This is a genomic window from Azospirillum picis, from assembly GCF_017876115.1.
Lineage (GTDB): Bacteria > Pseudomonadota > Alphaproteobacteria > Azospirillales > Azospirillaceae > Azospirillum > Azospirillum picis.
The window spans coordinates 115,343-346,028 of the sequence record NZ_JAGINO010000004.1; the positions used below are offsets into that span (position 1 = coordinate 115,343).

Consider the following 230,686-nt stretch of genomic DNA (forward strand, 5'->3'; position numbering starts at 1 on the left):
CCGGACGAGCCGGACTGGCGGGTGTTGGTGGGTTCACCCGGATGCGGATGCTTCTCCGGTGCCGGTTCGGGCTTGTCGGCATTCTGCTGGCTGCTGCCGGGGCCGCCGTGATGGCGGTCGGTCGCCTCGTGTCGCTTGCTCATGCGTCACCGATCCTGCTGGTAGCCTTGATGGGTGGTGTTCTGGTGGGTGTTGCCGGGCTGGCCCTGTTCCTTGGTGTGGGGGGCGCCGCGGCTGCCGCCCTGGTCCGTCGGGGAGCTCGCCGGCGGCTCGCCGGGGCCCTTGTCGCTGCGGCCTTCCGGCGGAACGGGCGGGATGTGCTTGGTCATGGTGGCGCTCCTCTTTTCTGATGGGTCGCGCCTTTTCCAACAGGAGGGGCGAGCGGGCGGTTCCCTGCCGTGCCCGCCCGTTTGGAGCCCACCCGGCTGGAGCCAGCCCGGTTGGAAACCAAGCCCGGCGCTCGGCTTTCGCAACGCTTGCATGCGAAAATGCTGCGCGGGCGAAGCGACCGCCTGCCTCTATTCTCTCCGCATGCCCGATATGTCAGCCCCGACCTCCGCTTCGCCCGCCACCTCGCCCCCAGGCAGCGCGGCCCGCCAGCCCGCGGCGGCTGTTCCGGTACAGGATGGCCTGCCGCTGCCGCAGCGCTATTGGGCGATGGCCGCGATGACGGTGGCGCTGATCATGGCGGTGCTGGACGGGGTGGTCGCCAACATCGCCCTGCCGACCATCCAGCGCGAATTCGCCGTCGACGCCGCCAGCGCCATCTGGGTGGTCAACGCCTACCAGATGGCGGTCACCGTGGCGCTGTTCCCGCTGGCCTCGCTCGGCGACATCGTCGGCTACCGCCGGGTCTATGGCGTCGGGCTGGCGGTCTTCACCGTCGCCTCGCTGGGCTGTGCGCTCGCGCCGAACCTGCCGGTGCTGACCATCGCCCGCGTCCTGCAGGGCCTCGGCGGCGCCGGCATCATGAGCGTGAACCTCGCCCTGGTGCGGCACATCTATCCCTCCACGCATCTCGGCCGCGGGGTCGGCTACAACGCGATGATCGTCGCGGTGTCGTCGGCCGCCGGTCCCAGCCTGGCGGCGCTGATCCTGTCCGCCGCCTCCTGGCCCTGGCTGTTCGCGGTGAACGTGCCGCTCGGCCTTGCGGCGCTGGCGGTGGCCTCGAAGGCGATGCCGGTCTCCAATCCGGCGGGCCACCGCTTCGACTGGCTGAGCGCGGCGCTGAACGCCGGCACGCTCGGCCTGCTGATCGTCGGCTTCAAGGGGATCGACGGCAGCCAGCCCGCCTGGCAGGTGGCGGCGGAACTGGCGGGCGCGCTGGCGCTGGGCGTGACGCTGGTGCGCCGGGAGCTGTCGCAGACCACGCCGCTGCTCCCGGTGGACCTGCTCCGCCGTCCGGTCTTCGCCCTGACGGTGGTGACTTCGGTCTGCTCCTTCGCGGCGCAGAACATCGCCTTCGTGTCGCTGCCCTTCTTCTTCGAGGACGTACTGGGCCGCTCGCAGGCGGAATCGGGCCTGCTGATGACGCCGTGGCCGCTGATGGTGGCGCTGGTCGCGCCGATCACCGGGCGGCTGGCCGACCGCTACGATGCCAGCCGGCTGGCCTCCGTCGGCCTCGGCCTGTTCGCCTGCGGCCTCGCCCTGATGGCGTTGCTGCCGCATGACCCGACGGTGGCCGACGCGGCGTGGCGGATGGCGCTGGCGGGCTTCGGCTTCGGCCTGTTCCAGACCCCCAACAACAAGGTGCTGGTCAGCAGCGCACCCAAGGAGCGGAGCGGCGGGGCCAGCGGCATCCAGTCCACCGGCCGGCTGCTTGGCCAGACCCTGGGTGCGGCAGCGGTCGGGCTGACCTTCACCGCGCTGGGCAAGGCCGACGGCACGGTGGCGGTGCTGTGGCTGGCCGCCGGCCTGTGCCTCGTCGCCTGCGTGGTCGGCGCGCTGCGCGGCCGGCCGGCCCACTGACGGGCGTGACGCCGGCCGCGGCGGTTACCTGCCGGTCACTTCCCGTCGGGCCGCGTCAGGGTCCGCTCCTGGCCATAGGCGAAGGTCGGGGCGCTGCCCAGGTCCTGTTCGCTCATGTCCAGCGCCGGCCCCTTCGGCCCGTTCATCAGGGCGCCGACCGGCACCGCCACCAGCTTCTGTCCCAGCCCCAGCACCTCGTTCGGCGCGACGACGACCCGGCTGATGCTGCCGCCGGGATCGGCGAGCGTGAAGTCCAGGATGCGGCCGCCTGGCTGGCCGTCGCGGGTGAGCAGTTCGGTTCCCACCAGCGAGCGTGCCTGCTGCGGGTCGAGGGCCGCATCGGGCAGCGCCGCGACCGGCGGGGCGGATGCGGAGGGGATGCCGCCGGCGGAGGAGCCGGCGGGCGCCGCCGGGTTCTGCACCTCCGTCGACGGGGCTTCGCCGCTGACGCCGGGCGGCGACGTCACCGGGTCGGTGGCCGGCTGGTCGTCCGGCCGGGGGGCGGTCATCAGCGGCGGGGCGGTGCCGGGGGCCTGTGCCTGTGTCTGGGCCTGTGCCTGGGGTGGGGCCGGCGATTGCGCCAGGGCCGTCCCGGTCAGCAGGAGTGCCGCGGCCGGCACGGCGACCAGCAGCGGGCGCAGGCTGTTGTCTGGGAATCTGCGGGCGATGGCGGGGCGGAGCATGGGGCAACCCTTCCGTTCGGAGGCGGTGTTCCCCTGCTAAACACCCCAGACCGCCCGCAGGTTGCCTCGGCGGTCGTCAAAGCGTCGCCCTGGCCTTTCGGCCGGACGGCGCCGGCCTCTGCTGGCCGCGCCCGGTCTTCTCCTGAAGCGCATCGATCCGCTTCGACGCGTCGGCCTTGGTGAGGCTGTCGTCGAACGCCTCGCCGGCCTCCTCGCTCAGGGTCTTCAGGTAGGAGGCCTGGGCGCCGGTCATCGGCTCGTCGCCGGTGGTCCAGTCGTCCGGATCCTTGTCGCGGTTGGAGGTGTCGGGACCGGTCTTGGGGTTATCGTGTCCGGAATGATTCGTCCCGGAATGGTCGGGCCGATGGGACTCGCGACGGTCGTCCTCGTGCGCGGTGGTCTTCTTGGTGGTCATGATGGTCACCTCGTCGAAAAGGAACGCATCATGAACACTTGGGCGCGGTGAAAGGTTCCGCTCACCCCCGCCGCAGCAGGAACACGCCCTGCTCTCCCAGAAGGTTGGCGAAGCCGGAATGGGCGCGGCTGGTCACCCGGCCGGCCCGGTCGATGATCCGGGTCTGCTCAATGGTGATTCCCATCTCCTCGGTCAGCACGACGAAGTCGCGCAGCGTGCAGAAATGGATGTTGGGCGTCTCCCACCACTGGTAGCCCAGCTTTTCGGTCACCGGCATGCGCCCGGTGACCATGAGCTGCATGCGGACGCGCCAATAGCCGAAATTCGGCACGGAGACGATGGCGCGGCGGCCGATCCGGCACATCATCTCCAGGACCTCGCGCGGCTGCCTCATCGCCTGCAGCGTCTGGCCGAGGATCACATAGTCGAAGGCGTCGGCCGGATAGTCCTTCAGGTCGGTCTCGGCGTCGCCCTGGATCACCGACAGGCCCTGCGCCACGCAGCGCCGCACGCCGTCCATGCTCAGCTCGATGCCGCGCCCGTCGACGTTCTTGGCATGGGTCAGGTGGTCCAGGAGGGCGCCGTCGCCGCAGCCGACGTCCAGCACCCGGCTGTCCGGCGCCACCATCTCGGCGATCAGCTTCAGGTCGTCGCGGATGTCCACCATGGCGGGAGGTCGGCCTTTCAGCGGGCGCGGCGGCGGGGGGAGAGGCCGCGATGCTCGGCGCAGCCCTCCAGGAAGCCGTGGATGACCTGATGGAACTCCGGCTCGTCCAGCAGGAAGGCGTCGTGGCCCTTGTCCGTCTCGATCTCCACGAAGCTGACGTTGGCGGCGACCGCGTTCAGCGCATGCACGATGGCGCGCGATTCGGCGGTCGGGAACAGCCAGTCGCTGGAGAAGCTGGCGAGGCAGAAGCGCACCGGCGTCGTCCGGCCGCCCGGCCGGAAGGCGTTGGCCAGCGACCCGCCGGCATCGGCGGCGAGGTCGAAGTAATCCATCGCGCGGGTGATGTAGAGGTAGGAATTGGCGTCGAACCGCTCGACGAAGGCCGCACCCTGGTAGCGCAGGTAGCTCTCGACCTGGAAATCGGCGTCGAAGCCGTAGGTGACGGCCTTGCGGTCCTGCAGGTTGCGGCCGAACTTGCGGTGCAGGGCCGTTTCGGACAGGTAGGTGATGTGGGCGGCCATCCGCGCCACCGCCAGCCCGGCTTCGGGCCTGGTGCCCTCCAGCAGGTAGTTGCCGCCGCGCCAGTTCGGGTCGGCCATGATCGCCTGCCGCCCGACCTCGTGGAAGGCGATGTTCTGCGCCGAATGGCGGGCTGCGGTGGCGATGGGAACGGCGGCGAAGACCGTTTCGGGGTAGGCGACGGCCCATTGCAGCACCTGCATCCCGCCCATCGACCCGCCGACGACGCAGAACAGCCTGTCGATGCCGAGATGGTCGATCAGCAGCTTCTGCGCCCGCACCATGTCGCCGATGGTCACCACCGGGAAGGACAGGCCATACGGCCTGCCGGTGGCCGGATCGGCGTCCTTCGGCCCGGTGCTGCCGAGGCAGCCGCCCAGCACGTTGGAGCAGATGACGAAGTAGCGGTCGGTGTCCACCGGCTTGCCGGGACCGACCAGCATCTCCCACCAGCCGGGCTTGCCGGTGACCGGGTGGCGCTCCACCACGAAGTGGTCGCCGGTCAGCGCGTGGCAGACCAGGATGGCGTTCGACCGGTCGGCGTTCAGCGTGCCGTAGGTCTGGTAGGCGATCTGGAAGCCGCCGATCTCCACCCCGCTGTCGAGCCGCATCGGGCGGTCCACTGCCAGCCGCACGCGCTTGCCGGGCAAGTCGCGCCCCTCGGCGCCGGCGGAGCCGGGCTGCGAAGTCTGGTGCGCCACCGGCTGCGCGGGCGGCTGCGCGGGCGGCGGCGCGGGCGGCGGTGGCGCTGACATGGGTGGCTCGTGCCTTGGGGATCCTGCCTGGAAAACACCGACGGTTTCCCCGGGGGCGCATCGTCTGCGGGCCGGGGAATGAGGGCGGAACGGGAGCGTATAGCTATTAAGCTGCGCTCCGGAGTGTCAATGTTTTCTTTGATTTCATGACGCATGCGGACTACTACTATCCGGCTTTGCCTCTTTAGGTTTCCTGCCCCATGACCGCCCGGACACCGCTCGACGATTTGCGCCGCGAGATCGACCAGATCGACGACGCGATCCATGACCTGCTGATGCGCCGCGCCGCGGTTGTGGAGCGCATCGGGACGGTGAAGGGCACCCTGCCGGCCGCTGTCCAGGCGGCGGGGACGGGTCATGCCGTCTTCCTGCGGCCGGCGCGCGAGGCGACCATCCTGAGGCGCCTGATGGCCCGCCATTCCGGCTCCTTCCCGGCCCAGGCGGTGGTGCGCATCTGGCGGGAGATGATCACCGCCTTCACCCGGCTCCAGGGTCCTTTCGCGGTCGCGGTCTACGCGCCGGAGGATCGCCGCGGCTTCTGGGACGTCGCCCGCGACCATTTCGGCAGCTTCGTGCCGATGACCGCGGTCAACACCCCCGCCGCCGCGCTGCGTGCGGTGTCCGACGGAACCGCCACCGTCGCGGTCGTTCCCTATCCGGCCGACGACGACAGCGATCCCTGGTGGCGTTTCCTGGTGTCGTCCGACGTCAGCCGGCCGCAGGTGGTGGCCCGGCTTCCGTTCGGCGGGCGCGGCAACGGCCGCGGCGAGAACCGCGACGCGCTGGCCATCGCCGCCGTCCCGCACGAGCCGACCGGGGACGACCGCAGCCTGCTGAGCATCGAGATCGGCGGCGATTTCAGCCGCGGCCGCCTGAAGGACATGCTCGAGTCCTGCGGCCTGCCGCCGGTGAGCTTCTGCACCTGGCACCCGGCCGGCCACGCTACCAGCCCCTCGGGCAGCGCCCATGGCGGGCCGTCGGTGCATCTGGTCGAGATCGCCGATTTCGTCGGCCACGGCGACCCCCGCCTTGCCGCCCTGGCCGAGCGGTCCGGGGAGATTCCGCTGCGGGTCAACCTGGTCGGCGGCTATGCGGTGCCGTTGCATCTGGGCTGACCGGCCCGCTTCGGGCACAGTGCTCCGTCCGCTTCACGTTCATCCTCATGAGTCAGAAGGTTCGCACGCCATGACCGAGTCGAACGGCCCGCAGCCGCGTCCGGGGATTCTCGACATCGCCGCCTATGTCGGCGGCGAGCATCAGGGTCATATCCGCCTCGCCTCCAACGAGGGGGCGCTGGGCCCGAGCCCCAGGGCGATGGACGCCTATGCCGCGGCGGCGTCGACCCTGCACCGGTATCCCGACGGCGCCTCGGCCGCCCTGCGCGGCGCGATCGCCAAGCGCTTCAACCTGGATGCCGACCGCATCGTCTGTGGCGCCGGCTCCGACGAGATCATCAGCCTGCTGATCCGCTCCTACGCCGGGCCGGGCGACGAGGTGCTGTACTCGCAGTACGGCTTCCTGATGTATCCGATCGGTGCCAAGTCGGTCGGCGCGACGCCGGTCACCGCCCCGGAGGACGGGCTGACCGCCAGCGTCGACCAGTTGCTGGCGCGCGTCACCCCGCGCACCCGGCTGGTCTTCCTCGCCAACCCCAACAACCCGACCGGCACCTATCTGCCGGCGTCGGAGGTGGCGCGGCTGCATGCCGGCCTGCCGTCGGACGTCATCCTGGTCATCGACGCGGCCTATGCCGAATACATGAACAAGGACGACTACACCGCCGGCGAGGAGTTGGTGGAGAAGTTCCCGAACGTCGTGATGACCCGGACCTTCTCCAAGATCTTCGCCCTGGGATCGCTGCGCATCGGCTGGTGCTACGGGCCGGCGGCCATCGTCGACGTGCTGAACCGCGTCCGCGGCCCCTTCAACGTGTCGAACGCCGCCCATGTCGCCGGCATCGCCGCCGTGGAGGATGCCGAGTTCCTCGACCGCTCCCGCCGCCACAACGAGCAGTGGCGCGACTGGTTCTCGTCGGCGGTGCGCGATCTCGGCCTGACGGTGCACCCGAGCGTCACCAACTTCGTCCTGGTCGACTTCAAGGGCCAGCCGGCCGGCAAGGACGACGCCGAGGCCGCCCGCCAGTTCCTGAAGGCCCGCGGCATCCTGGTCCGCCAGATGCCGTCCTACGGCCTGCCGAGCTGCCTGCGCATCACCATCGGCACCGAGGAGGACATGCGGGCCGTCGTCGACGCGCTGAAGGGCTTCCTGGCGGGGTGACGGTCGGCGGCAGTCCCTCTGCGGCGACGTGGAAGGGGGGCAGGAGGGGGCAATCGCCAGACGTCCCCTCACACCCGCCGCAGCCGTCCCATCAATTGCGGATTGTCCCAGGTCGGCTGGCGGTCCTCGATCACGACGCGGTGCGGCAGGGGGGCGTCGCGTTCGACCGTCACCTCGACCCATCGCGGCACCAGTTCGTTGTTGATGTCGTCCAGCAGGGCCAGGGCCAGGGCCTCCAGGCCGCCGGGGAAATCTGCGAAGCCGCCCAGATAGCCGGCGAAGCCGGCCGGCTCCAGCACCAGCCGGTCCGGCACCAGCCGCAGCAGCAGCCGTGTGCCGCCCTGCGGCTCGCCGCGAAGCTCCACCAGATAGTCGTGGCGCGGGTCGGGAGAGGGCTGGGTGACTAGGCGGTCGCGTCTCATGCCGACACCCCCAGGCCCGCGCGCCCGGCGCGGGTCAGCTTCACCCAGCTTCGGGCGCCCGACTGGAAGGACAGGCCGCCGGTATAGCCCACCGCGCGGATGCTGTCGGCGAAGATCTGGATCAGCTCGACCCGCAGGTCCGGCGGCAGGGCGGCGTGGCTGCGCAGGATCAGGTCGAAATGGTTGGGCCGCACCAGGCCGTCGAGCTGCATCGGGCCGAAGCGGCTGAGATCCACGTCGATGACAAAGCGGCTGCCGGGCTTCTTGCGGTCCTTGCCTTCGCCGCCCTCTTCGTCCTCGCTCAGGGGATGGACATGGAGCCGGACCGGCTTCGGCACCCCGGCATCCATGAGCGGGATGGTGTACTGGCGCCAGTCGCCGGGAAGCGGCTCGGCGGCGTCGCGGCGCAGGCCGTCGAAATCCTTTTCGAGACGGTCGAGCAGGTCGCGCCGCCCCCCCTTGTCGAGGGCGGCGGCGGCATCCTCGCCCAGCCATCCCTGCGCATCGCCGCCGCGCAGCGCCGACAGGAAGAAGCTGAGCGCCGCCGTCAGCTTGCGGTTCGGCTGCGGCATCGTCGCCTGCATCGACCGCGCCAGCGCCGGGTCGGCCGCCGCCAGCGCCGCCATCAGTTGCCGCATCGCCGGCCAGTCCCGCTCGCCGAGGGGACCCGGAGGGCCGGGCTGCGCCGGCGCCAGCCCCTGCATGGCCTGGGCGAGATCGGTCAGCGCTGCGGTCACGCGCGCGCCCTGGGGCAGGCTTGCCGGAACCGCCAGCGCCAGCATGCCCTGTCTGGTCGCCAGGATGGGCTGGCCCTGGGGGGTGCTTCCGGCGACGGTGGCCCGCAGCACCGGGAGGTCCGCGGGCTCGCCCAAGTCACTCGGCGGGCCATTCGGCGGGCCATCCGGCGAAGCATCGGGGACCGATGGCATGGACGCGGCTTGGCCGCCGCTCTCCTGGCCGCCGGCCGGCCTGCCTCCCATGCCGCCGCCTCCGGCGCCGGCCTCGCCGGGGGCTTTCTGGTCCGGAGGCAACGTCACCGTCAGGATCCTGAGCGCCACGGTGGCACCGCGTGGAAGGTCCGGCGGCTCGGCAGGCTGCCGGCCCGCCGTCGGCGGAAGAGCGGCCTCGTCCGCCGGTCCGGCATCGGAGGGCGCCATCGGGGCATCGGCGCCGGGATGGGCGGCATCCCCTCCCAGCTCGATCGGCACGCCGAAGGTGGCGCCGCCGCCGGCCGGGGGCAGGGCGGATTGCGCCGCCGGTGCCGCTCCGGCCGGTGCGCCGGGCTTGGTGCCGTCGGATGTTGCCGCAGGGTCCGCGGGTGGTGCCGCCGCCATGGCTGTCGCAGTGGCCGCCGCAGTGGCCGCCGCAGCGGCCGCTGCGGGGCCGGCCAGCGGGGCGCCCGCCGCAGGCTTGCCTGCGGATCCGCTGGCGAGCACCAGGGCGGGGACGATGGTGCCCGGCAGCAACGGCGGCAGGCCGGCAACCGCCGGAGCCGACGGCGGTGCCGGCAGCAGCACCGCCGGCGTCGACCCGAGACCCGCGGTGCCGGCCGGCGCGCCGGGCAGGGGGGCGGCAGCGGGAGCCGGGCCGGCGGCCGGGCCGCCCAACGCCTGGAGGAGGATCAGGGCCGTCGGCCTCGCCGTAGCGGCGGGACCCTGCGGGGTCGAGGGGGGAACCGTCGCGCCGGGGGTGATCTGCACCGTTACCGGCTTGTCGGGCGGCAGGTCGGCTTGGCTGTCGAGCAGCAGGTCGCCGGCGGCGGTGCGGACGCTGGTCAGTCCCTCCGGCGTCTGTCCGGTGACGGTGCCGGTCAGCACCACCGGCCGGGTGACCTCCGGCAGGCGGTCGGGAAGCCTGACCACCGTGGCCTCGGCGGTTACCGTGGCGGCCGCGGGGGCGGCGGGTGCCGACGCGGCGCCGGCGGCGGCAGGGCTGACCGATGCGGGGATCGAGCCGCCCATCCGCCGGTTACCGGGTGCTGGCGAGCAGCCGCTGCACGATCGCCTCGACGTCGCGCGCCGCATCGCTGGCCGGCGAGCGGGTGAGCAGCGGGGTCTGGCTGCGGATGGCGTCGCGCACCTTCAGGTCGCGGCGGATGATTCCCGCCAGTGCCGGCTTGTATTTCAGGAAGTTCTGGCAGGCCTTCAGGATGGTGCCGTAGGTCCGTTCGCCGTCCTTCACGCTCTGCGCCATGTTCACCACGATCCGCAGGTCGGCGGACGGGTTGGTGGCGTGGGTCAGCTTGATGAAGGCATAGGCGTCGGTCAGCGAGGTCGGCTCGTCGGTGGTCACCACCAGCGTCACGCCCGCCGGGCCGGAGAGGGTGCGCACGGTGCGGTCGACGCCGGCACCCATGTCCATCACCACCCGGTCGTAGCTCCGTGCCAGCTCCAGCAGGTCGTTACGCAGCCCGGACAGGCGCTGGCTCGGCAACTGCGCCAGCGTGCCGGACCCGGACCGCCCGGCGATGATGTCGAAGCCGGTGTCGGGGAAGCGCTGCGCCGCCTTGGCCAGCGTCACCTCGCCGTTGATGACGGCGCCGAGGTCGTTCTTCGGCGAGAAGCCAAGCTGGATGTCGACGTTGGCGAGGCCGAGGTCGCCGTCGAACAGCAGCGTGTTCATTCCCGCCTTGGTGAGGGCATGGCTGAGCGTGATCGAGAACCACGTCTTGCCGACGCCGCCCTTTCCGCTGGCCACGGCGATGACGTTGGCGCCGCGCAGCGGGCGAACGTTCTTGAGGGCGGCCGGGAACACCGGGTCGGTCATGGCAGGGTCCTCGACGAGGGGGAACTGGAGGCTTTGGCCTTCGTTGCGGGTTTGGCGGGCTTGGCCGCGGCGGCGGCCCTTCGCGGTGGCGGGGCCGGTTCATGGTCGGGGTCGAACCGGCCGGCGTCGACAGGGTTCCTATCCACAGGGTTTCTGTCGACGGGACGCCTATCGGCATGGCGCCTGTCGGCATCGCGGGTATCGGGGCCGGGATCCGGCTCCTCCTCGTCGTCCCACGTTGCGCGCTTCGGCGCCGTTTCCTTCACGGCCTGGGCCTGCTCCTCGGCCGGGATCATCATGCGGGCGAGCAGCAGCGGGTTCAGCGTGGTCAGCCCCTCCGCCACCTTCGCCGACACGCTGGCGTCGCAGAAGGCCAGGCGGGCGCGCGCGGCGATCGCCAGCAGGCTGCCGAGGCGCCGGGCCATGTCCAGCCGCGTGACCAGCATGCGCCGGACGCCGACCGCCTTGAAGGCCAGCGCCATGTCCGCGGCCTCCATCGCGTCGAGGCCGGCGGGAAGCACCAGCACGGGCTCCACCTCGCCGGCGGCCAGCAGGCTGCGGAGGTCGGCCATGTCCTCGGCGTCGAACGGGTTGCGCCCGGCGGTGTCGACCAGCACGAGGTCGGTCTTGCGATGGACCTCGAAGGCGCCGGCCAGTGCGTCGGGGTCTTCCACCGTCGCCAGCTTCAGCTTCATCAGCCGGGTGAAGGCGGCAAGCTGGTCGACGCCGCCGGCCCGCACCGTGTCGGTGGTGATGACGCCGACAGACCGCTTCTTGAACACCGCGCGGGCCGCCAGCTTGGCGGCGACGAGCGTCTTGCCGGAGCCGGGCGGTCCGACCAGCGCCATCGGCTTCACCGCCGTCCGCCCGTCCGGCAGGGGCTTGAAGGTGAAGACCGAGTCGAGGGCGGACCCCAGGGCCAGCCGCGGGTCCTCGGTGTCGAGGCCGGAGGCGGCGTCGATGAGCTGTTCGGCAAGTGCTGCCGGCACGCCGTGGCGCTGGAGCGCGTCGGCGACCACCTCGCCGACGTCGATGTCCGGCTCAGCCGGAACCGGCGCGGCGCGGCCCCGGCCGCCGCGCGCCGGGGCCGCCGGAAGCTCGTCCTCCTCCACCGCCGCCGTGACGCGCACGCCGCCGCCTTCCTCCTCGCGCGTGGCGACGATGATGGCGTCGTCGCCCAGCGACTGGCGCACCATCCGCATGGCGTCGGACATGGTCTTGGCGTGGAAGGACTTCAGCCTCATCGGCGCAGCCTTCGGTCAATGTCGGGATGGCGGGCGGCCGGCACCATCAGATCTGCCCCAGCGTCTTGATGCGCGCCTTGGGATGGATCTCGTTCTGCGACATGACCACGGTGGCCGGCCTGAACCGCTCGACGATGGAGCGGACGAAGGGCCGGATCAGCGGGCTGGTCAGGAGAACGGGGCTCTCGCCCATCATGGCGTGTCGCTCGAAGGTTTGACGGACGGAGGTGATGAACTGCTGCAGGCGGGAAGGCGCCATCGTCAACTGCCGGTCGTCGCCGTCGCCCACCAGCGACTCCGCGAACGCCTGCTCCCATTCGGGCGCCAGGGTGACCAGCGGGATGAAGCCCATCTCGTTGGTGTTCGCGTCGCAGATCTGCCGGGCAAGGCGGGACCGCACATGCTCGGTGATCTGGGTGATGCTGCGGGTCTGGCTGGTCGCTTCGGATACCCCTTCCAATATGGTGGGAAGATCCCGGATCGAGACGCGTTCGGCAAGGAGATTCTGCAACACCCGTTGCAATCCGCCCACAGTGATCTGATTCGGCACCACGTCGGCGATCAGCTTCTGGTGTTCCTTGTCGACCTCGTCCAGCAGCTTCTGGGTTTCGGTGAAGGACAGCAGCTCCGGCATGTTGTCCTTGATCAGCTCGGTCAGGTGCGTGGTCACCACTGTCGAGGGGTCGACGACGGTGTAGCCCTTGAACAGCGCCTCCTCGCGGTAGCCGGGCTCGACCCAGATGGCGGGCAGGCCGAAGGTCGGCTCCACCGTCTGTTCGCCGGGCAGGCTCATGGCGTCGCCTCGCGGATCCATCACCAGCAGCATGTTCGGCCGGATGTCGCCGCGCCCGGCCTCGATCTCCTTGATCCGGATGATGTAGGTGTTGGGCGGAAGCTGCAGGTTGTCCTGGATGCGGACCGCCGGCATGACGAAGCCGACCTCGCCGGCGATCTGCCGGCGGAGCCCCTTGATCTGGTCGGTCAGCCGGTGGCTGCCGGCCTGCGGCTGGTTGATCAGCGACAGGAGGCCGTAGCCCAGCTCCAGCCGGATCAGGTCGATGGCAAGCGCGGTGGCGATCGGCTCGTCCGGCGCCGGCCCGGCGCCGGGTGCGCCGCCCGGCCCGGCACCGCCGGCCGCCGCCGCTTCCTCCGCCGCCGCGGCCTCTTCCGCCTCCTTCTTCGCGCGCAGGCGCGGCATGTACCAGGCGGCACCGCCGACGGCGGCGATGACCGGGGCGAGCGTCAGGATCGGCATGCCGGGCAGCAGGGCCAGAACGCCGATGGCGCCGGCCGACAGGGCCAGCGCCTGGCCGTGGCCGGTGAGCTGGCCGACCACCGCCTTGTCGGTCGAGCCGCCCATGCCGGCCTTCGATACCAGGAAGCCGGCGGAGATCGAGATCACCAGCGCCGGGATCTGCGACACCAGCCCGTCGCCGATGGTCAGCTTAGTGAAGGTGTCGAGCGCGGTCATCACCGGCATGTCGTGGCGCAGCACCGCGATGGTGACGCCGCCGATGATGTTGATGAACATGATCATCAGGCCGGCGACCGCGTCGCCCTTCACGAACTTCGACGCACCGTCCATCGAGCCGAAGAAGGCGCTTTCGTCCTCCAGCTCCTTGCGCCGGACCCTGGCGGTGCCCTCGTCGATCATGCCGGCCGACAGGTCGGCGTCGATGGCCATCTGCTTGCCGGGCATGGCGTCGAGGGTGAAGCGCGCCGCCACCTCGGCGATGCGGCCCGAGCCGGCGGTGATGACCTTGAAGTTCACGATCGTCAGGATGGCGTAGATGATCACGCCGATGACGAAGTCGCCGCCCATGACGAGGCTGGCGAAGGCCTCGATGACGTGGCCGGCGGCGGACGTGCCCTCATGCCCCTGCGTCAGGATCAGGCGCGTGGAGGCCATGTTCAGCGACAGGCGCAGCAGCGTGGTGATCAGCAGGATCGTCGGGTAGGAGGACAGCTCCAGCGGCTTCTCGATGAACAGCACCACCATCAGGATCAGGATGGAGATGGTGATGTTCAGCCCCAGCATCATGTCGAGCATGATGCTGGGCAGCGGCATGATCAGGCCGACCACGACGATCAGGATGCCGATGGCCATCGCCACGTCGCCGCGCTTCAGCGACGACTTGACGACCGTCCACATCTCGCCGAAGGCGGCCATGTTGCCGGCACCGCCGCCCGCGGGGCGGCCGCCGCCCGTGTTCTGCTCCGTCAGGGCCATGGATGCTCCCGCCGCTCCCGCTTGCCTGGACTAGGCCGTAAGTTCAGCCGTCAGGCGGTCGCGCGCTCGTCGTTGCCCGGTGCGGGCACGTTGCGGCCCTCGTCGCCGTACTGCTTCAGCTTGTTGCGCAGGGTGCGGATCGAGATGCCCAGGATGTTGGCGGCGTGGGTGCGGTTGCCCAGGCAGTGGGTCAGCGTCTCCAGGATCAGGTCGCGCTCGACGTCGGCCACCGTGCGGCCGATCAGCGCCCCCAGGCCGGCGCCGGAGCCGCCGGCGTTGGCGGCCGCCGCGGCGCCGCTGTTGGCGGCCATCCCGTAGGGGCCGGGGCGGCCGCCCTTCGGGCCGTAGCTGGTCGGCAGCGCGCCCGGCGGCGGGACCACCAGCGGGGCGGACGGCTGCGGTGCCGGCTGTGCCGCCGGAACGGTGCCGCCGGGGCCGGCGAAGGGGTTGGCGACCGGCGAGTCGGCGGGGATGGAGGACTGGGCGCTGCCCTCCGGCGCCAGCATCTTGCTGGTCAGCATGATCGCTTCCGGCCCGACCTCCTCGCCGCGCGACAGCAGGACGGCGCGATGCATGGTGTTCTCAAGCTCGCGCACGTTGCCGCGCCAGTGATGGCCCTTCAGCATCAGCAGCGCGTCCTCGGTCAGGCGCTTGTCGCCCAGCCCGTTGGCCTCCGCATACTTCCTGAGGAAATGCTCGGCGATCATCGGGATGTCGGCCGGGCGCTCGCGCAGGGACGGGATCGCCACGCTGAAGACGTTCAGGCGGAAATACAGGTCCTCGCGGAAGTTGCCGGAGCGGACCTCCGCCTCCAGGTTGCGGTTGGAGGTGGCGATCAGCCGGACATTGACCTTGACCGGCTGCGACGAGCCGATCCGGTCGATCTCCTTCTCCTGGATGGCGCGCAGCAGCTTGGCCTGCAGGCGCGGATGCATCTCCGACAGCTCGTCCAGCAGCAGGGTGCCGTTGTTGGCCTCCTCGAACTTGCCGAGCCGGCGGGCGACCGCGCCGGTGAAGGCGCCCTTCTCATGGCCGAACAGCTCGGATTCCAGGAGGTTCTCCGGGATGGCGGCGCAGTTCACCGCGACGAAGGGCTCGTTTGCCCGCCGGCTCTTGCGGTGGATGAAGCGGGCCATCAGCTCCTTGCCGGTGCCGCTCTCGCCGGTGATCATCACCGAGGCGTCGCTGGGCGCCACCTGCTCGGCCAGCCGCAGCGTCGCCAGCATCGCCGGGTCGCTGCAGACGATCGAATGGCTCTCCTCGGCAACCGCCTCCAGCACCGCGGCGATCAGCTCGGCATTCGGCGGCAGCGGCAGGTATTCCTTGGCGCCGGCGCGGATGGCACGCACCGCCGCCGCCGCGTCGGTGCCGATGCCGCAGGCGACCACCGGGATGGTGATGCGTTCCGACTTCAGGCTGTCGATGAAGGCGGCGATGTCCAGCTTGACGTCGATCATCACCAGGTCGGCACCGGCAGCGGTGCGCAGGGCGTTCAGCGCCCCGTCTATGCTGTCGGTGTGCGACACCTTGGCCCCGCGCTTCATGGCGATCTTGCCGGCGGCGGTGATGTAGCCTTCCAACGTACCAACGATCAGCAGACGCATAGCCTTACGCTCCCACTCTCGGGGCTTCCCGGTCGAAATACTGGATCCGCTTTTCGGGCGGCAGGACGGCGTTCAGGAGCATCTCCAGACGCCGCGGGTTCTCCTGGCGCGCGATGGACACGGCGCCGATGGTGTAGAGGGTCTTGACCAGCGCGTCCTCCTCGGCCGACCGCTCCACCTTGGCGGCGAGCGGGGCGAGGACGACGTTGCCGAGCACGGCCCCGTAGAAGGTCGTCAGCAGGGCCAGCGCCATCGCCGGGCCGATGGCCGACGGGTCGCTGAGGTTGCCCAGCATCTGGACGAGGCCGACCAGCGTGCCGATCAGCCCCATGGCCGGTGCCACCTCCGAGGCGCGGCGCAGCACGCCGGCGCTCCGTCCGTGGCCGCCGGCGGTCGCCTCGACCTCTCCCGTCAGCATCCGCTCGATGGCGTCGGGCGGCAAGCCTTCGGTGATCAGCGACACGCTGCGGTGGAGAAACGGCTCGCCGCGCAGCTCCGGCAGCAGGTTGCGCAGGGTTTCCGGCCCGGCGCGCCGCGCCGCTTCGGCCAGCAGCAGGACCTGGCGCGCCACGCCCTTGGGGTCGAGCGTCTGGTGGACCAGGACCGCCGCGGCGTTCCGCCAGGCGACGGCGACGTCGCCCAGCGAGAAGGACGCGGTGGTGACGGCCAGCGTGCCGCCGAGCACGATCAGCAGCGACGGCGGGTCGAGGAAGGCGCGCAGGTTCCCGCCGGTGGTGATCGCCAGCACGATCACGGCCGCCGCGGCGGCCAGCCCGACCAGGGTCGCGAGATCGAGCCCGCCGCGCAGGCGCACGCTGCGGCCCGGCGCGGCCGCGGGTGCCGCCATCGGTGCCGCCGCGGGTGCCGCCATGGATGCCGGTGCGGGGGCCGCCTGGCCGCCGCGGCCGGCGGCCTTGGCGCGTCCGGGCGTCGCGCTGTCGGACGGAACCGCCATCAGCCGCGGTCCGACTTGATGATTTCGGTCATGGTCACGCCCAGCCGGTCCTCCACCACCACCACCTCGCCGCGGGCGACGAGGCGGTTGTTGACGTAGATGTCGATCGCCTCGCCGACCTTGCGGTCCAGCTCGACCACGGCGCCGCGGCCCAGCTTCAGCAGTTGCGCCACCTGCATGGTCGATTTGCCCAGCACCGCCGAGATCTGCACCGGAATGTCGTAGACGGCTTCGAGATCCTTGGCGATCCCGGGGCTTGCGTAGTCCTCGCCGTCAGCGGGGTTCAGGTCGTTCAGCGAGAAGTTGTCGCTCGGCATGTCGGTCTTGGACCTCCTTCAAACCGGCTCCCTCAGGCGGGGGCCGATGCCTCCAGCATATGCGCGATGCGCTGCTCGATCTCGGCGATCAGTTGCGCGGTGTCGCGCTCCATCCCGCCTTCGGCCCACTCGATGCGGCAGCCGCCGGGGGCGATCGACGGATCGCCGATCACCATCAGCTTGGCCCCGAACCCGCGCGAGCCGATCGTCTGGTCCAGATGCTCGCGCACCAGGTCCATCATGTTGTCCGCCACCCGGATGACCAGCCGCGGCTCGTCGATCAGGTCGGTCAGGCAGACGCGCACCATTCCTTCGACCTCGACCATGCCGCCGCGCCGCGTCCATTCGGGAAGCAGCTTGCGGACGATGGCCACCGCCAGGTGGAGCGGCTGCTCGCTGCGCGAGGCGTTGCCGGCCTCCCGCTCCGCCAGCAGCCCGGCGACCCCGTCGGCGATCTGGGCCAGGGCGTTGGCGATGCGGTTGTTCACCGTCGCCTCGATCTCCTTCTTCCCGCGCTCATACCCGGTGTTCTGGCCGGCGGTCATGCCCTCGGTGAAGCCCTTGCCGTAGCCGGCGGCGGTGCCCTCCGACTTCCCGGCCGCCACGCCCTCTTCGTAACCGCGGGCGTGGGCCGCGGCCAGTTCCTCCTCGCCGAAGGTCGGCGCCGGCGGCGGGGGCGGCTCCTCCGGTGCGGGCGGGAGGTGCAGATCCGCTTCCGGCAGCAGGTCGTCGTCATCGACATGGGTCATCCGCGGTACGGCGTCCACGTCGAATGACTCGTCGAACAGGAATTTGCGCACGCTCATGCCGGGAGCGCTCCCGTGGAGGGGCCGCGGGCGGTCATGGATCAGCTCTCCTGGTAAAGCCAGTTGCGCAGGATGGCCACCGCCTCTTCCGGATGCTTGTCGACGATCTCACCCACCTTGCGCAGCGACGAGGCGCGGACCCGGCCCTCGACCCGGTTGATGTCGATCATCTGCTCCAGCTCCTCGTCGGCCTGGGCGGCTTCGAGCGCCAGATCCTGGGCCAGGGCGCCGGTGGGGGCCGCCAGCGCGGCCGGCATGCCGGCCTGGTCGGTCAGCAGGCGGTCCATCTCGTCCTCCTCCTGCATCTCGGCCCTTTCGAAGGCGCGGGAGATCAGCGGGCGGATGACGAGCAGGATGATCAGGACGGCGACGATGCCCAGCACGACCATCTCGGCGATGCGGAACAGGTCGTCCTTGGTCATGCCCATGAACAGCTCTTCGGGCTTCTGGATGTCGTCGTCCGGCGACCAGAAGCGCATGTTCACCACCTCCAGCGTGTCGCCGCGCACGGCGTCGAGCCCGACGGCGGAGCGCACCAGGGCCTTGATGCTCTCCACCTCCTGCTCGGTGCGCGGCTGGTAGACCGGGCCGGTGGCGTCCTTGGGCGTCTGGTAGGTGCCGTCCACCAGCACGGCGACCGACAGGCGGCGAACCTGCCCGGCCTCGCGCACATGCTGTTTGACGGTCTTGGTGATCTCGTAGTTGATGGTCTCTTCGTTGCGGTTCGACTTGTTGGACGACAGCGGGCTGGCGCTGCTGCTCGCCTGCGACGTCGGCAGGTTCTGGTCCACGGACACCGGGGCCAGGGGATCGCGGTCGCTGCTCTCGTTCGCCTCGGTGACCGTCTGGGTCGAGCGGACGACCTGGCTTTCCGGGTCGAAGATCTCGGACTGGGTGGTGATCCGGTCGAAGTCGAGATCGGCCGACACCTCCGCCCGCACCTTGCCGTAGCCCATCGTGCGGCCCAGCAGATCCTCGATGGTGCGGGCCAGCCGGTTCTCGTACGCCTGCTTCTGCTCCTCCGCGGACGCCATCATGGCGTCCGGCGTGTCGCTGCCGGTGCCGCGGGCGAGCAGGTTGCCCTTGTCGTCGACGATGGAGATGCGGCCGGGTTCGAGGTTGGGAACCGAGGCGGCGATCAACTGCTGGATCGCCTGGATGTTCTCGTGGCTCAGCTTGGCGCCGGGGCGCAGCTTCAGGAAGACGCTGGCGGTCGCCGGGTTCTGCTGGCGGGCGAACAGCTCGCGCTTGGGCAGCACCAGGTGCACGCGGGCGTTCTGCACGCCGTTCAGCGTCTGCACCGTGCGCGCCATCTCGCCTTCGAGCGCGCGCAGGTGGTTGATGTTCTGCATGAAGCTGGTGGCGCCGAAGCCTTCGCCCTTGTCGAACAGCTCGTAGCCGATCGAGCCGCCCGAGGGCAGGCCCTGGGCCGCCATGCGCATGCGCATCGGCCCGACCTGGTCGGCCGGCACGGTGATCTTGGTGCCGGACTTGTCGACGCTGTAGGGGACCTTCGCCTCCTCCAGCTTCTTGGCGATGGCCGCCGCTTCCGTCGGCTGGAGTTCGGAGTAGAGAAGCTCCATCTCCGGCGTCGACAGGCGGGTCGTCAGGTAGACGAAAAATCCGATCAGCAAAAGGCCGACGCCGCCGATCGCCGCGAGGCGGGCAGGTCCGAGATTGCGCAAGGTCTGGAGCAGGTTGTTCACGCGCGATCCCCGATCGGAAGTCTGCCCGGCATTCTCTCCACGCTGCCTGTTTCGCGATTGCGAAGCGGTTTGTGCAAGTTCCGCGCCGGGCTTGTGCCACGAACAGGCATGCTGCGTTGTCTTGATGAAGAGAGGGTTAATCGGCGGCAGCTTTTGCCGGGTGCCCGGCAAAATATGCCTAGCGCCCCGTAAATGTTGCAGCCTTGCAGCAGGCCCGGGGTGGTCAGGGGGGCGGCCGAGGGGGCAGCCGTCCGCGCACCGCCCGGCGCCATGGCCCCATTACGGCTCCTGGCGGCGGGGCATGGCTTCGGCACCGCGGGCGGAAAGCCGCGACCAGGGGGTAAGATGATACCGTTCATTGCACGAAAAGATAGAGCTCACGCAATACTGCGGGCGTATTCCGCGAAATACCCTTTACCCAAAAGAGGTAAAATCCCGAGCGGAGGTTGACAGGACCAAGTCCCGGTCATAGCTGAGTTGTAATAGATTTCCGAAAACTGCCAATTTGTCTTTCTCGGAGGGGCCGCCATCCGGTACGTGCAGCCGATGTGCGGAGCCTGTGTGCAGGGCAGGGCGGGCATCCAGACCGCATTATCATCGAAGGGGAAGCGCCATGAAGCGACGCGGCCGGGAAAAGAAGGAAGGGCTGAACGAGGTCGACGTCTTTGTCGGTCAGCGTCTGCGCGAATTGCGCATGTTGGCCGGACTGAGCCAGAGCGACGTCGCCTCCGCATTGGGGCTGACCTTTCAGCAACTGCAGAAATATGAACGCGGCTTCAATCGCGTGTCCTCCAGCCGCCTGTTCAAGCTGGGCCAGTTCTTCCGGGTTCCGGTGTCCGTCTTCTTCGAGGGTCTGGAGAATCGCCAGCCGGCCATCGAGGGCGAGGCGCCGGCCGCCGGCGGGGACGAGCAGGACAACACCTTGCAGTCGCGTGAGGCGCTGATGCTGGCCCGGTATTTTCAAAGCATCCGCGATCCCCAGGTGCGCGCCGCCATCCGCGAACTGGCCGAACGCTGCGCCGACCAGATCGCCGAACCGGCGGCCGACAAGCCGGAGGCCGCCCCCGTCGCCGCCAAGCGGGGACGCGGCCGGCGGGCGGAGCAGGGCGGCCACGCCTGACCGCCCCGTCGCGCGTCCGTCAGTCGGCGGGCGACGCGGCGGGCCGAAGGCGCCGGTAATGGTCGAGGAAGTCGGCCAGCGCCTCTTCCGGCCCCAGCGGCACGATCACCGCCTCGTCCGGCGGCGGCAGATCCTGCCAGTTGACCCGGTGCGGCGCGCAGAGGTCGCGCAGCTCGGTCGCCAGCGCCCGCTGGTCGGCCAGCTTGACCGCCTTCGGTTCGGGATGCCTGAAACCGAACCGTCCGGCGAGCGCCAGTTTGATCGGCTCCACCGCCTTGCGGACGACGTCGCGCCCGATCCGCGCCTTCCAGGGGGTCGGCCAGTCGCCGGTGAACGCCTCTTCGCAGTCGTGCATCAGCGCGTCGTAGGCGTAGCCCTCCGGCGCCAGCCGGCTTGCCAGCACGCAGTGCTGGGCGACGCTGAAGAAGCTGCGCGTGTTGCCGACGAATCGGCATTGGTAGGCCAGGGGGCGCGCGATGTCCTCGATGTCGAACCGGCTGAAATCCGGATGCTCCAGATCGACGGTGCGGCCGGAATAGGTGATCATGACCGCCGTCGGATCGGGCACGTCGAGCAGGTCGAACTGGTCCGGGTCGGTGACGCGGGCCGACGCGCCGCGTTGCTTTGATGTCGTCTTCTTCATCCCGGAACCTGTAGCAGATCGGCCGCCCGGCCCTCAACCAACCCCCACGGCCATCCGTTCATGGCCTCCTTCACGGCCCCCGTTCATGAAGGCACCGGACGCTCGTCCGGCGGGCCGCTGACCATGCGGCTGGTGGCGGCGACGGCGATCTCCAGCAGGGGAAGCAGGGCCGCCACCTTCTCGGTGTCGGTCGGGTTGTCGTTGATGGCGCGGGCGATGGCCGCCACCCGCGGCGCACCGAAATTCGCGGCGAGGCCCGAAAGCGTATGGGCCGCCTGCTTCAGCTCCTGCGGCCGGCCGCTCGCCAGCGCCGAGCGGATCGCCGCCAGTTCGCGCAGCGTGGTTTCCGGCAGCAGCAGCAGCATGCCGTCGAGCGCCTCGCCGCCCAGCGCCAGGCGCAGTTCCGCCTGCTTCACCCGGTCGACCAGCGGCAGCCCGGCGAAGCGCTCCCCCTCGGACGGCGCGCGGACCGGCATGGGCACGACGCGGCCCTCGCGCGGACGCACCGCCATGTCGACCAGGACGGCGTTGAGCTGCTCCCAGTCGATCGGCTTGGTCAGGTAGGCGTCCAGGCCGGCAGCCATGTGGCCGTCGCGGTGTTCGGGCAGGGCGTCGGCCGACAGCCCGACGATCGGGATGCGCGCGACCGGGCCGTCCATCCGCCGGATGGCCCGCGCGGTCGAGCGCCCGTCGAGCACCGGCATCTCCATGTCCAGGATCAGCGCGTCGTAATCGGCCGCCTGGATCGCATCCAGCACCGCCCGGCCGTCGCTGACCGCGTCGATGCGGTGGCCGAGGCGGGTCATCATCGCGGTGATCAGCATGCGGTTGATGTCGTTGTCCTCGGCCAGCAGGAGGCGCAGGGCGACCAGCGTGGCCGCCGGCTCGTCGCCGGCGGGCAGGGTGGGCGGGGATGCCAGCTCGCCGGTCGGCGGCGCCTCGGCCGTGCGGGCCTCGATCGAGAACCGGAAGGTGGACCCCCGCCCGGCGATGCTGCTGACGGTGATCTCGCCGCCCATCGCCTCCACCAGCCGCTTGCAGATGGCCAGCCCCAGGCCGGTGCCGCCGTATTTCCGGTTGGTCGAGGCGTCGGCCTGGACGAAGGCGTCGAACAGACGCCCGCGCTGTTCCGCCGTCATGCCGATGCCGCTGTCCTGCACCTCGAACCTCAGCGTCAATGGCTGCGGCCCGTCGGGCGCCCCGGCGATGCCGGCGGACGGGGGCGGCGGATCGGGCGACCACACCGCGATCTCGATGGTGCCGTGGTGGGTGAACTTGATGGCGTTGGAGACCAGGTTGAACAGGATTTGCCGCAGGCGGGTCGGGTCGCCGCGCACATGGCGCGGCGTGTCGTCGGCGATGGAGGCGGACAGCACCAGCCCCTTGGCGGCGGCGCGCACCAGGAAGAGCTGCACCACGTCCTCGACCAGCCGCGGCAGCGAAAAGTCGATCTGCTCCAGCGTCAGTTGCCCGGCTTCGATCTTCGAGAAGTCGAGCACGTCGTTCAGGATCGTCATCAGCGTGCCGGCGGACGACCGCAGGGTCTTCACGAAGGCCTTCTGCTGGTCGGTCAGACCGGTGCCGGACAGCAGGTCGCCCATGCCGATCACCGCCGTCATCGGCGTGCGCAGTTCGTGGCTCATCATCGCCAGGAAGCGCGACTTGGCGAGGCTGGCGTTTTCCGCGGCGACGCGGGCGGCATCCGCCTCCTCGCGGGCGCGGTCGAGGTCCTCGGCCAGCGCGAATGTTTCCGCCGCCAGCCGCGTCAGCTCGTCCTGGGCGGCGCGCAGCTCCCGTTCGGAGGCGTGGCTGCGGGTGACGTCGGCGCAGGAGATCGCGACCCAGCGGTCCCGGCTGCCCGCCTCCGGGCCGGAGGCCGGGACCGGGCGCAGGGTCAGCGCGTTCCAGAAGGCGCTGCCGTCCCTGCGGTAATTCACCACCTCCACGGAGAGGGGCCGCGCCGCAGCCAGGGCGGCGCGGATCTCGCGGGCCGCCGAGGGATCGGTTTCCGGGCCGTAAAGGAAATCCGCACTGCGCCCCGTCACCTCGCTGGCGTCGTAGCCGACCATGTCGAGGAAGGCGCGGTTGCAGTAGACGATCGGATGGCCGGGCCGCGCGGCGTCGACGACGGCGATCCCGGTCCCGCTGGCCTCCGTCACGGCGGCGAGCATCATCGCATCTGGCCGGGCGCTGTGCCCGCCGTCGTCGTGGGCGGGGGCGTGATCGGCGGGCGGCGCGGCCACGGGGCGGTTCGTCCTCTTCTCGCTTGCGGCTTGGACCGCGGCCAGGATAGGCCGTCCGGCGCGGGATTGCCATTCTTCGCTGCGCCCTGGCCATCCGTTACCCTCCGGGAGACGGTTTGTGTTAACGAGTGTGCAAGACTGTGTCGGGAAAGCTGTTCCCGGCCGCCCTGGCTCCTGCCAGGGGAGAAGATGAACGCAGGGGGGTGACGAGATGGTCGTGCAATCAGACGGCGGTACGCGTCCGGTCCGGACGATCCACGACCTCGGCGTGCTGCTGGTCGAGGACGACGACTTCACCCGCAAGCTGATCGCCCGCCTGCTGCTGGACATCAAGGTGCGGGCCGTGTTCGAAGCCACGGACGGCGTCCAGGCGCTGGACATCCTGCGCAGGGACACCGCCGCTGTCGACATCGCGATCTGCGATCTGGAGATGCCGCGCATGGGCGGCCTCGACCTGCTGCACGCCCTGCGGACCGCCGCCGGCCACCCGCTGGCCGACCTGCCGGTGCTTGTCCTGACCGGCCACAGCGAAGCCGACACGGTGAAGCGGGCGATCACCTACGGCATCTCGGGATACCTGGTGAAGCCGGTGTCCAAGGCCGACCTGATGAAGCGCCTGACCTTCGCCATGCAGAAGAGGCGATAGGCCGGCCGAAAGGAAATGGGGCCGCCGTGCGCCTCAACCGGCGCTGGCGCTTCCGTCCGCCATCCTGTAGAAAGGACGGCACCGCCGCCGCACTGCGAAAGGACCATGGGTTCCTGCCTTCCTTCGCCCGGCCCGCTCCGATCCCTTTCGCGGCATCGGGGAGAGCCGTGAGCAAAGACCGACCTCCCGGGTCGTCCGACGCCCACCATTCCGGTGCGCCCCAAACCTGCGCCCGCGTTTCGGATTTGCTGGACGCTTTCCTGGCGCGCGGCCACCAGCCCGCCCCCGGACAATCCGCCTCCTCCGGCCCGCCGGACCGTATTTCCCTGGCCGAGGTGATGGACGCGCTGGGTGACCGCGCCTTCGGCACGCTTCTGCTCATCCTGTCGATCCCCAATGTCCTGCCGGTTCCCGGCCTGTCGACGGCCACGGGTGTCCCGATGATCCTGATCGGCGCGCAGATGGCGCTCGGCCGCCCGCAGCCCTGGCTGCCGCGCCGCATGCTGGCCGTCGGCTTCGACCGTGGCGCCTTCCTCGGGGTGATCCGCCGCGCCAAGCCGTGGGCCGACCGCCTTGAGCGCCACCTGCGTCCGCGCCTGCCGGCGCTGGCGGGACCGGCGGCCGAGCGGATGCTGGGGGTGGCGGTGATGCTGCTGGCCGGCATCCTGGCCCTGCCGATCGTCTTCGGAAACCAGCCCCCGGCCCTGGCGATCGCCCTGATCGCGCTGGGTTTGATGGAATCCGACGGCGCCTTCGTCGTCGCCGGCCTGATCGCCGGCGTCCTGTCCATCGCCATCATCGCCGCCGTCCTGCTCGGTCTCGGGCAGGCGGCGGTCGCCGTGGCGCAACAATTGATCGGTTGAGGGAGCGCCCTTCGGGCATATCGCCATGATCTGGGAACTTTTGGTCATCGTCCTGCTGATCCTGCTCAACGCCTTCTTCGCGATGTCGGAGATGGCGCTGGTGTCGGCGCGCCGCGCCCGGCTTCAGCAGATGGCCGAGGAGAAGGGCGGGGCGGGTGCGCGCGCGGCGCTGGAGCTGTCGGAGGATCCCAGCCGCTTCCTGTCGACCGTCCAGGTCGGCATCAGCCTGACCGGCATCATCGCCGGCGCCTACGGCGGCTCGACCCTGGCGGAACGGCTGGGCGGCGTCCTGGACGAGCGGGTGAGCTGGATCGCGCCCTACGGCCACACCGTCGCCTTCGCGCTTGTGGTCGCCGCCATCACCTACTTCTCGCTGATCATCGGCGAGCTGGTGCCCAAGCGCATGGCGCTGGTCGCATCGGAGCGGATCGCCGCCCTGGTCGCCAGCCCGATGCGGACGGTGTCGCGCCTCTCGGCGCCGGTCGTCTGGCTGCTGGGCGTGTCGAGCGACGCCGTGCTGAAGCTGCTGCGCCTGCCGACCTCGCGCGAGCAGACGGTGACGGAGGAGGAGGTGAAGACCCTGATCGCCGAGGGCACCCAGAGCGGCGTCTTCGAGCCGGCCGAACGCCAGATGATCGAAGGGGTCATGCACCTGTCGGACCGCACTGTGCGGTCGATCATGACGCCGCGCCCGGACCTGATCTGGCTCGACATCGACGACACGCCGGAGATCGTCGGCCGCGAAATCCGCGAGAGCGGCTATTCGCGCTTCCCCGTCTGCCGCGGCGACGTCGACGAGGTCCAGGGCATCGTCTCGGCCAAGGGCCTGCTCGACCAGTCGCTGAACGGCATGGCCTTCGACCTGAAGTCGGCGATGACCAAGCCGCTCGTCGTCCATGACGGCACGCCGGTCTTCCGCCTGCTCGACCTCTTCAAGCAGGCCAGCGTCCACATGGCGGTGGTGGTCGACGAATATGGCAGCGTCGAGGGGCTGGTCACCATGACCGACATCCTGGAGGCGATCGCCGGCGAACTGCCGGACAGCACCCAGGAAGGCGATTCGGCCGCCGTCCAGCGCGAGGACGGCAGTTGGCTGGTCGACGGCATGACGCCGGTGGAGGAGGTGGAGGCGCTGGTCGGCGTGAAGAACATGAAGGGGGACGGCGACTTCCACACCATCGCCGGCTTCCTTCTCGACCATTTCGGCCATGTCCCGACCGCGGCCGAGCATTTCAACTGGAACGGCATCCGTTTCGAGGTGGTCGACATGGATGGCCGCCGCATCGACAAGGTGCTCATCCAGTTGAACCCGGAGGTTTCGGAGGGCTGAACCTTTAGGCGGCCGGCCTGCCGCCGGTCGCCGACCCGGGCATCAGAATGGCCGTTTTCAGGGATTTTCTGTCACAATACAGAATTTATCCGCCGCGGCAAATCGGCCAAAACTATCGGCATGACCGCGATGCCGACCATCCATACCCGCCCGGCCAGGACCTGTGCAGCAGTGCTGCGCGCCGGTTCGAGCGCCCTTCGCACGCCCGCCATGACGGTGGACGCGGATGCGATCCTCTTTTCGGCCAAGAGCTTCGCCGCGGCGATGCTGGCCTATTATGTTTCGCTGCGGATTGGGCTGCCCAAGCCGTTCTGGGCCATCGTCACGGTCTACATCGTCTCCCAGACCTCCGCCGGTGCATCACTCAGCCGCGGTGTCTACCGCTTCGCCGGGACGGTCGTCGGCGCGATGGCGACGGTGGCGATCGTGCCGAACTTCGTGAACGATCCGATCGCGTGCAGCCTCGTCCTCGCCGGCTGGATCGGCCTGTGCCTGTTCTTCTCGCTGCTTGACCGCACGCCACGGGCCTATGCCTTCGTCCTCGCCGGCTACACGGCCAGCCTGATCGGCTTTCCGGGCGTGCTCGATCCCGGTGTGGTTTTCGACACCGCATCCCTGCGCGTTCAGGAAATCTCCATCGGGATTCTCTGCGCGGTTCTGATCCACCGCTACGTTCTCCCGAAGCCGATGACGGGCCAATTCACCGGCAAGCTGTCGGCGACGCTGCGCGACGCCCGGCGGCTCGCCGGCGACGCGCTGGCGGGAACCCCCGAAGAGAACCGCAGGGACCGCCACCAGCTTGCCGCCGATCTCCTGGCGCTTCAGGGGCTTGCGACGCATCTGCCATATGACCCCTCGCCGGTGACGCCGCGGCGCGGGACCTTGCACCTTATCCATGACCGCCTCTCCCGCCTTCTTCCGCTGACGGCGGAGGTCGAGGACCGGATACAATTCCTCCGCATGGACGGCGGCGGAAGGGCTGATCGGCTCACCGCCTTGGTCGGCGAGGTCCGCGCCTGGGTCGAAACCGACAAGAGGGATGGGGGGGAAACGGCGGCAGCGCGGCTGATCGCGCAGGCAAGGGCGGTCCAGGGCAGTCTGGGCGCGGATGCGGCCGTGCCGGCCGATGGCGTCGGCGCCAATCTGGCCGGCCATCTTGCGGAAATGATCGGTCTTCTGCAGGACTGCGACAGGCTCGGGCAGGGCATGTCCGCCGGCCGGCCTTCACGGAAAGCGGCATCGCTTCACGGGCCGATGCGGGCGAAGGGCTACGTCTATCACCGCGACCCCTGGATGGCGGCCCGTGCGGCGCTGGGCGCCTGCGCCGGCATCCTCGGCGGCTGCGCCTTCTGGATCGGGTCGGGCTGGCCGGAGGGGGGAACCGCGGTCTCGATCCTCGGGGTCTGCTGCAGCCTGTTCGGCAATGTCGATGCGCCCGCGCCGGTCGTCGTCAAGTACCTCGTCGGCTCGATCTACGGGGTGCTGGTCAGCCTCGTCTACAGCTTCGCGATCCTTCCCCAGGTAACGGGCTTCACGGTGCTTGTCGCGGTCCTGGCCCCGGCCTTCCTGTTCGCCGGCTCCCTGCAGGCGCGCCCGCCCACGGCTCTGATGGCGATGGGGATCACGCTCACCATCCCGATCCTCTCGGGACTGGGCACCGCCTACGCCGGCGACTTCGCCGGCACCCTCAACATGGTGATCGCACTCTTCTTTGCGGTCGGCTTCGCGGCGGTCAGCATGTCCCTGTTCCAGACCGTCCCGGCGGACGCAGCGATCAACCGGCTGCTCCACCTCAGCCGGCGGGATGTCGGCCGCCGCGCCCTCGGCACCGCGCCGAACGAGGCGCACTGGACAAGCCTGATGATCGACCGCACGGCGCTGCTGCTGCCGAGGCTGCGGGCATCGGGAAAGGACCATGCGGACATCCTCGACGATACGCTGCGCCATCTTCGCATCGGCCATGCCGCCGGCCGGCTTCGCACGGCGGTCGCGCAGGTGGACGGCGAGGCCGGCGTCGCGCTGAACGGCCTTCTTTCCTCGATCGCCGCCTGTTTCGGCACCCGGGGGCCGGCAGCCCCGGCCGATCTCGACAATCTCGCCGAGCTCGACCGGCGCATCGGGGCGCTGATGGCGATGCTCGGGACCGTCGCATACGGCAGCCGGCCGCGGATTGGCGACCTGCTCATCGATCTTCGTTTCGCACTCCGCTCCGGAAGAACGGCAAAGGGAGGAGCATCCCCCTCATGATCGTCGATTTCAGCATCGCAGGCGTCTTCATCCCCGGCCTGCTGGTCCTCGCCTTCGTCTCGCTGGTCGCCACCATGGCGATGGTGCGCGTCTTCTCCGTCACCGGCATCTCCCGCCTGTTCGCTTTCAGGCCGCTCGTCGAGACCGCCACCTTTCTCATCATCTACGGCCTGCTCATGCAGTCCCTGCCACTGATGGGGCTATTGTCGTGAAACCTCTTCTGCTCCTGTTCGGCCGGTATGCCCTGACCCTTTGCGTGGTGGCGGTGTCCGCCTTGATCGCCTGGCAGGCATGGAGCCGTTACGAGCGAACGCCCTGGACACGCGATGGCAGGGTCGGCGTGGATGTCGTGCAGGTCGCGCCGGAGGTTTCGGGTACGATCCGCGCCGTGCCGGTGGCAGACAACCAGTATGTCAGGCGGGGCGACACTCTCTACCAGATCGACCCCGAGCGGCCTCGGCTGGCGGTGTCGCTGGCGGAGGCCGACGTCGAAGCACGGCGCCAGGACATGATCGCCCGCCAGGCGACCGCCCGGCGGCAGAGCCAGCTCAAGGATGTCGTATCACCGGAAGCCGTGCAGCAGTCCGGCGCGGCGGCGGCGGTGGCCGGCGCCGCCTATCAGGCCGCGGTGGCGACGCTCGAACTGGCCAAGCTCGATCTTGCCCGCTCGACCATCCGGTCGCCGGTCGATGGCTATGTCACCAATCTGCGGCTCCGGCCCGGCGACTATGCGACCGCGGGCACGACCAGGGTCGCCATCCTCGATGCCTCCAGCTTCTGGATCACCGGCTATTTCGAGGAAACGAAAATCCAGAAAATCCGCGTCGGGGCTCCGGCGCAGATCATGCTGATGGGCTTCGATCAGCCGGTGACCGGCCATGTCGAGAGCATCGGCCGCGGCATCGAGAACGGCAACGACGCGCCCGGCCACCTCGGCCTGCCCAATGTGGCGGCGACCTTTTCCTGGGTGCGCCTCGCCCAGCGCATCCCCGTCCGCATCCACATCGATCAAGTGCCTCCAGGCGTCGAACTGGCGGCTGGCATGACGGCGACCGTTGAGATAACCCCCGCCGAAATAACCCCGGCAGAAACACCCCCCGTCAAGATCACGCAAGGCGACGGCAACGCCGACACGGGCAGGCGGCTATGACGCGTGCGTTCCCTTGCTGGCCGCACGCGGTCACCGGCCCTGGCGCTTCAGGCCGATGGCGCCCCGCAGGTCGGCGCCGGTGAGATCGGCCTCGCGCAGATCGGCATCGGTCAGATCGGCGTCGACCAGCACGGCGTTGCGAAGATCGGCCCCGCGCAGGTCGGCGGCTCTCAGGAGGGCCTGCGCGAAGGTCGCCCCCTGGAAATTGCCGGCCCGCAGGTCGGCATCGGTCAGATCGGCATCGCTGAAATTCGTCGGCCAGTCGATGGAGTTCAATCCGGCCCTGATCTTCATCGGCGAGCAGTCGGCGTCGGGCAGGCGGATGCGCTGCAGCATGGCGCCCTTGAAGTTCGTGCCCCGGCAGTCGGCATCGGTCAGGTCGGCCCCCATGGCGTTGCAGGACGACAGGTCGGCCATGGTGAAGCAGCAGTCCATCAGCCTGCTGTCGAACAGCATGGCGGTCTGGAAGTTGGCCGCCGAGAAGTCGGTGCCGCTCAGGTCGACGTCCCTCAGGTCGACGGCGGACAGGTTCGCCTGTGCGCCGCTGGCGCCGAGGGAAAGAACCCACTGGGAATGCGCGCGGATGATGTCCTGGATCGACTGTTCCAGCGACTCCAGCCCGCGCGGCAGCCGGGCGTTGCGCACATCGGCCTTGGACAGCGCCTCGCGGCCGACGACCGTCGTGGTCAGGTCGGCATCCTGGAACTGGGCGCCGTCGAGGATCGCGCCGGCCAGGATGGCGCCCTGGAGGTTGGCGCCGCAGAAATTGCAGTTGCTCAGATTGGCGCCGGTGAAGTTGACCTTCTTCAGGGTGCTGCCCACGAAGTCCGCCCCGTTCATGCGGGCATTCTCGAAATTCGCATTGGTCAGGTCGGTGCCGGCGGCGATCGACCGAGAGAACTTCGCCCCCTTGGCCTGGACGTTGCGGAACATCGCCTTCTCCATCAGCGAGCGTCCATCGTCGGCGTAGGCGTTCACCAGGGCGCCGCGGCTCTTGTTCAGCAGCGTGCCTTCGCGGAAGTCGGCGAAGTCGAGAACGGCCTCCGACAGGTTGGCGCTGCGCAGGCGGGCGCCCCTCAGGTCGGTCTTCCTCAGGGTCGCATAGCGCAGGTCGCAGTTGATCAGGCTGGCGCCGAAGAGATTGGCCTCCGACAGGTTGGCGCGGGTGAAGGTGCTGCCGTCCAGCAGGGCGCCGGTCATGTCGGCGGCCATCAGGAACTTCGACGAGAAATCCAGCCGCTCCGCCCGCTTCATGTTCAGGGCGATGCGCTTGCCGCCCTTGCGCCGCAGGAACAGGACGTGCTGGCCATACAGCGCGTCCAAATCCGCCTGGCTGATGCGTGCCCGCTCATCCGTCTTCATCATTCCCTTCGTCGAGATGCGTCACCGCCGCGCGGAGAGGAGGCGATACGAAGCAGTGCTTAGTATACGGAAGCTATGCAGTGATGTGTTAATGTGGCGTTAACGGAAATCCCGTGGCGGTAGCGCCGTCTGAAGAAGGCGGATATGGTGATGAAGGATTGGTTCGAGAGATTTCAGACGGACGGAATGGCCCAGAAGCTATCCATGGCGGGATTGGCGACGGTCGTGGAGAACACGTCCCGGCTGTTGCACGCGTCCGGCCACTCGGATGGGCTCTATCCGGCGCAGTGGGTGGCGCTCCGGTATCTGGCGGAGGTGTCCGAGGCGCAGAGGACGGCGTCGGCGCTGGCGCGCTACCAGGACTTGGCCATCGCCAGCGTCGCCCGCACGGTCATCACGCTGGTGGACAAGGGCCTGCTGGTCAAGCTGCCGAACCCGCGCGACGCACGGGCGGATTTGCTGGAACTCACCGACAGGGGCCGTGAACTGCTGAAGCGGGATCCGCGCCTGGTGCTGGAGCGTGCGCTGACCGAACTGCCGGAAGAGGATGTCGAGGCCTATGCCCGTTCCGCGACGAAGCTCCTGCAGCGGTTGCTGGAGCTGAGGAGGGAAAAGGGCCACGGCTGAGGAGGGTGTCCGAACCCCGCCCACCGATGGGCGGGCGCGGTCACCCGTCCCCGTCCGGCCGCGTCGACCGCTGGCGGATGGCCGCCACCAGATCCTCGTTGTCGAAGGGCTTGTAGAACACCTGGTCGGCGCCCCAGGTTCGTGCCATTGCCGCCGTGCTCTCGATCGGGATGCGGGCGGCGCCGCCGGTGATGACGAAGACGGGAATTTCAGGGCTGACCGTCCGCAGCCGCTGCAGCAGGTCGATCCCGTTCAGGCGCGGCATCCACACGTCGGCGACCACCAGATCGACGGCGCCGGACCGGAGCTTCGCCAGCGCCTCCTCGCCGTCGGCCGCCTCCTCCACCTCGTGCCCCGCATCCTCCAGGCTGGTGCGCAGCGAATAGCGGACATGTTCGGCATCGTCGACGATCAGGATTCTCATGGTTCCTCGCTCAGCAGTGCTCTGCAAGGGTTAGCACGAAGCGGGCGCCCTGGGGAGCCCGGGTGACGAGTGCGATCGTGGCGTTGCGGCGCAGCAGCAGGTCGCGCACGACCGCCAGCCCCAGCCCGGTCCCCTGGCCATGGGGTTTGGTCGTGAAGAACGGCTCCATCACCCGGTCCGCATTTCCGGCCGGGATGCCGGGTCCGTCGTCCTCCACGGTCACGGTCACCGCGCCGTCGGCGGGCCTGCCGATATGAAGGCTGAGCCGTCCCCGCTGGCCGGTCGCATCCAGGGCGTTGACCACCAGGTTGGTGACGATCTGGCTGAGTTCCGTGCGGGTCAGGCGCACCCTGACCGCGGCGGTATCGCTGGTCATCGCGATGGTGAAGCTAGGGGGCAGGGTGGCGGTGAGCAGCGCCACCACGTCGCGAAGGGCGCCCACCAGCTCCGTTCCGCCGTCTCCCTCCTCGTCGTTCCGCGCGAAGGACAGCACCTGCCGGACCAGCCTTGCCGAATTGCGGGCGCTCTCCTCGATGATGGCGAGCGCCTTCTCCAGCCGTTCCGGCCGCCGGACGGAGGCCGGAACGATTTCCAGGCCGGCTTCCCTGCGGGCCTGCTGGCTGAGGTTGATGACCGGGTGCAGGAGGTTGTTCAGCTCGTGGGCCAGCCCGCCGGCGATCTCGCCGATGGCGGCCATGCGGCGCTGGTGCTGCTCCGCCTTTTCGCGCCGGCGCTGCTCCGTCACGTCCTGCTGGATGGCGATCAGCGTCTCTCCCGACGGGGATGCCGTCGCACGCTTGACCGTCCAGTTGAAGGTCCGGCCGTCGACCTCCATGTCGCCCTCGAATCCTTCTCCCGGCCGCAGCCGCTGGATGATGGGCGCGGCGTCGGCGTTGAAGCGCAGGAAGGCACGGTTGGCGAAGGCGACCTGCACGCCCCCGGCCTGCCGTTCCAGCAGGGCGATTCCCAGCGGGGCCGCCTCGATGGCATGGGCAAGCTGTGCGTTGCGCCCGAGCAGCTCGGTCCGCGTGCTGCCCAGCGCCCCCAGCAGCAGGCCGGTCGCGCCGGCAGCCAGCATGAAGACCTGGAGATCGATCGCCTCGGCGGTCCCGAGACGGTCGTGCATCAGCAGGACCAGCCCGCCATTCACTAGGAAGGCGGTCAGCGTCGACGCGCCGAAGCCCCACAGGAACCCGGCGGCGGAAATGGGAAGGATGAGGAGGAAATATGAGCTGGCCGGGGTGGACAGCAGGTCATGGGAAAGGAACCAGGCCAGCAGCGCCGCGGCGCTCAGCCCGGCCGCCCGCAGGGCGGTCTGCGCTCCCGGCATGATCCAGGGGCCTGCCGGCCCCCCGCTTGGCCGTGTGATGTGGAAGACGGCGAGGAAGACGGGGGTGCAAAGCAGCATTCCCGACATGTCCCCCAGCCAATAGGCGAAGTTGAGGTTGCCGGCGATGGAAATGTTCCGCGCGGTGATCGCCTGGACCGCCGCGGTGGAGGCCACGAACAGCAGGGTCTCGGCGGCGACGGCAACCGCTATGAAGATGATGACGTCCTTTGCCGAGCCCAACGGGCTTTCGCCGCTCCACCGCCGGAGCAGGAGCCCGGCCGCGCCGACGATGATGGCCTGCGGGATGATGAGGAGGCTGTAGCTGGTCACCGTGCCGTAGGTGAGCAGATCGGACGGGATGAACAGGAAGGGAATGGCGGCCGGGCCGCTGTGAAGCACGAAGGCCAGCATCAGGCCGATCGGCGGATACCAGGCGCTGGCGTTCGGAGCGACGTCGAACAGGCCCGCTGCCCGATAGAGAAGCGCCTTCAACAGCAGATAGGCGATGGCGGTCAGCACCAGGGCGGGCAGGCGCGGGCGATCGAGGGGCAAGGGGGGATGCTCCGGGCAGGTCGGCGACCATACTGGGAGCATGGCCGCGACCGCCGGGCAAGCATTCCCGTTCGCGCCGGCAGGCGCCGGCGGCAGGCCGCCGGGTCAGTGCAACCGTGGCCGGCTTCCCCCCTCGCCGTTGGTCCGCACGGCGTCCACGAGGTCGCGCACCTCGGCGGTCAGGGCGTCCGCGCTCCAGCCATGATCGTCGGCACCGGCGACCACCAGAAGGCGCAGGGTGGTGCGCAGCAGGTCGCCGTCATTCCAGCCGTGTTCGCGTTCGGTCTGCCGCGCCATGCGAAGCAGCGAGGTGGCGCAGTCCAGGACCTCGGGATCGACCTTCATCGGAGGCTCCTCCTCGCCGTGGGGCGGCGAAAACGTTGGTCATGCCAACAATATCGAGGCCGGAGCCTGGGTCTGTCAAACAGGTCTTTCGGCGCGCCTGCCGTTCGCCTTAGGGGCCGTTCCGGCTGGAGGACCGCTCCTGTTCCGCCGGTGCCCTGTCCAACGGCGGCATCCGGGAGATGAACCGGCCCTTCACGCCCTGCGGCCAGTTCCGGAACGGCACGACCCCGTCCTCGGTCTGGGCGTAGGCGCGCAGATAGGCCGTCAGCGTTTCCACCGCGCTGTCGTCGGGCGGCAGGTCTCCCAGCACGTAGCTCATCCGCTCGGCGGACCGCACGGCGACGGCGCAGGGCCGGCGGCAGCTCATCAGGCACCGCATCGGGCGCACCCTCACCTCGGCCGCCAACGCGGGGTCGGCAGCCAGCGCCCGCTCCATCAGCGCCAGGAGTTCCGCCCCAGGACGCGGCCCGTCCGGAGGATCCCCGGGGCGGCGGCAGGTTTCGCAGACGATGAGCTCGACGGTCATGGTTCCGCTTTCGCAATGATTTTATGGAGGGCGGCAGCGGGTCGGCGCCGGTGGCAGAGCTACCGGCAACCGCCGGGGCTGTCAACCGCCGGCCCCGGTGCGGGCACGGCCATCGCATATGGCTGTTGCGGCTTGCCAAGGGGCGGCAAACTCCCGACGATGCCGGGCGAAGGCTGAGGGGCGGGCGATGGTCTCGAATGGCGGAAGTGCGGGGGCGCCGATGGACGGCATGACGGGCGGCGCGGGGGCATGACCGCGCGGCAACGGATCGTCCGCGAACGGCGGCAGTACAACCAGCTCGCCGCTGACCAGACGATGGAGGATTACGCGCTGCGCTACACCGCGGAGCGGGCGCGGCGCTGGAGCGCTTGGCGCGTCGCCAACACCGCGCTGGGCGCCATTTCCTTCCTGGCCTGCGAGGCGATCGGTGCGGCGGTGACGCTGACCTATGGCTTCGAGAACGCCATGGCGGCCATCCTGGCGACGGCGGTGCTGAACGTCCTGGTCGGGCTGCCCATCACCTACCATGCGGCCAGGGCTGGGGTGGACATCGACCTGCTGTCCCGCGGCGCCGGGTTCGGCTATCTGGGCTCCACCATCACCTCGCTGGTCTACGCCTCCTTCACCTTCATCCTCTTCTCCATCGAGGCCAGCATCATGTCGGCCGGGCTGACGATGGTCCTGGGCATCCCGGCATCCGTCGCCCATGTCATCAGCTCGCTGGCCGTCATCCCGATCGCGATCTACGGCATCCGCGTCATCAGCCGCGTGCAGTGGGCGACGCAGCCGGTCTGGATCATCCTGCAATGCGTGCCGCTGGCCTACATCGTCCTGCTCGACCGCGAGACGCTGGCCGAATGGATGGCGCTGCCGGGCATCTATGCCCCGGACGGCGGGCTTGCGCTGCTGCCCTTCGGCATGGCGGCGTCGGTGCTGCTGTCGCTGCTGCCGCAGATCGGCGAGCAGGTCGACTACCTGCGCTTCCTGCCGTCGCCGGCCCGGATCGGCCGGACGCGCTGGTGGGCGGCGATGCTGGCGGGCGGCCCCGGCTGGGTGGTGATCGGCAGCCTGAAGCTAGCCGCCGGGTCGCTGCTGGCGTTCCTGGCCATGAGGCATGGGCTTCCGGCCGCCGATGCCGTGCAGCCGAACATGATGTACCACGTCGCCTTCCTCGACGTGTTCGGCTCGCCCGGCGTGGCGCTGGCGCTCACCGGCATCTTCGTCGTTGCCTGCCAGATCAAGATCAACGTCACCAACGCCTACGCCGGCTCCATCGCCTGGTCGAACTTCTTCTCCCGCCTGACCCGCAGCCATCCCGGCCGCGTCGTCTGGCTGGTGTTCAACGTGCTGCTGGCGCTCCTGCTGATGGAGATCGGCATCCTCGGCGTGATCGAGAGCGTCCTCGGCCTCTACGCCAACGTGGCGGTCGGCTGGCTGGGCGCGGTGGCCGCCGACCTGGCGGTCAACAAGCCGCTGGGCTTCAGCCCGCGCCATATCGAGTTCAAGCGCGCCCACCTCTACGACATCAACCCGGTCGGCACCGGGGCGATGGCCGTCTCGGTGCTGTGCTCGACCACCGCCTTCCTCGGGCTGCTGGGGCCGGTGGCCCAGGCGCTGGCGCCCTTCATCGGGCTGGTGGCCGCCTTCCTCGCCGCGCCGCTGATCGCCTGGAGGACGAAGGGCCGCTATTATCTCGCCCGCCAGTCGCCGGAGCTTCCGGCCGATGCCGCCGTCATCCGCTGCTCGATCTGCGAGAACCGGTTCGAGCGGCAGGACATGGCCTTCTGCCCGGCCTACGACGCGCCGATCTGCTCGCTCTGCTGCACGCTGGAGGCGCGCTGCCACGACCTGTGCAAGACGAACAGCCGCTTCGCCGACCAGATCGCCCACAGCCTGCAGCGGGTTCTGCCCAGGCGGATGGCGGCCGGCGTGCACACCCGCACCGGCCATTTCATCGGGGTGATGACGCTGTTCTCTCTCGTGCTCGGCGGCGTCCTGGTGGTCATCGACTTCCAGTATGCCGGTGCCGGGGCGGCGGAGCTCGCGGCGATCCACACCGCGCTGTTCACGGTCTTCATCTGCCTGTTCATCCTGTCCGGCGTCGCCGCCTGGCTGCTGGTGCTGGCCCAGGAAAGCCGCCGCAAGGCGGAGGAGGAGAGCGCCCGCCAGACCGCCATGCTGATGGACGAGATCGCCGCCCACGAGCGCACCGACGCGGCCCTCCAGAAGGCCAAGGAGGTGGCGGAGGCCGCCAACGCCGCCAAGAGCCGCTACATCATCGGCGTCAGCCACGAGATCCGGGCGCCGCTGAACGCCATTTCCGGCTATGCCCAGCTTCTGGAGAGCAACAGCACCGAGCGCCCCCAGGACGCCGTCCGCGTCATCCGCCGCAGCGCCGAGCATCTGTCGAACCTGATCGACGGTCTGCTCGACATCTCCAAGATCGAATCCGGCCTGCGCCGGCTCAGCCGCGACAAGGTCAGGCTGATCGACTTCCTCGACCAGCTCGCCGACATGTTCCGCATCCAGGCGGCGGCCAAGGGGCTGGAGTTCCGCTACGACCGGGTTCCCCATCTGCCGGCCTTCGTCCACACCGACAGCAAGATCCTGCGGCAGATCCTGATCAACCTGCTGTCCAACGCGGTCAAATACACCCAGGCCGGCCATGTGGCGCTGAACGTCCGCTACCGCAGCCAGATCGCCGAGTTCGAGATCATCGACACCGGCATCGGCATCCGGCCCGAGGACCTCGAGCGCGTCTTCGAGCCCTTCGAACGCGGCCGCGGCGCCGCGGTGCGGGCGGTGGCCGGCACCGGCCTCGGCCTCACCATCACCCGCGTCCTGACCCGGATCATGGGCGGCGACATCACGGTGCGCAGCACCGTGGGGCAGGGCAGCGTCTTCACCGTCCGCCTGCTGCTGTCGGAGGCCATGCACCGGCCGGGCGAGGAGGTCGAGCGCCGGGCCGTCACCGGCTATGCCGGGCCGCCCATCCGGGTGCTGCTGGTCGACGACGACCGCGACCATCTGGCGCTGATGACCGACATCCTGCGGCCCCTGGGCTTCGTGCTGTTCACGGCGTCGGACGCCGCGACCTGCCTGGAGCTGGCGGCGCAGTGCAAGCCGGACGTCGCCCTGCTCGACATCTCCCTGCCGGGGGAGAGCGGATGGGACATCGCCGAGTCGCTGCGCCGGCTGTTCGGTACCGGCATCCGCATCGTCATGGTCTCCGCCAATGCCTATGAGGCGCAGGGGCCGGGCGATGGCCGGGCGCCGCACGACGCCTTCGTCGCCAAGCCCATCGAGATCCACGCCCTGCTCGACCGCATCCAGGCGCTGACCGGCCTCGAGTGGATCCATGCCGGCGAGGGGGCGGCTCTCCACGGCACGGAAAAGGCGGAGCCGGAAGCGGCGGTTCCGGCCGCGGCGGCGCAGGATGCCGGCCCGCCCCCGGCGGTTCCGGCCGTCGCCCGGCCTCCGGCCTCGGCGCTGCGTCACATCGACGACCTGCGCCAGCTCGGCCGGATCGGCTACATTCGCGGGATCGAGGCCAAGCTGCGCGAGATCGAGGCGGAGGATGGCGAGGCAGCGGCCTTCGTCGAGGGGCTGCGCAAACTGGTGCGCGCCTTCGACCTGAAAGGCTATATGCGTGCGCTGGACGCGGCCGCCGCCGCGGACCCCGATGCCGCGGGTCCTGATGCCGATCGGGCCGGGGGAGATGGTGGAAACGGGGAGAGTGCCGGCAGTGGGGAACGGGACGGGGCCATGACACCATGAAGCGCCGCGACATGATCCTGGTGGTGGACGACACCCCCGACACGCTGGGATTCCTGACGGAGGCCATCGAACGGGCCGACCTGACCGTGCTGGTCGCCATCGACGGCGAAAGCGCGTTGGAGCTGGTCGGCCAGATCACCCCCGACCTGGTCCTGATGGATGCGGTGATGCCAGGGCTCGACGGCTTCGAGACCTGCCGCCGGCTGAAGCAGATCCCCCACCTGTCGCACATCCCCGTCATCTTCATGACCGGCCTCAGCGACACCGAGCATGTGGTGAAGGGGCTGGAGGCGGGCGGCGTCGACTACGTCACCAAGCCCATCGTTGTGGATGAGCTGATCGCCCGCATCCGCGTCCACCTGACCAACGCCCGTGTCGCCTACGGCGCGCGCGCGGCGCTGGACGCCACCGGCCGTTTCCTGCTCGCCGCCGGGGCCGACGGGCGGATCCTGTGGTGCACGCCGCAGGCGGAGCGGCTGCTGGGCGGCCTGCTGCCGGGCGCCGACGGGCCGGGCCGCGACGCCGTGCCGCTTGCGGCGACGCTGGCCGCCGGACTGACCCGCCTGCGCCAGGCCGCGCCCGGCGCCGCCGAGACCTTCACGATGGAGCTGCCGGACGGCGAGCTGGTGCGGCGGCTGGAATTCTCCTACCTCAGCCCGGCCAACCCGGACGAATACCTGTTCCGCCTGAGCGAGCCCGCCGCCGGCCGGCAGGAAGCGGTCCTGCGCGATGCGCTGGGGCTGACCGCCCGCGAGGCGGAGGTCCTGCTGTGGATCGCCGGCGGCAAGCCGAACCGAGACATCGGAGAGATCCTCGGCATCAGCCCGCGCACCGTCAACAAGCATCTGGAGCAGGTCTTCGCCAAGCTGGGGGTGGAGAACCGGGCTTCGGCCGCCGCCCTGGCGATCCGCACCCTGGCGGCCCGGGCCTGAGCGCGCTACCGGGAACTTGCCGCTTCACCCCATCACGGGAACTTGTCGCTTGTCGCGGCTTGATTGCCCGTGAAGCATCCCTCCGCAACGCATGCGGAGGCACTGATGAATCTCTTCTATGGAAAGATGAATTCGCCGGAATACCAGGAAAAGCGCAAGGGCATGGTCGCCTGGATCGTCGAGGCGCTGAACTGCACCGAAACCAATGCCGGCCAGTGCCTGAACGATGTGGAAAGCCATTCGGGAACGTCCGAGGGCGGCGGCTCCGGGGTGACGGCGCTGAAGGTCACGGTCGGCAGCGAGACCTGCGAGGTGTTCCACCATTCGGCCGGCAGGCCGGGGACCGACAAGACGGCGACCGTCTTCTGGATCCAGTACCCCAAGGGCATCGCCAAGGTCGTCGGTCTCGCCAAGCACCAGACCGACACCACCTATCAGTTCCTCTGGCTCGCCGGTGCCGGCTTTGCCTTCACCAGCACCAAGAAGCCGACCCAGGGCAGCACGATCAATCCGTTCTGACCTCCGCCGGCCGCCGCCTACACCGCCGCCTACACGGCCACCGACCGCGTCGCCAGGATGTGGTTCATCGTGCAGGTCATCACCGGCTCGCCCCGCTGGTTCAGCGTGGTGTAGGCCAGGCGCACCGTTCCGCGGTCGCCGCGCCGCGACGGCTTGGTCTCCGCCACCTCCGCCCGGACGCGGATGGTGTCGCCGGGGCGGACCGGCTTCAGCCAGCGCAGGTCGTCCAGCCCGGAGCCGCCCAGGCTGGTGCCGGTGATGACCCCAGTGTCGCGCAGCAGCCGGAAGGTCAGCGACAGCGTGTGGAAGCCGCTGGCGATCAGGCCCTGGAACGGGCCGTCCGCCGCCGCAACCGCATCGAGGTGGAAGGGCTGCGGGTCGAAACGCAGGGCGAAGTCGAGGATCTGGCTCTCGGTCAGTGTCGCCCCCTCGGATTGGATCACGTCGCCGATGTGGAAATCCTCGAAATAGCGGCCGTGCATCGCCTTCCCCCGTGATGGTTGCCCCGCCGCCGTCGCCAGCGCAAGGCGGGCGGCGGCGAGACGGCGGTCATGGACGATCCTTGAAGGCCGCTGCGCTGTCCAGCGGGAAGCACCGCTGAATGCGGCCGCGGCTGGGCTGCGGCTGCCAATCGGGGGGGCTCGGCGCACAGGCATAGGACATGTGGCGTAAACCTTTGGAGTAATTCGCATCCCGGTCGTGATGGGGCATGTTCCCGGTCGGATTCCAGACCATCGACGGACGGATGTCACTCCACCCCACGCACATCGTCTTCCCGCAATCGTCGTTCCGCTGCGTCGTTTTCTCGGTTGCCGGCCAAGCGCTGGCGCTGCCGGTGGAGGCTGTGCGGCGATTTTTGCCGTTGCCGCGCCTGGACCGCCTTCCCACGGCGCCGCTGCCGGTCGAAGGTGTGTTCCGCTACCATGGCGAGATCGTGCCCGTCCTTCGCCTGGGGGCTCTGCTCGACCTCGGCGCCGCGACCGCCGGGCTCTACGCGCCGCTGATCCTGATCACTTGGCAGGGACGCCCGGCGGCGCTCCTGGTCGACCAGGTGCATGGCGACGTGGCGGTGCCGGTGGAGGAGCGGGTGCCGTCGGACCCGTCGCTGTCCTTCAACGGCTGCGCCGTCGCCGCCTTCCCCGACCGGGTCACCGGCCGCCCGGGCACTGTGACCCTGCTCGACCCCGGCCGCCTGTTGAGCGAGGCGGAATCCCGCCTGCTCGACGCCTTCCGGGCCGCGGAGGAGCGCAGGCTCGGGCAATGGAACGATGGCCAGCCTGCCGGCATGGCGGCGGGCGGGGAGGGAGTGCCGTGATTGCGTCAACCAGCGCGATCGAGGCGATTCGCCGCGACCCGAGCTTCCAGCGCCTGAAAACGATGGTGATCGGCGATACCGGCCTCGCCTATTACGCCGACAAGGACGCGGCCTTCGCCGAGCGCATCAACCGCCGCCTGCCTTTCGGGCGGATCTCGACCGTCGCCGGCTATCTGTCGGCGCTGGAGGCCCAGGGACCGACCGGGCCGGAATACCAGGGGCTGATCAACGAGCTGGCGGTCGGCGAAACCTTCTTCTTCCGCTACATCGAGCAGTTCGAGGCGCTGCGGGCCGTCGCCATCCCCGAATGCCTGCGCCGCAATCAGGCGACCCGGCTGCTGCGCATCTGGAGCGCCGGCTGCTCGATCGGGCCGGAGGCCTACACGATCGAAATCCTGCTGAAGCAGCATTTCGCCAGCCAGCTCGAAGGCTGGCAGGTCCACATCATCGGGACCGACATCAACGACGCCTTCCTGGAGCAGGCGCGCCGCGGCGCCTATGGCGACTGGGCGGTCCGCGGCTTGGCGCCGGAAACGCTGGAGGCCTGCTTCGACCGCCAGGACAAGCTGTGGTCGGTCAAGCAGAAGTACCGGCAATGGACGAGTTTCATGCACTTCAACCTGGTTGAAGGGGAAATTCCGTCCTATCCTCACGGCATCGGGCATTTCGACATCATCCTGTGCCGCAACGTCATGATTTATTTCGACGAGGCGACACGCCATCGGCTGCTCGGCGACCTGCATCATGCGCTGGCCGACGGCGGCTGGCTGGTGGTCGGCCATGCCGAGGCCGGACCGCAAATGAACGAGCTGTTCATCCCGGTGTCGGTGCCGGGCGCCACGCTCTACCGCAAGCAGGCGGAACAGCCGGCTCCCCCTCCCGCTTCGGCGGCCCTGCCGGCCGGGTCCGCCGCGGCGGCCAGGCTGCAGCGGTCTGCCGCCGCGGCCTCGTTCCGCCCGGTATCGCCACCGCCACCGCCACCGCCGCCACCACGGGCGGCGACGCCGCCCGCGGTTCCGGCTCCTCCCGATTCGGCGGACACCAACGACCGGTCGACGGTGCTGGAAGGCTGCCTCGCGCGGGTCGAGGCGAACCGGCTCGATCCCGCCGCCCACTACCAGCTCGGGCTGGCCGAGGAGGAACTGGGCGTCGGCGATCCGGTCGCCGCCTTCAAGCGGGCGCTCTACCTAGATCCGCGCTTCGTGCTGGCGGACTATCACCTTGCGCTCGCCTACTGGCGGCGCGGCAAGCTGGCTCCGGCCCAGCGCCACTTCCGTAACGCGCGCGAAGCGCTGGACGACCGCTCCGACGAGGAGGCGGTGACCGAAGGCGGCGGCCTGACCGTGCAGGAGCTGCGCGGGATGCTGGACCTCTGGCTGTCGGGTGAGGAGGCATGATGGGGGCGGGGGATTTGCCCGACGGCACGGCGCCGCCGGTCCAGGGAGCGCGTGTCGACTGGGAGGCGGTGCGGCACCGGATGGCGCGGCGCAACGCCGAGCTGTGGGAGGTCTTCGACGGCCGTGGGCCGTGGGCCGACGCGGTGCTCGAACGCCGGGCGGCCGAACTCGCCGAGCGTCCGGACGCCCCGGATGCCAAGTCCACCGGCATACCGATGCTGGTCGCGCGCGGGGAGGCGACGGTCTATGGGCTGGAACTGCGCCATCTCGGCCATATCGTGCCGATGCCGCGGCTGGCGCGGGTGCCCGGGGCGGCGCCGGCGGTGCTGGGGGTGATCGCGGTGGCCGGGCGGGTGATGCGGCTGTTCGACCTCGACCGGCTGTGCGGCGGCGTCGGGGCAACGCCGGGCGGCGAGGGCAGCCGGGAGGACGCCGGCTATGCCGTCGTGCTGCGCATGGGCGGTGCCCGTCCGGCGGCCTTGCGGGTGAGCGCGGTCGACCGGGTGGCCGACATCGAACCGCCGCGCGCGGACGCACCGGAAGAAGCCGGGCAGTTCGTCAAGGCGATTACCAAAGACCGCATGGCGATCCTCGACATGGGCGCCCTGCTCGAATTCGTGAAGAGCTGATACCGGCAGAACCGGGGCTGGAGTCCAAGAATGAACATCAAAGTCGCGCACAAGCTGGTCCTGGGCTTCGCAGTCGTCTGCGTTCTGACGGCGCTGCTCGCCCTGTTTCAGATGGCCCGATTCTCCGACGCGCTGACCGTCATCATGGCGGTGTCCAGCTACGACAACGAAGCGTCGGACATGGTCACCAGGGTGGGGACCCTGCAGGGTGAGCTGCGCAGCACGCGCGAGACGGCGCTGAACGGCGTCGCGATCGCCAATGCCGAGGGGCGCGTCGCCGAAATCCCGACGATCCTGCTCCCGCTGCACCGCCATTACGACCAGACCAGCGTCCAGTTGCGCGATCTGCTGGGGCGCCTGCGCTCGGTGATATCGGAGCGGGTCTCCCGGTCGACGGTGGACACCCGCCGCCGCCGGTGGATCGAGCTGGACGCCGCCGTGACCGAGATCGCCGGCGCCGTGACCCAGGTCGGGGACGAGGCGCAGGCGATCTACACCATGCTGGAGAACAATCAGGTCCCCGAGGCGCTCCAGCGCCGCGCCCGCGTCGAGGAGCTGCGCAAGACGCTGGATGCCCGCATCGCCCAGGCGCAGGACACCATCGACAAGCTGACCGACGCCGGCCGCGAGGAAATCCGCTCCATCTATGATTCGGCGGTGCAGGCGTCTCTGATCGCCCTGGTCGTCGTCTTCCTGACCGCCGTGGTGGTCGCCTTCCTGATCGGCAGCTCCATCACCCGGCGGCTGGGCCGCGCCATCGACTTCGTGACACGGGTCGGCCATGGCGACCTGACGCAGGAGATCGCCATCGCCGGCAAGGACGAGCTGGCGATCCTCGGCCAGCACCTCAACGAGATGGCCGGCCGGCTGAAGTCGATGGCCACCACCACCCGCGAGACGGCGGAAAGCGTCCACGCCGCGACCGCCCAAATCCGCGCCTCCACCCAGCAGCAGTCGGCGAGCGTCGCCGAGCAGCTCGCCGCCGTCGAGCAGACCACCGCGACCCTGTCGGAGATCACCGAATCGGGGGCGCAGATCAACCGCCGGGCCCAGGACGTCGCGCAGGGCGCCCAGACGGTGGCGGCCTCCAGCCATTCCGGCATGAAGGCGGTGGACGACACCATCCAGGCGATGGACGCCATCCGCGAGCAGGCCGAGGCGGTCGCCGAGAACATCGTCATGCTGTCCGAACGGACCCAGGCGATCGGCGAGATCATCGTGACGGTGAACGACATCGCCGAGCGCTGCCACCTGCTGGCGCTGAACGCCGCCATCGAGGCGGCCGCGGCCGGCGAGCATGGCCGGACCTTTTCCATCGTCGCCGGCGAGATCAAGAGCCTCGCCGACCAGTCGAAGGAGGCGACCTCCCAGGTCCGCTCCAACCTCTCGGAGATCCAGCACGGCATCAACGCCTCGGTCATGCTGACGGAGGAGGCGGTCAAGCGCGTCGCCGCCGGCAAGCGCCAGACCGACGCCACCCAGTCCACCATCCGGACGATGGCGGAGAACATCCAGGAGAGCGTCCTCGCCTTCCAGCAGATCGTCGCCGGCACCAACCAGCAGCAGATCGGCCTGGAGCAGGTGATCCAGGCGCTGCAGAACATCCGCGAGGCCAGCAGCCAGACCGCCGCCGGCACCCGGCAGCTCGAAGGTGCCGCCGCCAACCTGAACAACCTCGGCCAGGGCCTGGTCGAGGCGGTGCGGAACTACCGGGTTTAACGGGAATGAAGGCCCTCCCTCTCCGCCGTCCCGGCCGCCCTCCGCGGGAAGCCGCGACCCGCCCGCCGCCGGGAACCCGGCCGTGCCGGACCCGCCTGTGCCGGACCGTGCTGTCCCGAACCGGGCCGTCGGGGCGGGGGGCCTGATGGATATCCGCCAGCGCCTGCTCGCCGCCTTCGAGCTTGAGCACAAGGATCACCTCGCGGCGATCCGCAGCGCCCTGCGCGATGCCGAGGCGACCGGCGAGCCGCCCGACATTGTCGACATCCACCGGCGCGCCCACAGCCTGAAGGGGGCTGCCCGCGCGGTGGACCTGCCGGAGGTCGAGGCGATCTCCCACCGGCTGGAGGCGGCCTTCATCGCGATCCAGAAGGGCGAGGCGACGCTCGACGCCGTCGCGGCGTCGACGGTCCGCCGTGCGCTCGACGCCATCGAGGATCTGGTCGCCTGGTCGCTCCGGGGCGGCGGCGAGGTGGAAACCGCCGGCGTGCTGAGGGACCTTGAGGCGATGGCCGGCGGCCGTGCCGCCTCGCCGTCCGCCGCTTCGTCGTCCGCCGCGTCGACTCCGGCTGCGCGGCCGCGCCGGCCCGCGCCCCAAACCGGCCCGGGGGCTGCCCCGAGCGCCGCCCCGGGCGCCGACCATGGGGCAGCCGACGCCGAGATGCCGTGGACGCCGCCGCCGCGGCGCCGCGCGGCACAGGACGACTCGGACAGCTCGTCGCTGGTCCGCATCGCCGCCCAGGGGCTGGAGAGGCTGTCCGAGACCGCGTCCGCCCTGCTGCCGGAGGTCGAGGCCCAGGCGGTGCTGGGCGAGCAGCTCCGGATGCTGCGACAGGAATGGCGGGCGCTGGACCGGGCCTGGCGGCACCTGCGGGTGCAGATCGGCCGCGGCGAGACCGTGGGCGCCGCGACCGGCAAGGGCAACGACGACTGGAGCGAGGGGCGGGGCACGCTGCCGGCGGTGATGGCCTTCGAGCGGCGGTTCCGCGCGCTGGGCGGTGCGCTCGACTCCACGCACCGCAGCCACGACCGGCTGCTGTGGTCGATGCGGCGCTGGGGCGGCGGCTTCCAGCAGGACATGCGGCGCCTGCGCATGCTGCCGGCGGACAACCAGCTCGGCGGGCTGGGCCGCATGATCCGCGACATCAGCCGGGCCGAGGGCAAGGAGGTCGAGGTCGACGCCCGCGGGCTGGAGGTGGAGGCGGACCGCGCCGTCCTCCAGCGCCTGAAGGACCCGATCCTGCACATCGCCCGCAACGCCATCAGCCACGGCATCGAGACGCCGGCGGAACGACTGGCGATCGGCAAGCGGCCGGCCGCCCGCGTGACCATCGCGGCGTCGGTGGAGGGGGCCAGGCTGCGCCTGTCGATCGAGGATGACGGCCGCGGGCTCGACCGCGCGGCGATCCTGCGCAAGGCGGTGGAACGCGGCCTGATCGATGCGGACAAGGTGCCGGACGATCCCGCCGCCATGCCGGTGGAGCAGATGACGGAGTTCCTCTTCCACCCCGGCTTCTCCACCGCGGCCCGCACGACCGAACTGGCCGGCCGCGGCATGGGGCTGGCCATCGCACGGCGGGAGGTGGAGCGGCTCCAGGGCAACCTGACCATCGCCGAACGGCCAGGCGGCGGCACCGGCGTGGTCATCGAGGTGCCGCTGAGCCTGCTCAGCCAGCGCCTGGTGTTCGTGGCGGTGCAGGACCAGACGCTGGCGATCCCCGCCGCCGACGTCGTCGGGCTCCGCCGCACCACGGCCGACGCGCTCTTCTCCGGCATCGGCACGCCGATGATCCGCATCGGCGACGACGAGATCGCCCTGACCTCGCTGGCGGCCCTGCTGGGCATGGAGGCGCCGGTGGTGCCCTCCGCCGAACGGACGCTGGCCCTGGTCGTGGTGCGGTCGGGCGAGCGGCGGCTGGCGCTGGCGGTCGACCGCTTCGTCGCCACGCGCGAGACGGTGGTGACGGCGGCCGAGGAGACCGGCCTCGACCCCTCGCGCTACATCGGCACGGTGCTGATGGATGACGGCGGACCCGCCCTGGTCCTCAACATCGCCGGCCTGATGCCGCTGCCCGGCAGTGTCCTCCCTCCGCCGGCGCGGCCGGGGGACGATGTGCCGAAAGCCAAGGCTCATATCCTGGTTGTCGATGACAGCATCACCACCCGCACGCTGGAAAAGAGCATCCTCGAAGCCCATGGTTATCGGGTGACGCTGTGCGTCGACGGGCGCGAGGCTCTGGAACGCCTTTCGGAAGGGATGGAGGTTGGCCTGATCATCAGCGACGTCGAGATGCCACGGATGGACGGCTTCGCCCTGCTGCAGGCGGTCAAGGCGGACAAGAGGCTGGCCGAGCTGCCGGTGATCCTGGTGACGTCGCGCGCCAGCGACGAGGACCGCGAGCGCGGCCTGCGGCTCGGCGCCGACGCCTACATCGTCAAGACCCGCTTCGACCAGAACGAGCTTCTGGCCGGCATCCGGCGGCTGCTGTGACGGGCGGTGCGAAGCCCGGCGGTCGCCGCATCCGCGTGCTGGTGGTGGAGGACAGCCCGGTCATCCAGCAATTGCTCAGCCACGTCATCGACTCCGACCCGCGGCTGGAGGTGGCGGGCATCGCCTCCTCCGGCGAGCAGGCCCTGCGCATGATCGAGCGGGTGATGCCCGACGTCGTGTCGCTGGACATCCGGCTGCCGGGGATCGACGGCTTCGAGGTGACCAGCCGGATCATGCGCCAGCACCCGCTGCCCATCGTGGTGGTGGCCTCGGACGTGCGCGACCTCGGCATCCCGATGCGGGCGTTGCAGGCGGGCGCGCTGGCGGTGGTGGAGAAGCCCGGCAGCGTCGCGCGGGCCGACTACCAGACCGTCGCGCATCATCTCTGCACCCAGCTCTACATCATGAGCCAGGTCAAGGTGATCCGGCACCGCATCTCCGCGCGCCCTCCGAGGCAGGAAACCCGCACGCTCGACCGCGAGCCGCCCGAGGAGGCGGTCACCGTCGGGGGGCGCAAGCGCCGCTACCGGGCGCTCGGCCTCGTCGCCTCCACCGGGGGGCCGGCGGCGCTGGCGCGGCTCCTCAAGGAACTGCCGACCGACTTCCCGCTGCCGGTCTTCGTCGTCCAGCACATGGGAGCTCCCTTCATGGCGGGCTTCGCCAACTGGCTCGGCACCGTCTGCCCGCTGCCGGTCCAGCTTGGCGAGCATGGCCAGACTCCCCGGCCCGGCACCGTCTACGTCGCGCCCGGCGACCGCCACATGCGGGTGGAGAACAGCACCATCCGCCTCGGCGACGATCCGATGGTGTGCGGCCAGCGCCCGTCGGGCGAGGTGCTGTTCCAGTCGATGGCCCGTGGCTACGGCGTCGACGGCATCGGCGTGCTGCTGACGGGAATGGGGGAGGACGGGGCGCGCGGTCTGTTGGAGATGCGCCAGGCCGGCGCCTACACCATTGCCGAGCACGCCTCGACCGCCGTGATCCACAGCATGCCCGGCACCGCGGTGCGGCTGGGCGCCGCGGTCGAGGAGCTGCCCCTCGACCGCGTTGCCGGGCGGCTGCTGCAATTGACCTCCGATGATAAGATAACGTCATGAACGGACACCGCACCCTCGTTGTCATGGCCTCGCAGACCCAGGGGCTGCTGTTGAAGCTGCTGCTGGAGGAGCGCGGTGTGGACACCACCTGCGTCGAGGGCGTGGAGCCGGCTCTTTCCGAGATGGCGCGGGTCTCCTACGACCTGCTGATCGTCGAGGGCGACCTCGCCGGCACCACCGGGCTGGCGGAACTGCGTGCCCGTTCCAGCGCCTCCGTCATGGTCATCGGCCGCGGCGAGGGCGAGCACGACTCCTCCGACCCCCAGGGGCTGGTCGCCCAGGCCGTGGCGCTGTTGGAGCGCCGGACCGCGCCGCCGAGCGCCGCCGACATCTTCCGGCGCGCCCGCATCCTGATCGTGGACGACAGCGCCACCTACCGCGAGTTCCTGCGTGCCGAGCTGGAGCAGGAGGGCTGCGCCGTCACCGCCGCCCGCAACGCCGACGAGGCGGTGACGGCGCTGGCCGGCGGCGGGCTCGACTGCGTGATCCTCGACCTCGTCATGCCCGGCACCAGCGGCACCCAGCTCTGCCAGCGGTTCGACCGCTTCCGCCGGCAGCGCGGCCTGTTCTTCCAGATCGTCATCCTGACCAGCCAGGACGACGAGGACCAGTTGATGATCAGCCTCAATGCCGGCGCGGATGATTTCGTCGGCAAGGCACAGACGATGGACGTGCTGAAGGTACGCCTGATGGCATTGCTCCGCCGGAAATACTTCGTCGAGGACCACCTGTTGCGTCTGTCGCGGCTTGCACCTTCCGCATAGGAGGGAGTAGAGCCATCGTGTGATTTCGGAAGCGGAGCCGTGCGTTTATTCTCAGGCGGCTTGTCGAAACTTACCGATGGTCGGCCCGGTGCCCATGGCGATCAGCCTCCAGACCCTCCACGAGACCGGGCTCCCGCGAGACACCAACACGATGCACAGACCCTCGGCCACCCCGATGTCCCCGACCGATCTGCGCTTTTGCGAGTGCCTCGACAACGCGCGCCGGGTCTGCGCGGCCGGGACCGTTCCGGCCATGCTGGTCGTCGGTTCGCCGGAGACGGCCGCCGTCCGCTGCAACGAGATGCTGGCCGCCCTGCTGAACCGCCCGCGCGCCGCGAACCGTGACGAGAGCGGGTCGGCGCTGTTCCCGGACGCCTGGCGGGCGCTGGCCGAGGCGCTTTATCCGCTCTATGGCGACCCGGGCGTGGGCGACGTCATCCCCGACTCCGTCCTGCTGACCCTGCCGGTCAGCCCGCCGCTGATCTTGCGGGCGGTGCCGCTCCTGGTCGACGGGCGGGCGGTCGGCGTGCTGGCCAGCGCGACGCTCGACGGCGCGATCGCCAGCATGACCGAGACCATGCGGGCGGAGGTGGACCGCACCACCGCCGCGCGTTCCCGCTTCCTCGCCTCGGCCAGCCACGACCTGCGGCAGCCCTTCCAGGCGATGCGGCTGTTCCTGGATGCCCTGACCACCCAGGTGGAGGGCAATGCCCGGGCGATGCGCACCGCGGGCATGCTGGCCAATGCGATGACCGCCGGCGAGCGCCTTCTCAACGCGCTGCTCGACATTTCCACCCTCGACGCCGGCACGGTGGAGCCCGACCTGCAACCGGTGTCCCTGAACGGCCTGCTGCAGTCGCTCGCCGACGAGTTCCGGCCGCAGGCCGAGGAGAAGGGGCTGCGCCTGCGCGTCCATGTCACCGGCCAGGCGGTCACCCGCAGCGACCCCGTGCTGCTGGGGCGCATCGTCCGCAATCTGCTGGCCAACGCCATCCGCTACACCCAGCAGGGCGGCATCGTGCTGGGGCTGCGCCGGCGCCGGGGGCGCTGGCGGATCGAGGTGTGGGATACCGGCTTCGGCATCCCGCAGGACAAGCTGGACGTCATCTTCGACGAGTTCCACCAGCTCACCAACCCCAGCCGCGACCCGACGCGCGGGCTCGGGCTGGGGCTCGCCATCGTCCGCCGCCTGTCGCTGCTGCTGAACGCACCCATCGACGTGCAGTCCCGCTCCGGCCGCGGCTCGGTCTTCGCCGTCACGGTGGAGCAGATCGAGGGCGAGGCCGTCGAGGAGGCCCCGCCTCCTCCCGCCACCGCCGGCGAGGCGGCCGGCCTGCCGCTGGAGGGGATGCGCGTCCTGGTGGTGGACGACGACAACATGGTGCTGTCGGGCCTGCTGCTGACGCTGGAAAGCTGGGGCTGCGCCTTCGTTTCGGCGTCCAACATGCGCGAGGTGTTCGCCGCGGTCGACGGGCTGGAAGGCCCGCCCGACGCCATCCTGACCGACCTGCGCCTGCCGGGGAAGGTCTCCGGCTTCGACGTGATCGACCGCGTGCGCAAACTGTTCAAGACGAACATCCCGGCGGTCGTCCTCACCGGCGAGACGGCGCCGGAATCCCTCCTGGAGGGCCAGCGCCGCGGCTGCGCCTTCCTGCACAAGCCGCTGCATCCCGGCGACCTGCGCCGTGTCCTGGAAGAGGTGAGGAGCGAGGCGGCCGCCCAATAGGCGGTGGCCCTTGAAGCGGTGGCCCTTGAAGCGGTGGCCCTTGAAGCGGTGGCCCTTGAAGCGGCGCCCCTTGAAGCGGCGGCGTGACCGCACTTCATCTTGGGGCAGGGCGGCCGCACGCCTCCGCCTCCGGCTCGCAGCCGGGCCGGTCGGGGGCACGCGGCCGATGTGATCCGGGAGGGTGGGCATGCTCCGGCCGGATTTTCGCCACCGGCTCGTCAATCATATCCAGTCGCTGCTCCTGATCGCCGGCATGGCGGCGATCGCCTGGCTCTGCATCTCCGCGGTGGCGGGCGGGATGCTGACGCTGCTGGTGGTGGCCGGGGCGATCCTCGGGCTTCTGCTGGCGCCGGGCATGCCGAAGCGCGTCCTGCTGTCCGCCTACCATGCCCAAAGACTGCGAGGCGCCGAATTTCCGGAGGGGGCGGCGCTCCTCGCAGAACTGGCGCAGCGGGCCGGCCTGCCGCAGCGGCCGGAGCTGTATTACATCCCGAGCTCGATGCCGAACGCCTTCGCCGTCGGCGATCCGGAGGACAGCGCCGTCTGCGTGACGGACGGCCTTCTGCGGCTGCTCGACCGCCGCGAGTTCGCGGGCGTGCTGGCGCACGAAGTCGCCCACATCGCCGCCCGCGACCTGTGGATCATGGCGGTCGCCGACGTGATGTCGCGCGTCGTTTCCCTGGCCTCGTGGGTGGGGCAGCTCATCCTGCTCCTCAATGTCCCGCTGCTGCTGGCCGGGGCCGCGGTGGTGCCGTGGCATGTGCCGCTGCTGCTGATCTTCTCGCCGACGCTGATGTCCCTGCTCCAGCTTGCGCTGTCCCGCACGCGGGAGTTCGATGCCGACCGCAACGCCGTGCGGCTTACCGGCGACGCGGGCGGCCTCGCCTCGGCCCTGATGAAGCTGGAGAGGCGGACCGGCCGCTTCTGGGAGGACATCTTCCTTCCCGGACGCCGCATTCCCGAGCCGTCGCTGCTGCGCACGCATCCGCCGACCGAGGCGCGGGTCGCCCGGCTCCGCGACCTGGCGGGCGCTTCCACGCCGCCCCGCCGGCCGGCGCGTCCGCTCGACATCCATCGTCCCGCGGTCCTCCGGCGGCCGGGCTACGGGCGCTACGGCGTCTACCGGTAGCCTCATCCCGTCGGTCCGGTGGCCGGGCGGTCCTCCGGCTGCGCGTTTCCGTCGCAGGTGCGTTGCGGCGACCGGGAGGGCATTTTCATTTGACCCGGGCGGCGTGGGATGAGAATGATTTTCACAAGCAAACGCTCATCCAAGGTTCAAGGTTTCCCGCGAATGCCCCGCTTCCTTCCTTGCCGTGCCTCCGCCCTCTCCGCCTGCGCGCTGGCGCTGTCGGCCGCCCTGTTCCTTCCCTCCTCGCCCGCCCGTGCCGACGACCCGGTGACGATCGTCATCAAGGAGCACAAGTTCGAGCCGGCCGAGGTGAAGGTGCCGGCCAACAAGCGGGTGACCCTGCTGGTCGACAACCAGGACGCGACGTCGGAAGAGTTCGAGAGCGGCGAATTGAAGGTCGAGAAGATCGTCGGCGGCCGCAAGCAGATCAAGGTCATGATCGGGCCGCTCGCGCCTGGCCGCTACCCGTTCTTCGGCGAGTTCCACGAGGCGACGGCGCAGGGCGCCGTGATCGCCGAGTGACGGTTTCCCTCCCGTCCGTTCCGCCGCCCGCCCACCGGAGACGACCATGCTCGCCAGTCTGATCATCGTGTTCCGCGAGGTCCTCGAAGCCGGCCTCATCGTCGGCATCGTGCTCGCCGCCACCAAGGGCGTCGCCGGGCGCGGGCGATGGGTGGCGCTGGGGATTCTCGGCGGCATCATCGGGTCGTGCATCGTCGCCGCCTTCGCCGACGGCATCAGTTCGCTGTTCGCCGACACCGGGCAGGAGCTGTTCAACGCCGGCGTCCTGCTGGTCGCCGTCGTGATGCTGGCCTGGCACAACGCCTGGATGGCGCAGCATGGGCGCGAGCTGGCGCGCGACATGAGGGCGGTCGGCCAGGCGGTGTCGAGCGGCGAGAAGTCGCTGGCGGCGCTTGCCATCGTCATCGGCGTCGCCGTGCTGCGCGAGGGCTCCGAAGTCGTGCTGTTCCTCACCGGTATCCTGGCGTCGGAGGAGGGCGGCATCGCCACCGTTGCCGCCGGCGGGCTGGGCGGCATGGCGCTGGGTGCCCTGGTTTCGGTGCTGCTCTATGCCGGACTGCTGCAGATTCCGACCCGCTACCTGTTCCAGACCACCACCTGGCTGCTCACCCTGCTGGCTGCCGGCATGGCGGCGACCGCCGTCAACTTCCTGGCCCAGGCCGGCATCCTGATGGCGGGCGGCCAGATCCTGTGGGACACCTCGGGCGTGCTGCGCGACAACAGCCTCGTCGGGCAGGCGCTTCACATCATGGTCGGCTACACCGACCGGCCGACCGAGGCGCAGCTCATCGCCTATGTCGCGGTGGTGGCCGGCATCCTGCTGCTGACCCGCTGGGCCGCCCGCGGCAACCCGCCGTCTAACGGCCCGCGCATGGTCAACGCCGCCGAGTGACGCGGCCCCCCTGCCGCACACCACCCCTGGAGTGTGTTCGTTTCAAGCGGTATCGCTTGAAACGTGAGTCACAGGCAAAACCAATAGTTTAGAGTCTATCCGGTGCTGCCATAAGCACCGGATAGACTCTAAGTATGGTGTGTGCAGGCCGACAAGTGTCTAGCCTTGGCAGTTGAAAACACGCCATAGTCCCCCGGCCACAGCATTTCGGCGGGGGACATGGCGGAACTGGTGACGTTGGTGGTGCTGTTGGCGGCGATGGTGGTCGCCGTGCCGGTGGCCAAGCGCTTCGGCTTCGGGGCGCCGCTCGGCTATCTCGCCGCCGGACTGGTCGTCGGCCCCGCCGGGCTCGGCCTGGTTTCCGGCGCTGGGGCGATCGGCCATGCCTCCGAACTCGGCGTGGTGATGCTGCTGTTCCTGATCGGCCTGGAACTGCGGCCGGCCCGCCTCTGGGTGATGCGGAAATCCGTCCTCGGGCTGGGCGGGGCGCAGGTCCTGGCGACCGGCGCGCTGGTGGCCGCGCTCTGCCGCTGGGGGCTCGGCCTGCCGCTGCCCGGCGCCGTGGTGCTGGGCTTCGGGCTGGCGCTGTCCTCCACCGCGATGGCGCTGCCGATGATGGCCGAGCGCGGACTGCTCGCCAACCAGTCGGGGCGCAACGCCTTCTCCGTCCTGCTGTTCCAGGATCTCGCCATCATCCCGGCGGTGGCGCTGCTGCCCCTGCTGGGCAACGGGTCGATGCCGCAGGCGGACAACGCCTGGCTGGCGGTCGCCAAGGCGGCGGTGGCGGTGGTGGCCGTGCTGATCGGTGGCCGGTACCTGCTGCGTCCGATCTTCCGCACCGTCGACCGTGCCGGCGCTCCGGAGATCTTCACGGCGACGGCGCTGCTGATCGTCATCGGCACCGCCGTGCTGATCGAGGAGGCTGGGCTGTCGATGTCGCTCGGCGCCTTCATGGCCGGCGTCCTGCTGTCCGATTCCGAATACCGCCACGAGGTCCAGGCCGACATCGAGCCCTTCGAGGGGCTGCTGCTCGGCCTGTTCTTCGTCACGGTCGGGATGGGGGCGGACATCCCGGCGCTGCTCGCCCATCCCGTCCGCTTCTTCGGTCTGGCCGCCGGCCTGCTGATGGCCAAGGCGCTGGTGATGCTGCTGCTCGCCCGTGTCGCCGGCGTGCCCTGGGCCGGGGCGGTCCGCATGGCGACGGTGCTGAGCCAGGGCGGCGAATTCGGCTTCGTGCTGTTCGGGCTGGCGGCCGATGGCGGCGCCATGGGGCGGGAGCAGGCGGCGTCGGCCATGCTGGTGGTGACGCTGTCGATGCTGGCGACGCCGCTGCTGTTCGCGGCGGAGGAACGCTGGATCGCCCCGCGGCTCCTGTCGAACAGGCCAAAGCGCCCCTTCGACCCTCTGCCGGACGACCATCCGCCGGTGATCATCTGCGGCTTCGGCCGCGTCGGGCAGGTGGTCGGCCGCGTGCTGCGGGTGCGCGGCATTCCCTTCACGGCGCTGGAGCAGAATGCCGCCCAGGTGGATTTCGTCCGCAAGTTCGGCAGCAAGGTCTATTACGGCGACCCGACCCGCGTCGAGCTGCTGCGCGCCGCCGGGGCCGAGAAGGCCAAGGTTCTGGTCGTGGCGCTCGACGACATGGAACAGTCGCTGAAGGTGGTGGAGCTGGCGAAGCGGCATTTTCCCGACGTGACCATCTTCGCCCGCGCCCGCAACCGCCGCCACGCGCATTTCCTGATGGACCGCGGCGTCACCCACATCGTCCGCGAAACCTTCGACAGCAGCCTGCGCCTGACCGCCGACGTGCTGCGCAACATGGGCCTTGCGGAAGCGGACGTCGTGCGCACCCTGGACACCTTCCGCGCCCACGACGAACGCACCCTGATCCGTCAGCATGCGGTCCACCAGGACGAATCCCAGCTCATCCAGACGTCGCGTCAGGCCGCGGAGGAACTCCAGGCCCTGTTCGAGGCGGACCGGGAAACCGGGCCGGCTGGCGCCGATGGGGCCAATGGGGCCGGCGCCAATGGGGCTGGCAACAATGGATCCGGCGCCGGTGGCGCCCGGGCCTCCGGCTGAAGCCCCAAGCGGGGCGGATCAGCCTTCGGCAGGGCCGTCCTTCCGGTGCAGGGCGAAGCCGGCTGCCGTGGGGCCGCCCAGGCCCGGCCGCAGCGTCATCGCGGGAATGAGGTAGTCGCCGTCGTTCTGCCGGCGGTAGGGGATCGGCGGGGTGGTGGCGAGCGTCCGCATCCGTTCGCGCAGCCCGGCCGCCACGCGCTCGAAGCCGGCATCGTCGAGACGGTCGGCCTGATAGGCGACGAAGGGCGGGAGCACCTCGAAGCCCGGATAGAACAGGATGCCGTGGTTGATCGGGAACAGCAGGTCCTCGATGGGGCCGTTGATCCCGCGCGCCGAGTAATGCTCCTCCCAGCCGCCCGCGGTCACCACCAGCATGGCGCGCTTCCCGGCCAGCAGCCCCTCGCCGTACCGGTCGCCCCAGCGCCGGTCGCTGTGTTCGCCGACGCCGTAGGCGAAGCCGCGGGCATAGACCCGCTCGACCCAGCCCTTGAGGATGGCCGGCATGGTGAACCACCAGAGCGGGAACTGCAGGATCACGGCGTCCGCCCACAGCAGCTTCTCCTGCTCCGCCCTGACGTCGGCGGTCAGCGTGCCGCCGGCATGGGCGTCGCGCGAGGCGGCGGGAACCTTCAAGCGCTCCGCCGGCCCCAGGGCCGGGAAATCGTCGCGGTCGACCTGCGCTTTCCAGCGGTCGGCATAGAGGTCCGACACGCGGACCTCGTGGCCCTGGTCCTGAAGCTCCCGGACGGCGACGTCGCGCAGCGAGGCGCTGAGCGACGACGGCTCGGGATGGGCGAAGACGAGCAGGACGTTCATGCAGGCGGCTCCTTCGTGATGGGGATGACGGGTACGCCCTCCCAGGTAGCCGAGCCGCGATCCATCCGCTATACCTTGTGGACGGATAGGATTGTGCCGGAAAATGGATAAATCGGACGTCACCCTCGACCGGATGCGGATCTTCGTCCGCGTGGTCGAGCGCGGCAGCCTGTCGGCGGTCGCGCGCGAGATGGGGATCGGGCAATCGACGGTGACGCGCCAGCTCCGCGAGCTTGAGGAGGCGCTCGGCGCTGCGCTGCTCAGCCGGACCACGCGCCGCCTCAGCCTGACCGAGGAGGGACAGCGCTACCATGCCGACTGCGTCCAGATCCTGCGCCTGGTCGAGCAGGCCGGCGACGAGGTGCGGGGCGCGCGGGGGGCGCCGGCCGGCACCGTGCGCATCTCCTGCACGGCGGCCTTCGGGACGCTGTGGGTCAGCCGGTTGATCTTCGCCTTCCAGGATCTGCATCCCGACATCGCCGTCGACTTCAGCCTGTCCGACCAGCGCATCGATCTGGTCCGCGACGGGGTCGACATCGCGATCCGCCTCGGGCCGCTTTCCGACAGCTCCATGAAGCTGCGCCCGCTCGGCGAGTCCCATCGGCTGCTGGTGGCGGCGCCCGGCTACCTCGACCGGCGCGGCCGCCCGTCGGTCCCGGCGGACCTCGCGCTGCATGAGGGCATCCGGATGACCAACGTCGCGGGCAGCGACAGCCTGACTCTGCTGGGTGCCGACGGACGGCGGACCGACGTCCCCTTCGCCGGACGGTTCCGCGTCGACCATGGGTTGGCCGTCCGCGAGGCCCTCGTCGCCGGCCGCGGGATCGCGCCGGCGCATCTCTGGCTGGTCGCGGACCATCTCGACGCCGGGCGGCTCGAGAAGGTCCTGCCGGACCAGTCGCTGCCGCCGGTTCCTCTCAGCATGCTGATCGTTCCCGAGCGCGCCGGCATAACACGCGTCCGCCTGCTGATCGACTTCCTGGCCGGGCATATCGGCCGATTGCCCGGCATCCTGCGCCCCGGACGCCGGAGCGATTGACCCGGCGTGGACGGCAGGAGGGCCGGAGCGCATGCCCCGGCCCCCGCAGCGACGCGAACGGTCGATCCCCCGCTGACAGGCTCAGCCTGCCGGCATCTGGCCGGTGACCCAGTAGTCGACCCGCTCCTTGTGTTTGGCGATGTAGTCGTCGATCGCCTTGTCGTAGGAGCTGTTGTCGGCCTCCAGCATGATCCCCTCCAACTCCTCCAGGGGCAGGTACATGCGGGTCAGGAATTCGGCGATGTCGGGATGATCCTGGTAGAAGCCCTTGCGCCCCATGACCTGGACGCGCTCCAGGCCGCCCAGCGCACCCTCGGGATCCTCCAGGTAGCGCAGCTTCCACTTGGCGAACATCCAATGCGGATTCCAGGCGGTGACGACGATCCAGTCCTTGCGCCGTTCGGCGCGGCCGAGCGCGGCGGTCATCGCGGCGCCGCTGGCGGAGACGAGGCTGTAGTCCTTCAGGCCGTACGCGTCGATCGCCTTCTCGGAGGCCTTCATCAGGCCGGCGCCAGGATCGATGCCCTGGATCCTGCCGCCCAGCTTCGCCCGCACCTCGGGTTTGGCGAGGTCGGCGACGGTACGGACCTGGTCGGCCGGGACATAGTCCGGAACCGCCCAGCCCAGGCGTGCGCGGGTATAGAGGATGCCAAGCGGCACCACCTTGTCGCCGAGCTTCTCCATGTAGTCGGCATGGGTGGCCGGCAGCCAGGACATCATCATGAAGTCGAGGTCGCCCTTGGCCAGGCCCTGGTACTGCAGGCCGATGTCTGCCAGGACAAGCTCCACCGGCTGGTGCAGGCGCTCCGTGATGAGCCGTTCGGCGAGCCTTGTCACCGCCTCGGCGTCCGACCAGGCGGTCCAGCCGATGCGGACCGGCTTCGTCTCGGCGGCGAGGGCGGGTGCCCCCAGCGTGGCGCATCCGACGGCCGCGGCGGCACCGAGGGCCAGCATTTTCAGAAAAGCGCGTCTCATCAAGATCAATCCTTCCGATACTCTCTTGCGGGGGTTGGCTCACCCCGCCTGTTGTGCTCCTTCAGGGCGGACCGATCCGGCCTCGCCCGGCTGCGGCGCGCCGGCCGGAAGCAGCCGCGCGCGCAGCGCGGACAGGCTCGGCCGGGGCGTGGGGGCGCCGGCGCGGCTTCCGAAACTCTGGGTGATGCGGTCGAGCAGGACGGCGAGGATCACCACCGCCAGGCCGCCGTTGAAGCCCTGGGCGATGTCCAGGCGCTGGATGCCGCTCAGCACCTCGTTGCCGAGGCCGCCCGCGCCGATCATCGAGGCGATCACCACCATCGACAGCGACAGCATGATGGTCTGGTTGATGCCGGCCATGATCGAGGGCAGGGCGGTCGGGAACTGGACGCGGCGCAGGAGCTGCGTCGGCGTGCATCCGAAGGCCAGCCCGGCCTCGACCAGCTCGTGCGGGACCTGCCGGATGCCGAGGCTGGTCAGGCGGACAACCGGCGGCATCGAAAAGATGATGGTGGCGATGGTTCCCGGCACCCGCCCGAGGCCGAACAGCATCGCCGCCGGGATCAGGTAGACGAAGGCCGGCATCGTCTGCATCAGGTCCAGCGCCGGGCGCAGCACGGCCTGCACCCTGTCGTGGCGGGCGGCCAGGATGCCCAGGGGAATGCCCACCACCAGGGCCACCGCGGTGGAGGTCAGCACCAGCGCCAGCGTGTCGACCATCTGCGGCCACATGCCGAGGCCGACGACCACCAGCAGCGAGGCCAGGGCGAACAGCGCGAAGCGCCAGCCGATCCGCCACAGCCCGACCAGCACGATCAGCGCGGCGAGCGCCGTTCCCGGCAGGGAGGTCAGCGCGCCCTGGACGCCGTCGGCGACGGCGCCGATCACCGCGTCGATGCCGTCGAACAGCCATTGCGCATGATCCAGCAGGAACAGCACGGCCGCTTCCGCCCAGGATCCGAACGGCAGCTTGAAATCCATGTCCATCGTCAGGCTCCCCGCCCCAGCGTTTCGAGATAGGCGGTTTTCGAGATCGCCCCCAGGAAGGCGCCGCCGGCGTCGATCACCGGCAGCGGGCAGGGACTGGCGGCGACGCGCTGGCGCACCTCCTCCATCGGCAGGTTGGACGGCACCGCCTCGATCCCCGGCAGCAATGCCTGGTCGATGGTGGCCGAGCCGTTCGACCGTTCGATCGCCGCCAGCAGCGTGTCGGTGGAGACGACGCCCTGGAACCTGCGCCGCCCGTCATGCACATAGGCGAACTCGCGGTCGCGCTCGCGTAGCTGCCGCAGCGCGGCCCGCGGTCCTTCACCGGTGTGGCGGACCACCGTCACCTGGTCGCGGCGGGCGATGTCGCCGGCGGTCAGCACCTTGGTGACGTCGATGTTGCGGAAGAAGCTGCGGACGTAGTCGTTGGCCGGGTTCTTCAGGATTTCGTCGGGCCGTCCGACCTGGACCACTTGGCCGCCTTCCATGATGGCCAGCCGGTCGCCGATGCGGATCGCCTCGTCCAGGTCGTGGCTGATGAAGACGATGGTGCGCTGGCGTTCGGCCTGCAGCCGCAGCAGCTCGTCCTGCATCTCCGCCCGGATCAGCGGATCGAGGGCCGAGAAGGCCTCGTCCATCAGCAGGACCGACGGCTCGTTGGCCAGCGCCCGGGCCAGCCCGACGCGCTGCTGCATGCCGCCCGAAAGCTCGCGCGGCCAGCTTTCGGCATAGGCGCCGAGCCCCACGGCCTCCAGCGCCTGCTGGGCCTTGTCCCGGCGGGCGGCGAGGTCGACGCCGGCGATCTCCAGCCCGAAGGCGGCATTCTGCCAGACACGCAGATGCGGCATCAGGGCGAAGGACTGGAAGACCATGGACAGGTCGCGCCGCCGCAGGTCCATGAGGTCGCGGGCCGACAGGCGCGTGATGTCGCGCCCGTCCACCAGGATCTCGCCCGCCGTCGGGTCGATCAGGCGGTTCAGCATCCGCACCAGCGTCGACTTGCCGGAGCCGGACAGCCCCATGACGACGAAGATCTCGCCGGGCTGGATGTCGAAGCTGGCATCGAGGACGCCGACCGTCTGGCCGGTCTGCTTGAAAACCTCGTCCTTGGAACGGCCGGCCTTCAGCAGGGTCATTGCCTGGCGCGGCTGGTTTCCGAAGATTTTGGTGACGCCTTTGACGGCGATTTTTGCGGTCATGCGCTGATGTCTCCCGGGATGGCCCGAAACGGCATGGCGACGCCCGGTCCGTCCTCCGCATGGGAGTCGGAATGGCGGCTGCGACCATTGTCGGGTGGGAGCGTGCGGCGGCCCGCAGGGCACGCGATGAGGCACGCTGAGAAGGACTTAGGTCCGATGGCGCCGATGGCGCGCGGACAGGATGCGATTGCTAGCAGGCAATCACTGCGTCACGGGATTGAAGATGCTGCCAGTAAAGAAGTGGTGATCCTCAAATCCGATAAGTCCGGCGAATGGGAATGTTCCTGAATCCTATAATAACAACTGATCAAACCTCCTCGCCGTTGGGCGAATGATTCCGGCATATGACCTGTCGGTCAAGCGTGATTGTGGCGCAAACAAGGCGGACACCCGTGCTTGTGCCGGAGGTCAAGCTAACATCAGTGCGATCGAATTTGAACCCTTTTTGGGGCATAATTTGCCCAAGCGCCCAGGAGGACCCTGGGCGGCCTGGAATATCGGAATAAAAACCTATGAAGTTGCCGGCTCGCGCGGGGCGGGAGCGGTGCCGGTTCCGCTCAGTCGCGCGGCGGGCTCTGCATGTAGAGCACGAGCAGGCGGACGAGGCTTTCCAAGGCGTTGACGTGTGTCCGCTCATAGCCGTGCGATGCGTCGATGCCGAAACAGATCAGCGCCGTGCGGATGTCGTTGCCGGCCTCGATGGCGGATGCGCTGTCGCAGCGGTAGTAGCGGAAGACGTCGCGCTGGTGCGGGATGTTCTGTGCCTCGCATAACGACAGGAGGGAGCGGGTCAGCGCCATGTCGAACGGGCCGGTGCTGTCGGCCATCGCGATGGTGACGCCGTATTCGCTGCTGTTCTGGCCGGGTGCGACGGTGCCGTTGTCGATGGTGACCATCTCGGCGACGTCCTGGTGCAGGACGGACGAGGCTCCCGACCCGACCTCCTCGGAGATCGTGAAGAGCAGGTGGCAGTCGACCGGCAGCGGCACGCCGGTCTCGACGACGGCCTTGGCGGCGCCGAGCATCACCGCCACGCCGGCCTTGTCGTCGAGATGGCGGGAGACGATGAAACCGTTCTCCAGGAATTCCGGCTGCGGGTCGATGGAGACGAAGTCGCCGATGTTGAAGCCGCGCTCCTCCAGCTCACGCCGGTTGGTGCAGGGGGCGTCGACGCGCAGTTCCACCTGCCGCCAGCTCACCGGCTGGGTATCGACCTCCTCGTTGTAGGTGTGGCCCGACGCCTTCAGCGGCAGGATCGTGCCGCGCCACGGCCCGCGGTCGGTCAGGATCGTGCAGCGCGCGCCCTCGGCGAAGCGCGATGACCAGTGGCCGACCGGCACCAGCTCCATCCGCCCGTTGTCCTTCAGCATCTTCACCTGGGCGCCCAGCGTGTCGACATGGGAGACCAGCGCGCGGTCCGGGCTGGACTGCACGCCTTTCAGGTCGGCCCGGATCGCTCCGCGGCGGGTCAGCTCGTACCGGATGCCCATCCGCTCCAGCTCGGCGCAGCACAGCCGGATCACGTCGTCCGTGCAGCCGGTCGGGCTGGGCGTGGTCAGCAGCCGGAACAGGATGTCCGTGACATATTCCATGTCGATGGGCAGCGGAACGGCCATGGTCGGTCCTCAAGGGTTGCGGGGGAACAGGTGGTTCGAGGTGGGCGGCCGCCCCCTCCCGGCCCGTCCCGCGGCGTCAGCGCCCCTTGGGGATGCCGGCGCGGGCGGGGCGCGCAGGGGGCGGGTCATCGGAGGCATCCCGCATCCGTCTCACAGGATGCCGCGCGTCTGCGGGAACAGCAGGTCGACGAAGCGCTCCGCCGTCGGCTGGGGCTCGTGGTTGGCGAGGCCCGGACGCTCGTTCGCCTCGATGAAGACGTGGCCGGGACGCTCCGGCGCCTCCACCAGCAGGTCGAAGCCGACCACCGGAATGTCCAGCGCGCGGGCGGCGACCGTCGCGACCTCCACCAGCTCCGGGTGCAGGGCGTCGGTGACGTCGTGGATGGTGCCGCCGGTGTGCAGGTTGGCCGTCTTGCGCACCGCCAGCACCTCGCCGGCCGGCAGGATGTCGTCGTAGCCCTTGCCGGCGGCGGCCAGGCAGCGCTCGGTCTCGGCATCCATCGGGATCCGGCTCTCGCCGCCGGTGGCGGCGGCCCGCCGGCGCGTCTGCGCCTCGATCAGTTCGCGGACGCTGTGGGTGCCGTCGCCGGTCACCTCGGCCGGCCGCCGCACGGCTGCGGCCACCACCTTCTTGTCGATGACGATGATGCGCAGGTCCTGGCCTTCGCAGAACTGCTCCAGGAGCACGGTGTCGCAATGCTGGCGGGCGGCGGCGATGGCGCGTTCCATGGTCTCGGCATCGCGGATGTCGACGGTGATGCCGCGGCCCTGCTCGCCGCGGGCCGGCTTGACCACGATGCGGCCGTGCGTCTCCAGGAACCGGGCATTCTCCTCCGGCTCGCCGGCGACCGCCTGGGCCGGAACCTTCAGCGAGGCGCGCTCCAGCACGCGGCGGGTGACCGCCTTGTCGTCGCACCGGCTCATGGCGATGGCGGAGGTCAGCTCGCTCAGCGATTCGCGGCAGACGACGCTGCGCCCGCCCCAGGTCAGGCAGAAATAGCCGGCCTCGGCATCCAGGATGTCGACGCCGATGCCGCGGCGCCGGGCCTCGTTGACGATGATCGTCGCATAGGGGTTCAACTGCTCGCCGGGTTCCGGTCCCATGAACAGCCGTTCGTTGATCGGGTTCTTGGTCTTCAGCGCGAAGGCCGGGATGCGGCGGAAATTCAGCTTCTCGTAGAGCGCGATCGCCGTCTCGTTGTCGTGCAGGACCGACAGGTCGACGAAGGCGCGGCCGCGCGCCTGCATGTGCTCCGCCACCGTGCGCACCAGCGTCTCGCCGACGCCGGGGAAGGAGGCCTGCGGATCGACCGCCAGGCACCAGAGGGAGCTGCCGTTCTCCGGGTCGGCGAAGGCGTGGGCATGGTCGACGGCGGTCACCGCCCCGATCACCTCGCCGGTGCTCTCGTCGCAGGCGATGAAATGGGTCAGCAGCCGGCTGTTGCGCGTCGCCACCAGGAAGGAGGCGGACACCGGGACCATCCGCCGCCGGGCGTAGATGCGCTGGACGCCCTCGGCGTCCTCGCGGGTGCGCAGGCGGCGGACCGTGTAGCCCTTGGGCCGGCGCCGCGAAGGCCGGTAGTCGGTCAGCCACAGGCGGAACGTGTGGGAGGGGTCGAGGAACAGCTCCTGCGGCGCCTGGGCCAGCGCAACATGGGGGTCCTGCAGGTAGAAGGCGATGTCGCGGGTCCCCGGCGCCTCCTGCCGCAGCGTCCCGACCAGCCGGTCGAGGTCGTCGAAGGTGTGGGCGAAGATCAACCGGCCCCAGCCGCAATCGATCACCACGTCGCGGCGCGGCGTGGTGCCGTCGTCGGCGTCGTCGTCGACGGTATGGCGCCCGGTGTGGCGAAGGCTGGCGCTGGCGGCACGTTCGAGCCGGTGCGGCTTTACGCGGGCGTAGGTCATGCTGTGGATCTCCCCGGGTGGTCGGCCGGTCTTGCCTTTCGGATCCCGCTGCGGTGGCGGCGAGGGGCACGGGAGGGCGCCTCGCCGGCCGTTGCGCAGGGGGCCGTTGCGCAGGGGGCCGGTTCCTGTTGGCGGTTGCCGCCGGTGCCGTCTCAACCGCGGCACCGGCGGATCGCGGTCAGAGCCCCTGTTCCTGGAACCAGAACTCCAGGAGCGCCGCCTGCCACAGCTTCGAGCCGCGCAGCGGGGTGATGTGCTGGTCCGGATTGGCCAGCAGCCGGCCCAGATAGTCGGGACGGAACAGGCCGCGCTCGCGGGCCGCCGGGGCGCTCAGCACGTCCTGGACCAGGTCCAGGAAGGGGCCGCGCAGGTATTTCAGCGCCGGCACCGGGAAATAGCCCTTCGGCCGGTCGATCACCTCCGCCGGCACGACGCTGCGCGCCGCTTCCTTCAGGACGTATTTGCCGCCCTCGGCCACCTTCATCTCGGCCGGGATGCGGGCCGCCAGCTCGACGAGCTCGTGGTCGAGGAAGGGCACCCGCGCCTCCAGCCCGGCGGCCATCGTCATGTTGTCGACGCGCTTCACCGGATCGTCGACCAGCATCACGGTGGTGTCGAGGCGCAGGGCCTTGTCCACCGCCCGCTCGGCGCCTGGCTGGGCGAAGCGCCCTTCCAACCAGTGGCGCGAATGGTCGTCGCCGACGAGCCGCGGGTCGAGCGCCTCGGCCATTTCGGCATGGTCGCGGTCGAAGAAGACGCGGGCGTAATCGGCCAACGCGTCGCCGCTTTGCAGCAGCGGCGGATACCAGTGGTAGCCGCCGAACACCTCGTCGGCGCCCTGGCCCGACTGCACGACCTTGACGTGCTTCGCCACCTCCTGCGACAGCAGGAAGAAGCCGATGTTGTCGTGGCTGACCATCGGTTCCGACATCGCCCGGACGCAGTTGGCCAGCTCGGGCAGCGCCCGCCCGCTGTCGACGAACAGCCGGTGGTGGTCGGTGCCGAAGCGCTCGGCGACGATGTCGGAATACTGGAATTCGTCGCCGCGCTCGTCACCCACAGTCTCGAAGCCGATCGAGAAGGTCTTCAGCCCGCTCTGGCCGTTCTCCGCCAGAAGCGCCGTGATCAGCGAGCTGTCCAGGCCGCCGGACAGCAGCACGCCGACCGGCACGTCGGCGACCAGGCGGCGGCGCACGGCGAGCGTCAGCTTTTCCAGCACCAGGTCGCGCCAGTCGGCGAAGCTGCGGCCTTCGTCGCCGGCCTGTGGCCCGAACGTCAGCGACCAGTAGGTGCTTTCCTGCCGGGAGCCGTCGGGCTCGACCGTCAGGATGGTCGCCGGCGGCAGCTTGCGGACGCCCTTCAGGATGGTGTATGGCGCCGGCACGACGGCGTGGAAGCTCATGTAGTGGTGCAGGGCGACCGGATCGACGTCGGTGTCGATGCCGCCCGAGGCGACCAGCGCCGGCAGCGAGGAGGCGAAGCGCAGGGCGCCCGGCACCTCCGCCAGGTAAAGCGGCTTGATGCCGAGCCGGTCGCGGCCCAGCACGACGCGCCCACTGTCGCGCTCGTGGATCGCGAAGGCGAACATGCCGTTCAGCCGCTTGACGAAGTCGCGGCCCCAGGCATGGTAGGCCTTCAGCAGGACCTCGGTGTCCCCTTCGGAGAAGAAGCGGTAGCCGAGCCCGGCCAGCTCCTGGCGCAGGTCCCGGTGATTGTAGATGCAGCCGTTGAAGACGATGGTGAGGCCGAGGTCGGCGTCCACCATCGGCTGCTGCGAGGCCTCGCTCAGGTCGATGATCTTCAGGCGCCGATGTCCGAATGCGACGCGCCCATGGGCGAACAGGCCGTGGCCGTCCGGTCCCCGTGCCGCCATGCGGTCGCACATGGCCTGCACCGCCGCCACATTGGCCGCGTGACCGGTCTTGAATTGAATCTCACCACTCAGTCCGCACATCGGCTGTCGAGCCTCCTCGTTGGTTCAGGACGAAGGGGCGCTCGACCCGCAAGAAGGGCCAAACACCGGGGGCGCCGGCTGCGGAATGCGGCCGCCACCCGTTGCAGGCGGTCGCGACGACCGCCGGGAACGCTTGCTGCGTCCGCACGGCATAACGTCCCGCACCGGCCAGGGTTCCACGCCGGAATCCCATGCCGGTATTCCATGAGGGTTGGACCCGGCGAAAGCCGGCGCGGAGGGCCGTTCGACGCCTGCGTCCGGCCGCGCGCCCATCCGGCGCTGCGATCGGAGGTCGATAGATGGGGACCGGCGCCGGCCACGTCCACCAATCCCGGGTGGCAAAATGGCCTTGCCACGGTGGGGCAGGGTGACGGTCCCTGGTGGCGGAGGAAGCTGATGCCGCCGGGGTGCCCGCTACGGTCGCCGCGTCACAGGCCGAAAATCCCGCGCAGGCGCGCCAGCAGCGCCTGCTTTTCCGCATGCGGCGGCGGTGCCGACCCCTCCGGGCGGTCGGGACGGGTGTTGTTGCGGCTCTGGCGGTCGGCCATCAGTTCCGCCAGCCGCTCGGCCAATTCCGGGCGGCGGCGCAGCACGGGATCGAGATGGCTGCGTTCCAGCTCGAAGATCACCGCGTCGGTACAGGCGACTACCGAGGCGCTGCGCGGCTGGCCGGTCAGAAGGGACATCTCGCCGAACAACTCGCCGGGGCGCAGCCGGGTCAGGTGGCGGACGGCCGGCCGGCCGCCGGGGTCGGCCGCGGCGACCTGGACGTCGAACACCCCCTCCGCGATGACGAACAGCGACTCGCCCGCGTCCCCCTGGCGCACCGCGGCGCTGCCGGCGGCGATGAGCCGCCGCCGCATCGCGCGGCCGAGCGCCTCGATCTCGGGATCGTCGAAGGCGTCGAACAGCTCCAGCCGCCGCAGCAGGCTGCGCCGCAGGGAGCCGCCTTCGACGCCGGCATCCGCGCGTGGGCGGGATTCCTGCTTCGGGCGGGCTGGCTCGACCCCGGCATGCGCCAGGTTGGACAGGGCCGCCGAGAGCACGGCGTCGCGCACCTGCGACACCCGGCCGCCGTCGTCGATCCAGAAGCGGACCAGATAGTTGATCCCGTTGGGGGTCACGGCATCGACGATCACGTCCGGCTGCGGTGTCGGCAGCACGCCGTCGGCGCAGAGCAGGGCCGACAGCAGGATGCGCTTGGCGCGCTCGACCGGGATGTCGCTGTCGAGCAGGATGGCGGCGGTGGTGCGGAAGGCCGGGTTGGGCCAACTGAAATTGACGAACCGGCTGCCGGCGACGATGCCGTTCGGCACGATGAGCGCGGTGCCGTCGGATGCGATCAGGCGGGTGGCTCGCCAGTTGATCTCGTCCACCCGGCCGGAGACGCCGGGCGACAGCTCCAGCCAGTCGCCGATGCGGTAGGGATGCTCGATGTTCAGCGCGATCCCGGCGAAGATGTCGGCGATCATGTTGCGCAGGGCGAAGCCCAGCACGGCGATGGCGACGCCCGACGTCGCCAGCAGTCCGGTGACCGGCTGGTTCAGCACGAAGGCGAGGATGCCGACCACCGCCACGCCGTAGACCAGGAAGCGCAGCAGGTCGCTGAGCAGGCGCGGAATGCGCGGCTGCCGGGGAACGGCGCCGTTCGTGCCGCCGTTGCTGCCGCTGCTCCCCGCCGCCAGCAGGTCGATCACCCGCGAGCCGACCCAGGCCGCGACCAGCCAGGCCGCCGCCGCCACGGCAAGATCGAATCCGGTGCTGAGCCCGGGACCGGCCAGCCGGTCCAGATGGACGTGCAGCCAGGGCTTCGCCGCAGCCAGGGCACCCAGGATGGCGAGCACCAGCACGGGAGCGGACAGACGCCGCAAGGCGTTCATCGGACCTCATTCTCCTCGACGGCCGGCCGGGTTGGCGTCGGTGTGGCCGGGCGAGGTGCGACCATGCCATGCAAAAGCATCCCGTCAAGCTGTCCGTGGCGCCTAGAGCGTGATCGTTTCAGGCGCTGTCGCTTGAAACGTGAATCACATGGAAGACCAGAAGCACCAGACAGACTCTAAGGGTGTCCGCCGCGGATGAAATTGGCGATCACCTCGTTCTTCCCGGCCAGCGTCACGGCGAACTCGTAGGCGCGGCGCAGGACCGCCAGTGCCACGTCGGGATCCCGGCTCCGCGACCGGAACTCGCCGGCCCGGCGCAGGCCGGCGAAGTCGCCGGTCCAGAAGGACGGATCGTCGAGCGGACCGACATTCATCGCCCAGAAGCCGAAGCTGCGGTCCGGTCCGCTGTCGTGGCACAGGGTGACGGTGACGTTGGTATGCCGGGTGTCGGCTTCGATCCGCTCGAACAGGGCGAGGACAGCGTCGGACTCCCCTTCGAGGATCTGAAGGAATGTTCCTTCATGCTCCACCAGGAAGCCGGTGATTCCCAGCGTCCGGTTCTTCCGGGCGCTGCGCACGCAGATGTCCGCCAGCGCGGAAAAGGGCAACAGGGCAACGGCATCGCTGCGGTACAGCAGCGTCTTCATCGGCGTCCTCCCGTCTTCATGGCCCGCGGGCCGGCGTCACCCCGCATCCCTGAACCGCTCGGCGTCGGCCCGCTTGAAGTCGAGCCCGAGCCCCGGCCGGCCGGGGTCCGGGGCGAGCAGGCCGTTCCTGGGAACCGCCGCCCCCTCGAACAGCATCCGCTCGATGCGGGCGTGGTCGTGGAAATACTCGATGTTCATCATCGGACGGCAGGCGCATGCCACCTGCGTGTGCAGCGAGGGCGCCGTATGGGCGGACAGTGGTGTGGCGAACGCCTCGGCCAGCGCGGCCACCGCGAGGAAGCCGGTGATGCCGCAGCGCGTGGCATCCGCCTGGATGACGTCGACCGCCCCCGCCTCCAGCATGCGGCGGAAATAGGCCGGCGTGTAGCCGTATTCGCCGGCGGCGATCGCCATGCCGGCCGGCCCGCGGTCGCGGACCAGCCGCAGCCCCTCCAGGTCGTCGGAGGACACCGGTTCCTCGAACCAGGTGACGCCCAGCCCGGCCAGCGCCTCGGCGGTCGCCAGCGCTGCCTTGCGGCTGCAGGCGCCGTTGGCGTCGACGTAGAGGTCCACCCCGTCTCCGATCGCGCCGCGCGCCACCGCCGCCCGCCGCGCGGCGGTGGCCGGATCGCCGCCGATCTTCATCTTGACCGCCGTCAGCCCGTCCCCCGCCCAGCCGGCGAGCTGGTCGGCCAGCATCCGGTCGGAATAGCTGGTGAAGCCGCCGCTGCCGTAGGCGGGGGTGGCGTCGCGGGCCCGCCCGAGCAGGTCGGCGACCGGGCGGCCGAACAGCTTGCCCTTCAGGTCCCAGAGGGCGGCGTCGACGGCGGCGATCGCCATCGACGCGATGCCCGGCCGGCCGAGGTTGCGCACGGCGGCCGTCATGGCGATCCAGGCCCGGTTGACGTCGAGGGCGTCCATGCCCGTCACCAGCGGCCCCAGCGTGCCGGCGATCAGCCGGGCCGTCGCCCGGTCGGCATAGCCGTAGCCGAGGCCGTTGCGGCCGCCGCCCTCCACGCTGACGACCACCAGCACCGTATGGTCCCAGCCGAAGGTGCCGTCCGCTTCCGGCGCGTCGGTGGGGATGGTGAAGGTCTCGACGGCGATCCGGTCGATGGCCGGGCGGTCTGTGGTGGGCCGGCGGTCGGGCATGGCGGCCTCGCGGGACGATTGCCTCAGATCACTTCGCGCGCGCGGTCCTTGAACACCGTCGCGGCGATCTTCAGGGCGTCGGGGGTGCCGCGGGCCAGCGCCTCGGCGAAGTGCGCGGCCTGCTTCGCCTGCACCTTCGCCGGCATCGGCGGCTCGTTGGTGTCGACGATGCAGTCGACGACCACCGGGCCGGGATGGGCCAGCGCGGCGTCGAGGATGGCGCCGCAATCCTTGGGGTCGCGGATGGTGAAGCCCTTGCCGCCGCAGGCCTCCGCCACCTTGGCGAAGTCGATGGGGTGCAGGTCGCAGACATATTCCGGATTGCCGAGCATCACCATCTGCTCCCACTTGATCTGGCCGAGCGAGGCGTTGTTGTTGATGATGATCTTGATCGGCAGGTTGTATTTCACCGCGGTGACGAAGTCGGCCATCAGCATCGAGAAGCCGCCGTCGCCGACATAGGCGACGACCTGGCGGTCGGGATAGGCGACCTGGGCGGCGATGGCGTAGGGCAGGCCCGGCGCCATGGTGGCGAGGTTGCCCGACAGCGAATGCATCTGGCCGCGCTTCACCGGGATCTGGCGCGCCCACCAGGTGGCGATGGTGCCGCTGTCGCAGGCGACGATCGCGGTGTCGGACAGGCGCTTGCCCAGTTCCCAGGCGGCGACCTGCGGCTTCATCGGCATGTCCTGGCGGGTGCCGCGCTCCTCCATCAGCCGCATCCACTCGGCCTTGCCCTTCTGCGCCCGCTCCAGGAAGGAACGGTCCTCGTGCGGCCGCACCCGATCGATCAGCAGGTCGAGCGCCAGCCGGCAGTCGCCGACCAGCCCGGCCTCCACCGGATAGCGCAGGCCGATGCGGGCCGGGTCGATGTCGATCTGGACGCCGCGCGCCTGGTCGGGCTTCGGGTAGTATTCGATGTAGGGGAAGGTCGAGCCGGCGATCAGCAGGGTGTCGCAGGTCTCCAGTGCCGTCTGCGACGGCTCGGTTCCCAGCAGGCCGATCTGGCCGGTGGTGTAGGGGCTGTCGTCCGGAACGGCGGCCTTGCCCAGCAGTGCCTTGACGATGACCGCCCCGGTCTTCTCCGCCAGCCGTTCGAGCTGGTCGGTGGCGTGCAGCGCCCCTTGGCCGGCCATGATGACGATGCGCTTGCCGGCGTCCAGGATCTCCACCGCCCGGCGCATCTCCGCCTCCGACGGCACCGGCAGTTCCGGTGCGAACAGCGCGGTGTTGTGGCCCTTGACGTTGCGCGGCGCCCGCATGTCGTCGCCGGCGGCCTGCTCCTGGAGGTCGACGGGGATGGTGATGTGGGCGACGCCGCGGTAGGACAGGGCGGAGCGGCAGGCGAGCGTCGCGATGTTGCGGACATGCGCCGCGCCCATGATGCGCTGGTTGTAGACGGCGACGTCCTGGTAGAGCTTGTCCAGCTCCACGTCCTGCTGCGTGTGCGTGCCGACGAGGTCGTGGTATTGCAGCCCGGTGATCGCCAGCACCGGCTGGTGGTCCAGCTTGGCGTCATAGAGCCCGTTCAGCAGGTGGATGCCGCCGGGGCCGGAGGTGGCGATGCAGACCCCCAGCTTGCCGGTGAACTTGGCATAGCCGCAGGCGGCGAAGGCCGCCGCTTCCTCGTGCCGGACCTGGATGAAGCGGATCTCGTCCTTGCGCTTGCGCAAGGCCTCGATGATGCCGTTGATGCCGTCACCGGGGATGCCGAAGATCGTGTCGACTCCCCAGTCGACCAGGACGTCCACCAGGATGTCGCCTGCCGTGCGTGCCATGGGATGTTCTCCGTGCCGCGTAGCCCTTCGGGCCGCTTGGATTGGGGTGCTTGAAGCGGGCTGATCGGGGACCGTGGGCGCCACCCATTGGCTCCCGGTCCCCGCGTCCGGTCTCCTGGGCTCCAACATGATCCCTGCGGCCCGGTTCCGGTTCCCGGCAATGCGGGACGCGAATGCGTGCCCCGCGGGACCTTCCTGACCGGCGCGGAGTTACCCCTCCGGCTGCGGCGTCCGCGACGTGCCGCTCGCCGCAGGCCCGAGGCAGGGCAGGCCCCAGGCAGGGCAGGCCCCAGGCAGGAAGGAAGGGCATGACGATGGCGCTGCTCCCCCTTACGGCGCTTGACGCCGTCCGCCCGCCGCCGGGCGGCGTTCCGGCGGGGGTTGCCCGCGACCCGCTGGGCGCCGGCCGCCGCCGCGTTCGCAACGGGCTGCTGGCCGGGCTCGGCGGCGTCGCCGCGGCGGCGGCGCTCGCCTGGGTGCTGCGGCCCGGCCCGTCACGCGCCGCCGGCACGGATGATGGCGCCCCGGATGACGGGGGCTCTACGGTGCGGGCCGGCCGCCGGCTGAACCGCGCGGCGGCCCTGCTGGGTGCGTCGGTCCTGGCGGACAGCGCCGTCGAGCATTATCGCGGATCCTTCCACAACCCGGCGATGATCACCCCGCTGCTGGCGTCGGGCGCCACCATCGCCGCCAGCCTGCACGGCTCGCTCGACCGGCGGCCGCGCGCCCACCGGTTCCGCGACGCGACCTATGCCGCGGCGGCGCTGACCGGCATCGCCGGCACCGCCTTCCACCTCTGCAACGTGACGCGGCGGCCGGGCGGGCTGTCCTGGCTGAACCTGTTCTATGGCGCTCCGATCGGCGCCCCGGCCGCCATCGGCTTGGCCGGCCTCCTCGGCTTCGCGGCCGAACGGGTGCGCCACGGGCCGGATGGTCCGCCATCGGTCGCCGGCCTGCCGGCGCCGCAGGTGCTGACCGTCCTGTCCGCCGCCGGCATCCTCGGGACGGTGGCGGAGACGGCGCTGCTGCATTTCCGCGGCGCCTACCACAACCCGGCCATGTATCTGCCGGTCACCATCCCGCCCGCCGCCGCGGCGGTCCTGCTGCGCACCCTGTGGCACGACGGGCCGGGGCCGCGGAGGGCGGCGCGCCTGGCGATGCGCGCGACCGCCGGGCTCGGGCTGCTGGGAACCGGCTTCCACGCCTTCGGCGTCCACCGGAACATGGGGGGCTGGGGCAACTGGCGGCAGAACATCCTGAACGGTCCGCCCCTGCCGGCCCCGCCGAGCTACACCGCGCTCGCCTTCGCCGGGCTGGCCGCCCTGGCGTTGCGGGACGAGGTCGCCGGAAGCGGCCGTGAGCAAGGAGACGGGCGATGAGCGACCGCTATCCCGGCTACGACGTTCTGGCCAAGCGCGACGGCCTGTCCTGGAACGACAAGACCCGCGAGGTCGTCGGCCGCCGGCTCGCCGTCGGCATCGACGACCATCGCTTCTTCGACGAGGCGGAATGGGGCGTCCTGCGCGCGCTCTGCGACCGCATCCTGCCGCAGCCGCCGGAGCGCGAGCGCCCGGTGCCGGTCGCAGCGTTGCTGGACCTGCGCCTGCGCGAGGGGCCGGGCGACGGCAATCGCGACGTCGCCCTGCCGCCGACGGATGTCGCCTGGAAACGCGCCCTGGCGGCGCTGGACGCCGAGAGCCGGCAGGCCCAGGGCCGCGGCTTCCCGGACCTGACGCCCGCCGAGCAGGACGCCCTGCTGCGGGACATGCAGGAGGGCAGGCTCGCCGGCCCGGCCTGGCAGGGCATGGCGCCGAAGACCTTCTTCTCCGCGCGCCTGCTGTACGATCTGGTGGGCCTCTATTACGCTCACCCGGCCGCCTGGAGCGAGATCGGCTTCGGCGGCCCGGCGAGCCCGCGTGGCTATGTGCGCATGGGGTTCGACGGCCGCGATCCCTGGGAGGCCGCGGAAGCGGCGCCGGGGCGGGAGGATGCGGCGCGCCGGGAGAACCGCCATGTCCGATGAGCGTCCGGGGGGCGGCGATCCGGCCGAGGCTCCCCGCGCCTGCCATGGCCGCGCGCCGGACGTCTTCGTGCCCGGCGGCTGGGTGCCGATGCGCGAGCACGGCGAGGACGAGCCGGTCGACTTCGCCATCGTCGGCACCGGGGCGGGCGGCGGCACGCTGGCCTGCAAGCTGGCGGAGGCCGGATTCTCCGTCGTCGCCTTCGACGCCGGCGCCTACTGGCGGCCGCTGGAGGATTTCGCCTCCGACGAGATGGAGCAGCAGAAGCTCTACTGGACCGACGACCGGCTGTGCGACGGCGAGCTGCCGTTGAAGCTGGGCGCCAACAACAGCGGCAAGGCGGTCGGCGGCAGCACCGTGCATTTCGCCATGGTCTCCCTGCGCTTCCGGCCCGACTGGTTCAAGTCGCGCAGCCGGCTCGGCTACGGCGCCGACTGGCCGATCGACTGGCGCGAGATGTGGCGCTACTACGCGGAGGTCGAGCGGGCGCTGCAGATCTCCGGCCCCGTCACCTATCCCTGGGGGCCGAAGCGCCCGCGCTACCCGCGCCGCCCGCACGAGCTGAACGCCGCCGCCCAGGTGCTGGCGGCGGGCGCGGAGGCGCTGGGGATCGGCTGGTCGTCGACACCGCTCGCGACCCTGTCCTCGCCGCACGGCAAGGCGCCGCCCTGCGTCTATCGCGGATTCTGCGTCACCGGCTGCTCGACCAACGCCAAGCAGAGCGTGCTGAACACCTGGCTGCCACGGGCGCTGGCGGCCGGGGCCGAGATCCGCGACCTCGCGATGGTCGGCCGGGTCGAGACGGACCGCCGCGGACTCGCCACCGGGGTGCATTATTGTCGCGAAGGCCGCTGGCGCTTCCAGAGGGCGCTCAACGTCGTGGTCGCCGGCTACGCCATCGAGACGCCGCGGCTCCTGCTGAACTCCGCCAGCGGCCTGTTCCCCGACGGTCTGGCCAACAGCTCCGGCCTGGTCGGCAGGAACCTGATGGTGCAGCTCAACCAAGCGGTCTGGGGACGGATGGACCGCGAGGTCCGCTCCTACAAGGGGCCGCCGTCGCTGGCGCTGACCGAGCACTGGAACTATACGGACGAGGGCAAGGACTTCCACGGCGGCTACTGCTACATGAGCCAGGGGCCGCTGCCGATCGTCTGGGCCAGGACGCTGAGCGGACGCGGCCTGTGGGGCGAGGCGCTGATGCGCGAGATGGCGGACTACAACCACAGCGTTGGCCTGAAGATGGTCGGGGAGTGCCTGCCGGACGAGCGCAACCGCGTCACCCTGGCCGACGAGACCGACCGCTACGGCCTGCGCATCCCGCGCATCACCTACGGCTTCGGCGACAACGAGAAGCGGATGATCCGCCATGCCCTGGACTTCATGGGCCGCGCGCTGGAGGCCGCCGGCGCCCGCGGCGTGTGGGAGCAGGACGACGACACCTGCCACCTGAACGGCACCGCCCGCATGGGCGAGGATCCCGCGACCAGCGTGGTGAACGCCGATTGCCGGAGCTGGGACGTGCCGAACCTGTGGATCTGCGACGGCTCGGTCTTCCCGACGGTCGGCGGGGTCAATCCCTCCCTGACCATCCAGGCGGTGGCCTGTCGCACCGGCGACCGCATCGCCGCGCTGGCGCGCCGCGGCGAGCTTTGATCCGCCGGGACGGGCGGCCCTCACCGGCAGACGCCGAAACGCCCCATGTCGAGGTGGAAGTGGTTGCGGTGGGCGGCGTTGTAATCGGGTCCCAGCACCACGTCGAAGAAGCGGCAGGCGCCGTCGCGCAGGTCGCGCAGGAAGGCCGCCTTGCTTTCGCCGTCCGGGCGGCCGCCGACCCCGGCGTCCCCCCAGTCGTTCAGCACGCTGATCCGCGTGCCGTCGGCCAGCACGAAGGCGGCGAGGTCGATGGCGTTGGCGCTGGCATGCTCGCTGCGCCGCCCGGCGGCGCGTCCGTAGACGTTGCGGCAGGCGTAGGTGCCGAGATGCTCGACCCGCGCCACCCGCCGGCCGAAACGGCGCTCGGCCGCCGGCTGCAGCACGTTCGCCTCGAACAGCGTCCAGGCGGCCGCCAGCCCGCAGGTGGCCATGAAGCCGCTGCTGAAGGCGACCTCGGAGCGCGCGACGCGGACCACGTCGCGCAGCGGGCAGTTCTCGCCGCCGTCACGGTCGGGGAGGGCGGTGAAGCGCAGCTCCGTGTTGCCCAGCGCCGCCCGGCACTGCTGCGGGTCGTCCGCCAGCCGCGCCAGCTTGAAGCCGGTCAGCCAGTCCGGCTCGGCCCGCAGGTCGAGCGGCGCCCATGGGTCGTAGCGTGGCGGCACGGCGACCAGGCCGCCCCACAGCGCCGCCCCGCCCGCCAGGACCGCGAGCAGGAGGAGCAGGGTCAGCCACCGGATCAGGCGCACCGTGGGCGACCCCGCGTCAGCGGTCCAGCAGGCCGTGGCGCCGGTGCCAGTCTTCCAGCGACTCCTCGGGATAGCGGGCGAAGTGGCGGTCCTGCGGGCCGGACGGCACCTCCACCCAGGGCGCCTTGTAGTCCAGCATGATGTGCACCCGCTCCGGCGGCACCGGCAGCGGGGTGTCGATGGCCGAGGCGAAGGGATGCACCAGCTCCGGCCAGGCCGGATCCTCCGCCCACAGCGCCGTGCCGCAGTGCTTGCAGAAGTGCCGGTGCGACGGGCCGGGGCAGGTTCGGCCGGGATGGTCCGGATCGTCGATCGGCGCGCGCCATTCCGCCACGGCCTCGCGGCCCTCGACCTCCAGGCTGCCGGCATCGCCGCCGAGGTTGATCGCATAGCCGCCGCCGCCGGCGCTCTTGCGGCAGATGCTGCAATAGCAGCGCAGGAACGGATAGGGTGTCGGCGAGTTCAGCGAGAACCGCACGGCGCCGCAGCGGCAGGACCCTGAAAGCTTCATGGTGTGATCTCCGCGAGTTGAGGCGCTGGGCGCTGACTTTTCCCCCTCCCTAACCCTCCCCCGCTTTGCGGGAGAGGGAACTGCCGCCGCTCTGCTGATCGGTTCACGCCGACAAGCATCCTGCCCCCTCTCCCGCGAAGCGGGGGAGGGATGGGGAGGGGGTGAGGCCCCACACCTTCCGTGCCGCATGACATGGGGGCGGACTCGCCGTTTGACAGCACCTTCCGGTGCGGAACGGTGGCGGACCGGCGGTGTTACCAACCCAGCCAAGACGCGCCGCCGCCCGCCTGGAGCGGGCGGCCCCTGCGTATTCCAGCCGATCGTGGAGAGGTCATGTCCCAGCCAACAGGCAGCGCGTCCCTTGGGCACGCGCAGCAGCAACCGGCACCGCCGCCTCCCGACCTCGTCGAGGTCACCCTGACGATCAACGGCAGTCCGAAGACGCTGCACGTCGCTCCCTGGACCAGCCTGCTGGACGCGCTGCGCCTGCAGCTCGACCTGACCGGGACCAAGAAGGGCTGCGACCACGGCCAGTGCGGCGCCTGCACCGTGCTGGTCGACGGCCGGCGCATCAATTCCTGCCTGACGCTGGCGGTGATGCAGGAGGGGCGGGCGGTCACCACCATCGAGGGGCTGGCCCGCGGCGACGCGCTGCATCCGATGCAGGAGGCCTTCGTCGAGCATGACGCCTTCCAGTGCGGCTACTGCACGCCGGGCCAGATCTGCTCGGCCGTCGGCATGCTGGAGGAGGGGCGGGCCACGACCGACGACGACATCCGCGAGCTGATGAGCGGCAACCTGTGCCGTTGCGGCGCCTATCCCAACATCGTCGCCGCCATCCGGCAGGTGATGGACGCCCAGGCAACGGACGCCAAGGGAACGGACGCCAAGGCAACGAACAAGGCCGGAGGCCCGTCATGAGGGCCTTCTCCTACGATCGTCCCGACGGCGTCGACGCCGCGCTGCGCGCCGTCGCCGGACAGGCGGAGAGCGGGTCGCCCGGCTCCGCCCAGCCGCCGGTGAAGTTCGTCGCCGGCGGCACCAACCTGCTGGACCTGATGAAGGCCGACGTGATGCGGCCGGACCGCCTCGTCGACATCTCGCGCCTCGGCCTCGACGGCATCGAGGAGACCGACGGCGGCGGCCTGCGGCTGGGGGCGCTGGCGCGCAACGCCGACACCGCCTACGACGAGCGGGTGAGCACGCGCTATCCGATGCTGTCCAAGGCGATCCTGGCCGGCGCCTCGGCCCAGCTCCGCAACATGGCGACCAACGGCGGCAACCTGCTGCAGCGGACGCGCTGCTACTACTTCTACGACACCGGCACCCCCTGCAACAAGCGCGAGCCGGGCACCGGCTGCGGCGCCATCGGCGGCGTCAACCGCATCCATGCCATCCTCGGCGCGAGCGACCAGTGCATCGCCGTGCACCCGTCGGACATGTGCGTCGCCCTGGCGGCGCTGGAGGCGGAGGTCCGCGTCACCGGGCCGCGGGGCGAGCGCGTCATCCCCTTCGCCGAGTTCCACCGCCTGCCGGGCGACACCCCGCAGATCGACAGCACGCTTGCCGCCGACGAGCTCATCACCGCCATCGACCTGCCGCCCCAGGGCTTCGCCGCGCATTCCACCTACCTCAAGGTGCGCGACCGCGCCTCCTACGCCTTCGCGCTGGTCTCGGTGGCGGCGGCGCTGGAGCTGGAGGGCGCCAACGGCGCGACGATCCGCTCGGCGCGGCTGGCGCTCGGCGGCGTCGCCCACAAGCCCTGGCGCGACCGCGAGGTCGAGGCGGAGCTGGCCGGCAAGCCGGCCTCGCTGGAGACCTTCCGCGACGCCGCGCGCCTGCTGCTGCGCGAGGCCAAGGGCCGGTCGCACAACGCCTTCAAGATCGGGCTTGCCGAGCGCGCCATCGTCCGCGCCCTGGCCGAGGCCGCCGGAGTGGAGCACCCATGATCGCGAAACCGACCATTCCCGACCTCCTCGACCAGTCGCCGGACCGTCCGGGCGCCCAGATCGGCAAGCCGGTCAGCCGCGTCGACGGCCGCCTGAAGGTGACCGGCGCCGCCAAATACGCGGCCGAGTTCAACACCCCCGGCCTCGTCCACGGCTACATCCTGTCGAGCGCCGTCGCCCGCGGGCGCATCCTGCGCATGGACACCGCCAGGGCGCTGGCATTGCCCGGCGTGCTCCAGGTCTTCACCCACGAGAACCGCCCGAGCCTGCCGTGGTTCGACCGCCGCTGGAAGGACGACGACGCGCCGAAGGGCTCGCCCTTCCGGCCGCTCTACGACGCGACCATCCACCATGCCCTCCAGCCCATCGCGCTGGTGGTGGCGGAGAGCTTCGAGCTGGCGCGCTACGCCGCCCGGCTGATCCATGTCGAGTATGAGGCCGACCCGCACCAGACCGACCTGCAGGCCGCCAGCGCCGCCGCCTTCACGCCCGGCAAGGACAAGGGCGGATTCGAGCCGCCCCCCAAGCCGCGCGGCGACGCCGACCGGGCGCTGGCCGAGGCCGAGGTCAGCGTCGACCTGGAGTTCACCCAGGCGGTCGAGCATCACAACCCCATGGAGATGCACGCCTCCACCGTCGTCTACCACAATGACGGCACCCTGACCGTCCATGACAAGACGCAAGGGCCGCTGAACACCCAGACCTACGTCTGCAACGTCTTCGGCCTGCCCAAGGAGGCGGTGCGGGTGATCAGCCCCTTCGTCGGCGGCGCCTTCGGCTCCGGCCTGCGGCCGCAGCACCAGCTCTTCATGGCGATGCTGGCGGCGACCACGCTGAAGCGGTCGGTGCGGGTCGAGCTGTCGCGCCCGCAGATGTTCAGCTTCGGCCACCGGCCGGAGACATTGCAGCGCGTGGCGCTCGGCGCGCGCAAGGACGGCACGCTCACCGCCATCATCCACGAGGCGGTGCAGGAGACCTCGCAGACCGAGAACTATGTCGAGGTGGTGGTCAACTGGTCGGGCCAGCAATACAAGTGCGACAATGTCCGGCTCGACTACAAGCTGGCGCGGATGGACACCCACACCCCGCTCGACCAGCGCGCCCCGGGGGCGGCGACCGGCGTCCCGGCGCTGGAGATCGCCATGGACGAACTGGCCGCCAGGCTCGGCATGGATCCGCTGGAGCTGCGGCTCAGGAACTACACCGAGATCGACCCCAACACCGGCAAGCCCTTCTCCAGCAAGGAGCTGCGCGCCTGCTTCCGCCAGGGGGCGGAGCGCTTCGGCTGGAGCCGGCGCAACCCGGTGCCGCGCTCGATGCGCCAGGGGCGGCAGCTCATCGGCTGGGGCATGGCCACCGGCGTCTGGGACGCCATGCAGGGGCAGGCGTCGGCCCGCGCGCGCCTGGGCATCGACGGCACGCTGACGGTCGGCAGCGCCACCGCCGACATCGGCCCCGGCACCTACACGGCGATGACGCAGATCGCCGCCGACGTGCTGGGCCTGCCGCTCGACAAGGTGTCCTTCCAGCTCGGCGACAGCAACCTGCCGATGGCGCCGCTGCAGGGCGGTTCCTGGACGGTGTCGTCGGTCGGCTCGGCGGTCAAGGCGGTCTGCGACCGGCTGCGCGAGCGGCTGGCCAAGCTCGCCACCGGCTTGAACGACGGGCCGCTGAAGGGCCTGAAGGCCGGCGATCTCGACTTCGCCGGCGGCTTCCTGGTCGCCAGGTCCGACCCGTCCTGGCGCCTGTCGATCACCGAGGTGATGCGCGCCAACGACCTGCTGGTCCTGGAGGAGGAGGCGCTGTCGGTTCCCTATTACAAGGCGCAGATGCAGCACAAGGCCGGCACCCATTCGGCGGTCTTCGCCGAGGTGCGGGTCGACGAGGATCTGGGCACCGTCCAGGTCACCCGCGTGGTCAGCGCCGTGGCGGCCGGGCGGATCATCAATCCCAAGACGGCGCGCAGTCAGGTGATGGGGGCGGTGGTCTGGGGCCTGGGCATGGCGCTGGAGGAGGAGACGATGACCGACCAGCGCCTCGGCCGCTTCATGAACCACGACTTCGCCGAATACCACATCCCGGTGAACGCCGACGTCCACGACATCGACGTCATCTTCGTCGAGGAGCATGACGAGGTGGTCAACCCCCTGGGTGCCAAGGGCGTCGGCGAGATCGGCATCGTCGGCGTTCCCGCCGCCATCGCCAACGCGATCTATCACGCCACCGGCAAGCGCATCTGCGACCTGCCGATCACCGCGGACAAGATCCTGGAGGGGTGAAGGCGGGGGGCGCGGCCGCCGGCAGGCCGGCGAGGCCGGCAAAGGGCGGCAAAGGGCGGCCGGGGCGGCGGGGCATCACGCCGCTCCGCGGCCGGCGCCGGATCAGGCGCGCCGGCCTCCCTCGCCGCCGGTGAAGAGCCCGATGAGGCCGTGGGGGGCGCGGTCGCCGAGCGTGAGGTCCAGGGTCACGTGCGTTTCGGCCGCCTCCGCAGCACTGCGCACGAACATCGTGGCTTCGTAGGCGGCGAGCGCCGCCTCGGCGTCCTCCGGGTTCGCGGCGATCGCCAGCCCGAGCTCCGCGCCGTCGAGCATCGCCAGGTTGGCGCCTTCACCGTTCGGCGGCAGCAGGTGCGCGGCGTCGCCGAGCAGCGTCACGCCCGGCACGCGCTCCCAGCGGTGTCCGTCCGGCAGCGTGTGGAGCGGGCGCGCGACCGGTGGCGTATCGCTGTCGGTGATCAGCGCGACGAGGGCCGGCGCCCAGCCGGCGAACTCGGCCGCGACCCGTGCTTTCGCATCCGCGGCATCGGCGACGTCCATGCCGTCCGCCCAGCCCGCCGGGCACCGCAGCATGGCATAGGCGTGAATGACGTTTCCCGCCTCGCGGTGGGCGATGAGCCCGCGGCCCGGGACGACCGCGTATGCGGCTCCCCTGCCGATCGCCGCCGCCGTCGCCGGATGGCGCGCATCGACATCGTGAAGGTAGGTTTCGACCGAGGTGAGCCCGGCATAGGTTGGCCGGGCGTCCGAGACGAGCGGGCGGACCCGCGACCAGGCACCGTCCGCGCCGACGAGGATGTCGCTGGTCTCGCGTGAGCCGTCCGCGAAGGTCAGTTCGTGCCGGCCGCCGCCGAGCCCCCTCACGGCCGCCAGCTTCCGGCCCCAGCGGACGGTTCCCGGCTCCAGCGCATCGAGAAGGATGCGGCGGAGATCGCCGCGCAGCACCTCGGGCCGTTGGCCGGTGCCGGTGTCGGGCTGGTCGAACAGCAGGGTGCCGTCGCGGTCGAGCACCCGCGATGCCTCCGCCCCCTCGTGGATGATCGCGCGGAACGCCTCGGTCAGCCCGGCGATCGCCAGCGCGCGCTGGCCGTTGTGCGGATGGATGTCGAGCTGCCCCCCCTGCGTGCGGGCCTGCGCCGAGGCGTCCGCCTCATGAACCGTTACGGGGATGCCGTGCCGCTGAAGGACGCGGGCAAGGACGAGGCCGCCGAGACCGGCGCCCACGATGGTGATGGGTGTCGTCGTCATGATGATCCTGATCGTCTATGGAACGATGTTCCAGTACCCAAGTCTTGGAACGATGTTCCATCCATGTCAAGATGCCGCTCATGACGGGCAAGGCACGACAGACGGGACGGCGCGCGGATGCGCTGTCGAAGGAGCGGATCGTGGAGGCGGCGATCGCCATCCTCGACGCCGAAGGCGAGGGCGCGCTGACCTTCCGCACGCTCGCCGCCCGGCTGGCGACCGGGGCCGGCGCGCTCTACTGGCATGTCGCCGACCGGGGCGAGCTGATGACGGCGGCGGTCGACCACGTCCTCGCCACGGCCCTGGCCGGCGTGGGGGATGCCGCTGATCCGCGAAGCGCCATCCGCGCCGTCGCGCTGGCGGTGTTCGATGCGGTCGATGCACACCCCTGGGCCGGCGGGCAGCTTACGCGCGAGCCCTGGCGTCCTGGTGCGCTGCGGCTGTTCGAGGGGATCGGGGCCGCACTCCTCGCGCTCGGCGTGCCCGAGCGGGCGCGCTTCGACGCCTGGTCGGCGCTGGTGAACTACATCGTCGGCGCCGCCGGCCAGAACGCCGCCAACGCCGTCAGCGCCCGGTCGCGTCCCACCGGCGCCGACCGGTCGGCCTTCCTCGGCGGCGTGGCCGAACGCTGGGCGCGGCTCGACCCCGCGGAGTATCCATTCGTGCGCGATCTCGCGGCCCGGATGCGCGACCATGACGACCGCGAGCAGTTCCTCGCCGGCATCGACATCATCGTCGCGGGGATCGAACCCCTTGCACGGCCGCAGCGGTCGCCGGGCGACGAGGTGACCCACGGCAATCGCATATGGCAATAATCGCCCACTCCCGCCCCGGGAGAGGGAGGGGACCCACGAAGTGGGGAGGGTGAGGGGTGTTCCAAGACCCCGGAACCGCAGGGTTTCTTGCATCACCCCTCACCCTTCCCATGCTCCGCATGGGCCCCGAGGTCGCTCGCAAGGCTCGCGACCGCATTCCACCTACGACTGCCTTGCAGTCGTCCGGCCTGCGGCCGTCGGTTCCATGCCCTCTCCCGGGGCGGGAGAGGGGCCATATGCGATTGCCCTGCGAGGCGGCGTGAGACCTGTTCCGCCTTTGGGCGGAAGGCTCTGGCTTCAGACACTCATGCTTGGCTTGCGGGCGCTGGAGACCGGGTTGCCGCATTGACCGGATCCGTCGCGGAGTAGTTCCGGTGGCCTTGCCAGGCCGCTCCGTTCGTCATCGATGGTGTCCACCGCCGTCATCAAAGGAAGACGAAAGGAACACGGACGAGCAGGAACAGGCTCCCTCCGTCGCCGCGCTCGACCGGCCGCCAGCGACCGGCCTGCATCATGGAACCCATGGGCAGGGTACGGCCCGCTCATAAAATTTCAGGCGTAATTAGTTTGACTATATCCCGTAATGAGGGTAATTTCCGCGCAAAAACAACAGCAAGTTCGTGAAATCCCAGAAAGAAAACTACTATTAAGGGATTTTCCCCTTTCCCAACAGTGCGAGGATGGAAGCCCCATGACCAATGGATTCGTGACGTTGCCGGGAAGCCACCGTGGCCATAAGCCCGCCACCCGGCGGCTTGGCGGGATCGCGCAGGACGCGACGCTGGAACTGACGATCGCGCTTCGAGGGCCCTCGCTTCCGAAGGCCGACGAGATCGGGCTCAAGCCGATGTCGCGGGACGAGGTCGAGGCGGTGCTCCCGGCGTCTGCCGACGACGCCGACAAGGTCGTGAAGGTCCTCGAAGGCTTCGGCTTCCGGATCCTGGACGTGTCGCTGCCAACCCGCTCGATCCGCGTGGCCGGCACCGTCGCCTGCGCTGAAGCCGCCTTCAAAGCCAACCTCGCCTTCTACCATGACGACGCCCAGGGCACCTTTCGCGGTCGCGAGGGCGAGCTTTGCCTGCCGGCGGATCTCGATGGCATCGTGACCGGGGTCTTCGGTCTGGACGAGCGCCGGGTGGCACGGCGCAAGACGGCCGCCACCGGCACCACCGCAACTGGAACCGCCGCCACCGGAACGGCGGCCGGAACGACCTCCGCCGGGGACCTGGCCGGTCCGGTGACGCCCGCCGACATCGAGCGCCACTACAATTTTCCGCCGGGCGATGGGGCCGGGCAGCGCATTGCCATCGCCGAATTCGGTGGCGGCTATTTCGATGAGGACCTCACCGAATTCTGCGCCAGGAACGGCCGTTCGAAGCCGACGGTGCAGACTGTGCCTCTTGGTGCTCCGGCCCTGACGCTGGACCAGATCCTGGCTTTGCCGCCGCACGAGCGCGACTCGCAGCTCGAAGACAGCGGCGAGGTGATGATGGACGTGGAAATCGTCGCCGGACTCTGCCCGGCCGCCGATATCCTCGTCTATTTCGCCCCATTCACGCAGAAGGGCTGGGTCGATCTGCTCGACGCCATCATCAAGGATGCCGCCGACGGCACCCCTCTGACCGTCTCGATCAGTTGGGGCTATCCCGAGGATGTCGCCGACGGGTTGTCGGCGGCGGCGATCCAGGCCATCGGCCAGAAGTTCCAGACCCTTGCGATGATGGGCGTCACCGTCTGTGTTGCCGCCGGCGACGACGGCTCGGGGGATAATGTCGAGGACGACCGGGCGCATGTGAATTTTCCTGCGTCCAGCCCCTTCGTCCTGAGCGTCGGCGGCACGATGGCGGCGAGGAGGTCGTCTGGTGGACCAGCCCCGGCTGGCGGAAGCCCAAAAGCCATGGCGGTGCGACGGGCGGCGGCATCAGCACGGTTTTCCCGCGGCCGGCATGGCAGGCGGTGCAGGTCTCCTCGCTGAACCAACCCTCCCTCGACGGCCGGGTGGTTCCCGATGTGGCCGGCCTGTCCGGCAATCCCTTCTACTCACTGATCCTGCGTGGCGCAGAGTCGGCGAACGGGGGCACCAGCGCGTCCGCGCCCATGTGGGCATGCCTGGTCGCCCGCATGAGCGCCCAGTCCCCGGCCGGCGGGCAGAAGCGTTTCCTTACGCGCCTTCTCTATGAAAAGCTGCCGGACGGTCGGACGGTGGGAAGCGTCGGTTGCCGCCCCATCACCCAGGGCAACAACGCCTCCTATCCTCACCCCGGCAAGGGGTACGACGCAGGACCAGGATTCTCCGCCGTGGCCGGCTGGGGCGTCCCGGACGGGCAAGCGCTCCTCACCGCCCTGGAGCAGGTCGGCACCGGTGCGTCCGCCTAGAGTGTGATCGTTTCAAGCGGTATCGCCTGAAACCTGCTCAAACGGAAAAGGAAAAGCCTGAAGCCTCCGCACAACGCCGTAGGCGATCGGGAGGCGGTCTGGTCGCATGAGGATCCCCCTCCCGGTGTCGGGAGGGGGAAGTGAGCCTCGCGTATCAACCCATGATGTTTTCGTCGACGATACGACGACCGAGGTCGGCACGCTGTTCATGATCGGCCTTCGGGGTCTTGGCGATGGTTAAGCCAAGCCCTGATAAAAGAAGGACGCTCAACGACGCGACGGTGACGAGATTGCAAAGCATGTGACCAACCCTTTCGATACCTGGCCCTTGAGGATCCGGATCCGTGAATCGCACGATCCCTTCTGCGGTCTTTTCCCGAACCTTTGACGTCCGGGACGCCGCGTTTAATCCGCCAGCCTTCCGATGGTGCCGAACCGGATGATCCGCATTACGGAACATATTGATTCCAACATCTTATCGGCGTGAGCCGCGCGGGAGGCGTGAGATAATCCTACCCGCTGGGTACGGCAATGGATCAAAGATGGATCACGGCGCAGCTCAGGCACTCGTAAACGGCATAACAAAAAATTCACCAAACCGTGGCATTGCCTGCAACCCCTCGTCGCCACCCCGTCCGTCCCCCATTTTCCGTGGGAGAGAGAGGGCAGGATGCTTGTCGGCCTGAACCGATCCGCAGACCGGCGGCAGTCCGCTCTCCCGCCTCGGCCGACCGAAGGTCGGCCCGAAAGCGGGGGAGGGTCGGGGAGGGGGAAAGTCAGCTTACCGATCCCCGGAAACCTGTGCATGCGCGCAACGTCTCCCGGAACGCCACCCGTTCACACACGCGTCGGCTCGCCGGGCGCAAGGCCGGGGACTCAGACCCGGATCAGTGCATAGGGCCGGCCGGTGTCCTTCGGGATGGTCTGGGCGACGTTGTAGACGGGGGTGCCGCGCAGCGTGGTGCCGGTATAGCTGCCGTGATGCGCATGGCCATGCGCGATGGCACGGACATTGTCGAAGCGGTCGATGGTCTCGGCCAGCCGCGAGGAACCGAGGAAGGGGAAGATCTCCGTCGGCTCGCCTTCCACCGTCGCCGCGATCGGCGCGTAGTGCAGGACGACGAACACGCGCTCGGTGTCCAACTGCCGGAGTGCGCTTTCCAGCCGCATCGCCTCGTTGACCGCCTCGTGCACGAACTGCTTGATCGCCGGCTCGCCGAAGCTGTCCAGCATCCGGTTGCCGAAGCCGCCGCCGAAACCCTTCACCCCGGCGAAGCCGACGCCCCGGATCTCCAGCGGCGCGCCGTCGAGGAAGCGGACCCCGGCCTGCTCCAGGATGTGCTGGACCTCTTCCAGGTGGCCGCACTCATGGTCGTGGTTGCCGAACACCGCGACCACCGGAATGCCGATGGCCCGCAGATCCTCGGCGAGGATCTCGGCCTCGCGCGGCTTGCCGTGGTTGGTCAGGTCGCCGCACAGCGCCAGCACATCGGCTTTGCCGGCGATCTCCTGGAACAGCTCCCGGAAGGGGTGCTGCGAGGTTTCCCCGACATGGATGTCGCCGATGGCGGCGACGGTCAGCGTGCTGTCAGCCATTCTTGCCCTCCTCTCCAACGACGTCGGCGAAGCCCCACTCGGTGACGTCGATCAGGTAGTCCTCGCGCGAGAACAGGCGGCCGCGGCAGATGCGGGTCTGGGCGACCGGGAGCTTGGCGCGCTCGTGCATGCGCTCCAGCAGCTCCGACACCAGCCAGTCCGGCACGCAGTCACGCTCGGTCGGATAGATGAAGCGGAAATTCAGGAGATGGATCAGCAGCACCTCCCAATACTGCCCCATGTGGGCGAGCAGCCGCTTCCAGTCGATCGCGTCATGCTGCTTCAGGATCAGGTGCGCGACATCGGGACCGTCATACTTGTGCCGCATCTGGACGAAGGATTTCGAGAAGATCATTTCGGTCGGCGCGACGATGCGGACGTCGGTGCCGCAGATCACCGCCCGGTGCTCCTCCTTGAACCAGCGGTCGGTGACCGGGTTGATCGCGACCGCCGAGTTGAAGATGACGTCGAAGAACAGGTCGCCATGCTTGACCTTGCCGATCCAGCGCTCGTCCTCGATCTCGGTTTCGAAGCCGTGGTCCTGGAAATGGCCGAGGATGCGGGGAAAGTCGCCGCCGCAGCAGAAGATGTCGATGTCCTTGGTCGGCCGGGTGATGCCGGTGTAGGCGCTGACCGCATAGGTCCCGCCGAGCAGGAAGGGAATGCCCGACTGCGTCAGCAGCTTGAGGCTTTCGGTATAGAAGGCCTCGGCCTCCGCGCTGACCGTGGCGTTGCCCTCACGGAGTACGCTCATGGACCACTCCCCTTTGCATGCCGCGCTCGGCACGTTGCCCGGGTACAACAGGGCAACATGCCGAAGCGTTGCAGGCCGCTCGGGAGCGGCTTCAACCGTATGACGCCCGCCGGTTCGTCCGCCCGATCGCCGCGGCGATGGTCCGGTCGAGGGCGGGCGGCACCTCATGCCCCACGCCGTCGAGCATCATCAGGGCCGCCTGTAGGATCGACGGCCCGGTATCCCGGCCGAAGGCCGGCGGGAAGAGCGGGTCCTCCATCCCATGGACGACGAACGTGGGTGCTGTGATGGTCACCAGGCGCGCACGACGGTCGCCCGCCACGGCCATGGCCGCGATCTGAAGTCTGGGGCCGGCGGAATCGTGCCCGCGGCGGGTTTCCTCCAGGATGAGGAGGCGGTGATGCGCGTCGTCGAACGGATATCGGGATCCGGAGAGACGCCGCGCGAAGGCGAGACGGTGTGCCAGGACATCAAGCCGGTCGGCGGAGGGATCGGTCGGCGGACGCATCAACATCACCATGATCGCCGTGCTCTCGGTCGAAGCTGCTGGTGGCGGCATCGGTCCAGGGAGTTCCCCGCCTGTCGGTTCGGTTTCAGCCGGCTCCGGCGTGATGGTCACCGCCAAGAAACTGGACGGTTCGGACATGGCGGTTCCGCTGGACTGCATCAGCCTTCGTCAGCGGTACAGCAGGCTTTCGTGCACGCCCGGCCGGCGGGCCGCTTGCATCACCACCACACCGGGGCGGAACGCCTCCTCGACCATCCGCACCTTCTCCGCCGACATGTAGGTCCGCCGCCGCTCCGTCCCACTCAGAACCTCGACCCGTTGATAAGCCATGACGTTTGCAACTCGTTTGCGTCCGCGCGATGACGCGCCGCGCAAAACTCGGACGGTGGACCCTGCTTTGCCAAGGCGGTGCTCACCGGGGGCGTACTACTCGGACCTCGTCATCTCCAGAAGGTCGGCTCCGGCGGCCCGCGAGAGGCGACCGGTCATCGCGCCGCCAAAATGGCTGGCTCTCGCATCGCCAATCTCATGACCGCCTGATCCCATAAACGATAGCCACCACGGAAACCGCGACGGGCGCCCAGAAATGGATGAGGCCGATCTGGCTCCAGACACTGAATTCTTCGCGGCAGCCGGTGGGGTTCATCCCACAGCCAAGCGGCACGAAATAGGAGAACCACACAAATGTTGCGATGAGGAGCAGGATGCCAAACAGCAGGGAGAATATTTTCACGGGGTTTCCTATTTGCCGTCGACCGTCCAGCCGCTTTATCATTTGCTTGAGTGTCTCCCGGCGGACGATTACCGATCTCGATATCCGAAAGTGACCGTTTCGACTTGCCTATAAGCCTGTCGCGGGCAATCCGCTTCTTGCGTCAGCCGTTATCCCGCGAATTTCGTAGCGCGATGGTACATGTTTACCAGACGGCGGCGGAACGCCTGCCGCTGATCGTGGTCGACAACAGAGGCGGCACGGCTCAGCTCCCCGCATTGTCCGGCAAACCCAACGACTTCGACATCCTCCGCGCAACGGCCGAGCCAGTTCGCCGATTGCGCCTCCGCCCGGCTGTAAATTGCCAGCGCCCGATCGCAAAGTCCGGGCATGCCGTCGCTGCAGCCCATCGCAAAGGCGAGATAGGCGATATACTCCGGCTGCCATACGTGTTCGTCGACGCCCATTTCGTCCGCGTCGGGAATGCTGTCGGCGAGAACCTCGCACCCGTTTCCGTCGATGAACGGCTCGGGATTGTGCAGGAAGCATGCGCGCGAGAGTTCCGCAAAGGCTCGGTCGATCCGCGGCTCTCCGGTGAGGCCTTTGCGATAGATGATGCCCAGATATTTGCAGGCATAGGGGCCGATCCCGACGTCATCCGAACCACAGACGATTTCCATCCTCTCCTGTGCGGCTGCATAGTTGCGGAGATCGACGTTCAGGAAATAGATCTTGCCGGCCTCGTAGCAGCCGCCCACCTGAAAGCCCGCATCGCAGGACGCTTGGTAAGCCGCGAGCGCCGCCTTCGCATCCCCGCGTTTTTCCGCCGCAACGCCGGCTTCCCAGCAACTGTCCACATTGGAGACTGGTGTGCAGTCGACAAAGGTCTGTTCGCCCGTCGATGGTTCTGTGCTCTGCATCGGCTCGGCGGTCGCAGAGCCCGACACTGCCGCCATGCCCGTCATCAGGACAAAGGCCGCCAGGATTGATTGCATGTTTCCCTCCCGAACGCTGGCGAATTCTCTTCCGAGACCCAGCACCTTGAGCCGCGCCGCGTTGTGGTTCGGGGGCGGGCTTCTATAGTTTCTCATATCGTTTTTGAATAAGAAACTTAAGCTATCGGTTGCAGCCGGCGAACGCATCGGCCTGCAGCCAGCCCGTGAAGCCGGCCAAGTGCCGTTCGGGATGCTCGCCCTTGCTGCCTCGCGAGTAGTGGAACAGCGCCGCCGGTGGGGCTTGGCCGGCGAACGGCCGGTCATCACGCACGTACACCGACAGCCGCCCGGTGTCGGTCTTGCCCTTGGCCAGCACGGGCACCGGCGTATCGTCGCCATGCAGCCGCCATCACATGCGCGGCGATCAGGTCGTGCAGCGGCTTCAGCACCGCGCCGGCGGTGCCCATCTGGTCGGCCAGGGTGGACAGGCTGACCTCGATGATCGCCGGGCTCGCGGTCGATGTTGCTGGTGGCGGCATCGGTCCAGGGAGTTCCCCGCCTGTCGGTTCGGTTTCAGCCGGCTCCGGCGTGATGGTCACCGCCACGAAACTGGACGGTTCGGACATGGCGGTTCCGCTGGACTGCATCAGTCCTCGCCAGCGCTACAGCAGGCTTTCGTGCACGCCCGGCCGGCGGACCGCTTGCGTCACCACCACACCGGGGCGGAACGCCTCCTCGACCATCCGCACCTTCTCCGCCGGCGTGCAGGTCCGCCGCCGCTCCGTCCCACTCAGAACCTCGACCCGTTTATAAGCCATGACGTTTGCAACGCGTTTGCGTCCGCGCGGTGACGCGCCACGCAAAACTCGGACGGCGGACCCTGCTTTGCCAAGGCAGCGCTCACCGGAGGCGTACTACATGTCGCAGCGTCACTCGCAGAACCCACGGAAGGCTGCATTCAATGCAGCGCCGATTTATCCTGATCGCCGACTGTATCGAGATCTCGGCATCCCGCCGTCTTCCTTCAGACCTGAGAGAGTTGCAGTGGCAAAGGCGAAACGAAAGACGTTGCCGAAGGACTTCGAGAGCTTGCTGAAGACAGGCGATGTCGAAGCGCTGAAGGCGGTTTTCGACGGCTGTGACGTGAATGCCCGCGGCGGGGTGTTCAAGCAGACCGCTCTCGCGTTCAACGATTGCCCCGACGAGCTCGCCCGCTGGCTCGTCGATAACGGCGCGGACTGTTCCGCACCCGACAGTTATGGCGACACTCCGCTTCATTCGCGCTCAGGCCATTGGCAAGGCCGAATCCAGATCCTGCTGGACCTGGGCGCCGATGTGCATAGCGGCGAGAATGGGCGCGGCACGCCGCTCCACAAGGCGGCCGCGGTTGGCAATCGGCGCGCGGTCGAGCTGCTGCTGGAGCATGGCGCGCGCGTGGACGCGCTCGATGGCAGCGGGCAGACGCCCTTGGTCTATGCATTGCGGCGCTGCGCCAATAGCGACATCAGGCGGGTGGAAGCCGTTGCCCAACTGCTGGTGGCGGCCGAACGGCGGCCGGTGGAGGCCAAGCCCAAATCGCTGCTCAGCCGCTTCCTCGGCAGGGGCCATGGCGAGAAGACCGTCGCGACGCCGGAAATCGCGAGCCTGGTGGAGCGCATAGGCAAGCAGTTCGAGTTCCATCGCGCCGGATACAATCCCGACGACGTGGAGGCGACGAGCGCGGCGCTTGACCGGCTTTATGCACTGTTCGGCGTGATGCCGGTTCCACGCCGCGTGATGCATGACGGCAAATCGCCTGTCGTCGCCACCGCGGCCCGGTGGGAAGACCGTTACCAGGAGCTTTGGGACCTGCTCGTACCCTCGGCCGGGCACGCGGACACGGTACAGGGGGAGGTCATCCGCATTGCAGGCAGGATCAACGACGAACTCGAACGCAACGGCGGCGTCAACTGGGATGCGGACTATCGAAAGATGGCCGACGCCTTTCTGCACCACATCCGCTCCGCCACTCCTCTGCCCGACGCCGCGCTGTCGGAGGCCGACCGCCTTATTGCCGAGGCGAAGGCCAGGATCGGTGACGACACCGCCCGGCTTCGTGCGCTCGCCGTCGACTGGGTGGCGTTGAACCCTGCACCCCTGCACCTGCCGCAACCACCCTACAGACGCTGAGACCGCAGCGTCGGGCGTTTCCCGCGGGCGTACGGCGCGGCAGCCTATCCAACGATGCGCGCGGCGGAGTCCAGCCGCCGAAAGGCGCGTCGCCAAAGAGGGGGCGCTTCATCCAGAGCATTCTTGAACAAAAATCCCAAGAGTAGAAAATATTCCTATAGACTCGCCCGCAAGTCCCCTCTCTTGCGGAGTGCCACCATGCCGGTTGACGCCAGTGCCCTCAACCAGGACCGTCTCCCCCGCTGGGCGGAGGAGCCGCCCATTCCCTCCGATGGTTCCCTGGTCCCCGGTTCGCAGTTCCATGAGGAACAGTGGATCATGGCCGCCGGCATGCTGGCCCGCGGCAACTCCTTCCTCCAGGTCGCCCGCGCCATGGGCTGCAGCCGCACCACGCTGTGGCGGGCCTATTACGGGTCGAAGGACCTCCGCGTCCGCGTCTGGTGGGAGCGTGAGGCGCTGAACCGCGAGGCCGAGTTGCGCCTGTCCTCGCTGCGTGCCCTGGTGGCCGAGCAGATCGAGCGGCTGGTTTCGGCCGGCGATCCCTCTACCGTCCGCTGGCTGGCCGAGCGGCTCGGCCTGTTCGCCGGCCTCGACGCCGCTGCCGCTGCCGCCATCCCGGCGGCAGCGGCCCGGCCCGAGGCGCCGCCTGCCGGCGGGTCGGTGGTTGCGCCGATGGCCGGACCCGCCGTCATCGTCCCTGAACTCGACGACGACGCACCGGGTGCGTTGCGGGAACGCAGACCGCCCGATCCGGCGGCGGTCGCCGCCATTCTCGCCCATCCGGAAGCCGAAGGCCCGAAAGGCGTCTACCCCTGGACCCTCAACCCCGACGACCCTTTTCCCAACCTGCCGCCGCTGCCGGGCGGCCGTGGCAGGGCCGGCGTCTTCTCCCGGCGGCTGTAGGCCGGCCGGATGGAACGGCATCGGAAACAACGTTCCATGACGTTCCATGCCGCAGGCCGGCGCAAGGGAAGGGAGCGCCGCCGGTCAGGCCGCGAAGTCGGGCTTGCCGGCCAGGATGTTGGCGGTGACGTCCTTGATGTCGCGCAGGCCGCACATCGCCATGGTGACGTCCATTTCCTTGCGGATGATCTCAAGGCACTGGGCCACGCCGGCCTCGCCGCCGGCGCCGAGGCCATAGAGGAAGGCCCGGCCGATGAAGGTGCCCTTGGCCCCGAGAGCCAGCGCCTTGACCACGTCCTGGCCGGAGCGGATGCCGCCGTCCATCAGCACCTCGATGCGGTCGCCCACCGCCTCGACGATGGCCGGCAGCGCCGAGATCGAGGAGACGGCGCCGTCGAGCTGGCGGCCGCCGTGGTTGGAGACGATCAGGGCGTCGGCCCCGGTGTCGGCCGCCATCACGGCGTCTTCGGGATCGAGGATGCCCTTCAGGATCAGCTTGCCGCCCCAGCGGTCGCGGATGCGGCGCACGTCGTCCCAGTTCAGCGTCGGGTCGAACTGCTCCGCCGTCCAGGAGGACAGCGACGACAGGTTGCTGACGCCGGTGGCGTGGCCGACGATGTTGCGGAAGGTGCGGCGCTTGGTGCGCAGCATGTTGATCGACCAGCGCGGCTTGGTCGCCATGTCCAGGATGTTGCCGATGGTCAGCTTCGGCGGCGTCGACAGGCCGTTCTTGATGTCCTTGTGGCGCTGGCCGAGGATCTGGAGGTCCAGCGTCAGCACCAGCGCCGAACAGCCGGCCGCCTTCGCCCGGTCGATCAGCTTGTCGATGAAGCTGCGGTCGCGCATGACGTAGAGCTGGAACCAGAAGGGCTTGTCGGTATTCTCCGCCACATCCTCGATCGAGCAGATGCTCATCGTCGACAGCGTGAAGGGCACGCCGGCCTTGGATGCTGCGCGGGCGGCCAGGATCTCGCCGTCGGCGTGCTGCATGCCGGTCAGGCCGGTCGGCGCCAGCGCCACCGGCATCGCCACCGGCTGGCCGACCATGGTGCTGGCCAGCGTGCGGTTGGTCATGTCCACCGCCACCCGCTGACGCAGCTTGATGCGGCCGAAGTCCGACTCGTTGGCGCGATAGGTCGACTCGGTGTAGGAGCCGGAATCGGCGTAATCGTAGAACATCCGCGGCACGCGCCATTCCGCCAGTTGCCGCAGATCCTCCACGCAGGTGACGGGCTGGTCGGTGAACAGGTTCGCCCAGCGCGACGGCGGCCGCGACGAGGGCATGCGAACGGAGGTCATGGGACGTGTCTCGACGGTTGCGCATGAAACGAAAGGGGGTAGGATTTGGCCATCGCCCTCGCGCACCGTCAAGCATGCCCTTTCCGCCGGGTGGCGGAGGGCGGCCGCCGCGACGCTCAGCGGGCGGTTCGGCCTTTCCGTTTGGAGCGCGACGCGGCGGGCTTGGGCGGCGTCGTCATCGCCTTGAACGCGGCCGTCTGGTTGCGCTTCGCCGCCGACATCGCGGCGGTCGTCCACAGGCTGGTGGCACGGTTGGCCCAGGACAGCCATGCGCTCATGAAGGGGTTCTTGGTCATCGCCGCGCCTCGGGTCAGGGGATGGATGATCGATTCAACAGGGCCGGCGTGCCGCTGGTTTCACAGGACCGGCGCCTAAACTTTCGGCAGGCGCGCCAGGATCTTGGGCACTTCCTCCCGGCGGATTTCCGCCGCCCCGCCGGCCGGCGCGGGGGACCCGGCCGGTACATGGTCGGGCGGGCCGCTGGCATGTCCGTTGCTTCGCCGGACGGTGGACGGGATGCGGGTGGGGGCGGTGGCGATGGGAACGGAACGCGAGGGCAAGGGGGGTGGAACGGGCACCGCGGCCGCACGGTTCCTTCGGGCCGCCACTCTGTGCCGCATCCGCGACGTCGAGCAGCTCCTGGCGGTCGGCGCGCTGGTCGGGGACCTGTGCGCCCTGATCCACGCCCTGCAGAAGGAACGCGGCGCCTCCTCGATCTATCTCGGCTCGGGCGGCAGCCGTTTCGCCGAGGACCGCGTCATGCGGGCGGCCGAGTCGCAGGCGCTGGAGACGGTGCTGCGCGGCAGGCTCGACCTTGTCGACGAGCGGCTCGGCCGCCTGGGTTCGGGGGCGCAGTTCTACAACCGGGTCGCCATCGCCCTGCATGCGATGGACGGGCTGCCGGCCCTGAGGCGGCAGGTTGCCTCGCTTGCCCTGGTGCCGCAGGATTCCGTCAAATCCTTCACCGACGTCATCGGCCACCTGCTGGCGGTGGTGTTCGAGGCGGCCGACATCGCCGCCGACCCGGAGATCTCGCAGGCGCTGGTCGCGCTGTTCAACCTCGTCCAGGGCAAGGAGTTCGCGGGGCAGGAGCGGGCGACCGCCGGCGCCGGATTCTCGCGCGGGCGCTTCGACGGCGCGGAGCATGCCCGGCTCCTCCACCTGATCGCTGCCCAGAACCGCGCCTTCCGCATCGTCGCGGAGTTCGCCGATCCGGCCCACGACGCCGCGCTGCGCGCCGCGCTGGCCGACGCGGTGGTGGCGGAGGTCGAGCGGATGCGCGGGGTGGCGCTGGGCGAGGACTCCCGCGACGGCGGCCTGCCGGGCGTCACGGCGGAGGGCTGGTTCGACGCGGCCACCCGGCGCATGGATCTGATGAAGTCGGTGGAGGACCGCCTGACGGCGGACCTGCGCGGCCTGTGCGAGGCGAAGCTCGCCCAGGCCCGCGCCGACCTGGAGCAGGCCGACTTGGAGCAGGCAGACTTGGAGCAGGCAGACTTGGAGCAGGCAGCCGCCGCCGGTCCGGACGCCGTGCTGCCGGTCGCCATGGTGCTGGCCATGCAGTTGATCGACGCCGATCCGGCGGCACCGCAGGATGCCGGGCAGCCCGGAAACCATGTATCCGGCCTCTATGCCTCCGACGGGCTGCGGCCGAAGCTGATGCGCTCGGTGCTCGATGTCGTGCAGGCGCAGTCGCAGCGGCTGCGCGACGTCAGCCTCGAACTGGAGACGGCGAAGGCGGCGCTGAACGAACGCAAGGTCATCGACCGGGCGAAGGGCCTGCTGATGTCCACCCGCAACCTGTCGGAGGAGGAGGCCTACAAGCTGATCCGCAAGACGGCCATGAACCAGAACAAGCGGATCGTCGAGGTGGCCGAAGCCATCCTCAGCATGTCGGACATCCTCCGGGGCGTGACGGCGGGGGGCGCCTAGGCCGTCGCCTGAATCGCGTCGGCGACGACGTTGAACAGGCGGTCGAGGTCCTCGCGCTCGCTGATGAAATGCGGGCCGAACTGCAGCGTGTCGCCGCCGTACCGCACGTAATGACCGGCGTCCCAGCATTTCATGGCGACCTCGTAGGGGCGCCGTGCCGGGTCGCCCGCCAGGGGGGCCATCTGCACGGCGCCGGCAAGGCCGCAGTTGCGGATGTCCGCGACGTTCTTCAGCCCCTTCAGGCCATGGATGAGATCCTCGAAATGCGGCATCAGCGCCGCCGCCTTGTCGGCCAGCCGCTCCCGCTCGAACAGCTCCAGCGCCGCGAGGCCGGCGGCGCAGGCGACCGGATGGGCGGAATAGGTGTAGCCGTGCGGGAACTCGACCAGATGGTCCGGCCCGCCATTGTCCATGAAGGTCCGGTAGATCTCCCGGCTGGCCACCACCGCGCCCATCGGGACCGCGCCGTTGGTCAGGCCCTTGGCGACGGTCATGATGTCCGGGACCACGCCGAAACAGTCGGCGCCGAAGGCGGTGCCCATGCGGCCGAAGCCGGTGATGACCTCGTCGCAGATCAGCAGGATGCCGTGCCTGGTGCAGAGCTCGCGCAGGCGCTGCAGGTAGCCCTTGGGCGGCGGCAGCACGCCGGCGGACCCGGCCATCGGCTCCACCATCACAGCGGCGATGTTGGAGGCGTCATGCAAGGCCACCAGCTCTTCGAGCGCATCGGCGAGATGGGCGCCCTCCTCGGGCATGCCCCTGGTGAAGGCGTTCTGCGGCAGCAGGGTATGGGGCAGGTGGTCCGCGTCGACGCCGGTGCCGAACAGCTTGCGGTTGCCGACGATGCCGCCCAGGCTGGTTCCGCCGAAATTGACCCCGTGATAGCCCTTCACCCGGCCGATCAGCTTGGTCTTCGCCGGCTGTCCCTTCATCCGCCAGTAGGCGCGCGCCATCTTCAGCGAGGTGTCGGCGGCCTCCGACCCGGAGTTGACGAAGAAGACATGGTCGAGCCCGGCGGGGGTCATCGAGGCGAGCTTGTGCGCCAACTTGAAGGCGGCCGGATGCCCATGCTGGAAGGCGGGGCTGTAGTCGAGCGTGGCGATCTGCGCGGCGACCGCGTCGGCGATCTCGCGGCGGCAATGGCCGGCGCCGCTGCACCACAGGCCCGACAGGCTGTCGTAGATCTTCCGGCCCTGGGCGTCCCAGTACCAGGCACCCTCCGCCTTCACCATCATGCGCGGGTTCTTCTTGAACCCGCGGTTGGCGGTGAAGGGCATCCAGTGGGCGTCGAGCTCCTCGCGGGTCACGCCGCCCGCCCTGTCGGCAGCGGGGCCGGGGTTGCTCGAACCGAAGTCGTTGTCCAGGGGTGCCATGCCGCCGCTCTCCTGTCTGCGTCCGGGGAGGAGGAACAGTGTGCCGGCGCCGTTCCTGTGGTTAAATCCAAACCATCCGAACTTCACATAAGCCGCAGCTTACCTGTCCGGAACCGGTCCATGAGCAAGCCCGCGAAACCGCTTCCCGCCGTCACCGATGCCGACATCCGGCTGCTGCGCGTCTTCACCACCGTCGTCGGCTGTGGCGGGTTCTCGGCGGCCGAGGTGGAGCTGAACATCAGCCGGGCGGCGATCAGCCAGCACATGGCCGACCTGGAGCGGCGGCTCGGGCTGTCGTTGTGCCGCCGCGGCCGGGCCGGCTTCATGCTGACCGACGAAGGGCGCCTTGCCCACGAGGCGGCGCTGCGCCTGCTGGCCGGCCTGGAGATCTTCCGCGGCGAGATCAACGCCGCCCATGGCCGGCTGCGCGGCGAACTCAACATCGGCATCACCGACAATCTGGTCACCATGCCGCGCATGCGGGTGACCAACGCCCTGCGCGGCCTCAAGCGGGAGGCGGCGGAGGTCCGCGTCAACATCCGGATGATCCCGCCCAACGAGATCGAGCGCGGCGTCCTGGACGGCCGGCTCCATGTCGGCGTCGTGCCGGAGCGCCGGGCCTTGCCGGGACTGGCGCGCCTCCCGCTCTACGACGAGGAGTCACGGCTCTATTGCGGCATCGGGCATCCGTTGTTCGATGCGGCGACCGTCTCGCGCGAGGCCGTGGAGGCGGCGGACGCCGTGGCCCCGACCCGGTCGCAACCGCCGCATGCCCTGAACGCCACCGCCACCGCCACCGACCGCGAGGGGGTCGCCTTCCTGCTGCTGACCGGCTGCTACATCGGTTTCCTGCCGGTCCACTATGCCGCCCGCTGGGTGGAGCGCGGTGCCATGCGCGCCCTGCTTCCGGACAGCCACCATTACCGGGTGCAGTTCAATGCCGTCACCAAGAAGGGCGTGTCGCCCAACCTCGTGCTGGAACGCTTCATGGAACTGCTCCAGCGGCCGGAAGATGGCGCTGCCCCGCCGGCCTGACCCCTCGCCGGCGGGCGAAGGGTCAGGGCGTCGTCCGCACGGGCGAGAAGGGCAGGCCCGCCTGGTCCAGCGCCCGGTCGATCACCGCCTCGGACTTCTGGTCGAAGAGCTGGAGCAGCAGGTCGTCGACCATCCAGTCGTTGGTCGGGGTGCAGGCGGTGAACAGGTCGCTGATCACCTCCGACTGGAAGTCCTCGCGACCCTCCTCGGCGCCGTCATAGTCCAGCCGCTTGACGACGGCGACGGCGACCTGGAAGGGGTGCAGCAGGCCGGGCGCCACACTGGCCTTCTTCAGCAGCGCCGCCATCCCGAGCTCGCCGTCGTCCCAGGCCAGCTTGCGGGCATTCTCCACCGGGATGCCGGCACGGGCGGCCATTCCGGCGACGAACAGGGGCAGGTCGCCGGCGCACAGGGACCGGAACAGCAGCACCGGGGTCAGCCGCCGGTTGGTGTGCAGCCACTGGATCACCGCATCGACGTCCTCGGCCCCGCGCAGCACCGGACGCAGCAACCGCATGGTCGCCGCCTCCCGTCCGCGCTCCACCAGCCGGTCGACCAGCTCGCGCGACAGGCCGTGGGCCTGCATCAGCGTCGTGCGCATGGACTCGGAGACGAAGCCGACGACCCGCTCCACCATGGCCAGCGACAGGCCCGGACGGGCCGCCGCGGCCTCGCTGACCATCCGCACCCGGCCGAAGCGGTCGAGCGCCCGGCTCATGGCGCTGTCCGGCACCTCGGCACCGTCGTTGCGCAGCAATGCCGTCACCGCCACCACGTTTCCGCGTTCCGCGATGGCGCCCGCCACCCGGGCGGATACCCTGGCCCGGTTCGCCACCGCCACATGCTTGCCCGAGTCGGGATCGGACAGCACGTCGAGCAGCAGGTCGTCGGTCAGACCCGCCGCGTCGCGCAGGATGGGGAAGGCGACCCGGCCGACGTCGCGCACGAGGCGCTCGGCCAGTTCCTCGGTCAGCAGCGGGCTGTTGCGGAGCTGCCAGGCCACCGCCTCGCGCACCGCCACCTGGGCGTCGCCCGCAAAGCAGTGCACGACCTCGATCGCCAGCGACCGTTCCGCGGGGGTGAGCGCCCCCGCCTCCAGGTCGTGGAACAGCTTGCGCATCGTCTCGATCCGCGTCTGGGCGGTCGGGGCGGCGAGCAGCCGCTCCACGTCCTTCGGCGACAGGGCGTTGAGTGGCGGAAGCTCGGGGAGCGGGCCGAGCGGCGGCTCGGACCGGGGCACGGATCGGGACATCGGGTCACCCGTCTGCGGCATTGCAGGGAAATGCGGTCAATCGAAGTCGAGGCACGAATAGCGGATCATGTCGCCCCACAGCCGGTCGAGCCGGCGGAGGGTGCGGTAGCTCGCCTTCAGGTCGCGGGCCTCGGCCTCGTTGCGGACCAGGGCTTCGGCCTGCGTCTGCTCCATCCGCCGCAGGCCCTCCCACAGCTCCCGTCCCTTGTCGGTCAGTTGCAGGCGGGCTGTGCGCCGGTCGCGCTGGTTGGCGGCGCGGTTGATGTAACCGGCGTCGACCAGGATCTTCAGGCTGTAGGACGCGTTGGAGCCGAGATAGTAGCCGCGCTCCATCAGGTCGCGGACCGACAGCTCGTCCTCGCCGATCAGCATGACCATCAGCGCCTGCACAGGTCCGATGTCCTCGATGCCCTGTTTGGACAGGCTGACGCGCACGACGTCGAGGTACCGGCGGTGCATCCGCTCGACCAGCCGGGCCATGCCGTGGAAATCGGCAAGGTCCAGTTCCTCTCCGCCTCCCTGGCCGGCGGGCCGGTCCTCCGGGCCGCGGCGGGCCGCATCGTCATCGTCCCAGTTCAGGTTGCTCATCGCCGACACAATCCCGACTCTGCCATGCCTGCCTTCTCACTCTGCCGCGGCGGCCAGGCCGCGGTATCCCAGGGGGTGTGCGCTGCGCCAGGCCCAGGCGCTGCCGATGATGCTGTCCAGTTCCGCAAAGCGCGGCTTCCAGCCGAGATCGCGGCGGATGCGTTCCGACGAGGCGATCAGCACCGGCAGGTCGCCCGGACGGCGCGGGCCGACCTTCACCGGGACCGGCCTGCCGGTGATGCGCTCGACCGACGAGATCACCTCGCGTACGCTGTAGCCGGTGCCGTTGCCCAGGTTGTAGCGGACCGAGCGGTCCTCCAGCGCATCCAGCACCCGCAGGTGGGCGTCGGCCAGATCGCAGACATGAATGTAATCGCGGATGCAGGTTCCGTCCCGCGTGTCGTAGTCGTCGCCGAAGATCTCGATGTGCGGGCGCTTGCCCGCGGCGGCGTCCAGAACCAGCGGGATCAGGTGGGTCTCGGGGCTGTGGTCCTCGCCCAGCTTGCCGTTGGGATGCGCACCCGCCGCGTTGAAGTAGCGCAGGCAGGCGGAGCGCAGCCCGTGGCAGCGGTCGGCCCAATGGAGGGCGCGCTCGATGATGAACTTCGATTCGCCATAGGGACTGCCCGGGTCGATCGCCTCGTCCTCGTCGATCGGGATGCGCGCCGGCGATCCGAACAGGTTGGCGGTGGAGGAGAAGACCAGCTTGGTCACCCCGGCATTCACGGCCGCGCGGATCAGGTTCAACGACGTGACGGTGTTGCCGTGGAGATAGGCGTGGGGGTCGCGCATCGATTCGCCCACGACCGAGAGCGCGGCGAAGTGGAAGACCGCGTCGAAGCGCCATTGGCCGAACAGCCGCGACAGCGCCGCCTCGTCGGCAAGGTCGGCCCGGACGAAGGCGGCTTCCGCCGGAACGGCAGCGGCGTGGCCTTGCCTCAGATTGTCGAAGACGACGACCTGATGGCCGCGCTCGAGAAGTTCCGCCACGCAGTGGCTGCCGACATAGCCGGCGCCGCCGGTGACGAGGATGGTCTTGGACTCTGTCATGAACGGGATTCCTTGAACCGGTCTTCAGGCCGCAAGCCGGGCAACGGGTGCATGGGCGCGGCCGGTGTGGTGGAAGGAAGGGGGGCGGGGCAGTGCTGAAGGCTGGGGGAGGCCCTTGACTGCGCAAATGCATCGCGACGCAGCATGCCTGAATGGCTCCACGTCTGGCCAGAGAGGAGCAAAACCTACCCATAATGATTTAAATCGTTTGGATAGGAGAGCAATTTCTCTTCTAGAACAATGACTTAATGCCGCGGTATTGTCTCTTTTTCGGATGCCGGAAAGGGGTAGGCCCCGAAATTTGTCACACGTACCTAAAATGTCCCCGGGGTAAAGCTTAAGTCACGGAACGCCCCTCCGCGCTGCTCCCCCCAAGCACGCGCCGCGGCTTCCGGTACATACGCGGTTCCACCGCACCCGGCCTCCCCCCGAGCCGACCAGACTGTCCCGCGCACTGTCGCCGCCGGCAGCTTTTTTCGTTTCCAACGCGTCCCCTGCTCCCGGCCGGCACCCTCAGGCGGCGCCGCTCCGGGATCATCCAGCCCTCCATCGCGAAGGATCAACGATGAGTTCCGTGGATCGGCCCTTGCTGACCCAAGCCTACCGGAAGATCGGACATGGCCTGCTGCTGGCCGGACTCCTCAGCCTGTTCGTGAACGTCCTGATGCTGGTGGTTCCGCTCTTCACCATGCAGGTCTACGACCGCGTGATGAGCAGCCGCAGCCTGGAAACGCTGACGATGCTGGCGATCATCGCCGTCGGGGCGCTGGTGCTCTACGGCGTGCTGGACTTCATTCGCGCCCGTGCCTTCCTGGTGACGAGCGCGGTGGTCGCGCACCGCTTCAACGTACCGGCCCTGGAGGCGTCGATCGTCGATGCCCTGTCCGGCGGCTCGCGGAATGCCGCCCAGACCATGCGGGACCTGAATGATCTGCGCAGCTTCATGACCAGCAGCGCCGTCACCGCCCCGCTGGAACTGGTCTGGGCGCCGATCTTCCTTGCCATCCTGTTCCTGCTGCACCCTGTCTACGGCTTCATCGCGATCGGTGCGGCCTTTCTGCTGACGGTGATGGGTGTATTGACCGATGCGCTGACCCGGCGGCCGATGGCCCAGGCAAACGAGGCGTCGGCCCGGGTCTTCGCCGATGTCGCCGGGACCGTCCGCCATGCCGAGGCGATCGAGGCGATGGGCATGCTGCCAGCCTTGGCCCTGCGCTGGCAGTCGGCGCAGACCGGATCGGCCGGCATGATCGACCGTGGCGCCACAGTGTCCCGCGCGATGGCAGCAGCCTCGCGCTCGTTGCGCCTGATCCTGCAGATCGCCGTGATCTCGGCCGGTGCCACGCTTGTCATCGACAATCTCGTCACACCCGGCAGCATGATGGCCGCCGGCCTGATCACCGGGCGACTGCTGCATCCGTTCGAACAGCTCGTCGACGGCTGGCGGCAATGGGTGAAGGCGCTGGAGGCCCATCGCCGCATCCGCGACCTGCTGAACAACGGCGCCCACGCCCGTTCCACCATGCCGCTGCCGGCGCCGCAGGGAAAGCTGACGGTCGACCGTGTCACCCACGTCCCCGCCGGGCTGAGCCGGCCGGTGCTGCGCGGCGTCACCTTCGCGGCGGAGGCCGGCGAGGTGCTTGGGATCATCGGTCCGTCCGGTGCCGGCAAATCCACGCTCGCCCGCCTGTTGGTCGGGGTATGGCAGCCGACTGCCGGCGGCATCTATCTCGACGGAACGAGCACCTACCTGTGGGAGCGCGAGAGCTTCGGCAGATATGTCGGCTATGTGCCGCAATCGGTGGCTCTCCTCGACGGCACCATCGGCGAGAACATCGCGCGCATGGCCAATGCCGACCCTGCGGAGATCGTTCGCGCGGCGCGACTGGCCGGCGTGCACGAGATGATCGGGCGGCTGCCCTTCGGCTACGACACGCCGGTGGGCGAGAGCGCCTTTTCCCTGTCCGGCGGGCAGCGTCAGCGTATCGCGCTGGCCCGCGCCCTCTTCGGACGGCCCCGTCTTCTGGTGCTCGACGAGCCCAACTCCAACCTCGACCACGAAGGCGAGCAGGCTCTTTTAGCCGCCGTCGCCAAGGTGAAGGCGGAGGGTACCACCGTGGTGATGATCGCCCATCGGCCGTCCATCGTCGCCGTCGCCGATAAGCTGGTGGTGATGAAGGACGGCGCCGTCGAGCATTTCGGCGCGCGTGGCGACGTTCTGAAATTGGTGCAGCCAGCGGCCGTGCCGGCCGGCGTGGCCCGTCTCGTCCGCACGGGAGAGCAACGATGACCGATATCCAGTCGCGTCCGGCGATCGCATCCGGCACCTGGACCGCGACCATCGACGTGGCCCCGGCCGAACCGTCGCTGCGCAATACCGCGCTCGCCGGTGCGCTCGCGGTGCTGGTTGGCTTTGGCGGCTTCCTCGGCTGGGCCTGCACCGCCAGTCTGGACAGTGCGGCGCTCGCCGCCGGCACGGTGATGGTCGAAAGCCACCGCAAGACCGTTTCCCACCTCGAAGGCGGCATCCTGCGCGAATTGCTTGTGAAGGACGGCGATTTGGTGAAGGCCGGGCAGGTGCTGCTGCGCCTCGATTCGACGCAGAGCCAGGCAGTCGTCGCTCAGTTGCAGGGACAATATTGGACGGCGCTCGCCCGGCTCGGCCGGTTGCGCGCTGAGCAGTCGGACGCATCCCGGCCGTTGGTCCCCGAAGACTTGGCGGCTGCTGCGCGCACCAGCCCGGTGGCGGCCGAAGCACTGGCCGTCGAGGAACGCCTCTTCAAGTCGCGCCATGACAGCCACGAGGCGCAACTCGCCATCCAACGCAAGCAGATCTCCCAGCTTCGCGACGAGATCCAGGCGCTGGAATCGCAGCGCAAGGCCACTGCCGATCGCCTGCGCTACACCCAGGATGAGCTCCAGGTGGTGCAATCCCTGTTGGCCAAGGGGTATGAGCGCAAGCCGCGCCTGCTGGAACTTCAACGCAATGTCGCCGATTCCCAGGGCCGGCTTGGCGAACTGATGGCCAACAAGTCGAAGGCTGAGCAGGCCATCGCTGCCGCCGAACTGGAGATGATCAACCTCGGCAACACCCGCCGGTCGGAAGTGGGGGTCGATCTTCAGGTCGCCCAGGCCGGTGTGGCCGACCTGTCCGAACGCCTGCGGAGTGCCGACGACGTGCTGTTGCGGCAGGCGGTCACGGCACCGCAGGCGGGTCGCGTCACCGGGCTGAAGTTCTTCACGCCGGGCGGCGTGATTCCGGCAGGCGTCGGAATCCTGGACATCGTGCCGCAGGACGACGCCATGATCGTCGAGGCGCGCGTGTCGCCGGCCGACGTCCAGAATGTCGATGTCGGCAGCCGCGCCGTCGTGAAGTTGACAGGGTACCGCCAGCGCGCGGTGCTACCGGTGCCGGGCGAGGTGGTTTCGTTGTCGGCGGACCAACTTGTCGACGACCGCACCGGATACCCTTACTTCGCGGCGCGGATCAAAATGGATGCCGCAGTGTTGAAGGAGATGCCCACCGTGGAGTTGCATCCGGGCATGCCGGCGGAAGTCATGATCCATGGCCATGCCCGCCGCGCCATAGACTATTTCCTGACCCCGCTGACCGACGGCCTGCAGAAGGCTTTCCGCGAAAAGTAAGCGCGGACCTCTGATCCCGCCGGCTCCCCGTTCGGACCGTCGGGAAAGGGGTGCTCGCGGGGGGCCATCCACCGCGGCGCTCCGCGAAAGGGCCGGCGTCCCCCACGCCGGCCCTTTTCGTATGCCTTTGCTAATTCCCTTCACTTGGTTCAGCAAACCCAAGACGGCGATCTGCTGATATTTTCTGATTCAGGTTGCGAAATTATACGTCAGTGCAGCAATTTTTAAAATGCAAAATGTTTTGAAAGTCGACTTAATTCAATATAACTCTCTATTTGAAAGTACAGAGAATGCGTTCTTCTGTGAGAATCTTTTGTTATGACTCAACTTTCTCTTTCACTGGCCTAAGTTTTATCACACTATGCCGCCTATAGTTTTGGTTACACCGAAAGGGCGAACTCAGCCTTTCGCGCAAGGCCGGAAATGCCGGCCCAACAATTCAATCACATCGCAAGGAGACACCTACGATGGCTACGGTTCCTGGGGGCAACTACGACGATGTGCAGATCGGCACGAATCACGGCGATCTGCTGACAGGCGGGCAGGGTAGCGATCTGTTGCTGGGGGGCAACGGCAACGATACCCTGCTCGGCGGTGCCGGACACGATGCCCAGTTCGGGGGAAATGGGCAGGACGTGATCCATGGCGGTTCGGGCGCGGATGTGCTGCTGGGGGGGAGCGGCAGCGACATCGTGGATGGCGGTGACGGCGACGACATCATCCTGGGGGGGAATGGTGACGACGTACTGATCGGTGGCCGTGGGCGCGACGTGATCGACGGCGGCAACGGCGACGACGTGCTGACCGGCGACGACGGCAACGACGTGCTGACCGGCGGCAATGGTGACGACACACTGTCCGGTGGCGGGCACGACGACATCCTCGACGGCGGCAAAGGCAATGACGTCCTGCATGGCGGCACCGGCAACGACGTGCTGAACGGCGGCGACGGCAGCGACATGCTGTTCGGTGACGACGGCAACGATATGCTGGCAGGCGGCAGGGGCAACGACCTCCTGGCCGGCGGCGCCGGACATGATGTCTTCATCTTCTCCGGCGGTGGCGGCCAGGACGTGGTTCTGGACTTCAAGGCCGGCGAGGACGTCCTGCAGATCTCCCGCAACATCAATGGCCTGAAAGTGACCGACGCCGCCGATCTGGCGTCCCGCGTCACCGACCATAACGGCGATGCCGTGATCGATCTCGGCCACGGCGACAGCATCACGCTGAAGGGCGTGTCGGCTGACGACGTCCATAACCACCCGAACGATTACTTCGTCATCCACTGAGGCCTGAGCTCAGGTCGGGTGATCGCCTGAAAGGTGGACCGGCGGCGTAAAGCCGCCGTCGGTCTCCCCTTGCCTGATTTCCGCATTCGAAACCCTCCGACGCTGCCGGGACAATCATCCATGACCGTCATCGCCGTCCTGCCGAACTCGGTGTCGATCGCTCCCGCCCAGCGCCTCGCGCTTGGCCGCCGCTTTGTCCTGATTTCCTGGACCATGGATGGGGCCCCGGACGGGTCGGCCGCCAGCAGGGAGCCCCTGGGTTCCATCACGCCGGAGATCGGCGGACGCCCGGTGCGCCCGCCCTTCACCACGCTGACCATCAACAATGAATGGGGCGGCCGCCGCATCCTGTCGATTCTTCCGGCTCCGCAAGACCCGTCGGAGCCTATCCGCTTCGTCGCCGGGAACCGTGTCGTCGCCGAACTTCGCGCCGAAGCGGGCGGCGCCGACCTCGACCCGGCGGGGCTGCTCGGCAGCCTGGAGGGACCGGCGCGCCTCCGCGTCCTGCGTTTCTTCTTTGACTTCGCTTGCTCGACCCCGGCGCTGCGCCGCGACGCCGGCTTCGCCGCGCTGTGCCGACGTCTGGTGCTCGACCGCTCAGCCGACCCGGCGACCCTCGCCGTCCGCGCCGAAGCTGGTGGCGGACTGCTGTTGTGCGCCGGCGCCCTGGCGCCGCGGTTCGGCGCAATCACCGGGTTGGTCGTACTGTCCACCGACCGGGTGATCCCGGCACCGTTCGACGCCTGCGTCGGCAACGATCCCGCTGGGCGCGGCCGGGTAGCTTTCGACCTGCTGATCGACCGCGACCTTTGTACGCCGGGCAACCTGTTGGTGGTGCTCGGCGCCAACGGCATGGCCTGCCGGCGTTTTCCCGAGCGCCCGACCGCAGTGCCGACGCTGACCGAGCGGCTGAACGCCCGACCCGATACGCCGGCGGCGGTGCGTCACTATCTACTGTCCTGCATGGCGGAACGCGGTCGCAGCGAGCCGTCCGCCGCGTCGGCCGTCACGGAGTTGCAGGCACTGGCGCCGTTGCCGCGGCGGCAGGCGGCCGACGCAAGGCGTCCGATCGGCGCATCGCTCGACCTCGCCGTCCCGACCGCGGACGGTGGCCTGTTCCTGGCGGGCTGGCTGCATGATCCGCACGGTCTCGCCGCGGATCTGGTGGTGCGCACGCCTTTCGGCGGCGAACGTCGTGTCGACGCCTTTCCGCACCGCTTTCCTCGCGAGGATGTCGCCAAGCTCTATGGCTCCGCGGGCGTCGACCGCAGTGGCTTCGTCCTCCACCTGCCGGGCAGCCCGGAAGCCGGCGAAGCGATGCAGGTCACAGCGGACCTGCGGCTGGCGTCTGGCGGATCGCTTCCCCTGGTGCCGGCGCCGCGCCCGCGTGCCCATGCCGACGCCCGTGCGGCCGTGCTGGGCAGCCTGCCGCCGCGTTTCGCGACGCCGGAACTGCTCCGGACGGTCATCGCGCCGGCTGTCGCCCCTCTGCACGCAGCCCATCTCGCCACCCGCGGCGAACCCGAACTGATCGTCTTCGGCGAGCGACCGGCGGTCCCCCCGGTGTCGGTGATCATTCCGCTCTACCGCACGTTGGAGTTCCTGCGCTTCCAGATCTCCAGCTTCGCCACCGATCCGGCAATGCGCGAGGTCGAACTGGTCTTCGTGCTCGACAGCCCGGAGCAACGCGATGAGGTCGCGCACTTGCTGCGCGGTTTCCATGCGCTCTATGGGCTTCCGATGCTGCTGTTGGTGCAGACAGCCAATTTCGGCTATTCGGCCGCCAACAATGCCGGCGTGGCGACCGCCCGGGGTAACCGGCTGCTGTTCCTCAATTCCGATGTGGTGCCCGACCGTGCCGGCTGGCTGCCGGCGCTGGTTGCGGCGCTCGATGAGCGGCCCGGCACCGGCGCCGTAGGCCCGAAGCTGCTGTTCGACGACGACAGCCTGCAGCATGCCGGCCTCTATTTCGATCGGGACCTGCAGGGAGCCTGGTACAACCATCACTTCTTCAAGGGTCTGCCGCGCGAGTTCGCTCCCGCCTGCCTGCCGCGCCGGGTTCCGGGCGTCACCGGTGCCTGCCTGCTGACCACCAGGGCCATCTATGCAGCCGCCGGCGGTTTCTGCGAGGACTACGTCATCGGCGACTTCGAGGATTCCGACCTCTGCCTGCGTATCCGGGAGCAGGGGCTGGACATTCGCTACACCCCGTCGGTGGAGCTGTATCACCTGGAACGCCGCTCGATCGGCCGCCACCAGGGTTACACCCGGGGAGTCGCCTCCGAATACAACCGCTGGCTCCACGGCCGCCGCTGGGCAGGCCCGATGGCTGAACTGATGGCTCGCGACTGGTTCGCCGGGGACGAGGCGCCTCTCCCGGCCAAGCGAGCCCGCAAGACCCTACAGGTGACCCGATGAACGCGATCGTGCCGACCCCGCAGCTTGCCGTCCTGCGCCGCCAGACCGATCCGCGCCTGGAATGGCTGTGTGCCCACATCGCCCGCAACCGCTTTCTGCCTGTGCCGCCGCCCGAACTGCACTTCATCGGCGACGGCGACTTCCGCGCCATCGGGGCGGAGTTCCTGCGTCATTTCGTCCGGTTGGGTGGCCTGCGCCCCCATCACCGGGTGCTGGAGATCGGCTGCGGTGTCGGCCGCATGGCCCTGCCGCTGACTCAGTACATCGAGTGCGCCTATGACGGCATCGACATCGTGCTGGATGGCATCCGTTGGTGTGCCGACACGATCACCCCGGCTTTCCCGGAGTTCCGGTTCCATCATCTCGACGTCGCCAACGGCCTCTACAATCCGGGCGGCCGGCTCGAAGGCGGGACTGTGTCACTGCCGTTCGGCACCGGTACCTACGACTTCGTCATCCTGACATCGGTCGTCACCCATCTGCGGATTGCCGATACCAAACGCTATGCCGCAGAGATCGGTCGGCTGCTGAAGCCGGGCGGGCGCTGCTTCCTCAGCCTGTTCCTGGCCGATGAAACTGCCCGCACCGGCATCGCCGCCGGCAGCGCACGCCCAGCCTTCAAGGTTGGGCCGGACGTGGAACTGCTGGCCGATCCCGACCATCCCAACGCCGCCGTCGCCTATGACGAGGCGTTCCTGCTCGACCTGTTCGCGGCACACGGCCTACGGCCGGCCCGACAGGTCGCCTACGGGCATTGGAGCGGCCGGCGCGAGGCCGAAAACTTCCAGGATCTGCTCGTGCTGGAGAAGGGGATCGGCCGATGACCCGCCGGCGTCTTCCATTGGTCGCCGCCGGGCAGCCGCTCCCCCGCCCGCCCGCCAACCGGTCGCGCCCGCTGCCGCGTGCCAGTGCAGATCGCCCGCCGCGGATTCTGCTGATCGCGCACAACCATCCGAGCCTGCATCCGGGCGGCACCGAGATCTTCGCCCACGAACTGTTCGGCGGCCTCAAGGCGGCCGGCGCGGAATGCCTGTTCCTGGCCTGCACCAACGATACCCATCGGGCGCCCCGGCCGGGCACCGGCTTCCAGACGCTTGGGCGCAGCGCCGACGAGGTCCTGTTGTGGGCCGGTCATTTCGATCATTTCCACCAAAGCCAGATCGACCTGCACGGGCTGGTGCCCGACCTGTCGAACCTGCTGCGCGCCTTCCGGCCCGACATCGTGCACGTTCACCACACGTTGCTGCTGGGCGTGGAGATGCTTTTCCTGATCCGCCGCGTCTGCCCGGACGCGAAGATCGTCTACACGCTGCACGACTACTACCCGATCTGTGCCAACGACGGGCAGATGGTGACGGCGGCCGACCGGGCGCTGTGCGAGAAGGCCTCACCCGACGCCTGCCATCGCTGCTTCCCCGAACGCCCGGCCGACCAGTTCCTGCTGCGCGAGAAGCACATCAAGGCGATGTTCGGGCTGGTCGACCGCTTCCTGGCGCCGAGCCGCTTCCTGCGCGACCGCTACGTCGCCTGGGGTCTCGATGCCGACCGTATCGAGGTGATGGGGAACAGCCGCCCGGTGGTCGAGCCCGCACCGTCACGCGAGACTGCCGATGGCGGCCGTCGCGACGCCTTCGCCTATTTCGGCAACCTCAATCCTTTCAAGGGCGTCACCGTGGCTTTGGAGGCCGTGGCCAGCATGGCGCGCCAGGGTCTGGCGCCGTCGCTGGCCGTCCATGGCGGCAGCCTGTACCAAGGCCAGGAGTTCCGCGGGCGGCTGTCCGACGCCTTTGAGGCGGCGCGTGGGCTTGCCACCCCCCGCGGCCCGTACCGGCGCGAGGAGATGCCGGCGCTGATGGCGGCGGCCGATTGGGTCGTGATGCCGTCGGTTTGGTGGGAGAACGCCCCTTTGGTGATCCAGGAGGCCTTCCAGCATCGCCGGCCGGTCATCTGCAGCGGCATCGGCGGCATGGCGGAGGCGGTGCGTGACGGTGTCGATGGGCTGCATGTCCGCCCCAACGACCCGGCCGACCTTGCCCGCGTCATGACCCGCGCCATGACCGAACCCGGCCTGTGGGAGCGCCTTTCCGCCAACATTCCCGCCGTCCGTCCAACCGAGGAGGCGGCCTTGCTCCACCTCGCCCTTTACGGCGAGCTCCTGGCATCCATCCCCGCCACACTCACTCAGGGAAGCCGCTAGCGATGAAGGACCGCAGCACCAAGGCCGACATCACCGCCGCCGTCTTGCTGGACGAGGACACGCTGATGCTGTTCGGGGCGATCGACCAGCCCCTGCCGGCCGAGAGCGTGGTCCTGCTGGACGGCACCGCCGACGGCCGGTTCCGCGGCGGCGGCTGGACCGACGGCGCGGGGGAACGGTGGTTCCTGGCGACGATCAGCGTCGGGGGGCTCGCCCACATGCGCCCGTCCCGCATCGAGATTCTCGATGGCGCCGGCGGGCGCCTGTCGCTGCCGCGCCTTTCCAACGTCCGTACCAACCCGGCCCATATGGTCTCGGCCCTGGGGGAGGCGCAGCCGCAGTCGCTGGGTGCCGCGCTCGATGTCGCGGTCCTTTTGATCGCCGAGGACTGCGTATCCGCGGAAGCCGACCGGCACCGCCGCCTGCTTGCCGGCTTGGCGCAGGAGGCGTCGCGCCCGGACGGCTTCGCCGAGGTGCTGGGACGCTTCCGTGATGGTGCCTTGATGGTGCAGGGCTGGTCGCACGGCTTTCCTGCCGGCGACCACCGGGTGCTGGTGGAATCCGACGACCTGCGGGTGCACGCGGCGGCGGCGGCGCCTTTCCACCGCCCGGACCTGCCCGACACCGCGGCAGGCGTCCTGGCGGTGCTCGAGGGGCCGGCGCCATCGCCCGGCGCCATCCGCCGCATCCATTTCCGCGCCGACGACGGGTGGCGCCATCTGGCCATCTTCGAGCACCGACAGATCCTGGCCGACGGCGTTGCCGCAGCCCATGCCCGGGACATGCTGGGCCAACTCCAGGGCGAGCCGGCGCGGCGCGTCGTCGCCACCGCAGTCGCTGCTCGCTACAATGGGGTGGAGACGGTTTCGCAGCTCGACGTTCCGGTGCGCATCGGGCTCGACCTGGCGGTGCGCGTCGTCGGCGCTGGGCTGTTCGTCAGCGGCTGGCTGCTCGATCCCACCAGAGCGGTGCGGGCCGTCACGCTGAAAGGGCCGGGGCTGGCGGTGCGGATCGATGCGGACTGGTCCCGCCAATCCCGCCGCGACGTCAGCGAGGCCTTCGCGCACGATCCCGTGTTCGCCGGCCGGCTGCTTCCGGGAGACGACGGCCACGGCTTCATTGCCTTCGCCCGCGAACCGGCAGGCTTGCCGGCCGGCGCCGACTTCCACCTCGAACTGGCCCTCGCCGACTTTCCCGCATTCCTGCCGCTGCCTTGTCCGCCGGCCGCCGGTGAGGCGATGCGGCGCATGCTGGGGGCCGTCAATCCAGACAGCCCGTCTATCGACCGCATCATCGCAAACCATCTCGGGCCGATGCTGCAGACCGCGTCCGCCGCCGCCCTCGGAAAGGCCGCGCCCGCGACCCTCCACGCCATGGGCCGTACCGTGAAGAGCCCGCGGGTATCGGTGATCCTGCCGGTCTGCGACGGCCGCGAGGATGTCGACTTGAACCTCGCGCGCATGGCCAACGATCCTGACTTTGCCGAGGCCGAGATCCTGGTGGTGGCGGGGGAACGGGCGCATGAGCGACTCGCGGGCATGGTCCGGCAGGCCGCCGGCTTCTACCGGCTGGCTGTCGGCTTCATCGAGGCATCGTTGGCTGCCGACCCGTTCGAGGCGATCGCTGCGGCGCTGCCCCATGCCCGCGCCGACCGGGTGCTGCTGCTCTCGCCGTCGGTTCTCCCGACCGAGCGGGGTTGGCTGTCGGCGCTGGAGCGTGCGATCCGTCGCCCGAATGCTGTCGGCGCCGCGGCACTCGCCCCGGTTATGGCCAGCCCGACCCTGCTGTACGAGGACCATTCGATCCGCTTCGCCGGGATCGTCGCCGTCGAGGGTCCGGGCGGCGCCGTAACCTACGAACGCCGTTTTGCCGGCTATCCACGCGACTGGCTGAGGGAACAGGAGGCGTCCGCCGTGGATGCGGCCTCGGCCGACTGCGCGCTGCTGCCCCGCGACCTGCTGGCACGGGCGCTTGCCGAGCGCGGGCGCTTTCTCGGCGCCGACCTCAAGGGCCTCGATCTCTGCCTGCGGGTACGGGCGGCCGGAGGCTCCTGCCTGTGGCTGCCGAAGCTGCGGCTGGTTGCGGTGGATGAGCAGTCCCGCAGCACCCGCGACCCGCGGCTGGAGCGCATCAGCGCGTTGGTCGACCAGTGGGGCTTTGCGAAGCACTGGAAGGCATCGATCGCGGCCTGAATCGTGGCGCTCAATCACCAACCCTCCCTCCTCCTCTCCGGCAAAGCGGGGGAAGGGAGGGGGTAATAACAGGGACGGGGCCGCAGGCACCGCCAAACTCTCACCTCCGGACAAGGACAAGCGGTCGAACGATGAGCAAGACCAAGCGCGCGTTGATCATCAGCCATGGCCATCCCTCCTTCTCTCTGGGCGGGGGTGAGGTCGCCTCCTACAACCTGCATAACGGCCTCCACGAGTTGCCGGGGTGGGAAAGCCACTATCTGGCCCGTACCGCACCGCCGATCACCCGCCACAGCGGTTCGGCCCTGATGGCGCTGCGCCAGAAGGAGCGGGAAGTCCTCTACTACGCGAACGATTACGACCATTTCCGCCTGTCCAACCGCAACCTGCCGGGGTTGGAGAAGGATTTCGTCCGCTATGTCCGCGACCTCCAGCCGGATGTCGTGAACTTCCATCACTTCCTGGGACTGGGGATCGAGACGATCCAGGCGGTCCGCCAAGCCCTGCCGCGCGTGCCGATCGTCGTGACCCTGCACGAGTATCTGTCGATCTGCCATCACCATGGCCAGATGGTGAAGACCAGCCGCAATGCGCTGTGCTACCGCTCCAGCCCGGCCGACTGCGCCGGCTGTTTCCCGCATATCGGCGAGGCGGAATTCTTCAAGCGCGAGCTGTTCCTGAAGACTTTCCTGGAGCAGGCGGATTTCTACGTCAGTCCGTCCAATTTTCTGATCGACCGCTACGTCGACTGGGGGTTGCCGCGGGAGAAGTTCCGCATGATCGAAAACGGGCTGACCATCGAGGGCGTGGCGCCGCCGCGTCCGCTGGCCCGCGGCGGCAAGCGCAACCGCTTCGCCTTCTTCGGCCAGCTCACCGAGTTCAAGGGCGCGCATCTTCTGGTGGAGGCGGTGTCGCGCCTATCGGAGAAGGCGTGGGGCGAGGACGGTGCGCTGATGATCTTCGGCGGCAACCTGGAACGCCAGCCGGAAGCCTACCAGAAGCGCTTCAACGATGCGGTCGAAAAGGCTGGGGACCGGGTACGCTTCTACGGCAGCTACCGTTCCGCCGAGTTGCCGGGGCTGATGAAGGACGTCGACTGGATGATCATCCCGTCGATCTGGTGGGAGAATTCGCCGGTGGTGATCCAGGAGGCCTTTCTGCATGGCCGGCCGATCATCGCCAGCAACATCGGCGGCATGGCGGAAAAGGTGACCCACGGCGTCGACGGCTTGAACTTCCGCAACGGCAGCGTCGAGGATCTGGTGGACCGCATGACCGAGGCGCTGACCACCCCCGACCTGTGGGACCGGCTGCGCCTGCGCATCCGCCGCCCGATCGACCGTGCCGAATGCGCCCGCCAGCATGCCGAGCTGTTCGACGCGCTGCTGGTCCGTGCGGCCGGCTCTGCCACCCTTCCCGAACGCGCCGTCGCGCAGCGATCGTGACTGGCCGCCAAGACCCCGTTCCGCCCGGCCGCCAGCCGGGCACCCGTCATCCCGCACAGTTGCTTCATTCAGGGAGAGCCGCCTTGGCCAACATCCTCGTCATGATTCCGTCGGGCGAAGTCTATGATCATGACTGCGTGCGCTGGTACAACCACAGCGACATCCAGCGCAGCATCAACCACTATCACAACATCGGTGACGCCTTCGTCTATGACTCCTCGCTGAAGCTGCTGGCGTACGACAAGCTGGATGTGCTGGAGATCCGCGAGTTCCGCCAGGACGTCGTCGACCGCATCAACGCCGAGTATGATTATGTCTTCCTGCGCGGCAGCAACTATATCCATGACTCGATGGACTGGCCGGCGGCCACACTGCAGGTCCTCTCCAAGCTCCGCATCCCGGTGATCGGCTTTGGTGTCGGTGCCCAGGCGCCGGCGACCGGCAAGCTGCAGCTCACCGAGGAAAGCAAGCGCATCTGGCGGACCATCGCCGACAAGTCGGCGACGCTCGGCGTCCGCGGCACCTACACGGCCGAGGTGCTGTGGGACCTCGGCATCAAGAACACCCGCATCGTCGGCTGCCCCACCGCTTTCCGCAACCGCGATCCGGAACTGCGGATCGACCTTCCGGCATTGGACAGCGTGCGCAAGGTCGGCGTCACCATGCGCCGCGAGGTCTCCAAGCACTACTCGCCGGATGTCCGCAAGTATCTTGAACGCCACCGCGATTTCGTCAAGGACGTGTCCCGCCGCTTCGACACCGTGCTGATGATGCAGGGCGAGGTCGAGGAAAAGAAGCTGATGTGGGGCACCGACGAACAAAAGGCCGAGGCATGGACCCAGCTTCACGAGAACGACTGGCTGAGGCAGTGGTACTTCGACGAGGAGATGGACGGGCTGTACCGCAACCGACTGTGGTATTCGGATGTCGTCGCCGACTATGAGAGTCTCGTCCGGTCGAAGGACCTGGTGCTCGGCTATCGCCTCCACGGCAACCTCATGGCCCTGTCCAACGGCACGCCGTCTGTCTACTTCAGCTACGACAGCCGCACCGCCGAGTTCGCGGAGACCTTCGCGATCCCCTGCTACAATGTTTATTCCGACAAGCCTTTCGTGCTTGAGGAGTACTGGGACCAGGCGCTGTTCGAGAAGTTCAACCGCACCTATTATCAGCGTTACCGCGACATGCGGGAATTCCTGGACGAGAACTACATCCCGCACCGCATGCCGAGTCACACCCTCCGCCGGACGGTCGAGCGCAAGGCCGCGTAAGCCGCCTTGCACAGGTGAAACTCCCCTCTCCATCCTGGGGAGGGGGCGATGACGGGAGGCCGGCGATGGGCGGCGTGCCTTCCCGCAAACCAACTGGAGAGGGTGTCATGTCCGCCACCGCGAAGATCGTCGACCTGCACGAGGCTTCGGCCGAGGCCGGTCCGCAGCCGGCCGCGATCGAGGGCCACATCGACGCCGTGCAGGACGGCCGGCTCTTCGGCTGGGCCTGGGATCGCAACCATCCGGGCGACCGGCTGACGGTGGAACTCCGGCTGGAGCGCGACGGCGGGCCGCCTTTGTCCCTGACACGGGTGGCGGCCGACCGGCCGCGCCCCGACCTCGCCGGCGGCGGCATCGGTGACGGCGCCCATGCCTTCGAAGCCGAGCTGGCCCTGCCGGAAGGTGCGGATCCGGTGCGGGTGGTGGCGGTCGTCGGCAGTCCCAGCACGGGCGAGACCACGATCTTCGCTCAGCCGAGCCCGGAGGACCAGAGGCTCGACCGCCTGCTGGGGCAGCATCTTCAGCGCCTGTCCGAGCGGATCGACGCTCTGCGCCGCGACCAGCGGCAGCTCGCTGCCGGGCAGCAGGCGCTGGGACGCCTCACGCGGGAAGCGGGCGAGGGGGTGGCCGCGCTGCGGGCCGATGCCGGACGAGCGGAGACGGCGCAGGGCGAGCATCATGACGCCGTCGTCGACGCGGTCGCCGGCCCGCTGCGGGAGCTGTCCGAGCGCATCGGGGGGCTTGAGGTCTTCCTGATGCGCATGGACCAGAGCCTGCGCACCCTGGACAGGTTGCTCGCCGACAAATCCGGCAGTCCGGGCTGGCCGCCTGTCGTGGCCGTTCTGGCCTCCGCCGGTGCGTTCCTTGCGGCTATGGCCGGCATGCTGCTGTTCCGCTGAGCCGGAGGGTTCCGCTACACGGAAGGTCAGGCAACCGTGGGGGCTTGGCGGGTGTTGACATCCTGCGGCCGTTCGCGGGCCGCGTGGTGCCAATGACCGGAGCCAGCCCATCATGCTCGACGGAGCCCCCGTCGCCGTCCTCTCGCCGGACCATCCGGCACTTCCCGATGTCCTGACGGTCCGCAGCGAAGGTGAACTGGCCGTACGGCTGGCGTCGCTCGCCCGCCGCCCGGGCGGATTGCTGATGCTCGCCCGCAGCGACGGGCGCGCAGCCCGGCTCGCCCGCTTGGCTGGCGATCTCGCACCCAGCCTGGAGGTCATCCTGCTGCCGATCGACGAAACGGCGGCCGGGGACCGCGCCGCACCGTCGCGGTCGGTCCTCGGGCGCCGGGCTGCAGGATTGATGGCCTTGGCCGAGGGCTATGGCCGGGAGCGGCCCGGCGGGCTGCTGGTGGTCGCCTCGGCGGACCTCGCCTTGCAGCGCCTGCCACCATCGGAGAATTGGCGCGATGGCCGCTTTCGTTTGACGGAAGGGATGAGGTTCGACGAGGCCGCTTGGCGCGGCTGGTTCGCCCGAACCGGTTACGTTCTGGACGACCGGGTCGACGAGCCGGGTGAGGTCGCGATTCGCGGCGCGGTGGTTGAGGTGTTTCCCGGCGACGGCGACCTCCCCGTCCGCTGCGACATCGCCGACGGCGTGGTGCGCGACCTGCGCCTCTACGATCCCGTCTCCCAACGCTCGATCGCTGCCATCGAGGAGGTGACGCTGTCGCCCGTCACCGACCTGGTCACCAGCCCAGGCGTCCTGGACCGGCTGGCGACCAAGCTCGCGTTGCTTGGAACCACCTTTCCGACCGAACTTCGTGAGGCGGTGGAGGAGGGCAGGCGGCCCTACGGCTTCGACCTCCAGCTTCCCAATGCCTTCGATGAGTGTCCGCTCCTGCTGGACCTGCTGCCGAACGCGGCGGTGATGCTGGATGCCGGCGCCGGGGACCGGATCGAGGCCCGCATCGCCGATCTTTCCGTCGCCGATCTGGCCACCGACGGGTTGCAGCGCCGGCTCCGCGGCGGCGTGTCGACGGACCTGCCGGTTCCCGCCATCGAGCGGCGGCTGATCGATGCGGCAACCCTCGACGCCATGCTTGCCGCGCGTCGAACCGCTTCGGTGGAATTCGTGCAAGACGGCAAGGCTGACGCCGTGAGCGAACCGGCGCGGACGGAACGCACCCTGTTGCGGCGTGCCGGCGCCTTGCTGGCCGAGGGGGCTCCGGTCCTTCTCGCCGCCGCCGGCCGGGAGGAGGCCAAACGCCTGGCCGGGCGGGCGGACCGAGGCCTGGGGCGGGAGGTGACCCTGCTCGACCGCTGGCCAGAAGCACCGCTGCCGGGTGGAAGCTGCGCGGTCATGGCCCTATGGTCCGCCGAAGGATTCGTCTGCGACGGCATGACCGTCCTGGTGGCGCCTCGCCACGGTGAGGAAAACGCCGGCGAGGCAGCGGCCCGGGCGCCGCTTGCGCCGTCGGAATTGGCGCCCGGAGACTTCGTCGTCCACCTCGATTACGGGATCGGCCGGCTGGTCGGGTTGGAGACGGTCGACGGGGACGGCGCCGCAGCCGACTTCCTCGTTCTGGAGTATGCCCATGACGACCGGCTGCTGGTGCCGACCGCCGATTTCGACCGGCTGTGGCGCCACGGTTCGTCGGACAGCGGTGCCCGTCTCGACAGCCTGAAGAATGCCGGCTGGCTCGATCGCCGCGCCGCGCTGGAGGCAGAGATCGCCGAAACCGCCAAAGGCATGATGCGGGCCGCCCGCCAGCGGCTGAGGGAGGTTGCGCCGGCGGTCGATCCGCCGGCCGACCGTATGCGCCGTTTCGGCGCGCGCTTCGGCTTCGACCCGACGGAGGGGCAGCGCCGCGCCATCCATGCGGTGCTGGATGCGATGCGGCAGGGCCATCCGATGGACCATCTGGTCTGCGCCGACGTCGGCTATGGCAAGACGGAAGTGGCCCTGCGCGCCGCGGCGTCCGCGGCCTTCTGCGGCCTGCAGGTCGCGGTGCTGGCGCCGACCTCGGTGCTGGCGCGCCAGCACCTCGACGTCTTTCGCCGCCGCTTTGCCGGATTCGGCGTCCGTATCGAGCCGCTGACCGGCGCCATGCCGAAGGCGGACCAGGAACGGGTGCGCGGCGGGCTGGCCGATGGGTCCGTCGGCATCGTGATCGGCACGCATGCATTGCTGTCGAAGACTGTGCGGTTCCATCGGCTGGGCCTGATGGTGGTCGACGAGGAGCAGCGCTTCGGTGCCGCCCAGAAGCAGGCGCTGCGGCGGCGGACCCGTGGTGCCCACTGCTTGGCGCTCAGCGCCACGCCGATCCCCAGGACGCTCCAAGGGGCTTTGGCCGGCCTGCGCGGCCTCAGCATCATCGACACGCCCCCGGCGCGGCGCCGGCCGGTACGCACGGCGGTGATGCCACGGGATGCATCCACCGCCCGCGCTGCCCTGCTGCGCGAACTGGGGCGCGGCGGGCAGGCATTCTGCGTCACCCCGCGCATCGCCGACCTGAAGGAGTTGGAAGCCTGGGTGCGCACACTGGTTCCGCACGCGCGCATCTCCGTGGCGCACGGCCGGCTGGGGGCCGCGGCGCTGGATGACGCCGTGATCGACTTCGTCGATGGTCGGTCGGATATCCTGGTGGCGACACCGATCATCGAATCCGGCATCGACATTCCGCGGGCCAACACGATGCTGCTGTTCCGCCCCGACCTTTTCGGCCTGGGGCAACTCCATCAGTTGCGTGGCAGGGTCGGGCGCGGGGCGGTGCAGGGCTACGCCTACATGCTGACCGACCCTGAGCATCCGCTGGAGGAACAGGCAACCCGCCGCCTCGGCTCGCTCGAGGTGATCGAGAGCCTCGGCGGCGGCTTCGTGCTGAGCATGCTCGATCTCGACCAGCGCGGTGCCGGCGACCTGCTGGGCGAAGACCAGAGCGGTCATCTGCGGGCAGTGGGGACCGAGCTGTACCAGCGCATTCTCGCCGATGCGCTGAGCCGGCTTCGTCGCCAACCCGACCGTCGCTGGGAGCCGGAGGTGACGGTGGCGGTGCCCCACTGCATTCCCGCCTCCTACATCCCGGAGGAGGAGCTGCGGATCGGCCTGCACCGCCGCATCGCCAGAAGCAGTGAGGCCGGTGACCTGGATGCCCTGTACGAGGAGGTCGAGGACCGCTTCGGTCCTTTGCCGGAGCCCGTCGAACGCCTGTTGGCCATTGCAGCCCTGCGTTGCCGCTGCCGGGCGCTGGGCATCGCCACGCTGGGTGCAGGCCCATCGGGGGTGGCGCTCACCCTGCACAGCGCCGGCTCCGACCCCAGGCGCGCGGAACGGCGCGCCGCGACACTGGCCAAACGCTCCGGCGGGCTGTTGAGGGCGCAGGAGGATCGCTTGAGCGCCGCGCTGGAGGCTGCGGACGGCGGCGCCCGGCTCGCCAATGCCCTACGGGTTCTCGACTGTGTCGAGGAGATCGTACGCAAGGCGCAGCGGCGCAAGCGGTCTGGCTGACCTTGTCCGCGGGGGAGGGGGAAAGCAATTCGGGAGCAAGCGGCGGAGTGCGCCGTCGTCCATGTCGTTCCAGATTGGCGTCCAACCCCGCCGGCAACGCCGGTATGGTTCTGGATGGGAGAGGAAGCCATGACCGCTGCACCCGATACCGAAAGTCCGGGCACTGAAACGCTGGACCCCCGCCCCCTGGATGCCGAGCGCTGGGACGCTCTGCGCCGGCGCGACCCCACCGCCGATGGCCGGTTCGTCTATGCCGTGCGTAGCACCGGCGTCTATTGCCGGCCGAGCTGCGCGGCGCGACCGGCGCGGCGTGAGAACGTCGTCTTCTTCGCCAGCAACGCGGAGGCCGAACAGGCGGGCTTTCGTCCGTGCAAGCGCTGCCGTCCGGACGGAGCCAGTCAGGCGGAACGGTGGGCCGAACTCGTCGCCCGTGCCTGCCGCCTGATCGATGAGGCGGAGGAGGCTCCGGCACTGGGCGGGCTGGCCGAGGCGGTCGGGATGAGCCCCCACCATTTCCATCGCGTCTTCAAGCAGCTCACTGGCGTGACGCCGCGGGCCTATGGCGCTGCCTGCCGCGCTGCCCGGGTCGCCGGCAGCCTGCCCACCTCCGCAAGCGTGACCGAAGCGATCTATGAAGCGGGTTACGCCTCGTCCGGGCGCTTCTACGAGGCGGCCGGCGCGCGGCTGGGGATGACGCCGACCGCCTTCCGCCGGGGCGGGCAAGGGGAGACGATCCGCTTTGCCGTCGGGGCCTGCAGCCTGGGCGCCATCCTGGTGGCGGCCACTGGGCGCGGGGTATGCGCCATCACGCTGGGGGAGGATCCGGATGCGCTGGTCCGCGACCTCCAGGAACGCTTCCCGAAGGCCGAGCTGATCGGTGGGGATGCGGCATTCGAGGCGATGGTTGCCCAGGTGGTCGGCTTCGTCGAGGCGCCCGGGACCGGGCTGGACCTGCCGCTTGACATCGGGGGCACGGCGTTCCAGCAACGGGTCTGGCAGGCACTGCGGGCTGTCCCGCCCGGCCGGACCGTCACCTACACCGACATCGCCCGCGCCATCGGCGCGCCGGCGGCTGTGCGGGCCGTGGGAGCCGCCTGCGGCGCCAATCCCATCGCCGTGGCGATCCCCTGCCACCGGGTGGTGCGCACGGACGGGGCGCTTGCCGGCTATCGCTGGGGCGTGGAGCGCAAGCGCGCCCTGCTGCGGCGCGAGAGCGAGGAGGCATCGCGATGACGTCGCCCGCCTCCGCTTGCGTCATGCCGGCCGGCCGGCTCGCCGCCCTGGTGGACGGGCTCGACTGGGAGCGCATCGGCGCCGATCTGGACGAGGCTGGCCACGCCCTGACCGGGCCATTGCTGACGCCGTCGGAATGTTCCGGACTGTCGGCGCTCTATGAGCACGATCAACCCTTCCGCAGCCGCGTGGTGATGGAGCGGCACGGCTTCGGCAAGGGCGAGTACAAGTACTTCGCCGACCCGCTGCCGGAAGCAGTGGCCAACCTGCGGGCGCTGCTCTATCGGCGACTGGCACCGGTCGCCAACCGCTGGGCGACGGCGATGGCGCTCGACCACCGCTACCCGGCGGACCATGGCGAGTTCCTCGATCGTTGCCATGCCGCGGGGCAGCGGCGGCCGACTCCGCTGCTGCTGAAATACCGCCCCGGCGACTACAACTGCCTGCACCAGGATCTCTACGGCGAGACGGTGTTCCCGCTGCAGATGGCGGTCCTGCTGTCGGTGCCGGGCACCGACTTCTCCGGCGGTGAGTTCGTCCTGACGGAACAGCGCCCGCGGATGCAGTCGCGCGCCACCGTCGTTCCGCTGTCGCAGGGGATGGGGGTGGTCTTCGCGGTCGACCAGCGCCCGGTACAGGGCATACGCGGCACCTACCGCGTCCGCCACCGACACGGCGTCAGCCTGCTGCGGTCGGGCGAGCGCTTCATGCTCGGCATCATCTTCCACGACGCCGCGTGAGGCCCGTTCAGCCCGCGGCCGGAGCCCGCGAGCCCATGCCGCGGGCAGGGGAGTAACCGCGCACCGCCAGCGCTGCGAACAGCAGCGTCGCCCCGGCCACCACCGCCAGCCCTTGGCCGTCGAGCTGGCCGTAAAGCGCGAAGCGGATCAATTCGACGCCGTGGGTGAAGGGGTTGAGGCTGCAAAGCCACCACAGCAGCGGCCCGGCCTCCTCCATCCGGTAGAGCGGGTAGAGAGCGGAGGACAGGAAGAACAGCGGGAAGACGACGAAATTCATCACGCCGGCGAAATTCTCAAGCTGGCGGATGGTGGATGCCAGGACCATCCCCAACGCCCCCAGCATCAGCCCGTTCAACAGCAGTGCAGGCAGCACCGTCAGCGGTGCCATAGTCGGCAGGTCGATGCCATAGAGCCGGACGATCAGCAGGAAGGCCGCCACCTGCAGCACCGACACCACGACCCCTCCCAGCAGGCGTGCCATCAGCAGGAAGCCGCGTGGCAGCGGGCTGGTCAGCAGCACGCGCATGCTGCCCATCTCACGGTCGTAGACCATCGACAGTGATCCCTGCATGCCGTTGAACAGTTGGATCATGCCGATCAGCCCCGGCACGATGTAGACCTCGTAAGGGATGTAGGTCTCGTAGGGCGGGATGATCGCGATGCCCAGCGCGGCGCGGAAGCCGGCGGCGAAGACGAACAGCCAGACCAGCGGACGCACCAGCGCCCCCAGGAAACGTTCGCGCTGGTGGACGAAGCGCAGCACCTCGCGCGCCACGATCCCGCGCAACGCGATCAGCCAGATGGTCATGCCGCCGCTTCCCCGATCGACGAGGATTCCTTGGCCGGCCGCGTCGCGGTCAGCCGGTCGAAGGCTTCCGCCACCGTGGCGCAGCCGGCTGCGGCGCTCACCGCGGGCGCAGCGCCGCTCGCCCGCACGCGTCCGCGGTGCAGCACCACCACATGATCGGTGGCGGGATCGATCTCGTCGATCAGGTGGGTTGCCCACAACACCGCGATGCGGTCGCCGTCGTCGCCAGTGCCGTCGCCTGCGCACAGCGCGTGGACGTGGCGGATCAGGGTGCGCCGGGCTGGGATGTCGAGCCCGACCGTCGGCTCGTCGAGCAGCAGCAGGCTGGGGCGGTGCAGCAGGGCGCGGGCGATCTCCGCCCGGCGGCGATGGCCACCGTTCAGCGCCCGGACCTTTTCCCCGGCCCGCTCGTACAGCGAAAGCCGCACCAGTTCGGCTTCAATCCGCCGGTTGGCCTCACGCCGGCCTATGCCGTGCAGGGCGGCGAAATAGCGCAGGTTCTGCATGACCGTCAGGTCGAGGTCGAGGGTCGGCTGCTGGAACACCACGCCCATGCGCGCCAGGGCCTTTCCGGGCTCAAGGGCGATGTCGTGGCCGTGGATGCGCACATGCCCGGCGGTCGGTCGCAGCAGGCCGGTGGCGAGGGCGAACAGCGTGCTCTTGCCGGCGCCATTGGGGCCGAGCAGGCAGGTGAAATGCCCGGGCATCACCGTGAAGGCGGCGTCCTCCAGCGCCATGCGCCCGCCGCCGTAGCTGTGGCGCAATCCCGCCGCCTCCAGTGCCGGAACCGTCATCCGCCTCATCCTTTCACCGCGACGCCCCAGGGATAGCGGCCGACCTTGATCGACTTGGTGACCGTCAGGCTGTCGATGTCGATGACCGACACGTCGCCGCTGACCCCGTTGGTGGTGTAGAGGGTCTTCTGGTCGGGCGTCAGCGCGAGCTGCCAGACGCGCCGGCCGACCAGCAGGTAGTCCTTCACCTCGTAGGTTTTGGCATCCACCACCGCGACATGGTTGGCCGGCCCGAGCGCGACGAAGGCGTAGCGGCCGTCGTCGGTCAGCTTGACCCCCACCGGCTGGATGCGGTCCTTGGACACGCCCTTGATGCGGAAGTCGATGACCTTCTGGACCTTGTGCGTCGCGCTGTCGACCACGCTGACGGTGCCGCCGATCTCCGACGACACCCAGAGCTGTGCCCCGTCCCTGGTGAACTGGGCGTAGCGCGGGCGCGGGCCGACCAGGGTGTTGTCGACCACGGCGCGCTTCTCCATGTCGATCCAGTGGACCATGCTGGTCGTCTCGGAGGTGTTGACGCCCCAGCGGCCGTCCGGGCTGACGTCCATCCCCTCGGGCTCCACCCCGACGTCGACCTGGAAGGCGACCTTGCGCGACGGCACGTCCACCACGGTGACGATGTTGCTGTCCTCATTGGCGATGAACAGGCTTTTCCCGTCGGGGCTGAGGGCGAACTGCTCCGGATCCTCGCCCGACGGCAGGTTGTGGATCACCTTCTTGCTGGCGAGGTCGAGAACCTGGACGGCATGGTCGTCGCTGGCGCAGATGAAGAGCTGCGAGCCGTCCTTGGACAGGGTGATGCCGCGTGGCCGCTTTCCCACCTTGATGGTGTCGGTCACGGCCATGGTCTTGCCGTCGATGATCGACAGCGAGTTGTCCTTCTCGTTGGACACATAGATCGTCTGGGCGCCCGCGGCACCGGCCAGGCCGGCGGCCAGGAGGGCAGGGAGGATCGAGGCGGCGATGCGGCGGGAGGCGGTGCGGGAGGCGGTCATGGCGTCTTCTTCCCTCGGGTCTTGCAGGGCGTTTCCGGCTGGTCGTAGCCGAGCGTGTCCAATTCTGTGCGGGGGTGCAGGAAACCGTCCTGGGGCGACACCGAGACGACCGAACGGTCGGCCGCCAGCAGCACCGGCTGGCGGAGCTGCCCGTCCCAGGCGCGCAGGCTCAATGGCGCCCCCCGGAAGGCGGACATCGTGAAGTCAGGCGCTTGGATGGCGGCGATCAGGCGGTCCGGATCGGCTTGGTGGCTGCGGGCCGCCGCCTCGCCGATGACGCGCACGGCGGTCCAGTCATTGTGGTCGCGGGGCGTCATCTGCCGCTTTGCCGCCGCCTTGAAGCGCGACTGGAGTTGGGCGGCACCCCACTGCTCATGGGTGCGGTGCCAGACGGTGGGAACGAGGCCCTGGGTGCCGGCAACCGGCCGTGGATCGGCGGTGCGGTATGAGAGATAGTCGCCGAACTCTCCCACTTCGTCGGCGACGACCAGCACGTCGTAGCCTTTGGTCTGGGTGAAGACCGGAATCTCCGCTTCGGCCGTGCGGTTGACGTCGCTGTCGGCGGTCCACTCCTTCTCCGCGACGATCTGGGCCCCGAAGCGCTTGGCGGCGCGTCGGACGGCCTCGGCGTAGAGCTTGTCCTCCGGGCGCCGGCCGGTGACCAGGAACCAGCGCGACCAGCGCTTCTTCACCAGATACTGGCCCAGCGCGTCGGCCAGCATGGCGCGGCTCGGCGCGACGTGCAGCAGGTTGGTCGCGCAGGAGGCACCGCGCAGGGAATCGTCCGGCGCCGTGGCGTTCAGCAGCAGGAGGTTGGCCGCCTCGGGCAATCGCGCCAGGGCCTCGACCGTCGCGCCCGGCGCGTCGATGACGATGAAGCGGGCGCCGCGGCCTGCCAGTTCGCGCAGGGCCACCGCCGCGTCGCCGTCCGGCGCCACAGTCACCGGATCCAGGAGGAAGGACTGGCTCAGGAACTTGCCGGTGGTGTTGTTGTCGGTGATGGCGAGCATCGCCCCCGCGAGCCCATCGTCGTTTGCCGGCACGTCGGGATCGGCGACCGATGCCGGCGGCTCGGGCGTCTGCGACAGCAGGCCGATGCGGATCTCCTGCGCCGCATGGGCGGCGGGTGCGACAGCCACGAGCATGATTGCGAGCGCCGTCCGGGAAACGGTGCGGAACAGGAAGGGCAGGCGGCGCTGGATCATCATACCCGTCGGGCGGCAAACAATTGGGTTTCCACCCTATCTGCCGCCACCGATACCTGAAATGCGACTATGGAAGGATGGACAGGACGGGCGGCACCGGCGGCAGGCCTCTTGTACGAAAGTCCAATTATTGGCGTTGCGGAGCAACGCTATCCTGGCCGCCCGCTGGAGATCAGCCCCCATTCCCGGACCTCCGATGGCCGTCCTCACCCGCCGTGGCCTTCTCGCCGGCTTGGCCGCCGGAACCTTCCCGCTGGCGCTGCCAGTCCGTCGGGCTGCCGCCCGCCCCTTGGACGAGGTGATGGAGCGCGGCCGGCTTCGGGTCGCCGTCTACCGGGACTTCCCGCCTTTTTCCTTTCGCCGCGACGGCCGGCTGGTCGGCATCGACGTCGACCTTGCCGGGGCCATCGCCGGCAGGCTCGGGGTGAAGCTCGACTGCTACGAGCAAATTCCCGGCGAGACGGTGTCCGATGACCTGCGCGTCGCGGTCTGGCGCGGGAGCCTGTTCGGCGGCGAACTGGCGGACGTGATGATGCACATTCCCTACGACAAGCGCTTCGGCCTGATGAACCCGGAGGCGGTCCTGTTCGCGCCATATCACCACGAGGTGTTCGCCCTGGCCCGCGACCCGCAACGGGTGCGCCAAGCGATGCTGGCGACCCTGCCGGACGAGCCGATCGCGGTGGAGGTCGACAGCGTCCCGGACTTTTTCCTGTTGGGGATGCAGGGCGGCCGCCTGCGCAGCCGCATCATCCATTGCCCGACGCCGGAAGCGGCGATCGAGAAGCTGACTGCGGGGGAGGCCGCCGCCGTGTTGGCGCCGCTCAGCCAGATGCAGGCGGCGCTCGGCCCGCGGACGGCCGACTTCCCGGTCACGACGGTCGCCCTGCCGGGGATGATGACGTCCGACTGGAACATCGGCATGGCGACCAAGGAAAACTCCCGCGACCTCGCCTACGCCATCGGGGACGCGGTGACGGCGTTGACCGACGATGGCAGCCTTGCCGCGATCTTCGCCCAGTATGGCGCCACCCACACGCCGCCGCCGCTGGTGGAGTAGGCGGCGTCCGCCGTTTCCATCCTGTCGCCGGAGTAACCGTTGGAGGTGAGTGCGATGCGCATGGCGCTTCTCGTTGCCGGCATGGTCGGCACCCTGCCCCTTGGCGTGCCGGCCGTGGCGGCACCGGTTCCCCGGCAGGCCGATCCGCTCGGCTCGGTGATGTGGGAGGCCGTGCGCGACCAGTATTTCGGCGACGCTCCGGTCGTCTTCGACGATGCGGTGCGGGTGATCGCTCCCGCTGCGGCGGAGGATACCCGTGCGGTGCCGCTGGCGGTGGATGCGACGGCGCTCGACGGCGTCGTCGAAATGCTTGCCATCGCCGACCTCAACCCTTTTCCGCTGGTGCTGCGCTATCACCCGGGCACCTCGGCGCCGGCCTTCGCCACCCGCATCAAGGTGCAGCAGGCCACCGCCGTACGCGGGGCCGCGCGGACCGCCGATGGGGTGTGGCACGTCTCCGGCATGCTGGTCGATGCCGCAGGCGGCGGTTGCAGCGCTCCGCCCGTTTCCTACGCACAGAAAGATTGGGCCGACCATGTCGGCGAGGTGCAGGCGCGGCTGTGGCCCGCCGGGCAGGATGGCATCGCCCGCTTGCGCATGCGCATCCGTCATCCCAACGACACCGGGCTCGTCGACGGCATTCCCGCCTATTTCATCGAAACGCTCAGCGTCCGCGCCGAGACGGCTGGCGGCACGCCGGAGCTCGCGCGCATCGACAGTCTGGAGCCGGTGTCGGAGAATCCGGTCTATACGCTGGACGTCCGTCCACCTCCGGGCGCCACGGCGCTGATCCTGCACGGCCGCGACAACCAGGGCGGCGAGATCCGCGCCACCATCCCGATGCCGCCCACCGGCGCACAACCGGCGATGTCGCGGATGCGCGACCCTCGGAGGAGCATCGGGCAATGAGGACTCGCGGTTTGCGCCGGCTGGCATTGCCCATGTGCCTGGCAGCCCTGCTGTGCTGCGGTCCGGCGGGGGCGGGGGCAGAAACGGCCGGCCCTCTGACCTACGGTCTGACGCCGAAGCAGGTGGCGTCAGACACCTATGTCTTCGAAGGTTCGACCAAGCATTTCACCCGCGCCAACGGCGGCAACATCCTGAACTCCGGCTTCATCGTCACGGCCGACGGGGTGATCGTCATCCAGACCGGCCCGTCGCGTCGCTATGGCGAGGAGATGCGGGCCGCCATCCGCCGGATCACCGCCAAGCCGATCCGCAAGGTCTTTGTCAGCAACCTTCACCCCGATTATTGGCTGGGAAACCAGGCGTACAGGGACGTGCCCATCGCCGCCCTGCCCGGCACGATCGCCGGGATCGAAGAGGAGGGGAAGGGCATCGCCGACAACATGTACAGGCTGGTCGGCGACTGGATGCGTGGCACCGAGGTGACGCTGCCGACCGAGCCAGTCCATGGCTCGACCGTCAGGTTCGGCGACCATGTGCTGCGGCTGATCCCGCTGCACGGCCATACCGCTGCCGACCTGATGATCCTGGACGAGACCACCGGCGTGCTGTTCACCGGCGGCGTCGTCTTCTGCGGCCGCACTCCCACCACGCCGCACGCCACGATCGCCGACTGGCTGTCGGAATTGGACGAGGTCGACCGGCTGGACATCCGGTTGCTGGTGCCGAACCACGGCCACGTCCGAGCCGACAAGGCGTGCGTCGCCCAGACCCGCGACTGGTTGACCTGGCTGGACGGTGCGTTGCGGCATGCCGCGGACTCCGGGCTCGACATGGCGGAGGCACTGGAGTTGCCGATCCCCGAGCGCTTCGCCGGACTCGACGTGCTGCGTGAGGAGTACAGGCGCTCCGTCGCCCATCTGTGGCCGGCGATCGAGCGCGAGCTTCTGCCCCGCGTGGAGTGAGGGCGCCGGCCGCGGACGGCGGCTGCTACTATCCGACAATTTACCCGACGAACCGTCCGCTTACACTGCCGATATCGTGAAGCGACGCGGCCCCTCCGGCCGCCAACCGTTCAAAGCCGCCCCCGATCCGCCCCATCGCCGGACCCGCATGTCCGGCGGCAACGGGTGGGCCTTGCCAGGGCGGTGCCGTCATCATCAGTCTTGGGAGGCAACCGCATCATGAAGCGTCTGGTTTCAACCTTCGCCCTTGCCGCCGCCCTGGCCGGCTTCGGTGCGACCGGCGTCATGGCCGCCGGAACGGGCGCCGGCCCGACCGACGAGGATCTGCTGAAGAGCGCCGGCAACACCGAATCCGTGCTGACATATGGCCTCGGGCCCCAGGCCCAGCGCTTCAGCCCGCTGACCGACCTCGACACCGACAGCGTGAAGAAGCTGGTGCCGGTCTGGTCCTTCTCCTTCGGCGGCGAAAAGCAGCGCGGCCAGGAATCCCAGCCGATCGTCTATGACGGCACCATCTACGTCACCGGGTCCTATTCCCGCCTCTACGCCGTCGACGCCCACACCGGCGAGAAGAAGTGGGAGTACAATCACCGCTTGCCCGACGGCATCATGCCCTGCTGCGACGTGGTGAACCGCGGGGCGGCCATCTACAAGGACAAGATCTATTTCGCGACGCTCGACGCCCGCCTGGTGGCGCTGAACCGCGAAACCGGCAAGGTGGTGTGGAACAAGAAGCTCGCCGACTACCAGGCCGGCTATTCCAACACCGCCGCCCCGCTGATCGTCGACGGCAAGATCATCACCGGCAACTCCGGCGGCGAGTTCGGCATCATCGGCATGGTCGAGGCCCGCGACGCCGAGACCGGCGAGCTGATCTGGCAGCGCCCGACCATCGAGGGCAATGTCGGTACGCTGAAGGGCAAGGACTCGACCATGACCGGCAAGCTGAACGCCAGTTGGCCGGGCGACATGAACAAGACCGGCGGCGGCGCTACCTGGCTGGGCGGTACCTACGACCCGGAAACCAAGACGCTGTTCTTCGGCACCGGCAACCCGGCGCCGTGGAACTCGCACCTTCGGCCCGGCGACAACCTCTACACATCCTCGACCCTGGCCATCAATCCCGACGACGGCGAGATCAAGTGGCACTACCAGACCACGCCGCATGACGGTTGGGACTTCGACGGCGTGAACGAGTTCGTGTCCTTCGACCTGAAGAAGGACGGCAAGGTCATCAAGGCGGGCGGCAAGGCCGACCGCAACGGCTTCTTCTACGTCATCGACCGGACCAATGGAAAGCTGATCAACGCCTCGCCCTTCGTCAGCAAGATCACCTGGGCCAAGGGCATCGACGTCGAGAGCGGCCGGCCGATCTATGTCGACGAGAACCGCCCGGGTGCTCCGGCCACCGGTGGGGAGCACGACGCCAAGGGCACCTCGGTCTTTTCCGCCCCGGCCTTCCTGGGGGCGAAGAACTGGATGCCGATGGCGTACAACCCGCAGACCGAGTTGTTCTACGTCCCGGCGAACGAGTGGGGCATGGATATCTGGAACGAGCCGATCACCTACAAGAAGGGGGCGGCCTATCTCGGCGCAGGCTTCACCATCAAGCCGCTCTATGACGACTATATCGGCGCCCTGCGCGCTGTGGACCCGAAGACCGGCAAGATCGTGTGGGAATACAAGAACGGCGCTCCGCTGTGGGGCGGCGTGCTGACCACTGCCGGCAACCTGGTCTTCACCGGCACGCCGGAAGGATACCTCAAGGCATTCGATGCCAAGACCGGCAAGGAATTGTGGAAGTTCCAGACCGGTTCGGGCGTGGTCGGCAGCCCGGTCACCTGGAAGATGGACGGCGAGCAGTATGTCGCCGTGGTATCGGGCTGGGGTGGTGCCGTTCCGCTGTGGGGCGGCGATGTCGCGAAGAAGGTCAAGGACATCAACCAGGGCGGTTCGCTCTGGGTCTTCAAGCTGCCGAAGGCCTGACCGGAGAGGAGTGCAGTGTGGAATTGCGGGCCGGAGTGATCCGGCCCGCGAACTCTTGCGATTACTATTTGTGTTTTCCGCTTTCCGATTTTGTTTGTCCTACCATAGTCCAATTATTCTGAAGTCACTCTGGTGATACTGTCTGTACATGCGAAACAATCGCCACAGGGCGATCAGATACAGAGGGAACGTCCAACCCATGAACACACGGAAAATCCGAACTCTCGCCGCTGTTGGTCTGTTGGGTGCGCTCGCCGTTCCCGGTCTCGTCTATGCCCACGGCGACGTCGTCCCGCAGCCGGTGGACACCAGTGGGCTGGAGAAGCTGGGAGAGGCTTGGCGGGACAGCAATCCCTACCGCGGCAACCCACGGGCGATCGAGATCGGCGCTTCCGCCTTCAACCAGAACTGCGCGCGCTGTCATGGCCTGGGTGCGGTATCCGGCGGCATCGCCCCCGACCTGCGCTATCTGGAGAAGGGCGATGCCGGCGACGAGTGGTTCAAGGAGCGCGTCACCAACGGCTCGATCCGCAACGGCGTGACCTACATGCCGAAATTCGGCGAGGCGCTTGGTCAGGAGGCGCTGTGGTCCATCCGGTCCTGGCTGGAAACCGTGCACGAAGAGTGATCACCGTTTCTCACCGCATTTTTTCCGACCAAAGGTGCAGGCCAATGCTTCACAAGAGACTTTCCGTCGTCGCCGCCGCGGCCCTGCTGGCCGCCTCCGCCGTCTCCCCGGCTGCTGTCGCTGCCGATCACGCCTCCTCCGACCAGGCAAAAACCCTGGTCGCCGACGCCGTCGCCTACCTGAAGGCGAAAGGGCCGGACGAAGCCACCAAGGCATTCCAGGACCCGAAGGGCAACTTTCGCCGCGGTGAGCTGTATGTCTTCGTCTTCGACACCAACGGGCGCTATGTCGCCTCCGGCGCCAACCCTCGGCTGGCCGGCTCCGACGCCGCCAACCTGAAGGACGCCGAGGGCAAGCCGATCGTCCAGGCGATGATCACCGAAACCCGGGAGAAGCCCGATGCCGTCATCGACTATGTCTGGCTGAACCGCCAGACCAACAAGGTCGAACACAAGCACTCCTATGTGACGCGCGACGGCAACTACATCGTGGGGGCAGGGACCTACGACGACTGACGTTTTACCGACGAGAGGGGCGCTCCTTCCGCTCCGTGCATCGGCGGGGAAGGGAAGGGAGATGCGGCGGCGGTCGACTCTCCCTTCATTGATGCTCCCTCATTGTTTGATATACAAACCAATGACCCGCCCCTAAGCTGCGTGAGGCTCCGGGAGTGGGGGAGACGTCCATGACGGCAGGCTGTACGAGACGCGCACTGCTGCTCAGCTCCGGAGCATTGGCAGCAGCGATGGCGACGGCAACGGGACGCCGTTCCGCCATGGCCGCCTCGCAGACGGTCGCAACAAGGCCGGCCATACGGGCCGGTGTGCTGAAATTCGGCACCGTAAGCTGGGAACTCGACACCGTACGCGCGAACCGCTTCGACGAAGAGGCCGGGATCGCGCTGCAGCTCACGGAACTGGCCGGCAATCAGGCGACCCAGGTCGCGTTGCAGGCCGGTGCGGTCGACGTGATCGTATCGGACTGGCTGTGGGTGTCGCGCATGCGGTCGCAGGGGGAGGCGCTGTCCTTCATCCCCTATTCGACGGCGTTGGGTGCGCTGGTGGTGCCGGCCGGCTCCGGCATATCCGGCATTGCCGACCTGCGCGGCAGGCGCATCGGTGTCGCCGGCAGTCCGCTCGACAAGAGTTGGCTGCTGCTGCGTGCGCTGTCCGCCGACCGCTACGGCTTGGCGCTCGACCGCGATGCCGTTCCGGTCTTCGCGGCGCCGCCACTGTTGAACGGCAAGCTCATCGATGGAGAACTGGACGCGGTGCTGACCTACTGGCCCTTCGCGGCACGGCTGGAGGCCCAGGGCCAGCGCGTGCTGATGACGGTGTCCGGGATGCTGGAGGCGCTGGGTCAGGCGGCGTCGGTGCCGTCCGTCGGCTATGTCTTCAAGGAGCAATGGGCGCGGGCAAACCCGGCGGCCCTGGCCGGCTTCCAGGCGGCGGTCGCCCAAGCGCGGACGTTGTTGGCCGGAACCGGCGCCGCATCGGACGCTGCCTGGAACCGCCTCGCTCCGATAATGAAGGCGGAAGATGACGCGACCTTCCGGACGTTGCGCGACCGTTTCCGCGACGGCATCCCCCGGCGATGGGGAGAGGCGGAGCGTGAGGGGGCGGCGAAGCTCTATTCGCTGCTCGCGTCGCTCGGCGGTCGGGAACTCGTCGGTGACGGCCGGACACTGGCTCCCGGAACCTTCTGGACCGGCGCGGAGTAGCCGATGCGCCTGCACGCGACCAGCCGCTGGGTTATGCCGGTTCTTTCGATCCTCCTGTTGCTGGCTGTCTGGCAGTCCGCCACCCTGGCGATCGGTGGTCGCCTGCTGCCGGGGCCGGCAACAGTGGCCGCCGCATTGCTGCGCGAGGCCGAGACCGGCGCGCTATTCCACCATCTCGGCATCACCCTGTTGCGGGTGCTGGGGGCCTTCACCATCGCAATGTCGGTCGGCGTCGCGCTCGGCGTGCCGATGGGCCGGTCGGCATTGCTCGACCGGCTCTTCGGGCCGTGGCTGGTCTTCTTCCTGAACCTGCCGGCGCTGGTGGTGATCGTGCTGGCCTATGTCTGGTTCGGCCTGACCGAGGCGGCGGCGGTCGGCGCCGTCGCCGTCAACAAGATCCCCAACACCATGGTTCTGGTGCGGGCCGGGGCCCGGTCGGTCGACGAGGGGCTGATGGAGATGGCCCGCGTCTACCGCCTGTCGCCCTTCGAAAGGCTGCGTCATGTGCTGCTGCCGCAACTGACCCCCACCATCGCCGCCGCCGCGCGGTCCGGCCTCGCACTGATCTGGAAGATCGTGCTGGTGGTCGAACTGCTCGGCCGCAGCGATGGCGTCGGTTTCCAGATCAACCTCCTTTTCCAGACCTTCGATGTCGCAGGAATCCTGGCTTACACCGTCGCCTTCGTTGCCATCGTCCAACTGCTCGAATATGGACTCCTCCAGCCGGTCGAACGGCATTGTCAGCGTTGGCGGCGGATCGCGGCTGAGACTTGAGATCCGTTCCAAACGCTACGGCGCCGCCGAAGCCCTGCACGACCTGGTCATGACGGCGGCGGCAGGCGAGGTCGTGGCCCTGGTCGGTCCCAGCGGATGTGGGAAGACGACGGCGCTCGGCATCATCGCCGGGCTCGATCGCGCCTTTGAGGGTACGGTGTCGATCGGACCGCGTCCCGACGGTGAGCCCGCCCGGCTTGGTTACGTCTTCCAGGAGCCGCGGTTGCTCCCCTGGCGGACGGTGCGGCAGAACCTGCTTTTGGCACTGCCCAAATCCCGGCGGCTGGGCTCGGCGGTCGACCTCATGCTGGAAGCGATGGAGCTCTCGGCCCTCGCCGATCTTTTTCCCACCCAGCTTTCGCTTGGCATGGCGCGCCGGGTGGCGTTGGCGCGCGCCTTCGTGGTCGAGCCCGACCTGCTGCTGATGGACGAACCCTTCGTCTCGCTCGATGAACCGACGGCAGTGAAGTTGCGCGCGCTGCTGGTGCGGATGCTGGAACGCCGTCCGGCGACGGTCCTGCTGGTCACGCACAATCTCCGCGAGGCATTGGCCTTGGCCGACCGGCTGCTGATCCTGACGCCGTCGCCGGGCCGCGTGGTGGCGGAGGTGCCGGTCGGGATCCCGCGCGGGTCCCGCGACGACGCGGCCATCGAGGCTCTGCGCAGCGACCTGCTCTCCCGCTCCGATCCCGCCTTCCGCCTGCTCGCCTGATCCACCCCGTCCCCCGCCCCTTCACCAGGTGTGGGTCCATTTGCCGCTCGTCGCGCTCGAGCTGCTGCGCTATCGTGCGCAGCGCCGGCCGGTCCGGCATGTCATGGGAGCGGCGGGACGCGATGGCGTTGCGGCGATGGACGGAGCGGCGAGTGCGGCGCCTTGGCCTTGCGGCCGGGATGGCGGCGCTGTTGCTGCAAGTCGTCGCCTGGGGGTGGATGCTGCCGACCATGGGCGTTGCCCAGGCCGAAAGCACGCTGCCTTGGCTGATCTGCACGGCGGACGGGCTGAAGGTCGTTGCCGCCGATGCCACAAGCGGCGGCGGCAACGGTCCGGAAGAAGCTGCGGAAAAACCGAGCAAGTCGGGATCGCAGGATGGCGATCATGCCGCCGGTCACTGTCCGCTTTGCCCGCTGGTCGCGGGGCTGGCACTGCCGCCTCCACCCACGCTGGTCCACCCCCTGCCCATGACCGCACGCGACCCGCGCCTTTTGCCCGGTGAGAGGATCGCCGCCGGTTGGTTCCTGTCGACACTCCAAGCGCGCGCGCCGCCGGCGGCCGTTTGAACGCCGCCTTCTGAGTCCGGCTGCGCCGGAACCCGGCGCCAGAGTGTGATTCACGTTTCAAGCGGTATCGCTTGAAACGTGAATCACACGGAAGACCAAAAGCTAAGAGTCTGGCTGGCCGGCCCCCGTGCCGCCTGAATTCCCCCTTCAGCGCACCGCCGCGCCGTTCCTCCGGTTCCCCGCCGGGGATCGGCTGCGCGCCGTCGATTCCGTACCCGATTTCACTCCAAGGAGAGTCTGATGAAGCGTGTTCTCGCCATCGCCACCGCCCTGTCCATGCTCGGCGCCGCGGCTGCCCTGGCACACAGCTACAAGGCCGGCCCCATCGACATCGGCCATCCCTGGGCGCGCGCCACCGCCCCGTCGGCGCCTAACGGTGGAGCCTACCTGTCGCTGAGCAACACCGGCGCCGACGGCGACCGCCTGGTCGCCGCTTCCACCCCGGCGGCCGAGAAGGCCGAACTCCACACCCATCTGAACGAGAACGGCGTGATGAAGATGCGCGAGGTTCCCGGCATCGACGTTCTGGCCGGCGAGACCGTGAAACTGGCGCCGAGCGGCCTGCATGTCATGCTTCTCGGCCTGAAGCAACCGCTGGTCAAGGGAACCCGCTTCCCGATGACGCTGCGCTTCGAAAAGGCCGGCAGCGTCGATGTCGAGGTGGCGGTCGAGGGCGCCGGGGAAACCGGGGCAGGGCACGAGGCCGGGCAGATGCAGCATGGCGGCATGGATGCCCAGGGTCATGGGGCCGCGCACGGCGCCGGAAATGGCGCCGACAAGTCAAAGATGCAGTAACGATGCTGTCGGGGCGAACCGGCCGACGCCGGTTCGCCCCCTGGCAGGAATGGGCGCGTGGACCAGGGCCCGCCGTCAACTCGGCCGGTGGCGGCTCAGTGCATTGGTGATGTCGATGTCGCGGAAGGGCTTTGCGATCACGGGCCGGCCGCGATGCGCGTCCGGCAACCCTTCCGCCCCATGGCCGGTGGTGAAGACAAACGGAATGCCTTCTGCCGCGAGGCGGTCCGCCACCGCGTCGACCCGTTCGCCACGCAGGTTGACGTCCAGCAGCGCGATGTTGAAACCGCCCGCCTTGATCATCTCCAGTGCCGCGCCGACCGATCCGGCCGGACCGACGCAGGTCACACCGTGATCCATCAGGACATCTTCAATGCTCATGGCGATCAACGGTTCATCTTCGACGATCAGTACGGTGAGGTCGGTCAGGTTCTCAACGGTCACTGCGGGCTCACTCGTGCGGACAGGGGAATCACCAACCGGCATTGCACACCGGTCGCATCGAACGCAAGGGAGACTTCGCCCTCTAGCTCATGCGACAAACCCCTTTCGATCAGTCGCGAACCGAAACCGCGTCGTGTCGGCGGCACCACCGGCGGACCTCCGCTTTCCCGCCAGTGCAGGACGAGCGCATCACGTTCCGGGGCGTTTCGGCTTTCCAGTGGTTGGCGCACGAGATTCCAGTTCAGGTCGATACGCCCGCTTCCGGTCGACAACGCACCGTACTTGGCCGCGTTGGTGGCTAGTTCATGGAAGGCAAGGTGCAGGGATACCGCGACACCCGTTGTCAGGGTCACTCCCGGACCGCTGACCTGGACACGGCCGGCCTCCATGTGCGGCTCCAACGTCAGGGCTGCGATTTCGCTGAGCGACGCGCCCTGCCATTGCCGCCGCGTGAGCAGGTCGTGGGCCTGGGCCAATGCCCGTAGCCGTGACTGGAAGGCATCGGGAAACGCCTCCACCGACGGCGTTGCGCGCAGGGTCTGCTTGGCGATCGACTGGACCATCGCAAGCGTGTTCTTGACCCGGTGGTTCAGTTCTTCCAGCAGCAGGAGCTGGCGCTCCTCCGCCTTCTTGCGGTCGGTGATATTCAAGGAGACGCCGGCCAAGCCGGTGGCGATGCCATCCCTGTCGTAGACCGCGCGGCCGCGGATCTGCACCCAGTGGAGGCTCCCGTCCGGCCAGACCGTCCGATACTCCACCTCCAGTGCCGATCCGCTGGCCACCGCCTGCCGTACCGCGGCCTGCTGGTACTCGCGATCCTCCGGATGCACGCGCCGCAGCAGCGCATCGTAGGTGGCGAGCTCGGCCGGATCGGCGAGGCCGAGGTTGGCGGCGCAGATCTGTGACACCCGCATCTGGCCGGTCGCCAGCGTCAGTTCCCAGGAGCCCAGCCGTCCAGCCTCCAGCGCAAAGCGCAGCCGCGCTTCGCTTTCAGCCAGCGCCTGGCGCTTGTCCGCCAGTTCGTTGCGGTCCCGCGCCTCCACCAGGGCGCGGCGCACCACCACCTGCAGGCGCTCCATGCGCAGCTTGACCACATAGTCGGTGGCGCCCTTCTTGAGCGCCTCGATCGCATTCTCCTCGCCCAGCATGCCCGAGACGAAGATGAAGGGGACGCGCGGCAACCGCTCGCGAGCGATCGCGAGCGCCGACATGCCGTCGAAGTCTGGGAGATCGAAGTCCGACAGGATCAGGTCGAAGTCGCCATCGGCATTGACGGCGTCGATGAAGTCCTTGCGGGTGTCAACGCGACGGACCTCGAACTCATGATCGTCGATCAGCAGGAGATGCTCGCGCACCAGATCGGCGTCCATGCCGTTGTCTTCCAACAGCAGGACACGGCAGAAAACGGTGGCGCGATCCTGAGCCGGCGGAACCTTCGCCCCCCCGAAGCCGGGAGGCGGCATGGCGGTTGCTGAATGAAGAAGCCGCGCCATCAGGCACCACGCGGCCGGCGGGGGTGGCAGCCGGGAGGTGGTTCGTTCAGGATCGCCCAGAAGCTCCCGATGTCGCGGATGGCATCGAAGAAGTCCTTGAAGCCGACCGGCTTGACCACGAAGGCATTGACGCCCAGCCGATAGCTTCGCACCAGATCCTGCTCCTCCTTCGACGAGGTGAGCATCACCACGGGAATGGCCCGGGTATTCTCGTTGGCTTTGATCCGTTGAAGAACCTCGATGCCGTCGACCTTCGGCAGCTTGATGTCTAGGATGATCACGGCCGGGTATTTGGGGTCCGACGGCTTGGAGACGGCTTCGCCGTCATCGTGGAACAGGTACGACAGCGCTTCCGCACCGTCGCGCGCCACGACGATGTCGTTGGCGAGCTGCGCCTCCGAGAACGCCTCCAGCGTCAGCTCAAGGTCCTTCGGGTTGTCCTCGACCAGCAGGATCGGTTTCAGCTCGGCCATGGGGCTACCTCGGGTCTGCGGCGGCGGACCGCGGCAGGGAAAAATGGAATGTTGCGCCGCAATCCAGCTTGCCTTCCGCCCACACATGCCCGCCGTGGCGCTCCACGATACGGCGGACATTCGCGAGGCCGATGCCTATCCCCTCGAACTCTTCTTCGCGGTGAAGCCGCTGGAATACGCCGAACAGCTTACCGGAATAGGCCGGGTCGAATCCACGCCCATTATCCTTGACATAGAACTCATGGGCATCTGCCGTCGTATGGCAGCCGATCTCGATTTCGGTGTCCGCGCGTTCCCTGGTGTACTTGATGGCGTTGGACAGCAGGTTCTGCACGACCAGCCGCAGCATCGTGGGATCGCCGTTCACGCAGGGTAGGGGATGCACCGTCCAGTGGATTGACCTTCCCTGAAGCTCCGGCAGCAGAAGATGCTGCACCTCCGCCACCAGCCGCTCGACATCCACCTCCTTGCGCGCCAGCGTCGCCCGGCCGAGCTGCGAAAAGTGGAGCAGCCCATCCACCAACGTTCCAGCGGCGCCCGCGGCCTCGATGATGCTGTTCAGGTAATGGAGCTCGCGATCGCTCAGCTTGCCGGCGGCCCGCGATCGCAGCAACTCGGCGTAGCTGGAAACGTGGCGGAAGGGCGCCCTCAGATCATGTGACACCGAATAGGAAAAGGCGGCCAATTCGCTGTTGCTGCGGCGGAGTTCATCGTTGAGCGCCGCCATTTCCTCGGCCTTGCGCAGCACGATGCTGACGATCGCGTTGCGGAAGTCGCCGGCGGCTTCGACCTCGCCGTGGCGCCAGGGCAGGGACTGCCCGCGCACGGTTTCCTTCCAGCTTTCGAATGAATTGCGCGGCGACAGCCGGCCGGTGGGATCCATCGGCTTGTTCGGATCACCCGCCCAGTCGATGGTTTGGACGATTTCCGGCCGGAACCACATCAGGTAGCTGGGATGGAGCTGGGAGATCGAGATCGCCAGCAGGCCGCTGGCGCTGTCCTCCATGCCGGCCGCCGACTGCATATCGGCAGGAAGGTGGTGGCTCGCGAACAGATCGCGGATTCCCTGGCCGGCGAGTTCATGGGCGATCGCCTCCACCGCTTCTTGCGGCGGCGTATGGCCGATCAGACGGCAATGTCCGTCGAACAGGATCGCGGCGCCTTCTGCATTAACCAGGGTCAGCAGATCGTCGGGATCGGCAGCCAGCCCGTCGACGAAGCGTTCGGAAGCCGCCATATGTGCCAGCAGGCGTGCCTGTATGCTTTTCGAGCGGATGCGGTGATCGGCCTCTTCCGCTCGCTCCAGCGCGATCATCTGGCTGGACAGCACCTGTCCGAGCAGGTCGCAGGCGGTGCGCACGGCGAAGGAAACCTGCCTCGGTTCGGCATGATGGCAGGAGATGAGCCCCCATAGGCGATCGCCGTCCATGACGGAAATCGACATGGAGGCCGGCGTGTCCATGTTGCGCATGTACTCCAGATGGACCGGCGAGACGCTGCGCAGTACGGAGAAGCTGAGATCCAGCGGCGGCGCCTCCGCCTCCCTGGCAAGGATCGGCACCGGCCGGTATCGGGCGTCGGGGATCAGTCGCAGGCGGCTCAGCGCATAAAGCCGTCGCGCCTGCTGTGGTACGTCGGAGGCCGGAAAGCGCAGGCCCCGATAGCTCGGCAGGCGTCCGTTGCCGTCCTCGGCAATGACGGTGCCGTTCCATTCCTCATCGAAGCGGTAGACGAGCACCCGGTCGAAGCCGGTCAGTGCCCGCACTTCCTGCGCGGTGCTGGCAAGCAGCGCGTCGAAGCTGGGAGCGGCCTGCATGCGCCGGATGGCTTCACGCATCTGGGGATACAGCGCTTCGAGCGTGCCGACCCCGGCGGCAGCCAGTTCCTCCAGCTCAAGGATCACCAGATCACCGGAGCGATGGGCGATGGCCTGATGATCACTTCCGCTGCGCAGGTGCAGGATATCGAGCTGGACCGGTTCCGCCGGTGCGTTGCGCAGGCCGGCTACGAGCCTCGCAAGATCGTCGGCGTCGAGCAACCGGTCGATCGGTTGACCGAACGCATCCTCCAGCGGCCGATTGAGCACTGCGCCGGCATGGGCGCTGGCGCGCACGATCCGGAGCGTTCCCTGCTCGATGGCCAGGAGATGGCCGTGCGGCTGGATGCTGCCAGGAACGTGGATGGGCTCTCTCGCGCAAGCGTCGAGGTCAAGCGTGCCGGCCCCATTGTCGGGCCACGGTTGCGATCCGGTTGCAGACGTCACGATTGTCCTTTGCTCGTCACCATACAAACCAACTGACCGGGTCGGGAGCGGCCCAATCCATAAAAAGCGTCTGAAAACAAAAAGGCTCTGGAATCCGTTGATTACACTCTTGTGGTGTTGCAAGTGGATCGCAACGGATCCCGCTGTCAGCCGGAAACCAGCCATTCATCAGTCGCTATACTATTATCATCATGCGGTGGCTTTTCCAGCCTTTTGCATGGATATCTCCGCGCTTGCGCTTTATTCATAGGCGAAAGATCATACGCCGTTTTGGCGAGCCACGCGTGTTGGGAAGGCGGAGCCGGATAGATGCCGGGCAAGGTTGCAGAGGCCGCACACCAGGAGTGGAGCGATAGGAAGGTTGAATAACCAAGCGGCTTTGACAGCATCCCGAAAAAAGCGGTTGGCTTGGATTTATGCACCAGGTTGTGTCCGCGTTGGCCTCAAATGAGTCCAAACCTGCTCGAATGGCTGCTGGACCGGGAGCGGGTCAAACCTTTGATTGCTTTCAGGGCAACGAGCGCCGGGGCGGAATGCGGGGCAAGGCGAAGGCGCTCGGCACCACTGAAGAATGGCGGGGAAGAGACCGTCGACTTAGAAGATCAACTTCAGGATGCCCGTGACGACCAGAAGGCCGATGATGAAGATGACCAGAATGGCCCAGCCAAGAATCTTGAACATGAGGGTATATCCCCGTTGTTGGATTGGCGGTTCTGCCAACGCCGTCAGGCAAGACCGGAAGACCGGCTGGTGCCGCCGCGCTCGCGTTACGAAAAGTCAACGGCATGAACGGGGAGGGGTTCCCTCCCAGCCGTCGCAAACCTGACCGGAGACTGACAGTTCCATCTTGCACTGGACTGACATTTTGACATTGCGCCTACAACAATGAGCGCATAAGCAAGCTTATGGAAATAGAATCTCCTGCCTCTCTCTTGAAGGGAGGCGGCGTTGAGGTTGGCAAAACTGGCAAGCAAGAAAATGGCGGCCACGAGAAGTCTCGCGGGCCGCCATAAGTGGGTTCGGGAGGAAACGCAACCAAGTTGCAAGCAAAGGTATAAGGCCGACATGGTTAACGCGTGGTGAATGAAGACGCGAAATTTGCCCCTACCACCATTTTGCGAAATTTCCGTTCCAACCGCCCAGCCTCCGATAGGGACGGAGGAAACGGCTTTCGGCTGCATTTCGATGAATGGCGGGGTGGCGTCGCCCTGCCCCACGCGCTATGACAGGCACCCTTTCCTTCGTCACCAGTTCGCGGGATTCCTGCCCTATGCTGTCCATCAGCCAGCGCATCGCCGACGAGTTGTCGGTTCGCGAAGCCCAGGTCGCCTCCGCCATCGCCATGCTCGACGACGGATCGACCGTTCCCTTCATCGCGCGTTATCGCAAGGAGGCGACCGGCGGATTGGACGACACCCAGCTCCGCACCCTGGAGGAGCGGCTGGGCTATCTGCGCGACCTGGAAGACCGTCGCGCCACCATCCTCTCCACCATCCAGGAGCAGGGAAAGCTGACGCCGGAGCTGGAGCGCCAGATCAGGCAGGCGGAGACCAAGACCCGGCTGGAGGACCTCTATCTCCCCTACAAGCAGAAACGCCGTACCAAGGCCCAGATCGCACGCGAGGCCGGGCTGGAGCCGCTGGCCGATCTCCTGTTGGGCGATCCGAACAAGCATCCGGAGCGCGAAGCCGCGGCCTTCGTCGAGGCTGAAAAAGGCGTCGCCGACGCCAAGGCGGCGCTTGACGGCGCCCGCCATATCCTTATCGAGCGTTTCGGCGAGGACGCCGAACTGGTCGGCCGCCTGCGCACCACGATGGCGGAAAAGGGCATCGTCACCTCAAAGGTGATCGACGAGAAGAAGGCGGAAGGGGCAAAATTCTCGGACTATTTCGACTTCTCCGAAAACTGGGCGAAGCTGCCTTCCCACCGGGCGTTGGCGCTGTTCCGGGGCAGGTCCCAGGGCGTACTCGACATCAGACTCGACCTTCCGGTCGAGGACGGCCAGCCCCACCCTGCCGAGCGCACCATTGCCGCCCACACCGGCATCCGTGACCAGGGCCGTCCGGCCGACAAATGGCTGTCGGACGTCGTGCGCTGGACCTGGAAGCTGAAGGTCGGCCCGCACATCGAAACCGACCTGATGGGCAGCCTGCGCGAACGTGCCGAGGATGAGGCGATTCGCGTCTTCGCCCGTAACCTGCATGATCTGCTTCTGGCTGCCCCGGCCGGCCCGCGCGCGACCATCGGCCTCGATCCGGGCATCCGCACCGGTGTGAAGGTCGCAGTGGTCGACGCCACCGGCAAGCTGGTGGAAACGACGACGGTCTTCCCGCATCCGCCGCGCAACGATTGGGACGGTTCCATCGCCGTGCTGGCCGCGCTGGCCGTCCGGCACAAAGCGGAACTGATCTCGATCGGCAACGGCACGGCCTCGCGCGAGACGGACAAGCTGGCCGCCGACCTGATGAAGCGCCATCCCGAACTCGGGCTGACCAAGCTGGTGGTGAGCGAAGCCGGCGCCTCGGTCTACTCGGCGTCGGAAACCGCCGCGGCGGAGTTCCCCGGCCTGGACGTCAGCCTGCGCGGCGCCGTCTCCATCGCCCGGCGTCTTCAGGACCCACTGGCCGAACTGGTGAAGATCGAACCGAAATCGATCGGCGTCGGCCAATACCAGCACGACGTCGCCGGTGGCAAGCTGGCCCGGTCGCTGGATGCGGTGGTCGAGGATTGCGTGAACGCCGTCGGCGTTGACCTGAACACCGCGTCCGTCCCCCTGCTCACCCGGGTATCGGGCCTCAACGAGACCATCGCCCGCAACATCGTCGAGCATCGCGACCGCAACGGCGCCTTCCGCTCGCGCAAGCAGTTGCTCGACGTGGCGAGGCTGGGACCGAAGACCTTCGAGCAGGCGGCCGGCTTCCTGCGCATCCGCGACGGCGAGACGCCGCTCGACGGCTCCTCGGTCCATCCGGAAGCCTATCCGGTGGTTCAGCGCATCGTGAAGACCACCGGCCGCGATCTCGGCAGCGTGATCGGCGATGCCCGCTTCCTGCGCAGCCTGAATGCCGAGGACTTCACCGACGACCGCTTCGGTGTGCCGACGGTGGAGGACATCCTGAAGGAGCTGGAAAAGCCCGGCCGCGACCCGCGTCCGGAATTCAAGACCGCCACCTTCAAGGAGGGCGTGGAGGAACTGAAGGATCTCCAGCCCGGCATGATGCTCGAAGGCGTGGTCACCAACGTCACCGCCTTCGGCGCCTTCGTCGATATCGGCGTTCATCAGGACGGGCTGGTGCACATCTCCCAATTGGCCGACAGTTTCGTCAAGGACCCCCACACGGTGGTGAAAGCCGGCGACGTGGTGAAGGTCAAGGTTCTGGAGGTCGACATTCCGCGCAAGCGCATCGCCCTGACGATGCGCATGGAGGAAGCCGCTCCCCGCCCCGCCCGCCGTGACGAGCGGCGTGAGGAGCACCGCGACGGGCGCAGCCCCGGCCGCCCGCCGCAGGGCGATCGTCGCGGTGGCGCCCCAGCGGCGAAGCCGGCGTCCAAACCGGCAAAGGCGCCGGAACCTGTGAACAGCGCCTTCGCCGAAGCGTTCGCACGGGCGCAGGCGGGCAAGAAGAAGTAGCGCCGGTCGCCGGATTCTCCCGCTCTCGACCGGAAACGGCGGAGAGCGGGCATTGCCTCATAAAAAAATCCCCTCGTCCGCGGGGGGAACGAGGGGAGGAGGCCGATGGCCTGGCCATTACGGGGATGTCATTCGGCGGCCATCAGCACCGGAGCCTCGTCGCGCGCGTGGTCGGCAGGTGCATTGGCTGCGACGTAGCGGTCGAGCGCCGCGAGGCAATCGCTGACGGTTCCGGAACCGACCGCCCGGCAGTCCTCGAAGGCGTGCGGGTCGGGGCGGAACCAGTGGGTGATGTAGCATTCCTCGCGCCCGTCCAGGCTGAGGGTGAGGGCGAAGCGGCCCTCACGCCCGATCCGGGCTTGAGCGGCGCGCAGACGCGCCTGGACCTCTTCTATGGTCATGAGAGCGAATCCTTCTTCTCATCAGGCGGCAGTGGCGAATGACGCGTCGCTCCTGCCGCCGTCGGGAGCAGACTCTTCCAACCGTTTTGCCCAGTCGATGTCACGCGCCAGAGACTCGACCAGGACGCGGGCCGCTCCCGCTGTTTCCGCCGGGGTGTCGGGTCGCAGCAGCCCCGACAGGCGCAATGCCAGCGTCTCGGCCTCCGCCTCCACCCAGCGGGCGTAGTGGCGGCGACGCTGGTCGCGGTTCCAGTACCACCGCGGAAGCTGGGCGTTGGCACGCTCGAATTCGCCTTCCCAGGCGCTCATGCGGAACAGGCCGCTGGGAGAATGCCCCTGACTCGACGCGTGTTGAGTGGAATATGCCATGCGGACCGTCAGGCGGCTTCCCGCCCGTCCTCTTCCTCTCGCTTCAGGATCTCGGCCTTCTTCTGGGCGAAGAGGCCGGTGATGCGGTGCTGCGCCGCGCGGTCGACCGCGCCGATCTCTCGCAGGCGGGTGCCGACGCCGGATCGCCAGACCTCCTCCAGGTCGTCCAGGTCCAGGCAGGCGCCGAGCCGGCGCTTCACCTCGGCCTCGAACGCCTCGACGGCCGCCGGCTGCAGCTCCGGGTTGGATTTGGCGGCATAGAATGCCTCCGATTCCTCCCGGTATTTGCTGTCGTCGAACTGCCCCATGTAGACGTCGGCGGCGAGGCCGATCTGCAGCAGGCATTTGCCCACCGCGTCGGTCATCGACATCTTGAAGCACTCGTCGTCCGGCATCTCCATGCCGTTGCGGCGGCGCACCATCTCGGTTCCGCCCCATTGCGGCCCGGTGAAGCACTTCTCGCGGGTTTCCGGATCGACGTACCAGACGCGGGCACAGATGAAGATCATCCGCTCGGCGATGGTCCAGTCCATCTGCTCGTAGCCCCAGCCTTTGCCGATCGGCCCGAACACCTCCGTCATCATCTGGAAGCGCCAGGTCGGATCGATCTGCGTGCCGCGGAAGCCGCCCGCCCGGGTGAAGGGCTTCGTCGCCTTCGGATCGGTACGCTTCAACCGGTTCCACAGGTACAGGGTGTCGATGCGGGTCGGCTCCGACGGTTTCGATGGATCGGAGGGATTGGACCCTTGCGGGGCGGAGGCCGACGCGGGCTTCCCGCCGGTGCCCGGCGTCGCTGCCGCCGCTGCGACCGCAGACTCGGTGGCGGCGGAGTCGGCGACGACCGTCTCAGACTTGCTCATGCGTCCCATGACGTGGGTCCTTCTTGTGCAAAGGTTTCTGCTCTCCCCTCACCCCAACCGGCGGACAGTACCCGGTCGAGGCTGAGCTCCACCGCGTTCGGGTCAGAAGAGGGCATCCAGGGTTGCGCGTCGGCGAGCGCCCGGCGCGGCGGTGCGCCGTAGCGCAGACTGAGCCGGCCCTCACGATCGCGCGTCAGGTAGAGGCCGCCGGAGGTGCCGTCCATGCGGCCGGTTTCCACGAAGGCGATGCGGGCGTCGTCGGGCATCAGAGCCTTCAGCGCCGCTTCGGCCTCCTTCGCTTCGAGCGCCGCCGGTCGGCCGGCCACCAGCCGGTCTGCAAGCACACGGAACCGGTTGTGCCGGCCCATGTCGAGGATGCGGCCGTTCTCGTAGGACGGGCCGTCCAGCGGCAGCGGATCGGTCGGCTCGACGTCGTTGACGACGTGCCACCAGAAGGCCTCCAGCGTCTCCACCAGCCGTTCGATGTCGTCCTCGCGGCGGTCGACCCGGACCAGGGCATGCCCTGTGGGCCGGAGGATCGACAGCAGAGCCCGATCCAGGCCAACCACCGCAAGCTGGTGCTGGATCTGCCAATGGTAGCGCCGGGCCAGATCCGCGTCGTTCTGGAAGCCGCTGTTGAACTTCGCCTCCACGATCGTGTCGAACTCGCCATCCTCCACGCTGCGGGTCAGGAAGTCGGGATGGGCGACCATCCAGTCGTGCTCGGCATGACGATAGCTGTCGTTGGCCTCGCGACAGGGCAGGCCGGTCGCATGGGTGACGAACCGCGCGTGCAGATGCTCGGTCGCGATGCCGATCTGAACGGCGGCGACGAGGTCGAGGTTTTCGGGTTCGATACGTCCGGTCTTTTCGCGCCATAGCGACAGCCAGTCGCCAGCCATGACGCGCGTTGCGTCCGACGACCCGACCCGTCCGGCACGCCAATCCCGCTGCGCTTGAGTGATCGCCATGCTGTCCCGTCGTTCCCGGTTGCAGGCCCTACGGCCCCTCGCCGGCTTGTAAGCGCGACCTGAACTGCGTCTTCGCAGCATCTTCACAGGTGCGCCTTACCGGACCCTGAATATGGGATGCGAACACGCAGCTTTCAAGAACAAAACGTGAATCTTTGGCTTGGCCATAAACAAGCCCAAGAGCATGAAAAACCACTATATTTGGTGTCTTTTTTGCCGCTCCATAACAACGGAAAACGAACGGAGTAGATGCGCCCGTTTTCGCGAGTCGCCGGGCGGCGGTATCCGGTCGGCGACTCGATCGCGGCTGGCGCTTTACATGCGCAACGCGCGCACGACCTGCACGGCGACACCGGCCACATGGGCACGGTCGATGGCAGTCGGGCGGCAGTCGGGATCGGTCGAAACCGGCATCAGGTGCGGCGGGAAGAACCGGTAGCCGCAGATCGTGCCGTCACCGACCGTCACCACGACGTCGCCGGGCTGCGGCGACAGCACATCGAGCGGTTCCAGCACCACGCAGTCGCGCGGAAGCACGCCGGCGGCATCCAGGCTCTTCGATACGATGCGCAGAGCGAAGGCGCGGCGGGACGTCCCACTGTCCATCGCCACCGACGCCGCGCCGGCCTTCAAGGTGCCCGCCAGGAACTCCTCTCCCGCCTTGCGGCCGAGATCGAGGAAGAGATGAGCCTGTTCCAGCGTCAGCACCGGCACGCGCGTGACCGGGCCATAGGCATGATCTTCGAGGAAGCGCGGCTCCGAACCGGCAATGCGCGCAAGGCGGGCCAGCGTATCGGCGCTCGGCAGGCTGCCCATCACCGGATCGCGCAGGAAGCGTGTCAGGTTGGTGGCGGTCACGCCGGCCAGCCGCGCCCAACCGCCGGCGCTCCAGCCTCTCGCCTCCATCACACCGGTCATCCAGCGCAGGATGGCACGCCGCGTCTCGTCCATCGGTTCCCCTCACCCTCCGGCCCGATCATGCCGGAACGCAGTCCTACACGCTCAGGGTGGCTCCGGGGAAGACGCGATGGACTCAACCCCGCTGCGATTTCGCAGTGCCGCCTTGGACTCTGCCGTGACCGGAACCATCTGTGCGGCAGCGAAACAGCCAGGGAAGCAGAAGCCATGATCGTCACCAGCACCGATTCCGTGGAAGGCCGGCGGGTGGTCGAATATCTCGGCATGGTCGCCGGCGAGGCGGTCATGGGCGTGAACGTCTTCCGTGACATGTTCTCGTCGATCCGCGACATCGTCGGCGGACGCGCCGGCGGCTACCAGGCGGCCCTGCGCGACGCGCGCGAGGCGGCCTTCGCGGACATGGAGGAGGCCGCCCGGGCGTTGCGCGCCGATGCCATCGTCGGGGTCGACGTCGATTACGAGGTGCTGGGCAAGGAGAACGGCATGCTGCTGGTGTCGGTCAACGGCACGGCGGTTCGACTTTCGTAAGCGGAACCTTAACCGATGTCCGCTGGACAGGCCCTGCCGTATGGTTAGACTGCCCGCCCATCGGACAATCGGGGAGGGACGTCGATGCGGGGAGTTGCCAGCGGTACGAAACGGCGGAACCGGGACCTGTCCCGCCGCCTCGGCGCACTCGCCATGGCCGCCAGCCTGTTCGGCGCCCTGCCCGCGCTCGCCCTGGACGGCATCGTCGAGAAAAAGGTCTTCGAGATGCCGTCCTACACCACCGTCGGCGGCGGTACGATCAAGAACGTGCGCGTCGGTTGGGAAAGCTACGGCAAGCTGAACGAGGCCAAGGACAACGCCATCCTCGTCACCCATTTCTTCAGCGGCAGCAGCCACGCCGCCGGCAGATACAAGGCCGAAGACCCGGCACCCGGCTATTGGGACAGCATCATCGGACCGGGCAAGCCGCTGGATACCGACAAGTACTTCATCATCAGCTCGGACACGCTGGTGAACCTGTCGCCCAAGGACCCCAATGTGGTCACCACGGGTCCGGCCAGCATCAACCCGGACACCGGCAAGCCCTACGGCATGAGCTTCCCGGTCGTCACCATCCAGGATTTCGTGAATGTCCAGAAGGCGCTGCTGGACAGCCTCGGCATCAAGTCGCTCCAGGCGGTGATGGGCGGCTCCATGGGCTCGCTCCAGGCGTTCGAATGGGGCGCCGACCATCCGGAGATGGTCAAGCGCGTCATCGCCGTCATCGGCGGGCCGGAGGCCGATCCCTTCCTGATCGGCTGGCTGAACCTGTGGGCGGCCCCGATCAGGCTCGACCCGAACTGGAACAACGGCGACTATTACGGCAAGGCGGAACCGGTGGCCGGCCTGACCGAGGCGTTGAAGCTGGTCACCCTGCAGGCCCGGCACTGGAAGTGGGCCGATGCGGCCTTCGGGCGCAAATGGGCGGAGGACGGCAAGGACCCCCGCGCCGCGATGGGCAACCAGTACGCCATCGAAGCCTGGCTGGACAAGGCGGCTGCCGGCCGCGCCGCCGTCAGCGACGCGAACCACCTTCTTTATCTGGTCAAGGCCAACCAGACCTTCGTCACCGGCAACGGGCCTTCGCTGGAGGACGGGCTGGCGAAGATCAAGGCACCGGTGCTTCTGATCCCTTCGGCCGACGACCTCGTCTTCCCGCCCGACCGCAACATGCGGCCGCTGAAGGACAGGCTGGAGAAGCAGGGAAACCGGGTGGACTATACCGAGGCGATCACTTCCACCCAGGGCCACCTCGACGGCATCGCCAACATCGCCAAAGCCGGCGACGCGATCACGCAGTTCCTGGCGAAATAGGAATCGGCACGGGACTGGGGCGGCGGCTCCGCCCCTGCCCGGTCAGTCGGCGACCGGTGTTCCGCGGAAGTTCAGCAGGCTCGGCGCCTTGTCGATGATCTCTTCAAGGATCAGGGACGCCGTCTCCAGGTCGCGCTCCAGCTCCGGGCCCAGCTTGCCGGCATAGGCGGGACGCTTCAGCTTTTCCGCGGCGTCGTGCAGGCTGCGCAGTTCGGCGACGAAGATCTCGCGGGCGCCCATCGGCAGGATCGGGTTGGCCGACAGCACGAAGAAGAACCGCATGCTGGCACGGACCAGCAGCGCCAGCATCACCGTGTCGAGCTTCTCAAACTGGTCGCGCAAATCGTCGGAGCGTGCGTCGACGAGATTTCGCATGCGCTGTTCGATCAGGATCACCAGCGCCTGGAACTCGCCCACCTTGTCCCTGAACTCGCGGTAGGCGCCGAAGCTGTGCTTGCTGGCCTCGTGTTCGGCCAACTGGGCCAGCTTGGAGGCCTCGCGGCACTGGCGCTCGAGGGCACCCAGCAGTTCCTTGACCTCGGCTCTGGTGTATTGGCGCTTGCTCATGGGCTCGGGCGTTGGCTCGGAAGGGGCGTTCGCCGGAAGCTATAGCACAACCCACGGGCGGCAACCTATGCCGCCCGTGTGCCGCGGCCTCAATGATCGGCCTTCACCACGCCGCCCGGACGGCGCACCAGCGGCATGAACAGCAGGGCGCCGAAGAAAACCGCCGACATCAGCAGCATGGCGTCGTTGAAGGTCAGGATCAGCGCCTCGCGCTGGACCAGCCCGACCAGCCTCGCCATCGCCGCGGCGGTGGGATCGGCGACCAGCCCGTCGAAGCGCTGGCTGAGGCCATCGACCATCTGCTGCACCTCCGGCCGGGCGAGGTTGACGTTGTCGCCGAGCCGGTTCATGTGCAGGGCGTTGCGATCGGTCAGCACCGTATTGATCGCCGCCAGCCCGATGGCGCCGCCCAGGTTGCGCATCAGGTTGTAGAGCCCGGACGCGTTCTTCAGCTTGTCGGGCGGCAGGGTGCCCAGCGCCACGCTGTTGATGGGGATGAAGCACAGCATAAGCGACATGCCGCGCACCGCCTGCGGCAGGAACAGCTCCCAGAACCCGGTTTCGGCGGTGAAATGGCTGTTCATCCAGACGCCGCTGCCGAACAGGATCAGCCCGAGCGCCAGCATGGCACGCAGGTCCATCCGCTTCGACAGGGCGCCGGCGATCGGCGCCGACATGAACTGGAAGGCACCGGTCACGAACATGATGGTGCCGATCTGCAGGCTGTTGAAGCCGCGCACGCGGGCAAGGAACAGCGGCTGCAGGTAGACCGACCCGTAAAGGCCGATGCCGAGGATGAAGCTGTAGAGCGAGCCGATGGCAAAGTTGCGGTCGGCGAAGGCCCGCAGCTCGACGATCGGGTTGCGGTAGGACAACACCCGCCAGAAGAAGCCGATGCCGCCGATGGCCGCCACGATGGCCAGGGCGAAGATCGCCTCGTCGTCGAACCAGTCGTTGCGCGGCCCTTCTTCAACCACATATTCGAGGCTGCCGAGGAAGGTGGCCATCAGGGTGAGGCCGATGAAGTCGAAGCCCTTGCGCAGCTCCGGGTTCGGGCGGTCGACGTCGACCAGGATCCAGACCAGCGAGGTCACCAGGATGCCGGGTATGACGTTGGCCAGGAACAGCCAGTGCCAGGACATGTGCTGGGTCAGGTAGCCGCCCAGCGTCGGACCGATGGTCGGCGCCATGGTGGCGACCAGACCCATCATCACCGACACGCCGGCCCGCTTTTCCGGCGGGAAGATCATGAAGCTGGTGGCGAAGACGGTCGGGATCATCGCGCCGCCGATGAAGCCCTGCAGCGCGCGCCAGACGATCATCGACTCGATTCCGCCGGCGAAGGCGCAGGCGACGCTGGTCAAGGTGAAGCCGGCGGCGGCCATGGTGAACAGCACCCGGGTCGACAGGATGCGCGACAGGATGCCCGACAGCGGGATCATCACGACCTCCGCGATCAGGTAGGAGGTCTGGACCCAGGAGATCTCGTCGGCGCTGGCCGCGAGGCCCGCCTGAATTTCCGACAGCGAGCTGGAGACGATCTGGATGTCCAGGATCGCCATGAACATGCCCACGACCATCGAGAAGAAACCGACGATGTCGCGCTTGGTGAGCGGGCGCATGCCCGGAGCCGATGTGGCCATGGAACGCTGCCTTCCGATGATGCCGTGGCTGGCGATGCCGGAGCGGACCGGCCGCCCTTGCCGCGCGCCCTGTCCTTATTTCGCGGCCACGGCCTGCTTGTCGGTCAGCGCGCCGAACACGCCGCCCGCTGCGACGTGCGGCTGGGTGTCGGCCCCGCGGGTGTCGACCTCCGCGACCACCGACAGTCCCGGACGCAGCAGGCCGGCCAGCGCGTTGTCGCGCGGCAGGGCGATGCGCACCGGCACGCGCTGGACGATCTTGGTGAAGTTGCCGGTGGCATTCTCCGGCGGCAGCAGCGAGAACTTGGAGCCGGAAGCCGGCGCGAAGCTCTCGACCCGGCCGACCAGACGGCTGTCCGGGAAGGCGTCGACGGAGATCGACACCGCTTGGCCGGGCCGCATGCGCTCCAGTTGGGTTTCCTTGAAGTTGGCGACGACATAGACGTCGGGAAGCGGCACCAGCGCCAGCAGTTGCACGCCGGGGCGCGCGTACTGCCCGACCTGGACACCGCGGTTGCCCACCACCCCGTCGACCGGGGCATGCACGATCGTGTTGTCCAGGTCGATGCGAGCGGTCTGAAGCGTGGCCTGCGCCTGGGCCAGATGCGCCTCCGTCTCCGTGCGGGTCGCCTGCAGGACGTTGACCTGCTCGTTCTCGGCGGCGAGCGCCGCACGCGATTTGGCGACCTGGGCCACCGCCTTGCGCAGGTCGGCGTCAGCGGTCTCGAGCTTCTGGCGGCTCGTCCAACTGTCGTTGGCAAGCGAGCGGCTGCGGTCGTACTCCTGCTGGGCGCGGCGCTGCTCCGCTTCCGAACTCGCCAGCGTGGCGGCCGCCTGATCGATGACGGCGCGCTGCAGCGCCAGCTTGGTGTCGAGCGTGCCGAGCGCCGCCTTCTGCGCGGTCACCGCAGCTTCCGCTTCGGCAACCTTCGCCCGGAAATCCTGGTCGTCCAGGACCGCGAGCACGTCGCCCGCGCGGACGAGCTGGTTCTCGGCCACCTTGACATCGCGGACATAGGCGGAAATCTTCGGACTGACGACGGTGATGTCGCTTTGCACATAGGCGTTGTCGGTGGACTCCATGAACCGGCCCTCGGTCCACCAACGCTCCCCGGCAATGCCGCCGCCCACCAGCACGGCCACGGCCACGCCCGACAGCACGATCTTCCGCACGCCATTCGCCATTGTCTTCTTCCCCATTCCACTGCGGCCCCGCACCGCGTCCGCTTGCCCAGCCTTGGGGCGTCCGCTGAACAAACTGAACCGTTCAGTTTAGTCTTGCCGGAAAATGGCGGATGGCCTATCTGTTGTCAAGACCGAACTGAACGGTTCAGTTTTCGGAACTGTCTTTCCAGGGGCTTGCCGGGCGATGCGGAACGCAGTAGGGGCCAAGGGGTTGGAATCAAGCGAGGTGCGCATGACCACACTTGTTGCCCCCAATCCCGAAGCCGGGTCCAAGCCGGCACAGATCCTGGAGGCCGCCGGCCTGCTGTTCATGGAGCATGGCTATGGCGCGGTCAGCATGGATGCCGTGGCCAAGAAGGCGAACGTTTCCAAGGCGACTCTCTATGCCCATTTCGGCAGCAAGGAGGAACTGTTCCGCGCCATGGTGGCCTGCGAATGCGCAAGCTCCGTTCTGGCCGGGATCTGGGACGAGGCGACGAGGCTGCCGGTGGCGGAAGGGCTGCGCCTGATCGGACGCACCTTCGTCAAGTTCGTCGCGTCCCCCAAGGCGCTGTCCGTCTACCGCATGGTTCTGGGCGAAGTCCTCCGCTTTCCGGAGCTGGCGCAGGCGTTCTATGACAGCGGCCCGGCCGAGACCTTCATCCGCGGGCGCGAGTTCCTGGCGGAGGCGGCCGCCAAGGGAGAATTGGCGATCGAGGATGCCGATCTCGCGACCCACCAGTTCTTCGGCCTGCTCAAGGCCAACATGCACATGAAGCTCCTGCTTTGCCTGAGCGAGCGCCCGAGCGATGCCGAACTGGAACGGTTCGTCGATGCCGCCGTCGACCTGTTCGTCAAAGGCTATGCTCCCGGCGCACGATGAAATGTTGCGGTGAAAGGTTGTTGAAATATTCGCAGAAGCGATAACAATGAGCTGAAAGGCTCGGAGGTTCCGTTTCAGAGTTCCTTCCGTATGCCTTGTCAGCACTCAAGGCTTCGGCTAGCTTTCGGGAGACATACCGGCGTAATCGTGCAGGATGACTCTGCGCATGAATCTCGACACGGCCTTCATCGCGCAGGTCATAACCATCATCAGCTTCGCCGTCGGCCTGTCGGTCATCGTCGCATCCGGCCGTTACCCGATACACATCCGGCGATCGCTGCACGCCTATGCCCATGGCAAGTTCCTGCTCGGCTCGGCCTTCCTCGTCGCCGGCCTTCGCGACGGCCTTTGGTCCGAGCTGCTGATCCCTCTTGTCAACGGCTTGGCCATCTCCGGCCTGACCTTGAACTATACCAGCGTCCGGCATCTGCAGAGCCGAAGGGTATGGAATGCCCTCCCCTTCGCGGCCGGCGTCGTGGTGGGTCTCTGCTGCCTCGCCATCGTGATCGCCGGGGGCGGTCTGGCGGGCGTGCGCACGCTGACGAGCGGCGCGGCGGCGCTCGTCCTGGCCGCCATCGCCATCGAGGTGCTCGTCCGCTACGAGGCGCGCGGCATCCCTCACCATGTCACGGGCATCCTGTCGGTCGGTCTTGCCTTCGGCTATCTGGTCCGCATGGGATCCGCCCTGATGGGCGACGCATCGCCGCTCCACCGGATCGCCGACGACCAGGTGGAGCGGGTGATCTTCGTGATGACGTTCCTCGGCACGGTCATCGGCGCCATCAACTATGTCCTGATGGCCAGTGACGAGTTCAATCGGGAGCTTTCCAGGCTCGCCCATACCGACGGCTTGACCGGGGTTCTCAACCGCCGCCGCTTCTTCGAAAAGGGAGAGGTCGAATTCCGCCGGGCGCGGCGGCATGGACGGGCGTTGACGGTGCTGATCCTCGACATCGACCGTTTCAAACTGATCAACGATCGCGCAGGGCATCCCTTCGGCGACCGCGTGATCCGGGCCGTGGCCGATTGCTGCGCCGGGCAGATCCGCAAGGAGGACGCCATCGGGCGCGTGGGCGGCGAGGAATTCGCGCTGATCCTGCCGGAAACCGATGCGGAGACCGGCCAGCACGTGGCGGAGCGGCTGCGTGCCGCGATCGAACGCCAGGTCGCGGGCTTGGCGGCCGAACGGGGGCTGACGGTGACGTGCAGCATCGGAGGCGTGGCGATGTCCGCGGAGCATGGCGAGTTCTCCGACCTCATCGCTCAATCGGACAGCGCGCTCTACGATGCCAAACACGCCGGACGGAACCAGGTTCGCTTCGTGCTCCCGGCACAGCGCCGCCCGTTCACGGTCCCGGCCTAGCGGCCGACACAACCCGTCCGGCAACGCCGGCGGTAAGAAAAAGCGGCCCGGCCGCATTTTGCGCTGTGCCCGGCTTTACCCGCCGGACCGCTTGGCCCATTATCCGCGCGCATCGCCCCTGCCGGCCGGACCGGTCCGCCGGGGCCGGTCCGGCAGCATTCCTTGCGGCAACATCGGCAAATGGTCGTGGTTCTTTCCAATCTCGGCTCCGGCGGTCTGGAGCCGCAGCGGTCCCAACTGACGCTCGGGACGAAGTTCAGGCTCATCAACTGGGGCCTCGTCCTGCTGGTCTGCACCATCAGCGCGGCGGGGATCGGGCTTCTCTACTCCGCCGCCGGCGGCCACTGGAAGCCGTGGGCGCAGCCCCAGCTTGTCCGTGCCGTCCCGGGCTTCGTCCTGATGCTCGGCATCGCGCTGATCGACATCCGGCACCTGATGCGGTCGGCCTACGTGATCTTCTTCATCGTCCTGTGCCTGCTGATCGCCGTGGAACTGATGGGCCGTATCGGCATGGGCGCCCAGCGCTGGATCGATCTCGGCTTCTTCCAGCTCCAGCCGTCGGAACTGATGAAGCCGGCGCTGACCTTGGCGCTCGCCCGCTATTTCCACGGCATCACCTTGGACCAGATCGGACGCCCTCTGCTGCTGATCCCGCCGCTGCTGCTGGTCTTCACGCCGGTCGCCTTCGTGCTGATGCAGCCGAACCTCGGCACGTCGATGCTGCTGATCCTCGGCAGCGGCGCCATCTTCTTTGCGGCCGGGGTGCGTGTGTGGAAATTCCTGCTGGTGATCGGTGGCGGCCTGTCGGCGATTCCGGTCGCCTGGGAATTCCTCCACGATTACCAGAAGCAGCGCGTCTACACCTTCCTCGATCCCGAAACCGATCCCCTCGGCGCCGGCTACAACATTCTTCAGTCGAAGATCGCGCTCGGATCCGGCGGCCTGTTCGGCAAGGGGTTCATGGCGGGGTCGCAAAGCCAGCTCATGTTCCTTCCGGAAAAGCACACCGACTTCATCTTCGTCGTGCTGGCGGAGGAGTTCGGCATGGTGGGGGCCCTGGCCCTGCTGGCGCTCTACCTGATGCTGCTGATCTACGGCTGGGTGATCGCGCTCAGTTGCCGCAGCCAGTTCGCGCGGCTGGTGGCGGTGGGCATGACCGCCCAGTTCTTCCTCTATGTCTTCGTCAACGTCGCCATGGTGATGGGCCTGATTCCGGTGGTCGGCATTCCGCTGCCGCTGGTCTCCTACGGCGGTTCGGCGATGATGACGCTGATGATCGGCGTCGGCCTGCTGCTCAGCATGTCCGTCCACCGCGAAATCCGCATTCCCAAGAGCGGCGTCACCGACCTCTGATCCCGTTCCGCCGGTTCCTCGCGCCACCAGGAGTAAATCCGATGGCGCAGCACCGCAACCCTGTCGCACCGTTGCCGATCATCGCTTCTCTCGCGATATCGGGGTGGAGGCCGCCCGAAATTGCGGGGTGGACAGTGACAGCGGGAGGAACGGGCATGCGCGGCAGTCGGAACGGAATGCTGATCAGAGCGGGCTTGGCCGCCCTGTTGACCGGTGCCGGCGAACCGGTGCTGGCCGACTCGTGGCTCAGCCATCTCGGCGGTAGCTTCAGCGACCGGATGACCTCCTACGAATCGTCGCGCTGGCAACGGTCGGATGGCTGGAACAGCGGCGGCCACATGAGCTGCTCTTGGAACCGCGAGAACGTCGCCTTCCGCGACGGGCACCTTGCACTGTCCATCACGGACCAGCCCGGCGGGCGCGAACGCTATTCCTGTGGCGAATTGGCCAGCCATCGCTTCTACGGCTTCGGCAGCTATCGGGTGAACCTGAAGGCAGTCAAGGCGGACGGGGTGATGACCTCGGTCTCCCACTACACCGGCCCTCCCTTCGGCGACCCGTGGGATGAGCTGACCATGGGCATCGCCGGCAAGGACACCACCAAGCTGGAACTCAGCTACGTCGCCAACGGCGTCGGCCATCGCGGTACGGTGATCGATCTCGGCTTCGACGCCGCCAAGGGGACTCACAGCTATGGCTTCGACTGGAAGCCGGATGGCATCGTGTGGATGGTGGACGATAAGCCGGTACACCGGGTGGCGGCGAAGCCGGAAGATCTGCCGCGCATGCCCGGCCGCCTGATCCTGCGCTTCTGGAGCGCGTCCGGCGACACCCAATGGCTGCGCCGCTTCACCTATCCGGGACACGCCCTGACGGCCGAAGTGGCCTCGGTCAGCTTCCGAGAGGACGCGGCGAACCTGAGCAACTGACGCGGCCGGTGACGGCCGCGCCCCACCCCACAGCGGCGCGCGGCCGTCACCCCAGCGCTTCGGCGCCCAGGTAGGATTCGATGACGCGGGGGTCGGCGACGACCTCCGCCGGTGCGCCGTCGGCGATCTTCTCGCCGTGATCCAGCACCACCACGCGGTCGGACAATGCCATGACCGCGCGCATCACATGCTCGATCATCAGGATCGTCAGGCCCTCGCGGCGGTTCAGGTCGCGCAGCACATCGACCATCCGGTCGACCTCCGTCGGGCGGAGCCCGGCCAGCACCTCGTCGAGGAGAAGCAGGGTGGGCCGGGTGGCGAGCGCGCGGGCGACCTCCAGGCGCTTGCGGTCCGGCAGCGTCAGGCTGCGCGCTGGGCGCCCAGCCTGGTCGTCGAGTTCCAACCGTTTCAGGACCGCCCTCGCCTCCCGGCGTGCCGTCTCCACCGACGCCTCGCGCGCCAGCGCGCCGACGAGGACGTTCTCTTCGACGGTCAGATGCCCGAACGGCTTCACGATCTGGAAGGTGCGGCCGATCCCGGCGGCGCACACTTGGTTCGGCTTGAGGCCGGTGAGGCTCCGGCCCTTCAGCGCGACCGTACCCTGGTCGGGCGCGAAGACGCCGGCGATCAGGTTGAAGGTCGTGGTCTTGCCGGCACCGTTCGGGCCGATCAGGGCCAGGATGCGGCCTTCCGGCACGGTGAAGCTGACGTTCGACACCGCCTTCAGGCCGCGGAAGCGCTTGGACAGGTTCTCGACCTGGAGCAATGCGGTCATCTCAGCTCTCCTCGCCGGGCTGGCGCACCAGTCTCAGGCGGCGGGCCAGCCAGGGCCACACGCCCTCCGGCCTGAACACGACGATCACCACCAGCGCCGCGCCATAGAAAAGCTGCTTCAGTCCCGGCAGGTCCAGCCCGCCTGCCTCGATGACGAAGGTCAGCACCTCGCCCAGCGGAGTCAGGATGAAGGCGCCCAGGATCGGCCCGACCAGCGTGCCGATGCCGCCGACGATGGCCGGCAGGATGATCTCGATCGAACGCCCCATCGAGAAGACCTGCTCGGGGAACAGGTTGTTGAAGTAGAAGGCCTGAAACACCCCGCCCAGTGCGGTCAGCGCCGACGACACCGCCACGGCGGTCATGCGGGCGCGGAACAGGTCGACGCCGGATGCCTCGGCCGCGTCCGGCTCCTCGCGCACGGCCAGCCACTGGTAGCCGAGGCGGCTGTGCAGCAGCAGCCGCGAAAGCGCCAGCGCCCCCAGCACCAGTCCCAGCACCACGTAATAGAACAGCGTCGGCGAGCCGCGCAGGTTCAGCAGGTCGTTCTCCCCCGCCCCGACCGGCAGGAAGAAGCCGGCGGAACCGCCGACCCAGGTGATGTGGTCGAAGCCGATGCGCGCCACCTCGGCGAAGGCGATGGTCAGCAGGGCGAAGTGGACGCCCTTCACGCCGAACCGGAAGCCCAGGAAGCCGATGATGCAGCCGGCCAGCACCGCCGCCAGCACCGCCGGCACCAGTCCGGCCCATGGGCCGATGCCGAAATGCACGAACAGCGCCGCGCTGACATAGGCGCCCAACCCGACATACAGCGCGTGCCCCAGCGACAGCAGGCCGGAGAAGCCCATCATCACGTTCCACGCCTGCCCGACATAGGCGAACCACAGCACGGTGGTCAGCACCGACAGCAGATAGCGGTCGGCGACGAAGGGCGCAACCGCCAGCAGCAGGGCAGCCAGCACCATCAGGACAAGCCCGCGCCCGGTCACTCCAAGGGTTCCCATCACGACCGTTTCCCCAACAGCCCCTGCGGGCGGAGCAACAGAACCACGATCAGCACCCCGTAGCTGAACAGGGATTTCAGTGACGGCATCAGCAGGAAGCCGGCAAGCGCCTCCGACACGCCGATCAGCATGCCGCCCAGCAGCGCGCCGGGCAGGCTTCCCAGTCCGCCGACGATGACGATGATGAAGCTGAGCAGGGTGTATTCCGGTGCCAACTGCGGCCGGGCATCGACCAGCAGGGTCATCAGCGCGCCGGCAACCCCCACGACGGCGGCCCCGATCCCGAAGGTCAGGGCATAGAGGCCATCGATGTTCAGCCCGACCACGCGGGCGCCCAACGGGTTGTCAGCACAGGCGCGGATCGCCTTGCCGGTCCGGCTGAAGCGGAAGAAGGCGAACAGCGCCGCCGCAACCAGCACCGCCGCGGCGCCGGCGCGCAGGCGCACGGCGTCCAGCAGCAGCGACCCGATCTCCACCGTGTCGAAGCTGTAGGGCACCTGCACGTTGCGGGCATCCGGTCCGAACAGCATCAGCATGGCGTTGACGAGGACGGTGGCGATGCCCAGCAGCAGGATGAACTGCATGTGCTCCGGCCGCTCGACAAACCTGTTCACCAGCCCGCGCTGCAGCAGCCAGCCGGCGGCGAACAGCAGCGCGGCCATCGCCGGCGCCGACAGCAGCGGATCGATGCCGAACCAGCCGCCGAGGAGCACGGCACCGTACATGCCGGCCACCATCATCTCGCCATGGGCGAAATTGACCACGCGCACCACGCCGAAGATGACCGACAGCCCCAGCGCCGCCAGGCCGTAGACAAGGCCGGTCAGCAGGCCGGATGCTGCGATGTTGAGGTAGTAGTCGATCGGCATTGTCACGAACTGTCCGAACGGTGGGGTCCTGCGGGTTACCAGCCCCGGCGAATCCAGGCAAGAAAGAACGTAGCGGAACTGACGATTCGCACGTCCTTATGGTCTGGCCGCGAGCCGGGTGCCGCCGCCGAGCGCCGCGATCCGCTCGTTAACGTCGGAGATCCGCCGCTCCAGCGCGTCAGACAGGCAGGATTGTGCCGCAGCAGCCACCGCCGGGTCGCCTTCCGTCCCCTGCCGCACCCAGCAAAGGGCGGAAATCCGCTCGTGGAAGCGCCTTTCGTCCTGGATGAAGCCGTAGGATGCCTCAGCCCGCGCCTGCGGATCGGCGACGGAGCCCAGGAACCGCATCTGGAGCCCGCGGGCGCGCCCATCGAGCAGCGCCAGCGCCGGCAGGTCGCAGATCATCCGCCGCAGCGGTGCCGTCACCGATTCGCAACGCGGGTCAGGAACCGGATCGGGGGGCAAGGCGCCGGGCGAGGGCCTTGCCGGCGCCAGCCTGACGGGTACGGCCGCAATCGGTGCGGTCGCACGCCCCGCCGCGGTGGGATTGTCTGCTGCCGCGGCCGGAGGTGCGGGCACGGGTTTCGGCTCCGACGGCAGGCCGCCCTGCCCGCCCAGGGACCCGCGCAACACCCGGACGGGGGTACCGACCTCGGCGGCGGCGAAGACGGTCGCGATATCGCCCGGCAGCATGCGGAAACAGCCGCCGCTGGCTCGCCTGCCGACGGACTCCGGCTCATTGGTGCCGTGAATTGCGATGGCGGGCCATCCGAGATCGAGTGCGAATTTTCCCAGCGGGTTGCCGGGTCCCGGTGGCACGGCGGACGGCAGCGATGGCTTCTCACGCCGCTGATGCGCCGTCGGGTGCCAGGTTGGATCGCGCCGCTTGCGTTTCACCGCGCTGTCGCCCACCGGAATGGAAACGCCCGGACGGCCGATGGCGACGGGAAAGCTGCGGGTACCGCCATCGGGAGTTGTCAGGTAAAGCCGGCGGTCGGCGAGGCTTATGGCGATGGCGGGCTGTCCGGCGGCCTGTGCCGAGGCCGGGCGTGGGGCGACCCCGCCCTGCACCGCCACCAGGACGAGGGCCACCGCCCACCAGGGCAGGACGGCTTTCGGTGAGGCGGCTGCGGTCGAGGGGGCGGCCGCGGGGGCTCGCCGGAGGGGCGAAAATCCATCCATGCGGAAAGTTGATCGCCTGTCTCCTAAAACAGGGTAAACAGCAGGGACAAACAGCAAGAAGGCGGCGGCCGCCGGTTGCGTGGGGGCGTCCAGCCAGCCCTCCGTTCCATCGGCCCCGCCCTGGCAGCAAGGACTTGTACCATGGACCAGATCGAGCAGACGTTGGCCGTCGCGACCGAACATCACCGTGCCGGCCGCACTGCGGAGGCGGAGCGCCTTTACCGCGCCGTGCTTGACGCCTCTCCCGGTCATCCCGACGCGCTGCATCTGCTTGGCGTGATCGCCCTGCAATCGGGCCAGCCGGCGGAGGCGGTGGACCGCATCGGGCAGGCGGTCGCAGCCGACGAGTCCTCGCCACTGTTCCATGCCAATCTCGGGCATGCTCTGCATGCCAGCGGCCGCCATCGCGATGCGGCTCTCAGCTTTGCCCGCGCGCTTGCGCTCCTGACCAACCAGGGCGAGGGCTGGGGCAACATCGGCGCCCTGGCGAACCTGATCCGCCGCTATGACGACGACGTCCGCCGCGAAGCGGCGGCGGAGGTCGATGCCAAGTACGCCATGGGTGACGTGATGCGGCGGCAGTCGCTGCTGTTCCTGCTCACCGGCGACATCGCCCACTACCACACGCTGGTCACGGCGGTGCTCGACGATCCCCTGCGCTTCTCGGTGCCGTCGCTGCATTACGCCTATTGGGGCATCGCGATGCGGCTGTTCCAGGGCGAGGCGCGGTCCGGGGATCTTTCCGCCTTCGTCCAAGGCGACTTCCGGCAGTTCTATCGCATGCTCGTGGAGGAGACCGGCCGCCGCTACGGGCTCGACCTGCGCCTGCAACGGGTGGAGCCGCGACCGCTGGTGAGACGGGTGGCGCTGGTCACCAACCAGATGCTGGGCGAGGGACACCAGCCGACGGCGGACGCATTCGATTATGCCCGCCGCCTCCAGGACGAGGAGGGCTGCGAGGTGCTGATCGTCAATCCCAACGCGATGGCGATGTCCGGCGAAAACGGCTTCGTCCCGGAATACAGCTACAACGTCACCGAGGAATACGACGGCGAGCAGGTGATCGAGGCCCACGGCGCGCGTGTCCGCATGGTGTCCTTCCCGCAGCCCCGTTTCGACGAGGAGAAGCTGACCGCCGTCACCGACGCGGTCGAGCGCTTCGACCCGGATGTGGTTGTGGCCTTCGGCGGCTCCAATGTGGTGGCCGACCTGTTCGCTTCGGTGCGACCGGTGGTGCTCGTGCCGACCTCGTCCGGCCTGCCACCGTCCCTGGCGGCCCTGCTGCTGGGGTACGCGCCGGAGGACGACGCCAGCGGCTGGCCGGAGGAGGAGCGGGAGCGCTTCCGGCATTTCTCCTTCGGCTGGGCGCTCCCGGACGGCGGTGCCGCGCGCAGCCGGGCCGACTTCGGCCTGCCGGACGAAGGACCGCTCTATGTCGTGGTCGGCAATCGCCTGGACCAGGACGTGAGCGCGACGTTCCTTGATACGCTTGACCGGCTGCTCGATCGGGTGCCGGACGCTCGTATCGTCTTCGCCGGTGCGGCGCGGGACCTCCCGGCTCGTCTCGCCGCCGCCCGCAACGGCTCGCGGATGCTGGCGCCGGGGCATGTCGACGGGATCCGGAGCCTCTATGCCCTGGCGACGGCCTACCTCAACCCGCCGCGACAGGGCGGCGGGGGCAGCGCCGCCTTCGCATTGGCCGAGGGGTTGCCGGTGGTTTCCTTTGCCGGGGGCGACGTCTCCGCGGTCGCAGGGACGGGCTTCATCGTCGCGGATGATGCCAGCTTCCTGGACCGTGCGGCGGCATTGGCGGAAAACGCCACGATGAGGGTGGAGGCGGCGGATTTGGCTCGCAAGCGCTTCGCTGAAACCGGCGACCGCTCCCGGTCGGTGAAGCAGTTGCTGGAGTATGCACGCGAGGCGCAGGGGCTGTTCTGAGACCCTCGGGCTCCTGATCTCTGCACGGGCTTGAGGCGGAAATAGAGAATTCCGCCTCAAGCCCCTGTAACGACCGGCTCATTGCTCATGAGACCAGGCCGGGGACAAGGCCTTCGTCTCGCGGCTTCCTCCATCTAGAGGCCGAGATAGGCCTGTTTCACCGCCGGGTCGGCCAGCAGCGCCTCGCCGCTGCCCGACAGAACCACCCGGCCGTTCTCGAGCACATAGGCCCGGTCGGCGAGGCGCAGCGAGGCGGCGACATTCTGCTCGACGAGGATGATCGTCATGCCGTCTTCGGCCAGCCTGCGGATGATGCGGAACAGCTCCTGCACCAGCGCCGGCGACAGGCCCAGCGACGGCTCGTCGAACATGATCAGTTCCGGCTTGCCCATCAGGCATCGCCCGATCGCCAGCATCTGCTGCTCGCCGCCCGACAGGGTGCCAGCCGCCTGGTCCAGCCGTTCGCGCAGCCGGGGGAACAGGTCCAGAGCCCGGTCGAAGGTCTGCTTCGCGGCGGCTCGGGCGCGCGGGATGACCGCGCCCATCTCCAAATTCTCGCGCACGCTGAGAGTCGGGAAAATCTGCCGCCCCTCCGCCACCTGGCCGATACCGAGGTCGCAGACGACGTGGCTGGGCAGACCGGCGATGTCCCGGCCCTTGAACCTTATGCTGCCACGCGCCGGCTTCAGGATTCCGGCGATCGACCGGATCAGCGAGGTCTTGCCCGCCCCGTTGGCGCCGACGATGGCGGTGGTTCCCCCGGCCGCCACCTCCAGCGTGACGCCGTCGAGCGCCTGGGCATCACCGTAGAACAGGTCGAGGTCGGATACGGTCAGCATGGCATTGTTTCCATAGGCGGGAGAGCGCCTTCTATAGCCTGATCACTTCAGGAAGAACACGGCGCTCATCACCAACCCGACGGTGATGATGCCGGCACGCAGCGCCGTCTTGGGAATCCGCCGCCCGATCCGCGCGCCGGCATAGCCGCCGGCAACCGCGGCCACGGTCATCAGCAGCGCCTTCGGCCATTCGACGGCGCCGCCCGCCGCATAGGCGACCACGGCGATGGCGGTCAGCACGGCGGAGAACAGGTTCTTCAGCCCGTTCATCGCATTGAGATCGGTCATGCCGAACAGGCTGAGTTGCGCCAGCAGCAGGATTCCCAATCCGCCGTTGAAATAGCCGCCATAGACGGACACGGCGAACAGCGTCCCCAACATCGCTCCGTCGCCATGCAACCCCAGCGCCCGCAACCGTTGCGCCAGCAGGCCCCCGAACGCGAACAGCGCCGTGGCGACGAGCAGCAGCCACGGCACGATGCCGCGAAACACCGAATCGGGCGTCAGCAGCAGCAGCCCCGCCCCGGCCAGCCCGCCGGCAAGGCTGACGGCCGATAGGACCGGCAGGCCGAGCGAACCGACCGGCGCCAGATCCTGCCGATAGCCGTAGATGCCGCTGGCGTAGCCGGGCAGCAGCGCGACGGTACCGGTGGCGTTGGCGGCGACCGGCGGAACACCGGCATAGATCAGGGCCGGAAGGGTCAGGAAGCTCCCGCCGCCGGCAACCGCATTCATCGCCCCGGCCAGAAAGGCCGCAGCCAGCAAGATCAGTTCGATCATGATGTTAGGGCCGGGTCCTCAGCTCACGCCTGATGATCTTGCCGGTGGTGGTCATCGGCAGCGCCTCCAGGAACTCGATGGCGCGGGGGTACTCGTGGGCGGCCAGGCGTGTCTTCACATGCTCCTGGATCGATGCGACCAGGGCGTCGTCGGGTGTCACACCCTCCTGCAGGACGACGAACGCCTTGACGATCTCCGTCCGCAACGGGTCGGGCACGCCGACCACCGCGGCCATCCGCACCGCCGGATGGCCGATCAGGCAATCCTCGATCTCTCCAGGGCCGATGCGATAGCCGGCCGAGGTGATGACGTCGTCGTCGCGGCCGACGAACCGGATGTAGCCGTCCTCGTCGAGTTCGCCCTGGTCGCCGGTGACCAGCCAGTCGCCGATGAACTTCGCGGCGGTGGCCTCCGGATTGTTCCAGTAGCCGAGGAACATCACCGGATCCGGCCGATGCACGCCGATCAGCCCAAGGCGGCCGGGGGGCAACCGGTTGCCGTCGGAGTCGATCACCGCGACGTCGTGGCCCGGTGCCGGCCGCCCCATGATGCCGGGCTTCGCCGGCATCAGCGTCGCGGCCGAGGACACGATCATGTTGCACTCGGTCTGGCCGTAGAATTCGTTGATCGTCACGCCGAACGTCTGGCGCCCCCAATCCAGCAGACCGGCTCCCAGCGTTTCGCCGCCGCTGGCGACCGAACGCAGGGCGTAGGCATGGCGTGCCTGCGGGTCCTGCACCGTCCGCATCATCTTCAGCGCCGTCGGCGGCAGGAAGCAGTTGCGCACCCGGAATTCGGCCAGCAGGGCGAAGGCGGCCTCGGCGTCGAACTTCTCGAAACGGTGGGCGACGACGGTCACCCCATGGTGCCAGGCCGGCAGCAGGACGTCGAGCAGCCCGCCGATCCAGGCCCAGTCGGCCGGCGTCCAGATGCGGTCACCCGCCTGCGGGAACAGGTCGTGAGAAATCTCCACTCCCGGCAGATGGCCCAGCAGCACCCGGTGGGCATGCAGGGCGCCCTTCGGCTGGCCGGTCGTGCCCGACGTGTAGATGATCAGGGCGGGATCGTCGGCGGCGGTGTCGACCGGCGTGAAGCGATCCGAGGCGCCGTCGCACAGGCCGTGCCAGTCGAGGCAGCCGGGGCCGGAACCGTCGATGCGGAAAACCGCCTGCAGTGCGGGCAGCCGGTCGCGGATCTGCGCGATCTTCGCCGCGCCGGCGGCATCGGTCACCACGGCACGGGCAGCGCAGTTGGCCAAGCGGTATTCCAGCGCCTCCACGCCGAACAGCGAGAACAGCGGCACCGCCACGGCCCCCATCTTGTAGACCGCCACATGGCTGATGGCGGTCTCCGGTGCCTGGGGCAGCAGGATGCCGACGCGGTCGCCGCGCGCGACGCCGTGGCCGGCGAGAGTGTTGGCGAAACGGTTCGAAAGTGCACGGATGTCGGAGAAGCGGTATTCCTCGACCCCGCCGTCACGGCGCTTGTGGATCAGGGCGAGCCGGTCCGGCTCGGCCTCCGCCCATCGGTCGCAGACGTCGACGCCGATGTTGTAGCGGTTGGGCACCTGCCAGGCGAAGTGGCGGCACACCCCTTCATAGCTGTCCGCTTTGGGCAGCATGTCCGTTCCCTCCCAAGGGCTTGTCGTCGATTCCTTTGCGGAATCCTTGTGGCAATCATAGGGGCAACCGAGGCACCGCGTCACCTATCGGGAATAAGTTGCGGGTCTGCCATGTTGAAGACTGCGGAACCACCGTTTCGTGACGACCAAGAACAGGACGAAGCCCAAGATGAAAGCCAAGCCCTATCTCGCCGCCGCCCTCTCCGCCAGCCTGCTGGCGGCGCCCCTCGCCGGCTGCGCCCAGCCGGGCTACGGCGATTCCTCTTACGGCGGCATCTCCGCCAACAAGCAGACGGCAGGCGCGGCCCTGGGCGGCGTGGTCGGCGGCGTCGCCGGATCGCGGTTCGGCGGCGGCGCCGGCAAGCTCGCGGCGGTCGGCGTCGGCACGCTGCTGGGCGCCGCGCTCGGAAGCGCCGCGGGCGCCTCGCTCGACCGCGCCGACCAGACCTATGCCCAGCAGGCCGCGGTCAACGCCTACAGCGCGCCGACCGGCAGCACGATCCGCTGGAACAACCCGGAGACCGGCAACTACGGCACTTACACGCCGGTCCGCGACGGCACCGGTCCTCAGGGCCAGGTCTGCCGCGAGTACCAGACCACCATCGTCGTCCAGGGGCGTTCCCAGCAGGGCTTCGGCACCGCCTGCCAGCAGGCCGACGGAACCTGGCGCGTGGTGAGCTGACCGGGGAGCTTCATCCCCCTGCCGACCGCCGTCCCGAAGCGGCGGCGAGCGGCAGGGGGCCGGTTAGCGCACCGGCGATGCGCATCGCGCCGTCCCCATCCAGCCCGAGCGCGATGGCGGCCTCCTGCATCCGCTGCCGTCGCGGAACGTCGGCCCACAGGGCGAGCGCCCGCGCGGCGATGGCCCCGGCGGTTCCGTCGACGGCGCCGTTCCGGGCATCGACCGTGATGCTCCAGCCCAGTTCGGCGGCATCGCCGCTCGCCATGGCTTGGTTGTCGGCGACAACGGCCAGCAGCGTCGGGACCGCGAGCGCCGCCAGCTCGGCCATGGTGCCGCCGCCAGCCGACACCGCCAACCCGCTTTCGGCCATCAGCGCACCCATGCGGGTGCTGTCGATCTCCACCGAGACATCCGAACCCAATGCCGCGGCACGCTCCGCCACTTCGGCGGCGCGTGGATTGCTGCCCCCGACGGCGGCCACCAGCCGGCAGCCGGCGGGCCGCGCGGCGGCGAGCGCCTCGATCACCGGGCCGGTCAAGCCGCGCGGATCGGATCCGCCGAACGTCACCAGCAGCAGAGGGCGCATGCCGAGAGAGCGAAGCGGCTCGCGTGCCGCCAGCCGCACCTCACGCCGCAAGGGAGCGTAGGCGGGACCGAGCAGCAGGGCCGCTTCCGGCGCCATCGCCCTGTAGGGCAGCAGGGCGGCCTGCGGCGCGGCATTGACGACGATGTCCGCATGCAGCGGCGTCCCGTCGCCGAGATCGTCCCAGGCCAGCACCCGTGCGCCGGCAGCCTTCAGGCCGGCACGGTAGGCTTCACCGAAACGGTAGCCGTCCAGGATGACTGCACTGCCGTGCTCGCGCCGCAACAGCGAACGGGTGGCGGCCAGGTCGGCCGCTTCCCCAACCGGATCGGGAAGCCTGATCCGGTGGAACCCCTCGCCGGCAAGCCGGCGGTCGATCGCCGCGGTGGACTCCGCCATGGCGAACAACGGCTGGTGCCCCTGGTCGCGCAGGGCTTCGGCCACGGCGAGGCAACGCATGACATGACCGGTGCCGACGGCGGGAGAGGCATCGGCACGGATGATGATGACGGCCATGGGGGCTGGTCCGATGGGGCGCTGTTGGCGCGGGCAGGGCTGCGCGGCGGCATCTTGCCCCCGGAAACCGGGGGGAGTCCAGGGACCTCGGATAGGGAAACTGCCCCTCCCTTGCCGTGCTTCAGCTCTCCCGCCCGGCGATGACGCTCGCGGCGGCGGCCAGGCTCTCGGGGGTACCGATGTCGAGGAATCGCGCCTTGGCGATATGGGCGTTCAACGTGCCGGGCGGCAACGTCTCCAGCACGTCGGCTTCCAGGGACACCGCGCCCGCCGCGATGAAGCGGTCGACGAAGGCGGCGGAGAACAGGTAGACGCCGGCATTGATGGTGCCGCTGCCCGGCGCCTTCTCGAGGAAGCGGCGAATGCGACTGTCGGGACCGATTTCCACCCGGCCGAAGCGGGAGGCGTCGTCCACCGTCACGCACAGCACCGACGCCTCCGCCCCGGACAGGCGGTGGGACGCCACGAACGCGCGCAGGTCGGCGTCGAGGAAGGTGTCGCCGTTCATCACCAGGACGGTGCCGCTCCGCAGTTCCTTGCGGACATAGCCCAGCGCCCCGGCGGTGCCGAGCGGCCGTGGTTCGATCTGGCACACGACATCGATGGTCCCCGCCGAATCGCCGCGGGCCAGCCAGGCGGTGACCCGGTCGGCGAGGTGGCCCAGGCATAAAACCACGCGGCGCGATCCATACGCCGACAGGTAATCCAGCAAGTGGCCGAGGAAGGCGCGGCCGGCGATCGGTGCCAGCACCTTCGGCGTGTCTCCGAGAACGCCCCGGATGCGCGTGCCCAGGCCACCGGCGAGCACCGCGACGTCTATGTTGGCGAGAGCGTCCTCTGACCGCACCGACAGTCCTCTTCTTGAAGTTCCCGTTCGCCCCGCCAGCTTACGACGGCACGAGCGCCGGGTCATCCCTCCTTGAGCGACCCGCCGCGGCTATCGACGGCACCCGGCGGGCATAGTCGATAGCGGCGGGCGGGGGCGGACCGCAATGCGCAATTGCGCGCAAGCGGTGGCGCCCCCGATTTTTGCCGCCTTCATGGCGGATGGCGCGCGTCTCCGGCCAGCAGGCGCAGGCGACGCGCCGCCATGGCCAGGGCGGCGTCCTGGCCGTTCTCAACGCTGACGATGGCCATCGCCGGGAACCATGGCCTGACCGGGTTGCCCAGCGCCGACCAGTCGTCGGCACCGCTGAGTCGCCAGACGGGCGTTCCCAGGGCGGCGGCAAGCTCGCCCACGGCGGTCGGTGCGGTGATGACGAGGTCAAGGCCGGCCATCAGCGCCGCCACTCCCTCCAGATCGTTGCGCAGGTCGAGATCGGGCCAATGGTGCAGGACGGTGCCGAAACGCTCCAGCGCCTCCTCGCGTTCCGCGGCGCTTTCGTCATACTGCAAATTGACCAGGATCAGCCCCGGAACGCGCATGACCGGCAGCCATTGGCCGATGCGGCTGTAGGCGCCGGCCCGTTCCGCGGTAAGCCGGCTGCTGCGCCAGCAGATGCCGACCCGCAAGCCGGGACCGAGTGCTGCCAGCCGCGCGCGCCAGAAGGCCGCCAGGCCCGGATCGGCAGCCAGGAAAGGGGCCGCAGTGGGAAAGGCGGTGGGAAAGGCGGCGAGATCAGGCCGCAGCAGCGCCGCGACGGTCCCCATCGGGGCATGATAGTCGGCGATGTCCGCTCCGGCCTCTCCCCCGGCCGGCCGCAATTCGGCCCCCGGCAGCGCCCGGCGGAACAGCCCGGTCAGGCGCGGGTCGCATTCGACCACCACCCGCCCTGCCCGGCGGATCAGGTCGGGCAGCACGGTGCCGAACATGATCTGGTCCCCGAGCCCCTGCTCGCCCCACACCAGGATTCCTCGTCCGGCCGGATCCTGGCCACACCATTCGGGAATGGAGAAACGGCGCGCGCTGCCCCCGCCGGCGGCGAAGCGGAAGGCATAATCCTCCCATCCGCCGGCAAGCTCGCCGCCGGCCAGCCGCAACAGGGCGCGGTTCATGCGCGCATCGGCGCGGCCGGGGTCGAGCCGCAAGGTGCGCTCGGCACAAAGCCGGGCAAGCCGCGGCGCGCCGCTCGCCTGCGCGGCATGCCCGAGGTTCAGCAGGGCGTCAGGCAGGTCGGGGGCCAGAGCCGCCGCGCGGCGATGGGCCCGCATCGCCGCGTCCCAGCGCGATTGGCCGGCCAGGGCGGTGCCCAGGTTCGACCATCCCTTGGCCGATCCCGGGGCAAGGCGCAGGGCACGGCGGCTGCGGACCGCCGCCTCCGCGAAACGCCCCTGCCCCTTCAAGGCCGCGCCACCGGTGGTCAGCGCCCCGGCCAGCGTCGGAACGAGGGCCGCCGCGCGGGCACAGGCGGCCTCCGCCTCGGCATGGCGCCGGCCGGCCAGCAGCGCGGCACCGAGATTGCCCCAGCTCTCGGCGGACGAGGGCCGCAGCCGGATGGCACGGTGCAGGATCGTTGCGGCCCCGGTCGGATCGCCCGTTCCCTGAACGGCCACGGCGAGGTTGTTCAACGCTTCGACGAAGGCGGGGTCCAGGGCGACCGCCCGCCGGTGCCACTCGGCGGCTTCGGCCGTCCGCCCAAGCCGCAACAGGGTCACGCCACCATTGGTCCAGCCGGTCGCGCGGGACGGTTCGATCGCGACGGCGGTGCGGTGCCGCTCCACAGCCTCGCCAAGTCGGCCAAGCCCGCGCAGGGCAAGCGCCAGCAGATCGACGGCGGCGCCCGCGCGATGACCAAGCGCGAGCGCCTGCTCGAACGCCCTCGCCGTTTCCGCCGGACGATCCTGCCGGTAGAGCGCGGCACCGAGGCCGGCCCAGGCATCCGCGTCTCTGCCGTCGATCGCCAGCGCGGCCCTGTATTGCGCTTCGGCCTCCGCGGCACGCCCGAGATCGTTCAGCACGGCGCCCAGCCCGAGGCGGGCGTCGATCAGCGTGCCGTCGCGGGCGACGGCCTGCGTCAGGGACGCGAGTGCTTCGCTCCGCCTGTCCGTTGCATGCAGCAGCGTGCCGAGGTTGGCGAGCGCCTGAGGGTAGTCCGGCCGATGGGTCAAGGCGGCGCGGTATCGCTCCTCGGCCTCCCGCAGCCGCCCCAACGCCTGAAGCGCGCTGCCGAGGTTGTTGAGCGCGTCTGGGAAAGCAGGCCGCAGCGCCAAGGCCGTTTCGTAGGCGGCGACGGCTTCGGGAAGGCGGCCGAGCGCCTGTAGCACGGAACCGAGGTTGCCATGATAATCGGCGCCATCGCTCCGCCGGGCGATGGCGCCACGGATCAGCCGCTCCGCCTGGTCGTTGCGGCCTTGCTGGTGGGCGGCGACCCCCAACAGGTGGAGCGCTTCGGGATGCCCGGCGTCCATCGCAAGGATGCGGCGGTAGCTCTCCTGCGCCTCCTCCAATCGCCCTCCCCCGTGATGGCGCAACCCGGTGGCAAGCAGTTCAGCAACCCCGGCCGAGCGGTCGCCCGGAACGGGGGGAGCATGCGAAACGGGGCGATCCGACGACGGAGCATCGGGAGCAAGCCGGCGCAGCGTACGGGCCATCTCGGCAAGGGTGGCGGACAACGGCTCACCAGGAGCGGGCTGGAACAGCCGCATCGACGGGTACCAGGGTCGGACCGGTGTGCCCAGTTGCGTCCAGTCGCGCTCACAGAAGCGCCAGACCGGCGCTCCCAACGCGCCGGCCAGTTCGCCCACCGACATGGCCGGCGAGATCACCAAATCCAGCCCGGCGATGAGGGCGGCGACCCCATCGAAATCATCCTTGCGGTCGAGGTCGTCCCAGCGATGCAGGCGGATGCCAAAGCGGCGCTCGGCCTCCCGCAGTTCATCCTCGACGTCGCCGTATTGCAGGACCACCCAGTGGATGCCGGGCAGCTTGAAGAGGGCCCCCCAGGCATCGAGCGGGAGATAGGCCGCCCGGCGCTCGGCGGTCATCATCTGGCTGCGCCAGCCGATGCCCACGCGCAGGCCCGGTCCGAGTTGGGAGAGGCGCTGACGCCAGAGCCCGGCCAGGGCGTCGTCGGGCACGAGCCAACCGGCCTGCGGCGGAAAATCCGCCAGCCGCCGCCTGAGCACCCGGGGCAGCGATCCCATCGGAACATGCCGGTCATAGTCCGGAACCGGCATGCTTTCACGTCCGCCGGCGTCCAGCGCCTGAGCGCGGACCTTGAGGGACGGAAAGGAGCGGGAAAACAGCGGCACCAGCCGCCGGTCGGTCTCCACAATGACGGTTCGGGCGCGCCCGGCCAACTCCGGGCAAAGAGCCGAAAACAGGATGCAGTCGCCCACCCCCTGTTCCCCCCATACCATCAGCCGGTACCCGGCGGCATCCTCGCCCCGCCAAGGCTCCACACGCGGCTGCCGGCCACGTCCGACCTGCCCCGACCCGAACCGCCAGGCATATCCCGGCCATCCCCTGTCGAGGTCACCGACCTCCAGCCGCAGCAGCCCCTTGTTGAAATGGGCAAGGGCGAGATCTGGCCGCAACCGCAGTGCACGGTCGTAGGCGGCCTCCGCGGCAGTGGTCCCGCCGAGCCGCTGGGTGGCAAGGCCGAGATTGCTCCATGCCTCCGCGTAGGCGGGATCGAGCGCCAACGCTCCGAGATAGCAGCCTGCGGCCCCTTGATGGTCGTGAAGCCCCTGGCGGAGATGGCCGAGGTTGTTGCGGGCGGGCGCCTCCAGCGGTGCCAGGCGAATGGCGCGTCGATGCGCCCGTTCGGCTTCGATGAAGCGCTCCGCACCTCGCAATGCGTTGCCGAGGTTGGTGTGCGCCTCCGCCAGTACGGGATCGACCGCGAGCGCCCTGTGCCAAGCCGGCCATGCCTCTCCGGTGCGGCCTGCCCCATGGCGGGCATTGGCCAGGTTGTTCCAGGCGCCGGCGAAGGCGGGACGGCGCCGGATCGATTGGCCATGCAGGGCTTCGGCTTCGGCGAAGCGCCCCTGCAACGCGCGGATGCTGCCGAGATTGTCCGCGGCCTCTGCATGGTCCGGTGCCGCAGCCAAGGCTGCGTCGAAGCAGACGGCAGCATCATCCGCCTGCCCCAGTGCTTTAAGACAAAGCCCCAAGCCATTGAGGCAAAACGCATCTCTTGGAGAAGCCTTCAGGACTGCGGCGTAGCGTTCCGCCGCGTCCGTCAACCTGCCGGCGGCGTGCAAGGCCGCGGCCAGGGCCGATTGGACGCCAACGTCACCGCCGGAGTCTCCCAGGGCGCTTGCGGTGACGAGTGCGTCGGCGGCCTCCGCGCTCCGCCCGAGCTGGTGCAGGCTGATGGCCCGGTTGGTCCAGGGGCGTGGATCGCCCGGCAGCAGTTCTGCCGCCCGACCATGTGCCGCCAACGCTTGCTCCGGCCGCCCAAGCCCTTGCAATGCGGCACCGAGGTTGAGATGGGCGTCGGCCAGGGCGGGAGACAGGCGCGCCGCTTCGGCGTAGTGCACGGCAGCCTCTTCCAGCCTTGCGCTGCCGGCCAACAGCAGGCCGAGGTTGAAATGGGCGCCGACATGGCCGGGATCCCGCGCCAAGGCCTGACGCTGGGCATTCTCCGCTTCCGCCAACTTTCCAAGCCGCTGCAGCACGATCCCGCGGTTGGCGTGATAATCAGCCACCTCCGGAGCGTACTCGACGGCACGATCTATCAAATCAATTGCTTGCTCGTCATTCCCGATCTGATGGTTGAGGACGCCCAACAGATGGAGCGCATCGGCGTGGCGTGGTGACGTCTCCAACAGCCGGCGATACAGCGGCTCGGCCTTGTCCAGCGAACCCGCCTGATGGTGGCTGAGAGCCTGCGCGAAGAGGTCGGCAATATTCACGCTTTACCTTCAAGCAATCGTCTAAGGCGCTGAGAAGCTTTTGGTATCGCGCTGCCGACACCTTGTCCATGATCGGGCGGGATGCAGCGCATGCTGGGAAACCAGGGCCGAACCATGGTGCCGAGCTGCGTCCAGTCCCGATGCCCGAGGCGCCAGACCGGCACCCCCAACGCGGCAGCCATCTCCCCGGCGGATGAGGCTATGGTGACCGCAAGATCGAGGTTGGCCATCAGGGCGGCCGTCCCTTCGAGATCACCGACCTGATCGAGATCGTTCCAGCGATGGATGCGCAGGCTCAGTGCCTTTTCGACCTCCACGATCTCGTCATCCCGCCCATCATACTGCAGGCTGACCACCTGCAGCCCAGGCAGGCGGAGCAACGGCGCCCAGTCCATCAGATCGGTATAGGATCGGCGTCGCTCCACCGTGATGCGCCCGCTTGTCCAGGCGATCCCAATCTTCAGGCCGGGGCCGAGGCCATCGACCCGGCGTCGCCATTCGGCGACGCGGTGCGGGTCGGGCATCAGCCACCCCAGGGGCGGCGGATGCGGCACTGCGCGCCAGAGCAGGCGCGGCAAGGAGCCGAACGGAAGATGGCAGTCGGCGTCGCGCGCCTCCCCGCTCGGCGCCCGGACGATGGTTCCCGGGAAGGACCGCCGCATCAGCGACACCAGTCGCGGTTCGCATTCCACGATCAAGGGACCGAAACGGGCGAGCGCCTCGGGCAACAACGCGCCGAACATGAGCTCGTCCCCCAATCCCTGCTCCGCCCAGAGCAGAAGCCGCCGGCCGGCAAGCTCGTCGCCCTGCCATTCGGGGATTGCGAACGGACGCTTCGGGCGCAGCCGTCCGGAATCGAAGCGGACACGGTAGTCATCCCATCCCTCGGTCAAGCGCCCCTGGCGCAGCCGCAGGATGGCACGGTTGAACCGGCCGAGCGATTGGGAGGGATCCTGTTCCAGTGCGCGCGTGAATTCATGCTCGGCCGCCGCCTCGTCCCCGCTTTCCTGCAGCGCAAGCCCGAGGTTGGTCCGGGCGGCGGCGTAGTCGGGGAGCAGGTCCAGCGCCAGACGCTGCAAGGCAGCGGACTCCACCGCCCGACCCTGCAGGCGGCGGACGGTGCCGAGGTTTGTCAGCGCCTCGACCATCGCCGGCCTCACGTGCCGGGCACGGCTGAAGGCCGCCGCAGCCTCATCCATCCGCTCGGCAGCCTGCAGGGCGAGGCCCAGGGCATTCCACGCCTCGGCGTCGGCGGGATCCAGGGTGGCATGGCGACGATAAACGGGTGACGCGTCCTTACCACCACGCTGCAGCGCTCCGGCCAAAGCCAGCGTCGCGCCCGCATGGTCCGGGCGATGGTCCAGCACCGCCCTCAACACGGCCTCGCCCTCGCGCGCCCTGCCGAGGTCAAGCAAGGTCAAGCCATACGCGGTCTGCGCGTCGGTCAGGCCGGGATTGGCGGCGATGGCCCGGCGGAGCGAGGGTTCCGCCTCCGCCGGGCGACCGAGCGCACGCAGGACGATGCCGAGATTTCCCTCCGCCTCCGCATAGCCGGGACGCGCGTCCAAGGCGGCACGGTAGGCGTGCGCCGCCTCCTCGCACCGCCCCTGGGCGTTGAGGGCGTTGCCCAGGGTATTGGACGCCTCCGGGAAAGGGCGGCGCAGGCGCAGGGCGGCGCGCGCGGCGGCTTCTGCCTCGCTTGACCGGCCCAGCGCCTGAAACGCGAATGCCAGATTGGCGTGGTAGTCGGGGACGTCGCGTTTGGCGGCCACCGCCTTCCCGATCAGGTCGATGGCCTCGTGAAAGCGGCTGGTCTGGCAGGCGACCATGCCAAGCAGGTGCAGCGCATCGGGCTGCCGCGGCCGTACCGCCAGCGCCCGGCGGTAGAGTGCTTCCGCCTCCCCAAGGCGACCGGCCTGATGCAGCGGCACCGCCTGCCCGATCAGGGCGGCGGCGGTGCCGTCGGCGGAGTTCTGGGCCGCCCTGCCGGTCTTGCGCTGCTTGCTGCTCATGCTCCCGGTGTCATCGCTGTCGGCCAGGAGAAAGGCATAGCATGAATCGGGCGCAGCGGAAGGGGGCAGCCGTTGGCCGTCCCCTTCATCGGCTTTCCGGTCCCTTAGACCTCCGCAGGCACCGGCGGCTGAGGCGCCACGTTCACCGGCTCGGCGAGTTGGGCGTCCACCACCGCCACTGCCGTCATGTTGACCAGGCCACGGGTGGTGACCGACGGGGTGACGATATGGATCGGCCGCTGCACGCCCAGCAGGATCGGGCCGACATTCTGCGCATCGCCCAGGATCTTCATCATGTTGAAGGCGATGTTGGCGGCGTCCAGCGTCGGCATGACCAGCAGGTTCGCCTCGCCCTTCAGGCGGCTGTCGGGCAGCAGCTCCTTGCGCAGGGCCGGTGCCAGGGCGGCGTCGGCGTGCATCTCGCCATCGATCTCGACATCCGGCATCTCGGCCGATGCCAGCTCGACCGCCGCGCGCATCTTGCGCGCGGACGGCGTGTCGGCGCTGCCGAAGTTGGAATGCGACAGCAGGGCGACCTTGGGCTCGATGCCGAACCGCTTCACCTCCTCCGCCGCCAGCCTCGCGATCTCGGCCACCTGTTCGGCGGTCGGGTCGGGGTTGACGTAGGTGTCGGTGATGAAATGCACGCCCTTCTGCGAGATCAGTGCGTTCATCGTCGCCGCGACCTTCACGCCCTCGCGCAGGCCGATCAGGCCGCAGATGTGCGCCCAATGCTCGTTGAAACGGCCGGTGGTGCCGCAGACAAGCGCGTCGGCCTCGCCGCGGCGGACCATCAGGGCGCCGAAGACGGTGGGCTGGGTGCGCACCACGTTGGCGGCGTGGCTGGGCGACACGCCCCGGCGCCCCATCAGCTTGCGGTAGATTTCCGAGTAGTTGTGGTAGCGCGGGTCACGGATGACCTCGATCACCTCGACGTCCTGTCCGATCTTCAGGCGCAGCCCCATTTCGGAGATGACGCGCTCGATCACCTCGCGGCGGCCGATCAGCACCGGATGTGCGATGCCGTCGTCCACCACCACCTGGGCGCAGCGGACGACGCGCGGATCCTCGCCCTCGGCATAGACGACGCGCTTGGGCGCGGTCTTGGCCTTGGTGATGACCGGCTTCATGAACAGGCCGGAGCGGATGACATACTGGTTGAGCTGGTCGCGATAGGCGCGGAAGTCAGCGATCGGCCGGGTGGCGACGCCGGAGTCCATGGCGGCCCGGGCGACGGCGGAGGAGACCTCGACGATCAGGCGCGGGTCGAAGGGCTTGGGCAGGATGTAGTCGGGCCCGAAGCGCAGAGATTCCCCGACATAGGCGGCCGCCACCACGTCCGACGGTTCGGCGCGGGCAAGGTTCGCCATGGCGTGGGTCGCCGCGATCTTCATCTCCTCGTTCACCGTGGTGGCGCCGACGTCGAGCGCGCCCCGGAAGATGAAGGGGAAGCACAGGACGTTGTTGACCTGGTTCGGGAAGTCCGAACGGCCGGTGGCGATGATCGCGTCCGGCCGGGCGTCGCGCGCCAGGTCCGGCATGATCTCCGGTTCCGGGTTGGCGAGCGCCAGGATCAGCGGCTTCTCGGCCATCCGGGCGAGCAGCTCCGGCTTCAGCACCCTGGCACCCGACAGCCCGAGGAAGATGTCGGCGTCGTCGATGACGTCTGACAGCGTGCGCGCCTCGGTGTCGTGCGCGTAGGCGTCCTTGTACTCGTTCATCTCCTCGTTGCGGCCCTTGTGGACCACGCCGATGCGGTCGACCAGCCAGACGTTCTCCCGCTTGACGCCCAGCGACAGCATCAGGTCCAGGCAGGCGATGCCGGCGGCGCCGCCGCCGGTGGAGACCACCTTGACCTTGGAGATGTCCTTGCCGACCAGCGCCAGCCCGTTCAGCACGGCGGCGCCCACGACGATGGCCGTGCCATGCTGGTCGTCATGGAACACCGGGATCTTCATCCGCTCGCGGCAGCGGCGCTCGATCTCGAAACAGGCGGGAGCCGCGATGTCCTCCAGGTTGATGGCGCCGAAGGTCGGCTCCAGCCGGACGATGGTGTCGACCAGGGCGTCGACATCCGTCTCGTTCAGCTCGATGTCGAAGCAGTCGATGCCGGCGAACTTCTTGAAAAGGACGGCCTTGCCCTCCATCACCGGCTTGGCGGCCTGCGGCCCGATGTTGCCGAGGCCCAGCACCGCGGTGCCGTTGGTCACGACCGCGACCAGATTGGCGCGGGCGGTCAACTCCGCGGCCTTCGACGGGTCGTCGGCGATGGCCGTGCAGGCGTGGGCGACGCCAGGCGAATAGGCGAGCGCCAGATCGCGCTGGTTGGCCATCGGCTTTGTCGCGACGACGGCCAGCTTACCGGGCCGCGGGTTGCGGTGATACTCAAGCGCCATCGCTTCAAAATCGCCGGACATCGGGTCTCTTCCTCCGGTTAACTAGACTTCGGTTAATTTGTTGGTACGCTTTGCCAGAATGGCGGTTATAGCCCAACCGATGCAGGCCGCCAAAAGGAAAGGGACGATTCGAACCCAATCGAACCGTCCCCCTTACCTTACAGGATCCGAACGCCGGCCGAACGGGTCATCTCTGGTATTTCCAGATTTGGCGCCGCATGCGTGACCGGCATCCCATGCGGGCCTGGCCGCAGTCAGATGCGAGCCAGCTCCGGCTCCTTGAAGTGCTGCTGGTACTCGGACACGGCCTTGCTCTCGTCGAACTCGCCTTCCATCTTGGCGACCACCACCGTCGCCACGCCGTTGCCGATCAGGTTGGTGAGCGCGCGGGCTTCCGACATGAAGCGGTCGACGCCCAGCAGCAGGGCCAAGCCCTCGATCGGCAGCACGCCGGTGGCCGACAGAGTGGCGGCCAGCGTGACGAAGCCGCCGCCCGTCACCGCCGCCGCACCCTTCGAGGTCAGCATCAGGATGATCAGGATGTAGAGCTGCTGCCAGATCGTCAGATCGACGTTGAACGCCTGGGCGATGAAGATCGCCGCCATCGACAGATAGATGGAGGTGCCGTCGAGGTTGAAGGAATAGCCGGTGGGGATGACGAGGCCGACGACATGCTTCGAGCAGCCGAACTTCTGCATCTTCTCCATCATCCGCGGCAGCACGGATTCAGACGAGGAGGTGCCGAGCACGATCAGCAGTTCCTGGCGGATGTAGCGGACGAAGTTCCAGATGCTGAAGCCGTAGAGGCGGGCGATGGTCCCCAGCACGACGAAGATGAAGATCGCCATGGTGATGTAGACCGACGCCATGAGCTGGCCCAGCGCCGTCAGCGAGGAGATGCCGTACTTGCCGATGGTGAAGGACATGGCGCCGAAGGCACCGACCGGGGCGACGCGCATCAGGATGCCGATGACGCCGAACAGCGCATGGCTGATCTTGTCGAAGATGTCCTCGACCAGCTTGCCCTTCTGGCCCATGGCGGACAGCGCGACGCCGAACACCACGGCGAAGAACAGGATTTGCAGCATGTCGCCCTGGACGAAGGCGCCGACCACGTTGTCCGGAACGATGCCGACGACGAAGTCGACGAAGCCATGCTCGTGGGCGCTGGTGGCGTATTTCTGCACCGCGTCGGCCTTGAGCTGGCCGGGATGGATGTTCATGCCGGCGCCGGGGCGCACGAGGTTGACGATGATCAGGCCGATGCCGAGCGCGAAGGTGGTCACCACCTCGAAATACAGCAGCGCCTTGCCGCCGACCTTGCCGACCTTCTTCAGGTTGCCGATCGACGAGATGCCGGTGACCACCGTCAGGAAGACGATCGGGCCGATGACCATCTTCACCATCTTGATGAACAGGTCGCCCAGCGGCTTCATCTCCACCGCAAGGGCGGGATAGAAGTGGCCCAGCAGGATGCCGATGGTGATGGCGGTCAGAACCTGGAAGGTCAGGTTGGTGTAGAAGGGCTTCTTCACCGCACCGTGCCGGGCGGCTGTCGCGTCTGCGCTCATTCTCGTCTCCTCGTGGCGTTCCTGGAACGGAGTTCCTTGTCGGGGCGTCCGTTCTTTCGGCCGGCTGATGCCACTGGCCGGGCGGTCGGTTCCCGAACTGATTGCCAATGAAAGCAAGTGGCGGGCCAATTGCTGAATCCAGCAACATCAAGCATTTGCCGAAAGTGAGAGGGCGAGAATCCGCACGACTCCTGTACCCGCGATGTGCGAAAATCCACACACGCCCGCCATCGCGGACGCAATGTTGCGATGCAGCACGATGAAGGATGACGTTGCTTAGCGATCCGACAGGCAGGACGACAGAATCCGCCCTTCCTTCCCCGCCACAGGACGGGTGGCTGGCGCGTGCCATGGAACGGCCGCGCCGGCTGCTGCTGACGGCGCTGCTGCTGGGCGTCCCGGTGGCGGCCGCGGTTGCGGCCGGCTGGGCCGCCAGCAGGGCGGAGGCAGACCTCAAGGAAAGTGCCGCAGCGCAACTGGCGCTCTACAACGCCAATCTGCGGGCGGAGCTGGAGCGGCATGCCGCGGTGCCGCTGGCCCTGGCGCAGGATGCGGAAGTGAAGTCGCTGCTGTCCAGCCCGTCGCCGGAGCGCGTCGAGCACATGAACCGCAAGCTGGAGGACATTGCGCGGGCCTTGGACGCGCTGGCGCTCTACGTCATGGACAGCAAAGGGCAGACGATAGCGGCCAGCAACTGGAAGACCGCCACCAGCTTCGTCGGCGAGAATTTCTCCTACCGCCCCTACTTCCGCAAGGCGCTGGACCAGGGCGAAGGGCACCATTTCGCGCTCGGTACCACGTCCCTGGTGCCCGGCTACTATACCGCCTACCGGGTGCTGGCGGAAAACCGCACAGTGGGTGCCGTGGTGCTGAAGATCGGCTTCGACCGGCTGGAGCGCGCCTGGGGGCCGGGACAGGAGAAACTGCTGGTCACCGACCGCAGCGGCGTGGCCTTCATCACCAACATGCCGGACTGGCGCTATCATGCCCTGCCCCGGCGCCTGCCGATCGACCTGCCGCTGGTGCCGGAGGGGACCAGCGAGGGGCTGGACGTGCTGCCTTGGGCCTTCGGCGGCGCCAGCGACCGCATCGCGCTGGAGGAGCGGGGCGGGCCGCGGAGCTACCTGCTGACCTCCGTCGCAATGCCAGGCGGCGACTGGACGCTGCACAGCCTGACCAGCCTCGCCCCCGTCACCGTGCGCGCCTGGGTGGCCGGCCTCCTGGCGGCGGCGCTGGTGGCGCTCGGCGCGCTGGCGGCCTATGCGATTGCCCTGCGCCGTTCGGCGCTGGTGGAACGGCTGGTGATGCAGGAGGAATCGCGGATGGAGCTGGAGCGGCGGGTCACGGCCGCGAAGGCGGACCTGCGCGCGGCGGAAAACGAATTGACCCAGGCGGCGAAGCTGGCGGCGCTCGGCCAGATGTCGGCCGGCATCGCCCACGAGATCAACCAGCCGCTGGCCGCGATGCGCAGCTTCGCCGACAACGCGGTGGTGCTGCTGGAACGCGGGCGCGCAGATGCCGTCCGGTCCAACCTTGGAGAGATTGCGGAGCTGACCGACCGCATGGCTGCCATAACGCGCCAGTTGAAGGGCTTCGCGCGCCGGGCCTCCGGGACACTGGGGCCGGTATCGGCGAACGCGGCCGTGACGCAGGCTCTGCTCCTGCTCGATTCCAAGCTGCGGCGGGAAGACGTCACGGTCGAAAGCGACCTGCCCGACACGCCCGTCTGGGTGGTCGGCGAGGACGTGCGGCTCCAGCAGGTTCTCGTCAACCTGATCGGCAACGCGGCGGATGCGATGCGCGGCTGCCCGGTACGCCGGGTGCGCATCGCGCTGGTCGTCGCGGACGGCGAAGCCCTGCTGAGCGTGGCGGACAGCGGGACCGGCATCGCGGAAGCCGCGTTGCCGCGCCTGTTCGTCCCCTTCTTCACCACCAAGGAGGCCGGCGAGGGGCTGGGGCTGGGGCTTTCGATCAGCCATGGCATCGTCGAGGATTTCGGCGGCAGCCTGACAGCCGCGAACCGCAACGGGCTGCCGGGCCACGGCGCCGTGTTCACCCTCCGGCTCAAGACAACGGAGCAGCCCGCATGAGTCAGACCGCGTCCCGCAACGCCGACCTCCAGGATGCCGGCAGCGTCCTGTTCGTCGACGACGAACGCGCCGTGCGGCTGGCCGGCCAGCAGGCGCTGGAACTGGCGGGTTTCGATGTGACCGCCTGCGACGGGGCGGAGCGTGCATTGCGTCATCTCGGTCGTGATTGGCCCGGCTGCCTGGTGACCGACGTGCGGATGCCGCAGATGGACGGGCTGTCCCTGCTGGCGAAGGTGCGCGACCTCGACCCGGATCTGCCGGTGATCGTCATCACCGGGCACGGCGACGTGCCGATGGCGGTGGAGGCGATGCGCAACGGTGCCTATGATTTCCTGGAAAAGCCGTTCCCGTCCGACCGTCTGACCGAGACCGCCCGGCGGGCCGTCGAGAAGCGGCGGCTGGTGATGGAGAACCGGCGCCTGCGGGCGCAACTGGCCGGCGGCGTCGATCCGGCGGGCACCATCGTCGGCCGCACCGCCGGCATCGAGCGGCTGCGCGCCACCATCTCCGCCGTGGCCGACACCGACGCCGACGTCCTTGTCTTCGGCGAAACCGGCACCGGCAAGGAGATGGTGGCCCGGGCGCTCCACGCCGCCAGCGGCCGGCGCAAGAATCCCTTCGTGGCGCTGAACTGCGGCGCCATGCCGGAAGCCATCTTCGAAAGCGAGTTGTTCGGCCACGAGGCCGGCGCCTTCACCGGCGCGGCCAAGCGGCGCATCGGCCGCATCGAGCATGCCGGCGGCGGCACGCTGTTCCTCGACGAGATCGAAAGCATGCCGATGCATCTCCAGGTGAAGCTGCTGCGGGTGATCCAGGAGCGGGTGGTGGAGCCGCTGGGATCGAACGAGCAGGTTCCGGTGGATCTGCGCGTGGTCGCTGCCACCAAGGCCGACCTCAGGCAGGCGGCCGACGCCGGGCGCTTCAGGGCCGACCTCTACTACCGCCTGAATGTGGTGGTGCTGACCATCCCGCCGCTGCGCGAGCGGCGGGACGACATTCCACTGCTGTTCCAGCATTTCGTGCTCCAGGCCGCGAGCCGCTACAACCGTGAGCCGCGCACCCCGTCGCGCGACCAGCTCCAGCGCCTGATGGGACAGGACTGGCCCGGCAACGTCCGCGAGCTGCGCAATGCCGCCGACCGCTTCGTTCTGGGGCTGGAGGAGGCGGCGCCGGCGGCCGAACCGGCCGCGGCGGCGCTGTCGCTGGCCGAACAGGTCGACCTCTTCGAGAAGGGACTGATCCAGTCGGAGCTCGCGCGGCACCGCGGCAGCGTCAAGGCGACGATCGAGGCGCTCAGCGTCCCCCGCAAGACCTTCTACGACAAGCTGAAGCGGTATGGCCTGAGCCGCGAGGACTTCGTGGAGTGACCCGCCTCCGGCCATGGCCCCGCCACCGGCGGCCGGCCGGCCGTCCGGAAGCCCGGCCCATCCCCCATCGGGGCAATTGACGGACGCTTTCGCTTGCCGGCCGGGGCCGCGGTTCCCATGTGCCGTCTCCATCCGTCGGACAGGGGCCGCGGGTGGGGTGGCGGCGCGGACCTTTCCTTCGTGCTGCCTGTTGTACCAAAGGACCATGCAGCATCGACGTCGAAGGGGACGGCCTGAGAATGTCACCGAGGATTAGCACCATGACCCCCCGTCTCCTTGCGGAGCTTCTGGAACCGATCCTGACAGCGGCGGAAGACGACGAGGACGCCCTGTCGGAGGCGGTGAACCTGACCGCGGAAGCCATGGCGGCGCTCGGCGCCACCGTGCTCGACCCCAACGGGGAGCCGGCTCGCGGGGTGTCCGACGAGCGCGCCGTCGTGGCGGCGCTGAATACCCATGCCCACAACCTGATGCGCGACGGCCGCCTCGACGACGTCGTGGAGGCGCTGCAAGTGGCCGAGCGGATCGGCCGCCTTGCTCATCTGCCGCACCACCCGCGCACCGTCTGACTACTCTTTTGGGAGAAGGGCGCGGTCGTTCGTAGAAGCGGCTTCGCGGGTGCGGGAATTCCCTCCCTCCGCGCTGTTTGAGCGACGTGCCACCCAGCGCTCAACAGGGGAGGAGCCCTCGTGCCCACCGCGCATCACGAAGTCTCGCCGTCCAATTTCGAAGGCGAGGTCCTGTCCCGCCTGCAGGACGACCTGCTGCCGGATCATCTGCTGACCCGCCGATGGTACGCCGCGAAGGACGCCGGCCGTCCCACGGTGCGGATCGTCGATGTCCTGCCGCTGCCCCTGCCCGGCGGGACGCAGGCACAACTCTGCCTGCTCCGGGTCGAGCCGCCGGGCCGCGAGCCCCAGCTTTACCAACTTCCCCTGATCCTCGACCCGCTGGTCCAGGACCGCGGCACCAGTGACGACTCCTCGGTGATCCCCGGGACGGAGGATCTGCCGATCGCCGGCCGTCTGCGCGACGGGTACGCGGACGACGCGGTGGTGCGCGCGCTTCTCGGCGTCATGCTGACGGCGGGAAGCGACGGCGGCAGCCCGCTTTCCCAGGGACTGCGCGGCGGGCGCACGCAGGCCTGCGCCGCCATGGCCGACCGGCTCGCCACCGGCGCGCTGCACCGGATGAGCGCCGAGCAGTCGAACACCTCGGTCCGCATCGGCGGTGAAGCCATCATGAAGGGGCTGCGCAAGCTGGAGCCCGGCGTTCACCCGGAGCTGGAGGTCAGCCGCTTCCTGACGGAGGTGGCGGGTTTCCCCAACACCCCCGCTCTGCTGGGTTGGGTTGAGCGCTCCAACTCGTCGGGCTTCACCACGCTCTGCGTGATGCAGGAACTGGTACCCGACGCGAAGGATGCCTGGAGCCATCTCACCGGCTACCTGAACGACCGCGTCGCCCGCTTCGAGGATGGCGCCGACGCCCGCGCCGCCGATGACGGGATGTTCTCGTTCCTGCGCCTGCTGGGCCAGCGCACCGCAGAACTGCACCGTGCGCTCGCCACGCCTGGCGGCGGCGAGGATTTCACGCCCGAGCCGGTGACGGCGGAGCGGCTGCGCGGCTGGGCCGACGGTGTCCGCGTGCTGGCCGAACGTGTGCTGGAGCAGCTTCGCAGCTCGGTTCCCGCGCTGGACCGCGCCATCGCGGCCCAGGCCATGGCGCTGGTGGAATCCAGGTCGGCGGTGCTGGCGCAGATTGCCGCGCTGGCGCCGTCGGACGCAAATCTCTGCGCCATGCGGCTGCACGGCGATTATCACCTGGGACAGGTCCTGGTGTCGCATGGGGATGTGCAGATCGTCGACTTCGAAGGCGAGCCGATGCGCCCGCTGGCCGAGCGGCGGGCCAAGCATTGCATCCTGCGCGACGTCGCCGGCATGCTGCGCTCGATCGCCTATGCCGCGGCGATGGCCGACGCCGCGATCCCCGCACACCTCGACGGACCGTCACGCGATGCCCGCGTCTCTTGGCTCGGATGGTGGGAGAGCGGAGCCTCGGCCGCCTTTCTCGACGGCTACCGCGGTGCGATCGGCGACTGTCCGGGTTTCCCGCGCGAACCGCGGGTGGCAGCGGAGCTGCTGAAGCTCTTCCTGCTGGAAAAGGCGCTTTACGAGGTCGGCTACGAGCTGGCCAACCGCCCGGATTGGGTAGCGATCCCGCTTGCCGGCGTCACCGGGATCATCCGGGCCGATGCCGGGCCGGAGATCGCCAGCCGGGAGCGCGACCGCATCCCGCCGGTCGACGAGCGCCGCCGCAGCCATGCCATGCCCTTCGGCGCGGAGGTACAGCCGGATGGGTCGGTGCGCTTCTCCCTGTGGGCGCCAAGCGCCGCATCCGTCCTGCTGTCGCTGGAAGACGGCGGCCCGCCGCTGCCGATGGAGGACCAGGGCGACGGATGGTATGGCCTGACCACCGCGCGGGCACAGGCGGGCAGCCGCTACCGTTTCGTCCTGCCGGATGGGCTGGCTGTTCCGGATCCGGCCTCGCGCTACCAGCCAGACGACGTACACGGAGTCTCCGAGGTCATCGACCCCGGCGTCCATGCCTGGGCCGATGCCGCCTGGACCGGGCGTCCCTGGCACGAGACGGTGCTGTACGAGCTGCATGTCGGCACCTTCACGCCTGCCGGCACCTTCCTTTCCGCCATCGAGCGGCTGGACGATCTGGTCGAGCTCGGCGTCACGGCGATCGAGCTGATGCCGGTCGCCGACTTCCCCGGGGCGCGAAACTGGGGCTATGACGGCGTCCTGCCCTACGCTCCGGATTCCGCCTATGGCCGCCCCGAGGACCTGAAGACCCTGGTGCAGGAGGCCCACGCGCGGGGCCTCATGGTCTTCCTCGACGTCGTCTACAATCATTTCGGCCCGGAGGGGAACTACCTCCACGCCTTCGCCGGCACCTTCTTCACCGACCGTCACAAGACCCCCTGGGGCGCGGCCATCAACGTCGACGGCGAGCGCAGCCAGCCGGTCCGGGACTTCTTCATCCACAACGCCCTTTACTGGCTGGAGGAATACCACCTCGACGGGCTACGGCTCGATGCGGTCCATGCCATCCTCGACGACAGCGACAAGCATGTGCTGGAGGAACTGGCCGAACGGGTCCACAGCCACTTCCAGAACCGCCGCCATGTCCATCTGGTTCTGGAAAACGACGCCAACCAGGCGCGTTTCCTGACCCGCCATGGCGAAGGCGACCCGCGCTGGCACACCGCGCAGTGGAACGACGACCTCCATCATTGCCTGCACAGCGCCGCGACCGGCGAGGACGGCGGCTACTACGCCGACTACGCCCACGACCCGGCACGGCTGGGGCGGGCGCTGGCCGAAGGCTTTGCCTTCCAGGGGGATCCGTCGGCCTACCGCGACGGCGAACGCCGTGGCGAACCGTCGGCCCATCTGCCGCCGACGGCCTTCGTCACCTTCATCCAGAACCACGACCAGATCGGCAACCGCGCCTTCGGCGAACGCATCGCCCAGATCGCTCCCGCCGAGGCGGTGCGCGCCGCCACCCTGCTCTACCTGTTGGGTCCCGGCATCCCGATGCTGTTCATGGGCGAGGAATGGGCATCGGCGAAGCCCTTCCCCTTCTTCTGCGACTTCGGCGACGAGCTCGCCGAGGCGGTGCGCAAGGGCCGGGCGGAGGAATTCGCCAAGTTCCCCGAGTTCCAGGATCCGGAGGCGCGCGCCCGCATCCCCGATCCGACCGCGCCGGAAACGGCGGAGTCCGCCAAGCTGGATTGGGAGGCCCGCAGCCGGCCGGAGCATGCCGGCTGGCTGGACTGGTACCGCCGCGCGCTTGCCGTGCGGCGGACCGAGATCGTGCCTCGGCTGGACGGCAGTCCCGGCGGGTCCTCCTCCTACGAGGTGGTCGGCGGGACCGCCGTGAAGGTCTGCTGGACACTCGGCGACGGCAGCCGCCTGCACGCCTTCGCCAATCTCGCGAAGGGACCGGCCGCCGGCTTCCCCGAGGTCACGGGCCGGGTGCTGTGGACCGAGGGCGAGGGTTTGCAGGGGGATGCGCTGGCCCCCTGGTCGGTGGTGCTGTGGCTGGAGGAGTCGTCCGCGCTCGACCGGCTGGCGGACCGCATGGGCATCGAGCGCTCCTTTGACAATGCAGCAGGCGAGACGGTGAGCGCCAGCGAGGGCACCGTCCGCGCGCTGCTGACGGCCATGGGGGTGGACGCCGGGACCGACGAAGCTGCGACGGCATGCTTGGTGCGCATGGACCAGGAGGAGCTTACGCGCCTGCTGCCGCCGGTCGTGGTTCGCAGGGCGGGCGCCGCGCCGACCGTTCCGGTCATCCTGCCCGAAGGCGCGCGCACGCTGCGCTACACCCTCACACTGGAAAGCGGGGAGACGCAGAGCGGCGTGGTCGGCGTCGCCAGCCTGCCACGCTGCCGATGCTTCACCATTGGCGGCCGGCGCTATGCCGAGCGCCGACTGCCGCTCGGCGACCTGCGCCAGGCCGGCTACCACACGCTGAAGGTGGAAACCGACCAGGGCGTGGCGGAAACCCGTCTGGTTCTCGTACCCGCCCGCTGCCATCTGCCGACGCCGATGTTGGTAGGGGAACGCCTGTGGGGGATGGCGGCGCAGCTCTATACCCTGCGCAGCGACCACGACTGGGGCATCGGCGATTTCGGCGACCTGCGGACGCTGGCCGACATCGCCGCGGCGCGCGGGGCAGCGGTGATCGGGTTGAACCCGCTCCATGCCCTCTTCCTCGACAACCCGGACCATGCCAGCCCCTATTCGCCGGCCAGCCGGCTGTTCCTCAACCCGCTTTACATCGACGTCACGGCGGTGCCGGAGTTCCTGGACGACGCCGAAGCCCGCAAGCGCGTGGCATCGCCGGAGTTCAGGTCGGCGATGGAGGCTGCACGCTCAACGACCCATGTCGACTACGCCGCGGTCAGCGCCCTGAAGCTCCCTGTGCTGGAAGGGCTGTTCGCCCATTTCCAGACATCGGCCAAGCCGGAGCGGCGGGCCGCCTTCGACCTGTTCTGGACCGAAGGGGGCCGGGGGCTGGAGCGCTTCGCCACCTTCCAGGCGCTGCGCGAACATTTCGCGGCGGCCGGGAGGCCCGACTGGCACCGCTGGCCGGCCGAGTTCCACGACGCCGCGGCGCCCGCGGTCGCCGCTTTCGCCAAGGAGCATTCCGACAGGGTCGCCTTCTTTGCCTGGCTGCAATGGCTGGCTGACGACCAGCTCCGAGCGGCGGCCGAGCGGGCCGCCGGGTTGGGCATGGCGATCGGCTTCTATCGCGACCTGGCCGTCGGCGCCGATGCCGGCGGAGCGGAGACCTGGACGACGCCGCAGGTGGTGGTGGACGCGGCCCATGTCGGGGCTCCGCCGGACCTGTTCAATCCGGCCGGCCAGGACTGGGGATTGCCGCCCTTCCATCCCCGTGCGCTGCGCGAGGCCGGCTATCAGCCCTTCATCGAACTGCTGCGCGCCAACATGCGCCATGCGGGGGCGTTGCGCATCGACCACGTCATGGCGCTCCAGCACGTCTACTGGATCCCCGACGGCCATCCGCCGAGCGAGGGCGCCTATGTCCGCTACCCCATGGAGGACATGCTGGGCATCCTTGCCCTTGAAAGCCAGCGCCATCGCTGCCTTGTGGTCGGCGAGGATCTGGGAACCGTTCCCAATGGCTTCCGCGAGCGGATGGCGGAGGCCGGCGTGCTGAGCTACCGGGTCGTCTTCTTCGAATGGACCGAAGACGGCAGCTTCAAGGGACCGGACGACTACCCGGCGCTGGCGCTCGCCACGGTCGGCAGCCATGACCTCGCCACCTTGCGCGGCTGGTGGGAGGGCGACGACATCACGCTGAAGGCCGACAAGGGCCTTTACCCCGCCGCCGACGAAGCCGACAAGCAGCGCGCCCGCCGCGCCGCCGACCGCACCGCCCTGGTGGATGCCCTGCGCGCCGCCGGAATCGCCCTGCCCGCCGGCCTCACGCCCGACAGCCCCTACGACGACAGCCTGGACCATGCGGTCCACACCTTCCTGGCCCGCACCAACTCGGCTTTGGCGGTGGCCCAGCTCGACGACATGACCAGGGAGCGCGAACAGGTCAACCTCCCCGGCACCACGGACCAGTATCCGAACTGGAGGCGCAAGCTGTCGATGACGCTGGAGGAACTGGCCGACGCCGCCGAACCGGCGGCGGTTGCCGCGATCCTCGCCGCCGCTCGCCCAGCCTCGGCGCCCGTCGCCACCCCGGTCTCCGCTTGACACCACCCCTTGCAACCCCTGTCGCCATTCCCTGTCGAGGAGCATCCATCCATGGCCCCCGCCGCCGGCAAGACCTTCCCTCGCGCGACGTATCGGGTCCAACTGAATGGCGAGTTCGGCTTCGACCGCACCGCCGCCATCGCCGACTATATCGCCCGCCTGGGCGTCAGCCATCTCTACGCCTCGCCCTACATGAAGGCGCGGCCGGGCAGCACCCACGGCTACGACATCGTCAATCACAATGAGCTGAATCCTGAAGTCGGCGATCAGAACGCCTTCCGCGACCTGACCGAAGCACTCAAGCGCAACAATCTCGGCCAGATCCTCGACTTCGTCCCCAACCATATGGGCGTCGGCGGCTCCGACAACGAATGGTGGTTGAGCGTCCTGGAGTGGGGTCAGGAAAGCCCGTATGCCGGGTATTTCGACGTCGAATGGGAATCCGACTACCGCTATCTGCAAGGCAAGATCCTGGTGCCCTTCCTCGGCGACCAGTACGGTGCAGTGCTGGTTTCGGGAGGACTGGAGCTGCGCTTCGACAGCGAAACCGGCAGCTTCGCCGTCTGGGCCTACGGCAGCCACAAGCTGCCCGTGCGCCCACGGGATTACGGCATCATCCTCGGCGACGACCATTCCGACCTGGAGCGGCTCGCCGACGCCTTCACCCACCTCGACGACGCCCGTCCCCACCAGCTTCGGCGCGCGCAGGACCTGAAGGAGGATCTGGCGACCCTGGTGGCGGGCCGTCCGGATGTCGCCGACGCGATCAACCAGCGCCTCGCGGTCTTCCGCGGCTATGCCGGGGAAATGGAGACCTGGAGCCATCTGCACGAGCTGATCGGTCGTCAGAACTGGCGCGTCGCCTATTTCAAGGTGGCGGCCGACGACATCAACTACCGCCGCTTCTTCAACATCAACGAACTTGCCGGCCTTCGCATGGACGAGCCGGAACTGTTCGGCGTCACCCACCGGCTCGTCCTGGCGATGGTGGAGGACGGCACGCTCGACGGCATCCGCATCGACCACATCGACGGGCTGATCGATCCCAAGGGCTACTGCCAACGGCTGGTCCAGGCGGCATCGAAGCCGTTCTACCTGGTGGTCGAGAAGATCCTGGCCCGTCACGAGCGGCTGCGCGAGGACTGGCCGATCGACGGCACCACCGGCTATGAGTTCGCCAACCTGATGGGCGGCCTCTTCGTCGACCCGAAGGGCGAGGATGCCTTCACCCGCCTTTATGCCGGGTTCATCGGCCGCGACCAGTCCTTCGAGGACGTGGTGCAGCAGTCGAAGATCCGCATCATGGAAAGCGAGATGGCGAGCGAGCTGAACGTGCTGTCGCGCAAGGCCGCGCGCATCGCCCGCTCGAACCCGGCCACCGCCGATTTCACCGCCAACATCCTGCACCAGGCGCTGAAGGAGACCATCGCACGCTTCCCCGTCTACCGAACCTATGTCGACGGCACCGCTCCCAGCGACCTGGATCGCCGCGACATCGACTGGGCAATCTCCCAGGCCCGGCGGGTCGAGCAGGGTCCGGACGGATCGGTCTATGATTTCGTGCAGCGGCTCCTGACCACCGATCTGGTTGCGGCGCCGAAGAGCGGCTATAGCCGCCGACAGGTCACGCGCTTCGCCATGCGCTTCCAGCAGTACAGCGGCCCTGTCATGGCCAAGGGGTTGGAAGACACAGCCTTCTACCGCTACAACCGGTTGGTGGCCCTCAACGAGGTCGGCGGCCATCCCGACCATTTCGGCGTAAGCGTCGCCGCCTTCCACCGGGCGAACCAGGATCGCGCGCGCAACTGGCCGGGCAACATGCTGACCAGCACCACCCATGACACCAAGCGCGGCGAGGACACCCGCGCCCGCCTGTACGCGCTGTCGGAAATGCCGGACGAATGGGAACGGCAGGTCCAGACCTGGAGCCGGCTGCTGCGCGCGCGCCGCGGCGACGTCGAGGGCACGGCGCCGCCCGACCGCAACGACGAATACCTGTTCTACCAGCTCCTGCTCGGCGCCTGGCCGGCTGAATTGACCGGCGTGGCGCCGGAGCAGATCGAGCCGGCGGCGATGACCGCCTTCGCCGAGCGCATCGTCGGCGCCATGACCAAGTCGATGCGCGAGGCGAAGCTGCACACCACCTGGGCCGCACCCAACGAGGCCTATGAGAGCGCCGTCACCAGCTTCATCCACGACGCGCTCGACGTGAACCGCCGCAATGCATTCCTGGAGGCCTTCCTTCCCTTCCAGGCGACCGTGGCGCGGATCGGCATGGTCAACGGGCTGGCCCAGACCCTGCTGAAGCTAACCTGCCCTGGGGTTCCGGACATCTACCAGGGCTGCGAGCTGTGGAACCTCAGCCTCGTCGATCCGGACAACCGGCTGCCGGTGGATTACGAGGCCCGCCGCAGCCTGCTAGCCGAGGTGGAAGAAGCGGTCGAACGCGGCGGCACCGCGGCACTTCTGGACCGCTGGACTGATGGGGCGATCAAGCTCGCCGTCACCCGGCAGGCGCTGGCTTTGCGTTCGGAACTGCCGGCGGCGTTCGAGGCCGGCGAGTATCTGCCGCTGGAGGCGACCGGCGACAAGGCCGACCATGTCGTCGCCTATGCGCGGCGCCAAGGCGACGACACCGTGGTGGTCGCCGTGCCACGTCTGGCCGGCGCCCTGGGGCAAGGCCCCGATTGGGGCAACACCTCCGTGCCGCTGCCACGCGGGGCACGCTGGCGTGATCGCCTGACCGGCAAGACGGTGGAGGGCGGCGATGCCATCCAGGTCTCCGCATTGTTCGCCGACCTGCCGGTGGCCCTGCTGGTGCGCGAAGGCTGAGCGGTGCCGTTGAGCAGGCTGGGCACCGTGACGATGCTCCGCCTGCTCCAAGGCCAAAGGGCGCGCGATTTCTCGCGCGCCCTTCCTGAATCGATGCCGTCGATGGATGAAACCCGAAGATACGGGTGTCCACGATCAGCGGGTAGGATCAGCGGCCGGGATCAGCGGCCGGTGCTGCCACCCGACCCCGTCGAGCCGCTCATTCCGCTGCTGCCGGGCTGCTGCGTGCCGATCGGGCCGTCCGATCCGGTGCCCATCGAACCGCTGTTGCCCAGGCTGTTGCCGCCCGTGCCGCTGGTCGAGCTGGATGAGCCGGAGCCGGTCATCGAGCCGCGGCCCGATGAGCCGCTGGTTCCGTTGTCCATGCCGGACCGTCCGGTGGTGCCGGAGTTGCTGTCGACGCCCCCCATGCTGCCGCAGCCGAGCGGGTTGTTGGAGGTGCAGGGCGGATTGGTCTGGTTGGCGTTCACGTCCGGACCGGCACTGTTGGCGGCCGGGCTGCCGGAGATCGAGCCGCTGTCGGCGGCGAACGCCGGGGCGGCGAGCAGGACGACGGCGGTGGCGGCGCTGATCATGAGGCTCTTCATGACGATTCCTTTCGCTGGTGGGTCCGGCGTTCGATGCCGGAACCGCGTGTTCGTGGGACCATCAGGGAAATGGCTGCCAGGGAAATGGCCGGAGCCGCGACGACGGCCCCTCGCCGACGGCGCCGACTTGAATGGCCGGCTGGAAGGGATGGAACATCGTCGCATTCATCGGCACCAACAGGACGAGGACGAAATGGTTGCGCCCTCCGCCGCAACGTCTGTCGGAAATCAACATGCGGCCGCCGGCCGAACCGGAACGGCCGAACCGGAGATGATGCCCAAGGCCCGGAACACAAAAGCCCGCCGGACTGGGCGGGCTTCGAAGGTGCTGGGCAGGGTGTTGGCGGGGTGCCGGGCAAGTGCTCCGGAGGAGGTGACTTTCCCCCTCGCGATCAGGCCGATCTGGCTCTCGGCACCGCAGCCGCAAGCGCGGCGGAACCGGCGAACAGCTCCAGCGAGTCCGGCTTGGACGACGGACGCAGGCCGCCCAGGATCTCGCCGGCAGTGCCGATGGCGGCGACCAGTGCATCCGGCATCACCGGCTTGCGCAGCAGGCCCATGGCGAAGTCTCGGGCATCCTCGGCATGGTGCTCGAAGCCGGTCATCAGCAGCGACGGGACGCCGCTCTCCTGCCACAGGCGCCGCGCCAGCACCAGTCCGTTCTCGCCACCGGCCAGATTGACGTCGACCAGAGCCAGGTCGGGACATTCGCGGGCGGAAACACGCGCGGCCTTGACGGCATCGCGCAGCGGTCCGACCACGGTGTATCCCGCATTCTCAAGAACAGCCTTGACGGCCGGACCGATCAGCGGATCGTCCTCGACGACGAGCAACTTCAAGACGGTACGCTCCCATGATGCATGGTGCGGGCTTATAGCCCGCCCTGTCCGGATTTCGAAGCGAATTGGCTTCGATCGACTGAACCGCCCATGTTTGTCGCGGTTCCCCTCCGTTCAAGAGGTCGAAGGGGTACCCCCTTACGTTCATGGATGCTTACTGAACGTCCGGCTTTGAAACATACACCATTGTGTACCGTTTTACCTGTATGCGAGAGAGGAATCGAAGCATGGCATTCGTTGAATTGACCGACACGAGCGGGGCATCCGTTCTGGTGAACCCGATCTGTGTGGCCTACCTGAAGGAGCGCACAGGCGGCGGAGAGATGCGGACGGAGATTTACATCAGCGGCAGGCACGAGCCGCTTCTCGTCGCGGGTGCCCCCACCGACATCGCCAACGCGCTGGAGAAGGCCGCCCCTACCCCGCCCGACCCGACCATGTCGTTGCTCGCGTGACCCGGGCTGGCGTGAAGGGCGGGGTTGCGGCGGGGGCGGGGGCGGCCGCGCCCCCGTCCCTTCGCCCGAACGGAGGGGCTCACTCCCTCGGATAATCCGGCACCCGCTTTTCGAAGAAGGCGGCAATGCCTTCCGCCGCCTCCACACCATGCAGCGCTTCGGCGAAGAGGGCCGCCTCGCGGTCAAGCTGCTCGTCGGCAGGCCCGAACCCGCTCTCGATCAGCCGCTTGGCCCGCCCGATCGCCAGCGTCGGCCCCTCGGCCAGGCGCGCAGCCCAGGCCGTCGCCTCGGCCAGCGCGGTACCGGGCGGCACCAGCCGGTTGACGATGGCGAGTTGGCCCAGCCGCTTGGCGCCGATCCGCCCACCCTCGAACATGATCTCCGCGGCGAGTTGCGGGGTCGCCGCCCGCGCCAGGAAGGCGGACCCGCCGCCGTCGGGCGTCAGGCCGACCTTGACATAGGCGAGCGTGAAGGCCGCATCCTCCGCCGCGACGATCAGGTCGCAGCCGAGCGCCAGGGAGAAGCCGGCCCCGGCAGCCGTACCTTCCACCGCGGCGATCACCGGTTTGGGGCAGGCGCGCATCGCCCGTGTCCAGCCATGGAAGCTCTCGAGATTGGCGCGGATCTCGCCTGGATCGGCCCGCGCGTTGTCGAGCAGCCTGCCGAGATTGCCGCCGGAACAGAAGGTGCCGTTGGCGCCGGCCAGCACCACCGCCCCGACGCCGGCATCGGCTGCCGCGTCGACCAGAGCGTCTCGGGCGGCCGCCATCATGTCGGGACCGAGCGCGTTCCTGGTGGCTGCGTCGTCCATGGTCAGCACCATCACGCGCCCCTGTCGCGCGACGGTCATGTGTCCGGTCATCGTTCCGTTCCCTCCCGGTTCTCGCTGCCCGGCCGGTATTTGAACATGCCTTCCGAAGTGGCGACCAGCGCACCGGTGTCGCGATGGCGGATCTCCGCCGCCACACCGATGATCTTGCGTCCGCCGCCGCGCAGTCGGCCGGTGGCGACGAGCGTACCCGTACGGGCCTGTCCGAGGAAGCTGGTCGACAGGGACAGCGTCACGACCCGGCGCACCCGGTTTGGAAATGGGCAGTATGTCGCCGAAAATCCGGAAACGGTGTCCAGCAGGGTGGCCAGGACGCCGCCATGAACCACGCCCGCCCTGTTGAGATGGCGGTCATCGATCGGCATCTCCAGTTCCGCCATCCCGTCCTCCCAACGACTGAGCACGTAGCCCAACAGCTTCTGGAAGCCCGAGGGCGCCTCGCCGTTCAGCAGATCGTCCATTCTCCCTCCCATCCGGCATCCGTTTCGTGCATGGAGTAAAGCGCATGCCGGCATTCCGGATCCAGCCGTTCGCCCCCGGCGGCGACCGTTTGGCTGCCGCGGTCCGCCGCACGTGGTCCCCACCTCTGCTCGCCCAAGAGGCATGGCACGGATCCGAGAGGCTGCCGCGCATCCGTGCGGGCTTGCCAACCTGGGGGAAGCGGTTACCCTTCGCAGAACGTCATTGGAGGGTTTGGGATGATCGATCTCTATTTCTGGCCGACGCCGAACGGCCACAAGATCACGATCTTTCTGGAAGAGGCGGGGCTGGACTACCAGTTCAAGCCGGTGAACATCTCCACCGGCGACCAGTTCAAGCCGGACTTCCTGGCCTTCTCGCCGAACAACCGCATGCCGGCCATTATCGACAGCGCCCCGGCGGACGGCGGCGAGCCGATCAGCGTGTTCGAATCGGGAGCCATCCTCGTCTACCTGGCCGAGAAGACCGGCAAGTTCCTGCCCAGCGATCCCCGTGGCCGCAAGACGGTGCTGGAATGGCTGTTCTGGCAGGTCGGCGGCCTGGGCCCGATGGCCGGACAGAACCACCACTTCGTTCAGTATGCGCCGGAGCGGATCCCCTACGCCATGGACCGGTATGTCAAGGAAACCGGGCGCCTCTACGGCGTGATGGACAGGCGACTTGCCGGCAACGAGTTCCTGGGCGGCTCCGACCTGTCGATCGCCGACATGGCCAGCTATCCCTGGATCGTCCCGCACGAACGCCAGCAGCAGAATCTCGCCGATTTCCCCAACCTGAAACGCTGGTTCGACGCCATCAAGGAGCGCCCCGCCGTGGTCCGCGCCTATGAGAAGGGCCAGGCGGTGAACCCGAACCGGACGCCGACCGTGAACGAAGACAGCAAGAAGATCCTGTTCGGCCAGTCGGCCGATACGGTGAAGCGCTGACATCCCATCCACCGTCCCGGTGGCCGCAGACAACCGGGACGGTGGAAATCGGGGCCGCGGAAAGGGATAGGCCGCCCACAATCAGCCTTACCCTTTTTCTCTGCGCAGACTTTCGGGCAGCCCCGGCGTAGACGGGACCGTTCGGACGGCCAGGGTGTTGTTTTCGGCAGAGAGTATCTTCCGGAGACGCCGCGCCGATGAGCATCAGGCCCGACACCGACGCCGACGGCACCGCCATCGTCACCGAACCGGGTGAGATCGATATCGCCCTCCACGCGCTGCCGCCAGCCGAGGCGTTGGAAGCGGTGTGGACCGAACTGGAATCCCGCTCCAACTCCTCCTTCTTCCTGTCCTGGCTGTGGATCGGCCCGTGGTTGGCGCTGATGCCGGCGGGCGTCGATCCTCAGCTTCTTGTCGCCCGCCGAGGCGGCGATCTGGTCGGACTGGCCCTGCTCTGTCCGCGTCGGCGCCGGCGGTTCGGCCTGCTGCGCGGCTGCTGCTGGATGCTCCATGAAACCGGTGACCGCACCTATGACCGGCTGTTCATGGAATACAACGGCATCCTGGCCGATCGCCGCTTCGCCGACGCGGTGGCCGAGGCGGCCATGCTATGGCTGGTCGGGCGCCTGGGCAACACGGACGAGCTTGTCCTCGGCGGCCTGACCGCATCCGCCGAACGCGCCGCCCGCCGTGTGGCGGCCCGGACCGGTCATACGCTGCAACTGCGGACGGCCGACTCCACGCAATGGGTCGACCTGGAGAAGGTGCGGGCACATGGCGGACGCTTCCGCGACGGGCTGGGGCGCAACACTCGGTCGGCGGTGAATCGGACGGAGCGCCTCTACCGCGCCCGCGGCCCGTTGGAATACCGCGTTGCGGCCACCGTCGAAGAGGCGATGGAGGATTTCGCCGCCTTGGAGGTGCTGCATCAGGCCGGCTGGCAGGCGCGTGGGCAGGCTGGTGCCTTCTCCAACCCAGCCTTCCGCCCCTTTCATGAGCGCCTGATAACGGCGGGTGTCCCGCGCGGTGCGGTCCGGCTGTGCCGGGTGAGCGCCGGCGGCGGGCCGATCGGGTACCTCTACAACTTCGTCCATCACGACCGTGTGCTGAACTATCAGGGCGGCTTCGCGTTCGAGCCCGACAACCGGTTGAAGCCCGGCCTTCTGAGCCATGTGCTCGCCATCGAGGAGGCGCTGGCACGCGGCGAGGAAGCCTACGACTTCATGTCGACGCCGGCCGGCCACAAGCCGCTGCTATCCAATGCCGACCAGCCGATGAACTGGCTGTCCCTGGGACCCGACCGGCTCAGCCGCCGGCTTGAGGCGACGATGCGCCAAGCGCGCGGTGTGGTCGGCGATGCCGTCAAACGGACGCTGCGCGGCTGGACGGCTCCGGCAAAGGGCATTTGAAGGTCGACGGGAACCGACGGGAGGGTTCGTGCAATGAGGCCCATCATGACGAAGACCGGGCAGGCGCATGGGCCTTTGGCCTGTGTCCTGGGCGACATGGATCTGGTGCGGCCGTTGGGGCTGGCCAAGATTCGCTGTGCCGTGGTGGCACCTGGGGACAGTGCCGCCGCCCACTCCCGCTTCACCGACCGGCTGCTGGCCTGGGATGGTGCCTGCGACGGGGCGCTGGTCGACCGGCTGCTGCGCTTTGGAGCCGCACACCCCGAAAAGCCGGTTCTCTACTTCCAGGACGACGCCCAGCTCCTCATGGTGTCGCGCCACCGCGACCGGCTGGCCGGCGTCTTCCGCTTCGCCCTCGCCTCGCCGGACCTGGTCGAGACCCTGGTCGACAAGGGGCGGTTCCAGGAACTGGCCGATCGCCTGGACCTTCCGGTGCCGCGCACTCGCCGGCTGCGTCCTGCCCCCGGCAGCGAGGCGCCCGAACTCGATCTCGACTACCCGTTGATCGTCAAGCCGCTGACGCGCCGCCCGCCCTGGGACGAGATCGAGGGGTGGGGCAAGGCCATCCGGCTGGATGGGCCTGAGGATCTGCGGGCGCTGTGGCCACGCCTGATCCCCGTCGGCATCGATCTGCTGGCACAGGAAATGGTCCCGGGGGCGGAGACCCGAATCGAGAGCCACCATCTCTATATCGATCCGGACGGCGAGGTCGCCGGGGAGTTCACCGGCCGCAAGATCCGTACCTACCCGCTCGATTTTGGCCACAGCACCGCCCTCACCATCACCGACATCCATGGCGAGGGCGCCGACGTCGCGGCGTTGGGACGCGGGATCGCCAAGCGGATCGGCCTGACCGGTGTCGCGAAGTTCGATTTCAAGCGCGGCCCCGACGGTCGCCTGCATCTTCTGGAGATCAACCCCCGCTTCAACCTGTGGCACCATCTCGGCGCAGTGGCCGGGGTGAACCTGCCGGCACTGGTGCAGGCCGACCTGACCGGCCGGCCGCGCCCCACCCCGGCCTCCGCGACCGCGCGGCCGGGTGCCCGCTGGTGCCACATCAGCCGCGACCGCCTCGCGGCCCGCGACAGCGGCGTGCCGACGCTGCGCTGGGTCGCGTGGGTCGCCGGCTGCGAGGCGAAGGCGATCATGCCCGACGACCCGATGCCGTTCCTCCGCCCCAAGCTGGACAAACTGCTGGCTCGCATCCCGGGTGGCCGGCCGCCCCGGCTCGCAAAGCCGTGATCCGCGCCGCTGGCAGGGCATACCCATGAAGATCGCCCTCATCTCCGACATCCACGCCAACCTGGAAGCCCTGGGCGCCACCCTTGATGCCATCACGGCCGAAGGAGCCGACCGCATCGTCTGCCTGGGCGACATCGTCGGTTACAATACCGACGCCGCCGCCTGCACGGCGCTGCTGCGACGGGCCGGGGTCATCTGCATCGCCGGCAACCACGACCGTGCGGTCACCGGCGCCATTGGAACCACCGGGTTCAGCGGGCCGGCAGCCAGGGCCGTCGAATGGACCCGTCGGCGCCTGGACGATGAAACGCGTGGCTTCCTCGCCGCCCTGCCGCTGACGGCCGTGGTCGACGGGGTGCTGGTCGCCGTCCATGGCGCCCTGCATCCGGAAGCTGGCAAGGAACTCGTCCGGCTGGATGACGACGCCAAGCGGATGCTCAGCCTGAAGGCGCTTGCCGCCCACCCGTCCGGTGCCCGCCTCTGCGCCTTCGGCCATACCCATCGGGCCGGCCTGTGGGAACTGCATGTCGGCACCCTCCGCGCCGTTCCCATCGACGGAGGTGCGGACCTGCGGGCCGACGCCCACTACCTGCTCAACCCCGGCACGGTCGGCGAGCCGCGGGGGTCCGACAGCCGTGCGAGTTTCGCCTGCCTCGACACCATTCACCATCGGATCACCTTCCACCGCGTCGCCTATGCCCGGCGGGCCGCGCTCGCCAAAACCCGCAAGGCCGGGCTGGCGCCACGTTTTGCCGCAGTCCCCGCGCCGGTGCGCATGCGGTTGATCGAAATTCTTCGCATTCTCGGTGTTTACGAACGGCTGAAACGCATTCTCCCCCGGCGCGCATCAGCATTATGACAGTCCCGTAACGCGGCTGCGCTTCAATAGCCCGGCCGAAATGAGCATAATCCCGGCTTGGGGGGCACCAGTGACGCCGGGCTATGGATAAGAACGCTGTTATGAGTGGCGCCGGGGCAAGAACACCGTTCCGGTTCAGCCGTGGCTTGTCGTCGGTGATCGTTCCCGCCGTGATTGGCGGATTGCTCATCCTCGGCTCCGGGCTCTCGCCGTCCAGCGCGCTGGCCGACCCCGGTACGGCCGACACCACCCTGCCCGTCCGGGTGACGATCCTCTATGCCCAAGGCACGACAGACCTTCAAGAAACCGGCGGACGCGGCGGCTTGGCTCGGTTGGCCGGCGTCATCCGGCAGGAGAAGGCGTCGCATGACAATGTGCTGGTCCTGCACGGCGGGCAGACGCTGGCCCCCTCGGTGCTCGCCTTCTACGACCAGGGCGCACACATCATCGACCTGCTGAACGGCATGCCCATCGACGTGATGGCGGCGCTCAACCGCGAATTCCACCATGGCGACGACAAGCTGAGCGCCCGCGCCTTCGAGGCCGGCTTTCCCATCGTCAGCACCAACGCGGTCGACCGGTCCACCGGCCGCCCGCCCGAGGGGCTGGAGGAGGCCGTGGTCTTGAAGGCCGGCCCCCTACAGGTCGGCGTGCTTGCCGCCACCCCCCTCCTGACTCATGAAACCACGCGCGCGCACAACACCGAGTTCCGCGATCCGGTGACGGCGCTGGCGGCGAAGGCCGCAGCCCTGCGGGCCGATGGCGTCGACCTGGTGGTGGCCATGACCGGCTATGTCGGCGATACCCACCGCGCGGTCCTGTCCGCGAAGCCGGCCGACATCGTGCTGTACCAGGACCGGAACCGTCCCTTCGCCGTCGATTACGACGGGCGGTTCCTGTCGGCGACCAGCGGCCCCCAGGCGGCCTTCGTTCTTGCCATCGACCTCCTGGTAGAGCGGAAGGCCGGAACGGACGGACGGATCCGGACCTCCTGGACCCCGGCCGTACGGGTGATCGATACGGCTGCGGCCACTCCCGATCCCGCCATCGACGTCCGCGCCAAAGCCTACGCGGCGCGGCTCGACACCATGCTGAACATGGAGGTGGGACGTCTCACCGCACCGCTCGACACCCGGCGCGAAGCCTTGCGCAGCGGCGAGAACGCCTTCGCCAACGCCGTGGCCGACACCCTGCGCCGGACGCTGGATGCCGACGTGGCGCTCATCAACGGCGGCGGCATCCGCGGCGACCGCCTCTATCCGGCCGGCACGCTGCTGACCCGTCGCGACATCTATGGCGAACTGCCCTACCATGATGTCGGCGTGGTGCTGGACGTGACGGGCAACCAACTCCGGGAGGCAATCGAAAGCGGCGTCTCCGCCGTCGAGCAGTTGCAGGGACGCTTCCCGCATCTGTCGAATGCCGAGGCAAAGATCGATCTCGGCCGTCCGCCCGGACAGCGGCTCCGCAGCTTGGCCGTCGGTGGAAAGGCCGTCGTTCCCGGTGCCCATTACCGCCTCGCCACCAGCAGCTTCCTGGCTGCCGGCGGCGACGGTTACGGCATGTTGGCCGGCGTGCCACGGCTGGTCGAGGACCGCGACACCGACTTCATATCCACCCAACTGATCGAACAGATCGCCCGCAGCGGCGCTTTCGCGCCCCGCCTCGACGGCCGGATGGCGGTGACGCGGTGAAGGCGGTGATGGCGACCCTGGCGGCGCGGGAAGCCGTGATGTCCAGCGCGGACATGGTGGGGCGGAGCGATGCGCCAAGCCCGCCGCCCCAGCGGCGGAGGCGGTTCGGCATCGCCCTGCGCATCTCGCTGGGTTTATCGGTGATGGCGCTGCTGGTGATGCTGATCGGCGGCTTGTCGATCTCGTCCTTCCGCCTTTTCCGGGCGGAGGTCACCGTCTTGTCGACCAGCACCCTGCCGGAGATGATGACCAGTGGCGATCTGTATGGATCTCTGCAGAAGCTGGTCGCGCAGTTGCCGCAGCTTGCCGGCGCCACCTCGACGCCCCAGCGCCGGTCCATCTACAACGGCCTGGTAGCCGAACTGGACGCGATGCAGCTCCTGGCCGCCCGCATGCGCGCGCTGCTGAAGGACAACGGCGTGGCCGGCCCGGAGCGGGATGGCGGCAGGGATGGCGAGATGCGGCTGCTGGAGCAGACGCGCTCCACCCTGCTCATCCTCGCGGCCACCGTTGCCGACCTCAACGCAGAGGTCACCCGCCAGATCGAGAGTTCCGACCGCCAAGCGGAGGCGGCGCGTGGCCTGACACGGCTGGCGGCATCCATGGATAGCCTTCCCGATGCCGGGGCCTGGGCGGCCGGGGTCGGCGCGCTGACGGCCCGCGCCGCCGGCGCCACCCAGCTCGACCACCTGAGCCGGCTCAAGGGCGAAGCGCGTGCGGCGGAACGCCTGCTCGCCGACCTGGGCCAGCGCGCCGCCGCGGCTCCCGCTCCGGTCGGCCAGGTGATGGCCACCATGCACGAGGAGCTTTTCACCCTGCTGCTGGCGCCGGAAGGCTTGTTCGAAAGCTCCATCGAGCGCCTCCAGGCGCGCAACCGCGCGCAGGCGCTGACTGGGCAGGCCCGCGTGCTGGTGGAAAAGGTCGAGCGTTCGACGCGCAGCCTCTACGACTCGATCCGCGGCCTGTCGGAGGAGCGTACCGGCGCGCTGGCCAGGTTGATCACCATGCGGACGCGGGCTGTGATGCTGCTCGGCGGGGCGTCGCTGATCCTCGCCGTCGGCGTCTACTTCGTCTTTCGCCGCTTCCTGTCGTCCCGGCTGGTGGCGCTTAATCATGCGGTCCTCGCCCGCTTGGCGGGCGGCCGGACGCGGACGGGCCAGGCGATGGTCCAGATCCCCGTCGACGGCGACGACGAGATCACCGATATCGGCGGTTCGGTCCGTTATTTCATCGATGAGATCGACCGGCGGCAACGGGCGCTCGCCGACAACGAGCGGCGGTTCCGCGATCTGGTCGAAGGGTCGATACAGGGCATCGTCATCCACCGGGACTTCCACCCGCTCTACGCCAACGGTTCCTTCGCGTCGATGCTCGGCCTCACGGTCGCGGAAGCCGTCGCCCTCCCCTCCCTGCTTGCGCTGGTGGCGGTGGAGGAGCGGCAACTGCTGATCGACAACTACGACCAGTTGATGACGGGGGCACCGCCTTCATCGCCCCGGCGGATGCGGGCCTGGCGGCCGGACGGCGGCAGCCTGTGGGTGGAACTGACGGAGCGGCGCGTCGATTGGCTGGACGGCCCGGCGATCCAGGGGGTGGTGGTCGACGTCACCCGCGAGGTCGAGGCCGAGGCGGCGTTGCGCCAGTCCCGTGATGCCGCCGAACGCGCGCTCGACGAGTTGAGGGCGACCCAGGCCAGCCTGATCCAGGCCGAGAAGATGGCGTCGCTCGGCCAACTGGTGGCCGGCGTCGCCCACGAGGTCAACACCCCGATCGGCATCACCATCACCGGCGCCTCGCAGATCCAGACACTGGTCAAGGAAGTGTCCGACCGCCACGAAGCCAATGCACTTAGGAAATCCGACTTCCATCGCTTCCTCGGCGATACGCTGGAGATGGCGAACCTGATCCTGTCGAACAGCACCCGTGCCGCCAACCTGGTCCAGAGCTTCAAGCTGGTCGCCGTCGACCAGTCGAGCGACGAACGCCGCCGTTTCCTGCTGAAGGATTACATCGACGAACTGCTGCGCAGCCTGCACCCGACCTACAAGACCCGGACCACCCTGGGGATCGCCGTCGACTGCCCGCCCGACCTGGAGCTTGATGGATATCCTGGTGCGCTCTCGCAGATTCTGACCAATCTCGTGATGAACGCGCTCATCCATGCACTGGCCCCGGAACGCCCTGGGCGCATTGGCATCGCAGCCCGCCTGCTTGCGGACGATTGCGTCGAGTTGTCGGTCGCCGACGACGGCCAGGGGATCGCGCCGGAGGTCCTGCCCAAGATCTTCGATCCCTTCTTCACCACCCGTCGAGGCAATGGGGGAAGCGGGCTGGGGCTGCACATCGTCTACAACCTGGTGACCGGGCGTTTGCGCGGCGCCATTTCGGTGGAGAGCCGGTCCGGCGAAGGCACCCGGTTCACGCTGCTTTTCCCCCGCGTCACGGCAACCGGCTGACCGTCCGGCGTCAGCGCACTGGCCCCTCGAACCAGTGGCGCCCCTTGCGATCCTCCACTTCGATCACCCAGACATCGGGATCGTAGCGGAGCTGGCGGGCGATGTAGGCATCGGCATCCGCCTCCGGCACCGGGTCGGGGCCGGTGCCACGCGACCAGAACAACCGCTCCCCATCCCCTTCGCGCGCCTGCACCAGCACCATGAAGGTCCGGTCGAGACGATTCAGCTTCAGGATGACCGTTCCGCGACTGGGATCGCCCTTGCGCATCACGGTCATCGCCACGCCCTCGGCGTCGGCGGCGCGGATGTGGGCGGAAACCCAGAGATGCGTCGGAAGCCGGTTGTCCATGCCGATACCCTGTCCCCTTGTCTTGCGTCCCGCTTCCCGCGTCCTGCCACGACGGTTCGGTCGCATACCGCCTCGCTCTTCCCGCCGCTCCGGTGTAGAGAGGGGGCATGGGTACAGTCCTGGACGCTCTCGACGCCGCCGTCAATCACCACCTCGCGGGCAATGCCGACGCGGCGGCATCCATCTACCGCGCGATCCTGACGGCGGAACCGGCCCAGCCGGAGGCCCTGCACCTGTTCGGCGTCCTTCGGGCACAGTCCGCTGATGCCACGGCCGCCATCCTCCTGATCTCACGCGCGATCCGCGTCCGGCCGTCGGCAGCCCCCCCTTGGGGGCATCTGGGCGCCGCCCTGCGGGTCGCCGGACGGCTGGAGACGGCCGAGCTGGTGCTGCGGCGAGCGCTGGCGCTCGATCCCGCCAACGGCGATGCCGTGGAGGCGCTGGGCGCCTCGCTGCATGGCACGGCCCTCTACCAGGCCGCCCGCTCCTGGCTGACGCGGGGATGGCGGCTGCGGCCGGATCACCTCGACACGCTGACGAATCTCGGCACTGTCCTGCGGGACCAGCGCCGCTTCGACGAGGCGGATGCCTGTTTCGCGGCAGTGCTGGCCCGTGCGCCCGCCCATGCCAACGCCCATCTGGCCCATGCGACGGGCCGGCTGCTGCGCGGCGACCTGCGCGCCGGATGGGAGGGGTTCGAACATCGCTGGCACCGCTTTCCCGCGCCGCCCTGGGCCGGCCAACCACTCGGCGGCGCCACCCTGCTGCTGCATATGGAACAGGGTTTCGGCGATTCCATCCAGTTCGTCCGCTACGCCCCACTTGCGGCGCGACTGGCGGCACAGGGCGGCGGCCGTGTCATGGTCGAGACGCATCCGCTGCTGTTCCGCCTGTTCCGCAGCCTCGGCCCGACCGTGCAGGTGCTCATTCGTGGCCCGGAACCGCCGCCACACGACCTCCATTGCCCACTGATGAGCCTGCCGCGTGCCTTCGGCACCGATCTTTCGTCCATTCCCGCCACAATCCCCTACCTTGCCCCAGAGCCGGGCGACGTTCTGCGCTGGCGCGACCGGTTGGGCGTGATGCCGTCCGCCGGGGTCGAGCCTGCGGCCTTGCGGGTTGGGCTGGTTTGGGCCGGAAATCCCCGCCACGCCAACGACCGCAACCGCTCGTTGCCAGTCGATTCGCTGCGACCGCTGCTTGCCGTGCCCGGCGTGCGCTTCTTCAGCCTGCAGACCGGCGATGCCCGTGCCGATCTGGCCCGCCTGCCCTTTTCGCGGGAAGGAGGTATGGTGGAGGACGTGATGGAGCGGGTGCGGGACTTCGCCGACACCGCAGCCATCCTGTCGAATCTCGACCTGCTGATCACCGTCGACACCGCGATCGTCCACCTGGCGGGAGCATTGGGGGTTCCCGCCTGGCTGCTCCTGCCCCACGTTCCTGACTGGCGGTGGCTTCTCGACCGTGCCGACAGCCCCTGGTACCCGTCGCTGCGGCTGTTCCGCCAGCCGCGTCCCGGCGACTGGCCGACGGCGCTCGGCACCGTCGCGGCGGTGCTGAAGGCCCATATGCAGCGGGCGGCGCGCCGCTGATGCCGCCCGGCCGAAAAGGCGGGAGCTTTCTTCCCCTCCTTGGCCGCCGGCACTAGGCGAAACTTTCCCACCCCCCGGCAAAATCGGGCGCTACGGCCGGTGAAGGCGCCTTGTGCGAGCGGCACCAACGGGTTGGTGGCTCCGCGGAAGTTGGCATTCCGCTTGCTAGAGAGGACACAGAAGACCTCTGCCCTTTCTTTCGGAGACCCCGGCCATGAGCATTTTCGGTTCGATGACAACCGCCGTTCTCGGCCTGAATGCCCAGTCCAAAGCGCTCGGACACATTTCGGACAACATCGCGAACAGCTCGACCATCGGCTACAAGCGGGTGGATTCCGCGTTCGAGACGATGGTCCTCCAGTCCAGCCAGCGCCTGCACGAGCCGGGCGGGGTCACGGCGCAGCCGGTCTTCATGAACAACATCCAGGGCAACCTGTCCACGGTGCAGAGCCCGACCAACATCGCCATCCAGGGCCAGGGCTTCTTCAGCGTCTCCAAGATCAGCACCCAGGGCAGCAGCACGCTGGTTCAGACCCAGACCGGCACCGTCGCATCGACCGCCGCCTACTACACACGGGCCGGCGACTTCGAGCTGGACAAGAGCCGTTATCTGGTCAACAGCGCCGGCTATGCCCTGAACGGCTGGCTTGTGGATCCGGTGACAGGCACGCTCCACAAGGATCAGGTCGCACCGATCCAGGTGAATTCGCTGATCGACAAGCCGGTGGCGACCAACTCCATCGACCTGTCGGCCAACCTGCCCGCGACCCCTACCCCCGGCCAGAAGGTCCCCGACAGCAGCATCCAGATCTTCGACAGCCAGGGCAACCCGCGGACCGTCAATTTCAAGTGGCGGCAGCAGGCCGACGGCGACTGGCGGATGGTCCTGGACGCACCGGGATCGAACTCCAAGCCTGTGGACGGCACCTTCACCGGAAACCCGGCGACGATCACCTTCGGCCAGAACATCGCAGGCCAGACCGCCGTGGCTCAGGTCAACGTCGTCACCATCACCGGCAACAACACCAACGGGCAGGACAACCTGCGTGTTGGCGACGTGTATTCGGTGAAAGTCGACGGAACCACCTACAGCCTCAAGGTCACGGCCGATAACATCGGCTCTATCCGCACCTATTCGGGCCTCGCCGGCGCTCTGGCGAACCAGATCAACTCGGCCTCGCCGGCGGCCTCGGTGCTTGCCACCTCGTCCGGCCAGCAGATCCGTGTGACCGCGCGCAACGCAGGTACGCCCTTCAAATTGAATACGGAGGTGGTTTCGGGCACGGAAACCAGGAACACCATCGTCCAGCAGGCATCCACTGCGGCCACTGGCAGCGCCGGCGAAATCGACAAGTTCCAGTTTCCGCAAACCCAGGTAGAAATCGGCGACTCGTTCCGCATCAGCGTGAATGGTAAGCCCATCACCTATACGGTGACCGCGGCTAGCTATCAGAGCTATCCGACCATCAGCGACGTCGTGTCCCAGTTGGCCGGCAAGATCAACCAGGCACTCGGATCGAGCGTCACGGCCTCGGCCGCCGGCAATATTCTGTCGATTCAAGCGAATACCGCCGGGGCCAACGTCAACACCTCATTCAACTATCTAAACTCTTCCCCGGGCGTGAACACCATGAGCTCGCTGCCATCGGTGGCCAGCGTGGCCGGTGTCCGCCAGAGCCGCACCGTTACGCTGACCGGCACGCCGGGCGACATCGGCACCCAGTACACGATCAGTGTCAACGGTACGGCGGTGACCTATTCCACCACCGGCGACGAGATGACCATGGAGGACATCACCGCGGCACTGGCGAACAAGATCAACTCCAACACGTCGCTGTCGGTAACGGCATCGGCACAAGGCGGCGTTATCACGGTGACGGCAAAGACGGCGGCATCGCCTACCAGCACCAACACCATGTCCGGCACCGGAAGCATCGTCATGGGCGGCGCATCGACCGTCGATGTCGGCGACACGTATAGCGTCAAAACGAATGTGGGCACCTTCTCCCTACCCATCACCAATGCCAACGTCGGCACCTACAACACGCCGCAAAAAGTCCTCGCCTACCTCGCCGCTCAGATCAACGCCAATGGCGGTTCCGCCAACGTCACCGGAAATACGCTGAACGTCACAAGCGACGCCACGGCGACCGGCACCGTTTCGGATGCTCCCGTTCAGCAATTCACCCTCAGCCAATCCGCCGTGATAGGCCAGACCCCTGCCCATATCGGGCTGACCTTCGGCAAGACGCCGGAAACCGTGGGCACGCTGACCAACATCTCGACGGCACTGGTCGGCACCGGAACGGCGGTCAGCGCCGCCACACAGTCGGCGGGAGCGGATGCCACGGTGACCTTCACCGTCGATTACGGTTTCGGCCCGCAGCAGATTACCCTCAATCTCGGCAAATACCAGAAGCCGGGCGGCCTCACCCAATATGCCGGCGAGGAAATCAACGTCACCCAGCTCGTCCAGAACGGAGCACCGCGCGGGCAGTTCAAGGATGTCGTGTTCGGCGACAATGGAACGGTGCTGGTCAATTACGACAACGGCCGCTCCAAGGTTATCGCCAAAGTTCCGATCATCACCTTCAACAACCCCAACGCCCTGCAGCGGGAGTCCGGCGGCGTGTTCACCGAGAGCGAGGATGCGGGCAAGCCGAACTTCAACGATCCGGAGACCAACGGTGCCGGCGCGGTGATCGCCAACAGCGTGGAGGGCTCCAACGTCGACATCGCCGACGAGTTCACCAAGATGATCGTCACCCAGCGCAGCTATTCCGCCAACGCCAAGATCGTCACCACCTCGGACGAGATGCTCCAGGAAGTGCTTGGTCTGAAGCGCTAAGCGCCTGACGGCCTGACGGGGCGGCCATGCCGCCCCGCCCCTCCCGATCCCCGAAAGGTCCCCTGCCATGTCCCTCTTCGCAGCCTTGAACAGCGCGACCGCCGGTCTGCGCACCGTCCAGGCCAATGTGAAGCTGGTCTCGGACAACATCGCGCAGGCCAACGACCCCAACCGCACGCGTCACACCGCCCAGCAGTCGGTGGACAACAGCGGCCAGGTCATCAGCACCACCTACCGCCGCGAGGTCGACACGGCCCTGTTGGCGCAGGTGCAGGACCTGATGTCGCGGGACGGCGGATCGGAAACGACGGCGACCTACATGCAGCAGCTCGGCGACATGCTGCGCACCACCAACGGCACGCCGCTGCTGAACGACTACGCCGACAAGTTCCAGGCAGCGGTCAAGACGCTCGCCACCTCGCCGGAAAACGAGACCGCGCAGTACCAGCTCGTCCAGGCAGCGGACAACTTCTCCCGCGAGATCCGCCGCGTCTCCGAAGGGGTGGAGAAGCTCGGCCGCGACATGAAGCAGGATCTTGGCTCCTCGGTCGACAAGGTCAACGACCTGCTGAAGCAGATCAACCAGATCAACAACGACTCCGTATCGCTGCAGTCGCAGGGGTCGGCGGCGAACTCGGTGGCCGACAAGCGCGACGGCCTGATCCGCGAACTCAGCACCTACCTGAACGTCCGCCAGGTGGACCGGCCCGACGGACGGGTGGCGCTGTTCACCCCGTCGGGCCTGGCGCTGGTCGACGCCAAGCCGGCAACTCTTTCCTATGACGGCGGCAATATCAACCTACAGGTCGGCAATCAAGTCACCACGATCGACAACCACCTGACGTCCGGCAAGCTCGGCGCGCTGCTGACCATGACCAAGGACGGCTCGACCAGCGAGCCGCCGACCGCCCCGAGCGGCGACCCGACGGCGGAGATCATCCGCAAGCTGCGCTCGCAGCTCGACGAGTTCGCCAACGCCTTCACCGGCGCCACCAAGCCCGGCGAGCCCACCAGCTTCGCCGACGCCTACGACGATGCCAGCCCCGCCGCCGCCGGCGAGCAGGCCAACCAGTTCTTCACGGGGAACGACCGCTTTTCCATCGCGGTGAACGCCAAGCTCCTCGACAGCACCGCGAAGGTCAAGGGAACCGCCATCAACGGCATGGTGTCCGCCCTGAACTCGGCCGGCCGCAGCTTCAATGCCGACGGCTTGGCGATGAAGGACACCACCTACAGCGCCATGGGCAGCGCGATCACCGGGACCTGGATGGCCGCGGCGAAGACGGCCAACAACACCCGTGATTCGGACAAGGCGTCGATGCAGTTGCTGACCGAGCGCTACCAGTCCCAGACCGGCGTCAACATTGACGAGGAAATCGCCCAGCTTCAACAGCTCCAGACGTCCTACCAGGCTTCGGCACGAGTCATGCAAGTGGCCAATGCCATGTTTGACGCGTTGGAGGCGGTTGTCCGATGAGCTCGATTACGGGAGTCAGCAGCTACTCGCAGTATCTGAGCCTTGTCCGGAATCTGTCCGGCGGCCAGAACGACGTCAATCGGCTGTCGGAGCAGTTGACGACCGGCAAGAAGTCGGTCGACCTCAATGCCTACGGCCCCGAAGTCCAGAAGCTTCTCGACCTGCGGTCCGAGATGGCCAAGCGCCAGAATTACGTTCAGAGCATCGACACCGCGGCGCCACGGCTGAAGGCGACGGACACGGTGCTGACCTCGCTGGAGTCGATCGTCTCCAGTTGGACGTCGAGCAGCACCATGCCCTTCCAGCCTGGCCCCGCCAGCGTGACGTCGCCCGTCAACACCAATCCCAAGGGCATGATGGTGGCTGTGGACTCCGCCAAGTCCAAGCTGACGGTCGGCGCGCAATACACGGTCACCGCCGTCCCCTCGCAGACCGGCCCGAACGGAACCTTCGACGTGACGGTGACCGACGGGCTGGGCGGCAAGACCACGCGCCCGATCAACCTCGGCACCACCCCGCCGAACGACGGCAAGGGCTACAACTTCACCATCGCCGGCGGTCCGGGCGAAGGCGCCATGCTGAACCTCAGCTTCGACAAGCTGACCGCCTCCGCCAGCAGCAGCTTCTCCGTGTCCTTTCCCCAGGCCGATCAGATGAAGGAGCGGATCGAGGGCGACATGCGCGACGTCCAGGCGCTGCTGAACCAGCGCTTCGGCGACCGCTACCTGTTCGCGGGCTCGCGCTTCGGCACCGAACCGGTCACCGACCTGATGGCGACGAAGCAGACCAGCAAGGTCACGCTGAACGGCGCGGTGGTGAACCCTGACGATTACTTCGAGGTGACGGTTTCGGGCAAGACCTTCGGGTACCAGGCGGTGGCCGGCGACACGCTGAGCATCGTGGCGCGCGGGCTGTCCAGCCAGATCAATGCGGCCTCGCCGGCCCTGCCGATGACGGTATCCAGCTCCAACGGTATCATCACGCTGATCGGCAACGAGCCCGGCCAGAAATTCGACGTCGCCGCCCGTGTCACCAATGCCGCCACCATCGAGAACAGCATCTCCTCGCCAACAACCACCCAGGCGCCGACGACCTTGCTCAATCAGGTCGACAGCTTCACGCTGAACGGCGTGAACGTCGACATCGGCGACACCTTCGAGTTCACCGTGGCGGTCGGCGACCCGGACGATCCCTACAACCGGACCTACTACACCCAGCATCCGAACGAGCCGCAGGACCTGCCGCCCTACCAGACCTACACCGTGCGCTACACGGTCACCGACACCGACTATGATGCGGGCGTCACCGACGTCGACCACGTCGCCGACAAACTGCGCCAGCAGTTCGCCACCCTGAAGCCGGCACCGCCGGCAACCATTGATCCGCTGGGCAGCGGTCCCGGCATTTCGCTGACCAGCACCGGCAAAGCCGACCCGAACCATCCCAGCCGCAGTTCGCTGTTCTCGACGTCGGCGACGGTCACCAACGGCTCGCTGAACAACACGGTCACCGTGGCCACCCTGCCGCCGGAGCAGGACGATCTCGACGACGTCCCCTACACCGACCCACCCGGCCTGCCCTTCTACGACAGCGAGTACCGCAGCAAGGGAACGAACGCGGCCGCCTACACCAAGTCGTTGGTGACGGTCGACGACAATCTGAACGTGACTTATGGCGTCAGCTCCGACGACAAGTCGATCCAGAGCCTGGTTCGGGCGATGCGGCTGGTGCGGACGGCGGCGACCAATCCGGGCAAGTGGGACGAGTACACCTCCCAGGCCCGCGAATTGCTGACTCAGGCCAAGGACCAGATCCGCTCCATCCATGCCAAGGTCGCCTCCGACAGCGCGACGCTGGAAGACACCAAGACGGCCCATACCGACGCCATCGCCACCCTGACCGACCGTGCGGCCAAGATCGAGGGTATCGACCAGACCGAGGTGGCGGCCCAGGTCAGCAGCGCGATGAATGTCCTGCAGGCGACCTATGCCGTGGCCGGCCAGACGAAAAAGCTGTCGCTGCTGAACTACCTGGCGTGATCGCCAAACATCAAGGGGGCGGCCCTTGCGGACCGCCCCCTTGCCTCTCACCCTGCCCATCCCGTCACTTGGAACGGCCGGCGGTCTGGACGAAGTTGTCGTAGGGCAGTTCCGCGACGCGGAACCAAAGCTGCACCTCTTCCAGGAACGGCTTCCAACTGTCATAGACCGACTTGAAGTCCGGGTTGGACTTGGCAATGTCCTCGTACAGCTCGAAGGCGATCTTGTGGGCCGCCTCCATCAGGTCGCGCGGGTAGGGCCGCAGGACCGCCCCCTTGGCGACCAGGCGCTTCAATGCCTTGGCGTTCTCCGCATCGTATCGCGCGGTCATCGCGCCGTTGCCTTCGGCGCATGCCGCGGCAAGGATCGCCTGATAGGACTTGGGCAGCGCCTCCCATTCCTGCTGGTTGACATAGAGCGAGACCTGCGGCCCGCCTTCCCACCAACCCGGATAGTAGTAGTACTTGGCAACCTGGAAGAAGCCGAGCTTCTCGTCGTCGTAAGGGCCGACGAACTCGACGGCGTCGATGGTGCCCTTCTCCAGGGCCGGATAGATGTCGCTGCCGGCGATCTGGGTCGGAGCGGCGCCCAGCTTGGCCATGATCTGGCCGGTGATGCCGGCGATGCGGATCTTGAGGCCGTTGAAGTCCTCGAGCGACTTGATTTCCTTGCGGTACCAACCGCCCATCTGGGCGCCGGTGTTCCCGGCGGGGAACTGGACGATGTTGTGCTTCTTGAAGAAGGCCCGCATCACCTCCTGGCCGCCGCCATACTGGTACCAGGCGTTCTGCTGGCGGGCGTTGGGGCCGAAGGGAACGGTGGTGTCGAAGGCGAAGGTCGGATCCTTGCCGACATAGTAGTAGCCGCAGGTGTGGCCGCACTGGACCGTGCCGTTCTGCACGGCATCGAGCACCTGCAGTCCGGGGACCAGCTCACCGCCGGCATGGACGCGAATCTGGAACTTGCCGTCGGTCGCCTCGGCGACGCGCTTGGCGATCAGCTCGGAGGTACCGATCAGGATGTCGGTGCTCTTGGGAAAGCTGGAAGCCAGGCGCCACTGGATCGCAGGCTGCGACTGGGCGATGGCCGGAGCCGCGAGGGTGGAGGCCGCAACGGTCGAAACGGTGCCAACGCCGGCCTTGGTGAGGAACGCTCTTCTTTTCACTCCCGCTACTCCACTTGATTGTCTGTGGCCCGCATAATTTCCATGACCCGCGGCGAATCAGGGAATTACAGGCGTTTAGCCTATCGTGTAACAAAGCATCCGATGCGGCGGCCTGCATCGCACAATTGTGCATGCCTGCCTTTCGGGGTGTACCGAGGCTCCCCGAAAGAACAGGTCCAGGCGACGGGAGGCGGTCAGCGGGAGGGGCGCAACCGGCCAAGGAAGGCGGATAGTGGCGGCATGACCAGCAGTCGGCCGTCGGCCGCCACCTCGGGCGAGGCGGAGCCCGGCGCGCGCGGCACGATGAGCGCCTCCACCTCGCCGCGGCCGCGCATGGAGAATTCGGCCGGCCGGTCGGCGAGATTGAAGACGGCCAGAAGACGCTCCCCGTCGAGCGTCCGTTCGAACGACAGCAGATCGCCATGATCCTCCACGGCGGCAACCGAGCCGCTGCGCAGGATCTCGTGGTCGTGGCGCAGGGCCAGCGCCGCGCGCCACACCGCGAGCGGGCTGCCTGCCAAGCGCTCCTGCCGGTCAACGGCAAGCGCGGCATGAGGCGGCGGGACCGGCAGCCACGGTTCGCCGCTGCTGAAGCCGGCATTCGGTTCGTCGCCGCGCCACGGCATCGGCGTGCGGCTGCCGTCGCGGCCAGGAAAGTCGGGCCAATAGGTGATCCCAAAAGGATCGCGCAACTGATGCTGTTCCAGGACCGCATTCGGCAGGCCGAGTTCCTCGCCCTGGTAGACGCAGACGGTGCCGGGAAGGGAAGCCGCCAGCATGGCCAGCAAGGCGTTGAACACCTCCGGATCGGCTCCCTCCGGCAGCCAGCGGCTGGCCGCCCGCTCGACGTCGTGGTTCGAAAGGCTCCAGCAGATGGAGTCCGGACGGGGTACCGCCGCCAGCGCCTGGGAGAAGCCCTTGGCACTGAACGGTTGCTTGGCCAGCGACAGGGTGTAGGCGGCATGCAGGCCCTGCGGCGTGCAGTAGGCGGCGATGCGTTGCACGGCGCCGGGCTGGCTCGACAGCTCGCCCAGCAGCACACGTCCGGGATAGCGGTCGACCGTCTCGCGCAGGCGCGCCAGGATGCCGCCGATCGCCGGGTGCATCATGTCGTAGACATGCTGCTGAAGGGCGAAGGGCTTCAGCGGCGGCTCGGCTTCGCGCCACACCGCGGCCGGGTTGGAGCGGAGTTGCGGGTCATGGGCGAAGAAATCCACCGCGTCGATGCGGAAGCCGTCCACGCCGCGCTCCATCCAGAAGGCCGCCGTCTCGCACAGCGCATCCATCACCGCCGGCTCATGCAGGTTCAGCGCCGGCTGGCTGGGCAGGAAATGGTGCAGGTAATATTGCCGCCGCCGCGGCTCCCAACTCCAGGCGGCTCCTCCGAAGACCGACAGCCAATTGTTGGGTGCCGTGCCGTCGGGCTTGGCATCCGCCCAGACATACCAGTCGGCCCTGTCGCCCGCCCGCGACCGCCGGCTGTCGATGAACCAGGGATGGGCATCGGAGGTGTGGCCGCAGACGAGGTCGACCAGCACCTTCAGCCCGAGGCCGTGGGCACGCTCCACCAGCCGGTCGAAAACAGTGAGGTTGCCCATGCGTGGGTCGACCGCGCGGTGGTCGGCGACATCGTAACCGAAATCCTTCCGGGGCGACGGGTAGAAGGGACTGATCCACACGCCGTCGACCCCAAGGGAGGCCACGTGGTCCAAGCCTTCCAGTACCCCCTCGAGGTCGCCCCAGCCGTCGCCTCCACGGTCGCGGAAGCTGAGCGGGTAGATCTGGTAGATGGCCGCGCCGTTCAGCCAGGACGGGTCGGGACCGGAAGGCGGCATCCGCAGGAACGTCTGGGTCAAGGATCGGGCTCCGCGCCATGGACAGGTGATCAGCTTCCACCGGCATGGCTAACGAAAGGTTACCGCCGCCTGTACTCACCACCCATGCCTTTCGCATGACACAGCCGATCGGGCAGGACCTTGAGGACGAGCCTCCAAGGGGTTGGCGGCGTTGCGGACGGCCTCTATACCACCCGGCAAGTCACCGGCGGGGAGCGGACGGGATGGCACGATGGTGAAGACGGCGGACCGGCCTGCGGGTCCAAGGAAGGAGGGCGCCACCCGTAGCCCGGCCATCCTGCCGGCCAGGGCGGCACCACACCGGCTGTTGCCGATCGGCTGCCTGGCGCTGGCGGCCGCGGTCCTCGCCGTCCCTGCCGCCGCGACCGAGCCTGCGGATACACCGTTGCCTGCCACTCCGCAAACCGGCACGCCGCCGGACCTCGCGGCCCCTTCATCCACGGATGCCGCTCCCCCGGCTGTCCCCGGGCGCCATCGGCCACCGGCTGCAGCGGTGGCGGAAGCGTTGCATGCACTGCCCTGCACGCTGGCGATCGTGGAGGAGGCGAATGGCCGGCTGCTCGTCTCCGGTACCGTGGCGGGAGACCACGCGCACGATGCGGTGCGCGCGGCGGTCGATGCAACTGCCGCCGGGTGGGAGTATGGTTTCGACATGGCCGTCGCGAATCCCTGGTTCTGCCAGCCGCTCTCGGCCGTCGCCGCCGCCATCGCCGCCAACCGCCGCTCGGCCGCGCCCCTCGCGATGACGGTCGATGGTGGCGAAACGCTGAACGCCGGCGCCCCGCTGGTGCTTCAGGTCAAGACGCCCGACCGGCCGGTAAGCCTGAGGATCGACTATTTCACGAGCGACGGCAGCGTCGTTCACCTGCTGCCCAACCCGTCGGCACCTGAAACACCTCTTGGCTCCAACACGGTTCTTCGCCTTGGCAACAAGGCGGATGGCGGGCGGTACTGGACAATCGGGGCGCCATACGGCCAAGAACTGCTGGTGGCGCTCGCCACTCCGGAACGGCTTTTCCCCGTGGAGCGGCCGGAGCAGGAGCCGGCTGCCGCCTATCTGGCGGCGCTGTCCAAAGCACTGTCGGCCCGATCAAGCGCCCTGCCGGATGCCGTCGCCGCAGCGAGCTTCATCAGGACCGAGCCATGACGCGAGGGTTCAGGAAGCGGTGAAACGCCCGATCACCACCGTCACATTGTCCTGGCCACCCGCCTCGTTGGCGGCCTCGATCAATGCCGCGCAGGCACGGGCGGGCTCGGCCTCCTCCCGCAGGACGCGGGCGATTATGCCGTCCGGCACCATTCCGTTCAGTCCATCGGAACAGATCAGGACCGCGTCCCCGGATTGGAGCGAATGCACCGCCACCTCCGGCTCCACGTCCTCCCCGGTCCCAAGGGCACGGACAATGATGTTCCGCTGCGGAGCCGTCCCTCTTCCGCCATTGTCGAGCCAGATCTGATAGAGGCTATGATCGCGTGTCAGAACCGTCAGGTCGCCATCGCGCAGGCGGTAGACCCGGCTGTCTCCGGCATGGAAGACCACGAGTTGCGCCGTGCCCGGCACGTGCCAGCACCCGGCCACCGTCGTTCCCATGCCTCGCCCCTGGGCGAAGCCTCGGGCGCTGTTGAGGTCATAGATCGCCCGGTTGGCCTTCCGAACCGCCGACCGTGCCAGCGACATGGCGCTGCGCACCATCGGTTCGATTCCGGCCAGATCGCCGTGGGTCCGGTCGGCATCACCTGCGTCCGGAGTCACGGTGGTGCCCACTTCCGCGTAGCCGCCAAGCAGGTTCGCGATGACGTCGACGGCCTTGCGGCTGGCGATGTCGCCGCCGGCATGCCCACCCATTCCATCGCAGACGATGGCAAACCCGCCGTCCATGCTGACATGGAAATTGTCCTCGTTGCGGGACCGGGAGCGACCGACGTCAGTCAGTCCGGCGACGGTGAGGACAAGGGCGGCATTGGGCATCTAGGCGGCTACTCCCGGATCGCGGGGCATGGGGTTCGGGCGGACGGGGCCGAGCCCATCGCACCCCGTGACACATGGCACCGGAGGACGGGAAACGGTGATCGGCCGTTCCCCGGATAATGGCGTAAGCCTGTACAAAGATACAGCGGGGATTGCCCGTACGCCCTGGCGCCGGACCGAAGACCGCGGCGGCCGATTCACGCGGTATGGTCCTAAACGACGATGTTCAACCCCTGGCCGCGTGTCGGCGTCACCGATCCGCCGGCACCGCCCGCAGGATCAATCAGCGCCGCGATGGTTTCCTGCTGCTGGTCGGCATTCGCGCTCAGCGCCTTCACGCCGAAATCCATCCGGCTTTGCGCCAGCTTAAGACCGATAGCGGCGCCGGCGGTGGAGGATGTGATGTCCAGACCCATGTGAAACCCCATCTCAGGTGCCGCTTGCCCTATCGCCGGCACCCTGCCGGCCGGATCGCGAGGGCCGGCGCACAAGGACAAATCCCTGCCGTCGACAGCAATACCGGTGGCCGAGTGTGCCACGAAGGCGCCCGCCGCGAAAGCCTCGACCGGTATCGCCGCGGCATCGAAACCAAGCAGCGCCGTCTGGCAACGCAGGTCGCGGGACCGCTGGAACATGTGCCGTGACGATATGGGCGGCATCCGGGGGACGGCCGTCCCGGAAACGGCTGACCGACCGGAGCCGCATCGCGTCCGTCCCGGGTTCCGTCCAGGGCTTCATGCAGGCCGGCCATGATCCGGCGCATGCACACGGCCGGGAGCGGCAGCGTTGGCGCACGGATGTTGAAAAGCTGAGGCCGGCGTTGCACGGGCTTGCGGGAAGGGGGGAGGACGCCCTAATGCGTTGGACCATGGCCACGATCCTCGAAACCCTCACCCTCGCGCTCGACCTGCACCTCGCGGGCCGCTTCGGCGAGGCGCAGGAACTCTATACCCGTATTCTGGAAGCCGAACCGGAGCAGCCGGATGCCCTGCATTACCTGGGCGTGCTGGCGGGCCAGGTCGGCCATGCCGAGTTCGGCCTGACGCTGGTCGGCAAGGCGCTTGGCCAACGGCCGGAGGCGGCGGATATCCACGCCAACCGCGCCAACCTCCTGCGTGGCCTCGGCCGGACGAGCGAAGCGGAAGCCGGCTACCAACGGGCGCTCGCCCTTCGTCCCGACTTCGCCGAGGCATGGACCGACCGCGCTTTCGTCTTCCAGGTCTCCGCACACGACGCGCCCTTATCAGGTGTTTCCCCTTGGGATTCCGCCTGGCATGCCATACCGATGCTCGAGCGCGCCCTGAGGATCGACCCGTCGCTCGACCCCGCGCGCGAGCAGCTCGTCAAGCTCCTGCATGGGCGCGGCAGGCGGCGGCTCGAAACCGGCCAGGTCACCCCGGCATTGGGCGACCTCCTGCGCGCCTCGGCACTCGATCCCCGCGACGCCGACATCGCCTTCCTGGCCGGCCATGCCCTTTATGCGGCGGGCATGCGGGCGGATTCGGTGACCGCCTTCGCCAACGCCCTGGCCCTGGTTCCTGACTTCCTGTCGGCGGCCCTCAATCTGGGGATCGCCATGGCGGCGGTCGGGAACACCACGGCCGCGCTCGCCCCACTGCGCCAAGCCGTTCTGATCGACCCCGATCATCCCGATGCACGCGAGACGCTTGCCCTGGCCCTGCGCAGCCTCGGCCGTCTGGCGGAGGCTGCCGAACTGGAAGACGAGCCGGGGCGTGCGGCGGGAGCCCGTCTCCGGCGGCGCAGACCATGAACGAAGGCAGCTTCCGTCGGCCAGCGCTTTGGCCCCCCTGCCCCAACAGCCGTGTGTCAAACGCCGCCTGTCAAACGCCACGTGTCGGCCGCTCCGCCAGAACCGCCAGCCCATTGACCGGCGCGCCGCTTTCGAAACGCAGGCGGTCGCGGTCGCAGCGCGTCGGCGCCCAGCCGGCGGAGGCCAGAGCCGCGCGCACATAGGACTCGGTGTGGGCATAGCGCCCATGGGTCGCGACGCGATATGGACGCCCGTCCTCCGGTTCCAGTTCCTCGACGGTGAAGACCAGCAGCCCTCCGGGACGAAGCGCCTCGCCAGCGGCGGAGAATACGTCCTCCAGCGCACCGAAATAGCAGAAGACATCCGCCGCCACCGCCAGATCGAACGACTTCGGCCTGGAGGCCAGGAACGCAACCAGTTCCACCGCTTGCAGGTCGTCGTAAAGGCCGCGGGCATCGGCGCGCTCCAGCATTCCCTCCGACAGGTCCACACCCGTCAGATGCCGGGCGTAGGGGCGCAGGAACGCGGCACACAGCCCGGTGCCGCAGCCGGCATCCAGGACGTCGAGGGTCCCGGACGGGACCGGGCTCTCATCCGACAGCAGACCGGCGAGAAGCGCCGGAGCCCTATAATCCAAGTCAGCCAGCTTGCGGTCGAACTCCTCGGCGAAGAGGTCGAAGGTCTGGCGGACATAGTCGTCGGGCGCACGCGCATCCGCCGCCTCGCCGGCGATGGCGGCGCCTATATGGCGGGCCAGCGGGTTCATCGGATGATCTCGCCGCCACCACCGGGCCAGCGCCGCCGCCTCCTTCTCCCCACCCTGCTCGTGCAACAGATAAAGGACGGCGCCGAGATTGTCGTGGGCGTCCGACCAATCCGGACGCAGCGCAAGCGCATGACGATAGCCCATCGCCGCGTCCCCGTACCGCTCGAGGTCGCGCATGAGATTGCCCCAGTTGTTCCATGCCTCGGCATGACAGGGACGCAGCGCCAGCGCTTGGCGGAAGATGTCATCCGCCTCGCCGTGCCGCTCAGCCTGCCGCAACAGGGAGGCAAGATTGTAGTGGGCCATGCCCTCGTCCAGCCCGCGGGCGATGGCCGCACGATAGGCGGCGGCCGCCTCGTCAAGGCGGCCGAGCACGCGCAGCGCATTGCCATGGTTGTTGTGGGTGCCCGCCAGCGTGGGGTCGATCGCGAGTGCCCGCACGTACAGCCCCGCCGCCGCCGCCGCATCGCCGGCAGCGGCCAGCGCGTCGGCCTGCCGGCTGAGGCGCAAGGCCGGCGGTTCGCCCCGGCTGCGCAATGACAAGCGTGATCCCGCCATCGACCGCTCTTCCTTCAACGCCGTCCGTTCGACACCCTCGGACGATATCAATGGCATCTTTACCGTGATCCGCCAATGATGGCACTCCCTTTGGGAAGCCGGTCGGGAGACCGGAGGATCCGGGAGCGGTCGGACAAGATGGCGAGAAACGACGGAACGCTGGCCATGGCGGTGGCTCATCATCAGGCTGGCCGCCTCGACGAGGCGGAGCGAGGATACCGCAGCGTGCTGGCCGGCGACGGACGCAATGCCGACGCCCTGCATCTGCTGGGAGTGCTGTCGCTGCAGTCCGGCCGCGCCGCCGAGGCGGTGGAGATGATCGGCAAGGCGTTGAGACTGGCTGGCGGCGTCGCCGACTATTGGGACAATCTCGGCAGTGCGTTGGCGGCGGCGGGGCGCTTGGCTGACGCGGCGGATGCCCATCGCAAGGCTGCGGCCATCGACCGCACCGGACCGCAGCGCCGGCACAATCTCGGGAACGCGCTGGCGGCGCTTGGCCGGCATGAAGAGTCCGAGGCGGCCTTCAGGGCGGCGCTGGCCCTCAAGCCGGATTATGCCAAGGCCTGGTTCAATCTCGGCAACGGCCGTGCGGCCCGCCGCCTCCACGGCCGGGCCGCAACGGACTTGCGACGGGCAATTCGCCTGGAGCCCGGCATGGTGGAGGCGCACAACAATCTGGGCGATGCGTTGGCTATGACCGGCCGGCTGGACGATGCGGTGGCGGAGCACCGCGTCGTGACGGCGATGCGGCCGGATGACGCCAACGCGCATTACAACCTGGGAGCCATCCTTCAGCAGAAGGGCGCCTATGAAACCGCCGAAATCGCCTATCGCCAAGCTTTGAGGCGCAATCCCCGCCACGCTCCCGCTTTGAACAACCTGGGCAGCGTGTTGAGACGGCTCGGGCGCCCCGACCAGGCCGAGCAGTGTCATCGCCAGGCTTTGGCTCTGCACCCGGACTTCGCCGAAGCACTCTACAACCTCGGCAATGCCTTGCAGGCGCAAGGCCGCTTCGACGAAGCCGCGGCATGCTTCCTGGAAGCCCTTGCTCAACAGCCGGATCTTGCCACGGCCACATACAACCTTGGTCTTCTTGCCCTCCGCGCCGGAGCCTTGGCGGCTGGCTGGTCCGGTTACGAACACCGGTTCGCTACCGGCGAGGCACTGCCGAACCGTCGCTTCGCCACGCCCCGCTGGACCGGAGACCTCCTGCGCGGCCGGCGCCTGCTGATCTGGCGTGAGCAGGGGGTGGGCGACGAAATCATGTTCGCCTCCTGCTACCCCGACGTCGTCGCCTGGGGCGGCGGACCGGTCACGATCGAATGCGACCGCCGCTTGGTCGCGCTGTTCAGCCGCTCCTTCCCGAAGGCGCTGGTCAGGGCCGAAAGCTGCACCGGTGACGCTTTCGGCACCGGTGGCAGCGAAACCGTCGATCCGCCCGATCACGACCTGCAGGTCCCGGCGGGCGACCTTCCCCGCCATCTGCGGGCCAGCCTGCCTGATTTCGAGCAGCAGCCGTCCTGGCTTGTCGCGGACGCGTCCCAGTCAGAGCGTTGGCGGGAGCGTCTGTCGGCGCTGGGTGCCGGCCTGCGGGTGGGGATCGGCTGGCGCAGCCAGATGATGACGGCGGACCGGCGGGCCTCCTACGTGATGCTGGAGCATTGGGGCCCCGTCTTCGCGGTTCCCGGCGTGGTGTTCGTCAACCTGCAGTACGGCGAGTGCGAGGCGGAGCTGTCGCAGGCGGAGGCCCGCTTCGGCGTGACCATCCACCGCTGGGCCGACCTCGACCTGAAGGACGATCTCGACGGTGCGGCGGCGCTGATGGCGAACCTGGACCTGGTGATCTCGCCGGCGATGTCGGCGGGTGAGCTGGCGGGAGCGCTAGGGGTGCCGGTGTGGCGCTTTGGCAGCCGCGACTGGACGCAGCTCGGGACCGGCGTGCGTCCCTGGTACCCGTCGATGCGCCTGTTCCAGCCCGCGGCCGGCCAGGGACTGGAGGACACGCTCAGCGCGATCGCCAGGGAGTTGGTGCGGCTCGCTCCTGCGCCGTCCCCCGGTCCGGAAATCGGGGTGGCGGCGCCGCACTCTGCCGCCCTTCCGCCCCTGCCGACGGCGACGGCGCCGGATTTCGACGGCCTGCTCGATCGGGGCGTGGCGCTGCACCGGGCCGGCAGGTTTGCCGATGCCGAAACCGCCTACCGGGCGGCGCTCGACGCCGACCCCGGCCGCGCCTCCCCCAGCCATGCCGATGCCCTGCACCTGCTGGGACTGCTGCTGCATCAGGCCGGCCGGTCCGCCGATGCGCTGCCGTTGATCAAAGAAGCGCTGCGGCTTGCGCCGGACTTCCCCAGCGCCTGGAATCATCTGGGACTGGTCCATGAGACGGAACAGCGTCATGCACAGGCCGCGCTGGCTTTCACCCGCGCGTTGTCACTGCGCCCGGATTTTCCGGAGGCGCTGACCCATCTCGGCCTGCTGCGCCAGACCGGCGGGCGCGTGACGGAGGCGCTGCGACTGCACCGACGGTCCATCACCTTGAGCGTCGAGAATGCAGCGGCCCAGGCCAATCTCGGCCATGCCCACGAGTTGGAGGGCAGGAATGGCCAAGCCATTGTCCATTACCGCCGGGCTCTCGCCCTGCAACCGAACTCGCCCGATGCCCACAACAATCTCGCCAGCATGGCGACGCTGGACGGCAAGCCTGCGGAGGCAAGGCGCCATCTCGATCACGCCTTGCGCCTGGATCCGGGCTTCGCGCTGGCCGCCTGGAATTTGGGGCTCATGGATCTGGCCGATGGGCACATAACCCGCGGCTGGGCAGGCTATGGGCGCCGATTCTCGGCCCGGCAACTTCAGCGGGCCCGCCGCATCGACCGCCCCACCTGGACGGGCGAGGCATTGGCCGGGCAGCGCCTCCTGGTCTGGTCGGAGCAGGGGGTGGGCGACGAGATCCTGTTCGCCTCCTGCTTCGACGCCCTTCAGGGTTTGGACGGACCTGTCACGGTCGAATGCGACCGCCGGCTGGTCAGCCTGTTCGCCCGCTCATTCCCATGGGTTGCCGTGCGGGCTGAAACCGTGGATGCCGAAGGTCGAGAGAGCACGAACACTCCCGACTGCGATGTCCAGTTGGCCGCCGGCACTCTGCCCGCCCTGTTTCGAGACAGGCTGGGCCACTTCCCCGACCGGGTCTCCTATCTGAAGCCGGAAGCCGGTCGGGTGGCGCATTGGCGTCAAAGGCTTCAGGCCCTTTCCGGGCTGAAGGTCGGATTGGCTTGGCGCAGCCAAGTCGTCACCGCACAGCGGGCCGCCGCCTATACCAGCCTGCCCGACTGGCTGCCCCTGCTCGACCTTCCCGGCGTGAACGTCGTGACCCTGCAATATGGCGACTGCACCAGGGAACTGATGGAGGTGGAAACAGCCAGCCGCCGGCTTCATCGCTGGGAGGATCTGGATTTGAAGAACGACTTCGAAGGCGTGGCCGCCTTGATCGCCAACCTCGATCTCGTCATATCGCCGGCAACGGCGGTGGGTGAACTGGCGGGTGCCCTGGGCGTCCCGACCTGGCGGCTCGGAATGCGCGACTGGACCCAGATGGGGGCTGGCGTGCGTCCATGGTATCCATCCATGCGTCTGGTCCAGCCGGCGCCGGGCGAGGGGCTGGCGGCAGCGGTCCGGCAGGCGGTAACGGCGCTCGCCAGGGCAGCCGGCCTCTGATGGAGAACCGATGTCCTGCCTGAGCACCGATGTCGATGCGTGCCTTGCGGCCGCCTACCACCACCATCAGACCGGCGGTTTCGACGAGGCCGAAGCGCTTTACCGTGGCCTCCTGTCCAGAGCGCCGGACACCGCCACCGGCCTGCACCGCTACGGCCTGCTTGCAGCACAGCTCGGCAGGCTGGAGGACGCCGACCGGCTGCTGTCATGGGCGCTCGCCGTGGTCCCTTCCGATCCGGAAGCGGCCGTCAACCATGGCAAGATCCTGCGCGCATTGCGCCATCCGGGGAAAGCCGCCCGCCGCTTCTGCCAGGCATTGGCCCTCGACCCGACCCTGGCCGCGGCGCAGGAGGGTCTCGGGCATACCGGCCGGGAACGGGGTGATCCGGCAGCGGCCGCCACCGGTTACGGCAGGGCCGTCCGGTGCGGCGGCGGGAGCATCGTTCTGCAGTTGTGGGGCACGGCATTGGCTGCCGCCGGTCGGACCGAGGAGGCGATCGAAATCCTGCAGGACGTCGTTCGCCGTGATCCGATGGCGATCTCGGCGGCTTTCCTGCTCGGACAACTGCTGATCCGCATCGGGAACGGCGCGGAGGCCGCAGCCTGTTTTCGCCGCGTGATCGTTCTCCGGCCGAACCATGACGATGCCCGCCGGTGCCTGGCCGCCGTTGGCAAGCCGCCGGAACCTCTGGAGCGGCGCCGATTGCGGCAGGAATGACTGCCCGTACAACCCGGAAGGTGGCCGACCGGCGCAGTGCGGGACCAGGGGGCATCAACGCCGAAGGCCGATTTCCCGGTCATAACTTCCAGGTCATGATTTCCCGAAGACAGTATCGCCACTGTTATCAAAGGGGCTGACCCCGCCCGGACGGTCCTGCACGAAATGAGATCAATCCCCTACCGTCGCCGCATACGATCATACGGCTGAGCGGTTCAGGCAGTTTTGCGCACGATTTTTGCGCATGAAACGCAAGATTAGGGTTGTTCTGCGGTTCGGATCAGTGAAGACTGGTGTTACCGGCCCGTTACATTGAAACGGTAACCGGACTGACCCTATGGAGAGCGACACATGCACACTGAAGCTCGCCTATCGTCTCTGCAGGAAAAACACATGCGCCTCGACCGCGCGATCCTCGACGAGGAAAAGCGCTCCTGGCCGGATGAGAGTGCGGTAAAGCGCCTCAAGCTCGAGAAGCTGCACGTCAAGGAAGAAATTGACCGTTTGACGCGCACCGACCAGATGAATTGATCTCCCCCAATCACCCAAGCGACCCTATGAGCACCCGGCCCTTTGATGGCCGGATCACCAAGGCAGCCGGGTTGAGGCGGATCGCCTCACCCGGCTTTTCCATTTCGTGGATGGTCTTGAGCTGACATTCCGGGCGATGCTCTCTGGCCAGCCCCTATGCCCGATCCAGCCGCAACCGCACCAGTTCTGCCGCCACGGCAGGAAGCAGGTCGCTCACCGGTGCGCCGGGCGCAGTGCGGAACAGGCGCATCGACGCGAACCACGGCCGTACGGACGTGCCGATGGTCGTCCAGTCGCCCTGCCGCGCCAGCCGCCAGACCGGAACGCCGAGCGCCGCGGCCAGTTCACCTGTGGAGGTGGCCGGTGCCACCACCAGGTCGAGCGCGGCCATCAGCGCCGCAGCACCATCCAAGTCGTTCCGCAGGTCGAGATCGGGAAAGGCGTGCGGCGCACGGCCGAATGACTGCCGTGCCGTCGCCAGTTCGCCGGCACAATCCCCATACTGCAGGTTGACCAGAACAATGCCCGGCAGATCGAGAACCGGTTTCCAGTCCTCGATGCGGGTGTAATCCGCCACACGGTCGGGATCGAGCTGGCCACTGCGCCAGGCAATCCCGACCTTCAGTCCTTCCCCAAGTGCCGCCAGCCTGCTGCGCCAGCGCTCGACTGCCGTAGGGTCGGCCCGCAGCACCGGGGCGATCCGGGCGAAGCCGGCGAGCGACCTGGCCAGATGACGGGCCAGAGAACCGATCGCAACGTGACGGTCGACCTTGACCGCCGGCAAGTCCGGCCAGAAGGGAGCCGGCATGACGGTCGCCTCCGGGAAGGAGCGGGCAAACAGAGGGACGAACCGCGGATCGCATTCCAGCACCACATGGCGGGCACGGCCGATCAGCAGCGGCAGAAGCTGGACGAACATCAACTCGTCGCCGATCCCCTGCTCACGCCAGACCAGCAGCCGCAATGCAGCCGGATCCTCGCCGTTCCACGGCGGCACGCCGGGACGGCGGGCTGCCGGCAGAAGGTCGGGCGCCTTGAACCGGCAATCGTATCCATCCCACCCCCGCGGCAAGCGTCCTGCCACCAGATCAAGCATGCTGCGGTTGAAGGCCGCGACAGGGTGGCCAGGCACCACAGCCAGCGCACGCGTGCACCAGAGGAGGGCCGCTGCATCATCCCCGGTTTCGCGCAACAGCCGGCCACGGCTCGCCATAGCGTCGGCCAGCATCGGGTCCAACGCCAATGCCAACCGGCCCATCGCCTCTGCCTCGCCAAGGCGCCCCAGGCGCCGCAACGCCACCGAACGATTCAGCCAAGCCGAAGCAAGGACCGGCGACAGTCGCATGGCCAAGGCATGCGCCCGCTCCGCCTCCACCCACCGGCCGAGCCGCCCGAGTGTGACGCCCTGGTTGTCGTGCGCCTCGGCAAGCGACGGGTCGATGGATACCGCCCGGCTGTGAGCCTGCAATGCGGCGCCATCATGGCCAAGGGCATGCAGGGCGTTGCCCAGGTTGGTCTGGGCCGTCGCATCGTCAGGGCAAAGTGCCGAGGCGACTCGGAAGCTCACGGTAGCGGCGGCGGCACGGCCCAAGGCCAGACGGGCACTTCCCAGGCTGATATGCGCCGTCGCATAATCGGGCATGGCCGCAATGGCGGCGGCGATCCGTGGCTCGCCTCGTGCGGGATCACCATGCTGGTGGGCCAGAAGCCCGGACAGATGAAGAGCAACCGGATCCCGCGGGCGTTCGGCTAGAACCCGCTCATACAGGTCGGCAGCCTGCCTCCCATTGCCGGCACGATGCGCCGCCACCGCCTGCTCCAGAAGGCCGAGGCCACCCGGTTCGGCATCCCTGCCCTGTCCAGGATCGGGAGGACGATGGCCGCTTGTCGCCAACCGGGGCGGAGCGGCCATGCGGATCAGCTCCCTGGCGATTGCGCTGAGCGTGTCCTCCAGTCCCTGGCCGGCTGCGGGCTGGAACAGGCGCATCGACGGGTACCAGGGACGTACGCCGGTCCCGAGCTGCGTCCAGTCGCGATTGCCAAAGCGCCACACCGGCACCCCCAGCGCCCCCGCCAGCTCACCCGCCGACATCGCCGGCGAGATCACCAGATCCAGATTGGCCATCAGCGCCGCCGCACCGTCGAAATCGTCCTTCAGGTCGAGGTCGGCCCAGCGGTGGATGGTCACGCCGAAGCAGGCCTCTGCCTGCGACAGCTCCGCCTCGCACTCGCCGTACTGCAGGTTGACGAACACCACGCCGGGAACCGCGAAGACCGGCCCCCAATGCTCCAGCATCACGTAGGAGGCCCGCCGGTCCGCCGTCATTATCTGGCTGCGCCAGCCGATCCCCACCCGCAGGCCGGCACCCAGCGCCGACAGACGCTCCCGCCAACGCTCTGACTGGGACGCGTCCACGACAAGCCAGGACGGCCGCTCCGGAAAACGCTTCAGATCGGGTCGCAACAGCCGGGGAAGGCTGCCGGCGGCGATCTGCACATCGGCATCCCGTGGATTGGATGTCTCCGGCCGGACATCCGCGGCGGGGAACGAGCGGGAGAACAGTGGAACCAGCCGGCGATCGCATTCGATCACCAGCCGGCCGGCACGACGGATCGCCTCCTCGTAGCAGGAGGCAAAGAGGATCTCGTCACCCACCCCCTGTTCACGCCAGACAAGCAGCCGCCGTCCGGCGATGTTCTCGCCACGCCACGCCCGGATGGCCAACCGGCGGCGTTGATCCTTGAATTGCGGCGTACCGAAACGCCAGTCATGGCCGGCCCAGCCAGCCCGCAGGGCGCCATCCTCCAGCAGGAGCAGGGAACGGTTGTAATGACCCTGTGCATATTTCGGGTCGGCAGTGAGCGCTGCTTCGAAGGCAGCCAGGGCATCCGCGCGGCGGCCCTGCCGCTGCAGAAGAAGGGCGAGATTGCCATGGGCTTCCGCAAGCGCCGGTGATTGCCTGACCGCGTCGCGATGGCAGGCCTCGGCCTCGGCCAGACGCCCCAGCGCAGCGAGCACGTTGCCCTGATTGGTCCGCGCCACGGCATGCCGCGGATCACTGCGGTTGGCATGGTCCAGCACCCTTGCCGCTTCCGGAAGCCTCGCCGCAGCCTGCAAGGCCACGCCCAGGTTGCTGAGCATATCGGCCGAACCGGGGTCGAGCGCGACAGCGACGCGATGGGCGTCGACAGCAGCCTCGGGACCAGCCGCCAGTTCCCCGCGATGGCCATGGGCGGGCGCCAGATCCGGCCGCAGACGGAGGGCACGAAGGATCGTCCGCCCGGCCTGCTCCGTTCGGGCCATCCGGCGCAGCAGCGCCGTACGGTTCACCCAGTGCCCGGCGGAATCGGGCTGCAGCACGACGGTGCTGCGCGACGGCGCCTCGGCGTCATCAAGACGGCCGAGGCCTTGGAACGCTTCGCAAAGCGCTGCATGGGCCGCCACGTTGGCAGGCTCGGCAGCGATTGCGCGGGCCAAAAAGTCCGCCGCTTCGTTGAAAGCGCCTTGCCGTTTGGCCAGAATGCCGGCCAGGTGCAAGGCCACCGGATGGGTGGGAGTCGAGCCGATCACCTTGCGGGCCAGAAGCTCCGACGCTTCCACATCGCCGCCGCGGTAAAGCTCGATGGCTTCGCTCATCTGCCGGTCCGCCGACCCTGCCTCATCGACACGGGCAGCCGGCATCACCTGAACCGGCGGCTCCATCGGCGGACGCGCCATGCGGATCAGCTCCCTGGCGATCGCGCTGAGCGTGTCCTCCAGTCCCTGGCCGGCTGCGGGCTGGAACAGGCGCATCGACGGGTACCACGGACGCACACAGGTCCCGAGCTGCGTCCAGTCGCGGCTGCCAAAGCGCCACACCGGCACCCCTAGCGCCCCCGCCAGCTCACCCGCCGACATCGCCGGCGAGATCACCAGGTCCAGGTTCGCCATCAGCGCCGCCGCACCGTCGAAATCGTCCTTCAGGTCGAGGTCGGCCCAGCGGTGGATGGTCACGCCGAAGCGGGCTTCCGCCTGCGACAGCTCCGCCTCGCACTCGCCGTACTGCAGGTTGACGAACACCACGCCGGGAACCGCGAAGACGGGGCCCCAATGCTCCAGCATCACGTAGGAGGCCCGCCGGTCCGTCGTCATCATCTGGCTGCGCCAGCCGATCCCCACCCGCAGGCCGGGACCCAGCGCCGACAGACGCTCCCGCCAACGCTCTGACCGGGACGCGTCCGCGACAAGCGCCACGCCACCCGGATTGAAATCCGCCAAGCCAGAACTCAACAGCCCCGGCAGGTCGCCGGCGGCCACATGCGCATCGACATCGGGCGGAACGATGCTCTCGCTGCCATCGGGCCTGACCGTCTCGGCCCTCACCGTCACCCCTGGGAAGGAGCGGCTGAACAGCGGCACGAGACGCCGCTCGCACTCCACCACCACATGGCCGGCACGTGCGACAAGGGCGGCAAGGCATGTGGCGAACATGATCTCGTCACCCACGCCCTGCTCCCGCCAGACCAGCAGACGCAGGCCACCCGGATCCTCGCCCCGCCATTGCGGCGCGGCGATCCGCCGGCTTACGTATCCTTTGGCGCGGAAACGCCAGCGGTAATCCTCCCACCCTTCGACAAGCCTGCCGCACGCGAGGCGCAACAGGCCGCGGTTGAGC

188 protein-coding genes and 1 pseudogene (2 of these 189 cut by a window edge) are annotated in these 230,686 nt (G+C 68.7%); 96 read left to right on the forward strand and 93 right to left on the reverse strand.

The annotated features are described in order from the left end of the window. Together J2850_RS07835 and J2850_RS07840 are read right to left on the reverse strand one after the other, a co-directional pair. A protein-coding gene (locus J2850_RS07835) for a hypothetical protein (protein ID WP_209980366.1) crosses the window boundary here: on the reverse strand, positions 1-143 show its 5' portion. The gene continues 55 nt to the left of window position 1, outside the view; only the first 143 of its 198 coding nucleotides appear in the window; it begins with the start codon at positions 141-143; the stop codon falls past the left edge of the window. A 3-nt stretch (positions 144-146) separates the two neighbouring features. Beyond that, the gene (locus tag J2850_RS07840; RefSeq protein ID WP_209980368.1) at positions 147-329 is read right to left on the reverse strand and encodes a hypothetical protein; all 183 of its coding nucleotides are present in this window, start codon (positions 327-329) and stop codon (positions 147-149) included. A 211-nt stretch (positions 330-540) separates the two neighbouring features. Here J2850_RS07840 and J2850_RS07845 point away from each other — a divergent pair, with 211 nt between their 5' ends. Then, the gene (locus J2850_RS07845) at positions 541-1,968 is read left to right on the forward strand and encodes an MFS transporter (RefSeq protein ID WP_209980370.1); all 1,428 of its coding nucleotides are present in this window, start codon (positions 541-543) and stop codon (positions 1,966-1,968) included. Between the two features lie 35 nt (positions 1,969-2,003). On the opposite strand, the gene J2850_RS07850 is transcribed toward J2850_RS07845, so the two are convergent. The 4 genes from J2850_RS07850 to metX form a co-directional block, all read right to left on the reverse strand. After that, positions 2,004-2,651 carry a PRC-barrel domain-containing protein gene (locus J2850_RS07850; protein WP_209980371.1) on the reverse strand — a complete coding sequence of 216 codons (648 nt, stop codon included), beginning with the start codon at positions 2,649-2,651 and terminating at the stop codon, positions 2,004-2,006. Between the two features lie 76 nt (positions 2,652-2,727). Continuing rightward, a complete protein-coding gene (locus J2850_RS07855) occupies positions 2,728-3,066 on the reverse strand; it encodes a DUF3072 domain-containing protein (RefSeq protein ID WP_209980373.1) in 339 nt (112 codons plus the stop codon). Between the two features lie 61 nt (positions 3,067-3,127). Continuing rightward, positions 3,128-3,733: a methionine biosynthesis protein MetW gene (gene metW, locus J2850_RS07860; protein WP_209980375.1), complete on the reverse strand. Its 606-nt coding sequence runs from the start codon at positions 3,731-3,733 to the stop codon at positions 3,128-3,130. Between the two features lie 17 nt (positions 3,734-3,750). Beyond that, the gene (metX, locus tag J2850_RS07865; protein WP_246512893.1) at positions 3,751-5,007 is read right to left on the reverse strand and encodes a homoserine O-acetyltransferase MetX; all 1,257 of its coding nucleotides are present in this window, start codon (positions 5,005-5,007) and stop codon (positions 3,751-3,753) included. Between the two features lie 200 nt (positions 5,008-5,207). Here metX and pheA point away from each other — a divergent pair, with 200 nt between their 5' ends. Beyond that, positions 5,208-6,122 carry a chorismate mutase gene (gene pheA, locus J2850_RS07870; RefSeq protein WP_209980377.1) on the forward strand — a complete coding sequence of 305 codons (915 nt, stop codon included), beginning with the start codon at positions 5,208-5,210 and terminating at the stop codon, positions 6,120-6,122. A 70-nt stretch (positions 6,123-6,192) separates the two neighbouring features. Further along, positions 6,193-7,284, forward strand: a complete 1,092-nt coding sequence (gene hisC / locus J2850_RS07875; protein ID WP_209980378.1) for a histidinol-phosphate transaminase — start codon at positions 6,193-6,195, stop codon at positions 7,282-7,284. A 68-nt stretch (positions 7,285-7,352) separates the two neighbouring features. Here hisC and J2850_RS07880 read toward each other — a convergent pair whose 3' ends face one another. The 10 genes from J2850_RS07880 to fliF are packed head-to-tail and all read right to left on the reverse strand — an operon-like array spanning position 7,353 to position 19,334. Next, entirely contained in the window at positions 7,353-7,706 is a 354-nt protein-coding gene (locus J2850_RS07880; RefSeq protein ID WP_209980380.1) for a hypothetical protein, read from the reverse strand. Continuing rightward, complete coding sequence (locus J2850_RS07885) at positions 7,703-9,667, reverse strand: hypothetical protein (RefSeq protein ID WP_209980381.1); 1,965 nt, start codon at positions 9,665-9,667, stop codon at positions 7,703-7,705. Before J2850_RS07885 ends, J2850_RS07880 begins: the two co-directional genes overlap by 4 nt. A 7-nt stretch (positions 9,668-9,674) precedes the next feature. Further along, on the reverse strand, positions 9,675-10,472 hold the full coding sequence (locus tag J2850_RS07890; protein WP_209980383.1) for a MinD/ParA family protein: 798 nt from the start codon (positions 10,470-10,472) through the stop codon (positions 9,675-9,677). Beyond that, positions 10,469-11,716 carry a flagellar biosynthesis protein FlhF gene (locus J2850_RS07895; protein ID WP_209980384.1) on the reverse strand — a complete coding sequence of 416 codons (1,248 nt, stop codon included), beginning with the start codon at positions 11,714-11,716 and terminating at the stop codon, positions 10,469-10,471. The genes J2850_RS07890 and J2850_RS07895 overlap by 4 nt, the downstream gene beginning before the upstream one ends. A gap of 46 nt (positions 11,717-11,762) precedes the next feature. Then, complete coding sequence (flhA, locus tag J2850_RS07900) at positions 11,763-13,946, reverse strand: flagellar biosynthesis protein FlhA (RefSeq protein WP_209980386.1); 2,184 nt, start codon at positions 13,944-13,946, stop codon at positions 11,763-11,765. Between the two features lie 50 nt (positions 13,947-13,996). Continuing rightward, a complete protein-coding gene (locus tag J2850_RS07905) occupies positions 13,997-15,550 on the reverse strand; it encodes a sigma-54-dependent transcriptional regulator (protein WP_209980387.1) in 1,554 nt (517 codons plus the stop codon). Positions 15,551-15,554: 4 nt separating this feature from the next. Then, positions 15,555-16,505 carry a motility protein A gene (locus J2850_RS07910; RefSeq protein ID WP_209980388.1) on the reverse strand — a complete coding sequence of 317 codons (951 nt, stop codon included), beginning with the start codon at positions 16,503-16,505 and terminating at the stop codon, positions 15,555-15,557. Then, positions 16,505-16,822 carry a flagellar motor switch protein FliN gene (gene fliN, locus J2850_RS07915; RefSeq protein WP_209980390.1) on the reverse strand — a complete coding sequence of 106 codons (318 nt, stop codon included), beginning with the start codon at positions 16,820-16,822 and terminating at the stop codon, positions 16,505-16,507. The genes J2850_RS07910 and fliN overlap by 1 nt, the downstream gene beginning before the upstream one ends. A gap of 32 nt (positions 16,823-16,854) precedes the next feature. Beyond that, complete coding sequence (locus J2850_RS07920; RefSeq protein ID WP_209980391.1) at positions 16,855-17,628, reverse strand: FliH/SctL family protein; 774 nt, start codon at positions 17,626-17,628, stop codon at positions 16,855-16,857. Between the two features lie 41 nt (positions 17,629-17,669). Further along, positions 17,670-19,334: a flagellar basal-body MS-ring/collar protein FliF gene (gene fliF, locus J2850_RS07925; protein ID WP_209980393.1), complete on the reverse strand. Its 1,665-nt coding sequence runs from the start codon at positions 19,332-19,334 to the stop codon at positions 17,670-17,672. A 613-nt stretch (positions 19,335-19,947) separates the two neighbouring features. Between fliF and J2850_RS07930 the strand changes: the two genes are divergently transcribed. After that, positions 19,948-20,454 carry a helix-turn-helix domain-containing protein gene (locus J2850_RS07930; protein ID WP_209980395.1) on the forward strand — a complete coding sequence of 169 codons (507 nt, stop codon included), beginning with the start codon at positions 19,948-19,950 and terminating at the stop codon, positions 20,452-20,454. Positions 20,455-20,473: 19 nt separating this feature from the next. Here J2850_RS07930 and J2850_RS07935 read toward each other — a convergent pair whose 3' ends face one another. Further along, entirely contained in the window at positions 20,474-21,097 is a 624-nt protein-coding gene (locus J2850_RS07935) for a transcriptional regulator (RefSeq protein ID WP_209980397.1), read from the reverse strand. 83 nt (positions 21,098-21,180) lie between these two features. Next, positions 21,181-23,340 (reverse strand): ATP-binding protein, encoded by a 2,160-nt coding sequence (locus J2850_RS07940; RefSeq protein WP_307354263.1) that lies wholly within the window; start codon positions 23,338-23,340, stop codon positions 21,181-21,183. A gap of 211 nt (positions 23,341-23,551) precedes the next feature. Between J2850_RS07940 and J2850_RS07945 the strand changes: the two genes are divergently transcribed. The 6 genes from J2850_RS07945 to J2850_RS07970 all read left to right on the forward strand — a co-directional run bounded on the left by J2850_RS07945 (position 23,552) and on the right by J2850_RS07970 (position 29,576). Continuing rightward, a complete protein-coding gene (locus tag J2850_RS07945) occupies positions 23,552-23,986 on the forward strand; it encodes a response regulator (protein ID WP_209980399.1) in 435 nt (144 codons plus the stop codon). A gap of 167 nt (positions 23,987-24,153) precedes the next feature. Continuing rightward, positions 24,154-24,849: an exopolysaccharide biosynthesis protein gene (locus J2850_RS07950; protein WP_209980400.1), complete on the forward strand. Its 696-nt coding sequence runs from the start codon at positions 24,154-24,156 to the stop codon at positions 24,847-24,849. A gap of 25 nt (positions 24,850-24,874) precedes the next feature. After that, a complete protein-coding gene (locus J2850_RS07955) occupies positions 24,875-26,179 on the forward strand; it encodes a hemolysin family protein (protein ID WP_209980402.1) in 1,305 nt (434 codons plus the stop codon). A gap of 120 nt (positions 26,180-26,299) precedes the next feature. Beyond that, positions 26,300-28,426, forward strand: a complete 2,127-nt coding sequence (locus J2850_RS07960) for an FUSC family protein (protein ID WP_307354261.1) — start codon at positions 26,300-26,302, stop codon at positions 28,424-28,426. Beyond that, complete coding sequence (locus tag J2850_RS07965) at positions 28,423-28,638, forward strand: DUF1656 domain-containing protein (protein ID WP_209980404.1); 216 nt, start codon at positions 28,423-28,425, stop codon at positions 28,636-28,638. Before J2850_RS07960 ends, J2850_RS07965 begins: the two co-directional genes overlap by 4 nt. Beyond that, on the forward strand, positions 28,635-29,576 hold the full coding sequence (locus tag J2850_RS07970) for an efflux RND transporter periplasmic adaptor subunit (RefSeq protein ID WP_209980406.1): 942 nt from the start codon (positions 28,635-28,637) through the stop codon (positions 29,574-29,576). Before J2850_RS07965 ends, J2850_RS07970 begins: the two co-directional genes overlap by 4 nt. A 30-nt stretch (positions 29,577-29,606) precedes the next feature. Here J2850_RS07970 and J2850_RS07975 read toward each other — a convergent pair whose 3' ends face one another. Beyond that, complete coding sequence (locus tag J2850_RS07975; protein WP_209980408.1) at positions 29,607-30,941, reverse strand: pentapeptide repeat-containing protein; 1,335 nt, start codon at positions 30,939-30,941, stop codon at positions 29,607-29,609. 183 nt (positions 30,942-31,124) lie between these two features. On the opposite strand from J2850_RS07975, the gene J2850_RS07980 reads away from it, so the two are divergent. After that, positions 31,125-31,565 (forward strand): MarR family winged helix-turn-helix transcriptional regulator, encoded by a 441-nt coding sequence (locus tag J2850_RS07980; protein WP_209980410.1) that lies wholly within the window; start codon positions 31,125-31,127, stop codon positions 31,563-31,565. A gap of 40 nt (positions 31,566-31,605) precedes the next feature. Here J2850_RS07980 and J2850_RS07985 read toward each other — a convergent pair whose 3' ends face one another. From J2850_RS07985 to J2850_RS08000, 4 genes are all read right to left on the reverse strand, one after another. Then, entirely contained in the window at positions 31,606-31,989 is a 384-nt protein-coding gene (locus tag J2850_RS07985) for a response regulator (protein ID WP_209980413.1), read from the reverse strand. 10 nt (positions 31,990-31,999) lie between these two features. After that, positions 32,000-33,871 carry an ATP-binding protein gene (locus J2850_RS07990; protein ID WP_246512894.1) on the reverse strand — a complete coding sequence of 624 codons (1,872 nt, stop codon included), beginning with the start codon at positions 33,869-33,871 and terminating at the stop codon, positions 32,000-32,002. A gap of 105 nt (positions 33,872-33,976) precedes the next feature. After that, positions 33,977-34,216: a hypothetical protein gene (locus J2850_RS07995; RefSeq protein ID WP_209980417.1), complete on the reverse strand. Its 240-nt coding sequence runs from the start codon at positions 34,214-34,216 to the stop codon at positions 33,977-33,979. A 109-nt stretch (positions 34,217-34,325) separates the two neighbouring features. Next, positions 34,326-34,742 (reverse strand): DUF1636 domain-containing protein, encoded by a 417-nt coding sequence (locus J2850_RS08000; RefSeq protein WP_209980419.1) that lies wholly within the window; start codon positions 34,740-34,742, stop codon positions 34,326-34,328. A gap of 249 nt (positions 34,743-34,991) precedes the next feature. Between J2850_RS08000 and J2850_RS08005 the strand changes: the two genes are divergently transcribed. The 3 genes from J2850_RS08005 to J2850_RS08015 all read left to right on the forward strand — a co-directional run bounded on the left by J2850_RS08005 (position 34,992) and on the right by J2850_RS08015 (position 39,970). Further along, complete coding sequence (locus J2850_RS08005; protein WP_209980420.1) at positions 34,992-38,519, forward strand: hybrid sensor histidine kinase/response regulator; 3,528 nt, start codon at positions 34,992-34,994, stop codon at positions 38,517-38,519. Continuing rightward, on the forward strand, positions 38,516-39,451 hold the full coding sequence (locus J2850_RS08010; protein ID WP_209980422.1) for a response regulator transcription factor: 936 nt from the start codon (positions 38,516-38,518) through the stop codon (positions 39,449-39,451). Before J2850_RS08005 ends, J2850_RS08010 begins: the two co-directional genes overlap by 4 nt. A 105-nt stretch (positions 39,452-39,556) precedes the next feature. Further along, a complete protein-coding gene (locus tag J2850_RS08015) occupies positions 39,557-39,970 on the forward strand; it encodes a hypothetical protein (RefSeq protein WP_209980424.1) in 414 nt (137 codons plus the stop codon). Between the two features lie 29 nt (positions 39,971-39,999). On the opposite strand, the gene J2850_RS08020 is transcribed toward J2850_RS08015, so the two are convergent. Beyond that, positions 40,000-40,452, reverse strand: a complete 453-nt coding sequence (locus tag J2850_RS08020; protein ID WP_209980426.1) for a MaoC family dehydratase — start codon at positions 40,450-40,452, stop codon at positions 40,000-40,002. Between the two features lie 227 nt (positions 40,453-40,679). Between J2850_RS08020 and J2850_RS08025 the strand changes: the two genes are divergently transcribed. The 12 genes from J2850_RS08025 to J2850_RS08080 all read left to right on the forward strand — a co-directional run bounded on the left by J2850_RS08025 (position 40,680) and on the right by J2850_RS08080 (position 55,733). Then, positions 40,680-41,285: a chemotaxis protein CheW gene (locus J2850_RS08025; RefSeq protein ID WP_209980428.1), complete on the forward strand. Its 606-nt coding sequence runs from the start codon at positions 40,680-40,682 to the stop codon at positions 41,283-41,285. After that, positions 41,282-42,682 (forward strand): CheR family methyltransferase, encoded by a 1,401-nt coding sequence (locus tag J2850_RS08030; protein WP_307354255.1) that lies wholly within the window; start codon positions 41,282-41,284, stop codon positions 42,680-42,682. The genes J2850_RS08025 and J2850_RS08030 overlap by 4 nt, the downstream gene beginning before the upstream one ends. Next, on the forward strand, positions 42,679-43,311 hold the full coding sequence (locus J2850_RS08035) for a chemotaxis protein CheW (protein ID WP_246512895.1): 633 nt from the start codon (positions 42,679-42,681) through the stop codon (positions 43,309-43,311). The genes J2850_RS08030 and J2850_RS08035 overlap by 4 nt, the downstream gene beginning before the upstream one ends. 30 nt (positions 43,312-43,341) lie before the next feature. After that, a complete protein-coding gene (locus tag J2850_RS08040; RefSeq protein WP_209980433.1) occupies positions 43,342-45,030 on the forward strand; it encodes a methyl-accepting chemotaxis protein in 1,689 nt (562 codons plus the stop codon). Positions 45,031-45,112: 82 nt separating this feature from the next. Next, positions 45,113-47,521: a hybrid sensor histidine kinase/response regulator gene (locus J2850_RS08045; protein ID WP_307354253.1), complete on the forward strand. Its 2,409-nt coding sequence runs from the start codon at positions 45,113-45,115 to the stop codon at positions 47,519-47,521. Then, positions 47,518-48,618 (forward strand): chemotaxis-specific protein-glutamate methyltransferase CheB, encoded by a 1,101-nt coding sequence (cheB, locus tag J2850_RS08050; RefSeq protein ID WP_307354251.1) that lies wholly within the window; start codon positions 47,518-47,520, stop codon positions 48,616-48,618. Before J2850_RS08045 ends, cheB begins: the two co-directional genes overlap by 4 nt. Next, a complete protein-coding gene (locus J2850_RS08055) occupies positions 48,615-49,382 on the forward strand; it encodes a response regulator transcription factor (protein WP_209980435.1) in 768 nt (255 codons plus the stop codon). Before cheB ends, J2850_RS08055 begins: the two co-directional genes overlap by 4 nt. A 94-nt stretch (positions 49,383-49,476) precedes the next feature. Next, on the forward strand, positions 49,477-51,108 hold the full coding sequence (locus J2850_RS08060) for an ATP-binding response regulator (RefSeq protein WP_209980437.1): 1,632 nt from the start codon (positions 49,477-49,479) through the stop codon (positions 51,106-51,108). A gap of 187 nt (positions 51,109-51,295) precedes the next feature. Next, positions 51,296-52,237, forward strand: coding sequence for a zinc metalloprotease HtpX (locus tag J2850_RS08065; RefSeq protein ID WP_209980438.1), 942 nt, complete (start codon positions 51,296-51,298; stop codon positions 52,235-52,237). A gap of 162 nt (positions 52,238-52,399) precedes the next feature. Then, entirely contained in the window at positions 52,400-52,759 is a 360-nt protein-coding gene (locus J2850_RS08070) for a cupredoxin domain-containing protein (RefSeq protein ID WP_209980440.1), read from the forward strand. 46 nt (positions 52,760-52,805) lie between these two features. Further along, positions 52,806-53,651 (forward strand): FTR1 family iron permease, encoded by an 846-nt coding sequence (locus J2850_RS08075; RefSeq protein WP_209980442.1) that lies wholly within the window; start codon positions 52,806-52,808, stop codon positions 53,649-53,651. 219 nt (positions 53,652-53,870) lie between these two features. Continuing rightward, positions 53,871-55,733, forward strand: a complete 1,863-nt coding sequence (locus J2850_RS08080) for a monovalent cation:proton antiporter-2 (CPA2) family protein (protein WP_209980445.1) — start codon at positions 53,871-53,873, stop codon at positions 55,731-55,733. An 18-nt stretch (positions 55,734-55,751) separates the two neighbouring features. On the opposite strand, the gene J2850_RS08085 is transcribed toward J2850_RS08080, so the two are convergent. Continuing rightward, positions 55,752-56,549, reverse strand: a complete 798-nt coding sequence (locus J2850_RS08085; RefSeq protein ID WP_209980447.1) for an NAD(P)H-dependent oxidoreductase — start codon at positions 56,547-56,549, stop codon at positions 55,752-55,754. A 103-nt stretch (positions 56,550-56,652) separates the two neighbouring features. Between J2850_RS08085 and J2850_RS08090 the strand changes: the two genes are divergently transcribed. Then, a complete protein-coding gene (locus J2850_RS08090) occupies positions 56,653-57,588 on the forward strand; it encodes a LysR family transcriptional regulator (protein ID WP_209980449.1) in 936 nt (311 codons plus the stop codon). An 81-nt stretch (positions 57,589-57,669) separates the two neighbouring features. Here J2850_RS08090 and J2850_RS08095 read toward each other — a convergent pair whose 3' ends face one another. Genes J2850_RS08095 through proV form a run of 3 tightly spaced genes read right to left on the reverse strand, consistent with a single transcriptional unit; the run spans position 57,670 to position 60,749 of the window. Further along, a complete protein-coding gene (locus tag J2850_RS08095; RefSeq protein WP_246512896.1) occupies positions 57,670-58,563 on the reverse strand; it encodes a glycine betaine ABC transporter substrate-binding protein in 894 nt (297 codons plus the stop codon). 39 nt (positions 58,564-58,602) lie between these two features. Then, positions 58,603-59,550: an ABC transporter permease gene (locus J2850_RS08100; RefSeq protein ID WP_370878913.1), complete on the reverse strand. Its 948-nt coding sequence runs from the start codon at positions 59,548-59,550 to the stop codon at positions 58,603-58,605. A gap of 2 nt (positions 59,551-59,552) precedes the next feature. Continuing rightward, a complete protein-coding gene (gene proV, locus J2850_RS08105; RefSeq protein WP_209980451.1) occupies positions 59,553-60,749 on the reverse strand; it encodes a glycine betaine/L-proline ABC transporter ATP-binding protein ProV in 1,197 nt (398 codons plus the stop codon). A 156-nt stretch (positions 60,750-60,905) separates the two neighbouring features. On the opposite strand from proV, the gene J2850_RS32055 reads away from it, so the two are divergent. Next, positions 60,906-61,037 (forward strand): hypothetical protein, encoded by a 132-nt coding sequence (locus J2850_RS32055; RefSeq protein WP_281414961.1) that lies wholly within the window; start codon positions 60,906-60,908, stop codon positions 61,035-61,037. A 269-nt stretch (positions 61,038-61,306) separates the two neighbouring features. Here J2850_RS32055 and J2850_RS08110 read toward each other — a convergent pair whose 3' ends face one another. From J2850_RS08110 to J2850_RS08140, 7 genes are all read right to left on the reverse strand, one after another. Continuing rightward, positions 61,307-62,365 (reverse strand): osmoprotectant NAGGN system M42 family peptidase, encoded by a 1,059-nt coding sequence (locus J2850_RS08110; protein WP_209980453.1) that lies wholly within the window; start codon positions 62,363-62,365, stop codon positions 61,307-61,309. Between the two features lie 150 nt (positions 62,366-62,515). Then, a complete protein-coding gene (gene ngg / locus J2850_RS08115) occupies positions 62,516-64,270 on the reverse strand; it encodes an N-acetylglutaminylglutamine synthetase (RefSeq protein ID WP_209980455.1) in 1,755 nt (584 codons plus the stop codon). Between the two features lie 178 nt (positions 64,271-64,448). Next, entirely contained in the window at positions 64,449-66,224 is a 1,776-nt protein-coding gene (locus J2850_RS08120; RefSeq protein WP_209980456.1) for an N-acetylglutaminylglutamine amidotransferase, read from the reverse strand. 428 nt (positions 66,225-66,652) lie between these two features. Next, positions 66,653-68,104 carry a mechanosensitive ion channel family protein gene (locus J2850_RS08125; protein WP_209980458.1) on the reverse strand — a complete coding sequence of 484 codons (1,452 nt, stop codon included), beginning with the start codon at positions 68,102-68,104 and terminating at the stop codon, positions 66,653-66,655. 176 nt (positions 68,105-68,280) lie between these two features. Further along, complete coding sequence (locus J2850_RS08130) at positions 68,281-68,751, reverse strand: BLUF domain-containing protein (RefSeq protein WP_209980460.1); 471 nt, start codon at positions 68,749-68,751, stop codon at positions 68,281-68,283. A 36-nt stretch (positions 68,752-68,787) separates the two neighbouring features. Then, complete coding sequence (locus J2850_RS08135; protein WP_209980462.1) at positions 68,788-69,903, reverse strand: enolase C-terminal domain-like protein; 1,116 nt, start codon at positions 69,901-69,903, stop codon at positions 68,788-68,790. A gap of 23 nt (positions 69,904-69,926) precedes the next feature. Further along, entirely contained in the window at positions 69,927-71,681 is a 1,755-nt protein-coding gene (locus J2850_RS08140; RefSeq protein ID WP_209980464.1) for a thiamine pyrophosphate-dependent enzyme, read from the reverse strand. A gap of 314 nt (positions 71,682-71,995) precedes the next feature. Between J2850_RS08140 and J2850_RS08145 the strand changes: the two genes are divergently transcribed. Genes J2850_RS08145 through J2850_RS08155 form a run of 3 tightly spaced genes read left to right on the forward strand, consistent with a single transcriptional unit; the run spans position 71,996 to position 75,355 of the window. Further along, entirely contained in the window at positions 71,996-73,060 is a 1,065-nt protein-coding gene (locus J2850_RS08145; RefSeq protein WP_246512897.1) for a hypothetical protein, read from the forward strand. Next, positions 73,057-73,704: a gluconate 2-dehydrogenase subunit 3 family protein gene (locus tag J2850_RS08150; RefSeq protein ID WP_209980465.1), complete on the forward strand. Its 648-nt coding sequence runs from the start codon at positions 73,057-73,059 to the stop codon at positions 73,702-73,704. Before J2850_RS08145 ends, J2850_RS08150 begins: the two co-directional genes overlap by 4 nt. Beyond that, the gene (locus J2850_RS08155; protein WP_246512898.1) at positions 73,694-75,355 is read left to right on the forward strand and encodes a GMC family oxidoreductase; all 1,662 of its coding nucleotides are present in this window, start codon (positions 73,694-73,696) and stop codon (positions 75,353-75,355) included. Before J2850_RS08150 ends, J2850_RS08155 begins: the two co-directional genes overlap by 11 nt. A 20-nt stretch (positions 75,356-75,375) precedes the next feature. Here J2850_RS08155 and J2850_RS08160 read toward each other — a convergent pair whose 3' ends face one another. Together J2850_RS08160 and J2850_RS08165 are read right to left on the reverse strand one after the other, a co-directional pair. Next, the gene (locus J2850_RS08160; protein ID WP_209980467.1) at positions 75,376-76,101 is read right to left on the reverse strand and encodes an extensin-like domain-containing protein; all 726 of its coding nucleotides are present in this window, start codon (positions 76,099-76,101) and stop codon (positions 75,376-75,378) included. 16 nt (positions 76,102-76,117) lie between these two features. Next, entirely contained in the window at positions 76,118-76,612 is a 495-nt protein-coding gene (locus J2850_RS08165; RefSeq protein WP_209980469.1) for a GFA family protein, read from the reverse strand. Between the two features lie 333 nt (positions 76,613-76,945). Here J2850_RS08165 and J2850_RS08170 point away from each other — a divergent pair, with 333 nt between their 5' ends. The 3 genes from J2850_RS08170 to J2850_RS08180 are packed head-to-tail and all read left to right on the forward strand — an operon-like array spanning position 76,946 to position 80,840. Then, positions 76,946-77,533, forward strand: coding sequence for a (2Fe-2S)-binding protein (locus J2850_RS08170; protein ID WP_246512899.1), 588 nt, complete (start codon positions 76,946-76,948; stop codon positions 77,531-77,533). Further along, positions 77,530-78,561, forward strand: coding sequence for an FAD binding domain-containing protein (locus tag J2850_RS08175; RefSeq protein ID WP_209980470.1), 1,032 nt, complete (start codon positions 77,530-77,532; stop codon positions 78,559-78,561). Before J2850_RS08170 ends, J2850_RS08175 begins: the two co-directional genes overlap by 4 nt. Next, complete coding sequence (locus J2850_RS08180; RefSeq protein WP_209980472.1) at positions 78,558-80,840, forward strand: xanthine dehydrogenase family protein molybdopterin-binding subunit; 2,283 nt, start codon at positions 78,558-78,560, stop codon at positions 80,838-80,840. Before J2850_RS08175 ends, J2850_RS08180 begins: the two co-directional genes overlap by 4 nt. Before the next feature lie 102 nt (positions 80,841-80,942). Here J2850_RS08180 and J2850_RS08185 read toward each other — a convergent pair whose 3' ends face one another. Then, complete coding sequence (locus J2850_RS08185; RefSeq protein WP_209980474.1) at positions 80,943-82,085, reverse strand: FAD-dependent oxidoreductase; 1,143 nt, start codon at positions 82,083-82,085, stop codon at positions 80,943-80,945. A gap of 80 nt (positions 82,086-82,165) precedes the next feature. Between J2850_RS08185 and J2850_RS08190 the strand changes: the two genes are divergently transcribed. The 3 genes from J2850_RS08190 to J2850_RS08200 all read left to right on the forward strand — a co-directional run bounded on the left by J2850_RS08190 (position 82,166) and on the right by J2850_RS08200 (position 85,276). Then, on the forward strand, positions 82,166-82,900 hold the full coding sequence (locus tag J2850_RS08190; RefSeq protein WP_209980476.1) for a TetR/AcrR family transcriptional regulator: 735 nt from the start codon (positions 82,166-82,168) through the stop codon (positions 82,898-82,900). A gap of 583 nt (positions 82,901-83,483) precedes the next feature. Further along, positions 83,484-84,875: a S53 family peptidase gene (locus J2850_RS08195; RefSeq protein WP_209980478.1), complete on the forward strand. Its 1,392-nt coding sequence runs from the start codon at positions 83,484-83,486 to the stop codon at positions 84,873-84,875. A gap of 146 nt (positions 84,876-85,021) precedes the next feature. Continuing rightward, a complete protein-coding gene (locus tag J2850_RS08200) occupies positions 85,022-85,276 on the forward strand; it encodes a hypothetical protein (RefSeq protein WP_209980480.1) in 255 nt (84 codons plus the stop codon). Positions 85,277-85,430: 154 nt separating this feature from the next. Here J2850_RS08200 and J2850_RS08205 read toward each other — a convergent pair whose 3' ends face one another. From J2850_RS08205 to J2850_RS08245, 9 genes and pseudogenes are all read right to left on the reverse strand, one after another. Continuing rightward, positions 85,431-85,577, reverse strand: a complete 147-nt coding sequence (locus tag J2850_RS08205; RefSeq protein ID WP_209980482.1) for a hypothetical protein — start codon at positions 85,575-85,577, stop codon at positions 85,431-85,433. Between the two features lie 575 nt (positions 85,578-86,152). After that, positions 86,153-86,872 carry a metallophosphoesterase family protein gene (locus J2850_RS08210; protein ID WP_209980484.1) on the reverse strand — a complete coding sequence of 240 codons (720 nt, stop codon included), beginning with the start codon at positions 86,870-86,872 and terminating at the stop codon, positions 86,153-86,155. Beyond that, a complete protein-coding gene (locus tag J2850_RS08215; RefSeq protein WP_209980486.1) occupies positions 86,865-87,626 on the reverse strand; it encodes a nucleotidyltransferase family protein in 762 nt (253 codons plus the stop codon). The genes J2850_RS08210 and J2850_RS08215 overlap by 8 nt, the downstream gene beginning before the upstream one ends. Before the next feature lie 91 nt (positions 87,627-87,717). Continuing rightward, complete coding sequence (locus J2850_RS08220; RefSeq protein WP_209980488.1) at positions 87,718-88,272, reverse strand: alpha/beta fold hydrolase; 555 nt, start codon at positions 88,270-88,272, stop codon at positions 87,718-87,720. Between the two features lie 30 nt (positions 88,273-88,302). Next, positions 88,303-88,464 (reverse strand): transposase, encoded by a 162-nt coding sequence (locus J2850_RS08225; RefSeq protein ID WP_209980490.1) that lies wholly within the window; start codon positions 88,462-88,464, stop codon positions 88,303-88,305. A 196-nt stretch (positions 88,465-88,660) separates the two neighbouring features. Beyond that, a complete protein-coding gene (locus J2850_RS08230) occupies positions 88,661-88,867 on the reverse strand; it encodes a hypothetical protein (protein WP_209980492.1) in 207 nt (68 codons plus the stop codon). 149 nt (positions 88,868-89,016) lie between these two features. Further along, positions 89,017-89,841, reverse strand: a complete 825-nt coding sequence (locus tag J2850_RS08235) for a hypothetical protein (protein WP_209980493.1) — start codon at positions 89,839-89,841, stop codon at positions 89,017-89,019. Positions 89,842-89,965: 124 nt separating this feature from the next. Next, a pseudogene (locus tag J2850_RS08240) lies at positions 89,966-90,281 on the reverse strand (IS66 family transposase); the annotation flags it as partial. A gap of 162 nt (positions 90,282-90,443) precedes the next feature. Beyond that, positions 90,444-90,599 (reverse strand): transposase, encoded by a 156-nt coding sequence (locus J2850_RS08245; RefSeq protein WP_209980495.1) that lies wholly within the window; start codon positions 90,597-90,599, stop codon positions 90,444-90,446. Positions 90,600-90,699: 100 nt separating this feature from the next. Between J2850_RS08245 and J2850_RS08250 the strand changes: the two genes are divergently transcribed. Together J2850_RS08250 and J2850_RS08255 are read left to right on the forward strand one after the other, a co-directional pair. After that, positions 90,700-91,950 (forward strand): ankyrin repeat domain-containing protein, encoded by a 1,251-nt coding sequence (locus J2850_RS08250; protein ID WP_209980497.1) that lies wholly within the window; start codon positions 90,700-90,702, stop codon positions 91,948-91,950. 198 nt (positions 91,951-92,148) lie between these two features. Further along, complete coding sequence (locus J2850_RS08255) at positions 92,149-92,853, forward strand: hypothetical protein (protein WP_209980499.1); 705 nt, start codon at positions 92,149-92,151, stop codon at positions 92,851-92,853. Positions 92,854-92,937: 84 nt separating this feature from the next. On the opposite strand, the gene J2850_RS08260 is transcribed toward J2850_RS08255, so the two are convergent. Both J2850_RS08260 and J2850_RS08265 read right to left on the reverse strand, forming a co-directional pair. After that, a complete protein-coding gene (locus J2850_RS08260; RefSeq protein ID WP_281414962.1) occupies positions 92,938-94,152 on the reverse strand; it encodes an alpha-hydroxy acid oxidase in 1,215 nt (404 codons plus the stop codon). A 116-nt stretch (positions 94,153-94,268) separates the two neighbouring features. Further along, complete coding sequence (locus tag J2850_RS08265; protein WP_209980501.1) at positions 94,269-94,448, reverse strand: hypothetical protein; 180 nt, start codon at positions 94,446-94,448, stop codon at positions 94,269-94,271. A 196-nt stretch (positions 94,449-94,644) separates the two neighbouring features. Here J2850_RS08265 and J2850_RS08270 point away from each other — a divergent pair, with 196 nt between their 5' ends. After that, entirely contained in the window at positions 94,645-96,084 is a 1,440-nt protein-coding gene (locus tag J2850_RS08270; protein ID WP_246512900.1) for a nitrate regulatory protein, read from the forward strand. Here the strand turns inward: J2850_RS08270 and aptA are convergent. Next, positions 96,081-97,457: an omega-aminotransferase AptA gene (aptA, locus tag J2850_RS08275; protein WP_209980502.1), complete on the reverse strand. Its 1,377-nt coding sequence runs from the start codon at positions 97,455-97,457 to the stop codon at positions 96,081-96,083. The two genes, J2850_RS08270 and aptA, sit on opposite strands and share 4 nt — an antisense overlap. 120 nt (positions 97,458-97,577) lie before the next feature. On the opposite strand from aptA, the gene J2850_RS08280 reads away from it, so the two are divergent. Then, a complete protein-coding gene (locus J2850_RS08280; RefSeq protein ID WP_209980504.1) occupies positions 97,578-98,492 on the forward strand; it encodes a LysR family transcriptional regulator in 915 nt (304 codons plus the stop codon). A gap of 22 nt (positions 98,493-98,514) precedes the next feature. On the opposite strand, the gene J2850_RS08285 is transcribed toward J2850_RS08280, so the two are convergent. Genes J2850_RS08285 through galE form a run of 3 tightly spaced genes read right to left on the reverse strand, consistent with a single transcriptional unit; the run spans position 98,515 to position 101,382 of the window. Then, positions 98,515-99,744: a DUF2336 domain-containing protein gene (locus J2850_RS08285; protein WP_209980506.1), complete on the reverse strand. Its 1,230-nt coding sequence runs from the start codon at positions 99,742-99,744 to the stop codon at positions 98,515-98,517. 36 nt (positions 99,745-99,780) lie between these two features. Beyond that, positions 99,781-100,332: a MarR family transcriptional regulator gene (locus J2850_RS08290; RefSeq protein ID WP_211113829.1), complete on the reverse strand. Its 552-nt coding sequence runs from the start codon at positions 100,330-100,332 to the stop codon at positions 99,781-99,783. Between the two features lie 36 nt (positions 100,333-100,368). Next, positions 100,369-101,382, reverse strand: coding sequence for a UDP-glucose 4-epimerase GalE (galE, locus tag J2850_RS08295; protein ID WP_209980510.1), 1,014 nt, complete (start codon positions 101,380-101,382; stop codon positions 100,369-100,371). A gap of 565 nt (positions 101,383-101,947) precedes the next feature. Here galE and J2850_RS08300 point away from each other — a divergent pair. The 13 genes from J2850_RS08300 to J2850_RS08360 all read left to right on the forward strand — a co-directional run bounded on the left by J2850_RS08300 (position 101,948) and on the right by J2850_RS08360 (position 122,261). Beyond that, on the forward strand, positions 101,948-103,672 hold the full coding sequence (locus tag J2850_RS08300) for a type I secretion system permease/ATPase (protein WP_209980512.1): 1,725 nt from the start codon (positions 101,948-101,950) through the stop codon (positions 103,670-103,672). Beyond that, positions 103,669-105,027, forward strand: coding sequence for an HlyD family type I secretion periplasmic adaptor subunit (locus tag J2850_RS08305; RefSeq protein ID WP_209980514.1), 1,359 nt, complete (start codon positions 103,669-103,671; stop codon positions 105,025-105,027). Before J2850_RS08300 ends, J2850_RS08305 begins: the two co-directional genes overlap by 4 nt. Before the next feature lie 467 nt (positions 105,028-105,494). Continuing rightward, positions 105,495-106,316 (forward strand): calcium-binding protein, encoded by an 822-nt coding sequence (locus tag J2850_RS08310; RefSeq protein WP_209980515.1) that lies wholly within the window; start codon positions 105,495-105,497, stop codon positions 106,314-106,316. Between the two features lie 120 nt (positions 106,317-106,436). Continuing rightward, positions 106,437-108,734, forward strand: a complete 2,298-nt coding sequence (locus tag J2850_RS08315) for a glycosyltransferase (RefSeq protein ID WP_209980517.1) — start codon at positions 106,437-106,439, stop codon at positions 108,732-108,734. Then, positions 108,731-109,558, forward strand: coding sequence for a class I SAM-dependent methyltransferase (locus tag J2850_RS08320; RefSeq protein WP_209980519.1), 828 nt, complete (start codon positions 108,731-108,733; stop codon positions 109,556-109,558). Before J2850_RS08315 ends, J2850_RS08320 begins: the two co-directional genes overlap by 4 nt. Continuing rightward, positions 109,555-110,931 carry a glycosyltransferase family 4 protein gene (locus J2850_RS08325; protein ID WP_209980521.1) on the forward strand — a complete coding sequence of 459 codons (1,377 nt, stop codon included), beginning with the start codon at positions 109,555-109,557 and terminating at the stop codon, positions 110,929-110,931. Before J2850_RS08320 ends, J2850_RS08325 begins: the two co-directional genes overlap by 4 nt. Positions 110,932-110,933: 2 nt before the next feature. Beyond that, complete coding sequence (locus tag J2850_RS08330; RefSeq protein ID WP_209980522.1) at positions 110,934-113,123, forward strand: hypothetical protein; 2,190 nt, start codon at positions 110,934-110,936, stop codon at positions 113,121-113,123. Between the two features lie 131 nt (positions 113,124-113,254). Continuing rightward, positions 113,255-114,568, forward strand: coding sequence for a glycosyltransferase family 4 protein (locus J2850_RS08335; RefSeq protein WP_209980525.1), 1,314 nt, complete (start codon positions 113,255-113,257; stop codon positions 114,566-114,568). An 83-nt stretch (positions 114,569-114,651) separates the two neighbouring features. Then, positions 114,652-115,839 carry a polysaccharide pyruvyl transferase family protein gene (locus J2850_RS08340; RefSeq protein WP_209980526.1) on the forward strand — a complete coding sequence of 396 codons (1,188 nt, stop codon included), beginning with the start codon at positions 114,652-114,654 and terminating at the stop codon, positions 115,837-115,839. A 107-nt stretch (positions 115,840-115,946) separates the two neighbouring features. Then, positions 115,947-116,738 (forward strand): hypothetical protein, encoded by a 792-nt coding sequence (locus J2850_RS08345; protein WP_209980528.1) that lies wholly within the window; start codon positions 115,947-115,949, stop codon positions 116,736-116,738. 112 nt (positions 116,739-116,850) lie between these two features. Continuing rightward, on the forward strand, positions 116,851-120,288 hold the full coding sequence (locus J2850_RS08350; RefSeq protein WP_209980531.1) for a DEAD/DEAH box helicase: 3,438 nt from the start codon (positions 116,851-116,853) through the stop codon (positions 120,286-120,288). A 129-nt stretch (positions 120,289-120,417) separates the two neighbouring features. Next, positions 120,418-121,521, forward strand: a complete 1,104-nt coding sequence (ada, locus tag J2850_RS08355) for a bifunctional DNA-binding transcriptional regulator/O6-methylguanine-DNA methyltransferase Ada (protein ID WP_246512901.1) — start codon at positions 120,418-120,420, stop codon at positions 121,519-121,521. Next, the gene (locus tag J2850_RS08360; protein ID WP_246512902.1) at positions 121,518-122,261 is read left to right on the forward strand and encodes a 2OG-Fe(II) oxygenase; all 744 of its coding nucleotides are present in this window, start codon (positions 121,518-121,520) and stop codon (positions 122,259-122,261) included. Before ada ends, J2850_RS08360 begins: the two co-directional genes overlap by 4 nt. Before the next feature lie 7 nt (positions 122,262-122,268). On the opposite strand, the gene J2850_RS08365 is transcribed toward J2850_RS08360, so the two are convergent. The 4 genes from J2850_RS08365 to J2850_RS08380 are packed head-to-tail and all read right to left on the reverse strand — an operon-like array spanning position 122,269 to position 126,069. Beyond that, complete coding sequence (locus J2850_RS08365) at positions 122,269-123,069, reverse strand: ABC transporter permease (protein ID WP_209980538.1); 801 nt, start codon at positions 123,067-123,069, stop codon at positions 122,269-122,271. After that, positions 123,066-123,863 carry an ATP-binding cassette domain-containing protein gene (locus tag J2850_RS08370; RefSeq protein WP_209980540.1) on the reverse strand — a complete coding sequence of 266 codons (798 nt, stop codon included), beginning with the start codon at positions 123,861-123,863 and terminating at the stop codon, positions 123,066-123,068. The genes J2850_RS08365 and J2850_RS08370 overlap by 4 nt, the downstream gene beginning before the upstream one ends. Positions 123,864-123,868: 5 nt before the next feature. Further along, on the reverse strand, positions 123,869-124,861 hold the full coding sequence (locus J2850_RS08375) for a YVTN family beta-propeller repeat protein (RefSeq protein WP_209980541.1): 993 nt from the start codon (positions 124,859-124,861) through the stop codon (positions 123,869-123,871). After that, entirely contained in the window at positions 124,858-126,069 is a 1,212-nt protein-coding gene (locus J2850_RS08380; RefSeq protein ID WP_246512903.1) for an ABC transporter substrate-binding protein, read from the reverse strand. The genes J2850_RS08375 and J2850_RS08380 overlap by 4 nt, the downstream gene beginning before the upstream one ends. Positions 126,070-126,262: 193 nt before the next feature. Here J2850_RS08380 and J2850_RS08385 point away from each other — a divergent pair, with 193 nt between their 5' ends. The 11 genes from J2850_RS08385 (at position 126,263) to J2850_RS08435 (ending at position 136,178) form a co-directional block, all read left to right on the forward strand. Next, positions 126,263-127,126, forward strand: coding sequence for a transporter substrate-binding domain-containing protein (locus J2850_RS08385; protein WP_209980543.1), 864 nt, complete (start codon positions 126,263-126,265; stop codon positions 127,124-127,126). Positions 127,127-127,186: 60 nt separating this feature from the next. After that, positions 127,187-128,035 carry a quinoprotein dehydrogenase-associated SoxYZ-like carrier gene (locus J2850_RS08390; RefSeq protein ID WP_246512904.1) on the forward strand — a complete coding sequence of 283 codons (849 nt, stop codon included), beginning with the start codon at positions 127,187-127,189 and terminating at the stop codon, positions 128,033-128,035. Further along, the gene (locus tag J2850_RS08395) at positions 128,032-128,997 is read left to right on the forward strand and encodes a quinoprotein relay system zinc metallohydrolase 1 (protein WP_209980546.1); all 966 of its coding nucleotides are present in this window, start codon (positions 128,032-128,034) and stop codon (positions 128,995-128,997) included. Before J2850_RS08390 ends, J2850_RS08395 begins: the two co-directional genes overlap by 4 nt. Positions 128,998-129,216: 219 nt before the next feature. After that, positions 129,217-130,983, forward strand: a complete 1,767-nt coding sequence (locus tag J2850_RS08400; protein WP_209980548.1) for a PQQ-dependent methanol/ethanol family dehydrogenase — start codon at positions 129,217-129,219, stop codon at positions 130,981-130,983. A gap of 199 nt (positions 130,984-131,182) precedes the next feature. Next, positions 131,183-131,611: a cytochrome c-550 PedF gene (gene pedF, locus J2850_RS08405; RefSeq protein WP_209980550.1), complete on the forward strand. Its 429-nt coding sequence runs from the start codon at positions 131,183-131,185 to the stop codon at positions 131,609-131,611. Positions 131,612-131,655: 44 nt separating this feature from the next. Then, positions 131,656-132,126, forward strand: a complete 471-nt coding sequence (locus J2850_RS08410; protein WP_209980552.1) for a cache domain-containing protein — start codon at positions 131,656-131,658, stop codon at positions 132,124-132,126. Positions 132,127-132,296: 170 nt separating this feature from the next. Continuing rightward, complete coding sequence (locus tag J2850_RS08415; RefSeq protein ID WP_209980553.1) at positions 132,297-133,331, forward strand: ABC transporter substrate-binding protein; 1,035 nt, start codon at positions 132,297-132,299, stop codon at positions 133,329-133,331. Positions 133,332-133,334: 3 nt separating this feature from the next. Next, positions 133,335-134,105 (forward strand): ABC transporter permease, encoded by a 771-nt coding sequence (locus J2850_RS08420; RefSeq protein ID WP_246512905.1) that lies wholly within the window; start codon positions 133,335-133,337, stop codon positions 134,103-134,105. Then, a complete protein-coding gene (locus J2850_RS08425) occupies positions 134,041-134,817 on the forward strand; it encodes an ABC transporter ATP-binding protein (RefSeq protein WP_209980555.1) in 777 nt (258 codons plus the stop codon). The genes J2850_RS08420 and J2850_RS08425 overlap by 65 nt, the downstream gene beginning before the upstream one ends. A 191-nt stretch (positions 134,818-135,008) precedes the next feature. Then, positions 135,009-135,383, forward strand: coding sequence for a DUF2946 family protein (locus tag J2850_RS08430; protein ID WP_246512906.1), 375 nt, complete (start codon positions 135,009-135,011; stop codon positions 135,381-135,383). A gap of 240 nt (positions 135,384-135,623) precedes the next feature. Further along, positions 135,624-136,178: a copper chaperone PCu(A)C gene (locus tag J2850_RS08435; RefSeq protein WP_209980557.1), complete on the forward strand. Its 555-nt coding sequence runs from the start codon at positions 135,624-135,626 to the stop codon at positions 136,176-136,178. 75 nt (positions 136,179-136,253) lie between these two features. On the opposite strand, the gene J2850_RS08440 is transcribed toward J2850_RS08435, so the two are convergent. Genes J2850_RS08440 through J2850_RS08455 form a run of 4 tightly spaced genes read right to left on the reverse strand, consistent with a single transcriptional unit; the run spans position 136,254 to position 140,851 of the window. Next, positions 136,254-136,622: a response regulator gene (locus tag J2850_RS08440; RefSeq protein ID WP_307354221.1), complete on the reverse strand. Its 369-nt coding sequence runs from the start codon at positions 136,620-136,622 to the stop codon at positions 136,254-136,256. After that, complete coding sequence (locus J2850_RS08445) at positions 136,619-138,115, reverse strand: sensor histidine kinase (RefSeq protein ID WP_209980560.1); 1,497 nt, start codon at positions 138,113-138,115, stop codon at positions 136,619-136,621. The genes J2850_RS08440 and J2850_RS08445 overlap by 4 nt, the downstream gene beginning before the upstream one ends. Next, positions 138,115-138,588: a response regulator gene (locus J2850_RS08450; protein ID WP_209980562.1), complete on the reverse strand. Its 474-nt coding sequence runs from the start codon at positions 138,586-138,588 to the stop codon at positions 138,115-138,117. The genes J2850_RS08445 and J2850_RS08450 overlap by 1 nt, the downstream gene beginning before the upstream one ends. Before the next feature lie 4 nt (positions 138,589-138,592). Further along, positions 138,593-140,851 (reverse strand): ATP-binding protein, encoded by a 2,259-nt coding sequence (locus J2850_RS08455; RefSeq protein WP_209980565.1) that lies wholly within the window; start codon positions 140,849-140,851, stop codon positions 138,593-138,595. 447 nt (positions 140,852-141,298) lie between these two features. Between J2850_RS08455 and J2850_RS08460 the strand changes: the two genes are divergently transcribed. Together J2850_RS08460 and J2850_RS08465 are read left to right on the forward strand one after the other, a co-directional pair. After that, positions 141,299-141,640, forward strand: coding sequence for a hypothetical protein (locus J2850_RS08460; RefSeq protein WP_209980566.1), 342 nt, complete (start codon positions 141,299-141,301; stop codon positions 141,638-141,640). A 481-nt stretch (positions 141,641-142,121) separates the two neighbouring features. After that, positions 142,122-144,482 carry a Tex family protein gene (locus J2850_RS08465; protein WP_209980568.1) on the forward strand — a complete coding sequence of 787 codons (2,361 nt, stop codon included), beginning with the start codon at positions 142,122-142,124 and terminating at the stop codon, positions 144,480-144,482. A gap of 128 nt (positions 144,483-144,610) precedes the next feature. On the opposite strand, the gene J2850_RS08470 is transcribed toward J2850_RS08465, so the two are convergent. The 5 genes from J2850_RS08470 to J2850_RS08490 form a co-directional block, all read right to left on the reverse strand. Further along, positions 144,611-144,883, reverse strand: coding sequence for a hypothetical protein (locus J2850_RS08470; protein ID WP_209980570.1), 273 nt, complete (start codon positions 144,881-144,883; stop codon positions 144,611-144,613). A gap of 21 nt (positions 144,884-144,904) precedes the next feature. Beyond that, a complete protein-coding gene (locus J2850_RS08475) occupies positions 144,905-145,192 on the reverse strand; it encodes a hypothetical protein (protein ID WP_209980572.1) in 288 nt (95 codons plus the stop codon). 68 nt (positions 145,193-145,260) lie between these two features. Next, positions 145,261-146,121, reverse strand: a complete 861-nt coding sequence (locus tag J2850_RS08480) for a hypothetical protein (RefSeq protein WP_246512908.1) — start codon at positions 146,119-146,121, stop codon at positions 145,261-145,263. Continuing rightward, positions 146,109-147,083: a YqaJ viral recombinase family protein gene (locus tag J2850_RS08485; RefSeq protein ID WP_209980573.1), complete on the reverse strand. Its 975-nt coding sequence runs from the start codon at positions 147,081-147,083 to the stop codon at positions 146,109-146,111. The genes J2850_RS08480 and J2850_RS08485 overlap by 13 nt, the downstream gene beginning before the upstream one ends. A 315-nt stretch (positions 147,084-147,398) precedes the next feature. Continuing rightward, the gene (locus J2850_RS08490; protein WP_209980574.1) at positions 147,399-148,034 is read right to left on the reverse strand and encodes a LexA family transcriptional regulator; all 636 of its coding nucleotides are present in this window, start codon (positions 148,032-148,034) and stop codon (positions 147,399-147,401) included. A gap of 174 nt (positions 148,035-148,208) precedes the next feature. Here J2850_RS08490 and J2850_RS08495 point away from each other — a divergent pair, with 174 nt between their 5' ends. Together J2850_RS08495 and J2850_RS08500 are read left to right on the forward strand one after the other, a co-directional pair. Beyond that, on the forward strand, positions 148,209-148,529 hold the full coding sequence (locus J2850_RS08495; protein WP_209980575.1) for a heavy metal-binding domain-containing protein: 321 nt from the start codon (positions 148,209-148,211) through the stop codon (positions 148,527-148,529). An 84-nt stretch (positions 148,530-148,613) separates the two neighbouring features. After that, the gene (locus J2850_RS08500; RefSeq protein ID WP_209980576.1) at positions 148,614-149,843 is read left to right on the forward strand and encodes an E22 family MetX-like putative esterase; all 1,230 of its coding nucleotides are present in this window, start codon (positions 148,614-148,616) and stop codon (positions 149,841-149,843) included. Positions 149,844-149,885: 42 nt separating this feature from the next. Here J2850_RS08500 and J2850_RS08505 read toward each other — a convergent pair whose 3' ends face one another. The 3 genes from J2850_RS08505 to J2850_RS08515 form a co-directional block, all read right to left on the reverse strand. Further along, positions 149,886-150,410 carry a hypothetical protein gene (locus J2850_RS08505; RefSeq protein ID WP_209980577.1) on the reverse strand — a complete coding sequence of 175 codons (525 nt, stop codon included), beginning with the start codon at positions 150,408-150,410 and terminating at the stop codon, positions 149,886-149,888. An 89-nt stretch (positions 150,411-150,499) separates the two neighbouring features. Next, the gene (locus J2850_RS08510) at positions 150,500-152,053 is read right to left on the reverse strand and encodes a DHA2 family efflux MFS transporter permease subunit (RefSeq protein WP_209980578.1); all 1,554 of its coding nucleotides are present in this window, start codon (positions 152,051-152,053) and stop codon (positions 150,500-150,502) included. A 75-nt stretch (positions 152,054-152,128) separates the two neighbouring features. Continuing rightward, on the reverse strand, positions 152,129-153,238 hold the full coding sequence (locus J2850_RS08515; RefSeq protein ID WP_209980579.1) for an HlyD family secretion protein: 1,110 nt from the start codon (positions 153,236-153,238) through the stop codon (positions 152,129-152,131). Positions 153,239-153,470: 232 nt separating this feature from the next. Between J2850_RS08515 and J2850_RS08520 the strand changes: the two genes are divergently transcribed. The 4 genes from J2850_RS08520 to J2850_RS08535 all read left to right on the forward strand — a co-directional run bounded on the left by J2850_RS08520 (position 153,471) and on the right by J2850_RS08535 (position 157,745). Next, positions 153,471-154,100, forward strand: a complete 630-nt coding sequence (locus tag J2850_RS08520) for a TetR/AcrR family transcriptional regulator (protein WP_246512909.1) — start codon at positions 153,471-153,473, stop codon at positions 154,098-154,100. 166 nt (positions 154,101-154,266) lie between these two features. Continuing rightward, entirely contained in the window at positions 154,267-155,463 is a 1,197-nt protein-coding gene (locus tag J2850_RS08525; RefSeq protein ID WP_209980581.1) for a GGDEF domain-containing protein, read from the forward strand. 180 nt (positions 155,464-155,643) lie between these two features. After that, positions 155,644-156,816, forward strand: coding sequence for a rod shape-determining protein RodA (rodA, locus tag J2850_RS08530; protein WP_209980582.1), 1,173 nt, complete (start codon positions 155,644-155,646; stop codon positions 156,814-156,816). 176 nt (positions 156,817-156,992) lie between these two features. Then, positions 156,993-157,745: a family 16 glycosylhydrolase gene (locus tag J2850_RS08535; RefSeq protein WP_246512910.1), complete on the forward strand. Its 753-nt coding sequence runs from the start codon at positions 156,993-156,995 to the stop codon at positions 157,743-157,745. A gap of 46 nt (positions 157,746-157,791) precedes the next feature. On the opposite strand, the gene J2850_RS08540 is transcribed toward J2850_RS08535, so the two are convergent. The 4 genes from J2850_RS08540 to J2850_RS08555 all read right to left on the reverse strand — a co-directional run bounded on the left by J2850_RS08540 (position 157,792) and on the right by J2850_RS08555 (position 161,484). Then, on the reverse strand, positions 157,792-158,520 hold the full coding sequence (locus tag J2850_RS08540; RefSeq protein WP_209980586.1) for an ABC transporter ATP-binding protein: 729 nt from the start codon (positions 158,518-158,520) through the stop codon (positions 157,792-157,794). A 1-nt stretch (position 158,521) separates the two neighbouring features. Then, positions 158,522-159,523 (reverse strand): branched-chain amino acid ABC transporter permease, encoded by a 1,002-nt coding sequence (locus tag J2850_RS08545; RefSeq protein WP_246512929.1) that lies wholly within the window; start codon positions 159,521-159,523, stop codon positions 158,522-158,524. After that, complete coding sequence (locus J2850_RS08550) at positions 159,523-160,392, reverse strand: branched-chain amino acid ABC transporter permease (RefSeq protein ID WP_209980758.1); 870 nt, start codon at positions 160,390-160,392, stop codon at positions 159,523-159,525. The genes J2850_RS08545 and J2850_RS08550 overlap by 1 nt, the downstream gene beginning before the upstream one ends. Before the next feature lie 96 nt (positions 160,393-160,488). Then, positions 160,489-161,484 carry a L,D-transpeptidase gene (locus tag J2850_RS08555; protein ID WP_343206876.1) on the reverse strand — a complete coding sequence of 332 codons (996 nt, stop codon included), beginning with the start codon at positions 161,482-161,484 and terminating at the stop codon, positions 160,489-160,491. Positions 161,485-161,715: 231 nt separating this feature from the next. Between J2850_RS08555 and J2850_RS08560 the strand changes: the two genes are divergently transcribed. After that, positions 161,716-163,512, forward strand: a complete 1,797-nt coding sequence (locus tag J2850_RS08560) for a tetratricopeptide repeat protein (RefSeq protein ID WP_209980588.1) — start codon at positions 161,716-161,718, stop codon at positions 163,510-163,512. A 134-nt stretch (positions 163,513-163,646) separates the two neighbouring features. Here J2850_RS08560 and J2850_RS08565 read toward each other — a convergent pair whose 3' ends face one another. From J2850_RS08565 to J2850_RS08575, 3 genes are read right to left on the reverse strand one after another with little or no spacing between them, the layout of a single operon-like run. Continuing rightward, positions 163,647-164,351: an ABC transporter ATP-binding protein gene (locus J2850_RS08565; RefSeq protein WP_209980590.1), complete on the reverse strand. Its 705-nt coding sequence runs from the start codon at positions 164,349-164,351 to the stop codon at positions 163,647-163,649. 42 nt (positions 164,352-164,393) lie between these two features. Next, positions 164,394-165,131, reverse strand: coding sequence for a sulfite exporter TauE/SafE family protein (locus tag J2850_RS08570; RefSeq protein WP_209980592.1), 738 nt, complete (start codon positions 165,129-165,131; stop codon positions 164,394-164,396). 4 nt (positions 165,132-165,135) lie between these two features. Next, positions 165,136-166,752 carry an acyl-CoA synthetase gene (locus J2850_RS08575; RefSeq protein ID WP_209980593.1) on the reverse strand — a complete coding sequence of 539 codons (1,617 nt, stop codon included), beginning with the start codon at positions 166,750-166,752 and terminating at the stop codon, positions 165,136-165,138. Positions 166,753-166,921: 169 nt separating this feature from the next. On the opposite strand from J2850_RS08575, the gene J2850_RS08580 reads away from it, so the two are divergent. Then, positions 166,922-167,434 (forward strand): RT0821/Lpp0805 family surface protein, encoded by a 513-nt coding sequence (locus J2850_RS08580; RefSeq protein WP_209980762.1) that lies wholly within the window; start codon positions 166,922-166,924, stop codon positions 167,432-167,434. A 10-nt stretch (positions 167,435-167,444) separates the two neighbouring features. On the opposite strand, the gene pseG is transcribed toward J2850_RS08580, so the two are convergent. The 6 genes from pseG to J2850_RS08610 form a co-directional block, all read right to left on the reverse strand. Continuing rightward, positions 167,445-168,533, reverse strand: a complete 1,089-nt coding sequence (gene pseG / locus J2850_RS08585; RefSeq protein WP_209980595.1) for a UDP-2,4-diacetamido-2,4,6-trideoxy-beta-L-altropyranose hydrolase — start codon at positions 168,531-168,533, stop codon at positions 167,445-167,447. Positions 168,534-168,654: 121 nt separating this feature from the next. Next, on the reverse strand, positions 168,655-169,380 hold the full coding sequence (locus J2850_RS08590) for a nucleotidyltransferase family protein (RefSeq protein ID WP_209980597.1): 726 nt from the start codon (positions 169,378-169,380) through the stop codon (positions 168,655-168,657). A gap of 191 nt (positions 169,381-169,571) precedes the next feature. After that, positions 169,572-174,332, reverse strand: a complete 4,761-nt coding sequence (locus J2850_RS32210) for a tetratricopeptide repeat protein (protein ID WP_307354208.1) — start codon at positions 174,330-174,332, stop codon at positions 169,572-169,574. Next, a complete protein-coding gene (locus tag J2850_RS08600) occupies positions 174,329-176,263 on the reverse strand; it encodes a tetratricopeptide repeat protein (protein WP_307354206.1) in 1,935 nt (644 codons plus the stop codon). The genes J2850_RS32210 and J2850_RS08600 overlap by 4 nt, the downstream gene beginning before the upstream one ends. A gap of 185 nt (positions 176,264-176,448) precedes the next feature. Further along, a complete protein-coding gene (locus J2850_RS08605; RefSeq protein WP_209980600.1) occupies positions 176,449-178,761 on the reverse strand; it encodes an NADP-dependent malic enzyme in 2,313 nt (770 codons plus the stop codon). A gap of 233 nt (positions 178,762-178,994) precedes the next feature. After that, entirely contained in the window at positions 178,995-180,311 is a 1,317-nt protein-coding gene (locus J2850_RS08610; RefSeq protein WP_209980601.1) for a dicarboxylate/amino acid:cation symporter, read from the reverse strand. A 350-nt stretch (positions 180,312-180,661) separates the two neighbouring features. Between J2850_RS08610 and J2850_RS08615 the strand changes: the two genes are divergently transcribed. The 5 genes from J2850_RS08615 to treY all read left to right on the forward strand — a co-directional run bounded on the left by J2850_RS08615 (position 180,662) and on the right by treY (position 192,902). Then, positions 180,662-182,401 (forward strand): sensor histidine kinase, encoded by a 1,740-nt coding sequence (locus J2850_RS08615; RefSeq protein WP_209980603.1) that lies wholly within the window; start codon positions 180,662-180,664, stop codon positions 182,399-182,401. After that, positions 182,398-183,768 carry a sigma-54-dependent transcriptional regulator gene (locus J2850_RS08620; RefSeq protein WP_209980605.1) on the forward strand — a complete coding sequence of 457 codons (1,371 nt, stop codon included), beginning with the start codon at positions 182,398-182,400 and terminating at the stop codon, positions 183,766-183,768. The genes J2850_RS08615 and J2850_RS08620 overlap by 4 nt, the downstream gene beginning before the upstream one ends. A 260-nt stretch (positions 183,769-184,028) precedes the next feature. Beyond that, positions 184,029-184,337: a hypothetical protein gene (locus J2850_RS08625; RefSeq protein WP_209980606.1), complete on the forward strand. Its 309-nt coding sequence runs from the start codon at positions 184,029-184,031 to the stop codon at positions 184,335-184,337. Between the two features lie 120 nt (positions 184,338-184,457). After that, entirely contained in the window at positions 184,458-190,070 is a 5,613-nt protein-coding gene (treZ, locus tag J2850_RS08630) for a malto-oligosyltrehalose trehalohydrolase (protein WP_209980609.1), read from the forward strand. 51 nt (positions 190,071-190,121) lie between these two features. After that, positions 190,122-192,902 (forward strand): malto-oligosyltrehalose synthase, encoded by a 2,781-nt coding sequence (gene treY / locus J2850_RS08635; protein WP_209980611.1) that lies wholly within the window; start codon positions 190,122-190,124, stop codon positions 192,900-192,902. A gap of 161 nt (positions 192,903-193,063) precedes the next feature. Here treY and J2850_RS08640 read toward each other — a convergent pair whose 3' ends face one another. Next, positions 193,064-193,489, reverse strand: a complete 426-nt coding sequence (locus J2850_RS08640) for a hypothetical protein (protein ID WP_209980613.1) — start codon at positions 193,487-193,489, stop codon at positions 193,064-193,066. A gap of 392 nt (positions 193,490-193,881) precedes the next feature. Continuing rightward, a complete protein-coding gene (locus J2850_RS08645; RefSeq protein WP_209980615.1) occupies positions 193,882-194,328 on the reverse strand; it encodes a response regulator in 447 nt (148 codons plus the stop codon). A 227-nt stretch (positions 194,329-194,555) separates the two neighbouring features. Between J2850_RS08645 and J2850_RS08650 the strand changes: the two genes are divergently transcribed. After that, a complete protein-coding gene (locus tag J2850_RS08650; RefSeq protein WP_209980617.1) occupies positions 194,556-194,783 on the forward strand; it encodes a hypothetical protein in 228 nt (75 codons plus the stop codon). Positions 194,784-194,862: 79 nt separating this feature from the next. Here J2850_RS08650 and J2850_RS08655 read toward each other — a convergent pair whose 3' ends face one another. Together J2850_RS08655 and J2850_RS08660 are read right to left on the reverse strand one after the other, a co-directional pair. Then, a complete protein-coding gene (locus tag J2850_RS08655) occupies positions 194,863-195,645 on the reverse strand; it encodes an oxepin-CoA hydrolase, alternative type (RefSeq protein WP_209980619.1) in 783 nt (260 codons plus the stop codon). After that, positions 195,642-196,073: a PaaI family thioesterase gene (locus J2850_RS08660; protein ID WP_209980620.1), complete on the reverse strand. Its 432-nt coding sequence runs from the start codon at positions 196,071-196,073 to the stop codon at positions 195,642-195,644. Before J2850_RS08660 ends, J2850_RS08655 begins: the two co-directional genes overlap by 4 nt. Before the next feature lie 237 nt (positions 196,074-196,310). Here J2850_RS08660 and J2850_RS08665 point away from each other — a divergent pair, with 237 nt between their 5' ends. From J2850_RS08665 to J2850_RS08690, 6 genes are all read left to right on the forward strand, one after another. Continuing rightward, the gene (locus J2850_RS08665) at positions 196,311-197,018 is read left to right on the forward strand and encodes a glutathione binding-like protein (protein WP_209980622.1); all 708 of its coding nucleotides are present in this window, start codon (positions 196,311-196,313) and stop codon (positions 197,016-197,018) included. Between the two features lie 197 nt (positions 197,019-197,215). Further along, positions 197,216-198,427, forward strand: coding sequence for a GNAT family N-acetyltransferase (locus J2850_RS08670; RefSeq protein WP_209980624.1), 1,212 nt, complete (start codon positions 197,216-197,218; stop codon positions 198,425-198,427). 45 nt (positions 198,428-198,472) lie between these two features. After that, on the forward strand, positions 198,473-199,669 hold the full coding sequence (locus J2850_RS08675; RefSeq protein WP_209980627.1) for a carboxylate--amine ligase: 1,197 nt from the start codon (positions 198,473-198,475) through the stop codon (positions 199,667-199,669). 25 nt (positions 199,670-199,694) lie between these two features. Continuing rightward, positions 199,695-200,528: a metallophosphoesterase family protein gene (locus J2850_RS08680; protein WP_209980628.1), complete on the forward strand. Its 834-nt coding sequence runs from the start codon at positions 199,695-199,697 to the stop codon at positions 200,526-200,528. Positions 200,529-200,683: 155 nt separating this feature from the next. After that, positions 200,684-202,222: a bifunctional metallophosphatase/5'-nucleotidase gene (locus tag J2850_RS08685; protein WP_307354198.1), complete on the forward strand. Its 1,539-nt coding sequence runs from the start codon at positions 200,684-200,686 to the stop codon at positions 202,220-202,222. Positions 202,223-202,260: 38 nt separating this feature from the next. Continuing rightward, complete coding sequence (locus tag J2850_RS08690; protein WP_246512912.1) at positions 202,261-204,678, forward strand: ATP-binding protein; 2,418 nt, start codon at positions 202,261-202,263, stop codon at positions 204,676-204,678. A 10-nt stretch (positions 204,679-204,688) separates the two neighbouring features. On the opposite strand, the gene J2850_RS08695 is transcribed toward J2850_RS08690, so the two are convergent. Further along, complete coding sequence (locus J2850_RS08695) at positions 204,689-205,027, reverse strand: DUF1491 family protein (protein WP_209980633.1); 339 nt, start codon at positions 205,025-205,027, stop codon at positions 204,689-204,691. A 107-nt stretch (positions 205,028-205,134) separates the two neighbouring features. On the opposite strand from J2850_RS08695, the gene J2850_RS08700 reads away from it, so the two are divergent. The 4 genes from J2850_RS08700 to J2850_RS08715 all read left to right on the forward strand — a co-directional run bounded on the left by J2850_RS08700 (position 205,135) and on the right by J2850_RS08715 (position 212,983). After that, on the forward strand, positions 205,135-206,619 hold the full coding sequence (locus tag J2850_RS08700) for a tetratricopeptide repeat protein (RefSeq protein WP_209980635.1): 1,485 nt from the start codon (positions 205,135-205,137) through the stop codon (positions 206,617-206,619). A 214-nt stretch (positions 206,620-206,833) separates the two neighbouring features. Next, positions 206,834-209,467: a flagellar hook-basal body complex protein gene (locus tag J2850_RS08705; RefSeq protein ID WP_209980637.1), complete on the forward strand. Its 2,634-nt coding sequence runs from the start codon at positions 206,834-206,836 to the stop codon at positions 209,465-209,467. A gap of 67 nt (positions 209,468-209,534) precedes the next feature. Then, positions 209,535-210,944 (forward strand): flagellar hook-associated protein FlgK, encoded by a 1,410-nt coding sequence (gene flgK / locus J2850_RS08710; protein ID WP_209980639.1) that lies wholly within the window; start codon positions 209,535-209,537, stop codon positions 210,942-210,944. Further along, on the forward strand, positions 210,941-212,983 hold the full coding sequence (locus J2850_RS08715) for a hypothetical protein (RefSeq protein ID WP_209980641.1): 2,043 nt from the start codon (positions 210,941-210,943) through the stop codon (positions 212,981-212,983). The genes flgK and J2850_RS08715 overlap by 4 nt, the downstream gene beginning before the upstream one ends. A 64-nt stretch (positions 212,984-213,047) precedes the next feature. Here J2850_RS08715 and J2850_RS08720 read toward each other — a convergent pair whose 3' ends face one another. Both J2850_RS08720 and J2850_RS08725 read right to left on the reverse strand, forming a co-directional pair. Continuing rightward, positions 213,048-214,148, reverse strand: coding sequence for a TRAP transporter substrate-binding protein (locus tag J2850_RS08720; protein ID WP_209980643.1), 1,101 nt, complete (start codon positions 214,146-214,148; stop codon positions 213,048-213,050). Positions 214,149-214,342: 194 nt separating this feature from the next. Next, on the reverse strand, positions 214,343-216,004 hold the full coding sequence (locus tag J2850_RS08725) for an alpha-amylase family glycosyl hydrolase (protein WP_246512913.1): 1,662 nt from the start codon (positions 216,002-216,004) through the stop codon (positions 214,343-214,345). 505 nt (positions 216,005-216,509) lie between these two features. On the opposite strand from J2850_RS08725, the gene J2850_RS08730 reads away from it, so the two are divergent. Continuing rightward, positions 216,510-217,151 carry a DUF4384 domain-containing protein gene (locus J2850_RS08730; RefSeq protein WP_209980644.1) on the forward strand — a complete coding sequence of 214 codons (642 nt, stop codon included), beginning with the start codon at positions 216,510-216,512 and terminating at the stop codon, positions 217,149-217,151. 9 nt (positions 217,152-217,160) lie between these two features. Here the strand turns inward: J2850_RS08730 and J2850_RS08735 are convergent, their stop codons facing one another. Then, entirely contained in the window at positions 217,161-217,973 is an 813-nt protein-coding gene (locus J2850_RS08735) for a PP2C family protein-serine/threonine phosphatase (protein WP_209980647.1), read from the reverse strand. 212 nt (positions 217,974-218,185) lie between these two features. Continuing rightward, positions 218,186-218,608, reverse strand: coding sequence for a hypothetical protein (locus tag J2850_RS08740; protein ID WP_209980649.1), 423 nt, complete (start codon positions 218,606-218,608; stop codon positions 218,186-218,188). A 221-nt stretch (positions 218,609-218,829) separates the two neighbouring features. On the opposite strand from J2850_RS08740, the gene J2850_RS08745 reads away from it, so the two are divergent. Continuing rightward, complete coding sequence (locus tag J2850_RS08745) at positions 218,830-219,744, forward strand: tetratricopeptide repeat protein (protein WP_246512914.1); 915 nt, start codon at positions 218,830-218,832, stop codon at positions 219,742-219,744. Between the two features lie 70 nt (positions 219,745-219,814). Here the strand turns inward: J2850_RS08745 and J2850_RS08750 are convergent, their stop codons facing one another. After that, the gene (locus J2850_RS08750; protein WP_209980650.1) at positions 219,815-221,068 is read right to left on the reverse strand and encodes a methyltransferase; all 1,254 of its coding nucleotides are present in this window, start codon (positions 221,066-221,068) and stop codon (positions 219,815-219,817) included. 138 nt (positions 221,069-221,206) lie between these two features. On the opposite strand from J2850_RS08750, the gene J2850_RS08755 reads away from it, so the two are divergent. The 3 genes from J2850_RS08755 (at position 221,207) to J2850_RS08765 (ending at position 226,031) form a co-directional block, all read left to right on the forward strand. Beyond that, positions 221,207-224,782, forward strand: coding sequence for a tetratricopeptide repeat protein (locus J2850_RS08755; RefSeq protein ID WP_209980652.1), 3,576 nt, complete (start codon positions 221,207-221,209; stop codon positions 224,780-224,782). A gap of 10 nt (positions 224,783-224,792) precedes the next feature. Next, entirely contained in the window at positions 224,793-225,500 is a 708-nt protein-coding gene (locus J2850_RS08760) for a tetratricopeptide repeat protein (RefSeq protein ID WP_209980653.1), read from the forward strand. A gap of 351 nt (positions 225,501-225,851) precedes the next feature. Next, on the forward strand, positions 225,852-226,031 hold the full coding sequence (locus J2850_RS08765) for a YdcH family protein (protein ID WP_209980655.1): 180 nt from the start codon (positions 225,852-225,854) through the stop codon (positions 226,029-226,031). 154 nt (positions 226,032-226,185) lie between these two features. Here J2850_RS08765 and J2850_RS08770 read toward each other — a convergent pair whose 3' ends face one another. Then, positions 226,186-230,686, reverse strand: the 3' portion of a protein-coding gene (locus tag J2850_RS08770; RefSeq protein ID WP_209980657.1) for a tetratricopeptide repeat protein. Its footprint extends 1,457 nt past the window's final position; 4,501 of the gene's 5,958 nt are visible here — the last part of the coding sequence; its start codon lies beyond the right edge, outside the window — the gene reads right to left on this strand; it ends in the stop codon at positions 226,186-226,188.

What these genes read in the sequence shown, in the direction of transcription:
- J2850_RS08135 (WP_209980462.1), bottom strand. Translation starts at nt 69,903, where the DNA reads ATGCCCGACCGCCGGCCCACCACAGACCGCCCGGCCATCGACCGGATC.
- J2850_RS08310 (WP_209980515.1), top strand. Translation starts at nt 105,495, where the DNA reads ATGGCTACGGTTCCTGGGGGCAACTACGACGATGTGCAGATCGGCACG.
- J2850_RS08205 (WP_209980482.1), bottom strand. Translation starts at nt 85,577, where the DNA reads ATGCTTTGCAATCTCGTCACCGTCGCGTCGTTGAGCGTCCTTCTTTTA.
- J2850_RS08185 (WP_209980474.1), bottom strand. Translation starts at nt 82,085, where the DNA reads ATGACGACGACACCCATCACCATCGTGGGCGCCGGTCTCGGCGGCCTC.
- J2850_RS07965 (WP_209980404.1), top strand. Translation starts at nt 28,423, where the DNA reads ATGATCGTCGATTTCAGCATCGCAGGCGTCTTCATCCCCGGCCTGCTG.
- J2850_RS08200 (WP_209980480.1), top strand. Translation starts at nt 85,022, where the DNA reads ATGAGCGCCCAGTCCCCGGCCGGCGGGCAGAAGCGTTTCCTTACGCGC.
- J2850_RS07855 (WP_209980373.1), bottom strand. Translation starts at nt 3,066, where the DNA reads ATGACCACCAAGAAGACCACCGCGCACGAGGACGACCGTCGCGAGTCC.
- J2850_RS08660 (WP_209980620.1), bottom strand. Translation starts at nt 196,073, where the DNA reads ATGGACGATCTGCTGAACGGCGAGGCGCCCTCGGGCTTCCAGAAGCTG.
- J2850_RS08610 (WP_209980601.1), bottom strand. Translation starts at nt 180,311, where the DNA reads ATGAGCGCAGACGCGACAGCCGCCCGGCACGGTGCGGTGAAGAAGCCC.
- J2850_RS08035 (WP_246512895.1), top strand. Translation starts at nt 42,679, where the DNA reads ATGATGGGGGCGGGGGATTTGCCCGACGGCACGGCGCCGCCGGTCCAG.
- J2850_RS08640 (WP_209980613.1), bottom strand. Translation starts at nt 193,489, where the DNA reads ATGAAGAGCCTCATGATCAGCGCCGCCACCGCCGTCGTCCTGCTCGCC.
- J2850_RS08410 (WP_209980552.1), top strand. Translation starts at nt 131,656, where the DNA reads ATGCTTCACAAGAGACTTTCCGTCGTCGCCGCCGCGGCCCTGCTGGCC.
- J2850_RS08750 (WP_209980650.1), bottom strand. Translation starts at nt 221,068, where the DNA reads ATGGCGGGATCACGCTTGTCATTGCGCAGCCGGGGCGAACCGCCGGCC.
- J2850_RS08690 (WP_246512912.1), top strand. Translation starts at nt 202,261, where the DNA reads ATGTCCAGCGCGGACATGGTGGGGCGGAGCGATGCGCCAAGCCCGCCG.
- J2850_RS08225 (WP_209980490.1), bottom strand. Translation starts at nt 88,464, where the DNA reads ATGGCTTATCAACGGGTCGAGGTTCTGAGTGGGACGGAGCGGCGGCGG.
- J2850_RS08745 (WP_246512914.1), top strand. Translation starts at nt 218,830, where the DNA reads ATGCGTTGGACCATGGCCACGATCCTCGAAACCCTCACCCTCGCGCTC.
- treY (WP_209980611.1), top strand. Translation starts at nt 190,122, where the DNA reads ATGGCCCCCGCCGCCGGCAAGACCTTCCCTCGCGCGACGTATCGGGTC.
- J2850_RS08715 (WP_209980641.1), top strand. Translation starts at nt 210,941, where the DNA reads ATGAGCTCGATTACGGGAGTCAGCAGCTACTCGCAGTATCTGAGCCTT.
- J2850_RS08390 (WP_246512904.1), top strand. Translation starts at nt 127,187, where the DNA reads ATGGCGCTTCTCGTTGCCGGCATGGTCGGCACCCTGCCCCTTGGCGTG.
- J2850_RS08065 (WP_209980438.1), top strand. Translation starts at nt 51,296, where the DNA reads ATGCTCCGGCCGGATTTTCGCCACCGGCTCGTCAATCATATCCAGTCG.
- J2850_RS08675 (WP_209980627.1), top strand. Translation starts at nt 198,473, where the DNA reads ATGACGAAGACCGGGCAGGCGCATGGGCCTTTGGCCTGTGTCCTGGGC.
- J2850_RS08300 (WP_209980512.1), top strand. Translation starts at nt 101,948, where the DNA reads ATGAGTTCCGTGGATCGGCCCTTGCTGACCCAAGCCTACCGGAAGATC.
- rodA (WP_209980582.1), top strand. Translation starts at nt 155,644, where the DNA reads ATGGTCGTGGTTCTTTCCAATCTCGGCTCCGGCGGTCTGGAGCCGCAG.
- J2850_RS08015 (WP_209980424.1), top strand. Translation starts at nt 39,557, where the DNA reads ATGAATCTCTTCTATGGAAAGATGAATTCGCCGGAATACCAGGAAAAG.
- J2850_RS08010 (WP_209980422.1), top strand. Translation starts at nt 38,516, where the DNA reads ATGAAGCGCCGCGACATGATCCTGGTGGTGGACGACACCCCCGACACG.
- J2850_RS08655 (WP_209980619.1), bottom strand. Translation starts at nt 195,645, where the DNA reads ATGACCGGACACATGACCGTCGCGCGACAGGGGCGCGTGATGGTGCTG.
- J2850_RS08475 (WP_209980572.1), bottom strand. Translation starts at nt 145,192, where the DNA reads ATGAGCGCCTGGGAAGGCGAATTCGAGCGTGCCAACGCCCAGCTTCCG.
- fliN (WP_209980390.1), bottom strand. Translation starts at nt 16,822, where the DNA reads ATGCCGAGCGACAACTTCTCGCTGAACGACCTGAACCCCGCTGACGGC.
- J2850_RS07920 (WP_209980391.1), bottom strand. Translation starts at nt 17,628, where the DNA reads ATGAGCGTGCGCAAATTCCTGTTCGACGAGTCATTCGACGTGGACGCC.
- J2850_RS07890 (WP_209980383.1), bottom strand. Translation starts at nt 10,472, where the DNA reads ATGACCGACCCGGTGTTCCCGGCCGCCCTCAAGAACGTTCGCCCGCTG.
- J2850_RS08335 (WP_209980525.1), top strand. Translation starts at nt 113,255, where the DNA reads ATGAGCAAGACCAAGCGCGCGTTGATCATCAGCCATGGCCATCCCTCC.
- pheA (WP_209980377.1), top strand. Translation starts at nt 5,208, where the DNA reads ATGACCGCCCGGACACCGCTCGACGATTTGCGCCGCGAGATCGACCAG.
- J2850_RS08540 (WP_209980586.1), bottom strand. Translation starts at nt 158,520, where the DNA reads ATGACCGCATTGCTCCAGGTCGAGAACCTGTCCAAGCGCTTCCGCGGC.
- J2850_RS07935 (WP_209980397.1), bottom strand. Translation starts at nt 21,097, where the DNA reads ATGAAGAAGACGACATCAAAGCAACGCGGCGCGTCGGCCCGCGTCACC.
- J2850_RS08465 (WP_209980568.1), top strand. Translation starts at nt 142,122, where the DNA reads ATGCTGTCCATCAGCCAGCGCATCGCCGACGAGTTGTCGGTTCGCGAA.
- hisC (WP_209980378.1), top strand. Translation starts at nt 6,193, where the DNA reads ATGACCGAGTCGAACGGCCCGCAGCCGCGTCCGGGGATTCTCGACATC.
- J2850_RS08490 (WP_209980574.1), bottom strand. Translation starts at nt 148,034, where the DNA reads ATGGACGAGACGCGGCGTGCCATCCTGCGCTGGATGACCGGTGTGATG.
- flhA (WP_209980386.1), bottom strand. Translation starts at nt 13,946, where the DNA reads ATGGCCCTGACGGAGCAGAACACGGGCGGCGGCCGCCCCGCGGGCGGC.
- J2850_RS07930 (WP_209980395.1), top strand. Translation starts at nt 19,948, where the DNA reads ATGAAGCGACGCGGCCGGGAAAAGAAGGAAGGGCTGAACGAGGTCGAC.
- J2850_RS07845 (WP_209980370.1), top strand. Translation starts at nt 541, where the DNA reads ATGTCAGCCCCGACCTCCGCTTCGCCCGCCACCTCGCCCCCAGGCAGC.
- J2850_RS08570 (WP_209980592.1), bottom strand. Translation starts at nt 165,131, where the DNA reads ATGATCGAACTGATCTTGCTGGCTGCGGCCTTTCTGGCCGGGGCGATG.
- J2850_RS08565 (WP_209980590.1), bottom strand. Translation starts at nt 164,351, where the DNA reads ATGCTGACCGTATCCGACCTCGACCTGTTCTACGGTGATGCCCAGGCG.
- J2850_RS08535 (WP_246512910.1), top strand. Translation starts at nt 156,993, where the DNA reads ATGCTGATCAGAGCGGGCTTGGCCGCCCTGTTGACCGGTGCCGGCGAA.
- ada (WP_246512901.1), top strand. Translation starts at nt 120,418, where the DNA reads ATGACCGCTGCACCCGATACCGAAAGTCCGGGCACTGAAACGCTGGAC.
- J2850_RS08090 (WP_209980449.1), top strand. Translation starts at nt 56,653, where the DNA reads ATGGATAAATCGGACGTCACCCTCGACCGGATGCGGATCTTCGTCCGC.
- J2850_RS08110 (WP_209980453.1), bottom strand. Translation starts at nt 62,365, where the DNA reads ATGGCCGTTCCGCTGCCCATCGACATGGAATATGTCACGGACATCCTG.
- J2850_RS08665 (WP_209980622.1), top strand. Translation starts at nt 196,311, where the DNA reads ATGATCGATCTCTATTTCTGGCCGACGCCGAACGGCCACAAGATCACG.
- J2850_RS08000 (WP_209980419.1), bottom strand. Translation starts at nt 34,742, where the DNA reads ATGACCGTCGAGCTCATCGTCTGCGAAACCTGCCGCCGCCCCGGGGAT.
- J2850_RS08580 (WP_209980762.1), top strand. Translation starts at nt 166,922, where the DNA reads ATGAAAGCCAAGCCCTATCTCGCCGCCGCCCTCTCCGCCAGCCTGCTG.
- J2850_RS08150 (WP_209980465.1), top strand. Translation starts at nt 73,057, where the DNA reads ATGAGCGACCGCTATCCCGGCTACGACGTTCTGGCCAAGCGCGACGGC.
- J2850_RS08765 (WP_209980655.1), top strand. Translation starts at nt 225,852, where the DNA reads ATGCACACTGAAGCTCGCCTATCGTCTCTGCAGGAAAAACACATGCGC.
- J2850_RS08290 (WP_211113829.1), bottom strand. Translation starts at nt 100,332, where the DNA reads ATGAGCAACCTGAACTGGGACGATGACGATGCGGCCCGCCGCGGCCCG.
- J2850_RS08705 (WP_209980637.1), top strand. Translation starts at nt 206,834, where the DNA reads ATGAGCATTTTCGGTTCGATGACAACCGCCGTTCTCGGCCTGAATGCC.
- J2850_RS08350 (WP_209980531.1), top strand. Translation starts at nt 116,851, where the DNA reads ATGCTCGACGGAGCCCCCGTCGCCGTCCTCTCGCCGGACCATCCGGCA.
- J2850_RS08075 (WP_209980442.1), top strand. Translation starts at nt 52,806, where the DNA reads ATGCTCGCCAGTCTGATCATCGTGTTCCGCGAGGTCCTCGAAGCCGGC.
- J2850_RS08100 (WP_370878913.1), bottom strand. Translation starts at nt 59,550, where the DNA reads ATGGACATGGATTTCAAGCTGCCGTTCGGATCCTGGGCGGAAGCGGCC.
- J2850_RS07895 (WP_209980384.1), bottom strand. Translation starts at nt 11,716, where the DNA reads ATGAGGCTGAAGTCCTTCCACGCCAAGACCATGTCCGACGCCATGCGG.
- J2850_RS08025 (WP_209980428.1), top strand. Translation starts at nt 40,680, where the DNA reads ATGTTCCCGGTCGGATTCCAGACCATCGACGGACGGATGTCACTCCAC.
- J2850_RS08285 (WP_209980506.1), bottom strand. Translation starts at nt 99,744, where the DNA reads ATGTCCCGATCCGTGCCCCGGTCCGAGCCGCCGCTCGGCCCGCTCCCC.
- J2850_RS07885 (WP_209980381.1), bottom strand. Translation starts at nt 9,667, where the DNA reads ATGGGCGGCTCGATCCCCGCATCGGTCAGCCCTGCCGCCGCCGGCGCC.
- J2850_RS08155 (WP_246512898.1), top strand. Translation starts at nt 73,694, where the DNA reads ATGTCCGATGAGCGTCCGGGGGGCGGCGATCCGGCCGAGGCTCCCCGC.
- J2850_RS07980 (WP_209980410.1), top strand. Translation starts at nt 31,125, where the DNA reads ATGGCCCAGAAGCTATCCATGGCGGGATTGGCGACGGTCGTGGAGAAC.
- J2850_RS08095 (WP_246512896.1), bottom strand. Translation starts at nt 58,563, where the DNA reads ATGAGACGCGCTTTTCTGAAAATGCTGGCCCTCGGTGCCGCCGCGGCC.
- aptA (WP_209980502.1), bottom strand. Translation starts at nt 97,457, where the DNA reads ATGGCACCCCTGGACAACGACTTCGGTTCGAGCAACCCCGGCCCCGCT.
- J2850_RS08400 (WP_209980548.1), top strand. Translation starts at nt 129,217, where the DNA reads ATGAAGCGTCTGGTTTCAACCTTCGCCCTTGCCGCCGCCCTGGCCGGC.
- J2850_RS08505 (WP_209980577.1), bottom strand. Translation starts at nt 150,410, where the DNA reads ATGAGCAAGCGCCAATACACCAGAGCCGAGGTCAAGGAACTGCTGGGT.
- J2850_RS08450 (WP_209980562.1), bottom strand. Translation starts at nt 138,588, where the DNA reads ATGGCCGAGCTGAAACCGATCCTGCTGGTCGAGGACAACCCGAAGGAC.
- J2850_RS08315 (WP_209980517.1), top strand. Translation starts at nt 106,437, where the DNA reads ATGACCGTCATCGCCGTCCTGCCGAACTCGGTGTCGATCGCTCCCGCC.
- J2850_RS08215 (WP_209980486.1), bottom strand. Translation starts at nt 87,626, where the DNA reads ATGAGCGTACTCCGTGAGGGCAACGCCACGGTCAGCGCGGAGGCCGAG.
- J2850_RS07955 (WP_209980402.1), top strand. Translation starts at nt 24,875, where the DNA reads ATGATCTGGGAACTTTTGGTCATCGTCCTGCTGATCCTGCTCAACGCC.
- J2850_RS07850 (WP_209980371.1), bottom strand. Translation starts at nt 2,651, where the DNA reads ATGCTCCGCCCCGCCATCGCCCGCAGATTCCCAGACAACAGCCTGCGC.
- J2850_RS08625 (WP_209980606.1), top strand. Translation starts at nt 184,029, where the DNA reads ATGACCCCCCGTCTCCTTGCGGAGCTTCTGGAACCGATCCTGACAGCG.
- J2850_RS08485 (WP_209980573.1), bottom strand. Translation starts at nt 147,083, where the DNA reads ATGGCGATCACTCAAGCGCAGCGGGATTGGCGTGCCGGACGGGTCGGG.
- J2850_RS07995 (WP_209980417.1), bottom strand. Translation starts at nt 34,216, where the DNA reads ATGAAGGTCGATCCCGAGGTCCTGGACTGCGCCACCTCGCTGCTTCGC.
- J2850_RS08650 (WP_209980617.1), top strand. Translation starts at nt 194,556, where the DNA reads ATGGCATTCGTTGAATTGACCGACACGAGCGGGGCATCCGTTCTGGTG.
- J2850_RS08195 (WP_209980478.1), top strand. Translation starts at nt 83,484, where the DNA reads ATGAGGGTAATTTCCGCGCAAAAACAACAGCAAGTTCGTGAAATCCCA.
- proV (WP_209980451.1), bottom strand. Translation starts at nt 60,749, where the DNA reads ATGACCGCAAAAATCGCCGTCAAAGGCGTCACCAAAATCTTCGGAAAC.
- J2850_RS08265 (WP_209980501.1), bottom strand. Translation starts at nt 94,448, where the DNA reads ATGACCAAGAACCCCTTCATGAGCGCATGGCTGTCCTGGGCCAACCGT.
- J2850_RS32055 (WP_281414961.1), top strand. Translation starts at nt 60,906, where the DNA reads ATGGCGCCGATGGCGCGCGGACAGGATGCGATTGCTAGCAGGCAATCA.
- J2850_RS08060 (WP_209980437.1), top strand. Translation starts at nt 49,477, where the DNA reads ATGGCGATCAGCCTCCAGACCCTCCACGAGACCGGGCTCCCGCGAGAC.
- J2850_RS08510 (WP_209980578.1), bottom strand. Translation starts at nt 152,053, where the DNA reads ATGGCCACATCGGCTCCGGGCATGCGCCCGCTCACCAAGCGCGACATC.
- J2850_RS08055 (WP_209980435.1), top strand. Translation starts at nt 48,615, where the DNA reads ATGAACGGACACCGCACCCTCGTTGTCATGGCCTCGCAGACCCAGGGG.
- J2850_RS08740 (WP_209980649.1), bottom strand. Translation starts at nt 218,608, where the DNA reads ATGTTCCAGCGGTCCCGCGACCTGCGTTGCCAGACGGCGCTGCTTGGT.
- J2850_RS08070 (WP_209980440.1), top strand. Translation starts at nt 52,400, where the DNA reads ATGCCCCGCTTCCTTCCTTGCCGTGCCTCCGCCCTCTCCGCCTGCGCG.
- J2850_RS08415 (WP_209980553.1), top strand. Translation starts at nt 132,297, where the DNA reads ATGACGGCAGGCTGTACGAGACGCGCACTGCTGCTCAGCTCCGGAGCA.
- J2850_RS08245 (WP_209980495.1), bottom strand. Translation starts at nt 90,599, where the DNA reads ATGGCTTATAAACGGGTCGAGGTTCTGAGTGGGACGGAGCGGCGGCGG.
- J2850_RS07975 (WP_209980408.1), bottom strand. Translation starts at nt 30,941, where the DNA reads ATGATGAAGACGGATGAGCGGGCACGCATCAGCCAGGCGGATTTGGAC.
- J2850_RS07985 (WP_209980413.1), bottom strand. Translation starts at nt 31,989, where the DNA reads ATGAGAATCCTGATCGTCGACGATGCCGAACATGTCCGCTATTCGCTG.
- J2850_RS08170 (WP_246512899.1), top strand. Translation starts at nt 76,946, where the DNA reads ATGTCCCAGCCAACAGGCAGCGCGTCCCTTGGGCACGCGCAGCAGCAA.
- J2850_RS08360 (WP_246512902.1), top strand. Translation starts at nt 121,518, where the DNA reads ATGACGTCGCCCGCCTCCGCTTGCGTCATGCCGGCCGGCCGGCTCGCC.
- metX (WP_246512893.1), bottom strand. Translation starts at nt 5,007, where the DNA reads ATGTCAGCGCCACCGCCGCCCGCGCCGCCGCCCGCGCAGCCGCCCGCG.
- ngg (WP_209980455.1), bottom strand. Translation starts at nt 64,270, where the DNA reads ATGACCTACGCCCGCGTAAAGCCGCACCGGCTCGAACGTGCCGCCAGC.
- J2850_RS08755 (WP_209980652.1), top strand. Translation starts at nt 221,207, where the DNA reads ATGGCGAGAAACGACGGAACGCTGGCCATGGCGGTGGCTCATCATCAG.
- J2850_RS07905 (WP_209980387.1), bottom strand. Translation starts at nt 15,550, where the DNA reads ATGCGTCTGCTGATCGTTGGTACGTTGGAAGGCTACATCACCGCCGCC.
- J2850_RS08680 (WP_209980628.1), top strand. Translation starts at nt 199,695, where the DNA reads ATGAAGATCGCCCTCATCTCCGACATCCACGCCAACCTGGAAGCCCTG.
- J2850_RS08435 (WP_209980557.1), top strand. Translation starts at nt 135,624, where the DNA reads ATGAAGCGTGTTCTCGCCATCGCCACCGCCCTGTCCATGCTCGGCGCC.
- J2850_RS07945 (WP_209980399.1), top strand. Translation starts at nt 23,552, where the DNA reads ATGGTCGTGCAATCAGACGGCGGTACGCGTCCGGTCCGGACGATCCAC.
- J2850_RS08480 (WP_246512908.1), bottom strand. Translation starts at nt 146,121, where the DNA reads ATGGGACGCATGAGCAAGTCTGAGACGGTCGTCGCCGACTCCGCCGCC.
- pseG (WP_209980595.1), bottom strand. Translation starts at nt 168,533, where the DNA reads ATGGCCGTCATCATCATCCGTGCCGATGCCTCTCCCGCCGTCGGCACC.
- J2850_RS08220 (WP_209980488.1), bottom strand. Translation starts at nt 88,272, where the DNA reads ATGTCCGAACCGTCCAGTTTCTTGGCGGTGACCATCACGCCGGAGCCG.
- J2850_RS08140 (WP_209980464.1), bottom strand. Translation starts at nt 71,681, where the DNA reads ATGGCACGCACGGCAGGCGACATCCTGGTGGACGTCCTGGTCGACTGG.
- J2850_RS08080 (WP_209980445.1), top strand. Translation starts at nt 53,871, where the DNA reads ATGGCGGAACTGGTGACGTTGGTGGTGCTGTTGGCGGCGATGGTGGTC.
- J2850_RS08425 (WP_209980555.1), top strand. Translation starts at nt 134,041, where the DNA reads ATGGACTCCTCCAGCCGGTCGAACGGCATTGTCAGCGTTGGCGGCGGA.
- J2850_RS08575 (WP_209980593.1), bottom strand. Translation starts at nt 166,752, where the DNA reads ATGCTGCCCAAAGCGGACAGCTATGAAGGGGTGTGCCGCCACTTCGCC.
- J2850_RS08210 (WP_209980484.1), bottom strand. Translation starts at nt 86,872, where the DNA reads ATGGCTGACAGCACGCTGACCGTCGCCGCCATCGGCGACATCCATGTC.
- J2850_RS08460 (WP_209980566.1), top strand. Translation starts at nt 141,299, where the DNA reads ATGAGTCCAAACCTGCTCGAATGGCTGCTGGACCGGGAGCGGGTCAAA.
- J2850_RS08395 (WP_209980546.1), top strand. Translation starts at nt 128,032, where the DNA reads ATGAGGACTCGCGGTTTGCGCCGGCTGGCATTGCCCATGTGCCTGGCA.
- J2850_RS08020 (WP_209980426.1), bottom strand. Translation starts at nt 40,452, where the DNA reads ATGCACGGCCGCTATTTCGAGGATTTCCACATCGGCGACGTGATCCAA.
- J2850_RS08515 (WP_209980579.1), bottom strand. Translation starts at nt 153,238, where the DNA reads ATGGCGAATGGCGTGCGGAAGATCGTGCTGTCGGGCGTGGCCGTGGCC.
- J2850_RS07880 (WP_209980380.1), bottom strand. Translation starts at nt 7,706, where the DNA reads ATGAGACGCGACCGCCTAGTCACCCAGCCCTCTCCCGACCCGCGCCAC.
- J2850_RS08120 (WP_209980456.1), bottom strand. Translation starts at nt 66,224, where the DNA reads ATGTGCGGACTGAGTGGTGAGATTCAATTCAAGACCGGTCACGCGGCC.
- J2850_RS08735 (WP_209980647.1), bottom strand. Translation starts at nt 217,973, where the DNA reads ATGCCCAATGCCGCCCTTGTCCTCACCGTCGCCGGACTGACTGACGTC.
- J2850_RS08550 (WP_209980758.1), bottom strand. Translation starts at nt 160,392, where the DNA reads ATGCCGATCGACTACTACCTCAACATCGCAGCATCCGGCCTGCTGACC.
- J2850_RS08375 (WP_209980541.1), bottom strand. Translation starts at nt 124,861, where the DNA reads ATGACCGCCTCCCGCACCGCCTCCCGCCGCATCGCCGCCTCGATCCTC.
- J2850_RS08175 (WP_209980470.1), top strand. Translation starts at nt 77,530, where the DNA reads ATGAGGGCCTTCTCCTACGATCGTCCCGACGGCGTCGACGCCGCGCTG.
- J2850_RS08700 (WP_209980635.1), top strand. Translation starts at nt 205,135, where the DNA reads ATGGGTACAGTCCTGGACGCTCTCGACGCCGCCGTCAATCACCACCTC.
- J2850_RS07910 (WP_209980388.1), bottom strand. Translation starts at nt 16,505, where the DNA reads ATGGCGGTTCCGTCCGACAGCGCGACGCCCGGACGCGCCAAGGCCGCC.
- J2850_RS08235 (WP_209980493.1), bottom strand. Translation starts at nt 89,841, where the DNA reads ATGCAATCAATCCTGGCGGCCTTTGTCCTGATGACGGGCATGGCGGCA.
- J2850_RS08280 (WP_209980504.1), top strand. Translation starts at nt 97,578, where the DNA reads ATGAGCAAGCCCGCGAAACCGCTTCCCGCCGTCACCGATGCCGACATC.
- J2850_RS08605 (WP_209980600.1), bottom strand. Translation starts at nt 178,761, where the DNA reads ATGTCCGGCGATTTTGAAGCGATGGCGCTTGAGTATCACCGCAACCCG.
- J2850_RS08470 (WP_209980570.1), bottom strand. Translation starts at nt 144,883, where the DNA reads ATGACCATAGAAGAGGTCCAGGCGCGTCTGCGCGCCGCTCAAGCCCGG.
- J2850_RS08420 (WP_246512905.1), top strand. Translation starts at nt 133,335, where the DNA reads ATGCGCCTGCACGCGACCAGCCGCTGGGTTATGCCGGTTCTTTCGATC.
- J2850_RS08445 (WP_209980560.1), bottom strand. Translation starts at nt 138,115, where the DNA reads ATGGCGCGGCTTCTTCATTCAGCAACCGCCATGCCGCCTCCCGGCTTC.
- J2850_RS08320 (WP_209980519.1), top strand. Translation starts at nt 108,731, where the DNA reads ATGAACGCGATCGTGCCGACCCCGCAGCTTGCCGTCCTGCGCCGCCAG.
- J2850_RS08560 (WP_209980588.1), top strand. Translation starts at nt 161,716, where the DNA reads ATGGACCAGATCGAGCAGACGTTGGCCGTCGCGACCGAACATCACCGT.
- J2850_RS08520 (WP_246512909.1), top strand. Translation starts at nt 153,471, where the DNA reads ATGACCACACTTGTTGCCCCCAATCCCGAAGCCGGGTCCAAGCCGGCA.
- J2850_RS08190 (WP_209980476.1), top strand. Translation starts at nt 82,166, where the DNA reads ATGACGGGCAAGGCACGACAGACGGGACGGCGCGCGGATGCGCTGTCG.
- metW (WP_209980375.1), bottom strand. Translation starts at nt 3,733, where the DNA reads ATGGTGGACATCCGCGACGACCTGAAGCTGATCGCCGAGATGGTGGCG.
- J2850_RS08330 (WP_209980522.1), top strand. Translation starts at nt 110,934, where the DNA reads ATGAAGGACCGCAGCACCAAGGCCGACATCACCGCCGCCGTCTTGCTG.
- J2850_RS08130 (WP_209980460.1), bottom strand. Translation starts at nt 68,751, where the DNA reads ATGAAGACGCTGCTGTACCGCAGCGATGCCGTTGCCCTGTTGCCCTTT.
- J2850_RS08005 (WP_209980420.1), top strand. Translation starts at nt 34,992, where the DNA reads ATGACCGCGCGGCAACGGATCGTCCGCGAACGGCGGCAGTACAACCAG.
- J2850_RS08380 (WP_246512903.1), bottom strand. Translation starts at nt 126,069, where the DNA reads ATGATGATCCAGCGCCGCCTGCCCTTCCTGTTCCGCACCGTTTCCCGG.
- galE (WP_209980510.1), bottom strand. Translation starts at nt 101,382, where the DNA reads ATGACAGAGTCCAAGACCATCCTCGTCACCGGCGGCGCCGGCTATGTC.
- J2850_RS08255 (WP_209980499.1), top strand. Translation starts at nt 92,149, where the DNA reads ATGCCGGTTGACGCCAGTGCCCTCAACCAGGACCGTCTCCCCCGCTGG.
- J2850_RS08325 (WP_209980521.1), top strand. Translation starts at nt 109,555, where the DNA reads ATGACCCGCCGGCGTCTTCCATTGGTCGCCGCCGGGCAGCCGCTCCCC.
- J2850_RS08305 (WP_209980514.1), top strand. Translation starts at nt 103,669, where the DNA reads ATGACCGATATCCAGTCGCGTCCGGCGATCGCATCCGGCACCTGGACC.
- flgK (WP_209980639.1), top strand. Translation starts at nt 209,535, where the DNA reads ATGTCCCTCTTCGCAGCCTTGAACAGCGCGACCGCCGGTCTGCGCACC.
- J2850_RS07960 (WP_307354261.1), top strand. Translation starts at nt 26,300, where the DNA reads ATGACCGCGATGCCGACCATCCATACCCGCCCGGCCAGGACCTGTGCA.
- J2850_RS07840 (WP_209980368.1), bottom strand. Translation starts at nt 329, where the DNA reads ATGACCAAGCACATCCCGCCCGTTCCGCCGGAAGGCCGCAGCGACAAG.
- J2850_RS08180 (WP_209980472.1), top strand. Translation starts at nt 78,558, where the DNA reads ATGATCGCGAAACCGACCATTCCCGACCTCCTCGACCAGTCGCCGGAC.
- J2850_RS08250 (WP_209980497.1), top strand. Translation starts at nt 90,700, where the DNA reads ATGTCGCAGCGTCACTCGCAGAACCCACGGAAGGCTGCATTCAATGCA.
- J2850_RS08385 (WP_209980543.1), top strand. Translation starts at nt 126,263, where the DNA reads ATGGCCGTCCTCACCCGCCGTGGCCTTCTCGCCGGCTTGGCCGCCGGA.
- J2850_RS08495 (WP_209980575.1), top strand. Translation starts at nt 148,209, where the DNA reads ATGATCGTCACCAGCACCGATTCCGTGGAAGGCCGGCGGGTGGTCGAA.
- J2850_RS08545 (WP_246512929.1), bottom strand. Translation starts at nt 159,523, where the DNA reads ATGGGAACCCTTGGAGTGACCGGGCGCGGGCTTGTCCTGATGGTGCTG.
- J2850_RS08365 (WP_209980538.1), bottom strand. Translation starts at nt 123,069, where the DNA reads ATGACCATCTGGCTGATCGCGTTGCGCGGGATCGTGGCGCGCGAGGTG.
- J2850_RS08500 (WP_209980576.1), top strand. Translation starts at nt 148,614, where the DNA reads ATGCGGGGAGTTGCCAGCGGTACGAAACGGCGGAACCGGGACCTGTCC.
- J2850_RS08165 (WP_209980469.1), bottom strand. Translation starts at nt 76,612, where the DNA reads ATGAAGCTTTCAGGGTCCTGCCGCTGCGGCGCCGTGCGGTTCTCGCTG.
- J2850_RS08260 (WP_281414962.1), bottom strand. Translation starts at nt 94,152, where the DNA reads ATGACCTCCGTTCGCATGCCCTCGTCGCGGCCGCCGTCGCGCTGGGCG.
- J2850_RS08670 (WP_209980624.1), top strand. Translation starts at nt 197,216, where the DNA reads ATGAGCATCAGGCCCGACACCGACGCCGACGGCACCGCCATCGTCACC.
- J2850_RS08145 (WP_246512897.1), top strand. Translation starts at nt 71,996, where the DNA reads ATGGCGCTGCTCCCCCTTACGGCGCTTGACGCCGTCCGCCCGCCGCCG.
- J2850_RS08760 (WP_209980653.1), top strand. Translation starts at nt 224,793, where the DNA reads ATGTCCTGCCTGAGCACCGATGTCGATGCGTGCCTTGCGGCCGCCTAC.
- J2850_RS08345 (WP_209980528.1), top strand. Translation starts at nt 115,947, where the DNA reads ATGTCCGCCACCGCGAAGATCGTCGACCTGCACGAGGCTTCGGCCGAG.
- J2850_RS08615 (WP_209980603.1), top strand. Translation starts at nt 180,662, where the DNA reads ATGGAACGGCCGCGCCGGCTGCTGCTGACGGCGCTGCTGCTGGGCGTC.
- J2850_RS08085 (WP_209980447.1), bottom strand. Translation starts at nt 56,549, where the DNA reads ATGAACGTCCTGCTCGTCTTCGCCCATCCCGAGCCGTCGTCGCTCAGC.
- J2850_RS08040 (WP_209980433.1), top strand. Translation starts at nt 43,342, where the DNA reads ATGAACATCAAAGTCGCGCACAAGCTGGTCCTGGGCTTCGCAGTCGTC.
- J2850_RS08695 (WP_209980633.1), bottom strand. Translation starts at nt 205,027, where the DNA reads ATGGACAACCGGCTTCCGACGCATCTCTGGGTTTCCGCCCACATCCGC.
- J2850_RS08125 (WP_209980458.1), bottom strand. Translation starts at nt 68,104, where the DNA reads ATGAACGCCTTGCGGCGTCTGTCCGCTCCCGTGCTGGTGCTCGCCATC.
- pedF (WP_209980550.1), top strand. Translation starts at nt 131,183, where the DNA reads ATGAACACACGGAAAATCCGAACTCTCGCCGCTGTTGGTCTGTTGGGT.
- J2850_RS08620 (WP_209980605.1), top strand. Translation starts at nt 182,398, where the DNA reads ATGAGTCAGACCGCGTCCCGCAACGCCGACCTCCAGGATGCCGGCAGC.
- J2850_RS08370 (WP_209980540.1), bottom strand. Translation starts at nt 123,863, where the DNA reads ATGACGGTTCCGGCACTGGAGGCGGCGGGATTGCGCCACAGCTACGGC.
- J2850_RS08525 (WP_209980581.1), top strand. Translation starts at nt 154,267, where the DNA reads ATGAATCTCGACACGGCCTTCATCGCGCAGGTCATAACCATCATCAGC.